Genomic DNA, 222,058 nt, shown 5'->3' with positions numbered 1-222,058 from the left:
GGAGACGAATTCCGCAGACGCGCCGTCGTCGGCGACTTGGACAAGACCAGCGCCTCGCGCTGACCGCAGACAGACGAAACAAGAAACGGACTGATAACATGGGACGGAACGACAAGGGCAGCGTCGGCTTCATCGGCATCGGCACGATGGGCCTGGAGATGGTGCGCAACCTCTTGAAGGCCGGGCACGCGGTGCGCGCCTTCGACCTCAATGAGGCTGCTGTCGCCGACATCGTCAAGGAAGGCGCGGTTCGCGCCAAAAGTCCGGCCGAGGCCGCGCAAGGCGCCGATGTCGTCATCACCATGCTGCCCGACACGCCCCATGTCGAGGCGACCATTTACGGCGAGCATGGGCTGTTGAAGTCGCCACCATCAGGCAAGCTCATCGTCGACATGAGTACGATCTCACCGGTCGCCGTCCGCCGCATCCATGCAGACCTGCAAAAGGCCGGCGTCAGCTTCATCGATGCGCCGGTCTCGGGCGGCCCGCTCGGCGCCAGGAACGCCGCGCTCTCGATCATGGCCGGCGGCGACGCCGAAGCATTTGCCAAAGCCGAGCCGTTCTTCCGCGCGATGGGCACGACCATCACGCATGTCGGGGCGGCCGGCGCCGGCCAGACCGTAAAACTCTGCAATCAGCTCATCTGCGGCATCAACATCCAGGCGATCTGCGAGGCGCTGGCGCTCGGTCGCGCTTCTGGCCTCGATCTCGATCTGCTGCGCCGCGTGCTGCTCGGTGGCTCCGCCGCATCCTGGATGCTCGACAAGCTCGGCCCCGCGATGATCGCGGGCGACGTCTCCGCCGGCTTTCGGATCGATCTGCAGCTCAAGGACCTCCGCCTGGTGCAGGAGCAGGCGCAGGCGCTGAGCGTGCCGCTGCCCGGCACCGCGCTCGTCACCAGCCAATATGTCGATGCGCGCGCCCACGGCGAAGGCAACAACGGCAACCAGGCGCTGTTCCGCGTCTACGACCGCATGACCAACCAGACCACCGGCTGACCCTGATACGATGAGCCTCCAACTCGACTTTCCCGCAGTGCTGGAGCGTTGGCCGAGTTTCCTCGCCGGCGCCGTCCTCACGCTGGAGCTGGCGGCCTTTTCGACGGTCTGCGGCGCCGTCCTTGGCACGCTCGCGGCGGTCGGGCGCGGCGCGCACAGTGCCCTGATCGCAGCCGCCTGCAAGATCTATGTCGAGGCCATCCGCAATACGCCGCTGCTGGTGCAGATCTTCCTGGTCTATTTCGGCCTCGCCAGCCTCGGGCTGAAATTCTCCGCCTTCACCGTGGCGGTGGCCGCGCTGACGATCAATGTCGGCGCCTACACCGCCGAGATCATGCGCGCCGGTTTCGAGGCGATCCCGCGCGGACAGATCGAGGCGGCCGAGGGGCTGGCGCTGTCGCGCCTCCAGATCTACTGGCATATCATCCTGCTGCCCGCGATCGAGAAGGTCTATCCGGCGCTGACCAGCCAGTTCGTGCTGTTGATGCTGGCCTCCTCGGTCTGCTCGCAGATCTCGGCGGAAGAACTCACCGCAGTCGCCAACTACATCCAGTCGGACACTTACCGCGCGTTCGAGACCTACATCATCGTCGCGGTCCTCTACATCATCCTGTCGCTGGTGATGCGCGCGGGCTTCTGGGGCCTCGGCCTCGTACTGTTTCCGCGCCGTTGCCGGCTCGGCACACCGTTGTGAGATGACCATGGGCGGACATCTCAACATCAACCATCTGATATTCCTCGGTCAGGGCGCGTTGTGGACCATTGGTCTATCGGTGATCGCGCTGATTGGCGGCGGCATCGTCGGCTTCGTGATCGCGCTGGCGCGAATCTCGCCGCTCAAATCGGTGCGGATCGCCAGTGCCGTTTATGTCCAGCTCATTCAGGGCACACCGCTGCTTGTCATCCTGTTCCTCGGCTATTTCGGCCTTGCCGCCATCGGCCTCAAGGTCTCGCCGCTCGCGGCCGCCGGCGCCTCGCTCACGCTCTATGTCGCCGCTTATCTCGGCGAGATCTGGCGCGGCTGCATCCAGTCCGTGCCGAAGCCGCAATGGGAGGCTGCCGAGGGCCTCGCGCTGAGCCGCACCCAGCGCATGATGAAGGTGATCCTGCCGCAGGCGATCCGCATCGCCACGCCGCCCACCGTCGGCTTCATGGTGCAGATCGTCAAGAACACCTCGCTCGCCTCCGTCGTCGGATTCGTCGAGCTGATGCGCTCGGGCCAGATCGTCAACAACTCCCTGTTCGAGCCGTTTGCCATCTACGCCATCATCGCCGTCACCTACTTCGCCATGTGCTATCCCCTCTCCCTGTTCAGCCAGAGGCTGGAACGGCGGATGGGGCGTGGCAGGTCCAACCTCGCGCCAGCCTGACATGCAACAAAAACCCACCTCCTCCGAACCGGTCGTGTCGCTTCGCGACGTGCAGAAGAGCTTTGGCCCGCTCCGGGTCCTCGATGGCGTCTCCTTTTCCGTCGAGCGCGGCGAGGTGCTGGCGCTGATTGGCCGTTCCGGCTCCGGCAAGAGCACGGCGCTTCGCTGCATCGACCGCTTCGAGAAGGTCGACGGCGGCGAGATCGTGGTGTGCGGTCACCGGGTCGACCGTCCGGACGTCGATCTGCGCGCGTTGCGTCAGGACGTCGGCATCGTCTTCCAGAGCTACAATCTGTTTCCCCATCTCACGATCGAGCAGAACATCACGCTCGCCCCTTGCGCCGTGAAGGGCCTTGCCACAGGCGAGGCCAAAGACCTGGCGCGAAAAGTGCTTGCGCAGGTCGGGCTCGAGGAGAAGCTGCACGCCTACCCCGAGCAGCTTTCGGGCGGCCAGCAGCAGCGCGCGGCGATCGCCCGCTCGCTCGCAATGCAGCCGAAAGTCATGCTGTTCGACGAAGTCACCTCCGCGCTCGATCCCGAGCTCACCGGCGAAGTGCTGAAGGTGATCGAACAGTTGGCGGCGGACGGCATGACCATGGTGATGGTCACCCACGAGATGGGTTTTGCCAAGGGCATCGCCGACCGGATCGTCTTCATGCATCGCGGCAAGGTTCATGAGACCGGACCCGCCTCGATCCTGACGTCGCCAACGACGCCGGAGCTGACGCAATTCGTCGGCACAGGAAACTTGAAATCATAACAGGGAGAGGAGAACCAAGGATGACAAAGAGGACATTTCTGGGCGCAGCCGTTTCGGCGTGTTGTCTCATGTTGATCGCAGCCGGCCCGGCGTCGGCGGCCGATTTGCTCGACGAGATCATGCAGGCGAAGAAGATCCGCATCTCGACGGACGTCGCCATTCCGCCCTCGGGCATGATGGATGCCAGCATGAAGCCGACCGGCTCCGACGTCGAAGTGGCGCAGCTGCTTGCCAAGGACTGGGGATTCGAGCTCGAATTCATCCAGACCACCGGCGCAACGCGCATCCCCAACGTCCTGACCGGCAAGGCCGACATCATCATTTCGACGCTCTCGGTGACGCCCGAGCGCGCCAAGGTGATCGACTTCACCAAGCGCTACGCGACGCTGCAATCCGACGTCGGCTGCCTCAAGTCGCTCAACGTCAAGGACTGGCCCGACCTGAAGGACAAGACGATCGGCGTCTCGCGCGGCACCACGCAGGACACCACCTTGTCGAACATGAAGGACAAGGAACTGAAGATCGCCCGCTATGACGACGACGCCACGGAAGTGACGGCGGCGGTCTCCGGCCAGGTCGATTGCGTCGGCACCTCCGCGACGATCATCAACCAGATCGGGGTGAAGAATCCGGCCCGCATCTTCGAGTCCAAGATTCCGCTTGCTACCTTCGACCTCGCTATTGGCCTGAAGAAGGGCGAGCAGCGCCTGATGGACAAGCTCAACGCGTGGATCACCGAGAACGTCAAGAACGGCAAGCTCAACGCGATCTACAAGAAATTCCACGGCGTCGATCTGCCGCCCGACATGCGTAGCTGAAACTACGGAAAATCGTGGCAGCCGCTTGCGGCTGTCACGACCCATGCAAAATCAAGAAGGACATCACATGCGTCTCGTCATCGGATCAGACCACGCCGGCTGGCCGCTCAAGCAGACCGTTATCGACCACATCCGCAGCCTCGGCCACGACGTTCTCGACGTCGGCTCCCATGACGACAAGCCGGTGGACTTTCCCGACATCGCGCGCGCAGTCGCCCAGAAGGTGACGTCGGGCGAAGCCACACGCGGCATTATGGTGTGCGGCACCGGCGTCGGTGCCTCGATCGCGGCCAACAAGATGAAGGGCATCCGCGCCGCGGTCTGCCACGACGTCCATTCCGCCCATCAGAGCGTCGAGCATGACGACGTCAACGTCATGTGCATCGGCGCGCAGATCGTCGGCGCCTGGCTCGCCGTGGATCTCGTCTCGTCGTACCTCTCCGCCGAATTCTCCACCGACGAGGATTTCCGCCGCCGCGTGGAAAAGCTGCGCGTCATGGACGAGCAAGGCTGACGGACGTCGCCGCCATGATCCTGATGTTCGGATCGCTCAATATCGATCTGGTCGCGGCGGTCCCGGTCATTCCCGGGCCGGGCCGAACGGTGCTCGCGCCGTCCTACCAGACGCATTTCGGCGGCAAGGGCGCCAATCAGGCCGTGGCCGCCGCGCGGATCGCAGGACCGGGACAGGTCCGGATGGCCGGCCGCATCGGACGGGACGGATTCGGCGATCGCGCGATCGAGAACCTCCGGGCAAACAATGTTGATGCCGATCTCGTCGTCAGATCGGATGAGCCGACCGGCTGCGCCTTCATCACGGTCGACCATGCCGGCGAGAATGCGATCACGGTGGCCAGCGGCGCCAACATGACCACGAGCGCCGGTGACCTCCCTGCGGGGCTATTCGGTCCCGACACGGTGCTGGTGCTCCAGATGGAGGTGCCCTTTGCGCAGGCGCTCGAGGCCGCACGCAGGACGAAAGCGGAATTCGGCACCGTCATTTGGAACCTGGCGCCAGTCCCGGAGCAGATGACGCGCGATATGGTTGCAGCGCTTCTCGCCGTGACCGACTATCTCCTCGTCAATGAGCACGAGGCGATGGACGCGGCCGCGGCCATAGGCTTCGCTCCATCCGATTACGAAGCGGCAGCCGCCGACCTCGCCAGGACCGGGGACCTCACCTGCATCGTCACCGCCGGTGCGCAAGGCGCGCTGGCCGTCACGGCCGATGACACCCGCCTGCGCGCCCCTGCCCCGCGCATCACGCCGGTGGACACGACCGGCGCCGGCGACACTTTTGTCGGCGCGTTCGCGGCCATGTTGAGCGAGAAGGCACCATTGCAAACTGCCCTCCAGGTCGGGTGCGACGCGGCAGCCCAAAAGTGCCTCACGCGCGGCGCGCAGGCCGGCATGCCGATGCGGGCCGCGATTCCCTCTCTCGCCTGACATCGTTCCGCGGCTACACTGCTCCGATTCCCGGAGCAGTTCCCTTGGCCTTCCTGTTCATCCTCACCGTCGGCCTCATCGCAGGCACCATTTCCGGCATCGTCGGCACGGGGTCGTCGATCATGCTGATGCCGGTGCTGGTCTATGCTTATGGGCCGAAGGAAGCGGTGCCGATCATGGCAGTCGCCGCGGTGATGGCGAACTTTTCGCGGATTTTGGCCTGGTGGCGCGATGTGGACTGGCGCGCCTGCGCGGCCTATTCGGTCACGGGCATTCCGGCCGCGGTGCTCGGCGCGCGGACGCTGCTGGCGCTGCCCCCGCACGCCGTCGATCTTGCCATAGGCCTCTTTCTGATCGCGATGGTGCCGGTGCGGCACTGGCTGGCGCGGCACGATCTCAAGGCCAATCTCTGGCATCTCGCCATCGGCGGGGCCCTCATCGGCTATCTCACCGGCATCGTCGTCTCCACCGGCCCGCTCAGCGTCCCGCTGTTTTTGTTCTACGGCTTGTCCAGGGGCGCCTTCCTTGCCACCGAGGCGGCTTCTTCGCTCGGCCTCTATTTCGCAAAGTCCGTGACCTTCGAACGTTTCGGCGCGCTCACCGGCGATGTGTTCGTCAAAGGCCTGGTGGCAGGATCTTCGTTGATGGCCGGCGCCTTCATCGCCAAGCGCTTCGTGCTGCATCTGAAGCCCGAAATGTTCCGCGTGGTGATGGACGCGATCATGATCGCGGCCGGCCTTTCCATGCTGTGGAATGCGGCGCAGCCGTAGCCGCGCTGCGCACAGGCGGCAAATTCGGGCGCGATCGACGGGTTATCCTCGCTCTCTTGGGCCGGTTGTTCCTCGAGCCATAGCAACACGGCCGCGAGCGGCTGCGGCCGGCGATAGAGAAAGCCCTGCCCGAGCGTCACGCCCATCTCGCGCATGGCCTTGGCCTGCTCGGCGCGCTCGATCGGCACGCGCCGCACCGATCAGGGCATTGGCCATCCGCGCGCCCACCGTCCGAAGATCCATCGTGATGTCGCCGAGCCAGGTCTTGAGCTTTTGGCGCTGCGGTGCGGCGACACAGAGCTAACAAAGCGTGTATCAGGCGCGCTGAATTGCGATATTCGGGATTCGGCCGGTCTGCTCTCTCGACCCGTCATTCCGTGCTATCAGCAAACCTGCAACCCTTGGACTCGCTGTCCCCATGGCCAAGAACACGCTTTCCTTCGTCTGTCAGAACTGCGGCGCGGCCTATAACCGCTGGCAGGGCAAGTGCGAGTCCTGCGGCGAGTGGAATACGCTCGCCGAGGAGGACGCGACCGGCAGCGTACCGGTGTCGATCCGCTCCAAGCGCAAGGGGCGGACGTTCGCGCTCGAAAGCCTGTCCGGAAAAACCCAGGACGCCCCGCGCCTGTCCTCAGGCATGACCGAGCTCGACCGCGTCACCGGCGGCGGTTTCGTCCGCGGCTCGGTGCTGCTGGTCGGCGGCGATCCCGGCATCGGCAAGTCGACGCTGCTGACACAAGCAACCAGCCTGATGGCACGCGCCGGGCATCGCATCGTCTACATCTCGGGCGAAGAGGCGGTCGCCCAGGTGCGGCTGCGCGCGGAGCGGCTCGGGCTATCGGACGCGCCGGTGCAGCTCGCCGCCGAGACATCGGTCGAGGACATCGTCTCGACGCTGTCGGAGGGCGCGGTGCCCCGGCTGATCGTGATCGATTCAATCCAGACCATGTGGACCGACACGGTGGAATCAGCGCCGGGCACAGTCACCCAGGTGCGCGCTTCGGCGCAGGCGCTGATCCGGTTCGCCAAGAAGACCGGCGCGGCTATCATTCTGGTCGGCCATGTCACCAAGGACGGCCAGATTGCCGGCCCCCGCGTGGTCGAGCACATGGTCGATGCCGTGCTGTCGTTCGAGGGCGAAGGCTCGCAGCAATTCCGTATCCTGCGTGCCGTGAAGAACCGTTTCGGGCCGACCGACGAGATCGGCGTGTTCGAGATGACCGGGCTCGGCCTGCGCGAGGTCACCAACCCCTCGGAGCTGTTCCTGTCCGAGCGCGATCTCGGCACGCCGGGCACCGCAGTCTTCGCGGGCATCGAGGGCACCAGGCCCGTCCTGGTCGAATTGCAGGCGCTGGTGGCCCCGACCTCGCTCGGCACCCCGCGCCGGGCCGTGGTCGGCTGGGATCCGAGCCGGCTGTCGATGGTGCTGGCGGTGCTGGAGGCCCATTGCGGGGTCAAGCTATCCGGCCACGACGTCTATCTGAACGTTGCGGGCGGGCTGCGCATCCACGAGCCGGCGGCCGATCTGGCCGCCGCGGCCGCGCTCGTGTCCTCTCTGGTTAATGCGCAATTACCCACCGATGCGGTCTATTTCGGCGAGATCTCGCTGTCCGGCGTGGTCCGCCCGGTGGCGCAGACCCCGACCCGGCTGAAGGAAGCGGCAAAACTCGGCTTTCAGCGCGCCGTGCTGCCCGAATCGGCCCGGGGCGAAGCCAGCGGCGATGCCGGACTATCGCTGAACGCGATCAACAGCCTGACGACATTGGTCGCCGAAATCGCCGCCCGCGGCTCCCGCCGGGGCGACTCGAGCGCGCCGGCAGAGAAAAATGCCACACCGGCAAGATTCCGCCGTGGAGAGGGTTAGGCGGAGGTGACGTTCCCCGTCCCCGCCGCTATACAGCCGTCACAAAAGCAGCATGGGATTGCGTGGTTGCGGCCTTGCCGGAAACGTCGTCTGGCCCTCACTTAGGGCGGCGGCAAACACCGATTCGCTGAGCACCTTTGAAGTACGAGCGGACCAGACCAGCCGATGCCAGTAACCATCCTCGACCTGATCCTGCTCGGTGTGATGCTGATCTCGGGCCTGCTCGCGATGGTTCGCGGCTTCATGCGCGAAATCCTGTCGATCGCGGCCTGGGGCACGGCGGCGATCGTCACCCTTTATTCATTCTCGAAGCTGCTGCCGACCGCCAAGACCTATTTCAACAACGATACCGTCGCGAGCGTGGTCGTGGTCGCCGGCGTGTTCGTTGGCACCCTGGTCGTGGTCTCCGTGATCACGGTCCGGATCTCCGACATGATCCTCGATTCGCGCATCGGCGCGCTGGACCGCACCCTCGGCTTCCTGTTCGGGCTGGCTCGCGGGCTTTTGATCGTCGTGGTCGCCTTCCTGTTCTTCACCTGGCTGGTGCCGGACAAGCAGCGCCCGGATTGGGTCACGGGGGCCAAGTCCCGCGTTGTGCTCCAGGGAACCGGCGATTGGCTGATGGCCCTCTTGCCTGACGACCCCGAGAACACCATCTTGAAGAGATTCAAGAAAAACAAACCAGATGATGAGCAGACTGATTCCGAGCAGCAGCCTTCGGGCAGTGGCGACGGATACAGCAAACCGGCTCGTGACGGCCTTAAAAAGCTGATCGAGAAACCCGCGGCGCGTTGATAAAGCCCTAAAGAGAGGCTCGGACGAGATGCGAAATCCTGACCAGGACGCCCTACTTGATCTCGGCCCGGCCGCGCTAGAGCTTCAGGACGATCTGGAAGGGGATACGCTGCGCGAGGAATGCGGCGTCTTCGGCATCTATGGCCACCCCGATGCCGCCGCCATCACGGCGCTCGGCCTCCATGCCCTTCAGCACCGCGGTCAGGAAGCCGCCGGCATCGTCTCCTATGACGGCAGCCGCTTTCATTCCGAACGCCGCCTCGGCCTCGTCGGCGACACTTTCTCCCGCCGCGAGGTGATCGACCGCCTGCCCGGCAACATGGCGGTCGGCCATGTCCGCTATTCCACCACCGGCGCGACCATCCTGCGCAACGTGCAGCCCCTGTTCGCCGAATTGAATGCCGGCGGCCTTGCGGTCGCCCACAACGGTAACCTCACCAACGGCCTGACATTGCGCCGCGAGCTGGTGAAGAGCGGCGCAATGATGCAGTCGACCACCGACACCGAAGTGATCCTGCATCTGGTCGCGCGCTCCAGGCGCAGCCGCTTCATCGAGCGCTATGTCGACGCGTTGCGCGAGATCGAGGGCGCCTATGCGCTGGTCTCGCTGACCAACAAGAAGCTGGTCGGCGCGCGCGATCCGCGCGGCATCCGTCCGCTGGTGCTCGGCGACCTCGACGGCTGCCCGATCCTGACCTCGGAGACCTGCGCACTCGACATCATCGGCGCGCGCTTCGTCCGCGACATCGAGCCCGGCGAGGTCATCGTGTTCGACGAGAACGGGAAGGACATTCACAAGCCGTTCCCGCCGATCGCGCCGCGTCCCTGCATCTTCGAATACATCTACTTCTCCCGTCCCGATTCCATCGTTCACGGCCGCTCGGTCTACGAGGTGCGCAAGGCCTTTGGCGCGCAGCTCGCGCGTGAGAGCCACGTCCCGGTCGACGTCGTCGTGCCGGTGCCGGATTCCGGCGTGCCCGCCGCTGTCGGCTACAGCCAGCATTCCGGCGTGCCGTTCGAGCTCGGTATCATCCGCAACCATTATGTCGGCCGCACCTTCATCCAGCCGACGCAGGCGATCCGCGAATCCGGCGTGCGCATGAAGCATTCGGCCAACCGCGCCGCGATCGAAGGCAAGCGCATCATCCTGATCGACGACTCGCTGGTGCGCGGCACCACCTCGAAGAAGATCGTGCGCATGATGCGCGACGCGGGCGCCAAGGAAGTGCATTTCCGCCTCGCCTCGCCGCCGATCCTCTATCCCGACTATTACGGCATTGACCTGCCGGACCGCGGCGGCCTGCTGGCCGCGACGCATTCGCTGGAGGAGATGCGCGAGATCATGGGCGCCGACTCGCTCGCCTTCCTGTCGATCGACGGCATGTACCGCGCGATGGGCGAGCCTGGCCGCGACCCCGCCAATCCAAAATTCTCGGATCATTGCTTCACCGGGGCGTATCCGACCCACCTCACCGATCAGACCCAGACCGAGCAGCAGCCGCGACAATTGTCGCTGCTGGCGGAGGCGAGCTAGGCTGGTCGTCCTGGCGAAAGCCAAGACCCATTACCACAGGCCTCTCTGCTTCGAAGAAGGTGTGACAATCATCTTCCCTAGCCATAAACGTCACGGCGTATGGGTCCTGGCTTTCGCCAGGACGACGCTGGATAGAACCTTTCAATGACAAATCCCCTCGCCAACCGCATCGCTCTCGTCACCGGCGCCTCGCGCGGCATCGGCTTCGCCACGGCCAAGGCGCTCGCGAAGGCCGGCGCGCATATCGTGGCGGTCGCGCGCACGCAGGGCGGGTTGGAAGAGCTTGACGATGAGATCCGCCAGGACGGCGGCAGCGCAACGCTGGTGCCGCTCAACCTCACCGATTCCGACGGCATCGCGCGGCTCGGCGCCGGCCTGCACGAACGCTACGGCAAGCTCGACATCCTCGTCGGCAATGCCGGCGTGCTCGGCCCGTCCTCGCCGGTCGGTCATATCGAGCTGAAGGCTTTCAACGACGTGATGGCCGTCAACGTCTCCGCGAACTTCCAGCTGATCCGCTGCATGGAGCCGCTGCTCAAGCAATCCGACGCGGGCCGCGCGGTGTTCATCACCTCGGGCGCGGCCAACAAGGCCACCGCCTATGTCAGCCCCTACGCCGCCTCCAAGGCCGCGCTGGAAACGCTGGCGCGCGCCTGGGCGCAGGAGACCGCAAATACGAAGCTGCGCATCAATCTGTTCAATCCCGGCCCGGTCCGCACCCGCATGCGTGCCACGCTGATGCCGGGCGAAGACCCGGCGACGCTGGAAACGTCCGAGCAGGTCGCCGAATTCATCGTGCCGATGTGCGCGCCGGACTGGACCGAGACCGGCAAGTTCTACGATTATAAGTCCCGCAGCCTGATGAGCTTCCGCTCGCCGGCCTGATTGACTTGACGGCCTCCCCGCGATTGACTGCCCGCACTCAAGCGGCAGCAAGCCGCAAGCCAATAAAGGGAGGTCGCCATGGCGCCACGGCATGATCGCGCAGGCGTTACGCGTGCGCTCGCAAATGTCTCTCACGCCTTTTCCATCCTGATCGCGGCCATCGCATTCGCGCTTCCGGGCACCGCGACCGCCGGCGATGTCCCGACCTTCGCGGTCGATTCCTCCTGGCCAAAGCCGCTGCCGAACAACTGGATCCTCGGCCAGGTCGGCGGCATCACCGTCGACTGGCAGGGCCACATCTGGGTCATCCATCGCCCGCGCTCGCTCACCGATGACGAGAAAGGCGCGAGCCTCAACCCGCCGCGTTCCAAATGCTGCGTTTCAGCACCGCCCGTGCTCGAATTCGACACCGACGGCAACCTGCTACGGTCATGGGGCGGTGCCGGTGAAGGCTATGAATGGGTCGGCCGCGAGCATGGCATCGAGGTCGACGAGCGCGGCTTCGTCTGGGTCGGCGGCAATGCCGACAATGACAACGCGATCCTGAAGTTCACGCTCGACGGCAAGTTCGTCGCCCAGATCGGCAAGATCGCGCCGAGCCTCGGCAGCAACGACACGACGCAGCTCGGCAAGCCCGCCGAGACCGCGATCGACAAGGAGGCGAACGAGATCTACGTCGCCGACGGCTATGGCAACCGACGCGTCATCGTGTTCGACGCAACCACCCTCGCCTACAAGCGGCACTGGGGCGCCTACGGCAACAAGCCCGATGACACCAAGCAGGCGGCGTATGATCCCAAGGCGCCAGTGTCCCAGCAGTTCGGCAACCCCGTCCATTGCGTGAAGCTCGCCAATGACGGGCTCGTCTACGTCTGCGACCGCATCAACAACCGCATCCAGGTCTTCAAGAAGGACGGCACCTTCGTAAAGGAGTTCTTCTTCGAAAAGAACACGCTCGGCAACGGCGCCGTGTGGGACATCGCGATCTGGCCCGATCCGAAGCAGACCTGGCTGCTCAGCGCCGACGGCGAAAACAACGAGATCAGGGTCATCAGGCGCGAGGACGGCAGCGTGGTCGGCAGCTTTGGGCACAACGGCCGCAATGCCGGACAATTCCACTGGGTGCATGCCATGGCAGTCGACGCCAAGGGTAACGTCTATACCGCCGAGGTCGACACCGGAAAGCGCATCCAGAAATTCAAGCTGACGTCGGACGCGCTGAAATAGCGTCTCGACGCATTTTGCCCAAAAGTTAACCGACGGATGACGCTACGACGCAGCGCCATCCGGCTTTAGGCGCATTGCCGCCGGCCGTGGGACACGGTAGAGCCATCAGCCGGAACAAGGCTCCCATTCAAGAGGGCTGTCCGCATGTTCGACAATGGAGGAAACCTTTTATGACGATGACGTTAACGCGCCGGTCTGCGGCGCTTCTGGCCTGTGCCGCCTTCGGTTTTGCAACGTCCGCATACGCGCAGGACAAGACAGTAAAGATCGGCGTGTTGAACGACATGTCGAGCCTCTATGCCGACATCGGCGGCCCGAACTCTGTGGTCGCGATCAAGATGGCGGTCGAGGATTCCGGGCTGCTCAAGAAGGGCTGGAAGATCGACGTGCTGAGCGGCGATCACCAGAACAAGCCCGACGTCGGCGTCAATATCGCCCGGCAGTGGATCGACAACGAGAAGGTCGATGCGATCGCCGATACACCGAACTCCGGCGTGGCGCTGGCGGTCAGCAACCTCGTCAAGGAAAAGAACGCAGTGCTGCTGAATTCCGGCGCCGCTTCAGCCGACCTGACCGGCAAGGCCTGCACGCCGAACACGATCTCCTATACTTACGACACCTACATGCTCGCCAACGGCACCGGCAAGGCGCTGACCAAGGCAGGCGGCGACACCTGGTTCTTTCTTACCGCCGATTATGCTTTTGGTCACGCGCTGGAACGCGACACCACGGCCGTGGTGACCGCGAATGGCGGCAAGGTGCTCGGCAGCGTCAAGCATCCGATCAACAGCTCGGACTTCTCGTCATTCCTGCTGCAGGCGCAATCGTCCAAAGCCAAAGTGGTGGGCCTCGCCAACGCCGGCGGCGACACCACGAACGCGATCAAGCAAGCGGCCGAATTCGGCATCGTCGCCGGCGGTCAGAAGCTCGCGGCACTGCTGCTGTTCATCAACGACGTGCATTCGCTGGGACTCAAGACTGCGCAGGGCCTCACCTTCACCGAGTCCTTTTACTGGGACATGAACGACCAGACCCGTGCCTGGTCGAAGCGCTTCGCCGCACTGTCCAGCAAGAACGCGATGCCGTCGATGACTCAGGCCGGCAACTACGCGATGGTGCTGCACTATCTCAAGGCAATGGACGCGCTCGGCGGCAATCCGCATGACGGCGCCAAGGTTGTCGCCAAGATGAAGGAGCTTCCGACCGACGACCCGCTGTTCGGCAAGGGCCCGCTGCGCGCCGACGGCCGCCGCCTCATCCCCGCCTATCTGTTCGAGGTGAAGAAGCCCGAGGAGTCGAAGGGGCCGTGGGACTATTATAAGCAGATCGCCACGATCTCGGCGGAAGACGCGGCCAAGCCGCTCAAGGACAGCGAGTGCCCGCTGGTGAAGAAGTAACCGCGTAGCGGTCACGCAAATTCTCAACGACGCCATGCCCGGGCAAAAGCGCGAAGCGCGTCTTCGCGCTGGATGTCCCGGGCATTTACGTTATTGGCTCCGGAAAAGCTGCCGTAGAGTGGGCAAAGCGGAGCGTGCCCACCGTTTCTTTCGAGATCGAGGAAGGATGGTGGGAACGGCACAAGAGCGCTTTTGCCCACCCTACGAGACCGTCTTCGTCGCTGCCAGCGCCCGCACCGCGATCGCCACGCACACCACCATCAGCACCGCCGCGAGCAGGAACGGCGCGCCGGGCAGTTGCCACGGCGCGCTGGCGCCGATGAAATATGAAAACGTCAGCGTAAACAGGAACGGGCCGACGAGCTGCGACACGCTTTGCACGCTCGCGGTCGCACCCTGCAACTGTCCCTGCTGATGGGGCGCGACGAGCCGCGTCATCAGCGACTGCATGGCGGCACCCGAGATTCCCCACAGCGACATCACGGGAATACCGAGCCAGAACAGCGGCCCGGTCGGCGCCGCGCCGAAGATCACGAAGCCGACCGCGCCACAGCACAGGCCCATCAACAACGCGTTCCGCTCGCCGAGCACGCGCACGATTGGGCCGATCGCGAGCCCCTGCACCACCATGGCGCAGATGCCGACCATCGCCAGCGTCAGTCCCACGGTTTTCGAATCCCAGCCGTAGCGATAGGTGGCATAGAGCACGAAGGTCGAGGGCAGCACGACATGCGCGACCTGCGCGATGAAGTTGACGACGGACAACGCAGCGAGCACCGCGTTGGAACGCAGCAGGCGCAGCGCGCCGACCGGATTGGCGCTGGTCCAGTGGAACGGCGAGCGCTTCTCCGGCGCCAGCGATTCCGGCAGCACGAACAGCCCATAGAGTGCATTGGCAAGGCTCAGGGCTGCCGAGGCCCAGAACGGCAGGCGCGGATCGATGTCGCCGAGCAGACCGCCCAGCGCCGGGCCCAGCACGAAACCGGCGCCGAAGGCAGCGCCAATCCTGCCGAAGACCGCCGCGCGCCGCTCCGGCGGCGTGATGTCGGCAATATAGGCAAAGGCGGTCGAGATACTGGCCGAGGTGATGCCGGAAATGACGCGACCGACGAACAGCCAGACCAGCGACGGCGCCAGCGCCATCAGCACATAGTCGGCCGCGAGCCCGAAATTCGACAGCAGCACCACCGGCCGCCGCCCGAATCGATCCGACAGCGCGCCGAGCACCGGCGAGAACACGAACTGCATCAGCGCCCAGGCAGTGCCGAACAGGCCGAAGATGCGGGCCGCGTGCGCCGTGTCGTTGTCGACGAAGCTCTCGATCAGCTTTGGCAGGATCGGCATGATCACGCCGAGCGCGAGCATGTCGAGCAGGATGGTGACGAAGATGAAGGCGACCGCACCGCGCCGGACCGGCGCAGCGCTCTGCGCCATCGCCTCGCCGGCATCGTCGCTCACGACAGCCGCTTGCGCTTGTGGGCGAAGGGATTGGCCTTCTCGCGCAAGGTGATGCGCACCGGCGTGCCCGGCAATTCGAAGGCCTCACGCATCGAATTGGTGAGGTAGCGCATATACGACTGAGGCACCGCGTCCGCGCGCGAGCAGAACAGCACGAAGCTCGGCGGGCGGGCCTTGGTCTGCGTGATGTAATTCAGCTTCAGCCTGCGGCCGGATACGGCGGGCGGCGGATTCGCCTGGACTGCCTCTTCGAACCAGCGGTTCAGCGATGATGTCGACACGCGTTTGTTCCAGAGCGCGTAGGCGTCCTGGATCGCTTGCATCAGGCGGTCAATGCCCTCGCCCATCAGACCGGAGACGGCGACGATCGGCACGCCCCTGACCTGCGGCAGCAAATGGTCGGCATCCCGGCGCAGGCCGGAGATCGCGCCGCCGCCCTTGCTCTCCATCAGGTCCCATTTGTTGACGGCGAGCACGACAGCGCGGCCCTCGCGCTCGATCAGGTCGGCGATGCGAAGATCCTGCTCCTCGAAGCGGTTCTGCGCATCCATCATCATCACGACGACTTCGGCAAAGCGCACCGCGCGCAGTGCGTCGGCGACGGAGAGCTTTTCGAGCTTCTCCTCGATCCGCGAGCGCCGGCGCAGACCCGCGGTGTCGAACACGCGAAAATCGCGGCCCTTCCAGTTGATCTCGACCGCGATGGAATCGCGCGTAGTGCCGGCCTCCGCGCTCGTCAGCAGGCGCTCCTCGCCGAGCAGATGATTGATCATCGTCGACTTGCCGGCGTTGGGCCGGCCGACGATGGCGACCCGGATCGGACGCGTGGCGGCCTCTTCCTCGGTCAGCGGCTCGTCGTCTTCGAGCTCATCGTCCTCCACCGGCTCCGGCATCAGCGGGCGCAGAGCGTCGTAGAGCTCGCCCATGCCCTCGCCGTGCTCGGCCGAAACCTGGATCGGATCGCCGAGGCCAAGCGCGAAGGACTCCATCGCGCCGACGTCGCCATGCTTGCCCTCGCTCTTGTTGGCGACGAGCAGCACCGGCTTGTTGGCCTTGCGGGCGAAATCGGCGAAGGCGCGATCGTTGGGCGTGAGGCCGATACGGGCATCGATCACGAAGAACAGCGCGTCGGCCTGTGCGATCGCGGCCTCCGTCTGCTCCTGCATGCGCGCGGTCAGCGAGCCCTTGGCGCCCTCGTCGAGTCCTGCGGTATCGATAATGGTGAACTCGAGGTCGCCGAGCCTGGCCTCCCCCTCGCGGCGGTCGCGGGTGACGCCCGGCAGGTCATCGACGAGCGCAAGCTTCTGCCCGACCAGGCGGTTGAACAGCGTCGACTTGCCGACATTGGGTCGGCCGATAATGGCAATTGTATAGGACATCGGTCATTCGTGCGCTGCCGGAGCTGCGCCTGTCAATGAAATGAAGCAATTAGCGCGAGAAGCTGCCGCTCGGCATCGGCGCCGGGAAGGCGCCCTGCGATTGCTGCTGGGTGGTCTGGGTCGGTTGCGCCTGCTGGACGGGTTGATCGGGCGGCGGCGCGGTGGTGCGCTTGCGCACGATCTTCTGCCTGGGCGGCGGAGCGGCCGCGGGCGCCGCCTCCGGCTGGGCCTCGCCATCGACTTCGCCGGCGGGCGCCTCAGCCGGCGCGACTGCTGCGGCGGCCGGCTGCCTGGTCTTTTTCGCCTTGGCTCCCTTCGCCGGCTTGGCCGGCTCGGGCTGAGGCTCCACAGGCAAGGCCGCAACGGCAGGCGCGTTCGGATCGGGCTGTTGCTGGGCGCCCTTGTACATGTCTTTCGGCACGCCCTGCTCGAGGCCCGGCACACCTTCCGGGAACACCGGCTTGCGGTCGCCCGGCAGCTTCTTCTTGGTATCGAGGAAGTCGAGCATGTCGCTCGGATCGAAGCTGGAGCAACCGCCCAGGACGCCCGTGAAGGCGATCAGGACGGCGGCTGCGATCAAGCGTGGCGTGCGGCGCATATCGGTATCTCGTGTCAGCTCTCGGGCCGTCAGCTTTTGGCGACGGGAGGCAGCAGGGCCTGAAGGGCCTCGGCGCGTGAGCGCAGGCCGGGCGGCGTTTCGCCGTCCTCGGCGATCGCATCGAGCCATTTGCGGGCCGCAGTCATGTCGTTGTTGCGCCAGGCCGACAGCGCCAGCATCTCGCGGGCACTGTGACGGAAGGTCGATTTGGGCGCGGCGGAGGCTTCCAGCCGCTGCTGCATGTCGGCATAGCCGGCGCTGTCGAGCAGGAGGCCGGCCGCGCGGAGCTTCGCCAGATCCTGCCACTCACCGCGCACGCTGCGGTCGGCGGCAATGTCGTCATACAGCTTGGCGGCCGCCTTGGGATCGCGGGCCGCCGTCTCGGCTGCCGCACGCAGCCGCGCCAGTGTGCGATAGCCCGACGGAGCCTTGGCGGCGAGTTCGGTGAAGGCCGCTTCGGCCTCCGCGTGCTTGTCCTGCTCGGACAGCTCAGCGGCCTTCTCGAAGGCGGCACCGGCCTCGGCGGCCTTCTGGGCCTCCAGATATTGGTAACCGCGCCAGCCACCTACGGCGGCAACGATCAGCACCATCAGAGCGATGAAGAAGATCGAATACTTATCCCACAGCTTCTTGAGCTGTTCGCGACGTACTTCCTCGTCGACTTCGTCAAATAATTCAGACACTTATGATAATCCCATGCCCGTCCGGGTGCGCGCGCCAAAGCGTTCGCGTCAGGAATCCCGGTCCCCACGTGGCGGCGAGGTAGCCTAACGATATGGCGGTGGCAAGGCAAAGCGAGCCCGATCAAGGCGTTAACCACCCGGGACAGCCCGAGAGAAACCACCTGCCCGGCCTCAGGTTCCCAAGAGTTCCCGCAACTGCCGCTTCAGCACCTTGCCGTTGGCATTGCGCGGCAACGGCTCGGCGGTGATCACCATGGTTTCGGGGACCTTGTAGTCGGACAGCCGTTCCGCGCACCAGGCGCGCAAGGCCTCGCTGTCCACCAGCGCACGCGTCACCACCACCGCGTGAACGCGTTCGCCCAGCACGGGGCATGTCTTGGCGACGATCGCGCTTTCGACCACGGCGGGATGGCTGGCCAGCACGGATTCGACCTCGGCCGAATAGATCTTCAGACCGCCGCGGTTGATCATGTCCTTCTGCCGGTCGAACACCCGGACAAATCCCTCGTTGTCGACCGAGCCGAGATCGCCGGAATGCCAGAACCCGCTGGTAAAACTTTCGGCCGTGGCCTTCGGATTGTTCCAATAGCCCTTGATGACCGAGGCACTCTGGATCCAGAGCTCGCCGATTTCGCCATGCGGCAGCTCATGCCCGTCCGCCCCCATTGCCAGGATACGCGCACCCGGACACGGCAGGCCGACGCTGTCGATATGGCTTGCCGTCAACTCGCCAGGCATGATCGTGGACGGCGATGTCGTCTCGGTCGCGCCGTAGCAGTTCGTCAGCTCGAGCCCGGGAATTATCGCCTTGAGCTTCTCGATGGTGGCAACCGGCATCGGTGCGCCGCCAAAACCACCGATGCGCCAGCTTGAGAGATCATAGCTGTCGAAATCGGGCTGGAGCAGGCAGAGATTGTACATCGCCGGCACCATCACCGTGTAGGTGACGCGCTCGCGCGCGGCGAGCTTGAGGTATTCGGCGGCTTTGAATTCCGGCATGATGATCAGCGCGCCGCCGCAGCAGATCATCGTCGTGATGTTGGCGACGACGCCGGTGACGTGGCCGAGCGGCACCGCCGCGATCGAGCGGTCCGCCTGCGTCAATTGCAGGCAGGACACAAAGATCATCGAGGAATGGACGATGTTGCAATGGGCCAGCATCGCGCCCTTCGGCTTGCCTGTCGTGCCCGAGGTGTAGAGGATCATCGCGGTGTCCTCCTCGCTGGTCTCGACCGGCGCCGGGGCCGGCGCGTTGTCGGCGAGCGCCGCGAAATGCGACAGAGCCGGATCGTTGTCGACCGCGATGCGGTGGATCACATCAGGCACATCCCGCGCATCCGGCAGCCGCTCCGCAAGTGCCGCCTCGTGGATCAGGATCTTGGCGCCGCAGTCGGCGAGCACATAGGCGATTTCCGGCTTCTGCTGCCGCGTGCCGAGCAGCACCGTGACCAGCCCCTCATGAGCGGCAGCGAACAGCAACAGCGGAAATTCGACGCGGTTGCCGAGCAGGATCGCGACACGATCGCCACGCTGCAGTCCGAGCTTGCGAAAGCCGGCCGCGATCCGCGCGGCCTGCTCCGCGGCCTGCCCCCAGCTCAGCCGGACATTGCCTGAGATCAGCGCTTCACCGTCGCCATTGCGGGCGCAGGCGTCCGCAATCATCGCCCACAGGCTCGACGGCCGATCGCAAAATGCCGGCACTACCCGATCGCCGAAGCGCGCCTCGAACCGCATCGGCGGGATCTGAGATTGCGACCAGTCCATCGGAATGCCCTTGGCTTGTTGCTCTTGTTACCTTCCGCGCATGGGCATGCCGGTCCTGTCTTGTGCTGATCGGCTAGCTGCCGATCACGGGAACACCGATCACGACCGGATGGAACGCAAAAGCCAGCGCCAGATAAGCGACGATTCCGACCGCGACCGCGATCAGATCATTGGTGACGCCGCCCACTGGAATCGGCGGGCCGCCACCATCGGTGCGACGCTTCAGCGTAATGCGATCGTACACCGCCCAGCCCAGGAAGGAGCCGAACAGGATGATGGAGCCGAGATCGCCATTGGCCAACAGATGCGCCGCCGCCCACAGCTTGATGCCGGCCAGCATCGGATGCTTCAGCGTCGCATAGATGCGGCCGCGCAGATATGACGCAACCACAAGGATGACCGCGGGCAACATCAGCGCGAGCGTGATGTGCTTCAGTGCCTTCGGCGGATACCAGACGTCGATCCAACCGGTCGCACGGTAGTGGGCGAAGCCCCAGATGATCAGCGCGAGCCCCGCGAGCGAGACAAGCGAGTAAAGGATCTTGTAGGTCCCCTCGCCCAGTCTCGCTATCGCCTGCGCGCGCGCCTCGCGTTTCGTCGTGAAAACATGGGCCGCGAAAAACAGCGCAAGCCCCAGGATCATGACCAGCAGACCCACGAGATTCTCCCCAACCAGTGCCCCAGCCCATGGCGTATCATCGATTGACGGCGGGTCGCAACTGATGCGCTACTTGCCGATCTCGCGATTGTCGACATACCGGATCGCGATCGGCCGTCCGGCGAGGGCACCGCCAAGACCGCCCGTGAATTTCAGCGGCAGGCAGGCGTTCAACGATGATTTGATCGCATTGAGGTAGGTGGTTCTAATCTCGGCGGGAACGCCCGAGGTCGCAAAGGTCAGGCGCGGCGGACCGATCAGTCCACCCGCCTTGTTGAAGCTGAAACGCACCGCCATCTGCATGCCCGCGCGCGTATTGTCCGATGGCGGCGACCAGCAGGTGCGCAGCTCGGCGAAGAGATCGCCGATCGTGTCGAGATCGTGATCGGGCTTTTGGTATTTGGCGCGATCGGCCTCCGCCGGTACGCTTTGGATCGTGAGTTGGAGGTTCTGTCCGTAGGGATAATCGATCTCGGGAATACAGGGACCAGGCTCGAGCGGGCTGCAATAGGACGGCGTGCAGGGCCTGCCGTCGAGCACGCTGCATGGCTCGTGCGAAAACGGTATGGGGTTGATTTGCCGGGGCCGCGCGTCCGCGGCGATCGTCGAGATCGCCGGCAGGAGGAAAACAAGGATGCCGCGCCACATCATGCGAGCTCACAGTGCCACATGGAGAAAGGTGGCATCGTCAGTGCACACGTCAAGTCCCGCGCATTCACGTGCTCGCGCGCGACCCGTTTGCGCGCACCCTAGCCCTTCTTCTTGACGTCCTTGACGTTGGTGAACTCAATGCCTTCGGCCCGTTCCCGGGTGTAGCCGAGGTAGAACTCGTTCCTCGCCAGATACACGGGATCGCCATCGACATCGTCGGCGATGCTGGATGTGTTGGCGGCGATGAAGGTGTCGAGCTTCTTGCGGTCATCCGAGGAGACCCAGCGCGCAAGCTGGAACTCGCTCACCTCGAACTCGACCGGCAGCGAATATTCCGCATCCAGCCGCGCCTTCAGCACGTCGAGCTGGAGCGCACCGACGACGCCAACTAACGCGGGTGCGCCGTCGCGCGGGCGGAACACCTGCACCACGCCCTCTTCCGACATCTGCTGAAGCGCTTCCTTCAGCTTCTTCGCCTTCATCGCATCCGTAAGACGCACGCGGCGGACGATTTCCGGCGCAAAGCTCGGCACGCCGACGAAGTTGAAATCCTCACCGTCGGTCAGCGTGTCGCCGATGCGCAGCGTGCCATGATTGGGAATGCCGACGACGTCGCCGGCATAAGCCTCGTCCGCAACCGAACGGTCCTGCGCGAAGAAGAATTGCGGGCTCGACAGCGGCATGCTCTTGCCGGTGCGCACGAGCTTCGCCTTCATGCCGCGGCTGAGCTTGCCGGAGCACAGACGCGCAAAGGCGATGCGGTCGCGGTGATTCGGATCCATGTTGGCCTGGATCTTGAACACGAAGGCGCTCATGCGCGGATCGGTGGCTTCGACCCTGCGTTGGTCGCTCTCCTGCGCGCGCGGCTCGGGCGCGAACTTGCCGAGGCCTTGCAGCAGGTCGCCGACACCGAAATTGCGCAGCGCACTGCCGAAATAGACCGGCGTCAGATGGCCCTCGCGAAACGCTTCGAGCTCGAACGGTTTTGACGCCGCGGTGACGAGCTCGAGCTCGTCCTTGACCGCTGACACATCGAGATTGGCATTGAGCTTGGCAAGCTCGGCGATCTCGATCTGCTGCGCCGCGCCGGTCTTGGCGCCGCCGCCTTCGAGCAGGCGCACGCCGCCATTGACGACGTCGTAGGTACCGAGGAACTCGCGACCGCGGCCGACCGGCCAGGTCATCGGCGTGGTGTCGAGGGCCAGCGTCTTCTCGATCTCGTCGAGGAGCTCGAAGACATCGCGGCTCTCGCGGTCCATCTTATTGATGAAGGTGATGATCGGGATGTCCCGAAGACGGCACACCTCGAACAGCTTTCGGGTGCGCGCCTCGATGCCCTTGGCCGCGTCGATCACCATGACGGCGGAATCGACAGCCGTGAGCGTGCGATAGGTGTCTTCCGAAAAGTCCTCGTGGCCCGGCGTGTCCAGCAGATTGAACACGAGGCCCTCGAACTCGAAGGTCATGACCGAGGTCACGACCGAGATGCCGCGCTCGCGCTCGATCTTCATCCAGTCCGAACGCGTGTTGCGCCGCTCGCCCTTGGCCTTGACCTGGCCGGCCAGATTGATGGCGCCGCCGAACAGCAGCAGCTTTTCGGTCAGCGTGGTCTTGCCGGCGTCCGGATGCGAAATGATCGCAAAGGTCCGCCGCCGCGACACTTCAGCGGCAAGCGGGGAACGGGCCGGCGATTCGGCTGTGGTGGCGATGTCGGACATTGCGGCAGCGTTTGGCAGGGAAAATGAGCCTTATCAAGCCTCATTTGGTGATTGCAGTGCCTTCCGGCCAGCCCCATATCGGGCTTGGATCAGGGCTTGGGAAGGACGGCCTTCCCGCCCATCAGCACGCCAGTCGCGGGGACGACCCTGCCTCGAAGGGAGGGTCGCCATGGCCTGGAGCATCCTGTTCGTCGCCGGCCTCCTGGAGATCGCCTGGGCGATCGGCCTCAAATACACCGAGGGATTTACGAAGCTCGTCCCGTCTGTCGTCACGCTCGGGGCCATGGCCGGCAGCATCATCCTGCTCGGGCTTGCCCTCAAATCGCTGCCGATTGGAACCGCTTATGCAGTCTGGACCGGCATCGGCGCGGTCGGCACCGCGACGCTCGGCATCATCCTGTTCGGCGAGCCGGCCACCGCGTTCCGCCTCGCCAGCATCGGATTGATCGTCGCCGGGATTGTCGGGCTGAAGCTCGTTACCTGATGAAGATCTGTACTGCCCACCAGGTCAGCGCGGCGACGATGGCGGAGGCCGGCATCGTGATGACCCAGGCATAGACGATCGAGCTGGCGACATTCCAGCGCACCGCCGAGAGGCGGCGGGCGGCGCCGACGCCGACGATCGCGCCGGTGATGGTGTGGGTGGTCGAGACGGGAACACCGAGAAAGGTCGCCATGAACAGGGTCGCGGCACCGCCGGTCTCGGCGCAAAAGCCCTGCATCGGGGTCAGTTTTGTAATCCGCAATCCCATCGTGCGGACAATGCGCCAACCACCCATCAGCGTGCCCATTGCCATGGCCGCCTGGCAGGAGAGCACCACCCAGAAGGGTACGAAGAATTCGCCGCCGAGTTGGCCCTGCGAATAGAGCAGCACGGCGATGATGCCCATGGTCTTCTGCGCGTCATTGCCACCATGGCCGAGCGAATAGAGCGAAGCAGAGGCGAACTGCAGGATGCGGAAGGCGCGATCGACGGCAAAGGGGGTGGAGCGCACCGAGGCCCAGGAGACGATCGCAACCAGTACCATCGCGAGCAGGAAGCCGACGAGCGGAGACAGCACGATCGCGATCACCGTCTTGGACAATCCGCTCCAGACCGCCGCCGAAAGGCCGGCTTTGGCCACGCCGGCACCAAATAGACCGCCGATCAATGCGTGGGACGAAGACGATGGGATGCCGAGCGCCCATGTCACGAGGTTCCAGACGATGGCGCCGACCAGCGCCGCGAAGATCACCTGAGCATCCACGATCGCGGGATCGATGATGCCGGTGCCGATGGTCTGGGCGACGTGCAGCCCGAACACCATGAAGGCGACGAAATTGAAGAACGCGGCCCAGAACACCGCGAATTGCGGCCGCAGCACGCGGGTCGAGACGATGGTCGCGATCGAATTGGCGGCGTCGTGCAGGCCGTTCAGGAAGTCGAACAGCAGCGCGACGGCGATCAGTCCGACCAGGACGGGAAGACCCAACGCAACATCCACGGCGCAGCCCCTGCCCTAAACTTGCTCGATGACGATGCTGTTGATCTCGTTCGCGACGTCGTCGAAGCGGTCGGCGACTTTCTCGAGATGGTCGTAGATCTCCGCGCCGACGATGAAATCCATCGCGTTGCCGTCGCGATGCTTGAGGAATAGTTCCTTCAGCCCGATATCCTGGAGGTCGTCGACGCGCCCCTCGAGCTTGGTCAATTCTTCCGTGATCGCAGTCAGCATGGCCACGTTCTGACCGATCGCCTGCATCAGCGGCAACGCGCGACCGACCAGATTGGCGCATTCCACCAAGAGCACGCCGATCTCGCGCATCGGCGGCTCGAAGATGCGAACCTCGAACAGCATCACGGCCTTGGCGGTCTGCTGCATCTGGTCGATGGCGTCGTCCATCGAGGTGATCAGGTTCTTGATGTCGCCGCGGTCGAACGGGGTGATGAAGGTGCGGCGCACCGCCGTCAGCACCTCGCGGGTGATGTTGTCGGCGTCGTTCTCGAACTGGTTGACGCGCTGGCAATAGACCGGCGTCTCCTCGCCCCCGTTGAGCATGCCCTGGAGCGCGATCGAGCCCTGAATCACGGTCTGGGCGTGGCGGTCGAACAGGTCGAAGAACCGTTCTTCCTTGGGCAGGAAAGCGCGAAACAAGCCTAGCAAGCAAATTCCCCTTATTTTCAAGGCTCTTTCATATGACAGAAATCGAACGAGGTGCACGGAAAAGCATGAACGAGTCGAGAACATGCACAGAAAGTGGTGCAAAATCGGTGCACTATGTTCCGCTGTTGTTCACGGCCCTCTTCTCCCGCCGCTTCAGCTCGCGCTCGACGGCCTCGCGGATGAACTCTGCCATCCGGTTCTTGCCGACCAACGCCTCGATCCGATCCGGCTGGTCATCGTTCAGCCGGACCTTAGTCTCCTTCACACCCAGAGAGGGTCGGCCCGCGCCAGAGCGGGCTTTCTCGCCCTCACCGCGCTCCTGGATAGCCCGATCGATCGCCGCGATTGCGACGCCCGCCCCCACTGCGAACCACTCCCCGCGCCGTTTGAACTCCCGCAAGAGCCAGTGGGCGCGCCTCTCGACGTCCGGGGCGATGTCGGCCGGAACGGTCTTGGAATACGTCAAAGCAATTTCGCCGCCGTTGGCGGTCTGGATGGCACGGTGCCGGGCATCCGTCTTCGAACTGATGCCGATCTTCTTAAGCTTTCGCCCGGTGCTGAGCAGATAGATGGTCATTTCTTTTTTCAATTACCGTCCCCTTTTATTGTGCAAATCTGTTGACACTATAACCGGGGACGCTTATAAAACGCAATAACAGGAACGGGAGATTGACATGACCCAGCCGCTCAAGACCGGAACCAGAATTGAGTTTTTCGTTTCCCACCCTCAGGGGCGCAACGAGATGGCGACGATCGCGCGCTGGACCAAGGTCAGCGGCCCCCGGATGGATGGCTGGCATATCGTCAAGTTCGCCGATGGCGGCAAACTGTGCGTTCACGAAACCGGCTTTCGCGTGATCGACAACCGGATCGCTGCATGATTGCCGCTCTCTACGTCGAGGCCGATGGCACCTATATCGGCCTTCCCCATGTGGATACGTGGGACATTGGCCGCGATGCTAGGCAGTACGCCGGCCCGCATCCGATCGTCGCCCACCCTCCCTGCCAGCGTTGGGGTCGGTTCGCTAGGGGTGGTACACACCCTAATTCTCCCCGCTTCGAAGTTGGGGCGGATGAAGGTTGTTTCAAAGCTGCGTTAGCCGCTGTGCGCCGCTGGGGCGGTGTCCTGGAGCATCCCTGTGATAGCCTCGCTTGGCCGCACTTCAATCTGAATGCGCCGCCGCGTGAGGGTGGATGGATCGCCGCTGACTTCGAGGGCGGCTGGACCTGTTGCGTCTACCAGGGCCACTACGGGCACTTCTCTGGCAAGCCGACATGGCTCTATGCCAACAAAGTCACGTTGCCTGAATTGCGCTGGGGCAAGTGCGAACAGCGCCTGCATCCTACCGCGCTGGCAAAGCACGGCTACGCGAAAGCCCGCCGCATCGGAATGATGGCGATGGTCGGCGGCAAGGACAAAACAAAAATCCGCAACAGCACGCCGGATGAATTCCGCGATCTGCTCATCTCAATGGTTAGGAACCGCCCATGACCGGCTTCACCGAGACCCGATCCAAGCTGAAGAAGCTGGCGATGGAAGAGCCCGGCAATACTGCGATCCGCCGCGCCGCCTTCAACATGCTGGAGATGACGGAGAACCTGGAGAAGATCACGGAGCAATGGCCGCATCAGCTCCCGCACCTCCTCGGTGCGCTTGGAGCCGAGATGCAGAGGTTGGCCGAACTGCGCAAGGAGACCAGCGCCAGCAAGGCAGAGGAGTGAGCGATGGATCATGACGAATGGAGGGCGCGAGCGCTTGAGGCCGAGTCCAAGCTCAGAAAGGCCGTCGATCTGATGGAGGATCTTCTGGGGTTAGAGCTTCACTCGGGCGAGAAGGCCATGACCTTCATCGAAGAATTCGACACATCCGCACAGTGCAGGGGCAAGTGATGCAGGCGAACCAACCGAAAGACCCACGGGACGTGATGCTCGATCTGGTCGAGGGCGGGCTGTTGCTCCTCCTGGACGCCGTGAAGGCTGGCGACCCTCAGAAGGAAATCATCTGGCGCATTGAAGAGGAACTGCGCCAAGTGCGCCGTCGTCCACAGTGAGGCAGGGAGAACTCCGATGAGAGAAGAAAAATACTGGCTGAAGGCCAATGCCATTCCGGGTGCGACATGGTCGGAGGTTTCGAAAGAGGATTGGATTAATGCCGAGCGCGCTGCCGGCTTTCGGCCCAAGCTGTGGAGTGGCGATCCTGGATATATGACGACCTGCGCGACAGGTGGCTTTAGCAACAGTGCCGACATCAGCGGAACGATCACCCACGATGGCAATTCGCCCAAGCACTGAGGCAGGGAGAGCTTTCATGAGGACAACCGAAGACGAAATTTTCGAGGACGTACTGTACTGGAAAGCCCGCGCCGATGCTGCCTGTCAAGCCTTGCAGCGCATTGAACGCGGCGCGACTTCGGTTTTGCTGGATGCCTCCCTGAAGGGGGAGCCAATACATTCGGACGTGCTGCTAGAGATCGTCAAGGATGTGAGACTCGCACTGAGACAGGGAGAGCCCCGATGAGTGATAGCCTAGGAATGGTCTTGTCAAAGGCCCTGTTTGCGCATGATCCGAATCTGCTGGCCTGCGATCTTAACGCTACCGCGAAGGCGGCGGCCGAGGTGTCCAATCTACTCGGCTGCCTGATGGCGACTATACTGGCAAAAGACCCGGACAACTTTGCGAACGCGATGCAGATCGTGATGTCAACCGTGGTCAAGTCGGCGGAGAGAACGGCATCGAAGGCTGCCAAGATCGTCCCCGACCTGACCAACCACTAACCCGCTCAGGCAAGGACAATGACGATGAAGCGACTTGAGAGCCCAATGGACGAAGCTCGGCACACCGTCACCTATGACATCGGCAACGGGCGACGTGTCACCTTCGACGCTCGCGCCGTTGAGAGGTACGGGCTTACGAGGCTGATGGAGGCCGAAGGCATTGAGATGCCGACCGAGCGCGTTCCCGTGATCCAGTACGGCCGGTGCATTGGCACGATGCCGCCCGACTTCGACCCCGCGAGCGCCCGTAGCGTCTCGTTCATGTACGATATCAGGCCGGGAGATTTCACCAGGACCGACGAGGGATGGGTTGTCGGACGGACGATGGGCGCAAGCGACGTTGATTGCGTCGCCGGCTTCATCCGAGATGATCAGTAGCGAGGGCGAGAGAGATGGCGACAGCTAAAGACTTCGCAGAGATCCTATTCGGCGCAGGCGCGAAGCTGCAATGTACCGTGTGTGGAACTGACGAAGGTGGCTGCGACTGCTGGACCAAGTGCCGGACTCCCGGCTGCACTTGGTCCTATCGCAAGGGCACCTCCTGCCCGAACTGCACACCAGAATTGTCGAATGGAGAGCGAGCATGAGGATGATCAGAAAGGGCGAGTACGATCTGGTCAACATCAGCCTGATCGGCTTTGATCCCAACACTGGCAAGTCCTACGAGGCTTGTCAGGACGAATGGGACGCTGAACGCGACCGCATTCTGGCAGAATGGGCGGCCGTGCCCTGGTGGAAACTCTGGAGCAACCTACGGCTCCGATGGGAGATAGCTGCGCTATATAGCAAGCGCGGCTACTAGAGCGATCCTGACCGAACATTGAGGATGACAAATGGCTGCTGAAGCATTCCCCCTGCAATGGCCCGAAGGCTGGCCGAGGACTCCTCCGCACAAACGCGGCGGCTCCCGGTTTGGCAAGAACATGGGCTTCAATCAGATCGGCAAACTGCAAAACGAGCTGCGGCTGATGGGCGCGCGGAACGTGGTCATTTCCTCGAACGTGCCACTGCGGCAGGATGGTCTCCCCTACGCCAGCGAGACCAAGCGGCGCTATGACGATCCCGGCGTGGCTGTCTACTTCACCCTCAAGGGGAAGGCTCTCAGCATGGCCCGTGACGTCTATACGACGCCATGGGAGAACATCCGCTCGCTGATCCTGGCGATCGACGCCATCCGATCGATAGAGCGCCACGGCGGCTCTGTGATGATGGAGCGGGCCTTTGCTGGCTTCGCTGCCATCGCTCCGCCGGACTGGAAGAAGCCTTGGCGCGAGGTGTTCGGCGTCAAGCCGGACTGGCATGGCGACATCAAGGATTTGTATCGGGAGAAGGCGAAGAACCGTCACCCCGATTCCGGCGGCAGTGATACGATGATGGCTGAGCTGAACGTCGCCTATGACGAAGCGAAGCGCGAATTACATAGCCACTGCTGAGCAGGAAGTCCCGATGAACATTCGGTTGTGGCTTGCACGGCAGATCGCACCAGCCGGCTACGTTGTGGTGCCGCAAGAGGCGACCAAGGCTATGATCAAGGCCGCGTGCGCTTCTATGTCGCCGGGCAAGCGGCCGACAGCGGATTGGGTGCCGGTGCAGAAGAAACATCAGATCCGCTACCGTGCCATGATCGAAGCGGCGCGGGCTAACTGATAAGCGAGGAGTCCCGATGACAACTTTGCTATCGAGCCCGTGGCCGGAAGAGGACAGGAAGTGTCCTCACTCGCGCATTGAGTTCTGCCCGCTGTATATAGCGGCCCATGAGGCCGGCGGGCTCGGTTGCGACGATGGTCGGCTGGCAGAGGGTGGCTGCGCTGTATCTCGCCTGATGGACTACGGCAAAGCCTTGGCGAGGCTATCCCACGAGAACAGGGATCTTGTGCAGGAATGCGCCGAACGGGAAAGCATCCACATGAAGGTCGAGCAGCGTCGCAGGAACATGAAGAACTTGGGGCTGCACTGACGCAGATGGGCAATCAACGGGGAAGTGAAATGAGCAAGCCGGAATTCAACTTTGATGTATTCGAGCGCGCCACGGAGATCATGGCGATTTGGCTTTCCCGCTTCCGCACCGATTCAGAGGATGCCCCGACTGAAAATGATATTTTGACGGCGGGGCATCTCGCCGGCGCATTGGCGGCCAACGATTTATTGGCGGGCGATGAGGTAGAGCGGTTAAAGCATGACCTTGATAGGTATATCCAAATAGCAGCGGATTTGGCTACAGAACTTGAGGCACTGAAAACTGATGGATGACAGGACAGCATGGCTTGATAGTTGGTGCAAGGTACGCAGCCTTAGTCAGAAAGAGCTTGCGCGGCGTTGGTCTAGGGAGTCTGAGACCGAGCCCCTGCCGCCAGAGCCGAAGCCTCTCTCGCCGATTGAGGAAATGAAGGCCTACGTCGCATCGAACACGCTCCGGCCCATGCGGCAGGACGAAGCCTATACGGACTATGAGCGGAAATATTGGCGAATGCTGCGTATCCCGGACGAGCAGTCAGATCCACACTTGCGCTGCCCCTGAGCGAGTGAGCTAGATCGCGAACGTGCTGCCATCCGTAAACTGCAACGTCACCACGCCGCCGACGTCGTAATAGGCGCTCTTGACCGTCTTCCCCGCCACGTTCACATGCACGTCGTTGATGGCTGCGGCAGTGCCGCTCAGATCGTTCATCGGGTAGTTCAAAAACGGTAAGTCCCACCCGTAGACCATCCAGCGCTGATACCCGAGGCAGGCTGCGATCAGCATCAAACGGCCAAGCCACTGGTAGCGCTGCTGGGTGGTCATGGAAGCGAAGATCGTCGTCTCTGCGGTCGGGTAGCTACCGTCCAGCCCCGTCTCGGAGCACATCAGCGGAAGATTGCCGATGCCATTAGAGGTCATCGAGTTGCGAACCTGCTTGAACGCAGACAGGATGTCGGCGGTGATGCCTGTGCCCCACACGCCGAGCGTCTGACAGGGTGGCGCGATCCCGTAATAGTGGATGCAGATCACGTCGCAGAGCGACTTGCCGGTGACGCCAGGATTGAGCGTGCCGACCGCTGGAAGAAACGAGTTGAGTGATGCAGTCGAGACAAAGCCCGCTGACAGGCGCTTGACCGTTGGATCGACCGCGAGAACGGCATCGCTTGCCGCCTTGCAGAGGTCAACGAACGTGTTGACGTTGTTCTGGTAGTACGGCCCCGGATTAACGAAACCCGGCTCATTCCAGTATTCTAGCTCGTCGATGCCACGGCCATAAGTGGCGTAGCCCGACCAGCCGCCGTCGGGCGTGTTGTAGCGGGTGAACACGGCCGTGATGAAATTTGACCAGCCGGTGAGCCCGTTCGGCGACGTGTTGTCTGGATAGGCAGCGCTCGGATGCGACGTGCTGCGAAGCGGATTGCCGGCCGAGAGATAGAACAGAGGCGTGTCATGCGGGCAGAACGAGACCGTATGACCGAGCGCCTTCTCGCGGGTAATTGCCTGGTCGAGGTAGGACCAATTGTAGACGCCGGCAGATGTCTCAATCCAGTCCCAGCGAGCGGTGATCTCGTGGAGACGAAAGGCGCCGTAGCCGATCGATGGAGTTGGCGACGGGCCTGATGGGGGATAGGGATGCAAAGATGTGGAGAGGAAATCCGCTATCGTCGAATCCCATACGAGTCCGTTGGCGTGCATGCCGACAAAATCGGCCGGGACGACGACGGGAGTGCCCCCACTGACAAGAATATTCCGCTCGTTGCGTGCGAGTCCGCCATAGCTAGGCATTCCAAATTCCCTTACGCAGCCGGAATTACTTCGACGGTTGCGCCCGCCAAAACCATGTAGTCGGTTGCTGTCCCGATCTGACCGTTAAACACAAGATTCTGAGTGTTGGCGGTGTTGATCGCGAGGAAAGTTGCCGCGGAACTGGCGGCTGCCACATCCGTAGGGAAGCTGGTCGAGGCGGCCATGACGACCTGTGCGTTCGTCACGCCCCTGTTGCGTAGCGTTCTTTCGACGCCAAGCCAGAGTTGGCTTGCAGGACTGTAGGTCGCCGCAGCGGACCCGCCGAACGTGACCTGTGTCTGCTTGGCGTTGGCATTGTTCGGAGTGAGCCACGCTGCCTTGTGGCGGATTGCACCGTTCGCCCCCATGGCGCCGCCCAGGATAGGGATGGTTACAAGAGGGGCGCTCGTCGTGATCTGCGTATACGCGCCTGGGCCTGTAGTAACGAAAGGAGTTGGCGATGCCGGGATGTAGGGTGCACCTGACGTCAGGACATTGTTGAAGATCGTCCCCGCCGTGGTGCTCGACATCTGCACGAAATAGACGCCGGCCGCAGATCCGGTGACGATCGCGTTGGCCGGAAAGTACATCCAGCAGTTTGCTTCTGTCGTCGGCAGCGCCGTGATGCCTGTGAGCGCTCCGTTGTTGCCGATCGATCCAGACGACGGCAATATGACGGGAAGACCCCATTGCGACGCGAGACTCGAAGCCTGCTGCGGAACGCCGGTAAGCGTCGGGTTGCTCACCACGGTTCCGCTGCTTGCGGCGACCGGGGCCTGCCCCTCAACGAGGGTTGCAGACGCATTCCCGCCGGTCAGGGCGACGACATTAACACGCAGACCGTAATAGGGAATCGAGATCACCTGGGACGCCGAACCTGGCGCCGTGAGGCTGACCGTTGCAATCGTCGTCCAGCCGCTCGCAAGCGTGGTGTCAGTCGTCGCCTGGATTTGAGCGAGCAGGTTCGAGACACCGGAGCCCGCCGTGACATTGACGGTCGAGTCCGCCGGCGGCTGAGAGAGCCCAGTTGAAGCAGCGGGCGCGGCCGTCGTGTTCGATGCCGACCATTGGAAATTCTGCGTGATGGGTGTGGTGGCCGCGAAAGCAGCCGGAATTGCTTTGATATCGATGCTCATATTGCCCTCAGTTCGAAACGAGTGCGACGACATTCACGCCATTCGACGTGACCTGTTGTCCGTTGTAGGTGACGAAATCCCAGTGGTAGCCGGGTGGCGCAGGCGGCATTCCTGCGCTCGCCCCCACTGTCCCAAGGTCACCGAGGTGGCCGAACCCCCGGCCCATAGCGCCTAGTTTTCCAAAAGCCATGCGTTCTCCAAGCAGCAAAAAGCCGCCCCTAAAGGCGGCTCGTCAGGTCAGGTGTTGGGGTGGGTTAGCTGTTGGCCGCGTCGGCCCAGCTCTTGTCTTTGCGTTCTTGTTCAATCGTGGCGGGTCTGTCGTCTTGTCCGATGCCCCTGATTTCGTAAGCGATCAGAAAGACGATGCAGCAGCCGGCGTGCCAGAGATGGCTATAACCAGTGTCGGAGTCACACTTCTCGCCCTCCCACCACGCCGTCAAATGGCGCATGAGAGCATCGAAGGGACGCGACCAAAGCATCCCCTTTTCCCAATTGCGCGGCGCATACTTCTCGGCGCCGAACTTCAGTACCTTGACGATGGCGCTGAAGGCATCGAACGGGGCGAGCGACCAAGGGTCTTTCCCTTTGTCGTCTTTGTGTCCTTGAATGAGTTCTGGACGGCTCACAGGATGATAATCTCCAGCCCCAGCGCGTCGGCGGCGGCCTTCTCCGCTTTCGCGCCTTTGCTATTCTCCCAGCCGGGCAGCAGAGCGACCGCTTCGCCCTCAGCACAAATCCAGCCGAGATCGACCCCCAACGCCTCACGCAGATTGAAGCCGTGCTCCTTCGCAGCGGTTTCCTCGCAACCGTTCGCGTTGCCCTTCGAGATGTCCGTTCCGTGCCGCTCGTTGTCTTTCTCGGCGGGGTTGAAGACGAGGTGTCCTTCCGCACGGAGCTTGTCGGCGGCAGCGTTGAATGCTGGAAAGTTAAATTCCGGTATCCCTCGCATCGGTCCAGCAACGTAGATTTTCATAAAAATCCCCTCTGTTGAATTGCAAATCACTCTAGCATGAATCGCGCTAAACGCCTATAAAAATAGGGTTATTCTTCGCGAAATCTCGTCCGCGCGCCGCCTGTTGCGCGATGATCTCGAAACGTCTGGATGTGAATGCGTCCCTTCTCATCCACCTTGAAATTCATCATGTGTACTAAGCCGCAATCGCAGCATTGCTCTTTGTAGCCCCGCTTCGGGACCGTGATCCATTCCCCGTGACTGACCTGGTAGTAGTCGGGCTTCTTACTCATACCTTCATCCCCGAGAACCAGCTTCCACAATCGCGGCATTGGTGCCGGTAGTATTTCGAGGACAGCTTGACCGTGATCCCTCGCCGCTGCGTGTTCGTGCTGGTGCACGTCGGGCAGCCCGGCTTATCCTGGTACGCCTTGTAGAGGTTCATGTTCGGATGGTTCGGCATCCATGGCTTCAGCCGCTCGTACACGCCGGCAAGCAATTCCGTATCCTGCTTGCAATACCTCCGCATCGTTCGCCAAGATGCCGGGTCGCCGTCCTCTACGCAGCCGCGCCAAAGGGAGGCGCCAGTGTTCGGGATCTTGCGGCCCTCGTTGAGATAGCGGCCGATGTTGTCGAGCTTGTTGCTGTCGAATTTGAAGGCGCGGCGTGCGATCTTCAGGGTGTCGATTGTCTTGAATGGGCTCGGCGGCTTGAACCCGTTGGTGATGAGGCGCGAGTTGATTTTCTTGATGTCGAAAGCATCGCCGTTATGCGCGCAAATAATATCGGCTTCATCCATGAGATTATGCAGCACACCGCATAGATCTTTATCGTCGTGTCGATGGCGCTTGTAACGAGGAAAGTCAGGAAGGCATACCGTCTTGACCGTCCGTTCATGGTCCCACTTGTAGCTAAACATCAGGATATAGGTGTCGCGCACTACGTAGACGGCGCCGGCATATGGTGGTCGCTGCGACCATGAGGTCATTAAAATCGGTGCGGTCTCGATATCAACGAACAGGAGCTTGGCGCTCAAGTCAGATTCCCTTTGATGGAGTTCCGATGACGCACTTCCACCCGGCCAGACGTTGGCCCGGATGCTCCTTCATCCATTCGGCGAGTTGCGGAGCGCCCATCAGACACGAGGTCATGCTGATGTCACCGAAGTCTGACGTGGTGACGGTTTGCTCGTGACATTCTGCCGGGGACGACAGGCTGCACAGGACGGCGATGATCTGGATCATTGAGGGCTGATCCTGACGTTGCAGAGGAGCAGGATCAGAACAACCATTGCTCCGAGAGCAACCAACAGCGCCGGGTTCTTCAGCTCCCGGAACAGCTCTTTGAGTTCGTCCATCATTTGCGCTGATTAGCCTGATAGATTTTGACGATGATCTGCACCGAGAGCCAGACCACGCCCATTATCGGCAGGGCCAGTGCGGCAACGTCGGAGACGGAATGAAGTGCCGGGAGCCACCACGGACTTGCAATGGCAGCAACGGCGCCGGTGTCTGTCACAAATTCTCCGTTTGTCATCAGTGCGTCCACCGGACCCGGAAGCCGTCATACCAACGCTTTTTCACCACCTGATTTGCGCTGCACGGGCATGGCTCAGCGTATTTAGCCTTTGCAACTTTCGGGGTTGATGGTTTGGGTTGCTGCATTGTTGCGCAGCCCCCGAGCAACAGAACGACCGCCGCCGCGGTTAGAATTTTCATCGAGGTCTCCAGATGCGGGCCACTTTTTCAATGGTGCGGCCCCCGAACCACATAACCATGACCGATCCGCCCCACGCGGCGATGTCGCCTTTGAGCGGAAGCGTCGTCCCGAAGTGCAGAACCATGTCCCACACCACGACTTTTGCGACGTAGATTGCGAACGACCAGCAGACGATGGCGCGCGGCGCGGCAGTCCACCACCGGCCCTCATCCGCTTGGTTCTGTTTGACGTTGAGTTCTCGTTCCTTGGCTTGGAGCTCAAGGTCTTTGCCGGCGAGATCAGCAGCAAGCGTGTCCTGGTTGCTGCCGGCTTCCAGCTTGGCCTTGTAGGCGTCGATGAGCCCCTTGATGACGGGGCCGCCAAGGAAAGAGGCCAGCCAGGTCCACATTTACTTCTTGGCCGCGTTCAACGCAGCTTCGGCCTTGTTCTTCAGCGCGCCCCAATAATCTTCCGCGCCTTTGTACCAGCGGGTGATCGGCTCACGGCCGAACCAGACAGCAGCACCACCAGCGAGAAACCAGATGACATCGATCATGGCGAACATCAGAAAATTCCCTTCCAGATTGAAATGAAGATGAGCTTGAACTTGTCCCACAGAGACGGCTTGGCGATGCCCTCCGTGAGACCTTCGAGGCAGAACTGTTTTTCGCCCTTGCGAGAGTCGCCGCCACGTCGAGCAACCAGCCCGCGCCGCACGACGCCATCCGATCGGACGTACCAACCAGCGAAGGCGTTACAGGCGCCCTTGAGGTCGCCCGCGTTGATCTTCTTGACCATCGGCGAGGAGCAGACAGCGCCGGCCCCGGCGTTGTAGGCGGCGTCCAAAAGCGCAGCCATCGACTTGACGGGGATCTCTCGCTTGACGCACTTCTGAAGCGGCGTGAGATATTTCGGCAGGCTCTTGGCAAGAAGTTCGTCGCATTGCGCTGGAGTGAACTTCTGCCCGACCTTGACCTTGCCGAACTCGTCGGTTTGGCCGATGCAGTAGGTCACGGGGTGCCCCGTTCCGATCATGTCCTTCTTGGCGGTAAGGTCCATTCCCTCCCAACCCGGCGTAAAGGTGATGGCAGCGGCGATGACAGCCGCGCTGCCACCCGCCACTTTGTGCGAGGTCTTCATCTTGTCGCCTTTGGGTTGAGATGCTAGAAGGCTGGAATGTCGTCCATGGAAACACCGCCAGACCCCGACGAACCGGAGCCGACCGAGCGGCAAATTCTCACGGCCAAGCGGCTGGCTCTGTTTTGGGTGTGCGCCATCATTGTGGTCGCCGTTTTATTGCCGCGGTAGGCGGTTCAGATGTTCACAAAGCTAATCAACATACTCAGGCACTTCTTCAGGCCGGCTCCCCTCACCAAGGATGAGGAGAAAGCCATTACTGGCCTCGAAGAACAGGGCGGAATCTGGTGAGCGAGAGACGTTTGCACGACGCACTGTTCATGGTGGCGTCGCTGTTCCCGCTGTTCATCATCCTGCGACTTGCGGCTCTCGCCCTTTACGCATCGCCCGAGACTGACGACTTCTGTTTCTCGTATCACTACGCCGACGACGGGCTACTTGGTACGGTCGCCGTCTTCTACAAAACCGCCATCGGCCGGGTTCTTCCGATGGTGCTCATGTGCCTGCCCGCGATGATTGCGCGTCCGCTTGACATGTTCATCACCTACCCCATGGTGATGCTGACATTCCTGTTCAGCTTCATCGCCGCAGGACTATGGGTCTGCGCACGGCTTTGGTCGTCTGCCTCGGCAGCGCTGGTCTTCTTCCTCGGAATCACTCTCACTGCCACGATTGCGGTCAACGCCATCAGCTTCCGCGAGATGTTCCTTTGGCTGCCCGGCGTTGCCTGCTACTTGGTTCCGGCCGCCATCTTCATGGTCGTCTTCACCTACCTGATTACGACAGCAATCGGTGACGCTCCGCTTTCAAGGAGATCGGTTGCAGTTCTCGGTGCTCTGTGCTTTCTCGCCGCCACCTGCAACGAGTTCACAACGGTCTGGTTTGTGGCTGCGATAGCGGCTTCCTTCGCCCTCCGCAGCTTCAGGCAGATCCGATCTCACATCGTTCTCGCCGGCTGCACGTTGGCCGGCTTCCTTATCGTTCTCGCGGCGCCCGGCAACCTCGTTCGCATGTCGCAATATCCAGCCGGCGGCAGGATCTGGACGGCAATCGATGGCGCCTCAAGCTGGTACGCTTACGACTGGAGCCTCCTGCTTCAGCAACCGACCGTAATCTCGTGGCTTGCGCTGCTTGGCTCCGCCTCGATCTTCGTCATCGAGCCCAAGCCGATCGACGCGCGCAAGGTTCTCCTGATCTCAGTGGGGGTGCCAACGCTCTTTCTGGCGTGTAGCTTCGTCACTTGGTTCGTGGCCTATTATGCGACAGGAGAGATGCTGGCCCAGCGCGCGCGAAATGAGACTGAAGTCTTCATCGTCATGAGCCTGACATTCGCAACCATGGCGGTCTCTCGCTTTGCAGCTCAGTTCCTGCCGGCGCGTCCTTCCAACGTGCGCGGCGTCGGCATACTCATTTGCGCCCTGCTCTGCCTACCTCTGGTCAACTCCAGAGCTATGACGCTTTACCGAACCGAACGCAGCAGCTTTGCCACTTTCTGGCTTGAAAGCGTCCAGCGACACGCAACTATCAGTCTCTCTCAGAGAGGCGACATCACCGTTCCAGCCCGAACCGCCCGCCCCTCGCTCCTCATGCAAGAGGATCTAACAGCCGACCCGTCACGTCTTCCAAACGATTGCGTGGCTGCCTACTATAGGAAGAAATCAGTCATCATGCGCTAGCTATCTCGCCCGCGGCGGTCTAGCCATCCATGTGTATTGATATAGATCGTCGTCGATGCAGCGCTGGCGCGGCGGCGCACTTGAGCAGAAGTGTTGGTTCGGACGACCTGAGAATAGGTAACGTTCTGGTTGTTGGCTCCGACAATCCCGGTGAAAAACGAAGTTGCCGGCAATGTATCCGTCTGATCCGGGCAGGTAATCGCCCAGGTCGTACCGGACGCGGCATTGACGCCAAGCCCGAAGATGATCGCCCTTACCTGAACGCCGGTCGGGACCGTAAGCGTCGGCGTGTCAGCCGTGGTTCCAACGGAACTCGTCACATCCTGCGTCGGGACTGCCCACAAGAACTCATCGCCATTCTGGTTAAACAACGTCCATTGCGCCGAGCCGTTCGTTTTCATCGAGCCGATCCGGCGATAGAGCGTATAGCTCGTCGGCATGGTCGGCGTCGTTGTCAGAGAAAACAAAACATCGACGACGTTGGTGTCCGTTCGCTTGATGACGAACACATGATACCAGGTGCTGTTCGCAACCGCTCCCGTATCGATTCCGCCGTTTCCGGTGCCAACCGCCCACGCACTCGTCGTCTTGGAGATCGCCGAGAGTTTCATGAAATCGGTATTGGTGCTATCGACCGCGACGCCATCGGCAACGCTGAAGGTCGCGCTTGAGCCGGCCGTCGAAAGCGTCAGACCGGCCAGATAGTCCCTGAAGACAGCGACATCCAACCGTAGATCGTTGGTGGAGTTGGTCAGGCCGTGACTTATCGTGAACACGCCAGTATTACCGGCGATCGATGACACGGACCCGGCCGAGCCGACCGAGGAAATGGTTGCCTTCTTCCAAGCACCACTGGCCGCCTGATCGGAAATCATGACGTAATCGCCAGCCGCTGGACTGCCCTTGGTCGTCAGGGCGGCGATATCGACATCTGTTGGCGTTGCCGATCCGCTGCTATTGTTTCCCTTGAACGTATAGGCCGCCATCGTCGCAAATTCGGAATTGGCTACCGCCGTGCCGACCGACCAAGCGTCAGATCCAGTACGACGGGCAATGCCGGTAGAACTCAGCGCCTCGACGGCAGCAAGATCATTAGCGAGTGCCAGCGTTGGATCACCAGCAACACCATCACCGTGAGAGATGCTGATGCCGGCCGCAGGGGCGATGATCTCTCGGCAGGCACCGGTCCCGCTTCCAGTGATGCTCCAGATGCCAGTCGTCGCGTTGGCAGCCAGCGCCGCCAGATCAGCGTCATAAGCCTGCACATCCGTGCCGGGCGTCAGGCCCAGTGTGGTCCGCATTGCAGCTTGATCGGCGTCATCCACAAGCGTGCGTGCGAAACTTGTGAACGTAGCAAGAGCCGCCGTTCCGTTGCCGGTGAAATAAGGCAACCGGTCTGCTGCGCTGGTCAGCGCGGCGATGGCCGATAATTCGGCGCCAAGCGCTGCGATTGCAAACGAAATCGACGATGTTCCGGGGGCGATCGGGTTGGTTGCTGTGCAGATATATTGCTTGTTGGAACTAGCTGTGCCGTCCGTGATGCTTACGACAGTGCCGCGGACAACTTCCGTGTTCCCATCGGCATCCGTCGTCCGCGTCCAGTTGCCAGACGACACATTGTAAATGCCGTTCTGCGTCGTGTCAGACTGATCCTTGACGAGAACACGATCACCCGCAACAAGCGAAACACCATCAAACGTCTGCAACCCATTGAGCGTGATGTTCGCCGTGGTCGCAGCGCGGCACGGCGTCTTGATTGCTAGGTTGGCATTCGGATCGGTGGTAGTCGCCGTCGAGATTTCGGCGTCAACCGTGATGCCGCGGCGGTCAATAATGCTCATGGATTAATCGCCCCGTATTGCTTCCACGTTCCAGGAGCGCCGCCATTGGTGCAGATCGTGGCCTCTTTCCCGCCCGCGACAGGATTGGAAAAAACGATGCGATCGCCAGCCGTCCACGTCCCGCCGGTTGGCGTCGTATCGCCGGTAAGGGTTGACCGAGCGGCCAGGCATTCTTTCGTGGCGACGCCGCCCGAATTCAGGCGGTAACTATGGATGATGATGTTCAGGCCGGAATATGGCGTCCCCGTATAGGTCGTGTTGACAGTGTTGCCAGTGCACAACCGCACACAGCCGTAAGCCGTTGCCGTACCCATCAAATAGCCAGCACCAGGAGCCTTGTGGCCGATGACATGGTTGAACGTCACCTCTACGTCGGCGCAGCCTGCATCAACCTGAACACCGTAGGATTGGAAACTTTCACCAACACCGCCAAGGCGGCATCGTGTTACCGTGTGCCGCAACCCGGCCTGGACATAGATGCCGGCGGATGTTGAACCGACGCAGTTCGAATAGCACCACACGCCCTCAACCGTAATTTCTTCTGGGACGGTTCCGGCGCCGATATAAATGCCTTCCTGATAGCAAAGATTGATCTCGCCACCCGTGATCAGCACCCGCTTTGAGGACTCAGCGCAGACAATGCCGCGCTGATGCCCGACCATGTAGCAGCTACGGAACGTGCCGCCTTCAAGATATCGGGCCGTCACGCCGTCCCCGGCAGCCGCTGTAATGCTGCCGAGAGACCTGATGTTCTCAAACACGATATCGGTCGTGTTCTCCGCGGCGAGATACGGAGAATATCCGCCCGCAACAGCGAGCGCGATGTTGTCCGCGTAAGCATCGCAATAGATCGCCTGACCATTGTTGGCGTTCAGGATCGAACCATTTTTGACAACGATACCGCGGTGCCTCTGTCGCCTCGCGTTGTTGTCGATGGCGAACTCATAACCGAGATCCCCCGCCGTGTGGAAGACGCCGTAAGCCTTGCTGCCTGCAATCTCGAACCCGTCAACGCGAATGGCGTGAACGCCGGAAAGTCGGATCGGGCAGGATGACGCATTGGTCATGTCGCCGATTTTCAGGCGGCGCACATCGATGTTGTTGGGGTGCACCGTGTAAGCCGTCCCCAGGTCGTAAAGTATGCGCGATGCAGCAACGTCCGCCGAATTGATCGACCCGACCGTGCCCCAATCGAAGTTGACACAGCCGATGATTGCCGAGCTATCGGGATATTCGATGTCCTCGATGACGCCATGCGAGAAGCCGCCAATGCCAGCAATGCAGCAACCACCCGAGCGGAGGTTATCCAACTTGACATTGCGAACGCTCCAGCGTGTTGCGTTGATATAATTGCCCAGCGAACCAACGCTCGTCACCTCGCCATAGGCAGCACCGAGGCTGACCGGCGCATGCCAGACACTCTGAGAGCCGGGAGAAGCCGAAACCGTCGTCTTGATCGTGCCGGGGCCGAGGATGTGGGCATAGCTTTGCAAACGAATACCGTAAACAGAGCCCGTGCATTCAAGATTGATCGTGGCGCCGTTCATGATCAGCGTGACGTTGGACTTGATGATCAGCCCGAGATCGGTCACGCCGGAATCGATAACTACACGATAGGTCTTGCCCGCGGCAGCATGAACGTAACCGCCGCCTGCCGCAGCAACCGCGTCAATCGTCGCCTGGATCGCGGCACGGTCATCCGTCGTGCCATCGCCGACAATGCCGTGGGCGAACGGCAGGGAGAGCAGAAACGAGGCTGCCGAGATCGCTGCCGACGCCGCGGACGCGGTAGCGGAGCTTGCCGAGGTCGCGGCATCGGAAGCGGACGCAGCCGCAGCCGCTACGCTCGCGGCAATCCCGGAAGCAGGCATTTGCGTGAAGGCAATTGAAGATGAACCGATGGTGATCGGGTCGGAGGTCGAGATGTAGTATTCGTTTCCAGCCAGCGTTGACCCGCCCGTGACGAACACGCGCGTTCCATGAACGATGTCGTAAGCGCCGTCGAAGTCCTTGGTGCGCAGCCAGTTGCCGGACGATGCAGCATAGATGCCGTTTTCCGTGCCCGTGGTCTGCTGCCACACCAGAACGCGATCATTTTCCGCAACCGTCACGCCATCGATCAACTGAAGACCGGACAACGTGATGTTGGCCGTGGTCGCGACAAGGCATGGAGCCTTGACCGCGGTCCCTTCGGCCACGGAGTAACGTCTATCGATAATGGTCAATGGAGGTTCGCTCGCTTTGCGTCGTTGGCCTTTTTCATGATCTCGGGGTTCTGCATCATGATCAGGGACCGGGCCATCTCGCGCGATTGCTGGATGGTGTTGGTCATCAATTCCTTGCGGGTCGATTCCGGCATCTGCTCGAAGCCAGGCATCGAGACAATCGCATTCAGCCGCACCTTGGCCGTGCGCCCGGCAATCCGCTGGTAGTCGTCATATTGCTGGTCGGTCAGCTCGACGCCGCGGATTTTGCGATCCATCTTGCCGGGATAGTAGCCGGCGGAAAGCAGTGCCTTGTTCACCGGATCGTTCTTCAGCCGACTTTCAACGATAGGGCTCAGAAGATCAGGACCGAGACCGCCTTCGCGAACCATCGGCTCGCCCCAAATGTCGCGCTTGGGCATCAGGGTTTGCGACAGGCCGGGAATGCGTGCCTTGAGACCGTCAACAACGGTTCGCGCATCGCGGATAATCGGGTCCATCGCTTGTGCCGTCTGAGCCGAGATCGAAGGAACGATCGTGCCCGACAGGCTCTTGATGTAGCTCTTGCCGTAGCGCTCCGGGTCGGTCACGGCCTGGATCAGGTCGGATGGGCCTTTGAGCGATGCGCGTTCAAGGATATTCTTGCTGACAGCGCCGAAGATCAGCGCCATCAGGTGCTGCTTTTCCGTGTCCTTGGCGCCGGAAGCCTGGTTGATTTCATAGGCGTCAGCCACGGTCCCGAGAATGATGCTGAAGGGATCGAGGCGATTATAACGATAGTACATATCGCCGATTTTGACGCTGTAGTCCTGCCAGCCGTTGGCGCGCATGATCGCCTTCTGCTTGGGATCAGCCGGGCCACCACCTGTGATCAAGCCCTGCGATGCCATCTCAAGCGCGGCAACGCCAACCATGGTCCCGAGCGTGATGCGGGCGATCTGGGTATCCCGAGCAACCGCGCCATTCTTGCCGGCCAAATTATCGCGGACCTCGCGAGAGAAAACACCGAGAGGCGAACGCTCGCCGGCATACTTCAGCAGGTTGATCGGCGTCCGCACGAACGGGACGACAAGCTTTGCCAGAATGTGGCTGTTCGAGAAGTTTTGAACCGAACGGCCGACGTTGCCGAGCGGGGTCTGAAAGGTCTGGTACTCCGCGACCCTCTTCGCGTTGGCAATCATCTCCTCGGTCGGGTTGGCCGACAGCTCAGCAATGCGAACATGCGTCTGCTCAGCCGGAAGGCCTTCCTGGGCCGCGATCGCATAGGCTTGACGGTTGATGTCGCCGCGATATGCGACCGACTTGAAGAACTCGTCCTCTGCCGTCAACATCCGGAGCGGGATACGCGCCTGCTCGCCGCCGATCTGGCGGTCTTTGCCGAACAGATTGACCGTGGCCGAAGGTAGAGCACGCGGATTGTACTGCTCTGCCTGCCGGGTCGTGGTTAACTGCCCCTCGCCCGTCTTGAAGGCTTTGTAGGCCGCAACAACGCCCTCACGGGAGCCCTGCACCATGCCGAACAGTTCAGCCGCGGCTTCACCGGGCAGAACGCGGTCCTTCGATCCCGTGACGAGGCTCCGAGCCTTACCGATACCGGACGCCGTTAAAGTTTCCAGCGGTCGCCAGAGGCCTGAGATCGTGTTGCCCATGACGTTGGCAAGGTGGGTCTTGGGACCGGACAGAAGCGCCGACATCCACGCCTCGATGACCATGTCCTTCAGGCTTGGCTTCGAGGTGTCGTTGACGAACTTGGAAACTTGGGCCGGCGTGTCCAACTGCATCCCGAGTTGAGCCTCGCGCTGCAACTGGAACAGGGTCTTGCCCGTGGCGTCCTTCAGGAAGGCGTCTAGCTGCTTGGCTTCCTGTTGGCCCTCAAGCTTGCGGAAGGCCCTGAGAGCGCGCCCAGCCTCTGCCGTGAGGCCGGAAACCTGCTCCTGGATCATTCGATGGCGCTGCTTGGCCTCGGCATAGGCCATGATCTCGGCTTCCGAGCCCGTGGCCGCCTTCACCATGGCATCGCGGACGGTCGTGGCCGACTGGATCAGGAGCTTACGAGCCGCCATGATTTGTTCGGCGTTGAAGGCCTCGCCCAGCTTGCGCCGGTTCAACTGGCCTTCGTCCATGCCGAGCGCGTCGGCAAGCTCCAGAACCTGCCCGTCAGTAACCACGCCGCGGCGAGCGTCGATGAAGTCGTTATTGGCTACCGCAGCATCCCGGATAACCTGGGACACGTCCTCCGGCGTCGAGAGGTTGTCCAGCCGGATGTTGCCGGCCTTATCAACCAACGGGCTTTCGGTCTTGAACGGCTCCTGAGAGCTTACCGGGACTTCTGTTCGAGACTGAGCTGATGGTCGAGCGCCTTCTGCCGGAGCGACACTTCCGCCCTCGCCGACCGCTCCAGATGCTTGATCGTTTCCAGCTTCTTGGGGTCGTGCGGCTTCATTGCCATCACGGACAGGTTGCGGACCTCCCGCTTCGCGTCGTTCAGCTTTTGACGCAACTCCTTCGAGTCGGGCATCGTGTTCCTCAGGGATCTGATCCGCGGCGAGCCTATCACGTTCGGCACGGATTGTCTCCGCCACGGGATGGGCAGTTTCCGGCGTCGCGCTCAGCGCGTCCGCCTCATGAATATCGGCGAACGACTTGGCGCCTTCCGGCTCGATCTTGACCTGTTCGGGCTTGAGCGCAACCAGGCGGTCGAACACGCCCCGGATTTCATCATTGATCGGGGACTTGAGACGGTCCACCGTCTGGTAAATCTTGGTCAGCCAGTTCTTGAAGGCCTCGAACACGCGGGCGAGGCCCTGTGTCGGCGCCTTGCCTTCCATCATGTATCGCTCGAACCCGCGGGCGAACTGCTCATGGTGGCGGACCTTGATATCAAACGGGGTATCGACGCCAAGCCACTTCAGCACGCTATCGGCATCGGCCCGGATGGAAGCCGGCGCCTTCTCGTGCTGCGAGTCCTTCATTAGCTCTTCCAGCCAGTGATGGCCGGTTTCGTGGATGAAGGTCGAGGAATTGGCGTCCTTGAACAGGGTTATGACGGCCTTGCCGTCTTCCGAGAACCGGATCTTGCCGCGCTTGATTTGGTTATATTCGTCTTCCATCACCGCCCGCTCATACGCGGACAGCACGTCAGGCGCCTCGCCCTTCTGGATCATCTCGACAACGCGACGCTCAGTCACTGGGTCGATGTCGGCGGCGCTCCCGCCGCTGGCCTCGATCTCATCCGCCAGCTTGTCGGCGATATGCTTGTATTCCTCGTCCTTGTTGATCTTGGCAGGCTCAGCCGATCGCGTGTTGCGGTACTGCTTATTCCCGCCCGCCTCTTCGGAGATCATGTCCTGAAGATCGTTGACGGATTTGGTCAACTCTCCGCGGTTTGCCGCGCCCGGCGCATGCTGGATATCGTTCGGGTCGAGGATGAAGGAGTTTTCCTTCGCCTTGGTCAGCGCCTCGTCCATGCTCATCCCGTCCTTGCGGAACAGGCGGCCGGCGCCGGGAATGGTCGGGTTCTCGCCCCCGAACATCTGCTTCAGGTCTTCGGTCGGCTTCAGCCCGCCTTCGCGAGCAAGGAAGTCGAGGAGGGATTGATTGGCGCGCTCAGGAGTCGCCCCCTCGCCCGGCATGACAATCTTGGGCCTGGGCGGCACAACAGGCGCAGGCGCCTCACCGTTCGGCCCACGGATTGCAGCCCCTTCGGCCTTATACAATTCCTCTGCCGTGCCCAACTCGCCGCCGAACCGAGCAGCGCGGGCTTCATAGTGCGAGGCAATCACCTGACCGGACGCAGAAGCCTCCTCAGCCGGCCTGCCAGCAAACGTGAGCTTGCGCGCAACGTCTTGGGCAATCGGATGTTCGGCAGTGATCGGCGCACCCACGGCCTCCGCCGCCCCGGCAATCGGCGTTTCAGCCACAGCAGCAGGAGCAACATCAGCAGGCACAGGCTCAGCAAGCGGTCGAGCAGGTTCACCCTCCACCGGCTTGCCGGATTCCAATACCTCAGGCTTCACCGCGGCGGCCTGTTCCTTGATCGTCGGAGCCGGTACTTCCGCGGTCCCCTTCCATCCAGCTTCCCCAGCGCCAATCACGCCCATGTCACGGGCGCGCTCGATCTCGGCCAGCATCGGATGCGGCGGCGCATGAGGAACGCCCGTGGGCTGCCTGAAGCCCGCAGGGAACGCTTCCAGCGCGCCCGCAGCCTCACGGCCAAGCTTGGGCTGGCCCACTTCCTCGCCAGTCTGCGCAATCGCCTCCTGCACGCCCCGGAAGGCAGCAGGGAGACCACGCATGATCGGATCGACAACCAGGGTCGCGGCGCCACGAAACAGGCTTTCGTTCATCGCCTTGATGATCGAACGCTGGCCCTTGTCGTAATCGTTGAAGATGCCGGCCTTCTTCATGGCGTCCGTGGACTCTTGGGACAGCCCGCCGGGCTCAGCGCCCCAGCCCTGCTTTGCGCCCTGCCCGAAATGGTCGAGAACGCGCGCAACCGGGTTAACCGACGTGTCGCCGAAGATCATATCCTGGATCGGCGAGGTGCCCAGCGTCTGCCGACGATAGCGCTCCCGCTCCACGTCCGCGGGGAATAACTCGTCCACGCCTTGCGGCTGAGCCGGGAATAGCTCGTCTACGTTCTGCAAGCCGGCCATTACTGGCTCACCGGAACGGCAAGAGTGGCCGGCCTCGGCGCAGCCCAGCCCTTATCAATCGCCAGTTGATCGGCAACCGTCTTGGAGACCTTGCCGCCGCGATAGGCCGCGACCAATTCATTCAGCGTTTGGACCTTCGTCGCATCAAACGTCGGCGCCTGAGCTGCCGCTGGCTGGTCGCGCACAACATCGTTGAACCACTCGCTCATGGGCCGCCTAAAGCCGCTGATGGATTTGCCGATGTAGTCAGGGCTATCCGGGTTCAAAAGCTGTACCGGCGTCTTGCCGGCCTTCTTTCCTTCCTCGTAGGCAGGCAACGCTTGAGCCAGCCACCGGAGGTATAGGTTTTCGCCCTTAGGGTCGGGGATATGTAGCCCTTCGTCCGCGCCGCTGATCTCGGACTTGGCGTTCTTCAGGAACTGCTTTTTCATCTCGCCTTCTGCAACGCCCTCAGGCGTCTTACGCGAGTTGATTTCGCTCACCAGCTTATCGACCCCGGCAACCGTCAAATCGCCATCCGGGCCAACGCGGCTGTAGAGCTCAGACGGGTCCGTGATCTTGCCGGGCATTCCTTCGGGCGCATGGACCTTCTGGTACGCGTCGAAGAAACCCTTGCCGTAGGTCTTGTCTGCCTTCGTGTCGCCAAGTGCCCGACCAGCCGCCGAAATCATCCGCTCCTTTGCGGCCGGCGTCAGATGCGGGTCGACTGCGATGCTCTGCACGCTCATCTTGGGCTGAGGACTGTACAGATCCTGCAAGACTTCGTTTTCGCGAACTTCGGACTGCGCCTTGACTTGTTCGGCTTGCAACTTGATCTGACGTTGCTGCTCGATCGAGCCGCCCTCGACCTCCTGACGCGCCGTATGCAGCATGTCATAGGCCTTATCCTCGGGGATGAAGTCCACGAGACCGCCCTTACCGCGCTGCGAACCCGCCATCTTCCGGCCGGACCAATCGACGACCGTGTCCGTTGTCTTGCCTTCAAGAACCGACTTGTTCGCGACGATCGAGGCCGGCGTCACCACATCCGAGATCGGCGTACCAGGAGGAGCCCTCAAGACCTTGGCCGCATCGTTCACGCCAAGGAAGTGCGCCAGGTAAAGATTCGTCGGCGTCGGAGAAATACCCTGATTGCGCAGCACCGCCGCGTTGTCGTCGAGCAGATAGCCCGCCATCTCGCGAGAGACTTTCGGGTCGGCTCGAAGGTCTAGAATTTCCTTCTCGCTCCGACCCTGCAATAGATCAGGGCGATGGTTCTGCACCATATCCAGCCACGTCCCGCGCGTGAACTGAAAGTTGCCCATAGCGGATGACGTAGAAGAACGCGCCGCCGGGTTGCCCGTGGCGTTCTCAACCTGACCAATGCGATCAAGGACGGCATCCTTGCCCTGCACGACCGGGCTCAACGTCTTGACCCGATCTTCCGGCGGCATCATCTGGATTGCGCTTACCGCGTAATCCTCGGTCCACTTCTTGCGGTACTTCTGCTCAGTCACCGCGTCGATATAGCCGGCATCTTTCAACCCGCCCAGCAACTGATGCCCGGCCGAAATGAACTTGCCGCGCTCCTCAGGGTCTTGCGTCTTGAGCGCAGCTTGCCTGATCTGGTCCAGTTGATCGTTCGTGGACGCGATCGTCTGCGTCTTCTGAAGGTCATAGACCTTGTCGCCGACCGCGAGGTTCTGCCCCGTCAGGTCAGGCGCTGTCTTCAGGCTCCACAGCTCCCGCTTGCGCGGGTTCGAGATCATGCCGACAGATTCATCGTATGCCGCCTGAAACTTCGGCGCATAGGTCTTTTCGAGGTCGGCCGGGTCAGTCGCTGTCGAAATCTCGTCGCGGAGGGTCTTGGTTTTGATCAGATAATTGGAGTTGGCACGGGCCTCGTCGAGGGCGTCCGTCTGGCTATTTTCCTGCGCCTGGACAAAAGCGATGTCCTTGCTGGCAGACTGCACGCCCTTGCCGATATCGGAGGCGCCAGCGCCAATCGCCGCAGCACCTCGCGCATAGCCAGTAACGTCATAGGTCGCGATCGGCCGGCCAGAACTGGCCGAAGGAGAACCGCCGAGCGCAGTATCATCGGGGAGTTTAGCCATCAGCCGTAAGCGATCTGATCTAGCGAACGAGAATCGCGCAGGCCAGGCGTCTTATAGGTTTTGTAAGCCGACCCCGCCGAGCCGATCAGCGTGCCCGCCGCAGAGAGATAGGAAGCGTTCTGCTTTGCCTTGCCTTCAGCAAGCGCGGCATCGCCACCCATCCGCGAGCCCATAGCCTGATCTTCCAGACCGCGCGCCCGGTTCTCGCCCGTGTACATGTCCATCAGCGATTGATATTCTCCACGTCCCGCGATGTCCTGAGACAGACCAACAACGGTCGGGTCAGCCGCACCACCACCGCCCGCCGCCGCGTTGGCGAGAAGCGACGATTGCAGCAAGGTTTCCTGACGGCCTTTCTCCAAAGCCGTCCGCTGCGAGGAAGCCCGCGATTCCTGCGCCGCTTGTTCTTCCTGCGCCGCCTTGAAATAGGCAGCGTCCTGCTGCGACTTCCCGGCCGACGCAGCAGCATTGCCGCCCATGATCGTGCCGGCGGCAGACAGCGCACCGCCCGCAACCGTCGCAACCGTCATCGTGACGGGATCGTGGACAGCTACTCTGCCGCGGAAATGGTCATAGGCCTTCCACATCTAGTTGGAAGCCTCCCAAACCCATGCTTTATCGCCGTCAACCATCACTTCTTTGAATCCCAATCGTGCAAGCCAGCGTTCCGCGGCTTCATTAGTTTCTTCAGCAAGTGCAACAATCCGACGATAACCAAGGCGTTTCGCCTCCTGCATCGCAACCAATCCGGCCCTGTGAAGGGAGACAGCGTATTTCTCAGCGCCCGGCTTCTTCAGCACAAAGGCGGCGATCGTATCGTTCGGCTGGTAGGCAAAACCACCAATGCCAAGCAACTCGCCATCATGTTCAACCGCCCATGCCCGGACTCTCCAGGGCAGCGGTTCGTTGATCATTTGATCGATATCGGCCCGCGTCGCGGGTCTAATCCTCGTTTGTCGAGACACCGACAACCGCCGCCAGCACCATGCAAGGACGCGGAGCCGTCGCCCGCAGGCACAGCCGCGAATCCGTATCCCATTCTCCAGGAACCGTAATCATCATGCCGTCGAAGTCAGCCCAGACAGCGTTGGCGTCAACCTCGGCGCCCTCCTCGACCATCGGCATATTGTCCATCGTCGTGAACGACTGGCCGTATTCGAGGCCTTGGGCGTGAGTGTTCGCGAGCACCAGCCCGATCTTGTCTACCTTCTTGGTCTGGTTCAGCGCAGACCCGAGCTGCGCACCGTAGGCGAGCTTCGCGGACTTAAACGTCGCGCTATAGCCGAGGCCAACAATGGCATCCGTCACCGCTGAGCCGACCCCGGAAATGGCGCCTGCCGTCACCGTGAACGTCCCCAGATCCCGGCCCGTCGTGGCCGTAGACCCGTCAGGCATCGTCACGGTAAACGGAGACGAAGTATTCCAGCCCCAGACAACGACCTCTTCACCCTCAAGATGATCGAGGCCGGAAATGGCCGTAACCGCAGCGCCAGTGTAATAGACGTGACTGTCAGCGCATCGCGCCTCAGGCAGCCCGGTACACTGATCGCGCCGCGCCAGCTTCTCCAGGAAGCGTTTTGTTGAGCCGTTGATGGTACGCTTGATCGAGTAGTAGACGCGGTTTTCCAGTGATCCCGGAAGGATCGCCACGGACTCAACCTCGCCGTCAGTTTCAATCCGCCACCAGGCCTCAACCTGATCTTCGGCGTCATGAAGCAGCGTCGCGACCTGTCCATCTCCACGAATGAAATGCAGTTGCGTATCAGGCTGCCGCTGCACATCGAGATCGACAAAGCCTTCCGAACCGATATCCGGGTTGAGCCTCGTCAGATCGTGCGCATTGTAGTCCTGACTATCGACCGAAAAGGCCAGTTCGAACACACGGCGATTGGACTGCTGCACGAACACGCCGCGGGTGTCGATCTTGACCGCGCTGACCGGAGCCGAGCCCTGCGTCGAGCAATCCTTCAGAGTGAAGTTCGTAGGCGTCAAGGGTTGGTCGAACGAGCCGGAGCGAACCGAAGTTTCCGCACCTTGCCGGCCGACGATAAGCCGCCCGAGCGGCAGCATCCAGTTGATGGTGTCGATCGGACCAAACCCGACCGAACGATTGATCGGCCCTGCGTCGCCGGCCGTATCAGCATCGAAGCTGGTATAGGAATCCGAGACCGAGCCCCAGATTTTGTCCCGCCCTGCCCACCATAGCCGCCCATCATGGAAGGCCACGCACGACGGCCACCCGGACAAATCAGACCAATCTCCCTCAGACCAGTCGGCAGTTGGATTAGCACTCGAAAACGCCGAGAGAACTTCCATCTCGACTGAGGTCGGCGAAGTGTAGCCCGTAACTCGGCCGATGCCGGCAGCGCCGCCGCCAGTATAGGTCAGGCTGAGAACAGCAGTTCCGCTGGTGTATTGCGCCGTCTTGAAGCCGAGCCGATACCATGCGATCGTGTTGTCGAGCCCGTCATCGTAAGGCGCAGACTGATTTATCGTGTATGTCAGCACATCGATAAATCCGCTCGTCTCGGAATCGATCGAGCGTTGCAGCGTCACAATGCCGGACCACGTCCCGGTCAGGGCATAGTTGAACGTCCGGTCGGCGCCAACGCCGGCCACACGAATGGTGGAGCCAAAGGTATTCGCCGCCGCGATCGAGTCGTTTGTGGACTGCCCCGTCGAGAACAACCGGAAGAGGCAGCCAACGTGGCTCGACTGGAAGTAAGCTCGGCTGGCCGTAACCGTCGTGTTGCCCGAGAGCGAACCAGGAGAGAGCGTTATGTCAGTTGAATTGCCGTTCTGGAACGGCCCGTCATTCGACTTGTACAGGACGACCGACCACGAATAAACGCCGCGGCGCTCGATCTGACGCTGTTGCTGGCCTTTGCAGCCAACATAAATGATATCGCCAGACTGCGTGAACCTGATGTAGGGCAGATCGTCCGCATCCCAACTCGTCGGGATTTCCATCGCACCAGCGGCCTCGATCGTGATCGAATCGACTGTCTTGATTTGTGCGGAAGTCGTCTCAAGCTGGATAAAGACAGAAGCCCCGATCGGAACGAACGACAGCGAATGTGTGCCGGTCTCAAGCGTCGTCTGGGCGATATAGTCAGCGCCGCCAGATGTAGAGCCGGCCTTGAACAGGACCGGGCCGGTATCGACCACAATGCGGAACGCCTGCCTGACGTTCTGGTCAGCGCCTGCGACAGCAACCGTTTGCTTGGCCTGCGCCGTGCCGCCACTGGTCGGCATCGACACATCGAGCTTGCCGCCCGATATCGTCGCGGATGACCCAGCGCCCGACGTGCTGAGCGTCCAGCTTACGCTACTGGAGAAATCCCCGTTGATAACAGCCGTGCTGACCGATGCCCGCGTGACCAGCGTTTCCACGTCGGACGCAACGGTCCAGACCCGCATGACCGAGTCCGTCAGTTCAATCAGCGCGAGGTCCGTATTCGAGAAGATGAACGGGACCAGCCGGCTTGTCAGATCGTCATTGATGCCGCCGACGTGCTGCAAACCAGGGCGCAACATCATGGGGCCGAGAACCCACGGCGCCCAATTGATCTGCTCCTCGGCAGACAGCCGCATCCGCTCCACATCGACGCGGCCTAAAGCGTAACGGGAAACCTCGCCACGGTTGAACGCGAGAAGTGGCGCATTCTGCTTGCCCATTTAGCGGGTATTGCCCGTGTTTCGGTCACGCCCGCCAAGACGGGAAGTTGCCCATGTCCCGCGCGGAGGAAAGCCGACCGGCTCGTCCATTGCGTCCTTGGAACGCGCGATGGCGAGCGCCCGCTTTTCGTCCTTCTTCAGGTCATCGTTGGGGAACGCGCCCGTAATCCGCTTGCATGTTTTGACCGCAAGCCGCAATGACACGTACTCGGAGAACGACTCCGACCACAGCGACAGATCCATGCCATAGGCCGTATCGTTCGAGACGTACTTGACATAGATCGGATCGACGTTCGCATACCAATAGTTCGGCTCGTCAACGACCGTCAGCAAAGGCGGATCGAACGTCTCTGTTGACCCATAAGAATACAGACGCACGAAATCGGACGGCTTGGTGAAGGCATAGGTATAGCCAAACGTCGGCGTGACGCTGGCCGAGCTGTCAGCCTGGATCGCCCGCATCGAGAAATTCCAGAAGCCGGCTTCGAGACAATAGGCAACAGCGTCATCATAGGCGTCATCAAGCGCACGGCGCGGCTCGCGGGCTTCAGCCAACGAAGCCAATTTGCGCTCACCTAATACAAGGAGAGCCGAATTATAAAGCGCGAGTTTCGCCGCCATCTATCAGGCCGCCATCTTCCGCAAGTGATCGTCAATCCACTCGATTGCCTTGTCCTTGGACTGGAAGCCGGCAGCGAGCACCTGACCGTCAGCCTTGCGGATCACGTCATGCATGCGCTTGCCGACGTTCCACTTGGTGGTCAGCGGCGAACCTTCGGAGACCTCAGCAATGGCCGGCTGGTCCTTGTGCTGCAACCGAACCTTCAGGAAGCCCTTGTTGACCTCTGTCACGATCAGTTCAGCGTAGAGGCCGGTATCGAGCTTGCGCACTTCGATGATGTCGCCGCGCCCCTTCGAGTTGGCCGGATCATGGCCCATAACCTGACTGGCGAGGTCAACCCAGAACTCAGGCTTCAGCGCGTCCTCAAGGGACTGCTCCTCGGAAAGCTCAGCCGACCAGCGATTGAACTTGAAGGACGTGAGGCCGAAACTGCGGGCTGACATGCGGCGTTTTGGATCGCTCATAGACCACCTTGGTAAGAGAAAGAGGCGGGCAGCCGAAGCCGCCCGCCCGGAGGAGTTAGGTAATCGCGGTCGGAGCCTGCACGGTCGCCGCGGCGCCGCTGGTGCTCAGAACCTGGTAGCGCTTGTAAAGCGGCGTACCGACGTTCACGCAATCGACGAGATCGCCCTTACGCATGCCCTTGGAGGCGCCATCCGAGAAGTAGCTGGCACCCACAATGGTAGCGTCGGCATCCGCCGCCGAATTGTAGTAGGTGAACACGCGCGGATAGGCGCCACCACCAACAGGGTTGGAGGCCAGCGCCAGGTTGTCAGGAACGTAAGCCATTGTTCAGTTCTCCTTAGCTCAGGCCGAACGCGGAGCCGTCGTGCTTCAACTGGACGATGCCAGTGTTCTGCAAGATCTTGGCGCCGTGGAAGATGGACGCACGAGACCAGGAGATGTCCTGCTTCTCGTCGTAGCCGATGTGGATCGAGTCCTCGCCGACGTTGACCGAGTAGCCGATCGCCGAGCGGTGCCACATGTAGCAAAGCTCAGTCGCGGTACCGACGCCGGTCACGCGGGCGGACTGCATCCAGTTGACGCCGGACCAACGCAGCATCCTGCGGGTCGGACCAACCAGCGGCTTCACGTCAACGTAGTCCGAGCTCGAAAACTCCGTGGTCTGGCGCAGATACGCCAGGAACCCCGAACTCACGATCGCGAACATGTTGTCCTCTTCCTCAACGGGGATATCGTTGTTTCCGAGGTAGCCCTTGGCCTTCTCCACCATCGCAACCGAGGCCGTCGCATAGGCGCCGGTATCGATGGTCGCATTGGCGAGTTCAGCCAGGACGGTCAGATCGATGTCGCGATTGATCACGTTCATCGAGGCCTGACGCATGATGGCCTTCTGGTCGCCCTGCGAGGCGAAGATGTTGAAGCCGGTCAGCTCATAGGGAGCGTGCTTCTCAACCAGCGTCGCAGTGACCTGCGTGTTGGTCGGGTTGCCATAGGGGATCTGGCCGTTGGTGCCGCGAGTGACCGCGGTATCGGTGCCAGAGCCGGCCACAAGGAACGTGGCCTGGTTGCCCTTCATGACGGTTTCTTTGGTGGTGGCAGCGCGAAGGACGGAGACCTTGCCTTCGAACTGATCGACGAATGCCTGCCGGTACTGGACCTGTGCAGCTTCAATGGACATGGGATGTCCCTTTCATAATCCTTTCGTTTCGGGAGTTGCCTCTGTCCAGGTTGTCCGGCAGCGTTCCGCGCTCGGGTTGGCCTTGCGGCGCCGAGGTCGGTTGTGTCGGGGCTATTCGTTGGCGTGTGTGCGTCTAAATCAGGGGCCTTGCGGGTTGTCCTGGAGCCGACGCGGGCTCGAATTGGTTAGGCGGCCTTACCGCGCTTCTGCATCTTCAGATCGGCGTCGATAAGCTCAAGCTCTTCGGCTTGCATGGCCTTGTTCTGCTCGTAAGCATTCGGGTCATTGCGGCGCAGCGTCCTGATCTCTTCAAGCCGCGCCTGCACGTTCTTGCCCGGATCGGTCGTACCTGCCGGGACCAGCGTCGCCGCCGGGTTGAGTTCGGTCGCGAGCACGGCAAGCTGCCGGATGAATGCCGGGTTGTCGCCCAGCTTGCGGCCATCAGGGCCACGGCCGGCGAGAACGGTTGAGGCGAGACCTTCCGGCCACGTCGAGATCAGGTTGTTGACCGCGGTCAGGTTGCGGCGGAAGTCCGGTCCTTGCCAATCCTTGCGCAGGGCGTCTTCGGACTCCAGCTTGAATGCAACGTCCGCGTCTTCCTGCTTCTGCCGCGCCTGATCCTGGATCTCGTAATACTTCGCGACTAGACCGTTGAAGGCCTTCGGGTCGAGGTTGCTTTCATGAGCGACCGCGGCAAGCTCAGCCACAACAGGCTTCTCAGCCTCGCCGATCACCATCCCGTTCGGCAGCGCCAGCTTGGCAACATACTCATCCGCCTTCTCGGGCAGTCCGTTTTCCTTGCGCCAAGTCGCCTTCTCTTCGGGCGTGGCATTCTCGGCCAGCGGCTTCTTGTACTCTCCCGAGGACATCTTCTGTTCGAGCGAACGGAACGACTTGGCGAAGGTAGCCTCGTCCGGGAAGCGCGCGAGACGCTTCAGGAAGGCGTCATCACCGCCGGCCATACGTGAGCGCCAGTCGGGCTCGGCTTTGCCGGCATCCTTATCGGCCGCACCAGCATCAGAGCCCTTGTCGTCGCCGCCCTTGTCGGCAGCGTCGAGAATGGTTCCGGCGCCCTTGTCGGCGCCAGTATCCGCGCCCTTATCGGCAAGCTTAGTGTCATCAGCGCCGGTATCGGCACCTTGGTCGTCGGCCATAAAGGCTCCCTACTGTTGTTTGATAACCAGTTTCGTCAGCTTGATGATCTGCATCCCGACGTGGCGCTTGCCCTCTGCAAACACCGTGTCGCGGTCGCTATCAGGCCGAAACGATAGATCGTATGTCCCGCAGAGCGTGTTGATGATCCAACCGATTGCACGCTGCTGCTGCCCCTCGTTGGCCTTGCCGGCTACGAGAGCCTTGATTGCGTAAACGTCGGCCTCATCGTATGCCGCGGGATGCCATGGCTGGATGGGGATAAGCTTCTTCAAGCCGCCGCCCCCTGAGCCTGAGCACCCTGCGCCGCCTGCACAGACTGCGCCGCGTCGCCCATGGTCTGGACAGCCCCGCCAACCTTCGACGCCACGTCAGCCGCGCCAGCCATTGCCTGCGCTGCCTGCTGCGCCCGCTGGATCTGCTGCTCCTGCGCCTTGCGGGAGTCCGAGATTTCCTTCGGCACAACCCATGTCGCCGGCACCACAGCGCCAAGCGCGTCACGGAAGGCCGTATCGATATCCACGTCAAACCGAACGCCAGGATCAAGCTGCGCAGCCTGAGCCAGCAATTGGCCGGCCTCCTGGAACGCATTCACCTTCACGCGCTCGTTGGCTTCCTGCAACGGGCTGGCAAACTGCCAGTTGATCTCATGGCCCTTCAGGACCTCCGGCATATCCTCGAACGAGCCGAAGATGCCGAGATCCATGGCAACGTTCCACGTCTCCTCGCACAGCCCGCCGTTGTATTCGACTTCCATCGGCTCAAACAGCGGCAGAGCCCGGCGGATGTATTCCTTGACCCGCTCCTGCGTCTCATAGGCGGTCATCTTGTCGCCGCCCTGCGCTTCCGGCAGGTTGATCACGTTGAGGAAGAACGCCTCAGTGATCATCTTCTCGATGCGCTCCTGAAGCGACTCGCCCCAGTTCAGTTCGCCGGGTCGATCCATCAGCCGCTCAAGCGCCGGCCCCATCTTCTCGTCATAGGCCGCATCCACCCATGTGATGCCGCCGGCAAACGTATTGACGCCGCCCTGGATGGCTTCTGCGGTCGCCTTCAGCGGCGGGTCAACCGCCTTCTGGCCGGCCTCCAGCATCGTCAGCGTCATTTGCTGAAGCAGCCGAGCATCGGGAAGAGAAACGACCGTCGAGGGCGAATAGGCGTATTGAGACCCGGCAACCGTCACCCAGCGCGGGATGACGTAGTTCGATCGCTTGACCGGCACCTCTTCCAGGATCGTATCGTGCTCAACGTCGATATAGATCGACGTGAACGGGAGGCGATTCCTGCGGCCCTTCTTCTCTACCGAGAGATCGTATTCATCCTCGGGAATGATGATGTGACGGCACTTGATTTCGCGGTAGGGCTCGTTCCTTGCAAGCTTCTTGACATCGCCTGCAACCTTATCCGGGAACAGCCGCATCAGCGAGCGCGCTTCGAGCTGCCAGTTCCGGTGAATGGTATCGATCGTAAGCTCTGAGTTCTCGCACCAGGCAACGTCCTTGAGATGCCAGTTGCGATAGAGAATGCCGTCGAGATACCTGTTCGGATCGACCGAGATCACGGTCTGGCCGAACGCAACGAAGTCGTTATCGCCCTGCTTGGTTGCCCGGATGAACCCCGAGTGCTGGTCGTACATCGCACGACGCATCACGTCGGACTTGGCGTCGAGCCATTGCTTGGCGGTCGCGTCCTTGTTGATTTCCTCATCGCCCGTTCTGGCGTGGAACCATGCCGTGCCGCGGGGGCGCAGCATCGAGGACAGCGAGTTGCCGAGATCGCGGTGAGCCAGCACAGGCCGGCCCGTCATCAGATTCGAGGCGAACTCATCCCCAAGCGAGCGCTGCGTAATGAAGTCGGCCCGGATCGGATAGAAGTTTTCCGCCATGGTCTGCCACAACGTCAGCAATGGCTGTCGCTTGGAGAACAGGCGGTCCCCTTGAAGGGCTAACTCCCGGACGCGAGATTTGGACACTTAGGTGTTACCAGCGCCCAGCGTGGTCGCCGAATAGGAGTCGGACACGCGGTCCTTCGGCGCCGTGAGAATGGTGGACTGCCGGCCAGCCCTGCCCATGATATCCAACTGCGCCTTGCGCCTTGCTTCGAGCACGGCCGGAGACGTGGTGTCCGGCATCGTGGCCGGCGGCTTGGGGGCTACCGGCGCTGCTGCGGGTGCCGCCTGCGGAGAACCGAAAATGCTGGTCATATTACCTTCGCTTCTTCATGTTTTCATATCCGCGGTTCGCGGTTGTTTGCAGTGACGACTTGTTCAGCTCGCGCTTAACCGCGGCGTCTCCGGCAGATAAGGCCATCACACACGCGTCACCCTTGCCGGGAGAGCGGCCAAGCCGCTTGCGCAAATCGTCCTTATTCTCGATCAACAGTCCGCGCGCCGAGACCTCATAGGTTGGCGCAGCGAGATCGGACCTCAACTCAGGATCAGGCGGCAGCGCAATCACAGAGCCGCCCTGTTGATCCGGGTTCAAAGCCTCCCGAAACCGCCACCAGGCCTCGGCCCGTTTGTTGGCGAACTTCAGTTGTCCGTCGATCGTATGTCCTGTCGCAGCGCCCGCCCCGTTAAACCCAACGTGGGGGATGCCATTGTCCTTCAGGCGCAGCGTAACCGCGCCGCCGTAACCGCCGCCGACATCGACCACGACCGGAGCGCTATCCCGCCGATGCGAGATGATGACGCCCGCAGCCTTGGACCCGTCCGCCGTCTCCGAGCCCTTCTCAGAGATCATTTCGGCGTACCAGCCGCCATGCCGCCTTGCCAGCTCAGCGCTATCAGCGCCGCCGCCAGCGGGGTCAAAGGCCATCGCAGTCATGTTGAAGGCTTTGTAGCCGTCAGCCTTCCAACGTCCCTGCGCCTCGATCAGCCATTGCGTCGGCAGCACCTGGAAGTCGGCGTCCTGCCGAGCCGCCATGAAGTTACCGTCGCGAACCGCGGAGCGTAGCGGCTCAGGCAGGCCGTCGAGGTTGGCCTGATAGTTCGTATTGATCAGAAACGGGTTGTCCTTCAACGCCGCCGGAATGAACGTCCGGGACATCGGAGAAAGCTTCTTGCCTTCGAGCTCTATCGGCTCAGGCCCGTCAAGCTCCAGATCGGAGCCGTCAGGCGCCGTAACGAACCACCTCAACTCGCCGTGCTTGGCCGGCTTGGGATGGGTGACGTCCAGCCATGGCCGGAACATCCCGATAATCCAGTCACCGTCCGCGTTAATGGGCGGGTTGGTGCCGAGCACCGCTCGAACCCTTTGGCCCTCTTCCGTCGATCGCAACCAGCCCAGGTGAAACCTGATCTGGCTTTGAAGGAACTGCGTCGCCTCGTCGAAGTATTTGAAGTCGAAGGCGTGGCCCTGCCAATCCTCCTCATCCCCGGCATGTTGATTGCCGGCGAACTGGATGTACTTGTCGTCAACCCTGAGCAGAGGAGGCGGCGAGCCGTTGAAGCCGTTCCTCGAGCCGTTGATAGCGATAGCGCGTTCAGTCAGCGCGCTCAGGTTGGCGTACTTGCGCCGCATGATCAGCGAACGCTTGTGAGCCGTGAAGGCCAGACCTAGACCGAGATCCGACTTGCCGCCACCGCCCTGCCCGCCGTAGAGCAGAACGTCAGCCTTGCAGAAGTAGGCGTCGGTTTGTGGCCCCGAGTTGGGAATCCACTTCATGTGCCCCGTGACCGCCATTGCGTCGGCGATCACGGCTTTCTTGTCAGCCTCCGGGAGCGAGCCTAGTTTGCCTAGCAGCTCGTCAAGGAGACTCAAACGTTAGACCGTTGCGGAGAACGGCGTCGCGACAGTGCCCGTGCCCGAGATCACGGCAGAGACCAGCCACTTGGTGGAGGCGATGTCCTCAACCTCGATGTACTCACCGAGCGAGACCGAGCCCGTGGTGGAGCGATTGAGCGTGATCGTGTCGCTGGTCGATGCCGCGAAGAACGAGGACGCCGCGCCGGCCGTGTCCGTGTCAGCGATCACAACGCCGCCGATCATGGTGTCCGACGAGTTCGCGACCTTGACGATGTGGCTGTTCGAGGTGGCAAGAACCGACACGTAGAAGCGATACTTGGCGCCGCTGCCAACAGCCGCAGGGAGCGTCACAGTCGAGCCGGCCAGGGTATCGAGCGCGATCAGCTTGCCGCTATCGTCTGCCGTCAGGGTGCGGGTGGATCCGGCCGCGAGCGGGGTAGAGCTACCGCCAGTGATGACCGAGCCTTTGACGACCAGGTTATCGTCCTTGTCCAGGCCGAGCCTGCGACCGAGAATTGATTTGAGAATGTCGCCCATGTGTTAGTCCTTTGCTGTTGCTTGTTGCTTACGCGGTGATGATCGAGATCGAGACGCCGGCCGCGAGCGGCACATCGAAATATTCGGTCTCATTCGCCATGAGCCAGATTCCGTTCGAGGCAGTCGCAACGTCGCCCAACGGGCTTGCGGCGCCTGACTTATAGAGCTTGAACCAACAGGTAGTGTCGGTCTTCAAACGAGTGCCGATCGTCGCGTTGTCGAGTGCAGACGATTCCGCATGCGTCGAGCTGATCGTGACGTTCTGGGGGGCTTTGCCGGGAAGCTTCGCCACCTGGTTCCGGTTGTTGCCGGAGGCGTAGTATTCCCAGATTTGACAGGTAGCCATTCAAGTCTCCAAACGACAAAACCGCCCGGAGGCGGCTCGAAATTCTATGGTGTTTTCTGACTAACCCTGCGTCGCCTTAGCCAGCGTGAAGGCTATCCGCCTCGCAGCTTCGGTCTCGCTTAGCTCGCGTGTCTCAATCGGGCCGCCCTCGCGTCCGGTCAGCTCAGTCTTGTCAGCCAGCCCAAGATCCCGCGCGATGATGTTCGCGTTCAGGAGGTCGGCAGCAGCACCCGTGAACTTCTGGTCGCGGATGATCTGCTCAACATGGTTGCAGACTGGCAGAAAATCTTCACGAGCCCGGTAATCGTCCCAGGTTCTCCGAGCCACATCCAAGAAGATGCAAAGCCCAGAGATCGTCATTGCGCGCATCTTGGCAACATCAACGTGAGTTGCGGCGCCCTGAAACGAGATGATCTTGTCTTCCCAGAGCGGATTTTGCTCGACCCACTCGAAATACTCTAAGCAGGCCTCCAGCAGAGCGTCAGCCGATTCGAAGATGGGCCTCCGTCCGTGAGAGGATCTAGCCTCCCAAAAACGGTTTCCCTTAGGGGCAGCCATTGCTCACGTCAATTCCGGTCCAAAGTTCAGCTTCTGATATCGGTTCTCAATAAACCCGCGCCAAGCATGCCCTGTGCCGATGTACGGCCAACCGGGATGGGCACGGCTCCGAAGTTGCTCGCCCAGTCCAACCCACTCCTCAGCGCTTCGTAATACGCTACTGACATCGGCTTGGGATTGAGTGGAAATAGGCCCCAGTGGCTGCACGACTGCACTAGCCGCCCGTCTCATCGCCATAAGGCGAGCCATTGGTAAACGCTGCGAATTCATGCAATGCGGCATCGGCTTCCTTCTCGATCCTGGAAGCCTCAGCCTCAAGTTGGTCGTCAACAGTCGCTGTCTTGGCCAACGCAGCATCAAGCTTAGCCATGGAAGCGGCCCGACGATCAGCAGCTTTCTGCTTGATGTCTGCCAACTTGGCCTGAATCGTTCCAGGCTCGTAACCAGTGATGCTCATGCGGGTGTTTTCCGTCCGTATCCAAGGATTTAGCAGAGCGAACCTGATTTCGTCGTTGCTTGCCATCGGCCCAACTTCGACCGACCTATTCTCGATCGTAATGATCTGGTTGCCGTTTTCAGCCCTGCTCACCTGAAGCGTTTCGACGCCGGGGATATCCCGAAAGGCCTCCCGGAGATCTCGGTACGACATCGGGCCAAGCCTTCGCACATCCTCTACGGCTATCGAGAGCCGCGCCGCGAACCAATGCAGGTCGTAATCACGCAGGATCTTGCTCGCGAGCGCTGTAGCTCGGCTGAACCGGCGGCATCTCGCAGGGGCTGGTGTCTTCCACCTGCTTTGCCAGCCTCACGTCGGCCGCTTCGCGCTCCTCACGCCTTTTGAAGTCACGGATGTTGACAACTTCACCGCTCACGGCAACCTCCGCATATCCAACCGCCGGCAAAAGCAACAACTAACATCCCAACAGTCCAGATCGTATCTGCGTAGGCGAAGGCTGAAGGGATGCCGAAGTTCATGGGACAATGACCAGTTCCGAGGAAGCTGGACCTGTTCGGTTATCTATGAACGTCTATGCGGCGCGTGTAACAAAGCCATAAAGCTCAGCGGCAATATCAACGACCGGCCGGTGATCTCCCGAGATATGCAAACTCACTGCCTGTCGAAGACATTCGAGCCGAAGGTCAATGTCGTTCATTTCTCAATCCCCTATATTCACAACAACCCGCTCCCTTGGAGAGCGAATAACGAAAACGCCAACATATTTGTCTCGCAGTGCGATGAACCCTGGCTCGCGCTGATGACGCTCGCAACTATCGCCCTGCACCCGCGATCCGCAGATGTTGCAGTTCAAAGGTGATTGGCCCCATGCGCAACTGTAGCCGCTCATCGCGTCACACCCTGCCCTCTGATGACCGTTAAACTGTCTACGCGGGCTCGGTGGTTCGGTGAAACCAAACCCTAAATCAAACTCACCGGCACCAGCTTGCCGTCAATGTCGGCGATCATCGCCTCGCCCTTGACGATCATGCGAACAAGCTTCTTGCGCTGCTTCTTGGTCATTGATGCACCATTTGGGGCTTCGTGGTTCGTTTATGAATTAGTGCGGCTCGCGCGTCAGTCATTGCAGTCAGGGGGACGCTATGACGCCAGCCGCCCTGCGTTGGCCTACGCAGCAACCTCAGCAACCGAAATGTTCAGCAAGCGCCGCCAGCCCAATTTTGGCAGCGCGCGCCGTGAACTGGAAGTCGCCGAGTTCTTCAGTCTCTTCGTAAACAGCAATCGCCCCGACCGCATGGAATACGCGCGGGCCAAGCTTCTTCAGAACCTGCTCACCGGCGCGAAATGCCTGGGCGATAGCCTGATCCCGCTCGTCGCTGTCCTCGTCGCTCATGACCTCTTGCGAGTCAGAGTCGAAATCGCGAACAGCCCCGTAATCGATGGCGGCTGGATTGGGATTCGGCGCACCAATCGAGCGCAGCCAACCGAAATAGATATTCCGCCATTGCCCCCCGGCGCTGAACTCCCGCTCGGTAATCCTGCCACTCAGACGCAGCCGGCCAAGCGGGCTTTCGTGCTTGGGGTCGAGAGGGTCAATCGTGCCACGGCGGTGGGGCTGATCAAACGCTACAAACACACGCGCGTCTGGGATATCGCGGGTAGCGCTGATCCTGATGTTCAAGAAATCTTCCCCCTCTATTGATCCTCTTATAGAATATCACACTCGCGGGGGTGTATTTGCCACTTGTGTGTCACTTTGGCTCATGTTTTTCCCCTCCCCCCATTGCCTGATTAGAAATCGGATTGTCCCCGACCTGGAAATCCCGCCCATCGCATCCGCGATAACGTCAAGCCTTCGTTGGTCGCTTTCGGATATGCGAAGCCAAAGTCTCGTTGCGCTCATATTTTTCCAGCCCCTCTAAAAGAAAAGTGACACACAATTGGCAAATCGGCGCCAGCCGCCGTGCTACTCTGAAACTAGATCAATACGCTTCGCTACCTCGAACGCACGCTTGAAATCCTCAACGTCTACCCAGTCTTTCGCCGCCATATGACCGACCCAGCCGCCCGGCCCGAGATCGTTTCCCAGATCCTCGGCGCGGATGAAGTAGTTGCCATTGCGGCGTTCGATCCCGTCATCTGTGACAATCCATTGCGAGCCCTCGTAGTGTTTCATGCGGCTTCCCCTCTTGGCAGATAGCGCCGATTCCAGTCGCTGCGGTCATGCGACGACTGGTACTGATAGCTTTCCTGGTTAAACCAAAGCCCGATTTTCCCCTCGAAATCCCCATTGCGCTGCTTGGCAACGTTGAGGATCACGCCCGGTTTTTCGTTAAGTGTCGCCCTCTCCTCCTCGGAAGCAGCGGCCTTAACCTGATCTTCCTGCTTGCGATTGCGCCACACGCCGATGATGTTGAAAGCGTTCGCGCCGATCTCCATTGCGCCCTTGATGTCGCCGGTCTCCGGGACACCCCGGTCCTTGTCGCCTTTGCGGGAATGCGCGACGAGGTGGACATGAACGCTGTTTGCCAGCGTCCAATCGACCAGCTCGAACAGCGCCTTTTCCTGCGCCGTATAGTCGTCCTGATCGACGCCGAGCCTCATCAGGCTGTCGATAACGAACTGGTCACAGCCGTATTTAGCGCGAGCGAAGCTGAAGATTTCCAGGAGCCCCTTCACCCCTGATTTGCCGACCTTTTCGTACAACAACAGACCTTGGTCGAGCCACGTCAGCGCGCCACGAATTGCTTTCTCGGTCGGCCGATCGACGCCAACAGTCTGCTTGCACATACGCTTGAGCGACTGCGCCGGGTGCATTTCGAGGCTGGACAGGCAGACGCGGCTACCCTGGCCGATCCAATCGACCATGCAGTCCGAAAGGATCTGGCTCTTGCCGTCCCCGCTAATGCCGGTCCATAGCGTCAGTTCAGCCGGCCGGAATAGCAGTTTGTCCCCGAGCTTCTTGTACGGGGTCCGATACCCGACCTGCCCATCGTGAGACGGCCAGAACAGTTCCATCACCTTGTCGGTGAAATCAGACGCCCGGCGCAATCCCTCCGGGTCTAGATGCGCGGCGTTCGCCAGCAGCTCCAGCATATCCTTGACTGGCAAGCCGTTGACCAGGCATTCGTTGGCGTCCTTGAAGGGCATCTTGACCCGCATGCAGCGATGCCGGCCCAATCGGCTGGCGATCTCCACAGCCGCAGCCTCACCCTCCTTGTCCATGTCGGTGGCGATGTAGATCTTCTCGAAGCGGTCCATCCGCTCGAATTCGCTTTCAATCCAGCGCTGCTTCGCGCCGCCGCCGCCGCCATAGGGGACAGACAGCGCGGCTATGCCGTAAGCCGACCATGACAGCGCGTCTATCTCGCCCTCGGTAATCACGACCTCGCGGGCCATCTCAGGCATTGCCTGCCAACCGAACAGGACCGGCTCGCAGTTCGCGGCGGTGGGCTTCGGCTTCTCGCCGTCCGCAGCCTTGCGCGACTTCGCCATAGCCAGCGTTCCGTCTGGCAACAAGAACGGGAAAATGATGTCATCGCCAGCTTCCCCGATCTTGAACTTGGCAATCACCTCGGCCGGGATGTTGCGCACCTCGATCAGGTAATCGCGGACCTTGCTGGTTGGCGCCGAGCAATTCGGCTTAGGCGGCCTGGCGTATTCCTTCTTGGGCTCGCGGTACGGTTCGGGACGAACGATTCCAAGCCACTCACGGGCCTCGCTGAGAGCTTGCGAAAGAGATACCCGCCTTGCCTGCTGCCAGAGGTCCAACAGGTCTCCAGCCTCGCCGCTGTTGAACTCAGCCCATACTCCGGCCTTGTGGCCCGACAGGTGAACTCCGAGGCTCTGGCCCGGTTCGCCATCGACCGAACCGACACGCCACTCGGCTCCATCCTTCTTGCCGCGCGGCAGGAGATATTCCGCCACGGATTGAGCCCGTGACGACAACAGCCGGCTAACTTCCGTGATGTCGCTCATAGGACGTTCCTGTAAACGTCCTCGGGGAAGATCTGGTGGAGCGGCACCTTTGCGGTTTCTGTCCCGCGCAACACACCCTGCACCCACTCCATCGGGTAGGCTTTCTCGCGCGCCTGCTCGATCAGGTCACGGACCTCTCGCAAGTCTTGCCGGCAATGCTTGCGCAGTGAGGTGATCACCCCACCGCAATTCTTGCCAAGCACATCCCGGCCCAGGCGATAGATGTCGGATTCGGTGACGGCCAAACTTGCCGGCGAAGCAATTCGAGGCGCGGAAGCGCCAGTAGCTTTAGCTACTGTATCTATCTCTTCCTCTATCTCTCTCTCTTTCTCTGGGATAGCATCCTGCTTGCGCTCTGCTAGCGGTTCGCTAGCATCAAAGAATCCCTTTTCAATTAAAGGGCTTAGCGCGTCGGCCAGCTCTCCGCGTGTCATGCGGAGGCGGAAGGCCAATTCGTCAAGTGAGGCACTGATTTTTCCGTCCTCGTATTCGCTTGCAAGCAGCCAGAGGCACGGTGCTAGCGCTCTGCTAGCAATCGGCAAGCAGAAGAATTCGAAGTTATCTAGGATGCTGCGATGGAGCTTGATCCATGCCGGCGCCCGGTCCTTGTAGTGTTGAAAGTCTTTCCAGTTCTTGGGGGTCAGGATCATGCGGCGTCCCCAAGGTATGCGCGAACGGCCTCGCGGACGATTGTCTGGGGCAGGTTGCCACCCTTCATCGCCTCGGCATACAGCGCCACGGCGAGCGGTCCATCGAACTCTACGGTCAGGACGACGGGGGCGAGATGGGGTACTCGGGCAACAACGTCACCAAGTTTTTGCCAGTTATCTGACACTAGGCGGCCTCCGCGTTATCCTTCTGTGTGGGGAACGCGGTGATTGACGCAACATTTACTCGGACGCCCTGAACATCGGACGCCCACTTCAGCTTGATCTCACGAACGATCGTATTGTCGTCAGCCTGGATGATGCCGTGGCTGACGAGTAAATCTGTCAGGGCCTTCTCTCGATTGCCCAGATCGAACTTGCGCTTACCAGCGGGCTCCTGGACCTCGTAGGAGAGGATCACGGGCCCGACATACTTTGCCGGCCGCTGGCGCATGATCTCGGCGCCGGCTTCGTGAATCCAGCTATCGTACCGCTGGGTTCGGAACCTGCCGCCGTTACGACTGTTGGCAAACAGACCATTGACCGAAGGTGGAAGCGGTAGAACGAACGTGCTCATGCCGCCGTCCTCCAACGCTTCTGAGGTTCGACGTAGCAGAGCGCTTTGTGGCCGGCGCAGTAGCTGCCTTCCGCAGGATGACCGCAGAACGTGAACGGACCGTCGCCATACGGGTAGCGACATTCATTCTTGCCGAGATCCGCCAGCGAGACGTTGCGGGGCTCAACGTCCGCACAAGCCACGTCCAGGTCCGGGATCATGATTGTCTTGAAGACCGGGCGGCCGGCGCCGCTAATCAGGCGCAAGACAGGCTTCATCTTCCGTTCGCGCTTCGGTGGAGAGGCCCTGCGCTGGCGATCTGCCGACTTGTGCTCTAGCGTCAAGCCTGCACGATGGACGAGGCCGATGATGGAGCTGCGAGTGAAGGGATGGCCCCGCTGTTGGAGCGCAATCGCAATGCTGGCGGCGCTGTGTGTGCGCCATAACTCCTTCACCTCTGAACGGAGTTCATCCGTCCAAGGCGAATTGATCTGATTAGTCATGTCCCCCTACCCCTCTGTTGTGCCCGCGTTCGAAGATGCTGGCGGGCTAGTCAGCGCCTATGGATCTTTGCCCAAACTCGGGCCAGCCACAGCCGACGTTGAAGACGCCTGCGCCCCCTGCGCACTCGCCACCACTCGGCCAACAGGTGAATTAACCGCATCGATTTCCCTCTTGAGCGTTGCAGCTTTAGAACGCTCCTTATCGATCTCTCGTTCGACGCGCGTACAAAGAACCCTGTTGCAGTGTTCGATCAGGTTCCACCCGACCGTCCAGCCCGGCTCTTTGGCGCCGGTTCCGTTGACGAATTTGCGCAGCCAATCAGCCGACGTTCCAACGGTCTGAGCGACCATTTCGTAAGCCACCATTCGCGACCCGCTCTGGCGCTCTGCGCGCTCGACCAGGAACTGTGCCGCATTCCGCGGCGTCGTTGCTGCGATACTCATTGGCGATTTCCGACCATTCTTTGGGGACACTGGAACAATCCTTCATGGTTTATTGCGCTGGTCATGAAGGTACTCAACGATAACGAAGAACTCAGTTTCATTACGCTCGGGATTGCAGTCCGGAACGTAGTTAGATTCCTAGAAGGCAGCGATAAGCATCAAGGCGATCGCAAGCGGGACGCTACCCGTCAGCGCACAGATGAAGAGAAGGCTGAAGACGAGCGCCGCTACATCAAGCAGCGCCTGCGCGACATAGCCGCGTTTGAGGAGAGCTACTCCATCGGAAGAAAAGACCGGAGATAGCCCCGGCAAGTCGGAGGGCGAACATGCCCTCGGGAGGTTCTGAGAATTGGAATTGCGCGTCTGTATTGCGTCGCGCATGTGAGAGCCCGCAGACTGGTTTAAGGATTCCCCCGTCCGGACAGTCTGCGGGCTGCTTTTTTCGAAATGCCAGTGAATGGTCATGCCGCATAACTCCGGTTGAAAATTCGACCTGAGCGATTGTTTTTTGACCTGATATTGGCCGTAGGGGTGAGGTGCGATCTGACCTTCACAAACCCCTGTTCCGCGATAACGGTGTTCATCGCAGCCAACACCATCGGCGCAGCGCGAAACCATTCGCCATGTGAGTGGTGCTCAGCCAAACAAGCGTGGAGAAATTGCTCGTCTTCCCATCTTCCCGGCGCGGACCCGATAATTTCGAGAGGGAAAGGCGACCAAGAACCGCACTCCTTGAGGCGCCTCTCAGGCACTTTTTCTGTGATCCCGATCTTGATCGGACCATCCATCCCAACTGGCTTGATGAAATAGACGGTGAAAACATCTCTTGTATTCATCATGCCGCAGCGCCTTGCCGCTTGCGCATGAAGGCGCGAACCCGGTCGATCGTCGCCAAGCTCGGAGTCCTCCCCCTGTGGGCCAGGTCCGGGATAAATCGCGAGTCATTGACGGCGAGAGTTCCGAACGCAGTGACGCTCATATCCGTCCGAGCGCGGAAAGCCTCGATCTCATTAAGCAGTGACTGGACAGTAGGATGAATGACCATGAACAGGAAGATACAGGAAACTTCCTGTCAACGCAACCGGAAAATTCCCATTTCCGTCCCAGACAGGTAAAGTCCTACAAAGGAGGCATGGATGTGGTTCGAAAATTGATTCTGGAGCGGCTACAGGAGCTTGGTCTTGATATGGCCGGCGTCTCAAAGCAGCTCGGCAGAAATGAAACTTATTTGCAGCAATTCCTTAAGCGCGGTTCTCCGAAAGAACTGCACGAGCGCGAGCGCATATTGCTGGCCGAGATACTAAAGGTGCAAGAGGACAATTTGCGCGGCCCATCGCTGCCGTTGCCAAAACGCACCTACGTGAAACATCATGGGAGTTCCCGCGAAAGTTTAGTTGACCGCGCCTCATTATCGCCCCAAAAAGAGTCGGGGGCGCAAAGGATCATTCCCAGCGCCGATCTGTTCTCCAGCATGGATTTGCCAGTGTTCGGGATAGCGCAGGGCGGCGACGGAGCGTTGATAATTACTGATCGTCCGGTTGATTGGGTGGCTCGCCCATCCGTACTCCTACGGGTCGAGGACGGCTATGGGATGATCGTGATCGGTGACAGCATGGACCCCGTTTTGAAGTCAGGCTCTACCGCCCTTATCAATCCACATCTCCCTCCCCGAGTCGCTGACCTTTGTTTGTTTCGCAGCCACGTTGAAGGCGCCGATCACGCCGCAATCAAAGAATATCGAGGCGAGACCGATACAACCTGGAAGGTCCGCCAATACAATCCCGCCAAGGATTTCAGCCTTAAGAAATCCGAATGGCAGGACCGGCCTCACCGGATCGTTGGAAGCTACTTCACCTGACAATCGCCCCGTTCTAGCGGGGCTTTTTCTTTGATCTGAGCGTCCTGCAAAAATATTTTTGTGGGTCGCACATTTCCTGTTGCGTTACAGGAAATTTCCTGTAGGATGTTTCCCATCAGCACGGGGAAACGCCATGAACCAGCATCTGCCGCCCAGCAATCTTCGCGAGGTCGCCGCCGTCGCGCCGCTCAAGTCTGCCGAGCAGTTCCTGATGCTCGCCGGCAAGCGTGAGCCTTGGGTGTTCGGCGATCTCATGGACCGCGCCACGGTCATTGAAGAGGTCGGGGCCAACTACACCAGCCTCGCCAAGATCATCGCCTTCTCGCTCGAAGCCGGCACCTGTCGCGATGCAACCGACGAGATCGCCTCGATTGTAATCGAGCGTTGGGCGCAAGACGACGTGGAGCTTTCCCGCAAGCAGCGCGACTGGGTTGCGATGTGTAAGGGCGAGGCGTTCGCCAACAGCTTTCGTGTCGAGGCTGCGTGATGACTAGAGATGAAGCCAAGGCCACTCTGTTGGAGCACACAGCAAGCTCGTGCACTGAGAAGTTCATGAATGACTTTCTCGATTGCGCAGCGGCCCTCGGGATCCTCGAACTCGAAGAGCCTAAATCAAGAACAAGTAAGTTGTTTGACGCTCTGCACTGGCCCGAGGGCGGCGTTGCCTATCAGACGTTCTTCAACGCCATGGAAGAAGCCGGCCTAACTCTCGCGGAGAAGTAGCATGATCCCCGAGAACCGCATCGATCTTTTCTGCGCCATCCTCATCGCCGGGCTTGGCGTGTTCTCAATCGCAACATGGGTGCTGTGATGGGTGTTTTCTCAGAACTCGATATGGACCGCCAAAGGCTCGAAGCCGTCCGCATTGCCATGGAGGACTGCGAGCCCGGCACTCCCCAGCAGCTCGTCGGAGAGCGCATCCACCGCCTCGTGGAGGAAATGATCGACGTCTCAATGCTGGCGCTCGATCCCGAGCAGAAGCCGCTCGTCCAGCGTGAGGCGCGCGGGATCGCACAGATCCTTTTGCGGGCGCAGTTGATGCTTTCTGTTTTTAACGGCGAGGACATCGAGCAGATCCGCCGGCTGATCGGCGCGCTCGAATACACCAAGAAACCAGTCGGCCTGAAGGTGGTTCGCAACAATGGCTAACTTTGAGAGCGCCCAAGAACTTTTCGACGAACTCTGCCGGCCCTTCGCCTCCGAGGAGATCGACTGGCGCATTGGCAGCACCACCAAGGACAAGACCAAGGGCATGGCCCTTGCCTACATGGACGCCCGTGCCGTGATGGACCGCCTCGATGGCGTCTGCGGCCCGGATGGCTGGCAGTGCAATTACACTCCCGGCGTCAACGGATCGATCGTCTGCAACATCGGCGTCAAGATGGCGGACGGTTCTTGGATCTGGAAGGCGGACGGGGCCGGCGCGACCGACGTTGAGGGCGAGAAGGGCATGCTTTCAGATGCTCTCAAGCGCGCCGCTGTGCGTTGGGGCGTCGGCCGCTACCTTTACGAGATGAAGTCGCCGTGGGTCGCCCTTGAGGCTGCCGGCAACTCCTATCGTATCCCGGAAGCCGAGCGAAAGAAGCTGGATCAGATCCACGACGATTTCTGCACGTCATGCGGCTGGGGGCTTCGCGCGGGCCGGGTTGCATATTCCTTCGCGAACCAGGTCGTGAAGCATTTCGTCACCAGTGCGGACGAAGCGGCAGAGCTGCGCACGCGGAATGCCGGCACCATCGCTCAGATGCCGGTGGCAATGAGAAAGCATCTTTCAGACACGCTGGACCGCATCGGTGCCAGCAAAGCAGAGGCGGCAGAATAATGGCGATGAGATATGACGCGGTGATTTCGCGGAAGGATAAGGACGGCAAGGTCCGCTACACGAAGATCGGCGCCGCCTTCCCGGCGAAGGATGGCAAGGACGGGTTCAATATCGTCCTCGATGCTCTTCCGATGCCGAACGCAGAGGGGCAGGCCTGGATTTCGCTCTATGTACCGAAGCCCAAGGAAGATGCCGACCAGCACGACCAGCGTCCGATTAGTGAAAGGGCGCAGGAGAAAATCAAGCGCCCCGACACGATCTCCACTGGACGCGGCGGCGACATGGACGACCAGATTCCGTTCTAGGCCTATCGCTTCGGGGGAAGCATGACCAACCGCTCTTTCATAACCGACGAAGAGATTGACAAGGCGCTGGACTATCTCCGCGACAACGCGAGGGATGCAGCCCAGGCCAAGGCCAATCGTGTCTACGTCGAGGAGTACCGGAAGGTACTGAAGGCCAAGCTGATGAAGGAGCACGGCGCCATGTCGGCCGTCCTTCAGGAGCGGGAAGCTTACTCCGACGATCGCTATGTGCAGCACCTGGAGGCCATCCGCGAAGCGGTGATGGAGGACGAGGGCCACAGGTTCTTGCGGGCTGCCGCCGACGCGAAGATTGAAGCATGGCGGACGCAGAGCAGCAATACGAGGGCTCGCGTATGAGACAGCGCCACCCTCGCATTCACAACGAAGTACATCTCGATTTTATCCGCGGATTGCCCTGCATCTCTTGTGGAAACGATATCGAGACCCAGGCAGCCCATCTGCGCTCAGACGATCGCATGTACGGCAAGACGGGCGCCGGCATGCAGCAAAAGCCAGACGATATGTGGACGCTGCCGCTTTGTGGCCGCTGTCACGACCGGCAACACACGGGGAACGAGATGAACTTCTGGACGAACCTCGGGGTGAATCCGTTCGTGCTGGCGCTGAGCCTGTTTGCGGCATCTGGAGATTACGAGCTGGCGCATGAAGTCATCAGCCGGCAAGTGCATCGCTAGTGACGCTACGACATTGAGGACGAGAAATGACGTTTAACCAGTGGGCAGCAGCTACCGGAATATCGGCCCTGCCGGCCTCCGCGAAGTCGGCCTGCGAGGCTATCTGGGACGCGCTTGTGAGGCGCGGTGCCAGCACGGGAGAGGCTTCAATCTTGCTGACTGATCTCGCGCACAGCCTGCCGAAGAGAGAGCTATCGGGCGGCTTCTTCGATGAAGATGAAGGGGATTACGACTGATGGACATCGCGTCTCACGACAATTCGCCAGAAGCGTTCGCGGCGTGGCTGTCAGCCCAGATCGGCGAGACGCGCTGGATCGTCGCCCGCCGCAGCAAGGCCAGGATCAAGCAAGGCTACGACTACTTCCTCACCAAGCGCCGATATTTGGCGCTGCAAGCTCACTTCGACAAGGAGACGGCAGAAATGACCGATACCGTGTCTGCGCACCTGACTGAGCCGAACATGATCTTGGCAAGGCAGCGATCCGAAACCAAGCCGGGGCAGGCCTATTGGGGTGGAACAGGCCCGGAAGGAAAGACCTGCCGGACCTGCGCCAGATGGGAGGATGACGGCTATATGGCCGGCAGCGGCCTGCTCAAGGACGCGCTGTGTGGCAAGTACCGCGCCATGACACACGGCCAGCAAGGCGACCGTGTCCCGCACTTCGCGAAGGCCTGCAAGTATTTCGAGCAAGGCGACGAGCGGCCCATCCATCAGCCGCGCAAGACGATCGCATAACCGCTGTCATCGCCTCACCTGTGAACAGGAGAACCGCATGAATACCGCCACCGAGAGCATCTATAGCGGCGTCAGCGTCATCGTCCCACTTGCCGACGTGCAGCACATCGAGACGCACAATCCGCTTGGCCTGATCGTGGTCACCAAGCACACGCGCTGGGACAAGGATGGCGACTTCTGGGCCAATAGCATCTGGATCGATGGGGCGGAGGCAACCGCTTTCAAGGCGGCATGGTGCCGTTACCGGAGCGAGTTGGAGGCGGACACGCTGATGAACCTGGAGCCGAGCGCCATCATGGCTAAGTTCGATTCCGCCATCGACGCGATCAAGCGCGCATAACCGCTGTCTCAACATCAGGGCAACTGACAATGGCACGCGAACCCAAGCCGACATTCGACCCGACATACATCCGCAACCTGTCTGAGCAGGTCTACCGGATTCGTCTGGAGCAAGACTGCGAGGGCAACGTTGCCCGCATGCTGGCGAAGGATTCCGAGAAAGACCCCGAGGACGGCGGCAAGAAGTTGCGCGGCCGATCTGGCCAGTACGACCCGCTGACGCGCGCCTATCTCGAAGTGCTCGGCTTCGAGCCACCCGCCATCAGCGCTGATCTCATCCCAACGGGGCGCACATGACGAGCGACGACCTGTCATTCACCATCATCGTTTGCGCGATTGTCCTCGGCTTCGCTGCCGTGCGGATCACCCGAATAATCACCGGGAATTGGAAGAACATGACATGACCGATCATCTGACCCGCGCACAGATCGAATCCCGCATTGCCGAGCTGAAGGTGGAGAACGAGAAGGCGCCCGGCGGCGCCGGTACAAACGCGCGGGCAGAACTGATCCGCGAACTGGAGGCGCAGTTGCCGTGTTCCGCTGACACCGCTGCATACGAGGACACCGACGACGCAGAGGTCGTCAAGATCCTGGCGGCAGTGCGGCACTGCGCCAACTCGTGGGATGGTAGCGCTCGGCTTGTTGGCAATGTGCGAGCGCGGGATATCTCGCGGGCATGCACTGCCGCCATCAGTAGTCTTGCCCAAGCTGTTGGGGTGTCCGACGACGAGGTAGGCCTTGAGGAACTCATCACAGACCTTCGCCGCGAGAAGTTACGTCTCCGCGAGGCACTGGAGGCGGTGCAAAGCGAGATCGTGCTTACAGGGCATCTAGCGGATATCGTTGATGCCGCCCTCTCCCAACCATCGCCGGCCGCTACGGTCGAGACGAAATCAGCCCCGGAACTAGGTCCGTCTCAGAATAACGCTGAGCGGCTGCCGCAGGGTGACCAGGCAGGGTCCGGGGCTGGTACCCATTTATCTGCCGACACCGGGCGCCAGCGGGCAATTGAACTGCTGATCAAGCTGCAAACGCTTGGCAACGCCGAAGTTTATCGGCTCGCCTCCGAAGCGCAGCAAATGCTGGAGCTTCCCATCAGCGTTTCACCGCAGCCACCGAGCAAGATGCTCACTATGCTTGCGATCCTCGACGCCGCTGGCGGCCAGACCGAGGCGAGCGACAGCAAGTGGTGCTGGCTTAATTACTTCTGCGAAGATGCAGAGCCAACCGACACGTTCAACCGGGCGGTCGATGCCAAATTGATCCGCGTCACGCACGATAGCCGGTTCGATTCCTCGACGGCGTACCTTACCGATGCAGGCCGCGCCGCGTCCCCGCTGTCGCGCCCTGAGCAGTCATGACGATTTTCGCTTCCGGCGCTTCAACTCCCGTTCCACTGCCTCACGAATGAACTGTGCCATGCCCTTCTCGCCGACTAACTCCCGAATCTCATCGCGGACTTCCTCTGGAAGTCGGACTTGCGTTGCTTTGTTTCCCAATGGTGGCCGGCCCAAACTTTCCTCCTGAATAAACGATACCGTCTATTGACACTATAAACGATACCGTCTATGAAAGCAATGCCAACAACGGAGGTAACCATGGCCAAGACACTCAGAAAGCACACCCCTCAAGGCATCCACTGCGAAGTCTCGTTCGACTGTCCCGAGGCCGAACGGAAGACGATCCGCGCAATCGCCCGTCGCGCCCGCGATCTTTACCTTGAGCACCGCGTCGATCGCTCCGTGATGGATATCGACATGGATCTCGCGGCGACGCACTGCAACGGCAACCCGCTGCGCCTCGACGATCTGCTCAAAGCAGACGACTTCAATCTCCTGCATGACGTGTCCGGCATCGCGAAGCACCTCAACCGCGAGACCGGCAAGCTGGAGGGGTTCTTTTCCCCGCGCTTTTCTCAACCGGAGGCGTGATGCCGCGAGCCATTACAGGGAAGGATGTTGCCAGCGCCGTTATGGGCGGCGCTGGCACGAAGAAAATCCGGGTAACCAAGATGCCGCCGACGCGTGCTGCAATGTGTGACGGCTGCCCTTTCGGACCGAACGTAGATGGCTTGATGCGCTTTCAATGCGCTGTGTTGAAGGACGAACTCAAAGCTCGGCCAAACGCGGTGTGGATGTGCCACGAAACCGCTGATGGCGGCGCCAACCCCACAGACAAGAGCATTATCTGCAAGGGGTTCGCAGATTGGCGCTCATCCCAGCTTTCTTCGCATCAACTGGGGACTGAAAATGGCTGAGCACGAGCCGAACCAAGGCAATTCGGATGACTGGTACACGCCGCCGGCTATCTTCGATGCGCTTGGCCTCACGTTCGATCTTGATCCCTGCTCGCCGGGGCCGGAGCATTGGGTGCCGGCGCGCAAGATCTACACCAAGGCCGACGATGGCCTGACGAAGCCGTGGGACGGGCTGGTGTTCATGAATCCGCCCTTCGGCAATCGAGAGGGACATCTGCCGTGGCTGACGCGGTTCTTTGATCACGCCAACGGGATAGGCATTGTTCGCGCCTACACGTCGTCTCGCTGGTGGCACAAATACATGCCCCGCGCCGAGGCGCTGCTATTTCCGCACGGCAAGACGAAATTCATCAGGCCAGATGGATCGATAGGAAAATCACCGGGGCATGGCGTCGTGCTGATCGGTATGGGCGAGGTCGCCTGCAACGCTTTGATCAAGTCGAAGCTTGGCATGTTCTGGCGCATCACCGCAGATGTGTCCGCAGTGGGGGCGAGCAATGAGTGACCACCGAACGATCGAATGGGCTGTCGATATCATCGGCATGTGTGAGCCCATCCGCTGCCATCAGGGCGGCATGTGGTTCGGCAGCAACCACAACTTCGCCGACGCCACCTTCGTTGACTATGGCGCGGCTGATGCCTTCGCCGTGGCTGCCAAGGCCCTTCCCGGCTTGGTCGATGCGCTTCAGCGGATAGCCTCGCTTCAGGTTACTGGCGGCGCAGCGGCAAACCTTGCTGAGCGCGTCCTCAGTCGTGTGGGAACTGTCCAAGTGAGCGGAGGCGGCGATGACTGAAGATCAGAAAAAGGTATTCAAGCGGATCGTTGAGAACGGGCGCATTCGTGTCGATACTATGGACGCCCTCCTAATCCTTATTAGTGAGATTGAACGAGATGCTTCCGCACCTTTGGAGCGCCTTCAGGCGCTGCTGGACGCTCAGGAATACGAGAACGACCTTGTGAGCGTCGGCCAGATCCGCCGCGCTCTCTCGTTCTCAGGCGAGCAAGAGCCGCCGCGCTGCAACCACTGGCCCGGCCAAAAACGTTGCGGAGTCTGCGGCATGGACAACACTTCGCGGCTTCCTTCAGATCAGTTGTTAGGTGAAAAATGAACGTTTGCTCGACATACCCATGCCGGCGCACCGCCGCTGGCTGCCCGCTTTGCGATCCGCCTCAATACATCCAGTATCAATTGCCGCCAGCGCCCGTCTTCCATCCTCCCGGATGCATCTGTCCGCCGACTTCGGAGAAGACTTGCGAAAATCCTGGGTGCCCACGCCAACATCCGCGCAACCGGAAGAGCATCGGCGCCGGCAGTCTGGCGATTTCCTCAAAGGAGCATTCATGACCGTTTGCATGACATATCCGTGCCGTCGCAATGCGGGCGGGTGCCCGGTCTGCGATCCACCTGCAATTCATCCGATGTACACGCCGCTAGGTCCGGTAGACCGAACGATGCCCACGCCGCCACTTGGCTGCATCTGCCCGCCGACCTCGGAGAAAACCTGCGAGAGCGTGATTTGCCCGCGCAAGAACCATCTGAAGCCGGCTAGTTCACTCGCCTCATACTCGGTCTCGTCGAAGGAGGCAAAGTGAAGCTCATCACACTGGTCCAGGCGGCGGCCGAGATCGGGGTGTCAAAGCGCTGGCTGCAATATTGGCTGGCCGAGAACCCGGTGGATAGCGCTGGCCTGCCGTTCTATGTTCCAATCGGCCGGAACAAACGCTTTGATGTTGCTGACGTCGGCCGGATCAAGGCCGCAATTCGCGAGGGGGAACGATGCCGCTTAAGCTCTATCGGCGTAAAGGGATCTACTATTGCCGCGGAACAGTTGGCCCGACTGGTAAGCGACGTCGTTATAACGTCTCGCTTCACACCACGGACAAAGACACCGCGGCGCGCCAGGTTGCCGAAATCGAGTCCGGACACTGGAAAGGTCATTTCGATGGACCCGAGGCAATCCTGACCTTTGCGCGAGCTGCGCAGATCTACCGCGCCGCCGGCAAGTCCACGACGTTCCTCGAACCGATCGAGAAGTATTTCGGCGGGACGCTGGTCAAGGATATTTCCGAGGGGACGGTTCAATTGATGGCAAAGGACCTCTACCCGAACGTGGGCAACGCCAGCCTCAACCGGCTGGTGATCGTGCCCACCATCGCCGTCATCAATCACGCGGCCCGGTCGAAGCTGTGCTCCCGGCTGACGGTCGAGCGCTACGAGGAAGACGCCAAGGTGAAGGAACCGGCGACGCTCGAATGGGTGACGAAGTTCCGGGCGGCCGCCAAGCCGCACCTCGGTGCCATGGTCCTGTTCATGTGGTTTACCGGGGCTCGGCCCGGCGAGGCCGTCGCGGTGCAATGGGGCGACGTGGATCTTGACAAGCGGACAGTCCTGATCCGGGAGACCAAGCTGAGCAAGGAGCGCGTGGCGCACCTGCCGGCTGCCCTGGTCGTGGCCCTCGCCAACCTGAAGCACGTCGATGGCCGGGGGGTGTTTGTCTATGGCCGCCTCAGCTCGCTCAAGGACTCCTGGAAGACCGCCTGCAAGAAGGCGGGCATCAAACGCCTGACGCCGCACTGCTGCCGCCATGGCTTCGCTACGGGGCTCCTGAGGCGCGGCGTGGACGTGGTGACGGTGGCATGGCTGGGCGGTTGGAAGGATGCGGCGCAGGTTCTGAAGACCTACGGCCACGCGATCAAGAACCCGAAGCTGACCGATTTGCTCACTGGACCTGAGCTGCCGATTTACGCTGAAACTGATGCACAAAGTGCGCACAGCCAAGAGGGTAGGCCAGAAACCAAAGTCACTGCAACGGCTTAGAGGAATTGCTGATTTCCTTGGGCAGGAAAGCGCGAAACAATCGCATCATGGGGGAGAGACTACCGGTTGGATAATGGCCTAGCCCAAGCGGGCCGTCGTGAAACTGTCATAGACCATTTTCGATCCACGCGCGTGCCACCTCACGCCCGTGGAGCCGGATCATCCACCGCTTTCGCGCGCCAACGAATTTTCTGCTACATCAATGACTTACAGCGAACGCCGGAGGTAATGCGCGATTTCGCCGATGACGCCACGGCGGAAGGTGAGCACACAGATCACGAAGATCGAGCCCTGGATCACCGTCACCCACTGGCCGAAGCTCGCCAGATATTGCTGCATGGCGATGATCGCGAAGGCACCGACCACGGGCCCGAAGATGGTCCCGAGCCCGCCGACCAGCGTCATCAGCACCACCTCGCCGGACATCGACCAGTGCACGTCGGTGAGCGAAGCGTTCTGCGCCACGAACACCTTCAGCGATCCCGCAAAGCCGGCGAGCGTGCCCGACAGGACGAAAGCCAGGAACTTGTACTGATCTGTCCGGTAACCGAGCGAGATCGCGCGCGGCTCGTTCTCACGGATCGCCTTCAGGACTTCGCCGAACGGCGAATTGATGATGCGGTAGATCAGCAGGAAGCCGGCGAGGAAGCCGACCAGCACCACGTAGTAGAGCACGGTCGGCTTGGTCAGATCGAACACGCCGAACATGCGGCCCTGCGGGATGCCCTGGATGCCGTCCTCACCATGGGTGAACGGCGCCTGGAGGTAGATGAAGTACAGCAGCTGCGACAGCGCCAGCGTGATCATCGAGAAATAGATGCCCTGGCGGCGGATCGAGATGAAGCCGGTGATGAGCGAGAGCCCGAACGCCGCGGCAATGCCGACGAGGATGCCGAGTTCCGGCGGCAACGCCCACACTTTCAGCGCGTGCGCGCTGCAATAGCCGGCGGTGCCCATGAACATCGCGTGGCCGAACGAGAGCAAGCCGCCATAGCCGATCAGGAGATTGAATGCACAGGCCAGCAGCGCGAAGCACAGCGCCTGCATCACGAAGAACGGATAGATGCCGCTGAATGGCACCGCAGCCAGCAGCAGCGCCATCACCACGAACACGATCATCTCGTCGCGGATCGCGCGCGGGGGGGCCGGCAGTGTGTCGTCCGTCAAGGCTGTCATATCAGGCCGCCCTTCCCGTCAATCCCGTTGGCTTCACCAAGAGCACCAGCACCATCAGCACGAACACGACGGTGTTGGAGGCCTCGGGGTAGAAATACTTGGTCATGCCCTCGATCACACCGAGCGCGAAGCCGGTGATGATGGAGCCCATGATCGATCCCATGCCGCCGATCACGACCACCGCGAACACGACGATGATGAGGTCGGCTCCCATCAGCGGCCGCACCTGGTTGATCGGCGCCGACAGCACGCCGGCGAGCGCGGCAAGGCCGACACCGAGGCCGTAGGTCAGCGTGATCATGCGCGGCACGTTGACGCCGAAGGCGCGCACCAGCGTCGGGTTTTCGGTGGCTGCACGCAAATAAGCGCCGAGCCGTGTCTTCTCGATCAGGAACCAGGTCGCGATGCAGACCACCAGCGAGAAGATGACGACCCAGCCGCGATAGACGGGCAGGAACATGAATCCGAGATTCATGCCGCCCTTGAGCTGGTCCGGAATGGCGTAAGGCAGGCCGGAGGAGCCGAAGTAGTTCTGGAACACGCCCTGCACAATCAGCGCAATGCCGAAGGTCAGAAGCAGACCGTAGAGATGATCCAGCCCGGTCAGCCATTGCAGCATGGTCCGCTCCAGGATCATGCCGAAGATGCCGACGATGATCGGCGCAAGCAGCAACGCCCACCAGTAGTTGATGCCGCCGAGGTTCAGCAGGAAATAGGCAGCGAACGCGCCCATCATGTAGACCGCACCATGGGCGAAATTGATGATGTTGAGCATGCCGAAGATCACGGCAAGCCCGAGACTGAGCAGCGCGTAGAACGAGCCGTTGATCAGTCCCACCAGTAGCTGAGCGTAAAGAGCCTGCATCGATCCCGCACCCGGTCCCTTCGGCGTTCCCTGAAAGTCGCCCGCAGGCCTGATGGCCTGCGGGCGGTTATCTTACTTCTTCAAGAGCGCGCACTTGCTCTCGGACAGCGGCGTGAAGGCCTGGTCGCCCGGCACCGTGCCGACCAGCTTGTAGAAGTCCCACGGTCCCTTGGACTCGGAGGGCTTCTTCACCTCGAACAGATAGGCATTGTGGATGGTGCGGCCGTTGGGCTGGATCTCGCCCTTGCCGAACAGATCGTCTTCCGTCGGCATCGACTTCATCTTCTCGACGACCTTGGCGCCGTCATGCGGGTTGCCGCCGAGCGCTTCCAGTGCCTTGAAATAGTGACGCACGCCCGCATAGACGCCAGCCTGCACCATGGTGGGCGGCGCGTTGCTCTTCATCTTCTCGGCGAAGCGCTTGGAGAACGCCCGGGTCTTGTCGTTCATGTCCCAGTAGAAGGTCTCGGTGAAGTTGAGGCCCTGCGCGGTCTCGAGCCCGATCGCCTTGACGTCGGTGAGGAACAGCAACAGCGCCGCGAGCTTCTGGCCGCCCTTGACGATGCCGAACTCGGCCGCCTGCTTGATCGTGTTGGTGGTGTCGCCGCCGGCATTGGCAAGGCCGATGATCTTGGCCTTGGAGGCCTGCGCCTGGAGCAGGAAGGACGAGAAGTCCGGCGTGTTCAGCGGATGCTTGACGCTGCCGACCACCTTGCCGCCATTGGCGGTGATGACCGCAGTGGTGTCGCGCTCCAGCGCCGCGCCGAAGGCGTAGTCCGCGGTCAGGAAGAACCAGGTGTCGCCACCGGCCTTCACCAGCGCCTGGCCGGTGGTATGCGCCAGCATGTAAGTGTCGTAGGTCCAGTGCACGGTATTGGGCGAGCACTGCGCGTTGGTGAGGTCGGAGGTCGCCGCACCCGAGTTGATGTAGACGCCGTTCTTCTCCTTGACGACGTTGTTGACGGCCAGCGCCACGCCGGAATTCGGCACGTCGACGATGATGTCGACCTTGTCGACGTCGAACCATTGCCGCGCGATCGCGGTGCCGATGTCGGGCTTGTTCTGGTGATCGCCCGAGATGAGGTCGATCTTCCAGCCCTTCGCAGCCAGGCCGGAATCTTCAATGGCCATCTGTGCGGCGAGCGTCGAGCCCGGTCCGCCGAGGTCGGCGTAGAGCCCGGACTGATCGGACAGCGCGCCGATCTTGACGGTCTTGTCCTGCGCGGACGCGACGCCCGTTACGGCGAAGGTGAGCGCGGTGGTCAGCAGCAATGACGCAATCGACTTGGTCTTCATGCAACTTTCCTTTTGAATTTTCTCGTTCGCAGTTCTTTTGTTGAGCATGATCTTTCGGAAAACCGCTACACGCTTTTCCGGATCATGCTTTAAACGCCGAGATAGGTGTGGAGCTTGTCCATGTTGGCGGCAAGCTCAGCATTGGAAAATCCGTCAATGATCTTGCCGTGCTCGACCACGTAATAGCGGTCGGCGACGGTGGATGCGAAGCGGAAGTTCTGCTCGACCAGGAGGATCGTAAAACCCTCCTTCTTGAGCCGCGCAATGGTGTGGCCGATCTGCTGGATGATGACGGGCGCGAGACCCTCGGTCGGCTCGTCCAGCATCAGGAAGTTCGCGCCGGTGCGCAGGATGCGCGCGATCGCGAGCATCTGCTGCTCGCCGCCGGAGAGTTTGGTTCCCTGGCTGTTGAGCCGTTCCTTCAGGTTCGGAAACAGATCGAAGATCTGCTCGAGCGGCAATCCCCCTGGGCGAACCACCGGCGGCAGCATCAGGTTCTCCCGCACGTCGAGGCTGGAGAATATCCCCCGCTCTTCCGGACAGAACGCGATGCCCATGCGCGCGATCTTGTCCGAGGTCGTGCGGATGATGTCCTGGTTGTTGAACTTCACCGAGCCGGTACGCTTGCCGATGATGCCCATGATCGACTTCAGCGTGGTGGTCTTGCCGGCGCCGTTACGCCCAAGCAGCGTGACGACCTCGCCCGCATTCACGTCGAAATTGATCCCGTGCAGGATGTGGGACTCGCCGTACCAGGCTTCCAGGTTGCGGACCTGAAGGATGTTGCCGCCGCTCGCGGTCTTTGCGGGAGCTTGCGCGGTTGCAGTCTCAACCATGACCGGCTCCCAGATAGGCTTCCTTGACGCGTTCGTCCTTGGTGAGTTCGCTATAATGGCCTTGCGCGAGCACCTGCCCGCGCGTCAGCACGGTGATGATGTCGGAGAGGTTGGCCACGACGCTCAGATTATGCTCGACCATCAGGATGGTATATTTCGCGGAGATGCGCTTGATCAGCGCGGCGATTTTGTCGATGTCCTCGTGGCCCATGCCGGCCATCGGCTCGTCCAGCAGCATCATCTCGGGGTCGAGTGCGAGCGTGGTTGCGATCTCCAGTGCGCGCTTGCGCCCGTAGGGCATCTCGACCGCGGGCGTATTGGCGAACTCGCTGAGGCCGACATCGTTCAACAACTCCCGCGCGCGATCGTTAAATTGGTTGAGCACGGACTTGGAGCGCCAGAAATCGAAGGAGCTGCCGTGCTGGCGCTGAAGCGCGACGCGGACATTTTCCAGCGCGGTGAGATGCGGAAATACCGCCGATATCTGGAACGAGCGAACCAGCCCCAGGCGGGCCACGTCGGCGGGCGCCATCGTGGTGATGTCCTGCCCCTTGTATAGGATTTTTCCGGCAGACGGCTTGAGGAACTTGGTCAAAAGATTGAAGCACGTCGTCTTGCCGGCGCCGTTGGGGCCGATCAACGCGTGAATGCTCCCACGGCGAACCTTGAGCGCAACGTCGCGGACGGCGAAGAAGCCCGCGAACTCCTTGGTCAAGCCTTCCGTTTCGAGAATGAACTCATCGGCCAAACAGTTTTCCCCCTGCCCGCGCAACACGCGTGGCTATCCTTGTTGCTTCGGTTTCCGGAGGCCTTTTTCCGGAGGCCTTGGAGCCTCTCCGGAACGCCGCCTCCGGGCGCGGAATATGCCGGAGGTGACGGGGGTTAGGCAAGGCGGAAAGCTGAGCAGGTCAGGCCTCCGGCCGGGAGACTTATGCTCCCTTAGTCGGACGTGTTTTGATGTCGCCTGCCCAGCCTCCCGGTCGCAAGGCGCCGGTCATCAAGCCGTCGTTAACGGTCTTTCGGTCCATGCGCCAGCCTTCATAGAAAATTTTCCCGCAACCAGGATCATGCGCGGGTTTTATACGTCGGGAATATTATCGTGGATTTTGCAAGCGCCGCTCCTTCTGTGGTGAAGTCGATCAGGCAGCGTGATCTCCTGAACACGTGGCTGCGGCTTTATGCGCGCGAGCAGATGGCCCCGGCGATCTGGGAGTACCAGCCCGAGCGGCTCGAAGAAGAGCTCTCCGATCTCATCTATTATACGGTCGACATTTCGGCGCCGAAGCCGCGCCTGACCATCCAGAGCGAAGGTACGCGCATCTCGCGCGCCTATGGACACACGGGCAAGGGCGTTCTGCTCGACGACTATATCGGGCCGCGACTCGTGCCCTTTGTGATGCCGGTCTATTATGAATGCGTGGCGCGCGGCCTGCCCGTCTACAGCGTTGCCGACGTCGACGACATTTACGGGCGGATCGTCGCCTATGAGCGCTTGCTGCTGCCGTTCCAGGTCGACGGCAATATCTGTCACATCATCGCATCGCTCAAGACCTTCTGCGAGGATGGCGGCTTCGAGATCAAGAACCTGATGCGCGGAAATGACGCGCTGCCGCGCCCGAGATCGCGCGCGGTGATCGACCGCGACCTGTTCCATCGCGCTCCCGGCCGCATCGCGCCCGCCGAACTGGTCGAGTTCGCGGACCAGTCGGGCTCCGGTGTCACCACCGAGAACATCGAGCTGAACTAGCGGTCAGCGCGATCTGGCGCCGAAATCCTTGGCGTAAATGTCAGGCTTGAAGCCGACCAGCACCTTGCCGCCAATTTCCAGCACCGGCCGCTTGATCATCGATGGTTGCGCTAGCATCAACGCCAGCGCCTTCTTCTCGCTCAGGCCTTCCTTGTCGGCATCGGGAAGCTTCCTGAAGGTCGTCCCGGCGCGATTGAGCAGCATCTCCCAGCCGACCTTGTCGCTCCACTGCTTGAGCTTGTCCTTCTCCACCCCCTCCGTCTTGTAGTCGTGAAACGTGTAAGTCACGCCATGGGTGTCGAGCCAGGCGCGCGCCTTCTTCATGGTGTCGCAGTTCTTGATGCCGTAGATGATGTTGGGCAAGACGTTCCTCGCGCATGCGTCGTATCGTGATCCCCAAGCGTTGTACGCAACTCCGGTTCGCGCGACAATATTGCGAACGACGCCAACTCTCCGAACGGACACTCCATGCACGTCACCCACGATCCAGCCGCGACCGCGTCGCCGACCATCGACTTCAACAGCTTCCTCGCGGTCGATATTCGCGTCGGCACCATCGTCGATGCAAAACCGTTCCCGGAAGCGCGCAAGCCGGCCTGGCGTCTGTGGATCGACTTCGGTCCCGCGATTGGCGTGCGCAAGAGCTCGGCGCAGATCACCGAAAACCATCCGCTTGAGACGCTGGTCGGCCAACAGGTCGCGGCCGTCGTCAATTTCCCGCCGCGCCAGATCGGCCCGGTCGTCTCGGAGGTACTGACCCTCGGTTTCCCCGATGCCGAGGGCAAGGTCGTGCTGGTGCAGCCGAGCAAGCCCGTACCGAACGGCGGACGGCTGTTCTAGCCTCCAGGCCGCTTCGGAATATTCAGCCCGCTCTGGACGGAAGGACGCGCGAGGCCGCGTTCGAGCCAGGCGCCCACCGACTTGAACTGACTGAATTCGACGAGATCGCCGGCGCCGTAGAACCCGACGAGGTTGCGCACCCAGCCGAGCATGGAGATGTCGGCGATGGTGTAGTCGTCATCCATGAACCATTGCCGGCCTGTAAGATGCGTCTCCATCACGCCGAGCAGGCGCTTGGCCTCGCCCACGTAGCGCTCGAGCGGCCGCTTGTCCTCGAAATCCTTGCCGGCGAATTTGTGGAAAAAGCCGACCTGGCCGAACATCGGCCCGATGCCGCCCATCTGGAAATGCAGCCACGCGAGCGTCTGGTAACGGCGCGCCGCATCCTGCGGCAGCAGCTTGCCGGTCTTCTCCGCGAGGTACTGCAGGATCGCCCCGGACTCGAACAGCGGCAGCGGCCTGCCGCCGGGACCGTTCGGATCGAGGATCGCCGGGATCTTGCCGTTCGGATTAAGCGAGAGGAATTCCGCCGTCTTCTGGTCGTCTTTGCCGAAATCGACGAGGTGGACTTCGTAAGGAAGCCCGATCTCTTCCAGCATGATCGAGACCTTGACGCCGTTCGGCGTCGGCAGCGAATAAAGCTGGAGCAACTCCGGGTGCTTGGCCGGCCAGCGCTTGGTGATGGGAAAGGCGGACAGATCGGACATCGGGACCCTGGCTTCGTTCATGAGACGCCGCCTAATCTAGGCGAGCGGACGAACGACGCAAGGTCGAGTGCTCAGATGGATTTCCCGCACCGGGATCAGGTCACAATGGCCGTAGCAAATGGCTGGTGGCGTAAGTCATATCGCGAGTCATATCGCGCTGTACGCGCTGCTCGATGAAGCGCTGCCCGGTAACGAGCAGCGCTCCGGTGAAAACAAGCGCTAGCATCGCGGTCGCGAACTGACTGATATTATTCATCGCACGAGCTTCTCTCACACCGGTTCGCACAGGGAACGCGGCGGACCATCGACGGTTCCTGCAGGCTTCAAATAAATTGCCGCTTTTTCCCGGTTCATGAGCCGGCTGCCCACCTCAATAGTTGATCTCCACCCGCAGCCCGTGCGGGTCCTCCTCCCCGCCGACACGTTGCGTGCTGTCGCGTGCCGCGACGGTGCAAGCACAGGCGTCGATAAGATCGTCGCGGCCGATGCCGGTGCCGTGACGTTGGGTCAACCATTTCGGCAGGCGCGTGAAGCCGCGTTGCGCGAGGAGCGCGATGCGCTGCTCGCGGCCTTCCGCGGATGTCTTCTTCGCAAGCCGGACGCACCCTGCGAGATTCCAGAAGATCAATTCCGGATGCGCTTCGCCGATCGTCGCCTGACGCGCGGGCGTCATGATCTCGTCGACGTCCCTGATCTTGTCCCTGATATTCCAGAGCTGTGCCGATACGCCCCTGCCCTTGCCTTCGTGCTCCCAATAGTGGCGATTGGCCGCCGCCATGTCGGCGAATGTCCAGAGGTCTCGGCGCGCGCCGAGAAACACCGCGGGACCGACCAGCTCGCGTGCGCGCAAATCGCAGATGCGATAGCCGCTCGGCTTCAATCCGATCGGCATATCGATCATCGCACGCGCGTGCGGCATCGCGAGCAAGCGGGTCAGGCCGGGTGAATAATCGAAGCCATGATCGCCGCTCGCGTCGATCCAGGCCGCGACCCAGCCGAAGCGAAATCCGTCGAGGCCGAGATAGTTGTTCACGCGTACGATCCAGCCGCCGACCCGCGCTCGTTCATCCCGTGCCCTCGATCCGATGTCGCTCGAACAGGCGCTGCGCCAACAGTGCATGGCCGAGCGTGCCGCCGGCGCGAACAGCCGCCGCAATCAACGCGGCCTCCGCGACTTCCTCGCGCGTTGCACCGGCCTTCGCCGCCTGCGCCGTGTGCACGTCGAGGCAATACGCGCATTGCGTGGTGAGTGCGACCGCGAGGGAGATCAGCTCGCGGTATTTTGGCGGGATCAATCCGTCCTTGCGCTCGACCGCGTGGTTGAACGCAAGGAACGCGCTGGCCTCGACCGGCGCGAGCGCCACGAAGTCCGGGATCGATTTCAGATCGTCAGGGCTTTGATAACAGGTCATGGCTCACCTCGTCAGATATTCGCGCATCAGGGCGCGGGCGCGATGCAGGCGTGCCTTCACGGTTTGCCTTGTCGTATCGAGTGCGACGGCGATTTCGTCGATGGTCATTTCCTTGACGTCGCGCATCAGCGCGACATCGCGGTAGTGCGGCGGCAGCGCCTCGAAGGCTGCCGCGACGTCGAGCCGCAAATCGGCTTCTGGGCGCGACAGCAGCAGCGCCTCCGCCTCTCCGTCGTCAATCGCCGGCGCGAGCCCCGCCTTGCGGGCGAGCCGCAGGCATTCGCGGCGGACCACGCTGAACAGCCAGGCCGAAAACGCGAGCCACGAGCGGATCGTGCCGACATGGCGAAACAGGATCCACAGCGCCTCCTGCGTCGCATCCTCGGCATCCGCCGAGCTGCGGCAGGTGGCGCGGGCATAGCGACGGATGTTCGGCTGCGCCGTCTTGAGCAGAGACGCGATCGCCTGGGGATCGCCGAGGCGCGCGGCCTCGAACAGGTTTGGCGAGATCACGGCGGCTCTCACGACACCCCTCCCCTTCCGATGCCGGCCATCGCGCAGATCGGACAATAGCCGACCAGGCCGGTCAGCGCGAAGCCGGCGCCGCCGAACGCAACCAGCCACGCCGCAGCACCGCTGAGATACACGAATGCGGCGACCGTCACCGCGACGCCTAAGGCAATCCGCACCGCCTGATGCAGGCCGCCGATGTTCTTCCTGTAAAATGCCATCACATCCTCCGAGATGAGCCGAAGCAAAATGCCCCGACCATCAAGAGAGGGCGCGACGACCCGAAAAGATTCGCGGCACCGTGCAATTTTTTTCGCGCTCAGCTTCCGACTGCCTGATAGGCCAGACGCTTGAATTCGAAGAAGAACGGATTCCAGAAACCCATGTAGCGCTGCGTCATCAGCACGCCGGCGGTATTGGCCTGCGGGCAGATCCACCAATGGGTGCCGGCAAGGCCGCCCCACTGGAATTCGCCGGTGGAATTCGGGGGATCGAACGGCGTCGGCGCGAAAGTGACGGCGCCACCGAGGCCAAAGCCCTTGCCGGGGATCGGGCCGAGATTGGCGAAGCGGATGGTCTGGCCGGCGGGCAACTGGTTCGTCATCATCTGCCGCAGCGTCTCCGGCTTCAGCAGCGCATCCGGGCCGGGTAGCAGCGCCCGTACCAAAGCGAGCATGTCGGGCAAGGTCGAGACCAGCCCGCCGCCGCCCGACAGCCGCGGGAACTGCCGTCGATAGGCCTGCGGATAAGGCAGATTGTCGGCCCGGGTGAGGCCGGGCTTCATCGGGTCCAGCACGTCGGCACCATTGTACAGCGCGACCAGCCTGCCCTGCTGCGCGTCCGACACGTGGAAGCCGGTGTCGGTCATGCCGAGCGGCTCGAAGATGCACGCCTTGAAGACGGCGTCGAGCGGCTTGCCGGAGACGACCTCCACGACACGCCCGAGCACGTCGGTCGCAACCGAATATTCCCAGGACGAGCCGGGATGATAGGACAGCGGCAGATCGGCGAGCTGGTCGATCATGCCGGTCAGCGGCGTGAGCGGATTGAGGATGATCGCCTCGTTATAGCCTTTGAACAGCACCGAGCCGGGATCGAAGATGCCGTAGCTGAGGCCGGCCGTATGGGTGAGAAGCTGGCGGACCGTGATCGGGCTCTTGGCTGGCTCGACGTCGGCAAGGCTCGAAGCGCCCGGCTTCAGCACCTTGCGATTGCCGAGTTGCGGCAAGAATTTCTCGACGACATCATCAAGCCCGATGCGGCCTTCCTCGACCAGCAGCATGACCGCGCAGGTGACGAAGATCTTGGTATTGGAAAACGCCCGAAAAATGTGATCGGGCCGCAGCGCGGTACTCGCCTCGCGATCGGCGAAACCGACGCATTGCTGATCGACGACCTCGCGCCCGCGCAGCACCGTCCAGGATGCGCCAGGAATGATCTCCTGATCGACGTAACGCTGCATTGCCGTCCGTGTGGCGGAAAAATCAGGTGTTCTGGCGTCCATGTGCTTCCCCCAATGATGGTTGGGATCGATATAGCGTGAATTCGCCGGATATGAAGCCCGTCCGAACGGCGCAGCTCAGTCCTGCTTCATGAACGCAGTGACGTGCAGGCGGCGCCGAATCCGCATCCCCTGCCGCTGGTACAGCGCGATGGCTGACGAGTTGCTCGAAAACACGTGCAGGAACGGAATTTCGCCGCGTGCCTCGATCTGGCGCGCGACCGCCGCGAGCAGTGCCTGCGCGTAGCCTCGCCCCCGATGATCAGGGTGGACGCAGACGGCCGTCATCTCGACGAAATTGCCCGGCTTCATGCGCTCGCCGGCCATCGCGACCAATTCGCCGCCGGTGCGGATGCCGAGGAACGTGCCGAGCTCGTGCGTGCGTCGCGCGAAGGGACCGGGCTTGGTCAACTCGGTCAGCGCCATCATGGCGGGAACGTCGGCCGCACCCAATCTGACGATCTCGGCGTCGCGAAGCGGGCTGTCGGCGGGCGAGCCGATCATCTGCTCGCAGGGTCCGGCGAGCACGACCTTGAAGCCGGCGGCAACGTCGACCGTATCAGGCGTAAACAGCGCAGCGACCTGCGAGCCGGACAGAAGATCGCCGAGCGCGGCAAAGCTCGCCTCGGACATGTCGACCATGTCGGCAAACGGCGTCATGTTCACGGGGTAGCGCAGCGCGCGCGGGCCCCCTTCGGTCAGATGTTTGTGGCTGGTCGTGAGCGCGCTCCAGATCGGGCGATCCAGCAGCGTCACGTCACCGTCGGACACCGTCTCAATCCTTCTCGAAGCTGACGATGACGGCGGCATTGGCGATGAGGATGGGGTCGTTGCCCTGTTCCGGGGCCGAGGGAATCTCCAGCCCACCCTTGACCGCGTTGACGGTCACCGTGCCGTAAGGCAGCTCCTTGGCAACGGCTTCCTTGTCCACGCTTTCCGGATTAGGCACCGCGATCGTGACGTCGACGAACATGTCGTTCGCGGTCTTGTTGATCATCCGGAAGAAACCGAGGCTCGAATGCCTGATGGCATCAGACACCGCACGCTTCGCCGCCTTGGTGGCGTCCTTGCCGTGGACGTCCACGCCCATGCCCATCTCGGTGATACAGCGAACGCGAGTCATGCTCATTCCTGTCGGTGCTGGAATTCAGAGGGGCTGAGCTTCCGCGATCCGCGCCTCCGGCACAAGCGCCTTTTCGCGCAGGAAATATGCGTTGCGGTCCTCCTCCTGCGCATTCACGACCGCGCGAATTCGCAGCAGATCCTTGCGCGCCACCAGACCCACCACACGATGGTTGGCGCGGTCGACCACCGGCAAGCGGCCGATATCCGAGGCGACCATGAGATCGGCGACCCGCCCCAGGACGTCGTCGGGATGTGCCACCACTGCCGACGTATCCGACACGACATCGTCGAGCGTTGCGGCCTGGTGATCGCCCTCGGTGCGCCAGCGCAGCACGTCGGCACGGGTGACCATGCCGGCGAGCCGCCCGTCGGCGGCGACCACCGGATAGGATTTGTGACGGCGCTGGTCGGAGGTGAAGAAAGCGACCGCCGCGTCGACAGGCATGCCGACCGGCAGCGTGTCGACATTCGTCACCATGACATCGGCGGCGCGCAGCAGCTCGAATGGATCGATCGCGTATTCGCGCGTGATGTGCTGACCGCGGCGCGCAATCTTCTCGGTCAGGATCGAGCGCTTCAGCAGCAGCACGGTAACCGCATGCGCCGCGCCGGTTGCCGCCAGCAACGGCAGCAGCATGTCGATGTTACCGGTCAGCTCGATCGCGAACATCACGCCTGTCAGCGGCGAGCGCATCGTGCCGCCCATCATCGCGGCCATCCCGACCAGCGCCCAGAACGACGTTCCGCCGGGCAGCACCAGTCCCTCGATCCAGCCGGCCGTGCCGCCGAGGATGAGCAGCGGCGCCAGTACGCCGCCTGACGTACCCGAGCTCAGCGCGATTACCCAGATCGCGGACTTCACCAGCAGCAGCCGGATCGCCTCGTCGCGCGCCATGTGACCCGACAACAGATCGGCGATCACATCGTAACCGACGCCGAGCGCGCGCGGATCAATGAGTCCGCCGAGGCCAACGGCGAGGCCGCCGAGCATCGGCCACCACATCCAGTGCACAGGTAGATGGTCGAACAGGTCTTCGATCGCGTAGAGCAGCCGCGTCATCAGGCCGGATTGCAGGCCGGCCACGATCCCGACGCCGACCGCAGCTGCCAGTCCCCACCAGGGCAGATCCGGCCGCTCCGCGAACGGAAACAATGGCCCCGTCCCGAACAGCAACGGGCGCCACGCCGCCGAGATCACCGCCCCCGTCACGACAGGCAGGAAGCTGCGCGGCTTCCATTCAAACAGTAGCAGCTCGACTGCGAGCAGGACCGCCGCGATCGGCGTGCCGAAGATCGCCGTCATGCCGGCAGCGGCACCGGCGACCAGCAGCGTCTTGCGCTCGGCTGCGGTGAGATGGAAGCACTGCGCGAAGATCGAGCCGATCGCACCGCCGGTCATGATGATCGGCCCCTCGGCGCCGAACGGACCGCCGCTTCCTATCGACACCGCCGAGGACAGCGGTTTCAGGATCGCGACCTTCGGCTGCATCCGGCTGCCGCCGATCAGGATCGCCTCGATCGCTTCGGGGATGCCGTGGCCGCGGATCTTCTCCGAGCCGAACCGAGCCATCAGCCCGATCACGAGGCCACCGAGCGCCGGCGCCAGCACCATCCAGATCCCCGGATGGGCGTTCGCGAGCGAGACATTCTCGGTGCTGATATGACCGAACCAGACCAGGTTGGTCACCAGCGCAATCAGCTTAAGCAGCACCCACGCGGCTCCGGCGCCGAGGCTGCCGACCAGCACCGCCATGCCGATCAGGACCAGCACGCGGCGGTCGGCGGTGAAATCTCCGGGCTTGCCGCGAGGACGCGGGAGGCCGCCGGTAATGTCCACGGTCTGGCGCATGAATTGCTCTTGAAGGATTTGATTTGGGAGGGATTCTTGTGCCCGCCAATATATCGTAACACGATATATATCAAGGAATGGCTGCCATGATCCTCCGAGACCATCCGATGGCCTGGGCGCTACTTCTCCCGCGCCCGGAGTTCGTCGACCAGGACCCGCACATTCTCCGAATAATCGATCGGGATCACGACCAGATGCACGCCGCCTTCCTTGAAGGCGGCATCCAGCGTCGGAGCAAAACTGTCGATGCTCTCGATTCTATGTCCCTTCGCCCCATAGGCCTGCGCGTACAGGACGAAATCGGGATTGCCAAAGGTCATGCCGAAATCGGCAAAATGGTCGACGGCCTGTTTCCAGCGGATCATGCCATAGGCGTTGTCCTCGAGCACCAGCACGACCAGGTTGAGCTTGAGGCGGACGACGGTCTCCATCTCCTGGCTGTTCATCATGAAGCCGCCGTCGCCGGCGACCGCGAGCACGCGGCGGTCGGGATAGAGCATCGCGGCCATCATCGCCGACGGCAGGCCGGCGCCCATCGTCGCCAGCGCGTTGTCGAGCAGCAGCGTGTTGGCGACGCGGGTGCGATAGTTGCGCGCGAACCAGATCTTGTACATGCCGTTGTCGAGCGCGACGATACCGTTCTCCGGAATGACCTGCCGGATGTCGTGCACGATGCGTTGCGGCGTCGGCGGCCAGCGCGCTTCAGTGGCGCGATCGGCGATCCGGCCGAGAATCGTTTCGCGCAGCGGCAGCAGCGCGGCGGCTTGCGGCAGCTTGCCTTCGAGCCGGTCGGCGAGCAGTTCCAGGCTCGGGCCGACGTCGCCGACGACTTCCGCATCCGGAAAATACACCTGCTCGACGCTGGCCGGCGTGTAGCTGACGTGAATCACCTTCGGGCCCGAGGGCCCCATGATGAAGGGCGGCTTCTCGATCGGGTCGTGGCCGATCGCGACGATCAGATCGGCGGCGTCGATCGCGTCATGAACGTAGTCGCGTTCGGACAGCGCGGCAGTGCCCATGTAGAGATTGGTACCGCCCGGCACCGTGCCCTTCCCCATTTGCGTGGTGAAGAACGGAATGCCGGTCCGCCGCACGAAGGTCGCGATGCCGTGCGTCGCGCGCGGCCGGCTGGTCGCAGCGCCCATCATCACCAGCGGGTGCTTCGCAGCCAAAATCATCTCGGCAGCGCGATCGAGCGCGGCGCGATGGGCGACCGGGATCTCGATCGGATGAACCGGGATCATCGGGACATCAGGCACTTCATCGCCCGCGATGTCCTCGGGCAGTTCGAGGTGCACCGGCCCCGGCCGCTCCTCCATCGCCACGCGAAACGCATCGCGCACCACAGTCGGGATGCTGGAGGCGCTGATGATCTGCCGCGACAGCTTCGTCAACGGCTTCATGGAGGCAACCACGTCGACGATCTGGAAACGCGCCTGCCGGCTGCTCATGATCGGCTTCTGGCCGGTGATCAAGATCATCGGCATCGCACCAAGATGCGCATACGCCGCGCCCGTCGACAGATTGAGCGCGCCCGGGCCGAGCGTGGAAAGACAAACTCCGGGCTTGCCGGTCAGCCGCCCATACGTCGCCGCCATGAAGGCGGCGGCCTGCTCGTGGCGGGTCAGGATCAGCTCGATCCTGGAGGTACGGAGCGATTCCACCAGATCGAGATTCTCCTCGCCGGGCACACCGAAGATGCGGTCGACGCCTTCGTTCTCCAGCGCGGCGACAAACAGGTCCGAGCCTTTTGCTTTGCGTTCCTGCCCACTCATGTCGCCTCCCGGTCACAATGTCGGCTCCCGTGTTCCACGGCAGCGGAGGCATGGTAACGGTCCGCAGCGCAGGCACAACTCACAAAGAGGCGCGCAGCTGCATCATCCCTGTCATCGCGAGCACAGCGAAGCAATCCAGACTGTCGCCGCGGAGAGATCCTGGATGGCTTCGCTGCGCTCGCAATGACGGAGTGTGGCGACAACGCTCCTCCCTCTCGTGTCCCGGACGCGGTGCGGCACGCAGTGACGCTTCGCAGAGCCAAGGAAGCTACGCCCATCGCTGTTGCACAGGCCCCGCCTCCAGCGCACCGCGAAGAGGCGCTGCGCTGCGTCTGGGGCACGACCATCGTTGAAGGACTGGCATGGGCTCGCATCCTCGCGGCATGTTCGCCCGAGCTTTGCTTTGCTTCATCGCCTTGCCCTCTTATGAAAGAGGGCGCAGGGAAGACCGGGTGCCGGCTGGCACCCACGGTCCACTGTGCGAAAGTTGCGCTACGAAAAGCTGCACAGCGGCATACAGGTGAAGCCAAACAACCGGCCTTCCCTGCGCAGCGGTTTTACGGCTTATGCCGTGCTCTCCCCGGGGAGCGATGCACTATTGCCCCCGTCGCCTCACAGATGCGCGGACCCGGTCGGGCCGCCACATCACCGCAAGACTTGACGCACAGACCCCGGGCGTCAGGACGACACGGTTTTGCCGTACGCGAGAGCGCACCGGTCGTGTGCGCGACGCCTTCGCTCACGGTTGCCCGCCCTGCGAAGCCGTTCGCGCCAGTGTGCCCAGCGTCCGCCGCCGCCCGGCCCGCGTTCGTGACGATCGCGATACGCCCCTCTTCCTTGGGCCGGAGTGAGGCGACACATACGTCGTTTCCGAATTTCGGTAAACTGGAATATTTTTGATGGCCGGCATCGACCAACGGATGGCGTGTTTTGCCGACGGGCAACACAAAGTCTTGTAGCCCGGCGCCCTCACCTCGCCATCAGGCTAATCTCCGTGACGAGGCGGCGTTGCAAGCCGCGTGCGCCGTGCTATCGCTTGGGCGATGACTCCCAAAACCTTCGAAACCCGCTGCCTGCACCTGCCCGCTGTCACCAAGGTGGTACAGTGGGAGGGCACCTCCGTGTTCAAGGTCGGCGGCAAGATGTTCGCACTCGGCGGCGGCTTTGCCGCGCGCTCCGGCGGCTACATGTTCAAGGTCTCGAACATGGCCTATGCCATGCTGATCGAGCACGGCCTCGCGCGGCCGGCGCCGTATCTGGCGCGCGCCAAATGGGTGCAGCTCGTCGGCAACAGCGCACTGTCAGACGCCGAGCTCACAACCTATCTGGCGCAGGCGCACACGCTGATCGCGGCGAAACTTACGCGGAAGTCCCGCAAGGCGCTGGGCCTGGACTGAAGCGCGGCCGCTGCTGAGGCTGCTGAAGCGAGGGCCTGCAGTGATTGACTTCGATAATATGCCTGACTAAAGTCAGACATCATGCTCGACCCTGTTTCCCGCGTCCGCCGCTTCAACCGTGCCGTCACGTCGGCTGTCGGCGCGCTCGATACGTCATTCCTGGGACGCGGGCGGCCACTGGGGGCGGCGCGCGTGCTCAACGCGATCGGGCACGGGCGGTCGGACGTGGCCGAGATTCGCGACTATCTCGGCCTCGATTCCGGCCTGATGAGCCGCCTGCTCCGCAGCCTCGAGGACGAAGGGCTGGTCGAGACCATTGCGCATGAAGATGATGCGCGCCGCCGCGTGGCAACGTTGACACGTGCGGGCCGGCGCGAGTTCGCGGCCTATGAGGCGCTGTCGAATACGCAGGCCGAGAGCTTCCTCGCCCAACACTCGCAACGCGAGGCGCTGCTGGCGGCGATGGATTTGATTGCCTCCGCATTGACGCGCGAGCGCGTCACGCTGGACGAGATGGATCCACGGAGCGAACAGGCCCGTTATTGCCTCGGCGAATATTATGGCGAGCTCGGCCGCCGCTTCAAGCAGGGCTTTGACGTCTCGCTGTCGCGCGATCCTGACGCCAAGGATATGCGCCGCCCGCGCGGCACGTTCATCGTCGCGATCTCGGACACGCTGCCGATCGGCTGCGTCGGGCTCAAGGGCACGGATCACGGCTATGCCGAGATCAAGCGGCTGTGGGTCGCACCGGCAGCGCGCGGATTGCGGCTCGGCCGGCGCCTCATGGAAATGACCGAGGATGCTGCGCACGGGCTCGGCATCAAGCTGCTGCGGCTCGACACCAACAGCGCCCTGGCGGAGGCCGGCCAGCTCTACCGAGGAAGCGGCTGGACCGAGATCCCCCGCTTCAATGACGATCCCTACCCGGACCTGTTCTTCGAAAAACGTCTGTGAGCGCCGGCGCCGATCGGCCTGTTGCCGCGTTATGGCCGGAGCCGCAGGAGCAACGCCATGACCAGGTCCGACCTCGCCGACATCTACCGCGACTACATCGCCTGCCTGAACCGGCGGGATTGGCCCGCCCTCGGACAGTTCGTCCACAATAACGTCTGCCACAATGCGCGACCGTTCGGACTATCCGGCTATCGTGCCATGCTGGAGCAGGATTTTCGTGCAATTCCGGATCTGCATTTCGACATCGAGCTGCTGGTCTGCGATCCGCCGCAAATCGCCGCCCGGCTGAAGTTCGATTGCACGCCGGCTGGAACGTTTCTGGGGCTGGATGTGAACGGCAGGCGCCTGTCCTTTTGCGAAAACGTGTTCTATCAATTTCGTGACGGAAAAATACGGCAAGTGTGGTCCATCATCGACAAGCGCGCGATCGAGGCGCAGCTCTAGCGCTGCGCCTCGATGAACCTGCTTACGCCGCCGCCGGCGCCACCTCCGCTTGAGGCTTCGCGAACGGCCTGAAATTCATCGCCATCAGGAAGGCGCCGAGGCCCATCGCCCAGGAGGCGATGTAGAGCCAGGCGTAGCTCGAGAACGCATCGTAGATCAGGCCGCCCGCGAGCGGGCCCGTGGCCATGCCGAGGCTGCCGGCCATCGCGGTGCCGCCGATCACCGTACCCATCATCTTGAGCGGAAAGTTCTCGCGGATCAGCACCGCGTAGAGCGGCATGGTGCCGGCATAGATGAAGCCGAAGACGGCCCCGACCGCGTAGAACGTCGCAAGCTGATGCGCGAAGACATAGGCGAGTGCACCGAACGCCTGCAACAGCAGACCCGAGACCAGCACGCGCTTGGCACCGAAACGGTCGCCCATCAGGCCGAAGGCGATGCGCCCGCCCATGCCGGCAAAGCCCTCGATGCTGTAGATCGTCACCGCCGCAATCAGCGGAATGCCGCAGCTCACGGCATAGGAGACGGTGTGGATGATCGGGCCGGAATGCGTGGCGCAGCAGAAGAAGTTGGTCGCGAGCAGGATTAAAAATTGCGGCGAGCGCAGCGCCTCCGTCAGCGACATTTCCCCTTGCGGCGCACCCTCGCCCGCAGGCGCGGCCACGGCGTGCGCGAGCGCCGGCGGGGGACGCACCAGGAACGAGACCGGGATCATGATGGCGCCAACCACCAGCGCCACGATCTGCATCGAGGTGCGCCAGTCATGGCCGGAGACGAGCCAGGCCGCGAGCGGCGCCATCGTCATCGGCGCCATGCCCATGCCGGCCGACACCAGCGACACCGCGAGGCTGCGATGGGTGTCGAACCAGCCGGTCACGGTCGCCATCATCGGCGCGAAGATCGCTGCACAGGAGGCCCCGACCAGAAGGCCAAAGACGAACTGAAACGCCAGCAGCGAGGTGGCGTGGCTCGCCGCGAACAGGCTGACGGACAGCACCGCCGAGCCCGTTAGCACCACCGGCCGCGGCCCGAACCTGTCGCTCAGCGTGCCCCAGGCCATGCTGGTACAGGCCATCGCCAGAAAGCCGATCGTCATCGCGCTGGAAATGCCGGTCACCGACCAGCCGGTGTCCTTTGCAATCGGCTGCAAAAACACCGGCAGCGAAAACATGCCGCCGATCGCGACGCAGCCGAGCAAGCCGCCCGCGGCGACGACCACCCAGCGATATGAGGAAGAGTTCATTTTGGTCTCCCGTCAGGTCTGTCTGGGTGGAAGACGAATGGGAACTGCTCGCGCCGACAGCCGGCACCACGGCATCGAGCAATTTTTTCGGGACCGGCCGCGCTCACGCTCCGCTTAGTTCGCCAGTCTCTGCTTCCCGATCCAATCATTGATCAGCTTGGCGACGTCGTCGGAGTTGCGGTCCATCATCATCATGTGGGTGTTGCCCTTGATCCCCATCCTGGGCAGTTCGAACGTATCGACCTTTCCGCCCGCAGCCGCGACCGCTTGCCCCCATTTAGTCGGATTGACCACGAGCTTGGACCACACCGGGACCTTGTCGAGGAAATCACCCCACACGATCAGATGCGGTACGCCCTTGAGTTTCGCAGCATCGGCCTTGGCCGGATCGGGTGCCCCGGACGGCTCGACGGTGATCAGCGCCTTCACCTTGTCCGGCGCATTGAGGGCGGCGGTGAAGCCGAAATTGCCGCCCTGGCTGTGCACCAGGATGATGCACGGGCACACCTTCTGCACCAATGCATCGTAGGCTTTTTGCGTGGCCGCGTCATTGGTGGCCCAGCGCGGAATGCCCTGCTTGGCGAACTGGTCGAACGCCTCGATCGGGAATTGCTCGCCCTCGAATGCCTCGCGCTTGCCGCCGACCTCGTAGCTCGGCCCGATCCGGAACAACTCCCATGCTTCCTTCTTGGGCCGGAAGAACGGCTCGCTCTTGAATATCTCCGGATAGCGCGCCCAGGAGGCGCGGCCGCGCTCCACCGCATCCGAGACGTAGACGTCATAGCCCGCATTCAGGAAGAACTGCTGCCAGCCCGGCTTGCCGTCGGGCTTGGTCTCCCATGTCACCCCCGAAAGGCCGCCGCCGTGCCAGAGCAGCAGCGGCAATTTCGACTTCGGCGCTGCCTGTTTGACGAACTGAACGTACATCTGCTCGACCTCGAACTCGCCGTTCGGATCGACCTTGATCGGCGGCGCGCCTGGAGAGAACACGATCTCCTTGGAAGCAAGACCGCTCAGCGTTTCGGTGTGGCCGCCGACGTGAAAGCTGCCGACTTCCTTGACCAGATAGTCGGCCGCGGCCGGCGTTGCCGCTGCGATGGTCGCCGCCAGCGCGATTGCGATTGTGCGCATGAAGTTTTCCTCCGACTCTTGTTGTTGGCGGCATTGTCGCCAACAAGAATGTCGAAAACAACCCCATGCACAGTAGACGGCCCCTGCGGGATCAATGGCTTACGATGTGCCTCAACTGCAAGACCGCGATTTGACTCGTCGGGCAAAACACCGGCATCATGTCATGATCCCGCCAACGCCGTCGCAATCATCCCTGCTGTGTCCTCTTGACGCTGCGGCGCCACTCGCTGACGGTCAGCCATACCGCCGAGACTAGAAAATAGAGCGCGCCGACCGCAGCATAGCCCGCGACATTCGCGATCGATGGAGACATCGGCGTCGTGGCCTGAAAGATGAAGAAGCCGCCTGCGAGCGCCGACTGGGCCCCGCTGAGCACCATGGCCCATTGCGCGCCAAAACTCCTCCAGCGGCGGATGGCCGTCCCGAGTTGGAGCAGTCCTGACAGGATCGCCCAGGCCCCGAACACTCCGAGCACCCGGTTCATGCTCATCTGCAAGGCAACAAGCACCGCGACGGTGGTCGCCAGGCTGACCACGACGTTCAGAGCCTGCGTGCGGTTTTGAGCGAGCCCGCCGCTGCGCAACGCGTCGACCAAGTTGGCCGCGGCGTCCCATGCCGGGTAGAGCACGAGCAAGGCTCCCGCGATCACCGGAGATGACGGCCCGACGGCAAACGAAGCTCCGACCCAGGCGACCGAGAACGCCGCCCGGATGAAGTAGTAGAACTTCAGCCATCGCTCGCGATCGGCACGAACGATATCCAATTGATGATACGCCATTCCACTCTCCTTTACCTACTAGTTGGTAGTCTTTCGCTAGCAAGGCGCCTCGCCCGGCTTGGCTGCCGGGTGTAGTGGTCGTCTCGCCGATGTCTCTCAATGTCTGGTGGACAGCCGATCCAGCAGCGGGGTGGTGATCACACCGAACATTTTTGGATCGCCATAGGCGCGCGCCGACAGCATCGCGCCGTGAATGGTCGCCATGAAGCCTTCAGCCTCGACCTTGGCTGTGCCGGAGAGTTTGAACCGCCCCTTCCGCTTGCCGCGCTCCATCACCGATGTCAGCCACGAAGCCAGCGAACGGAAGTGCGCACGGACTTCGAGCGCGACTTCCTCCGGCAAGATCGGAAGCTCGCTGGCAAGCAGCGCGCACACGCAGAACGGCGCCGTCGCATCATTGATGCACGCTTCCCAATACGCGGCATAGTTTTTGAGCTGATCGCGCGGATCAGGGACATTGCGCTCGAGCGCCGACAGTCCCGCCTCGGCTTCGGCGCGGTAGCGCGACACGAGGGTGCGGACCAGATCGACCTTGCTGGCGAAATGGTGGTGGATGCTCGGCTTGCGGATGCCGATAACATCGGCCACGTCGGCGTAGCTGAAGCCGTTATAGCCGCCCGCGATGATCAAGGTGCGCGCGCAGGCGAGGATGTCGTCGGCAGTCGAGGAAACATTGGTCATGGCCGATTAGCTACCTTCCAGTTGGTAGGGCGTCAAGAACGGGATGCTTCAACCATCCGTGAGTGGTAGGAGCCTGCATGACCATTCGCCCGATCGTCCGCTATCCCGACCGCCGCCTCGCGATGCCGGCTCGCCCCGTCACTGCATTCGACGCCGCCTTGCGCGAGCTTGCAGCGGATCTGCTCGAGACGATGCGCGCTGCGCCCGGCATCGGCATCACGGCGCCGCATATCGGCGTGCCCTTGCGCGTCGTCGTGCTCGAGCTCGACGCTCCGGACGGCCCGCGCACCTACGTCAACCCGGAGATCGAATGGGCCTCGGCCGAGATGATCCTGCATCGCGAAGGCAGCGTCTCGATGCCCGGGGTCAACGACGACGTCCAGCGCCACGCCCGCGTGCGGATCAGCTATCAGGATATCGACGGCAACATGCAGACCGAGGAGTCCGAAACCTTGCGCGCTGTTTGCCATCAGCACGAGATCGACCAGCTCGACGGTATGTTCTGGATTCAGCGGCTGTCGCGGCTGAAAAGGGAGCGGCTGGTGAAACGGTATGAGAAGATGTCGCGGGGCTGAAGGTGACTGTTCGCTCCTCTCGCCATTTTTGTTCGTAATTTATCAAGCCCTCTTCCCGCTCCGTTTGGTCATGGGAGCGTTACGACGCTCGCGTTTGCCGCGCGCGATCTCGGTCGCCAGCGCGTCCAGCTTCGGCTCCCAAAAATTTCTGAATTGATCGATCCATGCATCCACCGCCCGCAGGCCCGCGACATCGACCGAATAGAGTCGTCTCTGCGCCTCCGCCCGAACCGTTGCAAAGCCGCTCTCGCGCAGCACCTTGAGGTGCTGCGACACAGCCGCCTGCGTGATCCCGAACTCGGCCCCGATCACTTCGACGACCTCGCCGGACGCCATTTCCCGAGGCGCGAGCAGCTCGAGGATGCGACGGCGCACGGGATCAGCGAGGACCTCGAAGATTTGCATCAGCTTCCTGTGCCCGGATGGGCGATGTCAGGCGGCATCTCACCGCGATAAAAAGCGATGGTGCGGTCAGAGCGCTGCTTCGCCGAAGCCGCATCGACCCCGCTTGCGACGTGCGCCGCGCGCCAATACTCGCCGCTACCCGTCATGAATTCCTTGCCCGCAGGAGAGCCCATCCATGCCTCGGCCGTCTCATGGTCGACCGATGCCCCGGTCACAAGATATCTCTCAAGTCCCGCAATGGCGAGATCCCAACCGATCCCCACTGCCCCTGGACCGAACTGGTTCCAATGGTCCTCAATGATCGCGGTATGCTCAAGCGTCAAGCGCGCCTGACTTCGTTCTGCTGTCAGCTTGACATCGATCCAGCTCATCGCGCCGCCGAATTCCCAAGTCGCAGCAAAATGGGTCGGCGGCGTGCATGCCGTGATGGTACCGCCTGCATTCCCCTTGAGCTGGTACTTTCCACCGAGCCGGAGATCTCCCTCGACCGGCAAGAACCACCGCGGAATGCGCTGCTGGCTGGTCACTGCGTCCCAGAGATCGTCGACGCTCGTCTCGTAAAGCCGCGTCAATGTCACTGCACTGGCGGCTTTCCCGTCCTTCTCGAAATTCTTTACCGACCGCGTCACAAGCCCCAATACCCTGGCGACGTCGATTTCCATGGCGCTCCTCCTTGTCGTTTCATGCAAGAATGAATACCGGTCGAAGCTAATATAAGTCAATTCTTATATTCAGGAGAGATACTGCTCAGATATTTCGCCGGCGGCTTCCCGAGCGCCTTCTTGAACATCGTGATGAAGGCCGCGACCGACTCGTAGCCGAGGTCGGCCGAAACCTGCTGCACGCTGGCGCCGGAGGTGAGTTCTCGCAAGGCGACGATCAGGTGCAATTGCTGACGCCAGCGCCCGAAGCTCAGCCCCGTTTCCTTGACGACGAGACGCGCGAGGCTGCTCTCGCTCAGCGCAACGCGATGGGCCCATTCGGCCAGGGTCCTGCGGTCGGAAGGGTCTTTTGCCAGCGCTGCAGCAATCTTCTTCAAACGCGGCTCGGGCGAGAGCGGCAGATGGAGCTGCTGAACCGGCATGTGAGGGAGTTCGCGCAGAAGGACGCTCGCCAGGAGGGCCACCCTCGCCTCGTCATCCGCGATCTGATCGGACAGCTCGACGATCACTTCACGCAGCAGCGGGGAGATCGAGAGCGTGCAGCACCGATCCGGCAAGTCCACGACGTCGGGCTCGATATAAACGAAGAACAGCCGGGCATTTTCTGTCGCGAGGTTGCTGTGCTGCATGCCCCCGGGCACCCAAACTGCGCAATGCGGCGGCACCATCCACAGGCCATTGGGAACGCGAGAGGTGACGCCGCCTCCCAACGCAAAAACAAGTTGCCCTTTGCGGTGCCTGTGATCGGGCACCTCCGCCTTGGTCCCGATCACGTCAACGCGCACGGCGATGACAGGTGCGGAGCGATCGTCCACATCGAGATTCGTCCACGGAAAGCGAAGGGACTGCCGCATGCTTGCCTGTTTTTAGCAATTGATTGGCGGAATATCTAAATCGAGCAGATAAGAAAGTCGATAGGCTGTCGCCTGAACCTGCCTGGCTGCGGCCAGGTGCGCACACGCGAGCAAGAGATACGACCATGCATGCCTTCACGACCGCTACGGCAGCCGAACGTGTGGTCCGCACACAAGCCGGCTCCGTGCGTGGCGGCCCGCGCGATGCCAGCGGCGTGCTGGCGTTCAAAGGCATTCCCTACGCAGCACCGCCGGTCGGACCTTTGCGTTGGTGCGCACCGCAGCCGCCCGCACCATGGGACGGCATGCGCGATACGCTGGTGTTCGGCGCGGGGTGTCTATCGGCGCTCAAAAACGACCAGCGGCCGGGACCGCGCGACGAGGATTGCCTCTATCTCAATGTCTGGACCGCGGCGAAGCACGCGGACGAGAAGCGGCCCGTGATGGTGTGGATTCACGGCGGCGGCTTTCAGTTCGGCTCCTCGGCCAATCCCGCGACCGACGGCGGCGCGTTGGCCGCCAAGGGTGTCGTCGTGGTCAGCTTCAATTATCGCCTCGGCATCTTCGGCTTCTTCGCCCATCCCGATCTCGACACGGAGGCACCCTCAGGCAATTACGGCCTGCAGGACCAGTTGATGGCGCTGCGCTGGGTCAAGGCCAACATCGCCGGCTTTGGCGGTGACCCCGATAACGTCACCCTGTTCGGCGAATCCGCCGGCGCCATGGCCGTCGGCATTTTGATGGCCTCGCCGCTCGCGCATGGACTGTTTCACAAGGCCATTGGACAGAGCGGCGCGTTCTGGGATGGCAAGCACGGCCCACTCCAGGGCTTTGAAGAAGCTCGCGCGCGTGGTCTCGCTTTCGCCCGGCAACAGGGCAACGGGTCCATCGCGGCCTTGCGCAGCATGCCGGCCGACCGGTTGAATGCAGCCGCGCCGTGGAGTTTCAGGACCAGCCCCGTCGTGACCGCGTTCTCGCCGAGTATCGATCATCACGTCGTGCCTGATGTGCCCGCGCGGCGATTCCTGCGCGGCGAACAGATGCACATCCCCTTGCTGGCGGGCTGGAATGCCGCCGAGGAAGTCCCTTTCGCCCCGCAGTCCCTCCCCGATCAATCGGCGAAAGCCTTTGTCGCCGCGGCTGCGGAGATGTTCGGCAAGGAACGCATCGCCGATTTCCTGAAGGTCTATCCCGCCGCGACCGACGTGGAGGCCAAAGCGTCCGCGGCGGCGCTTAACGGCGACACTGTGGTCGGCGAGCAATGCTGGCAGTGGCTGCGGCTGCATCGCCGCGGGGGACGTGCGCCCGTTTACGGTTATCACTTCAGCTACACCTCGCGTTACACGCCGGTCGCCTCGCATGTCACGGACATTCCGTTCGTGTTCGGCACCCTGACGCCGCAACAGGTGATCGGCAGCACGACGCCACCGGCCGAAGAAGACCGCGCCCTGGCGCGGACGATGATGAGCTATTGGGTGAATTTCGCCGCACACGGAGATCCCAACGGATCCGGCCTGCCGCCCTGGCCCGCCTATGACGAGAACGATGTCGTGCAGATCCTGGGCACAAAGATCGAAGCCCACCGCAATCCGCAAGCCGCTCGCTTCAGCTTCCTCGACAGTTTCAGGCAGGACGGCATATTGCCGATGGGCTGGCGGGATATGCCGTAGGCGACCTCACCCGCCGGCCATCAACTCCTTCGCCAGCGCCATGTAGGCCGGCAGCGTCACGGGATCGTTGGCGGCGTTGCCCGCGGCCGGATGCGAGGCGTAGCGCGCGATCACCATCTCGGCTTTGGGATCGACGTAGATGCCCTGGCCGTGAACGCCGCGCGCCATGTAGGCGCCGTGGGCGTTGTGCGTGACCCACCATTGATTGCGATAGGACGCACCAGGCAGCGTGGTGTAGCCGGCCGGCTTGAATTTTTCGGGATCGCCGCCGCGCGCGATGTCCTCGACCACCGATGAAGGCACGATCTGCCGGCCGTTGAAGCGGCCGTGATTGCGCATGGTCTCGCCGAAGCGGGCGAGATCGCGCAAGCAGGTCGACAGGCCGCCGCCGCCGCTTTCGGTGCCGATACGATCGACGTGGTAATGCGCGTCCTCCTCCGCGCCCATCAGCGTCCATATCCGCTCGGAGAGAAGATCGGACAACGTCATGCCGCTGGCGCGCCTGATGATCCAGGCCAGCACGTCGGAATTGACGGTCTTGTAGGCAAAGGCCTTGCCGTGCTCGCCCTGCTTCTTCTGCGCGACGAGGAAATCGAAAATATTGGTCGCTCCGTCATAGTCCGGCGGAATCGGCGCCATGCCGTTCGCCCGCCGCAGCCCCCACACCGCGGAATTCCTGTCGGTGTAAACTTCGGTGTATGCGAGCCCCGTGGTCATATCCATGGCCTCCCGCACGCGCGCGTCGCCGAAGGCGCTGGCCTTCAGCTCCGGCACATACTCCGTAACAGGCGCCTGCGGATCGATTTTGCCCTCGGCGACCAGAATGCCGGCGAGCGTGCCGGTGAACGATTTCGTCACCGACATCGCGATATGCGGCTTGTGCGGCTTCAACGCGCCAAAGTAGCGCTCGTAGATCAGCTTGCCCCGATGCATCACGGCGATGCCGTCGGCATAGGTCTCCTCCAGCATTTTTGCGAACGTCATGGGACGTCCATCCATCGTGATCGAGGCGACGGCGCCGATGTCATGGTCTTCGCGCGGAAGCACCGACGCGGGCCCCGCCCCGCGCCAGACGTTCACGGTCGGCACCAGCTGGCGGATGTTGCTCCATGCCCAGCGGAGCTCGGGGAAGCTGCGGAACGAGCCGTTCTGGAAGCTGACGGTGCGGTCCGGTGCCGGCGGGAAGCCTTTCATCCAGCCGAGGGTTTCGGGGTCGGTTTCGGTGGCGGTTGCGGGTGACTGGCTGGGGTCGGCGGCGGTGGACATGAAGGCAGGCTCCAGAGGGGACGCCCTGGTCGTAGCACGGGAGCGCGCAACAGAGACCCGGCGTTTGTGCAAGGAGACCTGCACGATGAGGCGCAGCTATTTCAGCGGCAGAAAAAGCTCCGCGACCGTCTCATGCTCGGGCACCTCCGGGAAGAAGCTCAGCCGCTGGCAATAGATCGGGAAGTCGCGCGCTTCCTCGCCGCTGGCCGGGAGCCACTCGCGATAAAGAAAGAGCGCGGCCGGCTCCAGATTGTCGGCGTAGCCGACGACGCGCAGCACGGCGCAGCGTCCGCCGGGAATCTCGCCGGCCTTGATCTCTTCGCCGTTCGCTTCGATGAGCTGGCCGGTCCCGACACAAAGGTCCATGCGATATTCGGCGGGCGGCACAGGACGCCGCTCGGAATGCCAGACATTGAAGGTCGGACTTGTCCTCGGGTGAAGGCCGGCGGCTCTGCGCCACGCGATGAACCGCTGGATGGTGGCGGGAAGTGTTTCAGGGCTCCCCCGATGCTCCATGATTGCCACCGGAGTCGGGGTCACATCGCGTATCGTCACGTCGGCGGCGGTAAAAATTATCTGCATGAGCTTGTTCCTGGCGTTGTCGAGAGGCCCGAAGGCCGCAAGCCACGGCTCCCAGTCGGGAGACTTCCGGAACGACGACGGCGATTGCCCGAACCGTTGCCGAAAGGCGCGGGCGAAGGCGTCAGGTGCATCGTAACCTGCATCCATCGCGATCTCAGTGACATCAAGGGCGTCCATGTAGGCCAGCTGATGCGAAGCGCGCTTCATACGGGCCAGCTGGACATAGCGATGCACTGACAACCCGAAGGTGGCGGTGAACTGCCGGTGGAAATGAAATTTTGAGAAGGCCGCAACACCGCTCACCGTGTCCAGGTCCAGATCATCGTCGAGATGCCGGTCAATATGATCCAGCACCCGCCGCATCCGGGTCTGATAGTTTTGCAGCGCCGCCTTCATCGTCCCTCCTCCGTGGCGGCTCAATCTAGACGCTGACGGCCATGGTTCGCCCGACCGATCTTGCGGTTTGGCACGGATTCCGTCAGGAGGGCGGCAACTCGACAATGTGATCGAGCACAGGCACGCCGAGCGGCCGGAAGTGCCTGACACGACCGCACCTATTGCTTGAAACAATGCTCGCGATGCCAATTAAGAAAATGGGGGTGAGGCCGATCGGATATCCGATGCGGCGCAAGGGCGCGACCGGTCTTGTTGATGATCGACCGCACTCCGTCGGGATCATTTGTTTGGCGCGAGATCAATATCTCCAAATCGTCTGCCAAACTGATCAGACCGCGATCGAACATCCAATGCGCGGTACTTGAAAGAGCGATGCCATTGCTGATGATGTCCGGACCGCTCGCCTCAACCGGTCGTATGTGAGCCGCGGCGACTTCTGCGCGCCCCATCCCGTTGATGAGCTTTAGCCCAGTAATCGCGCAACGCTCATCATAGGCCCGCAACACGATCCGACGAAAAACTCGATCGCGTAAGACTCTCGACACTGTGAGGCTAACGCGGTCTCCCTGCTGGTCGCACTTAAACGGCGCCTGCCTCTCCTCAACCTGAAGCAGTCGAACGTCCTCATCCACCCGGGGCAACAAGGGCGCGCCCTCCGCCAAACCGAGTTCGCATATTCTATTGAAATCGTCCGGAGAGATTGGGCGGACTGCCGACTGCGCACGTCCTGAAATTCGGCCCTGCTCATTCAGGACGCCGCGCTCTGCGGGACCAGTCGGCCCGTTGAAAGGGACTGGATTGGCAAAATCGAGATAACTTCCGGGCTCGATCAGAGCGAGATACATCCCCGAGGCACCAGGGTCGGGAATCACCTGCTGAACCCGAGCAATCGCAAAGTAGCCGCGCGTCTCCGAGACCTTGCTTGGTTCGTAATAGATGATCCAATCGCCGATGCAGGCTTCAACACGGCGGAGATAATGACTGGGAAACTGATATTATTCAGCCGGGCTGTCATCGTAGATCGAGTCCGATCGATGGATGAATACCCCAAATCCCATGATTTATGCGACGACGCCTCTCGAGGAAGTAACTGCCTAATCCAGTGATGCCGAACCTGGAGAGGAAACTCCCTACTCCCACTCGATTATTTTGAGCGATTATAATGCTTTGATTTAACAGACAAAAGTCTTTCCCTGTACGACGAAGAACCGACTGCCCGATCCGTCAGAAATTTGCACTCTTGAATTCAAAGGAGAATTTCGGCGATTTGGAATTTGCTCGGTTTCAGCGACTATCGCCGACGATCGGTCGATTTTTTTGAAAGCCCGACGAATGTAAGCAGAAACGCCTCGCTGAAAAAAGACCGTCACCGTCCATGCGACCGGGGATTTTTGGTCCAATCGCGCCGATATGGCGCGTCGAATCGGCGAGCGCCGTGAAGGGTCAGTCCAAACCCACATCCGTAGTGTTTCCCTTGTAGGAAACCCATATGGCGGCACTGGCGTTCACACAATGGCCGACCTGTGCAGCGCCTACGCGCGCCCATCGTGTGGGCCAGTCTCTGATGGAACCGTAAGTCCCGCTTCTGCAAGAGGAGCTCATATGCAAGAGTTCGAGCGTATCAAAGTCTTGTTCGTTGCCGGGTTTGGGCCAATCGTCCGCGATAGAGTCGCGGGCGGAAAATTATACGGCGAGACCCTCAATATCTCATTCAAGAAGGAGCAGGGTGGTTACCTGCATACTGAGGCTCTGAAAGGAGTTCGGACTTTCGCCTTGTGGCCGCTCGATCAGGCGGCACAGTCCTGCTTTGGCAAAGATTCCTGGCCAGACAATACACCTGTTCCCCAAGCATGGCTCGAATTTGATGTCGAAGACGTTGAAGGCGCAACTGCGGAACTGGAATCGCGAGGCTATCGACTGCTCATCAAGAACAAGAAGGAGCCATGGGGTCAGACTGTCACACGGTTCCTTTCGCCGGAAGGAATTCTGGTTGGAATAACAATCACTCCATCGATGCGGGACTCATGAGTGCCTCGGTGAATGTTTGGTGTCCCGTTCATCTCGACACTATCGAAGACGATCTGTTAAACTGAATTCCTAATCCTATCCGCTACTATCCAAACGCCGCCTTTTCTACGCCCCCTACTCCCACTCAATCGTCCCAGGCGGCTTGCTGGTCACGTCGTACACCACCCTATTCACGCCTTTCACCTCGTTGATGATGCGCGTGGCGGTCTCGCCGAGGAACTTCATATCGAACTGGTAGAAGTCCGCGGTCATGCCGTCGGTTGAGGTGACGGCGCGCAGGCCCACGACGAAGTCGTAGGTACGGCCGTCGCCCATGACGCCTACCGTCTTCACGGGCAGCAGCACGGCGAAAGCCTGCCAGATGTCGTCGTAGAGGCCTGCTTTCCGGATCTGGTCGATGTAGACGGCGTCGGCCTGGCGCAGGATGTCGAGTTTTTCGCGCGTGATATCGCCGGGGCAGCGGATGGCGAGGCCGGGGCCCGGGAACGGGTGGCGGCCGACGAAGATTTCGGGCAGGCCGAGCTCGCGCCCGAGCTTGCGCACCTCGTCCTTGAACAGCTCGCGCAAGGGCTCGACGAGCTTCATGTTCATGCGCGCAGGGAGACCGCCGACATTGTGGTGCGACTTGATCGTCACCGAGGGGCCGCCGGTGAAGGAGACGCTCTCGATCACGTCGGGATAGAGCGTGCCTTGCGCCAGGAAGTCGGCGCCGCCGACCTTCTTGGCCTCCTGCTCGAACACCTCGATGAAGAGGCGGCCGATGGTCTTGCGCTTGGTCTCGGGGTCGGTGACGCCTTCGAGCTCGCCCAAAAATTGCTTCGACGCATCCACGTGCACGAGCGGGATGTTGTAATGGTGGCGGAACAGGTCAACCACCGTCTCGGCTTCGTCGAGGCGGAGCATGCCGTGATCGACGAACACGCAGGTGAGCTGGTCGCCGATGGCTTCGTGGATCAGCACGGCAGCCACGGCTGAATCGACACCGCCGGAGAGGCCGCAGATCACCTTGCCCTTGCTCACCTGCGCACGGATCTTCGCTATCTCCTCCTCGCGGAAGGCGCGCATGGTCCAGTCGCCGGAGAGGCCCGCGATCTTGCGGACGAAATTGCGGATCAGTTTTGCGCCGTCGGGCGTGTGCACCACTTCGGGGTGGAACATCAGGCCGTAATATTTGCGCGTCTCGTCCTGGATGATCGCGAAGGGCGCGTTCGGCGAGGTACCGGCGACGGAGAAGCCCGGCGGCATCTTTGTGATGCGGTCGCCATGGCTCATCCAGACCTGGTTCTTGCCGCCTGCTGACCAGACGTCCTCGAACAGCTTGCTCGCGGCTTTGACCTCGACATCGGCGCGGCCAAATTCGCGGTGATGGCCGCCCTCGACGGTGCCGCCGAGCTGGGCTGCCATGGTCATCTGGCCGTAGCAGATGCCGAGGACGGGCACGCCGGAATCGAAGATTGCTTGGGGCGCGCGGGGCGAGCCCGCCTCATGCACCGACTCAGGGCCGCCGGAGAGAATCACCGCCTTCGGCTTCATCTCCTTGAAGGCTTGTTCGGCCTTGTTGAACGGGACGATCTCGCAATAGACGCCGTCCTCGCGCACGCGGCGCGCAATCAGCTGCGTCACCTGGCTGCCAAAGTCGACGATGAGAATCTTGTCGTGCGCCGAGGCCACTGAGAGCGTCGACGCGGAGCGGTCGTTCTGTGCTGCTGTCATGGCAAGCAGATACGCGACGGACGCTTTTCCCGCAACCGCGCGGGCCGCGCGCCCACATTCTTCTTTGGGCGTGGACAAATGGATATAGGTCAGTATTATTGACCTAATACGCCCCGTCAATCACCAGGGGCCGATCAGGGAGGACGCCATGCCACCGCATCATCAGCCGTCGAATCTCGCCGCGCTCGGCCACACCTGGGCGAGGCCTGGAATACTGGCGATCTCGAACGCGTGCTCACCCTCTATGACGAGGACGCCGTGATGACCTCGGACCGCATCCCCGCGATGGGATTCGAGCCGGATGGCACCGTGCGCGGCAAGGACGCTTTGCGCGCCTATTGGGGCAAGGCGCTCGGCCTGTTGCCGAACCTGCATTTCTCGCTGATCGAATTGTTCGTCAGCCCTGACAGCGTGGTGGTGGTCTACGAGAACGAGCGGGGCAAGCGGATCTGCGAGTATTTGCGGGTGAACGCGGCGGGGCTGATCGTGCAGGGCTCGGCTAATCATTTGGCGCACTAGGCCCATCCTCGTCATTGCAATGACGGAGACTGTGGCGAACGCATACGCTAGCAACACCGCCGCCGGACCACGACCAGGACCCCCACCATGAAACTCCCGACGTCCCCCTTCACCGTCACCGACTGGAGCAAGGTCACCCCGACCATCCATCCCGGCAAGACCGGGCAGGCCCAGTGGCGCACGCTCAACATCGGCGACCTCCGGGTGCGGATGGTCGAGTATTCACCGGATTATCTCGCCGACCATTGGTGCGATCGCGGCCACGTGCTCTACGTGCTGCAAGGCGAGCTCGACAGCGAGCTGCGCGACGGCCGCACGTTCAAGCTCACGGCGGGGATGAGCTACCAGGTCTCGGATTTCGGCGATGCCGCGCATCGGTCCTCCACAGCGACCGGGGCAACGCTTTTCATCGTCGATTGAGGCCTCCCGGGTGGTTAATTTGCACCGCAAAATAGCAAATTGGCGCGACATCCCGAACCACGGGTGGTGCCTTGAAGTGGCCCCAAAATCTCGCTATATTGTGATCATCGATACTTGGCCGAACGACTGGGCCGCTTCGCTTCGTTGCTGACGGGCGCGCACGCTTCAGATGAATTCTCCAACATCGACTGATGAGGACTATGGACGCAATGTCGCGTTCCGGTCTGCGTGTTAACTTCTCAAGCAAAGGAAATTCCCCATGGCTATGGGCACCGTGAAGTGGTTCAACAATCAAAAGGGTTTTGGTTTCATCCAGCCGGATGACGGCGACAAGGACGTGTTCGTGCACATCAGCGCCGTCGAGCGCGCCGGCCTCTCGACCCTCAACGAGGGCCAGAAGGTCTCGTTCGACATCGTCGCCGATCGTCGCAGCGGCAAGTCCTCCGCTGACAATCTCCGCGTCGGCTAATCGCCAGCACAACAGCGCTCTGACCACGGACGTACCGGTTAGAAGCGTTGAGACAACAGACCCCGCGAACCGGTAACGGTTCGCGGGGTTTTTTGTTTGGGTGGTTCTAGCCGGTCTTCTTCAGCACCGAAACGAAGAACCCGTCCGTGCCCGTCCGCCGCGGCGTCATCAGCCATCCCTCCGGCGACTGCAGCGCGGCCTGCGCAAACTCCTCCGACTTGTCCCAGAGCACACTCGCGGTCTGCTCGGGTGGCACCACCGCGAATTCGGGATGGCGGCCGGTGAACGCCCTCACCTGCTCGCCGTTCTCCTCGGGCAGCACCGAGCAGGTGATGTAGGCGATGCGGCCGCCGGCCTTGACCAGCGGAACCGCGCGATCGAGCACCGCGGTCTGGTCCCTCAGGCGAATCTCCAGTGCCCCCGGGCGCATGCGCCATTTGGCGTCGGGGTTGCGGCGCCAGGTTCCGGTTCCCGTGCACGGCGCGTCGATCACGACAAGGTCGGCGGTGGCGCTGATGTCGGCCAGCGGATCGGCCTCGCCCTTGGGCGTGCGCACATCGGCATTGTGGACGCCGGCGCGCGACAGGCGTTCGTGAATGGGTACGAGCTGCCGCTTGTCGCTGTCGGTTGCGATCAACCGGCCTTTGCCCTGCATCATCGCGGCGAGCGCCAGCGTCTTGCCGCCGGCGCCGGCGCAGAGATCGATCACCTGCTCGCCGGGTTTTGCCGCGGTCAAAGCGGCCGCAAGCTGCGATCCCTCATCCTGCACTTCAATTGCGCCCTTGATGAAATCCTCTTCCGCCTGGACGCCCGGGTTGCGTGCATCGGCCGAAAGCGCGATGCGCAGGCCGGTTGCGGACCAATGCGTCGGTTTCGCATGAAGATGAGCAAGCGCCCCCAGCACCTTGTCGCGATTGGATTTTAGCGTGTTGACGCGCAGGTCGAGCGGCGCCCGGCTCGCCATCGCGGCGGCCTCCGCCACGCGGTCCTCGCCGAATGCCTTCGCAAAGTACGGCTCCAGCCATTCCGGATAGTCGCCGGCGATCGCGGCCGGGGCGTCCTTCAGCGAGCGCACGGCGAGCGCGGCCTGCTCGGCGTCGGTCAGCGGCGCGGGGGCAAAGCGGCTACCGTCGAACAGCGCGGCCATGGTGGCCGCGTCCATGTTGCGCTCGAGCCGGAGCATGCCGATCAGCCGCGCCCGCGCGGTGTCGGCATCCATCAGGAACGCACTCGATGCATAGCGGCGCAGCACGTCCCAGACGAGGCCGCCGATCGCGGCGCGGTCGCCGGAGCCGGCGAAGCGGTGCGCGGTGCCCCACTCCTTCAGTGCCTTGGCCGCGGGAACGCGGTCCTTCTCGATGGTGTCGATCAGTTCGATGGCTGCGGACAGCCGGGCAGCGGGAGTCATTTCAAATCTTTCAGTGAATCCTGCAGATCAGGATTGGCGATTAGCGCCTAGATCAGCAACAGCATTTTCAGCGCGAAGTAGATCCACATCGCCAGCAGCACGAGCACGCCGGCGAGCCAGATCGTGGAGCGCGGGCCGAGCTGGTTCGAGGAGACGAATACGCCGGCATGGACGAACCGCGTCACCACGAACACCCAGGACATCAGCACGATGAAGAGATCGGCATGGCGCAAGGGAAGCGCCAGCGCGATCAGGACATAGAGCAGCACCGGCAGCTCGAACTGGTTGCGGTAGCAATTGGCGAATTGTGTGGCGCCCTGCGGCCAGTTGGGCTCGCCCAGGGCAATGTCGCGGCTCTTGCTCTCGCCGGAGACGAGCGCGCGCCGGCGCCCCAGCGCCATGGCGATCAGGAGCGCGAAGGTGAGACCGACCTGCACGAAGACCGGCAGCAAAACCATTTGAATGGACATCGGAATTTTCCCGGGATCTTCCCATCCGGCGGAAGGCACAGCTAGCGTCCATTAGCCGTCACCGCTGTTCCTGACAATCAACGAGTTGAACCGGCGTTCCCGATGAGGCGGCCAACTGTCGATAGTTAAAGCGATTTTGGCCCCTTTGGGCGCAAAGCCTGCACGCCGCCCTGCCCGTCGCCTGCCGTTACATCCCCGGCAATCACGACATCGGCGACAATCCGACCGTGATCGGCCCCTCGCCGAAGCCGCCGGTCACGTGCACCAGCGGCGCGACTTCACCTGGCGCCACACCCACCACGTCTGGGCGCCTCAGCCGGCTTCAGGAATCAACGACGCGCGCCAGGACCGGATCGCGATCAAGAAGGTCGGGCTCGTGGAGTACCGCTTCCAGCCCGACAGCTTTGAGGTCCGCCATGTCAGGGCGGCCGGCCAGGTCGACGTCGACATCGAGGAGCTGTTCGCCCAGATGGGCGGCGAGCACTAGCTCGCCGGCCGGTGTTCAAGCGACGCTTTTGAGATCCTGCTGGATCGCGGCAAGCAAGGATTGCAGAGCCTCGCTGTTCACCGGCTTGGTCCCGGTATCGGCACGCTGAACATTGGCAGGCCGCGCGGCTTTGACCGGACGCTTGGGGAATGGCGGCAAAGGCGTGGGCATTGCGGGTTGCGTGAACGCGCGCTCATCGTCGCCGTGAACGAATTTGCCATGGATGACGTCGTCTCGACGGCCCATGACGAACATGGTCGCCCAATAGCCAGCGGCCAAAAGGATTACGCAGAAAACAACAATCTCTAACATCATCGCACCTGAAATATGCGCAATGATTCAATGCCTTCGCCGGCCCGTCAATGAACCGACGGTCACACTTGCGGCTTTTGCGGGCAGGTGTGGCCGATCGGTCACTCTTTATTAACCATCTCCGCCCCCGAGGGGGCCGGAGCGGTGGATCAAGCCTTGTCCGGCCCGACCCGCACCAGCTGCTTGCCGAAATTGGCGCCCTTCAGGAGCCCCATGAAGGCTCCGGGCGCGCTTTCCAGGCCCTCGGTGACGAACTCCTTGTACTTGACCTTGCCGTCCCGGACCCAGCCGGACATATCGCGCAGGAAGTCACCATGGCGGGAGGCGAAGTCGGAGACAATGAAGCCGCGGAACGTCAGCCGCTTGGTCAGGGTCGCGCGCATCATGCTGGCCGCCCATTTCGGCGGCTTGGCCTCGGTGTCGTTGTAATGCGCAATCAGGCCGCAGACCGGCACGCGCGCGAACGGGTTGAGCAGCGGGAACACCGCCTCGAACACGACGCCGCCGACATTCTCGAAATAGACATCGATGCCCTTCGGACAGGCGTCTTTCAGCTTCGCCGCCAGATCAGGATCGCGGTGATCGAGGCAGGCATCGAAGCCGAGCTCCTTCACCACGTAGTCGCATTTGTCCTTGCCGCCGGCGATTCCAACCGCGCGTGCCCCCTTGACCTTCGCGATCTGTCCCACGGCCGAGCCGACCGCGCCGGAGGCGCCGGCGACGACGACGGTCTCGCCTTCCTGCGGCTTGCCGATATCGAGAAGGCCCGTGTAGGCGGTCATGCCGGGCATGCCGAGCACGCCAATGGCCGTCGAGATTGGCGCGAGCTTCGGGTCGATCTTGTTCAGCCCCTTGCCGTCGGAGATCGCATGCGTCTGCCAGCCCGCGCGCGACAGCACGATGTCGCCCTTGGCGAAGTTCGGATTGTTGGAGGCTGCGACCTCGCAGACCGTACCGGCTTCCATCACGCCGCCGACCGGCACCGGCGTCGCATAAGACGGACCGTCGCTCATGCGCCCACGCATATAGGGATCGAGCGACAGCCAGATCGTGCGCAGCAGGACTTCGCCCGCGCCTGGCGTCGGGACTGCGAATTCCTCAAGGCGGAAATCGGACGACTTCGGCTCGCCGACGGGACGCGCGGCGAGAACGATGCGTTTTGCTTGGGTCATGATGGCTTCCTCCAGAGTTTTCTTCGTCGCGAGCGAAGCGGAGGGAGGCAGCTGCGTCAATACAAAAGCATTGGGGTAACCGGCGCTGATGCGAGCGCGCCTCTCGTGTCCCGGACGCGCTGCAGCGCCCTTGCGCTGCTGCGCAGAGCCGGGACCCAGAACGCCCCATGCGATCAGGTGGAAAGATGGGCCCCGGCTCTGCAGCGCACCGCTAAAGAAGCGCTGCGCTGCGTCCGGGGCACGAAAGCGAGAGGACTAACCGCCGCCCGGATAGTTCGGCGCTTCGCGCGTGATGGTCACGTCGTGGACGTGGCTTTCGCGCAGGCCCGCACCGGTGATGCGGACGAAGTTCGCCTTCTCATGCAGCTCCTTCATGTCCTTTGCACCGACATAACCCATCGCGGCGCGCAAGCCCCCGGCGAGCTGGTGCATGACGTTGCCGACCGGGCCCTTGTAGGGCACTTGGCCCTCGATGCCTTCCGGCACGAGCTTCAGCGTGTCCTTGATGTCCTGCTGGAAGTAGCGGTCGGCCGAGCCGCGCGCCATCGCGCCGACCGAGCCCATGCCGCGATAGGCCTTGTAGGAGCGGCCCTGCCACAGGAACACCTCGCCGGGCGTCTCGTCGGTGCCGGCGAGCAGCGAGCCGACCATCGCGATGTCGGCGCCGGCGGCGAGCGCTTTGGCAAGGTCGCCGGAGAACTTGATGCCGCCGTCGGCGATGACGGGGATGTCGGCCTTCTTGGCAGCTTCGACCGCATCCATGATCGCGGTGAGCTGCGGCACGCCGACGCCGGCGACGATGCGCGTGGTGCAGATCGAGCCCGGGCCGATGCCGACCTTGATGCAGTCCGCCCCCGCATCGATCAGCGCCTGTGCGCCCTCAGAGGTCGCGACGTTGCCGGCAACAACCTGCACCGAATTGGACAGACGCTTGATGCGGTTGACCGCGTGCAGCACGTGACGGGAATGGCCGTGCGCGGTGTCGACCACGACGAGATCGACGCCGGCATCGATCAGCCGCTCGGTGCGCTCGAAGCCGCTATCACCGACCGTGGTGGCGGCGGCGACGCGCAGGCGCCCCTGCGCGTCCTTGCAGGCCAGCGGATGCGCGACCGCCTTCTCTATGTCCTTCACGGTGACCAGTCCGACGCAGCGATATTGATCGTCGACGACGAGCAGCTTCTCGATGCGGTGTTGGTGCAGCAACCGCCGCGCCTCGTCCTGGCTGACATTCTCGCGCACCGTTACGAGACCTTCATGCGTCATCAGCTCGGAGATTTTTTGCTGGCGGTCGGTGGCAAAGCGGACGTCGCGGTTGGTGAGAATGCCGACCAGCTTGCCCGGCGTGGACTTGCCCGCACCGGTGACGACGGGAATGCCCGAGATGCCGTGATCGCTCATCAGCTTGAGCGCGTCGTCCAGCGTGGCGTCGGGACTGATGGTGAGCGGGTTCACCACCATGCCCGACTCGTAGCGCTTGACCTGCCGCACCTGGGCGGCCTGCCCTTCGGGATCGAAATTGCGGTGGATGACGCCGAGGCCGCCGGCTTGCGCCATGGCGATCGCCATGCGGGCTTCGGTGACCGTGTCCATGGCGGAGGCCATGATCGGGATGTTGAGCGGGATGGCGCGGGTGACGCGGGAGCGGATGTCGACCTCGCCCGGCATGACGTCCGACAGGCCCGGCTTCAACAGCACGTCGTCGAACGTTAAGGCTTCGCGAATGCCCTGAAGTTGCACCGTGGCCATTTGCCAACTCCTTCCTGCGGCCCTGCCGCAAATAGCTATGGATGAGCGCCGCCCTCGGCGTACCTTGCGGCATCGCCGGAGAATCGGAGCCCATCGGTGGGGTTGACGCGGGTCGATAGCACGGGAGGGTGACGAATCAAAGCAAATCGGACCGCCGGCCAGCCATGCACAGGCCTTTTTAGGCAAGTTCAGCGCGGATAGCTCCGCGGCCCGTGCCGCCGGATGGCGTCCACGACGGCCCCGTGCCGGTAAATCATCGCGATCTCCGGCGCAGGGGCGCGCCCATCTGGGGTCACGCAGGATTTAGGTGCTATGCGTTGATCCGCAATGGTGGCGGGTCGGCGGCGATGATAAGCCGCAACTCCGCCCTTCCTTCCGATTTCCATTACCAATTCGTCATGGTCGACAAGCAACGCGTCATTCCACTGATCGTGGCCACTGCTCTCTTCATGGAGAACATGGATTCGACGGTCATCGCCACATCGCTGCCGGCGATCGCGGCCGACATCGGCACCAGCCCGTTGACGCTCAAGCTCGCGATCACCTCCTATCTGCTGTCGCTTGCGGTGTTCATCCCGGCGAGCGGCTGGACCGCCGACCGGTTCGGCGCGCGCATGGTGTTTGCGATCGCGGTCGGCGTGTTCATGGTCGGCTCGGTCGGCTGCGCGCTCTCGACATCCGTCAACGATTTCGTGTTCGCGCGCATCCTGCAAGGCATGGGCGGAGCGATGATGACCCCGGTCGGACGCCTCGTGCTGCTGCGCTCCGTCGACAAGAGCGCGCTGGTCAATGCAATGGCCTGGGTGCCGGTCCCTGCCCTGATCGGCCCAGTGATCGGGCCGCCGCTCGGCGGCTTCATCACCACCTATGCGTCGTGGCACTGGATCTTCCTGATCAACATCCCGATCGGGCTGCTCGGCATTTTCATGGCCTTGCGCTTCATCGATCCCATCAAGAGCGAGGAACGCGAGCCGTTCGACCTCTACGGCATGGTGCTGGCGGGCCTCGGCCTTGCCGGCATTGCGTTCGGGCTCTCGGTTGCCGGTCTCAATCTGTTGCCGTGGAGCACGATTGCCGCCCTGGTCGTCGGCGGATCGATCTCGATGACGCTCTACGTCATTCACGCGCGGCGGACGGGATCGCCGGTCCTCGACTTCGCGCTGCTGAGGCTTCCGACGCTGCGCGCGGCCATTCTCGGCGGGTTCATATTCCGGCTCGGCATCGGCGCGCTGCCGTTCCTGTTGCCGCTGCTGATGCAGATCGGCTTCGGCCTGTCGCCGTTCAAGTCCGGTCTCGTCACGTTTGGCTCTTCGCTCGGCGCCATGGGCATGAAGGCGCTGGCCGCAAGCGTCATCCGCGCGTTCGGCTTCCGCAAGCTGATGACGGTGAACGCACTCGTCAGCGCGGTTTTCCTCGCCGCCTGTGCGCTGTTCACGGTGACGACGCCGCTGCTCATCATCATGATCATCCTGGTGATCGGCGGCTTCTTCCGCTCGCTGGAATTCACCGCGATCAACACGGTGGCCTATGCCGAAGTCGAGACTGCGCAGATGAGCCGCGCCACCACGCTCGTCAGCGTCAACCAGCAGCTCGCGGTCTCGGCCGGCGTCGCCGTGGGTGCCGCCTCGGTGGAGACCACGATGTGGCTTAGCCATGTCAGCGAGCTCAACGCCACCGTGTTTGCGCCGGCCTTCGTCGTGATCGCCCTGACCTCGGCTGCGTCGAGCTGGTTCTTCTGGCAGATGCCCGACGATGCCGGCCACGAAGTCTCCGGCCGCAAGGCGGTCGAGATCGCGAGCCGCAAGGGTGCGGGCAAGGGCGCGGCGAGTGCCGCCATCAAGGCAGCGACGGAGGATACCCAGGACGCGCGGGATCAGCGGCTGGGATAGTCTCTGTTCTCGTCGTTGCGAGCAATGACGGAGTTTGTTGCTATTCCGTCGCCCCGCCCCGAAATCCCGTCGCGAGCACGTAGCGCTCCGAGGAATCCGCACGGCTTGCGGCAGGCTTGACGTGACGCACCGTCGCAAAATCGCGCTTGAGCTGGGCGAGCAGCTCGGCGTCGGCGCCGCTCTGGAACGCCTTTGCCAAAAAAGTTCCGCCGGGCTTTAGCACGTCGCAGGCAAAGGCGGCGGCGGTCTCGATCAGGCCGACGATGCGGAGCTGGTCGGTCTTGCGGTGGCCGGTGGTGTTGGCGGCCATGTCGGACATCACGACATCGGCGCCGCCGTCGAGCATGGCCTTGAGCTTGTCCGGCGCGTCATTGTCCATGAAATCGAGCTGAGCGAACTCGACGCCGGCAATCTCGGGGATGTCCAACAGGTCGATCGCGATCACCTTGCCCTTGCCGTCGACCGAGCCGACGCGCTTGGCGGCGATCTGGCTCCAGCCGCCCGGCGCAGCGCCGAGATCGACCACCGCCATGCCGTGCTTGAGCAGCCGATATTTGTCGTCGATCTCCAGCAGCTTGAACGCGGCGCGCGAGCGATAGCCCAGCGCCTTCGCCTTGATGACATAGGGGTCGTTGAGCTGCCGCTCCAGCCAGAGCTTCGACGACAATTTGCGCTTGCCGTGGGTCTTGACCTGGACGTGCAAGCGGCCGGTGGTGTCCTTGGCCATCTCACCAGCTCCTGAGTGCGCCGTCTTCGCGCATCATCTCGACCAGCATGCCCTCGCGCAGGCCCCGGTCGGCGACGCGCAGGCGCGGCAGCGGAAAGGCGCGGCGGATCGCATCGAGGATGGCGCAGCCGGCCAGCACGAGATCGGCGCGCTCGACGCTGATGCAGCTGTTGCCGGCGCGTTCCTCGTAGCTCATGCCGAGCAGCATGTTGATGGTCGCGGTGACGTCGGTATCATTCATCCAGACGCTGTCGATCCGGCGCCGATCGTAGCGCGCGAGCTTGAGATGGATGCCGGCAAGCGTCGTCACCGTGCCCGACGTGCCGAGCAGATGCATGTCGGCAAGATCGCCGCCATGCTGTTCGGCGAACGGCGTGATGTGACGGGCGACCTCGCGCTCCATCGCAGCGTAGATCTCCGGCGTCACGTCGCGCCCGCCGAATTGCTCGGCCAGTGTGACCACACCGAACGGAATCGACATCCAAGCTTTTATGCGTGGCTCCGGATTCTCCCAGTCGCGCTCGATCCGCACCAGCTCGGTCGAGCCGCCGCCGATGTCGAACAGGATCGCGCCGCGCCCCCTGGGATCGACCAGCGGCGAGCAGCCGAGCACGGCGAGCGCCGCCTCGGTCTCGCGGTCGATCACCTCGAGCTCGATGCCGGTCTCGGCCGCGACGCGGCTGCGAAAATCCTCCGCATTCGAAGCCGCACGGCAGGCCTCGGTGGCGATCAGCCGCAATCGCTTGGCTTTGCGCAGATTGATCTTGTCGCGACAGATGCCGAGCGCCACGACGGCGCGCTCGATCGCAGCCTCGCTGATGCAGCCGGTTGCCGAGACACCCTCGCCGAGCCGGATGATGCGCGAGAACGAATCGACCACGCGAAAGCCGTCATGGGTCGGACAGGCTATCAGGAGCCTGCAATTGTTGGTGCCGAGGTCCAGCGCCGCATAGACGCCGGTTCCCGGCGCTTGCGCGCCGACGGCCGGTTCCGTGGCAAACGCCACCGCCGCCATCGACCCCAGCTCACCGTGCGGCGCGAGGCCGTCGCGGAGCCGCGTGTGGTCATTCATACAAATTGTCTTTCCGCGGCCGGGTGGGCCGAGCTGGAATTGCTTTTTCGCCTGAAACCTTAGCAGTGCGTCAGTCCTGCGCAACAACGCATCACATGGGACCATGCCCATTCGTGCGTTGTCGTGAACGGGCCGGTGGGTTATCTCAACAGGATCCGGTCCCCCGCTGGCGCGAAAATGCGCAAATGCCGGCTTTTCAGGTCATTTCCATGCAAGAACACACGAAATCATCCACGCTCGAAAACGCTATTGCACTGCAAAAATACGGTGTCGGGCAGCCGGTCCGCCGCAAGGAGGACGACACGCTGGTGCGCGGCAAGGGCCGCTATACCGACGATTTCAACCTGCCCGGCCAGGCCCATGCCGTCGTCGTCCGCTCCACCCATGCCCATGGTATCATCCGCGGCATCAACACCGACGCCGCCAAGGCACTGCCGGGCGTGCTGGGGGTCTGGACCGGCACGGACCTCGATGCGGCCGGCTATGGCCCCTTCACCTGCGGCCTGCCGCTGAAGAACCGCGACGGCTCCCCCCTGCGCCAGACCAACCGCCAGCCGCTGGCGACCGACAAGGTCCGCTTCGTCGGCGATCCCGTCGCCTTCGTGGTCGCGGAGACGCTGGCCCAGGCGCGCGACGCGGCCGAGGCGGTCGAGCTCGACATCGAGCCGCTGGCCGCGGTGACCGAGCCCGAGGACGCCGCAAAACCCGGCGCGCCGCAACTCTACGACCACATCCCGAACAATGTCGCGCTCGACTACCATTATGGCGACATCGAGAAGGTCAACGCCGCCTTCGCCGGCGCCGCTCACGTGACCAAGGTCGACATCGAGAACACCCGCGTCGCCGTGGTCTCGATGGAGCCCCGCGTTGGCCTTGCCTCCTACGACAAGAAGACCGAGCGCTACACCATCCAGATGCCGACGCAGGGCGTCGCCGGCAACCGCGCCAACCTCGCCAAGAACCTGAAAGTGCCGAACGAGAAGGTGCGCATCCTCACCGCCAATGTCGGCGGCTCCTTCGGCATGAAGAACGTCAACTACCCTGAATACATGTGCATCCTGTACGCGGCCAAGGAGCTCGGCCGCCCGGTGAAGTGGCTGGACGAACGCTCCACCAGCTTCCTGTCCGACAGCCACGGCCGCGCCCAGAAGATTCATGCCGAGCTGGCGCTTGACGCCGAGGGGCATTTCCTCGCGGCAAAGCTCGAAGGCTACGGCAATCTCGGTGCCTACATCACCGGCGTTGCGCCCAGTCCGCTCTCGCTCAACACCAGCAAGAACTTTTCCAGCGTCTATCGCACACCGCTGATGGCCGTCGACATCAAGACGGTGCTGACCAACACCACGCTGATGGGCGCCTATCGCGGCGCCGGCCGGCCCGAGGCCAACTACTACATGGAGCGGCTGATCGACCGCGCCGCCGACGAGATGGGCATCAACCGGCTGACCTTGCGCAAGCGCAACTTCATCAAGCAGAACCAGATGCCGTTCGCCGCGTCCTCCGGCGTCACTTATGACAGCGGCGACTTCCAGGCTGTCTTCAACAAGGCGCTCGAAATCTCCGACCACGAGAATTTTGCCAAGCGCAAGAAGGAGAGCAAGAAGGCCGGCAAGCTGCGCGGTATCGCCGTCGGCTCCTATCTCGAAGTGACCGCGCCGCCGAGCCCCGAGCTCGGCAAGATCGTGTTCGATGCCGATGGCAGCGTGCAGCTCATCACCGGCACGCTCGATTACGGCCAGGGCCACGCATCCGCGTTCGCGCAGGTGCTGTGTGCGCAGCTTGGCGTGCCCTTCGACAGTGTCAAGCTGGTGCAGGGCGACAGCGACATCGTCCACACCGGCAACGGCACCGGCGGTTCGCGCTCGATCACCGCGAGCGGCATGGCGATCGTGGGGGCCGCCAAGCTCGTGATCGAAAAGGGCAAGCGTGCCGCTGCGCACATGCTGGAAGCGTCCGAAGCCGACATCGAATTCGCCGACGGCAGTTTCACGATCGCCGGCACCGACCGCAGCATCGACATCATGGAGCTCGCCAAGCGCCTGCATGACGGCAAGACGCCGGAGGGCGTGCCCGACAGCCTCGACGTCGACCACACCAGCGAACCGGTGCCGTCGGCCTTCCCGAACGGCTGCCATGTCGCCGAGGTCGAGATCGACCCTGAAACCGGCGTCGTGCAGATCGTGCGCTACAGCGCCGTCAACGATTTCGGCACGGTGATCAACCCACTGCTGGTCGCGGGCCAGCTCCATGGCGGCGTCGTCCAGGGCATTGGGCAGGCGCTGATGGAGCACATCCGCTACGACGAGAGCGGCCAGCCGATCACGGGCTCGCTGATGGACTACGCCCTGCCGCGCGCCGAGGACGTTCCGTTCATGACGGTCGGCGACCACCCCGTGCCGGCGACGACCAATCCGCTCGGCAGCAAGGGCTGCGGCGAAGCCGGCTGCGCCGGCAGCCTGTCGACGGTGGTGAACGCGGTGATCGACGCCCTCTCCGACTACGGCATCAAGCACATCGACATGCCGCTGACCCCGGAGCGGGTGTGGCGCGCGATCCAGGATGCGAAGGCGGCGTAAGGCTGCGTAATCTCCGCGTCCACAACTGTCATCGCCCGCAAAAGCGGGCGATCCAGTATTCCAGAGGCGGCGCGGCTAGAATCGAGAAGCCGCGGCGTACTGGATGCCCCGCCTTCGCGGGGCATGACAGCGCGTGTTGTTACGCTGCCGCCTGCTCGCGCGGCTGGAAGATCGCGGTGTGCTGGCAATGCGCCAGCGGCGTGGTGCCGTTGGCGACCACCAGCGCGTCGAGCTCGACGAAGCGGTGGCCTTTCTTCTCGTAGTTCGCGGTGACTTTTGCCCGCGCGGTGATCTCGTCGCCGGCGCGTGCGGCTGACAGCAGCTGCATGCGGCTGCCGACATGGATCCACGGGCCCAGAATGGTGTTGTCCACCAGCACGCGGTTCATGACGCGCTGGATCAGGCCGGGATGGCCGAGCCCCTCGCGCGCGAAGATCGGATCGGGCTCCCTGATGTCGGCGAGGTAGTCGGCTGCATCCTGCCCGGCCCAGCGCCGGGGCGTCGTGCCCAGCCAATTTCCGGTTTCGAAGGTCGCTGCGCTGACTGGCTTACGCTCGGCCACCACAGGCACCGCGATATACTCGCTCAACGACACCGCAGTCGCGGCGGCCGCCGGCAGCGTTGCCGTCCCGGTGGCGCAGAGCTCGGTGCGGCTGAACACCTCGATCGTGAGCAAGCCATTGTGCTCGGTCGCATCGACATCGGCGGTCTCGCCGTCATAGACCGGCTTGATGAAGCGCGCCTCGACCAGCCCGCGCGACAGGAAATCGCGGCCCCAGCGCGCCACCGGCACGTGCATCATGTAGGCGAAGACATCGACGCCCGGAACCAGCCCGCCGGAAAAGCCGAAGCGGCGCGCCACATTGTCGTCATGCATCTTGTTTTCGGATTGTTTTGCAGTGTTGTAGGCCACGACGCGATGGGTTTCGAGCCGGTTCGGCATGGGGTCACCTTCCCTCAATTCTTGCTCTGAATTCTTGTTGTTGCGGACCGATCGTAGGCCTTGAGGAACCGGGGTCAATCCCCTCGCCTTTGCGGCCCGGATGGGGTACCACGCGCGGGCTGCGGAACCGCTTCGCAAGCCCCATCTACGGATAATGACGAACCCTCAAAACACCACCCGCATCTACGTCGACGCCGACGCCTGCCCCGTCAAGGACGAAATCTATCGCGTAGCCGGCAGGCACGGCTTGCCCGTGAGCGTGGTCGCGGGCAATTTCATCCGCGTGCCGCAGGACCCGCTGATCGAGCGGGTGGCCGCGGGCGCCGGTATGGATGCCGCCGACGACTGGATCGCCGAGCGCGCGGGGCCCGGCGATATCGTTATTACCACGGATATTCCGCTCGCGAGCCGCTGCGTGAAGGCCGGCGCCGATGTGATTGCATCCAACGGCAAGCCATTCACGGAAGAATCGATCGGGATGACGCTCGCGGTCCGCAACCTGATGACGGATTTGCGCTCGGCAGGCGAAGTCACGGGCGGCCCGAAATCGTTTGCACCACGCGACCGCTCGACGTTTCTGTCGACGCTCGACCAGACCATCCGCCGCATTCAGCGCCGCCGCGCCGACCAGGCCGCAACAAGACAGGACTGAGACACCGCATGGCGCCACCGCTGATTCAACTGCGCGATATCAAGCTGACCTTTGGCGGCACGCCGCTCCTGGCGAACGTCGAACTGTCGGTTTCGACCGGCGAGCGCGTCTGCCTGATCGGCCGCAACGGTTCGGGCAAATCGACACTGCTCAAGATCGCTGCCGGCCTGGTCGAACCGGATGGCGGCAGCCGTTTCGTGCAGCCCGGCGCCACCATCCGCTACCTGCCGCAGGAGCCCGATTTTGCCGGTTTCTCCACCACGCTGGCCTATGTCGAGGCCGGCCTCCATGCCGGCGACGATCACTATCAGGCGCGCTATCTGGTCGAACAGCTCGGCCTCAGCGGCGAAGAAGACCCGGCGCATGTCTCGGGCGGCGAAGCGCGCCGCGCCGCGCTGGCGCGCGTGCTGGCGCCCTCGCCCGATATCCTGCTGCTGGACGAGCCGACCAACCATCTGGATCTCACGACCATCGAATGGCTGGAGGGCGAACTGGAGAGCCGCCGCTGCGCGCTGGTGATCATCAGCCACGATCGGCGCTTCCTGAGCAATCTCTCGCGCAGCACCGCCTGGCTCGACCGCGGCCAGATCCGGCAGATCGACCGCGGCTTCAGCGCCTTTGAGGCCTGGCGCGACGAGGTGCTCGCGGAGGAAGAGCGCGACCAGCACAAGCTCGACCGCAAGATCGTCAACGAGGAGCACTGGTTGCGCTACGGCGTCTCGGGCCGCCGCAAGCGCAACGTCAAGCGGCTTGGAAACCTGCACGCGCTGCGCGATCAGCGCCGCACCCATCGCGGAGCGACGGGCAACGCCAACCTCGCGGCTGCCGAAGCCGACAAATCCGGCAAGCTCGTCATCGAGGCTAAGAATATCAGCCGGTCCTATGGCGAGCGAAAGATCGTCGACGGCTTCTCGATCCGCGTCCAGCGCGGCGATCGCATCGGCATCGTCGGCCCGAACGGCGCCGGCAAGACGACGCTGATCGAGATGCTGACCGGCGGCAGCGCACCGGACAGCGGCAGCTTACGGCTCGGCGCCAACATCGAGATGGCGACGCTCGACCAGCACCGCGAAAGTCTCGATCCCAAATCGACGCTGGCCGAGGCGCTGACCGGCGGCCGCGGCGACCACGTCATGGTCGGCGGCAAGCCAAAGCATGTCGTCAGCTACATGAAGGACTTCCTGTTCGCCCAGGAACAGATGCGCACGCCGCTGGAGGTGCTGTCCGGCGGCGAGCGCGGCCGGCTGATGCTGGCACGCGCGCTGGCGAAGCCCTCCAATCTCCTGGTGCTGGACGAGCCGACCAACGACCTCGATCTCGAGACCCTCGACGTCCTCGAGGAAATGCTCGGCGACTACGAGGGCACCGTAATTCTGATCAGCCATGATCGCGATTTTCTCGACCGCGTGGTGACGTCCGTGATCGTGCCTGAGGGCGATGGGCGCTGGCTCGAATATGCCGGCGGTTACACCGACATGCTGGCCCAGCGTGGCGTCGACTTGAAGCGCGCGACAGCGAAAGCCGCCGAAGAGAAGAGAGAGACGCGGTCAGCAGCACCTTCCGGCGTCACGAAACGACGGTTGACGTTCAACGAGCAACACGCGCTGGAGACGCTGCCCAAGACCATCGCCAAACTGCAGGCCGAAATCGCCAAGCAGCAGCGGTTCCTTGACGACCCCGATCTGTTCCGCAAAGATCGCAAGCGCTTCGATCAGGCCTCCGACGCTCTGACGAAAGCGCAAGGGGAACTGGCCGAGGCCGAGGACAAATGGCTGGAGCTCGAAGTGCGGCGCGAAGAGATCGAGAAAGCTTGACCCATGACAACGACACTCGCTGCAAAAATTGCCCGCGAATACGGCACGCCCTGCGCCGTCATCGACATGGACAAGGTCGAACGCAACATCGCGCGCATCCAGAAGGCCTGCGATGACGCGGGTGTAGCCAACCGTCCCCACATCAAGACGCACAAGAATCCGACTATCGCGAAGATGCAGATCGCGGCCGGCGCGAAAGGCATCACCTGCCAGAAGCTCGGTGAAGCCGAGATCATGGCCAATGCCGGCATCGATAATATCCTGATCAGCTACAACCTGCTCGGCGACGAGAAGATGGCGCGGTTAGGGGCGTTGCAGGCCAAGGCCAACATGACGGCCGCCGCCGACAATTCGACCGTCGTCGCCGGTCTGCCCAAGGCCGCCGCTGCGTCGGGCCGACCGCTGTCGGTCGTGGTCGAATGCGATACTGGGCGCAAGCGCGCCGGTGTTGAAACGCCGGCCGAGGCGATTGCGCTCGCGCGCGAGATCGCCGCGTCCAAGGGGCTCGAGTTCGCCGGCTTCATGCTGTATCCGACCGAGACCGGCTGGGCGGACGCGCAAAAGTTCTACGACGAGGCCCTGGCCGGCGTGCGCGCGCACGGGCTGGATGCAAAAATCGTCTCGACCGGTGGCACGCCAAACCTGAAGAATCTCGGCAAGCTCAAGGGCGGCACCGAGCACCGCTTCGGCACCTACATCTACAACGACCGCATGCAGGTCGCCGCCGGCTCCGCCACCTGGGACGATTGCGCGCTGCACATCTATTCGGCGGTGGTCAGCCGCGCCGCGCCCGAGCGCGGCATCCTCGATGCCGGCTCAAAGACGCTGACCACGGACACCGGCGGCCTCGACGGCCACGGCCTGATCCTGGAGCACCCCGAAGCCAAGATCGCGCGCTTCGCCGAGGAGCACGGCTTCCTGGACCTCTCCCGCAGCAACACCAGGCCCAATGTCGGCGACATCGTGCGGATCGTGCCCAATCATGTCTGCGTCGTCGTCAACATGATGGACGAGGTGGTGATGGTGCGCGGCGAAGAAATCATCGGCACGCTTCCGGTCGCGGCACGGGGGAAGCTGCGGTAGGGGCTTCGACGATTCCACAGCCGTCATTGCGAGGAGCTCTTGCGACGAAGCAATCCAGACTACCTCCGTGGAGGATTCTGGATTGCTTCGCTACGCTCGCAATGACGGTGTTTAGCGGTCGAGCCACTTAAGCATACCCCGCCCCGCCGCAGCCCCCGTGGCGAACGAGGCCTGAAGCAAATAGCCACCCGTCGGCGCCTCCCAGTCCAGCATCTCACCGGCTGCGAACACGCCCGGCAGCTTGCGGATCATGAAGTCCGCGTCGAGCTCGTCGAACGATATCCCACCGGCGCTGGAGATCGCGCGCGCGATCGGCGCGACGCCCGTGAGCTTGATCGGCACGGCGTTGATCAGCTCCGCCAATTGTTCAGCCGACATTGCCGACAACGATTGACCCGCACCGATGGCGGCTTCCTGCAACAGCCCGACAGCGACCGGACACAGCTGCGCAGCCTTGCGCAAGAAGTTGGAGAATGATTGCTTGCCGCGCGAGGCGGACAGACGCTTGACGAGTTCGCCATGATGCACGTCCGGCCGCAACGCGACGTGCAGGACCGCTTCGGCGTTCGCCGCAATCGCCTCGCGCAGTTCGGCCGACAATGCATAAATCGCCCCGCCCTCGATCCCGCCGCTTGTGATGACGGCCTCGCCGCGCGCGCGGTGCGGGCCGAAGGACAGCGCAGCACCCTTGAGCGGCTGGCCTTCGAAGCGCGTGCGGAAGATTTCGGACCAAGCGACGATGAAGCCGGAGTTCGCAGGCCGCAGCGGCGAGATTGAAATGCCTTTGTCGGCCAGGATCGTCGTCCAGCCGCCATCGGAGCCCAGTCGCGGCCAGCTTGCGCCGCCGAGTGCCAGCACCGTGGCGTCTGCGGCGATGGCGGCGGCGCCGCCGGGTTTTTCAAGGACTAGCCGTCCCTCCCCGTCCCAGCCCATCCAGCGATGGCGAAAGGCAAAGCGCACGCCGGCGGCATCGAGCCGTCGCAGCCAGGCCCGCAGCAAGGGCGAGGCCTTGAACGCTTTCGGAAACACACGCCCGCTGGAGCCGACAAACGTCGGCTCGCCCAGCGCCTCGCTCCAGGCACGCAAGGCGTCCGGCGTAAGCGCTGCGATCGCCGCGTGCAGCTTCGGCGCCGCCTCGCGATAGCGCGCCATGAACTGCGGCAACGGCTCGCTGTGGGTGAGATTGAGCCCGCCGCGGCCGGCCATCAAGAATTTGCGGCCCGCGGACGGCATCGCGTCGTAGACGGTGACGCGAGCACCGCCTTGCGCCAGCACTTCGGCCGCCATCAGCCCGGCAGGGCCGGCGCCGATGACGGCGACGCCTGTCAGAGTTTCACCCCGGCGCGCGCCGCGGCCTGCGCCACGTATTTCTGCGTCTGCTCGAACGCGCCCTGTAACGCCTTCGCCTTCGACATGTCGCTGATCTCGGCGAAATGCGCCGCGACCGCGTCCGGGGTCCACTCGGCCTCCGGCAGGTTGACGCCTTCGCTCTCGACGATCTTGATCACCGCGAACGAACCGGCGCCGGCGCCCATGATGGTGCGGGTCGGCGCATCCTCACTGAGCATGTACTCGACCGCGGGCGTGATCGCGTTCGGCTTCATCAATTGCAGCGCCTGCGGCGGCAGCAGCTCTTCCGTCATGCGGGTTGCCGCCGTCGGCGAGATGATGTTGACGCGGATGTCGGTCTTACGGCCCTCTTCCGCCAGCACGTTCATCAGGCCGACCATGCCGGACTTGGCGGCACCGTAATTGGCCTGGCCGAAATTGCCGTAGAGGCCGGAGGACGACGTGGTCAGCACGATGCGGCCGTAGCTGCGGTCGCGCATGCCGGCCCAGGCCGCCTTGCAGCAATAGAAGGTGCCGACGAGGTGCACGTCGAGCACCTTCTGGAAATCGGCCGCTTCCATCTTGCCGAACGACTTGTCGCGCAAAATGCCGGCATTGGCGCACAAGAGGTCCACGCTGCCCCACTCCCTGGTGGCGCGCTCGACCATGGCGGTGACCTGCTCGAAATTCGAAACGTCGGCGCCGTCGGCCATCGCGGTGCCGCCGGCCTTGCGGATTTCCTCGACCACGGCTTCCGCGGGCGAGAGCGAACCGCCGCTGCCATCGCGCGCGCCGCCGAAATCGTTGACTACGACTTTCGCACCGCGGCTCGCCAGCCCCAGCGCATGCGCCCGTCCGAGACCATTGCCCGCGCCGGTAACGATGGCGACGCGTCCGTCGAACCTGATTGCCATTGTGCAGTTCCTGCTTCTTCTTCCTTCGCCCCTTGTGGGAGAAGGTGGCGCGAAGCGCCGGATAAGGGGTCTCTATCGACGGCGGAGCTCGCGGAGAGATACCCTCACCCGGCTTCGCGTTCCGCAAAGCCACCCTCTCCCACAGGGGAGAGGGTGAGAAAGCTCCGCGAGAGATTTGAACAGCTTTTGAGCAGCGATGGCTGGCCGGGTCAAGCCCGGCCATGCCGACCTACGCTAGGCGAAATAGATCAAGCCAAGCCACTCCGCGACCAGCGCGGGCTTGTCTTCGCCTTCGATCTCCACCGTGACGTTGGTGCGCGACTGCAATTCGTTCGGCTTGCGCAGCTTGGCTTCCGCCAGCACGAAGCGGCCGCGGACCCGCTTGCCCGAGCGCACCGGCGAGATGAAGCGCAGCTTGTCGAAACCGTAATTGACGCCCATCGTGGTGCCCGCGATGACGGGCATCACCTCGTAGGACATGATCGACAGCAGCGACATCGTGAGGAAGCCGTGCGCGATGGTGGTGCCGAACGCCGTCTCCTTCTTCGCACGCTCCGGATCGACATGGATGAACTGGTGATCCTCGATCACGTCGGCATAGGTGTCGATGCGGGGCTGGTCGACCAGATGCCACGACGACACGCCGATCTCCTTGCCGACCATGGCCTGATAGGCGTCCAAGGAAATCGGCGGCTTCTTCCAGACTTCGTTCACTTAGGTCTCACTCCGTGTTTTCGGCAGCTCCGGAAAATCCTCTTCCCGGAATTCCCGGCCGCGCAGGGGATCGTTGCGGTCGTCGTCGCGCTCGATACGTCGTAGCTGCACGCGGCGGATCTTGCCTGAGATCGTCTTCGGCAGCTCCGTGACGATTTCGAGGCGGCGGATGCGCTTGAACGGCGCAAGGCGCGTATGCAGATGTTGGAAGATGGAGAGCGCCGTCGCTGGCGATCGCTCCGCGCCCGCGGTCAGCAGCACGAAGGCCTTGGGAACCGCGAGCCGGATCGGATCCGGGCTCGGCACCACGGCGGCTTCCGCCACCAGCTCATGCTCGAGCAACACGCTCTCCAGCTCGAACGGGCTGATGCGATAATCGGAGGATTTGAACACGTCGTCGGAGCGGCCGACGAAGGTGAGATAGCCATCCTCGTCTTCGAACACAACGTCACCGCTGCGATAGAGTTCGCCTTCGGCGCCGGACAGCCCGCCGTCGTCGCCCTGATATCCCTGCATCAGGCCGGCAGGGCGCTCACGGCCCAGCAGCAGCGCCACCTCGCCTTCCCTGGCAGGATAGCCGTCGGCGTCGCTGACCTGCACGCGGTAGCCCGGCAAGGGCCGGCCCATCGATCCGACCTTGATCTTTTGCCCCGGCGAGTTGCCGGCGAGCGCGGTCGTTTCAGTCTGGCCATAGCCGTCGCGGATGGTAAGGCCCCAAGCGGCCTGCACCTGGTCGATCACTTCAGGATTGAGCGGCTCGCCTGCGCCGCAGACCTCGCGCAACGCCACCTTGAAAGCTGCGAGGTTCTCCTGGATGAACAGCCGCCACACCGTCGGCGGCGCACACAGCGTGGTGACGCCGCAGCGGCCGATGGTGGCAAGCAATCCCTTGGCGTCGAAGCGCGGCTGGTTGACCACGAACACGGTCGCGCCCGCATTCCACGGCGCGAACAAACAGCTCCAGGCGTGCTTGGCCCAGCCGGGCGAGGAGATGTTGAGATGGACATCGCCAGGCTTCAACCCGATCCAGTACATGGTCGAGAGGTGGCCGACGGGATAACTGCGCTGGCTGTGCCGCACCAGTTTTGGCTTTGCCGTGGTGCCCGAGGTGAAATAGAGCAGCATCGCGTCATCGGCGTTGGTCGGGCCGTCAGGCGTGAATTGCTCCGAAGCTTTTACCGCTCCGTCATAGGCAAGCCAGCCGTCGGAGGCCGCACCGACCACAATGCGGACGATGTTCTCCGCACCAAGGCTGGTGAATTTTGCGACCTGATCCTCGGCGGCGACCACCGCCTTCGCCTTGCCGCGATCGAGCCGGTCGCGGAGTTCGTCGGCCGTGAGCAGCGTGGTGGCGGGAATCACGACGACGCCGAGCTTTATCGCAGCCAGCATGGTCTCCCACAGCGGAACCACATTGCCGAGCAGCAGCAGGAGATGATCGCCGCGCTTCAGGCCCTGCGCGCGGAGGAAGTTCGCCACCTGGTTGGAGCGGAGCGAGAGTGCCGCGAAGGACAATTTGGTCTGCCGGTCCTGTGCGGCATCGACGATCCAGAGCGCAGGACGATCCTTGCTGTCAATATTCGCCGCCAGCTCGGCGTCGAACCAGTCGAGCGCCCAGTTGAAAGGAACCGGATCGGGCCAGCGGAAGTCCTTGACCGCTGTCTCATAGTCCGTGCGGTTATGAAGCAGAAACGCGCGCGCTTCCTGAAATGTCGTCATCAAGCTTTCCCGGCCAGACTCCTAACGTGCTTGATAATTCCGGAAAAATCCACCCCGCCCTGGCCGGCTGCGTCGAAGGACTGATAGATCTCCTGCGCATGCTTGCCGAGCGGCGTCGCCGCACCCGCGGCCTTGGCGGCGTCCTGCGCCAGCGTCAGATCCTTTACCATCAGCGCCGAGGCAAAACCCGGCTTGTAGTCGTTGTTGGCCGGCGAGGTCGGCACCGGTCCCGGCACCGGGCAATAGGTCGTGAGCGACCAGCACTGGCCCGACGAGGTCGAGGCGACGTCGAACAGCGCCTGATGCGAGAGGCCGAGCTTCTCAGCCAACGCAAAGGCTTCGCTCACCGCGATCATGGAAATGCCGAGGATCATGTTGTTGCAGATCTTTGCCGCCTGGCCCGCGCCGGCGCCGCCGCAATGCACGATCTTCTTGCCCATCTTCTCCAGCACCGGCTTGGCCGCCGCAAACGCGCGCTCCTCGCCGCCGCACATGAAGGTCAGCGTCGCACCCTTGGCACCACCGGTGCCGCCGGAGACCGGCGCATCGATCGCGAGCACGCCGTCCTTGGCGGCCAGCGCATGCGCCTGCCGTGCGCTCTCGACGTCGATGGTGGAACTGTCGATGATCAGGGCGCCCTTGGCCATCGCAGGAACGACCTCTCCCCACACGCCGAGAACGTGCTTGCCGGCGGGCAGCATCGTGACGACCACATCAGCGCCCTTCACGGCGCCCGCCGCGCTGTCGGCGATGCCGGCGCCATCGGCCTTGGCCTGGTTGCGCGAGGCCTCGGCCAGGTCGAAGGCCACCACCTTGTGGCCGGCTTTGACCAGATTGGCCGCCATCGGGCCGCCCATGTTGCCGAGACCGATGAATGCAATCGTGGCCATCTCGATGTCCTCCGCTTATGCGTTTCGTTGATTAGTTAAACTTCAATTCGTCGGCGCCAATCTCGGCGAGATAGGGCGCAAGCAGGTCCGGCGTGACATCCTCGATGCGCGGCGGCGACCAGGTCGGATTGCGGTCCTTGTCGATCACGGCGGCGCGTACGCCCTCGCGAAAATCATCGCTGCGGAAAACTTCCAGCGCGGCGCGATATTCGCGCACCAGGCACTCTTCCAGGCTCGACGCCGTGCGTGCAAGCCGCAAAAGCTTCAATGTTACCACCAAGCCGCGCGGTGACTTTTCATTGAGCGTCTTCAATGTCGCATGGGCGAACTCCGAGCCGTCGCGCTTGAGCGCAGCGACGATGTCCTCCATGCCGTGGAAGCCGAACAATGCGTCGATCGTCGCCTGCCTGGCCGCCACGGGCCCCGCGGCCTCGCCTGTGGCAAAACCGTTGATCAACTTGCTCACATCAGCCGCGGTCACGCCCTGGCGAACCTTGGTCAGCGCCTCACGCAGCCCCGGCCATTTGGCAACCGGCACCACGGCATCGGCGAATTTCGCATGGATGGCGTCGGGGCCGTTCATGGTCTGGCCGGTGAGACCAAAATAGGTGCCGATCTCGCCCGGCGAGCGTGACAACAGATAGGTGCCGCCGACATCGGGGAAGAAACCGAGCCCGACCTCGGGCATCGCGAGCCTGGTGCGCTCGCTGACGATTCGATGGCTCGCATGGGCCGAGAGCCCGACGCCGCCGCCCATCACGATGCCGTCCATGAAGGCGACATAGGGTTTTGGGAATTTCTTGATCCGGGCGTTGAGGATGTACTCCTCCCGCCACAGAATCTTGCCGAGATCGCCGTCGACCTTCGAGCTCTCCCAGAGCGCGCGGATGTCGCCGCCGGCACACAGGCCGCGCTCGCCGGCACCTTCCAGCACGATCACCGCAACAGCAGGATCGGCCCCAAAACGGTCGAGCGCCTTGTCGATGCCGCGAAACATCTCCAGCGTCACGGCGTTGATCGCCTTCGGACGGTTGAGCCTGATAATGCCGGCCGAGCCTTCGACCCGTGCGACCAGACCGTGCTCTTCCACACCACTCATCGCCCGCCCTCGATCAGTTTGCGCGCCACGATGAGCCGCATGATTTCATTGGTGCCTTCGAGGATCTGGTGCACCCGCAAATCGCGCACGATCTTCTCGATCCCGTATTCGCTGAGGTAACCGTAGCCGCCATGGAGCTGGAGCGCCTGGTTGGCGACCTCGAAGCCGGCGTCGGTCCCAAAACGCTTGGCCATGGCACACAGCATGGTGGCGTCCGGGTCCTTGCGGTCCAGCGCCGCCGCTGCGCGCCACAAGAATGTGCGCGCGGCCTCGAGCTCGATTGCCATGTCGGCGAGGCGGAATTGCAGCGCCTGGAATTCGTCTAGGCGCTTGCCGAAGGCTTTGCGCGCTTTCATGTAGGAACGCGCCTTGTCGAACGCGGTCTGCGCACCACCGAGCGAGCATGCCGTGATGTTGAGGCGTCCGCCGTCGAGACCGGCCATCGCAATCTTGAAGCCGACGCCCTCTTCGCTTAAGCGATTGGCGACCGGCACGCGGACGTTCTCGAAAATCACGGCGCGGGTCGGCTGCGCGTTCCAGCCCATCTTGCGCTCGTTGCCGCCGAACGAGACGCCCAGCGTCTTGCCGTCGATGACTAGGGTCGAGATACCGCCGGGACCATCGCCACCGGTGCGCACCATCGTGACCAGGAGATCAGTACCACCGGCGCCGGAAATGAACTGCTTCTGGCCGTTCAGCACATAGTGATCGCCGTCGCGCACGGCGCGGGTGCGCAGCGCCGCCGCGTCCGAGCCGGCGCCGGGCTCGGTCAGGCAGTAGCTCGCAATCAGCTCCATGGTGCAGAGCTTTGGCAACCATGTGTGGCGCTGGGTGTCGCTGCCGTAGGCATCGATCATCCAGGACGCCATGTTGTGGATGGAGATGAAAGCCGAGGTGGTCGGACAGCCCGTCGCCAGCGCCTCAAAAATCAGCGCCGCGTCGAACCGGGTCATGGCGGAGCCGCCGACATCCTCGCGGATGTAGATGCCGCCCATCCCGAGCGTGGCGGCCTCGCGCATGATTTCGACGGGAAAATGTTTCTCCTCGTCCCAGCGTAGCGCGTGCGGCGCGATCCTCGAAGCCGCAAACGCCAACGCCATGTCGCGAACCGCGATCTGATCCTCGTTCAGAGCGAACTGCATGATGGGCTGCTCACTGTTCTCGTCATTGCGAGGAGCGAAGCGACGAAGCAATCCAGTGTGACCGAGGAGAAAGTCTGGATTGCTTCGCTACGCTCGCAATGACGGGCTGGGCTACAGCCTTACTTCATCAGCGGAATCGAGAACTCCGCGCCTTCCTTGACGCCGGACGGCCAGCGCGAGGTCACCGTCTTGGTCTTGGTGTAGAAGCGGACCGAGTCCGGGCCGTGCTGGTTGAGATCGCCGAAGCCGGACTTCTTCCAGCCGCCGAAGGTGTAGTAGGCGATCGGCACCGGGATCGGCACGTTGATGCCGACCATGCCGACATTGACCTTGGCCGCGAAGTCGCGTGCGGCATCGCCGTCGCGGGTGAAGATCGCAACACCGTTGCCGTAGTCATGTTCGGACGGCAGCGCCAGCGCTTCCTTGTAGTCGTGCGCGCGCACGACCGAGAGCACGGGACCAAAGATCTCTTCCTTGTAGATCCGCATGTCCTTGGTGACGTTGTCGAACAGCGAACCGCCGAGATAGAAGCCGTTCTCGTAGCCCTGCATCTTGAAGCCGCGGCCGTCGACGGCGAGCGTCGCGCCTTCCTTGATGCCGATATCGATATAGCCCTTGACCTTCTCGACCGCCTCGCGCGTCACCAGCGGACCGTAATCGGCCGACGGATCGATCGAGGTGCCGATCTTGAGCGACTCGACGCGCGGGATCAGCTTTTCCATCAGGCGGTCGGCGGCGGACTTGCCGACGGGCACGGCCACCGAGACAGCCATGCAGCGTTCGCCGGCCGAACCGTAGCCGGCGCCGATCAGTGCGTCGACGGCCTGGTCCATGTCGGCGTCGGGCATGATGATGGCGTGGTTCTTGGCGCCGCCAAAACACTGGCAGCGCTTGCCGGTCTGCGCGGCACGCTCGTAGATGTATTGCGCGATCGGCGTGGAGCCGACGAAGCCGACGGCCTTGATGTCGGGATCGTCCAGGATGGCGTCGACCGCCTCCTTGTCGCCGTTGACGACATTGAGGATGCCGGCCGGCAGGCCCGCCTCGATCATCAGCGCGGCCAGCATCATCGGCACGCCGGGATCGCGCTCCGACGGCTTCAGGATGAAGGCGTTGCCGCAGGCGATCGCGGGGGCGAACTTCCACATCGGGATCATTGCCGGGAAATTGAACGGCGTGATGCCGGCGACGACGCCGAGCGCCTGGCGCATGGAGTAGATGTCGATGCCGGGTCCGGCGCCTTCGGTGTATTCGCCCTTCATCAGATGCGGGATGCCGCAGGCGAATTCCGCGACTTCGAGGCCGCGCTGGATGTCGCCCTTGGCGTCGGGCACGGTCTTGCCGTGCTCACGCGCCAGCATCTCGGCAAGCTTGTCGTAGTCGCGCTGCACCAGCTCGACGAATTTCATCATCACGCGGGCACGGCGCTGCGGGTTGGTCGCGGCCCATTCCGGCTGCGCGGCGCGGGCGTTCTCGACGGCAGCGCGGACCTCGGCCTTGGACGCCAGCGCTACCTTGCCCTGGACGTCACCGGTCATCGGCTCGAAAACGTCGGCGGTGCGGCCCGATGTGCCCTTGACCTCCCTGCCGCCGATGAAATGTCCGATTGAACGCATGGCATGATCTCCCTGGAAGTCGAGCACGATCGCTTTGACAAATCCTATCAACCTGCATTTTATAGGATTCAAGTCTGAGATAATGCACCATAGATGTGCGAAAATGCTGGATCAAGGCGCTATCGACTGGGACGACTTCCGCTTCGTGCTGGCCATCGTGCGGGGCGGCTCGGTTTCGGCTGCGGCAAAACAGCTCGGCGTCGACCATGCCACCGTCATCCGCCGCGTCGACCGGCTGGAGAAGCACCTCTCGGCAAAGCTGTTTGACCGGCGCAAGACCGGTTACCTCCTGACAGAGGCCGGGCAGCGCGTCGCCGACAGCGCGGAAGCCATGGAATCGACCATCGTCGCCAACCAGGAGCAGGTCGGCGGCTCCGTGGCCCGGCTGACCGGCACGGTGCGGATCGGCGCGCCCGACGGTTTTGGGACTGCGTTCCTGGCGCCGCGGCTCGCGCCCTTCGCCGACCGCTATCCCGACCTCGATCTGCAACTGGTCGCGACCGCGCGGCTGTTCAGCCTCTCCAAGCGCGAGGCCGATATTGCCATCAGCCTGACCATGCCGAAGGAAGGCCGCATCGTCGGCCGCAAACTGCTCGACTACCGCCTCGGGCTCTATGCCGCGCCCGCCTATCTCGACCGCTTCCCGAAAATCACCTCGCGCGAGGTCCTGCCGCAGCACCGCTTCGTTGGCTATATCGAGGAGCTGCTGTTCACGCCCGAGCTCGATTATCTGCCGCAGGTGTCGCCGAAGATCTCCGCACGCTTGCGCAGCGCCAATCTGATCGCGCAGCTCAATGCCACGCTCGCAGGATTCGGTATCGCTGTCCTGCCGCACTTCATGGCGGCCGACTATCCGCAGCTGATTGCGGTACTGACGGAAGAGGTCTCGATCACCCGCACCTTCTGGATGCTGATGCACGCCGACAGCAAGGACCTCGCGCGGATCAGGGCTGTGGCGGATTACATCAGCGAGATCGTCGAGCGCGAGCGGGCTCTGTTTGCGGGGCGGACCTCGTAGGGTGGGTTAATTCTGCTTCGCCTTCTTCGCCGCCGCAGTCTTCGGCTCACGGCGCGCGCCATCCAGCGCGCTCTCCCTGCCCGTCTTCAGCACCTCGTCCGACAGCTCGCTCGAGCCGGCGATGCGCGCCAGCAGCATGGTGCCGGCCATGGTGGTCAGCGTCGCGATTGCCTGCTTGCGCGCGGCCTTGCGCGGGAGGTTCGGGATGAAGTCGGTCATCATCTCGATCATCTCGTCGAGCTTGCCGGCAAAGGCCTTTCGCGTTTTCGGGCTCTCGCGGGCGATCTCGGCGCCGAGCGCGGGGATCGAGCAACCATGGCCGGGATTGTCGCGATGGAGCGCTGAGAGATAGGCTTCCGCGATCAGCGCCAGCCGCTTCTCCGGCGCGACCTCGTCGGTGATCTTGCGCCAATGGTCCATCCCGCGATCCATGGCGTAGCCAAACGCCTCGATCACCAGCGCCTCGCGGGAATCGAAATGCGCGTAGAAGCCGCCATGGGTCAGGCCCGCTTCCTTCATGAGGTCGGCGACGCCAATGCCGTGGGCGCCCTTTTCGCGCAGCCGCACGGAAGCCTTCTTCACGATACGGTCGTGTGTTTCCTGCTTGTGTTCCCGGGAATAGCGCATGCTGGTCTCATTGAATGTCGAAGATCATCTCATAACACAGAAATGGACCAGGCGGCGCATTAATTCATGTTAAGATATTGCCGATCATCGAAAAGGTTGCAGTTGCATGCACCGCAAGCGCCCCCTTGCCGTCGCGCACAAAACCATCGGCGTAGCTGCTCTGGCGTCCCAGCTTGATCACTTTGCCTTCGGCCGAAATCAGCCCGGAACGAACCGAGAGCGGACGCAGGAAGGTCACTTTCAGATCGAGAGTGACCGAGCTCTGCCCGGCCTCCAACCGGGTCGAGATCGCACAGCCCATGGCAGTATCGATCAGCGCCGCGGCGGTCGCCCCGTGCAGGAGCCCGATGGTATCTTCGATATCCTCGCGCGGCTCCAGTTCCATCACGATCCGGCCCGGTTCGACCACGGCCATGGTGAAGCCGATCAGTTTTGCAAACGGCAGCGGCGGCAGGCGGCCGTCGCGGATGCCCATCATCGCATCCATGCCCGATAGCCCCATCGCCGCCTTTGCGACCGGCGCGGGCACTTGCCAGTCCACGACACGCTCGCGCCGTTGCGCGGGTGAAAACAGGTCGGGTTGATCGTTGTCGGGCATGGATACTCCTTTGCATGATGTACATCATGCTATCTCGCGGACTTCGCGCCGGCAACTCCGCCTCCCCACCGCTTGACAACCAATGCGTTTCGGCTCGGAAGTGATCCCGAACGGCGTACCTTTGCGCAACGTCCACGAAATCAGAGATCCCATCATGGAAATGCTCAACCACCACTGCGGCGTGACGCGCGACGCGCGCGGCGTCGTTCATGTCGCGATCTGCAACGCCGGCTCGCTCAACATCCTCGGCTCCCCCGTGACCGACGCGGTCCGCGAAGGTTTGCAGAAGCTCGCGACTGATCGCAGCATCCGCGTCATGGTGCTGCGCGGCCAGAGCGAGAAGAGCATGATCGGCGGCGCCGACATCAAGGAGATGGTGAAGCTCGACCAGACATCCGCCGAAGCCTTCATCAGCCGCCTGCGCGATCTCTGCGAGGCCGTGCGCGCCTTCCCCGCCCCCGTGATCGCACGCATGCCGGGCTGGTGCCTCGGCGGCGGGCTCGAAGTGGCCGCGGCCTGCGACTTCCGCATTGCCGCGCATGATGCGCATTTCGGCATGCCGGAGGTACGCGTCGGTATCCCCTCGGTGATCCATGCCGCGCTGCTGCCGCGCCTGATCGGCTGGGCCCGCGCGCGCTGGCTGGTGATGACCGCCGAAAACATCGACGCGCCGACGGCGCTGGCCTGGGGTCTGGTCGACAAAGTCGCGCCGGAGGGCGGACTGGACGCGGCCGTCGAGCACCTCGTGCAGGCGCTGCTCGAATGCGGCCCCGAGGCGCTGCGATCGCAGAAGGCACTGCTTCGGCAATGGGAGGAACTGCCGCTGACGGAGTCGGTGAATTTGAGCGTGAAAGTGTTCGGCCAATCGTTCCTGACCGACGAGCCGACGCGGCTGATGCAGGCGTTCGTCGACCGGAAGCGGTAAGCCTGCCCCACAGCCTCCTCCCTTCGAACGAGCAAATCTCATCCGAGCCACGACAATTTCTCATGCCGGATGCGGTTGCATTTTTTGCGCCGCATCATATGATGGTCATAATCTTACCCACCATCGCAGGGAGTCCCGCCATGGCCGAAACCGCCGATCCTGTCGTCATTGTCTCCGCCATCCGTAGCCCGCTCGGCCGTTTCATGGGCGAGCTGTCGCCGCTGCCCGCCCACAAGCTCGGGTCGCATGTGATCGCCGCGGCGTTGGAGCGTGCGAAGCTCGCGCCGGAAAAGGTCGACGAGGTCTTCATGGGCTGCGTGCTGCCGGCCGGCCAGGGCCAGGCCCCGGCGCGCCAGGCTGCGCGTGCAGCCGGCCTGCCCGACGCCACCGGCGCGACAACCGTCAACAAGGTCTGCGGCTCCGGCATGAAGGCGACCATGTTGGCGCACGACATCATTCGCGCCGGTTCGGCCGAGATCGTCGTCTCCGGCGGCATGGAGAGCATGAGCAACGCGCCGTATCTGCTGGCGAAGGCACGCGGCGGCTATCGCGCCGGCCATGACCGCATCATCGACCACATGATGATGGACGGCCTCGAAGACGCCTACGAGACCGGCCGCTCGATGGGCGATTTCGGCGAGGCGACTGCGGAAGCCTATCAGTTTACCCGCAAGGACCAGGACGCCTATGCGATGGAGACGCTGAGTCGCGCGCGCAAGGCGGTGGAGGGTGGTGCGTTCAAGGCCGAGATCGCGCCGATCACGCTGAGCGAGAAGGCAGGCCCCCGCATCGTCGCCAATGACGAGCATCCGCTGAAGGTCGATCCCGCAAAGATTCCCGGGCTGAAGCCGGCGTTCCGCGCCAACGGCACCATCACGCCGGCGGCCTCCTCCGCCAACGCCGACGGCGCCGCCGCGCTGGTGCTGACGACGCGGTCGCTCGCCGATCGCGATGGCCTGCCCGCATTGGCAGAGATCAAGGGCCACGCCACCCATAGCCAGGAGCCGCAATGGTTCACCACGGCGCCGATCCCGGCGATCCGCAAGCTCCTGGACAAGGTCGGCTGGAGTGCCGGCGATGTCGATCTGTTCGAGATCAACGAAGCCTTCGCCGTGGTGGCGATGGCGGCGCAGCGCGATCTCGGCATTCCCCGCGAGAAGCTCAACATCAACGGCGGCGCCTGCGCGCTCGGCCACCCCATCGGCGCCACCGGCGCACGGCTGATCGTGACGCTGCTGCATGCGCTCGAAGCAAAAAACCTCAAGCGCGGTGTGGCGGCGCTCTGCATCGGCGGCGGCGAAGCCACTGCGATCGCGGTGGAGCGCCTGACGCACTGACGTAAAAGTCCGGAAATGAGGGAACTCTGTCATTTCCGACAGACGCGTCGCGTGCCATTCTGCAAACTCGCGCAGGTGTTTCAAATCCTGCCACCAAGATTGAGGCCCAATGATCTCGAACTGGCTCGCGGCAACACTCGGCCGCCGCAATATTCACTACGGCTGGGTGATGGTCGGCGTGACCTTCCTCACCGCGCTGATCAGCGCCGGCACGGTCGGTGCGCCCGGTGTGTTCATCATTCCGCTTCAGAAGGAGTTCGGCTGGAGCACGGCGGAGATCTCGTCCGCGCTGTCGATCCGCTTCATCCTGTTCGGGCTGATGGCGCCGTTCGCTGCCGCGCTCCTGAACCGCTACGGCCTGCGCAACGTCACGCTGCTGGCTCAGCTCATCGTCGTCTCCGGGCTGATCCTGTCGCTCGGCATGACAGAGGTCTGGCAGCTCGTCGTACTGTGGGGCGTCGTGATCGGCCTCGGCACCGGCATGACCGCGCTGGTGCTGGGCGCCACCATTGCGACCCGCTGGTTCGCGGCGCGGCGCGGCCTCGTCGTCGGCATTTTGACCGCGAGCGTCGCCACCGGCCAGCTCGTCTTCCTGCCGCTGCTTGCAAGCCTGACCGAACGATACGGCTGGCGGCTTGCACTCGGCTTTGTCTGCATCGCGCTCTGCGTTTCCGCTCTGGGAGTTCTCCTTGTGATGCGGGACCGCCCGAGCGACGTCGGCCTGCGCCCCTTCGGCGACGAAGGCACCGAGCCCCTGCCCGCCCCACCGGTCAGCCATGGCTCGATCACGGCTGTGGCACTCGGCACGCTGCGCGACGCCTCGAAGTCGCGCGCATTCTGGGTCCTGTTTGCGACGTTCTTCGTCTGCGGCGCATCCACCAACGGCCTCGTGCAGGTGCACCTGATCCCGATGTGCCTCGATTTCGGCATTCCGCAGGTGCAGGCCGCCGGTCTGCTGGCTGCGATGGGCATCTTCGACTTTTTCGGCACCATCATGTCGGGCTGGCTGTCGGACCGCTACGACAACCGCTACCTCTTGTTCTGGTACTACGGCCTGCGCGGGCTCTCGCTGATCTTCCTCCCCTTCAGCGATTTCTCGTTCTATGGGCTCTCGATCTTCGCGATGTTCTACGGGCTCGACTGGATCGCAACCGTGCCGCCCACGGTGCGCCTCACCGCGCAGAAATTCGGACCCGAGCGCGCCAATCTGGTGTTCGGCTGGATCTTTGCCGGCCACCAGCTCGGTGCGGGCACCGCCGCCTTCGGCGCCGGCTTTTCGCGGACGGTGTATCAGAGCTATCTTCCCGCCTTCTTCATCGCCGGCGCACTCTGCGTGTTCGCCTCCTTGATCGTGCTGACGCTCTCGCGACAAGCGAAGCCAAAGCCGCAAGCCGCGATGGCCTAGTACCTGATCGTGGTGGTGACGCCGAAGACCGCAGCGCCGACGTCGAGATTGCGCGCGCCGTCGCAGTGATATGGGCCCCGGCTCTGCAGCGCACCGTCAAAGCGACGCTGCGCTGCGTCCGGGGCACGAGACTGCGCATAAATTTCTTCCATTCAGAACGCATGGCTTCTCAGAACGCATGGCTTCGCATTCTCGCGGCTCATTTCGCCCGAGCTTTGCTCTCGTCTTCGCACCCTCTCGCAAGAAAGGGCACAGGGAAGGCCGGGCGCCGGCTGGCACCCGCAGTCCCGTGTGCGAACCAGACGCGCACGGGGTGGACCACAGGTGACGCCGAGCAACCGGCCTTCCCTGCGCGAATGGTATTACGGCTTATGACGCGCTCTCCCCGGGGAGCGATGCACTATTGCCCCCGTCGCCTCGCGGATGGCTGATGTGCTGGCCCGGTTGGGCAGCAGCATCACCACAAGACTTGACGCACAGACCCCGGGCGTCAGGACCACACGATTTTGCCGTCCGCGCACCTCCCCGCCCCTGTCCCCGATGCCTGGCGTGCGCTCGCCATCGAGACCGAACGGGGACGCTGTCAGCGCCGTGTCGTACCGCGTGTGCAGTTGCTCACGGGAAAACCCGCCCTGCAGCTTGCCCAGCGCGCCGACGCAGTCGCGGCCACCGCCTCCCGGCCCGCGTCTCGTGACGATCGCGAAACGCCCTTGTAGCGGGCCGGGATGAGCGCAAACTACGCCTTATCCGAACTTCTGTAAATACGAATATTATTCCAGCGCAGGCTTGACAGGGTGTTTTGCCCGACGGCTCCACGGCTCGTTACGTGCCCCTGCCCTTGGCCGGCTGGTCTCTCAAGTGACCGAACCGCCGCGCGGGTTGACGATCGTATACCCACGCAATGAACGCGCATGCATTCGAGTCGCGTGTCCGCCCGAGTTGGCGTCGTAGGCCAACCAGGTGTCCCCTCCCAGGTGTTGTTCGAGGACGAACACATGTCCGCGTCGGGCTGCGACCATTCCCGGTGCGGGTGATGTCCGCGGAAAGCGCAGCCAGTTCGCCGCAAGATTCAACTCCGGCACGATACGGCCGAACACGCGCAGAGCCGCGCCGCAGCCGCAGAAGGAGGAAGGGCAACCTGCCGGACGACTGCCGACAATGCGAGCCTCAGCGATGCTCGCCGTCGCGGCGCCGTCTGCGTCGGTCACTGTCAGTTGCGTCGCGCGATAGGCTTGTAATGAGGACCTGGACGTTAGCGAGGACCTGGGAATCCGCTCACGGCGCGTTTGCGAATACGAAAGGTCGCAGGGCATCGTGACATTGCATTCGGGTGCTTGATGAATTCGATAGGGCCGTGCTTCGGAAGCGACTGAGCTAAAGGCAACAAATAGACACGCAGAAAGAACCGGCTTGAACATTGCAGGGCTCCAAATTGGAAGGACCCTGCCCCGACAACGAGAAACCAACAACAGTTTGGCTGAAATGGGCTCAAAGAGCGGCTGAAAGTGGCTGCCCTTGCAGGCCGCTCCCTGCAATCATCATAATCCACACGTAGCGACGGGCATGATTAGCTCGCAGAACGCGAATGCTTATCGTTGCAACTGAGACGCGGCTGCGTGTGCATTCGCTACTGACGCCGGACTGCAAGCCGATCATGAGGCCCAATCACGACGCCCCAGAGCGCTTGCTTTCCGCGTCAATTCGAAAGTCCGACTTGGCTGCGCCGAGCGCTGCGGCGAGTTCGTCGATGTGGTAGGGTTTCGGCAAAATCTGGACGCCGGCCGTTTCGGCGTCGCGAACCGCGGCTTCGGCGTATCCGCTCGTCAGCAGAACCGGGATGTCGCTTCGCCGTCTCTTGATCTCGCGCGCGAGTTCGACACCGTTCATGCCGCCCGGCATCATGATATCCGAAAACACCAGATCGACGGAGCGGCCGTCCGCCAGGGCACCGAGCGCCGCCGCAGCACTCGCCGCGCGCGTGACCTCGTAGCCGAGTTGCGCCAGCATCTCGCTCACCAGCGCGGCGACCTCGTCATCGTCTTCGACGAGGAGGATCCGGCCATGGTTGGCCTTCTTCGGCCGCGCCCTGTTCAGATCGATGAAATGGCGTTCACCAGAAGGGATGTTCCTGGATCGCGGCAGATAGAGCTCGATGCTGGTGCCCTCGCCGACCGTCGATTTGATTCGAACCGTCCCTCGTGACTGCGTCGCAAATCCGTGGACCTGGGCAAGCCCCAGGCCCGAGCCTTTCCCGACATCCTTGGTCGTGAAGAACGGCTCGAAGACCCGCGCCAGGATCTCCGGGCTCATTCCAACACCTCTATCGACCACGGACAGACGAACGTAATCGCCCGCGATCTCGTCCTCGGTCAGGCCGGCCAGGTTCTCGCCACGGACAACGATCGTGCCACCGCTCGGCATCGCATCGCGGGCGTTGACCGCCAGGTTGAGAATGACCAGTTCGAGCTCTCCCGGATCGACTTCCACCGGCCAAAGACCATCCGGAAAATCGAACTCGACGTGAACGTCGCCTCTCAGGCTCCGATCGAGCAATTCGCGCATGCCGCCGATCTGCGATGCGATGTCGACAGCCACGGGCCGGAGCTTCTGCCGCCGCGAAAAAGTCAGAAGCTGCCTGGTCAAGCCGGCACCGCGCTGCGCCGCCTGGACCATTCCTTCCATGAGACGACGCCGACGATCAGGATCTGTCTGCCGGTCGAGCAAATCGAGGCCGCCGGAGATCACCATCAGCAAATTGTTGAAATCGTGAGCTACGCCGCCGGTCAATTGTCCGATGGCCTCGATCTTCTGGGCCTGACGAAGGGTCTCCTCGACGCGGGCGCGCTCTTCCATTTCGGCCCGCAGATGCTTGTTGGCCCCCTCGAGCGCACGGGTGCGCTCGACCACGAGCTTCTCGAGCTCCTGGGCCGTCCGCTCGCGCGCCTGCAGCAAGGTTCGAATTTCATATTGCCGCCGGCGGGCCCGCATTGCGGATTGAACCGCGCTCGTCAGCGTGATCGGCTGAACCGGGCGTTCAAGCAGCGAAACGTTGCGGAGTGTCTCGACGATGCTGCGGCGCCAGGCAACCACCGCCGGCTGCTCCCGATGGCTGGTGAGAATGACAAAGGGCAGGTCAGACCAGGGCGGCTGCCTCTCAATCCAATGTGCCAGCGGCTGGGTATCCTTCCCGAACAACCCCTCCTCGGCCAGAAGGACCGCGCCCACGCCCGCCGACATCTCGCTGACCAGTTCAGGGAGACCTCGACAATTGATCGCTACGAGATTCGAATTACGTAAAAGCTCGACCGATGCCGGTCCATCGCGGCCGATCGGGGCAAACACGAGAACGCAATGATCGCGGGCAGCGCTCATTCCGCCGGCCCTTCTGGTATCTCCGTGCCCGTATAACGTGGATTTCCGGAGAAGATGCCGCTGAACTCGCTCAGCGGAGGACCCAGCGTGATGCCGGCACGGCCAAGGCGAAACTCGCGGATGGTATTTTCATGATTGCCGCTGCGTTTCTTCACGACCGAGAGGGCACGCCGCACCGTTCCGCCGACCTCGAAATAGCGCAGCATGAGCACGGCATCGCTCAAATAGCTGATATCGAGAGCCGTTTCCATCGGGCCGACCAGCCCATGTTGGGCGAGGATCAGGACGGTCAGCACGCCTTTTTGCGCGAGATAGCTCAGGAGCTCATGCATCTGGAGGATGAGAAATCGCTCATCCGGCATCGCGTTGAGGTAGCCGTTCAGACTGTCGATGACGACAATCCTGGCGTTATCCTTTTCGACACTCTTGCGCACATTGGCGGCGAATTCCCCGGGGGACAGCTCGGCGGGATCGATCTGTTGAAATCGGATGAGTCCCGATTGCAGGTAGCTTTCGAGGGGCATCCCAAGCGTTCGAGCCCGGGCTTCCACGGTGCCGCGACCTTCATCGAAGGCAAAGAACACCGCATGCTCACCGCGTTCTGCCGACGCGATCGCATAGGTCAGCGCGAGAGACGACTTGCCGACACCGGCGGCACCCAGAAGAAGCGCACTGGTGCCGCGCTCGAGCCCTCCTCCCAGAAGGAGATCGAGCTGCGCGTTGCCGCTGGGCGTGAACTCGCCGACAAACGAGGCGTGATGTTCCGCCGCCACCAGACGGGGGAATATCCGCACACCTCCCGCTTCGATCGTGAAATCGTGGAAGCCGCCGCGAAACCGGATGCCGCGCATCTTGATCACGCGAAGCCGCCGGCGCTCTGCTCCATAATCGATGGCGAGCTGTTCGAGCATCACGACGCCGTGCGCGATCGAATGGAGTTGCAAATCGTCCTGGGAGGACGAGAGGTCGTCGAGGAGAATAACCGTGCAATTGCGGTTGGTGAAAAAGTGCTTCAGGGCCAGAACCTGGCGCCGGTACCGCAGCGGGTTCTGCGCAAGGAGGCGCAGCTCGGACAGGCTGTCCAGCACCACCCGCGCGGGATTGATCCGTTCGACTGCCTTGAATATCAGGCCGGTCGTTTCGCTCAGCTCCATTTCGGCGGGATGGAAGACGGTGAGCTCCCGGTCCGGATCGAGCGTCGTCTCCGGCGGGACAAGTTCGAAGATGTCGACGCCTTGCAGCGACCAGCCGTGGCGCTGCGCAACCAGCGTCAGCTCACGTTTGGTTTCCGACAAGGAGATGTAGAGCACGCGTTCACCGCAGCGGGCGCCCTCAAGGAGGAATTGAAGCGCCATGGTGGTCTTGCCCGAGCCGGGCCGACCCTCGTAGAGATACATGCGATTGGGATCGAGCCCGCCATAGAGGATGTCATCGAGGCCCTGACTGCCGGTCGAGATCCTCGGCAAATCTTCGGACTCGCTGGTTTGGGCCCCACTCGAAGAATCGGTCATAGAACCCCCTGAAGGTCTATCGCCAAAAAAAGACGCGCCCTGGCCCGGTTCGGGGCCGCGCAGTCTAGCGCCCCGGTTCCAAGCCGAAAGGCGAGATTTGGCAAAGAACGCCGGAGGCCGGTTCCCGGTTCCGCATCAGGACGCATGTCCCCAGACCGTCTCCTGCGGAACAGTTCCGAGTATTCTCCTGCCTAATTTCAGGTTCTACCGCCTGATTCGCGGCGGACGGCGCAAAAAGCGAACCAGCTCACTGCATCATCGCAGCCGCGATCTTCTCCGCCGACATCAGGACCGGAAAGTTGGTGTTGGCGCAGGGCACCACCGGGAAGATCGAGGCGTCGACGACGCGCAGTCCCTGCACGCCCTTGACGCGGCCCTCTGTATCGACCACCGCCATCGGATCTTCCGCCCGGCCCATGCGGCACGAGCAGGAGGCGTGCCACACGCCGATGGTCGCCTTGCGCACGAAGGCTTCCAGCGCCTCGTCGTCGTTGATCACGTCGTCGAAGGTAAAACCCTCGACCACGAAATTGTCGATCATGTAGTGGCGCAGCGCCGCCGGCCCGTCCATCAGGGCCGCGGCGATTTTTGTCAGTATCCGGTTCCTGGTGTTGACCACGCCGATCTTGCGCACGCGGTCGGTATAGGAGGCCGGGAACGGCTTGTCCGTCACGGCCCTGACGACGTCGCTCATCTGCACGGCCGCCATCTTGCGGAAACCGCTCATCAGGCGATCGAGATCGCGGCGGTCCGATAACAAGTTGAACTCGACGATCGGCTCGGCTGCCGGGTCGCGCGAGGCGAGCTTGATCTGTCCGGTCTCGGAATAGGTCTTGTTGACGAACGTCAGCAGCGATCCGATCTGCTCGCCGACGGCGTGCCAGGCCGATTTGCTGAGCAGGACGACGAACATGTCGCCTTTCGGTACGCCTTCGAGCCCGGACGAGTAACGCAGGCCAAGCTGCATGTGGCGCCTGGTGTGCTCGTTCATGCGCGCGCCGCGGCGGACAAAGGACGACAGCGAGATCGAGGGATGATCCATCAGGCGCTGGCCGACACCTTGCAGCCCCATCAGGACTGGAATGCCCATATCCTTGAGGTGACCGACCGGGCCGATGCCGGCGCGCAACAGATGCGCCGGCGAATGGATGGCGCCGCTGGAGAGAACGATTTCACGGCCGCGGAATTCCTGCTCCCGTCCGTCGACAGTCGCCTTCACACCGACGCACCGCGTGCCTTCGAACAGCAGCTCTCTGACTTGCGTGTTGGTGGAGATCGTCAAGTTGGCGCGCTTGCGCGTATCACGATCGAGATAGCCCATCGCGGCCGAGACGCGTTGCTCGGCCTGGTTGGAGTGCGTCACCGGGAAAAACCCGTCGACGAACTCGCCGTTCTGGTCGGCCAAGTATTGGTGGCCGGCCTGCTGGAAGGCGTCGGCGAACGCCTGCGAATGTCGCGTCCAGTGCTCCCGCGGGATCCGGCGAACCGGGATCCGACCGTCCTTGCCGTGGTACGGGCCGTCGAAATCGAGATCGCGCTCGACCTTCTTGAAGAAGGGCAGCACGTCATTCCAGCTCCAACCCGCGGCGCCGCGCGCCTCCCATTCGTCGTAATCGGTCGGCGCGCCGCGGTTGGCCATCTGGCCGTTGATCGAGGAGCCGCCGCCGAGCACGCGCGCCTGCTCGTATTTGCGTAAGGGCGGACGTCCCTCGTTCGGATTGTTGTGGCTCACGATCTGGGTCGTGACCTTGAGCTCGGTCCAGTGGAAGCGCGGATCGAAATAGGCCGTGCCTGGATAGCTGTCCCTGATCTCGGCCGGCTCGTCGCCGGGCGGCGTGTCCTGTCCGGCTTCGCAGAGCAGGATCTTGTTGGCGCTCCTTGCGGAGAGCCGGTGGGCCAGCACGGACCCCGCCGAGCCGCCGCCCACGATAATGAAGTCGTACACGATTGGCGCTTCCTCTTGTTCTTGTCCGGGGAGCGTAGCGCGTCCTTGTTTTGAGGTCACGCCATCGCTGCCGCGGCAAAGCGCGAGCAGCCCCCGACGGCTCTACTTACGGCCTGATCGTCATGCTCTCCGGCGGCCCGGCCTTGCGCAGCGGCTCCGCCAGTCGCGCGAACTCGCACAGCAGCGACCTCGTCTTCCGGGGATCGATGATCTCCTCAACCCAGAACTTTTCGGCGGAGCGGAACGGCGAGCGCAGCTTGTTGAGCCGCTCCTGGATCTCCTTCAGCTTCGCCGCGGAATCTTCGGCTGCGTCGATGTCGGCGCGGTAGGCGGCTTCGATGCCGCCTTCGAGCGGGAGCGAGCCCCAATAGGCCGAGGGCCAGGCGTAGCGGATCGAGAAGCGGTCGGCCGGCTGATGCACCACGCCGGCGACGCCGAAGGCGTTGCGCAGGATCACCGTGCACCACGGCACCGTGGTCTGGTTGACCGCGGCCATAGCGCGGACGCCTTGACGGATCGTGCCGGCCTTCTCGGCATCGAGGCCGATCATAAAGCCGGGGCAGTCCATGAGATAGACGATCGGCAAATGGAAGGTCTCGGCGAAGTCGACCCAGCGCACCACCTTCTGGCAGGCATCCGCGGTCCAGGAGCCGCCATAGTGAAAGCTGTCGCTGGCGAGCAGCATCACCGCCCTGCCCTCGAGCCGCGCGAGACCGACGATAACAGGCTTGCCGAAATTCCTGGCGACCTCGAAGAACGAGCCCTTGTCCACGACCGATTCGATGATCGGCCGCATCTTGTAGACCTGCTTGCGGTTACGCGGCACCGCGTTCATCAGCGCCTCATCGGTGCGCTCCGGATGGTCGGTGCACGGCAAGGTCGGCGGCAGCTCGTAGACCGACGACGGCAGATAGGACAGGAATCGCCGTGCGCAGGCAAAGGCCTCCTCCTCGGTGTCGACGGCATGATCGACCGCGCCGGCGCGGGTCTGGATGTCGGCGCCGCCGAGTTCTTCCTTCGAGAGGTCCTGCCCCAACGCCTTCACCACCGGCGGGCCCGCGACGAACATCGCGGATTTTTTGGTCATGATCGAATAGTGGCTGGCGGCAAGACGCGCGGCACCGAGCCCCGCGACCGAGCCGAGGCCGAGCGCGACCACAGGCACGCGCGACAAATTCTCCGTCGTGAAGCGATACCAGCGTGTGCCGCCGATGCCGCCCGGCAGATTAGCTGCGCCCTTGGTCTCGATGGTCTTGACCGAGCCGCCGCCGCCGGAGCCTTCGATGATGCGCACGATGGGCAGACGGAAGTCGTGCGCCATCTCCTCCGCCATCAACGGTTTTGCGGAGATGGACGCATCCGCCGAGCCGCCGCGCACGGTAAAGTCGTCGCCGACCACGACGACGGTGCGGCCATCAACGCGCGCGCGGCCAAACACGCAGTTCGCCGGCGTCAATTTCTGCAACTCGCCGCTGGAATCGTATTCGCCGATGCCGGAGACGGCACCGATCTCGTGAAAGCTGCCCTTGTCGGTCAGTCTGTCGATACGCTCCCGAACAGTCAGTCGGCCCTGGTCATGCTGACGCTTGACCTTGTCAACGCCGCCCATCTCCCGCGCGAAGGCTTCGCGCCGGGCGAGCTCGTCGAGTTCCGGCTTCCAGTTCATTCACGCCCTCCGAATTGATCGGCTTGTTATTGTTGTGCACGGCCATTGCGACCGGTTTGCGCGAGATGCGATTGTTGAAGACGTCGCCTTCCGCGCCGTCCATCAGGCTGCCGAGCGAGCGGCCGAGCGCGACCATCAACGGCGCGACCTCGGCATGCAGACGCTGCTCGTTATACATCGACGACAGAAGACCGATCGTGATCACCACAAAAGTCTGGTACTGCGGCGACCAGATCGGCACCGCGAGCCCGTTGATGTGCGGGCTCCACAGGCCGCAGGCCACGACATAGCCGTGATCGCGTAGCGACTGTCGATTGGCTTCGATGCGGGGCCGCAGGATTCTCGCAGCCTCGGGGGCTTCCCGTTCCATATCCGTGATGAAGGCATCGCCGACCTCCGGCGCCAGCGCCGCGGTGTAGGCCGCGCCCGCAGCGGTCGACGCCATCGAGATGCGGCTGCCGGTGCCCTCGTGCAGGCCGAGCGCCGAAGCCGAGCGCGCGAACTGGAGATAGACCAGATGAAAGCGATCGGGCACGACGAAGCCGACCGTGCCAGGCAGTTGCTCGGCGACTTCCTGGAGCCGCTGGCGGATCATGCTGCGCAGCTGCGCGCCCTTCATCATCGAGGCGCTCATCGCCACCGCGCTCGGCCCGATGCGATATTTTTGATCGCGTGGCAGATAGACCAGCTGTCCCATCCGCGTCAGCGTGTGCGTGAGCCGCGACACCGTCGAGCGCGGCAGGCCGCAGCGATTTGAAATCTCGAGATTGCCGAGCCTGATCTCGTGGCCCTCGAAGCATCGCAGCACGTCGAACGCGCGCGACACCACCTGGATGACATCACCCTCACCGGCATCGCCGGCGAACGCACCCTGTCTACTCAACCGCTCTGAACGTCGTCCCATGATCCCTACCGCTTGTTCCGCTCTGCGGAATTAAATTCCACTTGCGGATGACGCTACCTCAGGCATTTTGCGACGACAACAAAAAGGCGATGGCATGCCAAATATAAAAATCGTCACTGAGGTCGCGGGACGCATCTGCGCAATGCCCGTGCAAGTTGGAGGAACCGTTGCGGATGGCGACGAAATTGTGGTGATCGAAGCGATGAAGATGGAGATACCTGTGCCGTCGCCCGCGAGCGGCACGATCACATCGCTTCTGGTGAAGCTCAACGACGTCGTTGCCGAGGGACAGGCGATCGCGATCGTCGCAAACTGACCGCATTATCCGCAGTTTCCGCGACAATCTGTCAGCCTCATTGCTGCGCTCGCGGTACGGCGTTGCCATCGCTTCATCGCGATGACATGATCTGTTTCAAACAAACCCTGTTTCAAACAAAGAAAGAAAATCGTCGCGGCAAACGCGAGGATCATTGGAGGGAAACATGCTTCGTGGGCTGATCGTGCTCGCGCCTGCCTTGGTGGCGGGCATTTCTTTTGCGTCTACACGCTATGCAGCCGCCGAAGACATCAAGCTGCCGGCAACATTGACGTTCACGGCCTATGACACCGGCACCGCCGGCTTCAACATCGCGGTCGGCGTCGGCAAGATGATGAAGGACAAATACTCAACCGACGTGCGCGTGCTCCCCGCAGGCAACGACGTCGCGCGTCTCGCGCCGCTGCGCGCCAAACGCGCGGTCTCGTCCGCGATGGGATCGGGCTCCTACTTCGCGCAGGAAGGCGTGTTCGAGTTTGGAACCAGGGAATGGGGCCCGCAGCCGCTTCAGATCATGCTCTCGTCCGTCGACTGCAACTGCGGTACGCTTGGCGTCGCCGCCGATGCCGGCGTGAAGGATTTGAAGGACCTCAAAGGCAAGCGCGTCGGCTTCGTCGTCGGCTCGCCGGCGCTGAACCAGAATTCGCTCGCGGTGCTCGCCTTCGCCGGATTGACTCAGAAGGACGTTAGGATCGTCGAGTTCGCAAGCTACGGCGCGATGTGGAAGGGCCTGATCAACAACGACACGGATGCCGCGTTCGGCACCACCATCACCGGCCCCGCCAAGGAAGCCGAGACCTCGCCGCGCGGCCTGATCTGGCCGCCGCTGCCCGCCAACGACAAGGAAGGTTGGGCGCGGATGCAGAAGGTCGGCTCGTTCTTCTTCCCGCAGACCGCGACCTGCGGCGCCGGCATCTCGCCGGACAAGCCGATCGAGCTCGGCAACTACCCCTACCCGATCTTCGTCGCCTACGCCTCGCAAGCCCCCGACCAGGTCTATGCGATGACGAAGGCGATGATCGTGAACTACGATTCCTTCAAGGACTCCGCACCCGGCGCCGGCGGGCTCGCGGCCGATCGCCAGACCAAGAACTGGGTGGTGCCGGTACACCCCGGCGCGGTGAAGGCGCTGAAGGAAGCCGGGCAATGGAGTGACGCGCAGGACACGCACAACAACAGACTGATCAAGCGCCAGGAGGTGCTTGGCGCAGCGTGGGCCGACTACGGCAAATCCAACCCGCCTGCGGATGACAAGGCGTTCCTCGACGGCTGGATGAAGGCGCGCGCCGCTGCTCTCGCGAAAGCCGACATGCCGAACGGGTTCGACGAATAATCGTCAAGGGTTAATTGCCCACGCGCGGGGTCGATCATGTCGTCAGCTTCAGTCTCCACCGCCCCGCAGGACGAGGCCAAGCGGGTCGTGTTCGACGATCCGCATGGCGCCGCCGGCAACATGCAGGAAGCGGAGGTCACGCGCGTTCGCAGCTTGCGCGGCGCCTGGCGCTGGACGCTGGTGGCCGCGACCGCCGCGACCATCCTGCTCTGCATCAACCAGCAATTCTCGCTGCGCTTCTTCGTCGGCTACACCCAGCTCAACACGGAGTACTTCTATCTCCTGATCGCGCTGATGCTGCCCTTCACGTTCCTGATCTTCCCGGGAACCACGCGCGCGCCGCTCGACCGCATTCCCTGGTATGACCTTCTCTGTTTCGTCGTGACCTTTGCCGCCGCACTGCTGTTGATGTCGAACGTGCGCAAGGCCGCGGAGGCCGGCTGGGAATTCGGCGGCGCGCCGAACAGCGTCATCGCCGCCGGCCTCGTGATGTGGGTGATGCTGATGGAGGCGCTGCGCCGTACCGGCGGCTGGAGCCTGCTCCTGAGCGTGCTCCCCTTCACGGTGTATCCGCTGTTCGCAGAGTCCGGCTGGCTCGGGCCGTTCCGCGGCACGCAATCGACGCTGGAGCAGGCGACCGCCTATCACGTGCTGTCGGGCGAGAGCCTGCTCGGCATTCCCATCCAGGCGTTTGCCGACACCGTGATCGGCTTCCTGGTGTTCGGCACCGCGCTGATGATGACCGGCGCCGGAAAGTTCTTCATCAACCTCGCCTTCGCGCTGTGCGGCACGTTCCGCGGCGGCGCGGCGAAAGTCTGCATCTTTGCCAGCGGCCTGCTCGGCATGATGTCGGGCTCGATCATCTCCAACGTGCTCACCGCCGGCACCATGACCATCCCGGTGATGAAGAAGAGTGGTTTTCGCGCCTCCTACGCCGGCGCGATCGAAGCCTGTGCCTCGACCGGCGCGGTGCTGGCGCCGCCGGTCATGGGCGCGACCGCCTTCGTGATCGCGCAGTTCCTCAATGTTGGCTATGCCGACGTCGCGATCGCCGCGATCATCCCGGCCGTACTCTATTATGTCGGGCTGTTCATGCAGGTCGATTCCTATGCCGCACGACACGGGCTGAAAGGCATCCCGCGCGCAGAGCTGCCGCGGGTCATGGATACGATCCGGGACGGCTGGTACTACGTTTTCGTGATCGCGCTCCTGATCGTGATGCTGCTCTACTTCAAGCGCGAAAGCCACGCGCCGTTCTACGCGACCGCGCTGCTGCTGGTCCTCAACCAGCTGTTCTCGAAGGACACACGTTGGACCGTCGCGACCATCGGCAAATTCCTCGAGGTCAATGGCCGCACCTTCGTCGAGCTCGTCGGCATCCTTGCCGGCTGCGGCCTGCTGATCGGCGCCTTCTCGATGACCGGCGTGGTGTCGAGCCTCGCCAACGACCTGCTGCGCATCGCCGGCGACAATCCGTTCTTGCTGCTCGGCATGTGCGCCCTCACCAGCCTGATCCTCGGCCTCGGCCTGACCACGACGGCTTGCTACATCTTCCTCGCCATCCTGGTCGCGCCCGCGCTGGAGAAGCTCGGGCTGAACAAGATGGCCGTGCACATGTTCATCTTCTACTGGGGCATGCTGTCGTCGATCACCCCGCCGGTCGCGATTGCTTCATTCGCAGCCGCAGGTATCGCCGGCTCGCCTGCGATGAAGACGGGCTGGGAATCGATGTGGGTCGGGAGCATCATCTATTTCATCCCGTTCTTCTTCGTGCTCAATCCGGCGCTGGTGCTGCAGGGGGAAAGCCCCTATCTCGCCGGCCTCGGGCTGATGGCGCTTGCGGCGTTCGGCACGCTGTTCATCTGCGGCGGCATCCAGGGCTACCAGCCCTTCGTCGGCGATCTCCGCGGCGCCGGTGCGCTGGAATGGCCTATCCGCGTGCTGCTGGTGATCGGCGGGTTCGTGGTGGCCACCCCCGGCGGCGGCATCATGCCGCTGTCGCAGATGCAGGTGACGCTGCTCGGCCTCGCCATCCTCGTGCCCACGGCTTTGCTCGCCCTTGTTCTGGTCCGGCGGCAGACCATGGTGCCGGACGGGTTGCGCGTGCCCTGATTGCGTTGCACAAAGAGAGGCGATGAAACCGCTTTCGCCGCTCGCCACCGCCTGGACCCGCTCAAAGCCGCCTTTGCTGCGGTTTCTGGACAATTGCCTCAACGAATTCTCGGCGGAGATCTCGGGCGCGGTCGCCGACTACATTCCCGAGCTGAGCAAGGCCGATCCAGCCCATTTCGGCATCAGCCTCGCGACCCTGGACGGCCATGTCTACGAGGTCGGCGACTCCAGGGTGCCCTTCACCATCCAATCAATGTCAAAGCCGTTCGTGTTCGCGCTGGCGCTGGACCTGCTCGGCGCGAACAGGGTCGAGAGCGCGATCGGCGTCGAGCCCTCTGGCGATCCGTTCAACTCGATCCGGCTCAATTCCGAAAACCATCCGTTCAACCCGATGGTCAATGCCGGCGCGATCGCCTGCACCGGGCTGATCTACGACAGCAAGGGCGCAGACGCCTTCGAGCAGATTCGCCTCGCGCTTAGTCGTTTTGCCGGGCGCGACCTCGCCCTGGACGAGGCCGTCTACGCTTCCGAAAGCCAGACCGGCGACCGCAACCGCGCCATCGGCTATCTCCTCAAGACCAATGCGGTGATCTCGGACAATGTCGCTGCCGTGCTCGACGTCTACTTCCGGCAATGCGCGGTGCTGGTCACCGCGCGCGACATCGCGGTGATGGCGGCAACGCTCGCCAACCGCGGCGTCAATCCGGTCACGGGCGAGCAGGTGCTGACGCCTTACGCGATCTCGCGCACGCTGTCGGTGATGACGTCGTCGGGCATGTACGACTACGCCGGCGAATGGATCTACCGGATCGGCATTCCCGCCAAGAGCGGTGTCGGCGGCGGGATTCTGGCCGCCCTTCCCGCCCGCCTCGGGCTCGGCAGCTATTCGCCAAAGCTCGACAAGCACGGCAACAGCGTGCGCGGCATCAAGGTCTGCGAGGCGCTGTCCTCGCATTACGACCTTCACATGCTCAACCGCAGCGACGATGCGCGCAACGCCGTCATCGCCGACTACGACATCGGCAAGAGCCCGTCGCGGCGCGTGCGCCGTCCGCAGGAGCGCGATATTCTGGCGGTGCACGAGCAGGAGGTGCGGATCATCGAGCTGGTCGGCACGCTGTCGCTATCGGCGGTCGACTATGTCTCGCGCCGGCTTGCGGGCCGGCCGCGGCCGCAATTCGTGATCTTCGATCTGCACCGCGTCACCTCCACCACGCGCGCGGGTGCGCGGCTGGTCGCCGAAGCGTTCGAGGAGCTCGCGGCGCTGAATGTGACCGTCGTGCTGTCAGGCGTCAGGCGCGCCTCCAAGGAATGGGACAGCCTGCGGGAATGGACCGCCGAGCTGAAGAACGTCCGCGATTTCTACCTGCTCGACACCGCGATCGAATGGGCCGAAGACCAGATCGTCTATCGCCATGGCGGCTCGATCGATTTCCACGAGACCACCGAGCTTGCCGAGCAGCCGCTGCTAGCAGGCATGAGCGAGGAAGAGCTGACCGACCTCGCCTCGATTTGCACGATCCGGACCTATGCATCCGGCGCGAAGATCATCACGACAGGCGCTGCAGCTGATTCCCTGTTCTTCCTGCGCAGCGGCGCGGTGCATGTCACCCTGCCCGACGGCGTGCGGCTGGCAACGCTGACGGCCGGCATGGCGTTCGGTGAGATGGCGCTGATTGAGACCACCCGCTCCGCGGACGTGTTCGCGGACATGGCAGCGACGGCGCACGAGGTGCAGCTGAAGGACTTCGAGCGCTTCCGCAAGCAGCATCCTCACGCCAGCGAACGCATCATGCGCAATCTGGCGCAGCTTCTGGCCGAGCGTCTGATTGTCGCCAACGCCAAGGTGGATATCCTGACCGCGACCTGAGCGCGATGGTTGCGGCTCAGCGGCTCGCCGCCTCGCTCAGCCGCCGATTGATCTTGGCCGCACTCGCCTTGAGCAATTCGGATGGCTTCTGGCCGGTCGCCGCACACAGGCAGGCCCAGTAATAGATGACGTCGCCGAGCTCATCGACGAGACCTGCCTGATCGAGCCAGTCGTCGCGCAGCAATTTCTTGATGTGCTCGGCGACCTCGCCGGATTCGCCGGCGAGGCCGAGACCGAGATAGGACAGCCGCTCGTTGGACGGATGCTCATCGACTTTCGCAATGCTCGCGGCCCAGGCCGCGTATTCATCGATCGTCATCGCCAGACCTCGCCGCGGTTTTTGGATCAGCCCACCACTTCCGTCACAGGCTGAAGATCGATCTCGAACGTCTCAAGGAATTTCGAGGTCATGATGTAGAAGCCGACCGAGAGCTGCAGTTCAACCAGCGCGGCCGGCGTCAACTTCGATGAGATCGCCTTGAAGGTCGCGTCCGTCGGCTTGTTCAGCTTGACGATCTCGTCGGTGAAGGCGAGCGCGGCGCGCTGTGTCTCGTCGAAGCAGTTAGCTGACTGCCAGGTCTCGAGCGCCTGGTTCTGCTCGTCGGTGACGCCGACATTCTTGCCGATGCGCTTGTGCGCGACGATCTCATACGGCGCCTCGCACAGAATTCCAGTGCGGGTAATCGCGAGCTCGCGCACGATGGGGTCAAGTTCGCCCTTGTGGCGGATGGCGCCGCCCAGGCGGCAGTACTGCTCGAAATAGCTCGGCGAATGCGACATCATCCGGAAGATGTTGGCATTGCGGTTCTTGTCGAGGATTTCGCGGGTGCGGTCGGATGCCTTGGACGGGTCGCTATAGTTGATGCGGGCCATGATTTTCCTGATCTTTTTGTCGAAGGCTTTCTCGGAGCCTTTGATGCTCTTTGTCGTTGCCGGCGAAAGTTCCCTGAAACTCTATTCGCGGAGAGACGCAGGAGCAACAACATCGAGTCAAAATGCCGCCGCATTGCTGATCGACCTTGGTACAGTCGATATTCGCTGCGTGGGGACTAGATCGCAGCGGATACTCGAAGTGGGGTGTTCCGAGTAAAATAATTGGCCGTCCTTGCGCTCGCCGCGCATCGATGAGTCACGCCCAAGTCTAGGGAGAAAAGGCATGAAGGAAGCCACCAAGGGGGCGGCCTCGGAGGCGCTCGCGCATATGCTGGCCGTGATGGCTATGCTCGTTATCGCCAGCATCTTGTTCTACGGGCGCTAGGTAGAGTTTTTTGCGTTTTCGTCATTCCGGGGTGGCTCTCGCACAGGCCAGGCCCAGAACTCCCGTTCCAGGCTCGGTCCCTTGGACCGCCCCCGAATGACGAATCCCACTATTTTCCCTTCGTGAAGAACGGCATCAGCTTTCCGGCAAACGGCTTAAAGCTCGCGACGACCTCGTCGCCGATGGCGAGATCATTCTCACCATGCGCCATCATGCGAAACCCTTCGGCGCAATCGACCAGCAGAATATTGTAGGGCACGTGCGCGCGCGTCTCAGGCGTGGCGGCACGGCAGACCAGCGATGTCGCGTACACCCTGCCCTTGCCGCTGGCGCGCGCCTCGCGCGGATCGGACATGCCGCAGGCCGCGCAGAAAGCGCGACGGAAATACTGCACATGGGCGCAGGCGGTGCAGGTCTGATAGGTGACCGCCTCTTCGCCCCTGGTCCAGTCCGCTAGACGCTCGCTCATCGCACCCGCTCCAAAAACATGCTGACGTGGGACGACAGCACGCCGCCGTCGCCGTGCAGCAGCGCGATCGAGGCGTCGCGCACTTGCCGATTCCCCGCCCGCCCCGTCATCTGCAGATGCGTTTCGACCAGATGCGCCATGGCGCCGCCAACGCCGCAATGGCCGTAGCTGAGCAAGCCACCGTGGGTGTTCAGCGGCATCGCGCCGTCGCGGCCGAAATGGCCTGATCGTACGCGGGCGGCTGCCTCGCCGCGCGCGGCAAGACCGAGGTCTTCCAGCAGCATCGCGAGCGTGATGGTAAAGCTGTCGTAGATGGCGGCGTAGCGCACGTCGGAGATCGCAAGGCCCGTGGCCTCCTTGGCGCGGGCGACGGAGATCTCGGCGCCGAGCTCACTGAGGGCGGGCGCAGCGGTGACATGCTGATGGGTATGCGCCTGGGCACAGCCGCGAATGCGTACGCCGGCCTCTCCCGTCCGCTCGCGGCTGATGACGAAGGCGGCGCCGCCGTCGGAGACCGGGCAGCAGTCGAGCAGTTTCAGCGGCATCGCCACGGGCTTCGAGGCCATGACGTCAGCGACCGTGATGGGATCGTGGAATTGCGCCCCGGGATGGGTGCCGGCGTGTGCGCGCATCAGCACCGCGAATTCGGCGAGGTCTTCTTCCGTCACGCCGTATTCGTGCATATAGCGGGTAGCGACGAGGCCGTAATAGGCGGGAATGGTCGGCCCCAGCGGCACCTCGTAGTCGGGATGGCCGACCTGCGCCAGCGCCTGGATCGAGGCATCGCGGCTCTGCCCGGTGAGTCGGTTCTCGCCGCCGACGACGAGCACGTTGCGGGCGACGCCTGCTTCGACGAGATGATGGGCGAGCATGGTCATCGCGAGGCCGGTCGCACCGCCGACCTGGACGGCGTGGGCGTAAGCCGGACGGATGCCAAAATGCTCGGCGAAGACAGTCGCCAGCATGATGTGCGGCGAGACGGTGGAGTAGCCGCAGAGGATGCCGTCGATCTCGGCGCGCTTGAGCTCCGCATCGTCGAGTGCGGCCTGCGCGGCTTTGCTCATCAGGTCGAGCGAGGATGAGCCTTCGTGCTTGCCGAAAGATGTGAGGCCGACGCCCGTGATGAAGCTCATGGCAGCACCTGTGCATCGTCATTCCGAGGCGGCGAACGGGTGACGCCGTCGCGGACCAGCGCGTCGATCTCGTCCGCGGAATAGCCGATCTCGCACAAAATCTCCGCGCCGTGCTCGTTGAGCCGCGGCGCCAGCCGCACCGGCTCGGCCTCGGTGTCCGACCAATTGGCCGTCACCTTCATGCTGCGGATCGGCCCTTCGGTCGGATGGTTTACGACCGGGAAGAAGTTCGTGGCGTCCAGATGCTCATCGTGCAGCATCGATGCGAGGTCGTGCATCGGCATCACAGGCACATCGGCGCTGGTGAGCAGGTCGATCCATTCCGCAGTGCTGCGCGTCTCGAAGATGCGCGCGAGTTCGGCATAGACGGCGTCGATGTTGGCGGCACGACCGGCAAAGCTCGCAAATTTCGGATCGGCGCGCAGATCGTCGCGGCCCGTCGCCTTGAAGAAGTTCTCCCACTGCTTGTCGTTGTAGACAATGACGCTGAGATAGCCGTCCGATGTCTTGTAGGGCCGGCGGTCGCGCGAGAGGTGGCGGGCGTAGCCGCCCTTGTCGAGCGGTGGCTCAAAGGTGAGCCCGCCCATGTGGTCGCCCATGACGAAGCCGGCCATGGTCTCGAACATCGGGATGTCGACGCGCTGGCCGCGTCCGGTGCGGTCGCGGTGCACGAGGCTGGCGCAGATCGCGCCGACGGCGGTGAGGCCGACAATGCGATCGACCAGCGCGTTCGGCACATAGCGCGGCACACCGTCACCGGTCTGCGCCATCAGCGCCGGCAGCGCGGTCGCGCCCTGGATCAGATCGTCATAGGCGGGCTTTGCGGCATACGGCCCGTCCTGGCCGAAGCCGAACACGCCGGCATAGACCAGACGCGGATTGATCTTGGACACAACGTCATAGCCGAGCTGGAGCCGTGCCATCGCCTGCGGACGGACGTTGTAGACGAGCACATCGGCGTCCTTCAGCAGCCGCAGCACGGCCTCGCGGCCGGCGGGCTTCTTCAAATCGAGACAGATCGAGCGCTTGCTGCGGTTGGTGTTGAGGAACACCGGGCCCATGCCGGCGTGACGCATCGGGCCGATCAGGCGGGTGACGTCGCCGTCGAGCGATTCCACCTTGATGATGTCAGCACCGTAGTCGCCGAGCATCTGGGTCGCATAGGGCCCCATCAGCACGGTTGTCATGTCGACGACCTTGATGCCCTTCAGCGGCCCCATTGGTTCGCTCCCGATTGCGCGGGGCTCTAGAAGCGGCCCCGCGATTTCGGTCCAGCTAAAGGCAGCAGCGCCGCGCGCGCAAGGGCGGCCGGCGTATGGCCGCATGCGCTGCGCGTCCGCTATTTCTTCTGGCGGGATTCACGGATCTTGATGAGACGGTCGAGTTCGTCGTTCTGCTGGTTGATGCGGTCGGCGATCCGCGACTCGTTCTGCTCGCCCGAGGCCGCCGCGGCCTGCTCGATGAGCTGCCTTATATTGTCCTCGAGGATCGCGATGCGGTCGTTGAGTGCATCCATCGACAGCGAGGCTTCGTAGTCATTGCTCATGATGCATTTCCCGCGAATCAATCAGAGCCATGGTGGGCAAAGCGAAGCGTGCCCACCATCTAGCGCAAACAAGTTGGCGGGCACGGCACTTGCGCGCCCTTCCCCACCCTACAAGGTCGGAGCTTACTTCAGCGGCTCCAGCACGGAGACGTAGTTGGCGACGGCCGCGCCCCCCATGTTGAAGATGCCGCCGAGTTTTGGGTTGTTGAGCTGCATGCCCTCGGGCGCCTGGCCTGCGAGCTGCATCGCGGTCATCACGTGCATAGAGACACCGGTGGCCCCGATCGGATGGCCCTTGGCCTTCAGCCCGCCGGACGGATTGACCGGCAGCTTGCCGTCCTTGAGCGTCCAGCCTTCCTTGATGGCGCGGGCGCCCTGCCCCCTCGGCGTCAGGCCCATCGCTTCGTACTCGATTAGCTCGGCGACGGTGAAGCAGTCATGGGTCTCGACGAAGGAGAGATCGGACAGCGTGACCCCGGCCTGCTCCAGCGCGCGCTGCCATGCGACCGTGCAGCCTTCGAACTGGAGGATGTCGCGCTTGGACATCGGCAAGAAATCCTGGGCGTGCGCGGTGGCGCGGAAGCCGATCGACTTGCTCATGGTCTTGGCGGTCTCGGCGTCGGCCAGCACCAGTGCGGCTGCGCCGTCGGAGACGAGCGAGCAATCAGTGCGCTTCAAGGGGCCGGCGACGTAAGGGTTCTTCTCGCTCTCGGCGCGGCAGAAATCGAAGCCAAAATCCTTGCGCATCTGGGCGTAGGGATTGGCGACGCCGTTCTTGTGGTTCTTGGCCGCGATCAGCGCCAGCGCATCGGACTGGTCGCCGTATTTCTGGAAATACGAGCTGGCGATCTTGCCGAACACGCCGGCGAAGCCGCCCACGGTGTCGCCGTCCTCAGGCAGGTAGGATGCCTTCAACAGGTTCTTGCCGATCTCCGGCCCCGGCGTGCGCGTCATCTGCTCGACGCCGACGACCAGCACGATCTTGGCCGCACCCGCAGCAATCGCACGCACGCCCTGATGCACGGCGGCGGATCCGGTGGCGCAGGCGTTCTCAACGCGGGTGGTCGGCTTGAATCGCAGCTTCGGGTCGGCCTGGAGCACCAGCGAGGCGGTAAAATCCTGCGGCGAGAAGCCGGCGTTGAAATGGCCGAGCACGATCTCATCGACCTCGGACGCGGAGATACCGGCATCCGCCATCGCCTCATTGGCGACGCGCGTGACGAGGCTTTCGACGGTTTCGGTGTCGAACTTGCCGAACGGCGTATGCGCCCATCCGACGATGCTGGCGGTCATGGTCTTTTCTCCCTACGGTCTCTTACTGACCTAAGTCTTAGCCCAGCGATGGCAAGACTTCACGAGGCTTTCAGGGCCTTGATCGTGCGCTGGCAGATGGCAGTTATGCCGGCCCAGTTTCCGGCCTTGATCTCCGCCGCCGGGCACAGCCAGGAACCGCCGACCGCAACCACGTTGGGCTCGGCAAGCCAGGTCGCCGCATTGGCCTCGCCGACGCCGCCGGTGGGGCAGAACCGAACGTTCGGGAACGGGCCGCCGAGCGCGCGCAGGCCCTTGATACCGCCGGCCTGCTCGGCCGGGAAGAATTTTGCCACGTCGAGGCCATGGGCCAGCGCCATCATCAGCTCGGACGCCGTGGCGATGCCCGGCGCGAACGGCAAGGAGCTGTCGGCGGCAACCTTAAGGAGATCCGGGGTCAGGCCCGGGCTGATGCCGAACGCGACGCCGAGCCTTTCGACACGGGCGAAGTCTGCCGGATTGAGGATCGTGCCGATGCCGACGATCGCCTCGGGTACTTCGGCCATCATCGCCCTCGCGGCCTCGATCGCAACAGGGGTGCGCATGGTCACCTCCAGCGTGCGGACGCCGCCGGCGACCAGCGCACGCGCCAGCGGCACAGCATCCTGGATACGCTCGATGGTGAGGACGGGAATGACGGTCGCGGCCTTGAAAAGCGCGACGAGATGGTTCTGTTGGGCGGTCGTGGTCATGGGTCTCGATCTTACTTGGTCGCTTGACGAGAGGTCGCCGGCCGGTGCCGCTTCTTCGGCGGCATGGCATAACCCGGAATGATGGCGCCGGAATAGCAGATCACGAGGCTGGCAAGGCGATGCCCGGCCTGGGCGGCCTCGACCGGGTCGGAACCGGCAAGCCGCGCCGCGATATAGGCTGCCGCGAAGCTGTCGCCGGCCGCCGTGGTGTCGACCACCGGCTTGGTCATGGGCTCGGCACGGACCTCGTGGGTCGCCCCGTGAAAGCGCAGCAGGCTGACCGGCTCGGCGAGCCGGAACACCAGCTCGGGGCTCGGGATGCGCGCCATCAGCTGGTCCTGGCTCTCGCCGGGATAGAGGGCGAGCAGATCCTCGGTCGAGGTCAGCACGATGTCGGCGGCCCCGAAGGCCGCTGCAAACACCTCACGCGCGACATCGCGGTCCGGCCACCCTCGCGCGCGAAAGTTGGTGTCGAACACGAAGCGGGTGCCGAGCAGGCGCGCGCGCTTGATCGCCGCGAACAGGCGCTCGCGTCCGGCCGCATCGTAGATCGAGAGCGTGATCGCAGAGAGATAGATGATGTCGTAGCTCATCAGCGAGTTGAGCAGCTCGTTCGTCTCCGGCAAGTCCATCAGCTGGCGCGCCGCCGCACTGTCGCGCCAGTGGAAGAACTGGCGCTCGCCCTTCGCATCCAGCTGGATCATGTAGAGGCCGGGCAGCTTGCCCGCCAACCGCGCGACACGCCTTGTGCCGACGCCCTCCGAGGTCCAGGCCGCGATCATCTCATCGCTCAGGGCATCGTCGCCAAGCGCGGTGAGATAATCGACCTTGATCTCGAGCCGCGCCAGATACACGGCCGTATTGAGGGTGTCTCCGCCGAAGCCGCGCGAGTACAGGCCACCGCCCTGCCCGGCAGACTGTCCCGAAGACTGTCCGCCCTGGGCCTGCCGAAGCTCGACCATGCATTCGCCGATGCAAGCAACGCTCGCCATCACTTTACCTGCTCAGTCAGAGATCAGGCGACGAAATTACCGCCGAGCTCGTCTTCGATGTGAATGCGGATGATGTCGTCGAAGGTCTTTTCCTCGGTGGTGAAGCCGAGCTCGAGCGACCGCTTGGCATTGAAGTTGCGCGGCCAGCCGCCGACGATGCCGACGATGAAGGGATCGGGCTCCCGCTTGATGCGGGCGGCGACCTTGTCGCCCGCGACACGCTTCAGCGCAGCGATCTGCTCGCCGACCGTCGCCGACAGGCCCGGCATGGTCAAATTGCGGCGCGGACCGACGGTGGCGAGATCCATGGTGCCGGCATGCAGCAGGAAGCCGACGGCGGACCGCGGCGTGGCGTGCCAGTGACGGACGTCCTCGGAGACCGGCAGCACGACCTCCTTGCCGGCGAGCGGCTCGCGCAGAATGCTGGAGAAGAAGCCCGATGCCGCCTTGTTGGGCAGGCCGGGCCGGATGCAGATGGTCGGCAGGCGAATGCCGATGCCATCGAGGAAGCCGCGGCGCGAATAGTCGGCCAGCAGCAGTTCGCCGATCGCCTTCTGGGTGCCGTAGCTCAACAGCGGCGTGTGGAAGAACTCGTCGCCGATCGCCTCGGGGAACGGCGCGCCGAACACCGCGATCGAGGAGGTGAACACCACGCGCGGCTTGTAGCCGCCGCCAGCAAGCCTGACCGCGTCGAGCAGCATCCGCGTGCCGTCGAGATTGATGCGGTAGCCCTTGTCGAAATCGAGTTCGGCTTCGCCCGACACGATCGCGGCGAGATGGAAGATCACGTCCGGGCGGCCGGCGATCAGCTTTTCGGCGGCGCCGGGGACGGCGAAGTCGCTCGATACCGTCTCGACGGCAAAACCGGCCTTTTCCGGCGTCTTCGGCTCGACCACGTCATGCATGGTGAGCTTGGTGATGTCGCTCTTGCCGAGCCGGCCGTCGCGCAGCAGCCGTTCACACAATTTGCGGCCGACCATGCCGGCGGCGCCCAGAACCAGAATGTGCAAGAGCCTACTCCTTTTTATTGGCGCGCTGCCCTCAGCGCGCCCTCATTGCGGCCCCGCGATCATTCCTTCACGGCGCCGGTCATCGCCGACACATAATACTCCACGAAGAAGGAATAAAGGATAACTACGGGGACCGAGCCGGTCAGTGCCGCCGCCATCAGTGCGCCCCAATGGTAGACGTCGCCGTTGACGAGCTCGGTGATCGCGCCGACGGGGATCGTCTTGTTCTCGGACGAGGAGATGAAGGTCAGCGCGTAGATGAACTCGTTCCAGGACAACGTGAAAGCGAAGATGCCCGCCGAGATCACCCCCGGCAGCGACAGCGGCAGCGTGATCTTGGTCAGAATCTGGATCCGCGTCGCCCCGTCGATCAGCGCACACTCCTCCAGCTCATAGGGGATGGTGCGGAAATAGCCCATCAGGAGCCAGGTGCAGAACGGGATCAGGAAGGTCGGATAGGTCAGGATCAGCGCCAGATTGCCGTCGAACAGGCCGAGCTGAAACACGATCGCCGCCAGCGGAATGAACAGAATCGAGGGCGGCACGAGATAGCCGAGGAAGATTGCAAGGCCGATATAGCGCGAGCCTTTGTAGCGCAGACGTTCGATCGCATACGCGGCGCACACGCTGGCAAACAGCGAGATGAAGGTCGAGGACACCGAGACGATCACCGTGTTCCACATCCAGAGCGGATAGTCGGTGTCGAAGAACAGCTTCTTGATGTGCTCCAGCGTCGGATGCACGATCCAGAACGGATTGTACCTCTCGTAGTCGTACATCTCCGCGTCCGGCTTGAACGTCGCGATCGCCATCCAGTAGAACGGGAACAGCAGCAAGAAGATGATCAGACCGAGCGGAAGGTAGACGCGGAGAAATTTCCGCGGGAAGCTCTCGAGGTAGTCCATTCCGACGCTTTGGTCGTCCGCTGTGCTCATGGTCAGTCCCTCCCGCCCTGCTGCCAGCGGGAACGCTGAAGCCCGAAAAAGCTGAGCAGGATCGCCGCGACCAGGAACGGAATCATCGCGTTCGAGATCGCCGCGCCCTCGCCGAGATTGCCGCCGGTGATGGCGCGCTGGAACGATAGCGTCGCCATCAGATGGGTGGCGTTGATCGGCCCGCCCCGCGTGATGGTGTAGATCAACTGGAAGTCGGTGAAGGTCATCAGCACCGAGAACGTCATCACCACCGCGATGATCGGCGACAGCATCGGCAGCGTGATGTGGCGGAAGCGCTGCAGATTGGTGGCGCCGTCGAGATTGGCGGCCTCGTAGAGCGAGGGCGAGATGGTTTGTAATCCCGCCAGCAGCGTGATCGCCACGAAGGGCACGCCGCGCCAGATGTTGGCGGCGACGACCGACCAGCGCGCATTCCAGGGATCGCCGAGGAAATCGATGTAGTGCGTGATCAGGCCGGCCTTGAGCAGCACCCAGGAAATGATCGAGAACTGGCTGTCATAGATCCACCAGAACGCGATCGCGGAGAGCACCGTCGGCACCACGAAGGGCAATAGCACGATGGCGCGGACGATCGACTTGAACGGCAGCCGCTCGTTGAGCAGCAGCGCCAGGTAAAGTCCGATCGCGAATTTCACGGCGCTGGCGGCGACAGTGTAGAAGATGGTGTTGAACACCGACAGCCAGAACACCGAGTCCTTGGAGAGCGAGACGAAGTTCTGGAACCCGATGTAGCGCCCGGCTCCGCCGATCTTGGTATCGGTCATGCCGAGCCAGAAGCCCAGCGCCAGCGGGTAAGCCAGAAACAGGATGAGAATCGCGATCGCCGGCACCATGAACATCGCGCCGAGGAAATTTCGGCTCTCGAATGCTCTGGTCCACAAGCTGCTGCGCTTGACATGCGCGGCAACGGGCTCGGCCATAACTGCCATGTCGGACTCCCCTCAACGAAAAGTCGCGGCGTCCGGCGAACCGGACGCCGCGTAGATTGGAACTGATCAGACCTGGTAGTAACGCTTGGCGCGCTCGGCCGCGCGTGCGGCTGCCTGCTTTGGCGTCACGGAGCCCGACGCCGCCTCGGCGAACATGTCGACGACGACGAAGTCGCCCATCACGGCGGCGGAGGCATAGCCGAGATCGCCGGCATAGCCGTTGTCGCGGCAACGCTTCAGGCAGTCCCGATACGGCGTGATCTTCGGATCCGACGTCCACACCGGGTTGTCGTTGTAGGCCGGAAGCGGCGGCGAGACGTAGCCGTTGGAGGAGACCTCCCAGGCGTCGTAGTTCGCCTTGTCCATCATGAATTTGATGTATTCCTTGACCGCCTTGGGATACTTCGAGTGCTTGTAACCGTAATAGACAAGCACGTTCTGCTGCTCGGTCGACACGCCGACCGGCCCGATCGGCATCGGCGCGTGGTTCATGTCCTTGGCGATCTCCTGCTGCTTCGGATCGGTCGAGTTCTTTCCGACGGTCCAGATCGAGATGCCGTTCAGCGTCAGGCTGAGTTCGCCGTTGAGGAACGCCTTGTTGTTGTTCGAGTCGTTCCACGACAGCACGCCGGGGATGAAGGTCTCGTAGAGCTGCTTGACGTATTCGAGCGCGGCGATCGTCTCCGGCGAGTCGATCACGACCTCGTTCTTGTCGTTGACGACCTTGCCGCCGAATGCCCACAGCGCCCACTGGCACCAGCCGTTGGCGTCGCCCGTGGCGTGGCCGAGCGCGAAGCCGGCCGGCGTGTTGTTCTTCTTCAGGGCCTGGCACAGCTTGAGGAAGCCGGCGGTGTCCTTGGGGAATTCATCGAAGCCGGCCGCCTTCACGTGGCTGATGCGGTAGTTCAGGCAGCCGCCGGTCGCGCCCTGCGGAATGGCGATCCAGCTGTTGCCCTTCTTGCCGTAGCGTTCGGCAACCGGATACCAGCCGCCATACTGCGCGCCGAGATAGTCGGCGACATCGGTCACATCGATCAGCTTTTCCGGGAACTTATGGGGATCATCGAGCGTGCCGATGATCAGGTCGGGACCGGCGCCGACATTGGCCGCGACCGCGGCCTTCGGCCTGATGTCCTCCCAGCTCTCGGCCTCGAGCTTGACCTTGACGCCGGTCTTCTCGGAGAACGCCTTGGTCTGCTCGGCGAACTTGTCGAACTCGGCCTGGATGAATTGCTTCCAGCGCAGCACGCGGATGGAGGCGTTCGGCTCCGGCGTGTTGGTCCAGGTCGCCGCACGCACCGGGACGATGCCCGGGCCAGCCAGCAACGCCGCGCCACCGAGGCCGACTTTAAGCACACTTCGCCTGTCGAAATCGCTCATCGTTCTCTCCCTAAATTTTATATTTTGTATTGGGTAGTCTTGTGTTGGGTCTTCTTGGGCAGTCGTTCGGCGTCGCTACACGCGTTTGCCCGTCGCCTCGTCGAACAGATGAACCACTGCAGGATCGGGCTTCAGCTTGACCTTGTCACCCGGATTGAATTGGTGACGTTCGCGGAAGACCGCGACGACCTGCTCACCACCGAGCTTCGCAAACACCTGCGTTTCGGAGCCGGTCGGCTCGACCACGACGATCTCGGCGTCGGCGCCGTCGTCGGCGATGGTGAAATGCTCGGGCCGCACGCCGTAAACGACGGGACGGCCGTCGGACGCCGCCGGCGCGTTCTTGAGCGGCAGCTTGACGCCGTTCGGACCCTCGAAGGTCGCAACGCCGTTGACGCGCACATGACCCTTCAGGAAGTTCATGGAGGGCGAGCCGATGAAGCCGGCGACGAACTGGTTGTCGGGCTTGTCGTAGAGTTCGAGCGGCGTGCCCATCTGCTCGACGATGCCGTCATGCATGACGACGATCTTGTCGGCCATGGTCATGGCCTCGATCTGGTCGTGGGTGACATAGACGGTCGTTGTCTTCAGCCGCTGGTGCAGTTCCTTGATCTCGGTGCGCATCGCGACGCGCAGCTTGGCGTCGAGGTTCGACAAAGGTTCGTCGAACAGGAACACCTGCGGATCGCGCACGATGGCGCGGCCCATGGCGACGCGCTGGCGCTGGCCGCCGGAGAGCTGGCGCGGGTAACGCTCGAGCAGCGGCGACAGCGCGAGAATTTCGGCGGCGCGCTTGACGCGCTTGTTGATCTCGTCGGTGCTCTCGCCCCGCAGCTTCATCGAGAAGCCCATGTTCTCGCCGACCGTCATGTGCGGATAGAGCGCGTAGTTCTGGAACACCATCGCAATGTCCCGCTCCTTGGGCTGGACATTGTTGACGACGCGGTCGCCGATCGAGATCGTGCCGGAGGTGATGTTCTCGAGGCCCGCGAGCATGCGCAGAAGCGTCGACTTGCCGCAGCCGGAGGGACCAACCAGGACGACGAACTGGCCGTCCTCGATCGGAATCGAAACGCCGTGCAGGACTTCAAAATTGCCGAACGATTTCCGCACGTCGCGGATTTGCACAGACGACATCTAGCTCCCTCCTCGAAAGTCCACGACGCATCTTGCGCCGCGACCGTCTTGTTTTTTCAGACTTCACCGAACGAAGCCCAACCTTAGCGGGGGACATTGTCGGCAGTTTGTGCGGTTTTGGCAATTTGTCTTTGGTTAGTCTGTGCTGGTAGCGCTGTCAACGTTCCTTTGTTTGCGACAGTGAGTGTGTTAAGAGCAGCAAATGGGTCGAAAACGCACCAAGTCAGGCAAAATCCGGCTGGCGGAAGTCGCCGAACTGGCCGGCGTCAGCCCGATCACAGCGTCCCGCTTCTTCCGCAATCCCGAGGCGCTGTCGGTCGCCAAGCGGACACGGGTCGAGAGCGCGGCCAAGGAGCTCGGCTATGTGCCCAACCTGGCGGCACGCGCGTTGGCCTCGCAGCGCACCGAAGTGATCGGCGTCTTGATTCCGTCACTGACCAACAACGTGTTCTCCGACGTGCTGCGCGGCATCTATGACGCCTCCGAAAGCAGCCGTTACTCGATTCAGTTGTCCAATACACGCTACAGTATTCTCCAGGAGGAGAAGCTGCTGCGTCTGTTTCTCGCGCAGAAGCCGGCCGGACTGATCGTCACCGGCATCGACCAGACCGCGGAATCGCGCGCGATGCTCGATGCCGCCGACTGCCCGATTGTGCAGATCATGGAGATCGGACCCAATCCGGTCGACATGATGATCGGCTTTTCGCACTATGACGCAGCCCGCGCGGCGATCGCGCACCTGTTCGCGCAAGGTCACCGCAAGATCGGCTTCGTCGGCGCGCGGATGGATCCACGGGTGCAGCGGCGGCTCGACGGATACGTCTCGGCCATGAAGGACGCTGGACTGTTCGAGCAACGCCTCGTCGTCACGACGGCAACACCGACCTCGGTGACGCTCGGCGCCGCCCTTTTCACCGACCTCCTGGCGCAGGAGCCCGGCATGGACGCGGTGTTCTGCGCGAATGACGACCTCGCGCTCGGCGTGCTGTTCGAATGCAGGCGCCGGGAGATTGCGATACCCGAACAGATCGCGATCGTCGGCTTCAACGATCTCGAATTCATGGCGTCCACCGTGCCGACCCTCTCCAGCGTGCGCACCAACCGCTACGAGATGGGCAACACGGCCGCGGCCATGCTGATCGAGGCGATCGACGGGCGGCGCCCGCAGCATCCGGTGCTCGATCTCGGCTTCAAGGTGATAGAGCGGCAAAGCTCCTCGGCGCGGCGTTCGGACAACAGGCCGGCGGTTTCAGGCGCGGGCGCTGCGAACAAATTGGTAGCGTTACCAAGTGGCCATGACTAGTATCGGATTTGTGAGGAAACGACCCGCCAGCGGGCAGGCAAATCATCACTCGCGCCGTTGGGCATCGCACAAGCCGACACCATAAAACGGACACCAGTGCGTTTGCATTGCAGGAGAAACCAATGACAAAAAAACCAACCAATGGGCATGCCCCCGCCGAGAACGGCGCTCGGCGCCACCTTCGCTCGCAGGAATGGTTCAACAATCCGCATAACCCGGGCATGACCGCGCTCTATCTGGAGCGCTATTTGAACTACGGTCTGACCCGCGCCGAGCTTCAGTCCGGCAAGCCGATCATCGGCATTGCACAAACCGGCAACGACCTCTCACCCTGCAACCGCCACCATATCGAGCTTGCTCATCGCGTCCGCGAAGGCATCCGCGAGGCCGGCGGCATTGCGATGGAATTCCCGACCCATCCGATCCAGGAGACCGGCAAGCGCCCGACCGCGGCGCTCGACCGCAACCTCGCTTATCTCGGCCTGGTCGAGATCCTCTACGGCTATCCGCTCGACGGCGTGGTGCTGACCACCGGCTGCGACAAGACCACGCCGGCCTGCATGATGGCGGCCGCGACCGTCAACCTGCCCGCGATCGTGCTGTCGGGCGGCCCGATGCTGAACGGCTGGCACAATGGCGAGCGCACCGGCTCCGGCACCATCGTCTGGAAATCGCGCGAGCGGCTCGCCGCAGGCGAGATCGACTATGAGGAATTCATGGAGATCGTGGCGTCATCGGCGCCCTCGGTCGGCCATTGCAACACCATGGGCACCGCCTCGACCATGAACGGGCTTGCGGAAGCGCTCGGCTTCTCGCTACCGGGCTGTGCGGCGATCCCCGCGCCTTATCGCGAGCGCGGCCAGATTGCCTATGAGACGGGCAAGCGCGCCGTCGAGATGGTCTGGGAGGACCTAAAGCCCTCGGACATCCTGACCCGCGAGGCGTTCGAGAACTGCATCGTGATCAACTCGGCAATCGGCGGCTCGACTAACGCGCCGATCCACATCAACGCGCTGGCGCGCCACATCGGCGTGGAGCTCTCGATCGACGACTGGCAGAAGGTCGGCCACGACGTGCCGCTGCTGGTCAACATGCAGCCGGCCGGCTTCTATCTCGGCGAGGAATTCCATCGCGCCGGCGGCATACCGGCGGTGGTGCGCGAATTGATGAAGCACAAGCGCATCCACGAGAACGCGGTCACCGTGAACGGCCGCGGCATCGGCGAGAACTGCGCCAATGCGGCAAAGCCCGACAACGACGTGATCTGGAATTACGACAAGCCGCTGGTCAAGGACGCCGGGTTCCTGGTGCTGCGCGGCAATCTGTTCGATTCAGCGATCATGAAGACCAGCGTGATCTCCAAGGAGTTTCGCGACCGCTATCTCAGCAACCCCAAGGACCTCAACGCCTTCGAGGGCCGCGCCATCGTGTTCGAGGGTCCCGAGGACTATCACGAGCGGATCGACGATGCCTCGCTGGACATCGACGAGCATTGCGTGCTGTTCGTCCGCGGCACCGGGCCGATCGGCTATCCCGGCGGCGCCGAGGTCGTGAACATGCAGCCGCCGGCGGCGTTGATCAAACGCGGCATCCTCGCCCTGCCCTGCATCGGTGACGGCCGCCAGTCCGGCACATCGGGCTCGCCCTCGATCCTCAACGCCTCGCCGGAAGCTGCCGCCAATGGCGGGCTGGCGATCCTCAGGAACGGCGACAAGGTGCGCATCGACCTCAACAAGGGCAGCGCCAACATTCTCATCTCCGACGACGAGGTGAAGAAGCGCCATGCCGAACTGGCGGCCAATGGCGGCTTCAAGCATCCGCCGAACCAGACGCCGTGGCAGGAGCTTTATCGCAACACCGTCGGCCAGCAGTCGACCGGCGCCTGCATGGAGTTGGCGACACGCTACCAGAACGTCGCCGGCACGTTTGGTGTCGCGCGGGATAATCACTAACCACTCGTCATTGCGAGGAGCGAAGCGACGAAGCGATCCAGACTGCCTCCGAGGCAAGATTCTGGATTGCTTCGCTTCGCTCGCAATGACGGCTCGAAATTCCAATGCAAGGTGAGGAGAATTACAAATGGCAGACCGCCTCAAAGGAAAGCGTGCCGTCATCACGGCTGCAGCGGCAGGCATCGGACGCGCATGCGCCATCGCATTCGCGCGTGAAGGCGCGACCGTGATCGCCACCGACATCAACGAGAGCGGCATCACGGGCCTGGCCAAGGAAGGCATTGCCGAGACGGCGAAGCTCGACGTTCGCAACACCGCCGACGTCAATGCCTTCGCCAAGCGCGTCGGCAAGGTCGACATCCTGCTGAATGCGGCGGGCTTCGTGCATCACGGCACCATCCTGGAGTGCTCGGAAGAGGACTTTGATTTCTCGTTCGACCTCAACGTCAAGTCGATGCACCGGACCATCAGGGCATTCCTGCCGGACATGCTCGCGGGCGGCGGTGGCAGCATCGTCAACATCTCCTCCTGCGCGGCGCTGCGGCCGCCGGCCAATCGCTACGTCTACAGCTCCTCGAAGGCCGCGGTGTCCCTGCTGACGCGCGCGGTCGCGCTCGACTTCATCACCAAGGGTATCCGCTGCAACAGCATCTGCCCCGGCACCGTCGAGACGCCCTCGATGCTCGACCGCGCTGCCGCGCAAGGCCCGCAGGGCAAGGAGATGTTCGTCTCCCGCCAGAAGATGGGCCGGCTCGGCACCGCCGACGAGATCGCGTCGATGGCGATCTATCTCGGCAGTGACGAGAGCGCCTTCACCACCGGCGTCGACCTCGTCGTCGACGGCGGCTACATGCTCTGATTAGTCCTCATCCCGAGGAGCCGCGACAGCGGCGTCTCGAGGGATGGACCACGGGCTCAATGGTTCGAGACGCGCGCCAAGTGCGCGCTCCTCACCATGAGGGATAGATGAAGGGATTTCGCGATGAACAAGATCGATCTCAACGGCCGCGTCGCCATCGTCACCGGCGGCGCGCAGGGCTTTGGCCGCGCCATAACCCAGCGTTTTGTCGATTCCGGCGCCGAGGTCGCGATCTGGGATTTTGACGCCGCGCTGGCCGAGAAGACGGCGAAGGAGATCGGCGACAGCGTCCGCATCTTCAAAGTCGACGTCACCGATACCGCAGCCGTCGAGCAGGCCCGCGATGCGACGCTTGCCGCCTTCGGCAAGATCGACATCCTCGTCAACAATGCGGGCATCGCCGGCGTCAACAAACCGGTCTGGGAAACCGATCTCGAGGAATGGCGCAAGGTGCTGCGCATCAACCTCGACGGTCCCTTTATCGTCTGCAAGGCGATCGTCCCCACGATGCTCAAGCAGAAATACGGGCGCATCGTCAACATCGCCTCGATCGCCGGCAAGGAAGGCAATCCGAACGCCTCGCACTATTCGGCCTCCAAGGCCGGCCTGATCGCGCTGACGAAGTCGCTCGGCAAGGAATTGGCGGCGCATGACATCCTCGTCAACGCGGTGACACCCGCGGCTGCGAAGACCGCGATCTTCGACCAGATGACGCAGCAGCATATCGACTTCATGCTGTCGAAAATCCCCAAAGCGCGCTTCGTGCTGGTGGAAGAGCTCGCCGCGATGGCGGCCTGGCTCGCATCGGAGGACTGCGCGTTCTCGACCGGCGCCGTGTTCGACATCTCCGGCGGGCGGGCAACATACTGAGGGCATCATGATCAGAGAAGGCGGCTGCCTCTGCGGCGCGGTGCGGTTCAAGGCGGAAGGCGAGCCGCTCAACGTTCGCATCTGCCATTGCCGCATGTGCCAGAAGGCAATGGGCTCGCCCTACTTCGTCCGCGCGCAGTTCGACCAGCGCGCCCTGACCATCGAGGGTGACACCGCCCGCTATGCGTCGTCCGAGAACATCGATCGCGTGTTCTGCAAACGCTGCGGCACGCGCCTGTTCTCATGGCGGCGCAACGGCACGCTGGCGGGCGTCGCACTCACCACGTTCGATGATCGCAACGCCTTCGCGCCGACCGAGCACATCTGGGTCTCGGAGAAGCTCGCCTGGCTGAAGCTCGACGACGGGCTGACGCAGTATCCGGGCACGATCCCGGCGTGAATTTTGGGGGCAGCATAGCGGCTTCGGGGCCACGCGGATCATTTGCAGCGTGGCATTTCGGAACCGGCCACCCTATGTTGAGGTGAAGCGTTGCTGCACCACCGGTTTGGCTGGGTCGGCTGCATGACCACAGGCAAACCGGGACGGACGAGCCGTGAACATTTCTTTCTATGACATATCGGTGTGGGTGCTGCCGCTGGTGCTCGCCATCACCTTCCACGAGGCCGCGCACGCCTTCGTCGCATACCGTCTCGGTGACACCACGGCCTGGCAGCTCGGCCGCGTCAGCTTCAACCCGCTCAAGCATATCGACCCATTCGGCACCGTAATCCTGCCGGCGATGCTGCTGTTTGCGCATTCGCCGTTCCTGTTCGGCTATGCCAAGCCGGTACCGGTGAATTATCGCAACCTCAACCATCCCCGGCTCGACATGGTCTGGGTGGCGTTGGCCGGGCCCGTCACCAACATCCTGCTGGCGCTCGTCGCAGCTCTTGCCCTGCACGCCCTGCCCTGGGTGCCGGCCAGCTCGGCGCAGTGGATCTTCGACAACCTCAAGAATGCGCTGTTGATCAACGCGGTGCTGGCGGTGTTCAATATGATGCCGATTCCGCCGCTCGATGGCGGGCGTGTCGCGGTCGGGCTGTTGCCCCGGCCTCTCGCCCTGCCGCTGGCCCGGCTTGAGCCGTTCGGGATGCTGATCCTGATCGGTCTCTTGATCCTGCTGCCGCTGGCGGGCTCCCAGTTCGGTCTAAATCTTGATGTTATTTCAGCAATACTGCGAACGTTGACCGGTTATGTGATTCAGACTGTTCTCATTCTGACCGGCAATGCGTAGTTGAACAGCCACACACCCGAACACAAGCCGAAGGGCTCGAGGCCGACTTGGTCAAAGCTGCCGATATGCTGATCGCGCGACGCGCCGACACCCGCGCCCGCGCCGATTTTGCCACCTGGAAGATGATGGCCAAGCTCAACGGGTCGTCCGCGCTGCCTCCGGAAGCGCAGGAGTTCCTCGTCAGCTACAAGAACATGCTGGCGCAGATGAACGAGGGCGAGGCCACAGAGGCCATCATCGGCGTGATCTACAAGGCCTATTATTCCGAGATGGGCGGCGCAGGAACCCCGCCCGACGTCCGTCCCCGGGCGCCTGAAACGGCGTCGGACAATGTTACCGCCTTCCGCCGCCCAGAACCGAAGCCGAAAAAGGTCAGTTTCTTCGGGACAGCGACCGCAGGCGCAACCCAGAAACGTCCGCTTCCGGTGGCGCTGATCTTCGCCTGCCTGGTCGTTGTCTATGTCGCGATCAGGCTCTACTGGCGCTGAGCCGCCTTCTTCTTTTTCTTGGCGTCCGGCGGCGTGAAGATGATGTCGACGGTGCGCTCGAACCGGTCTTCGGTCAGCCCGGCCGGCGGCTGCGGGACGGGATCGGACTTGCGGACGATCGAGATCGCGGCCGTATCGTAAGCTGCATCCCCGGACGACTCCACGACGTCGACCGAAAGCACGTTGCCCCGTCGGTTGATCGCGAAGGAAACCTTGACCTTCTGATTGTTGGGCTGCTTCCCCTCCGGATTGACCTTGTGGGCCGTGAGGTGCGCGCTGATCTTGCGATTCCAGTCGGCCGTGAGCTTCAGCATGTCCTTGCCGATGCCAAGCACAGGCGCCAGCGCCTTCTCGGCCTCGCGGGCGTCCTCATCGAGTGTCTGCCGCGCCGTCGCAACGGACTGCGGCGAGGCCTCCGCAGCGGGGGTTTCAATCGCCGCGATCTTCGGGTCCTCGTCCTGCGGCTTCTTCGAGATGTTTTCGGTGACGACCCGATCGGGATCGTCGACCTGTTGCGACTGATCCTTCGGAAGCTCGGTTTCCTTGGTCTCGGCTTTTTGCTCGGGAAGCGCCTGCTGCTCCTGCATCGCTTCACTGTCCGGTCCGGGCGGAAGATCGGTGTCAGGCGCCTTCGGCGAGGCCATCTCGACGGCGAACTCCGCGCCGGCTGCCCCCAGGCCATCGTCGCCGTCATCGGTTTGTAAATGGGCCAGCGCGAGCGCGGCACCACCCAGATGCAGCGCGAGCGCTGCCACCGCTGCCAAAATCCAAAGCTTCCGGGGTGGTCTGGGTTCGTCCGACATAGCGGGCCTCTAAGGCTGAGCGGCGCCTGCCGCAGGCGCCCCCGGAGCGCCTTCCAGCGCAACCAGCTTCACCCGCGAATAGCCGCCTGCGCGCAACAGCTCCATGACGCCCATCAACTCGCCATACGGCACCGAGCGATCAGCGCGCAGGAAGACATACTTGTCCTTGCTCATGTCCGACAGGCCGTCGAGGGTGCCGATCAACTCGGCGCGGTGAACCGGATTCTCTCCGATCGCAAGCGTCAAATCGGGCTTGATGCTGAGATAGGTCGGCTTGTCCGGCTTCTTCTGCGGCGTCGCGCTCGACGTCGGCAAATCGATCGGCAGGTCGACCGTGGAGAGCGGCGCTGCGACCATGAAGATGATCAGCAGCACCAGGATGACGTCGATGAACGGCGTGACGTTGATCTCATGCGTCTCGCCGAAATCATCGTCGTCGTCATTGTCTGCGAGCGAAACGCCCATGGTTCACTCCGCCGCGCGCGAATGCACGCTGCCGTGGCTGCGGTCGAGATCGCGCGAGAGCAGCCGCCCCGCCGCGCCCGAGGCACGGCTGACGAGTTCGAGATAGCTCTTCGTCACGCGCGAGAAGTAGTTGTAGATGATGACGGCGGGAATGGCGGCGACAAGGCCGATCGCGGTCGCGAGCAGCGCCTCGGCGATGCCGGGCGCGACCACGGCGAGATTCGTGGTCTGCGACTTCGAGATGCCGATGAAGCTGTTCATGATGCCCCACACCGTGCCGAACAGGCCGACGAAGGGCGACGTGGAGCCGATGGTCGCGAGCACACCCATGCCGACGCGGATGCGCCGCGCCTCCGCGCGCACGATCTCGGAGAAGCTCGAGGCGGCCCTCTCCTTGATGCCGGTATCGCTGGACAGGCCGGCCGACATCCGCGCCTCGCGTAGCGCCGCCGCCAGGAACGACGGCAGGATGCCCTCCTTGGAGCCGAGTGCCATCTGCGCTTCCGCGAGCGAGCGCGCCTCCGCAATCTTCTTCAGGGCCGAACGAAGCTTGGTCGAGGCAACCGACAGCTCGATCGACTTGGCGATCAGCACCGTCCAGGTCATCAGCGATGCGAAGGCGAGCCCGATCATCACCGCCTTCACGATGATGTCCGCCGACTGGAACATCACCCAGGGCGACAGTTCCTTCATGGCCGGCGCGATGCCGACCGCCGCATCGGGCTTTGCCGCCGCCGGCGCGGCGGCTGAGGGAGCCGCGGCGGGCGCGGCCGGCTGAGCTGTCGATTGGACCGGCGTCGCCGGCGGGCTTTGTGTCTGGGCAGAAACAGGCGATGCGAGCCAGGCGGCCGCCAACATCAAGGCTGCGGCAACGCTTGCTTGGAAGGACATGATCTTCATACTTCGGCCCAGTAGCGAATGAGGTTGTGATAGATACCCGTCAATTTGACCGTTTCGGGATCGTCACGCCCGAGCCGTTCCACCAGCGCCTGAATCGCGGTGTCGAGGTCAAAGATCATGCTCCGGGCTTGATCGTCCCGTATCATGCTCTGAAGCCAGAAGAAAGACGCAACCCGCGTTCCCCTCGTCACCGGGGTGACGAGATGGAGGCTGGTCGAGGGATAGAGCACGCAGTCCCCGGCTGGCAACTTGACTTCGTGCGAACCGTAGCTGTCCTCGATCACAAGTTCGCCACCGTCGTACTCCTCCGGCTCGGCCAGGAACAAGGTGACCGACAGGTCTGTACGGATGCGAAGGCCGGTCAGGCGGTCGCCGCGGATGGCATTGTCGACATGCAGCCCAAAATGGTGGCCGCTGCTGGCCGCATAGCGGTTGAATAACGGCGGGAAAATCTGGAGCGGAATTGCCGCCGCGATGAAGCGCGGGTTCGACGTCAGCGCCGAGATGATGCGGTTGCCGAGTTTTCGCGCGATCTCGCTGTCCGGCGGCAATTGCTCGTTGCGCTTGACCATCGCCGACTGCGAGCCGGCGGTGGAGCGCCCGTCTTCCCATTCGCTGGCGTCCATGATGCGGCGGAAATCCGCCACATCATCCTTGCTCAAAACGCCTTCAATGCATGTCAGCATGGCACCTCGTCATGACTTCATCAGTAGCGCGCCGAGATCACCAGATAGGCGGCGCGTCCCGGTGCTTCCAGCACGAACGGTGCCGCGCTCTGGTACAGCGCGTCGTAGTAGCGCTTGTCGAAGATGTTGTTCACGAACAGCTTGACCTGCCAGTTCTTGTTGATCTTGGCCTCCGCGAACATGTCGAAGCGCCAGTAGCTTGGGATCGACGTGCCCTGGTTGGCCGCGAGCAAGGTGCCGCCGTAGATCTTCGAGCGGTAAACCGCCTGCCCGCCAAGCTCCCAGACATCGGTGAGCTGGTATTTCGAGAGCAGGCTGAACGACTCGTGCGCAACATTGGCGAGCGGACGGCCGACGTTGGTGGGATACAGGGTCTTGTTCGCGGACGGCGCCAGCGACTGCGTCACCTCCGACTGCATCAGTACGAGACCGCCGAATACGCTCCACTTGTCGGTGATCTTGCCACCGACACCGAGATCAATGCCGCGGATGCGGTAGGCTGCGCCGGCCGTGATACACGACACCGAGCCGGTAGTCGCCGGTACAGTTACTGGATAGGGACAAGTCGCCGTTGCCGTTGCCGCGGTAATGTTCTGCGATTCGCGCGCGTTGTCCTTCGTGGTCTGAAACAGCGCCGCCGTCAGCAAAAGGTGACGGTCGAACAACTCCCATTTCGTGCCGAGCTCGATCGCCTTGTTCTTCTCCGGCCCGAAAATCTGGTTCGAACTGCCGTTGAGGACGGGTGTGAGACCACCATAAGCGGTGCTCGTCCCATCGAACTCGGCACCGACGGGATTCGCTGAGGTCGCATACGCCACGTAGACGCTGCCATTCGGAAGCGGCTTGAGCGTGAGACCGAGGTTGAAGTTCGGAATCAGGAACTCGGCAGACTGCTGGCCAAACTGGCTCACGCCACCGACCGTTCCGTATCCCGACGTGTTGATCTTGTAATTATCGTAGCGGAAACCGCCGTTGAGGATCAGGAGGTCGCGATAATTCGCGCTATCCATGACGTAGCCGCTGACGGTGTCGATGCCGATTTTGGTCGGCAGCCCTGCCAGCGCGAGCGCTTTACCGGGCAAAAACGTATCTTGGGGAAAGAAGACGCTGACGCCCGTCGGCGAACCGGATGGGCTTACGGGCACTCCGTTCCCCTCCGAGGTGAGCCCGAGATATTTGTCGATCGACGATCTCTCGCGATCGACTTCAATTCCCGCCAGCGCGGTATGCTTGAACCCGGCCCCGTCCTGAAATTTGTAGGTCGCCTCCGTCTGGTTGGCGATCACGTCGGTGATCTGGAGACGGCTCTGCGGATTCATCGTGAGCGTGGAAGCCGACAGCGGGGTGCCGTTGATCGGGCTCTCCGGCAGCGTTCCGACGTAGTTCTGCGTCGAGCGCGACGCACGGAACCTGTTGCTGACCATCAGGTCCGGGGTGATCTGCACTTCCGCGTTGAGCGAACCGATGTCCTGGCCGGTCCGGTAGAAGTCGCGATTGATCTGGCCATACCAGTTGTTGCGGTTGGCGCCGAAGTCCGGGAACGGACCGCCGGCGGTCGACGCGGTGCTCGGCCGATAATAGGGCACACCGAAGTCCGGAACTCCCGTCAATTCGGTATGAATGTAACCAGCCGTGACCTTGACAGCATCGACAGGCTTCCAGGTCGTCGCGACGAAAGCGCCATTGCGATTGTCCTTGACGAAATCGCGCCCGGCGACATCGGCATCCTGGAACAGGCCGCCGGCACGAACGGCCAGTGTCGGGTTGATCACCTGGTTGACGTCGAGGGTGACACGCTTGGTCTGGTCGGTGCCAAACGTGGTGTCCATGTTGTAGAAGCTCTTCTCCGTCGTCGCCTGCTTGGTGACGATGTTGATCGCACCACCGGCGACACCGCGACCGGCAAAGGTCGAGCCGGGACCGCGCAGGATCTCAACCTGCTCGGTGAAGAAGTTCTCACGAACGCTCACGCCGGGATCGCGGACACCGTCGATGAAGATGTCGTTGCGGGCGTCGAAGCCGCGGATAAAGAAGCGGTCACCGAAGGCGTTGCCGCCCTCGCCTGTTCCAAGCGTCACGCCAGCCGTACTCAGGATCGCCCGTTTCAGCGACGTGGCGTTCATGTCCTCGAGCACATCCTTTGTAAGCACAGTGATCGATTTTGGCGTGTTGAGGATCGGCTCGGGGAATTTGCCTGACGCCTGCACCCGGGTCGCCATGTAAGGCGCGGCGGGATTTGCGTACGGATCACGGTCGGCCGCAAGACCGCCTGGATTGACTACTGGCGCCGTGGCTGCCTGCTGCCGCTGCGCCGCGCGCCGAAGCGCATTGCGCGCGCGGACCTGGTCGGCCGCCGGTTTCGAAGCCACGGGGCGCGGACGCTGGACCGGCGCATCGACCGTCACCGGCGGCAGGTTCGACTGCTGCGCCTGAGCCCCGCTCGAAACTGACGCGACGGCGATCAGACTGGCCACTGCAGAAACGGTCTTGCCCGTCGCAGCATCCAAATTGTTGCCGAATGATTTCCGAACAGCGACCGGACGCAACGATCGCGGTGTTTTCGTCATGCTCATCACACGCCCCGCAGTGTTTTTGCTTCCATTGGCCGCGTTGCGACAACGCGACGCACCGGTGCTATCGGGCGTATTGATGGGGGTCAACGCGATCACGGCAACACAGCGGAGGAATCCGCCCATTTCAAAGCAATTCTAAACTTGCCTGCGCGCGTCACTTTGTAAGCGTTCTAATCTCGAGTTTGTAAGCGTTCTAAACTGATGCCGATTTTGTCCCTCGGACACCGGTGGCACGCACTCTCACCATCGGATGCGGAAGGTGGAGGGATGCCCGCCATGGCGGACATCCCAGCCTTGGATAGACGAAATCAGAACTTCGTCGTCGTCACGAGATAGAATGCCCGGCCCGGCGCGACCGCCACGAACGGCACGGCGCTGCGGTAGAGCGTATCGTAGTAGAGCTTGTTGGTGAGATTCTGCGCGTAGAACTTCATGGTCCAGTTCTTGTCGATCTTCTTCTCGACGAACGCGTCGAAGCGCCAGTAGCTCGCGAGCTCGTTGCCGGTATTGGCCGCGAACGTGCCGCCATAGACTTTCGAGCGGTACACCGCCTGCCCGCCCAGCTCCCAGCCGCCATCGAACTTGTACTTGGTCAGCATGCTGAACGACTGGTGCGCGACGTTGGCGAGCTGCAGGCCGAGGTTGGAGGCGATGTTGCTCTGCGTGACCTTCGACTGCATCAGCACGATGCCGCCGAAGATGCTCCAGCGATCGGTGATCTTGCCCTCGGCCTCGATGTCGATGCCCTGGATGCGGTAGGCAGCGTTCGACGTGAGCAGGCCCGCGGCGTTTGTCTCGCGCGCATTGTCCTTCGTGGTCTGGAACAGCGCAGCGCTGACCAGCAGGTGACGATCCGCCAGCTCCCATTTGGTGCCGAGTTCGGCCGCCTTGTTGCGCTCGGGCCCGAGCAGGATGGCCGTGTTGGCCGGAACGCCACCGTAGTCGGTGCCGGTCGCGTCAAGCTCCGAGCCGAACGGATTGGCCGAGGTCGCATAGGCCGCATAGACGCTGCCGATCGACGTCGGCTTGTAGACCAGGCCGACGTTGTAGTTGACGAGGTCGGCGTTCATTTTCAGGTAATTCGGCGAGTTGGTCGACGAGCTCATGTTGTAGCCGTCGTAACGGATGCCGCCATTGACGATGATCGTGTCCTGCCAGTTGGCGGTATCCATGACGTACACGCTGCTGGTGTTGACACCATAGCGCGTCGGATTTCCGGTCAACGACGGCGATCCGAACGGGATGTTGGTGTACTGGGGGGAATAGAGATTGACCCCTGTAACGGCGCCGGTGCTGGTGAAGGCGCTGCCGGCCAGTTCCGACGCGAGGCCGGCGTAACGGTCGATCGAGATGTTCTCGTTCGCATATTCCACGCCGAATACGGCAGTGTGCTTCACCCCGCCGGTGTCGAGCTTGAACGTGGCCTCGTTCTGGTTGGCCCACACGTCCACGTTCTGCAGCCGGCTCTGCGCGCTGGCCGTCGTGGTCCAGAGCAAGGGATTGGGGCTGGTCGTATTCGGGTTCTGCGGCAGCGTGCCGATGTAGTTCAGCAGCGAGTGCTCGCCGCGCACTTTGCTGCTCAGCGTGATGGCCTCGTTGACCTTGTACTCGATCGTGCCGGTGCCGAAATCCTGCCGCGCGGTCTGGAAGTCGCGGTTGAGGAAGCCGTACCAGTTTCCACGCGGAATGCCGGCGGACGTCACCGGCACGTTACCCTTCTTGTAATAAGGCACGCCGAAATCCGGCAGGCCGCTGAGATCGGTATGGACGTAGTTCGTGGTGATCTTGATGTCGCTGGTCGGGGTGTACTTGGTCGAGATGAAACTGCCCCAGCGATTGTCGGTGACGTAGTCGCGGCCGGCGACGTTGGCATCCTGGAACATGCCGCCGGTGCGCACCGAGAAGGTCGGATCGATCACCTGGTTGACATCGATCGTGACGCGCTTGGTCCTGTCGGTGCCGAACTCGGTATCCATGCGCTTGAAGTTGGTGTCGCCGGCCTGCTTGGTGACGATGTTGATGGCGCCGCCGGCGGTGCCGCGGCCGGCATAGGACGAGGCTGGCCCGCGCAGAATCTCGATCTGCTCGGTGAAGAAGTTCTCGCGGATCGAGACCGCGGGATCGCGGATGCCGTCGATGAAGACGTCGTTTCGCGCGTCGAAGCCGCGGATGAAGAAGCGGTCGCCGAAGGCGTTGCCGCCCTCACCCGATCCCAGCGTCACGCCGGCGGTCGAACGGCCGATCTCCTTCAGCGTCGTGGCATTCTTGTCCTCGAGCACTTCCTTGCTGAGCACCGTGATGGTCTTCGGCGTGTTCAGCATCGGCTCGGGAAACTTGCCGGAGGCCTGGACGTGGTCGACCTTGTAGGGCGCCGCCGGATCGGAATAGGGATTGCGATCGACTTCGCCGGCCGGGACCGTGGGCGCGGTCTGCTGCGCCGCCTGCTGCCGCTGCGCGGCGCGCCGAAGCGCATTGCGCGCGCGGACCTGATCCGGCGTCGGCTTCGAAACCGCGGGACGCGGACGCGCGACGGGAGCGTCGACCGTCACCGGCGGCAGGTTCGACTGCTGCGCCTCTGCGCCGCTCGACACCGACGCCACCGCGATCAATCCTGCAACGGCAGAAACCGCCTTGCCAGAATGCCCATCGAACTTGTTCTCAACCGAATGCCCCCCTGCGATCGAACGCAACGATCGCGGCACAACTGCCAGCTCCATCCCAACGCACCCCATCTTGAATTCATCGATCCGCAACATGCGCGATGAACGATGGGCCGGTGCTATCGATCGAGAAAATGCAGGTCAATGCAGTGTGATCCGTTCGATCACTTGAAATCGTCCAGTTCAAATCGATTCTAAAATCGAGCTTTGTAATCGATCTAAATCCGCGCGACATAGTGATGCAGTTGATCTGCACGCGCCTTGCTTCACACGGTAGCGTGTTGCAGCTCAATCGCTGCTCGGCGGCTTCATCAGCGAGAACAATTCGTCGATGGTCTTCTGCGCCACGGCGCGCACGCGATCGCTATCGTCCATGCCGGCGATGTTGACGCCGTTGACGACGGCTTTGATCTCGTCGCGGAAGTCCGTGAGGAAGCGCAGGGGATCACGCTGCTCGTTGGCAACGCGTGCGATCAGTCCCGTGATCAGAATCTGACACGCGATCAGCTTGCCGTTCAGCTCGTCCATCCTGCGCTCCCTCTGGTGGCGGGGCCGATATGAACGATGCCGATTTTCCTGACAACCGAAACGGCCTCTGCACGGTTTAGAACCGTTCTTGTAAAGCGTCCGCCCCGGCGGCTCTGCGCGGCGCCATTCAGCGTGGCGCACACCGCTTTCGAGCATTGCACAAGGTTTGCACGCTGATCGTTCACGCCGGGAAAATGCAGTGCTGCACACCGTAGCGCCACGGAGCTGCCTAGACAGTGCAAAGCTTTCCAATTGTTTAGGATTCTCAACCGATAGTGCTGTTTACTCTGGAACTTGGCGTGTATTATACAGGCGCCTTGGAACCCAATGATTGTAGCTTAGGGCACGAGAGCCGACACGAGACGATATGAAAAAGTCCCGGCCGATCCTCTGGATTCTGATCATCGCGGCCGTGGCCTCCGCGGGTTACTATGGTTGGCACAAATTCGGCTCGCCCGACGCCGCAAAAACCCAGACCGCGCAGAAGGGTCCGCAGCGCCCGCCCGCCGTCCTCGTGAGTGTTTCGCCGGTCCAGAAGGTCGACTTCCCGGTCTACCTGACCGGTCTGGGCACGGTTGCGGGCTTCAACACCGTACAAGTCCGGACGCGGGTGGATGGCCAGATCGACAAGATCGCCTTCACCGAAGGCAAGATCGTCAAGCAGGACGAGCTTCTCGTCTCGATTGATCCCCGCCCCTATCAAGCCACGCTCGACCAGGCCAAGGCCAAGAGGGCCCAGGACGAGGCGAACCTGGCCAACGCCAATCTCGAGCTCCAGCGCGCCATGAAGCTCGGCGAATTCGCCACCGCACAGCGGGTCGACACCCAGCGCTCCACGGTTGCCCAGCTCACTGCGCAGATCGCCGCCGACGATGCCGCGATCTCCAACGCCCAGACCCAGCTCGACTACACCCAGGTCAAGGCACCGATCACCGGCGTCGCGGGCCTGCGCCAGGTCGACGTGGGCAACATTGTCAACGCCTCGACGCAGACCGGCATCGTCACGATATCGCAGGTCGAGCCGATCTCGGTGATCTTCACGGCGCCGGAGGATCAGCTTCCCTATATCAGCGAGGGCCAGAAGGCCGCCGCGCTCAAGGTGATCGCTTTCACCACCGACGGCAAGAAGACGCTGGCCGAGGGCAAGCTCGCGGTCATCAATAATCAGGTCGACACGAGCAGCGGGACGATCCGGCTCAAGGCGGTGTTCGACAATAAGGACCACGCGCTGTGGCCCGGGCAGTCGGTGTCGACGCGCCTTCTGGTGCGCACCTTGAAAGATGCGACCGTCGTTCCCGATGACGCGGTCCAGCACTCCACCAACGGCCTCTATGCCTATACCGTCAATCAGGACAACAAGGCCGAGATGCACAAGATCAAGGTCAGCTACGGCATCGACGGGCGTTCGGTCATCGACGAAGGGCTGACGCCCGGGCAACAAGTGATCACCGGCGGCCAATTCAAGGTCCAGCCGGGAAGCCTCGTCTCCACGGCCGTGGCGAGTACGGATCCGGCCCAGAACAAGGTTCGACAGGAATGAACGCGGGAGGGATTTCGGCACCTTTCATCCGTTATCCCATCGGCACCTCGCTGCTGATGGCCGGCATTCTCTTCGTCGGTCTCGTCGCCTATCCCCTGCTGCCGGTCGCGCCGCTGCCGCAGGTGGACTTCCCGACCATCCAGATCACCGCCAATCTGCCGGGCGGCAGCCCGGAGACCATGGCCTCGTCGGTGGCCCAGCCGCTCGAACGGCAATTCGCCCAGATCCCGGGCATCGCCCAGATGACCTCGACGAGCTATCTGGGCACGGCGTCGATCACGATCCAGTTCGACCTCAACCGCAGCATCGACGGCGCCGCCAATGACGTGCAGGGCGCCATCAATGCCGCGAGCGGCCAGCTGCCAAAGAATCTGCCCTCGCCGCCGACCTACCGCAAGGTCAACCCGGCCGACGCGCCGATCCTGCTGCTGTCGGCGACCTCCGATACATTGCCGCTGACCAGCGTCAGCGACGCGGTCGATGCCCAGCTCGCCCAGCAGATCAGCCAGCTCTCGGGCGTCGCGCAGGTGTTCATCGGCGGCCAGCAGAAACCGTCCATCCGCATCCAGATCGATCCGGCGAAACTCGTCGCCAAGGGCCTGTCGATGGAGGACGTGCGCAGCCAGATCGCGATCACCACGGTCGACAGCCCCAAAGGCAATATCGACGGCCCGAAGCGCGCCTACACGATCTACGCCAATGACCAGCTGACCCAGGCCAAGGACTGGAACGACGTCATCATCGCCTATCGCAATGGCGGTCCCTTGCGAATCCGCGACATCGGCCAGGCGGTCAGTGGCGCTGAAGACGCCAAGCAGGCGGCCTGGGCCAATGGCAAGCGCGGCGTGTTCCTGGTGATATTCAAGCAGCCGGGCGCCAACGTGATCGAGACCGTCGACCGGATCAAGGCCACCCTGCCTCGCCTCGTGGCCGCGATACCGCCCGCGATCAAGATCGAGCTCATCAGCGACCGCACCACGACCATCCGCGCCGCCGTCGAGGACGTCCAGTTCACGCTGCTGCTGACCATTGCGCTGGTGGTCATGGTCATCTTCATTTTCCTGCGCAGTTTCTGGGCGACCGTCATTCCCACCATCACGGTTCCGCTGGCGCTGCTGGGCGCGTGCGCCTTGATGTGGGTGGTCGGCTATTCGCTCGACAATCTGTCGCTGATGGCGCTCACCATCGCGGTCGGCTTCGTCGTCGACGACGCCATCGTGATGCTCGAGAACATCACCCGCTACATCGAGGAAGGCGAATCGCCGATGGCGGCCGCCTTCAAGGGCTCCAAGGAAATCGGCTTCACCATCGTGTCGATCAGTATCTCGCTGGTCGCGGTGCTGATTCCGCTGCTGCTGATGGGCGGCATCATCGGGCGCCTGTTCCGCGAATTCGCCGTCGTGCTGGCGATGACGATCTTCGTCTCGATGTTCGTGTCGCTGACCCTGACGCCGATGATGGCGTCGCGCTTCCTGCGCGCCCATGGCGAGGTGACCCACGGCAAGTTCTATCAGTGGAGCGAGCGCGGCTTCGATGCGATGCTGCGCGGCTACGAATGGGTGCTCGACCATGCCCTGGCCTGGCGCCGCACGACGCTCGCGATCTTCTTCGCAACCCTTGCTTTGTCGGTCTATTTGTTCGTCCTGATCCCGAAAGGGTTCTTCCCGCAGCAGGACGTCGGCCTGATCACCGCGACCTCGGAAGCCTCCCAGGACATCTCGTTCGCGGAGATGCAGCGCCGCCAGGTCGAGCTCGGCAAGATCGTGATGGACGATCCCGACGTCGCAACGATCGCGATGAATATCGGCGGCAGCGGCCGCGCCGGCAACAACGGCAACATGTTCATCACGCTGAAGCCGCTCGGCGTCCGCACTACCTCGGCGCAGCAGATCATCGCGCGGCTGCGTCCCCAGCTCGAGAAGGTGTCGGGCGCCCGTCTCTACATGCAGGCGGCCCAGGACGTCCGGCTCGGCGGCCGGCCGACGCGCACGCAGTTCGAGTTCACGTTGCAGGACGCCGATTTGGCCGAGCTCAACGACTGGGCGCCGAAGATCCTCGCCAAGATGCAGACGTTGCCGCAACTGCGCGACGTCGCGACCGACCAGCAGACCCGGGGCACCACGGTTCAGCTCAAGATCAACCGCGATACCGCAGCGCGCTACGGCATCCAGCCTCAGCTGATCGACGACACGCTGTACGACGCCTTCGGCCAGCGCCAGGTCACGCAGTATTTCACCCAGCTCAACACCTACAAGGTGATCCTGGAAATCCTCCCGGAGATGCAGGGCAGCCTCGAAAGCCTGAACAAGCTCTATCTGAAATCGCCGCTGACCGGGGACCAGGTGCCGCTGTCGACGTTTGCGACCTGGAGCACCGATCCGGTCCGCCCGCTCTCGATCAGTCATCAGGGCCAGTTCCCGGCGATCACGATCAGCTTCAACCTCGCCCAAGGCGTCGCGCTCGGCCAGGCCACGGAGGCCGTGCAGAAGGCGATGGCCGATCTCGGTGCGCCGCCAACGCTCAATTCGAGCTTCCAAGGCACGGCACAGGCGTTCCAGCAGTCGCTGGGCACCGTGCCGCTCCTGATCCTCGCGGCGCTGGTCGTGGTCTATCTGATCCTCGGCATCCTCTACGAGAGCTACATCCATCCGATCACGATTCTCTCGACCCTGCCCTCGGCCGGCGTCGGGGCGCTCGCGATCCTAATGGCGGCCGGTTTCGAGTTCAGCCTCATTGCTTTGATCGGCATTATTCTGCTGATCGGCATCGTGAAGAAGAACGGCATCATGATGGTGGACTTCGCCATCGCCGCGGAGCGCGACGAGCACAAGACGCCGGCGGAATCGATCCGGCAGGCAGCGCTGTTGCGCTTCCGTCCGATCATGATGACGACGATGGCTGCCCTGCTCGGCGGCGTGCCGCTGATGCTCAGTCACGGCACCGGCGCGGAGATCCGCCAGCCGCTCGGCTACGCCATGGTCGGCGGCCTGATCGTCAGCCAGGCGCTGACGCTGTTCACCACCCCGGTCGTCTATCTCTATCTCGACGAGCTCAACAACTGGTTCTCGGGTTGGGGACGTAAGGGTGACGGCGAAGGCGACGAGACGATCGCGCACGGCACCGTTAAGGAAGCTGCCGAGTAGCAGCTTGCACCGCGCGCCTGGCGACGCTACAGCGAGCGAGACCCCGGTTCACGCCAACGCGGTTTTGCCATGTCCATGCAATCCAGACTTGCCGCCCTTGCCGCCGCGCTCCTGTTGTCGACGGGTGCCGCGTATGCCCAGCAGGGCGCCAAGAAGAACGCAGCTCCCCCTGCCCCGGCGGCACAGCCCGCACCGGCTCCGACGCAACCGCAGGCTGAGGGCTCTCCGGCGCAGCAGGCCGGCTGGGTCGTGCGCTGTACCAGCGTCAGCCGCGATGCGCCGCTCGAATGCGCGATGGAGCAGAACGCGGTGCTGACCAAGACCGGCCAGACCATCGTCCTGATCAACATCCGCATTGCGCCCGACACCCGCACACCGGTGGCGCTGCTGCAATTGCCGCTCGGCCTCAACCTTCCCATCGGCGCCAAGCTCCAGGTCGACGAGGGCAAGACGGTCGATCTCCCAATCCAGACCTGCGAGAACCGCGGCTGCTACGCCTCGACCCCGATCGCGCCGGACCTGCTTGCGACCTTGCGGTCGGGCAAACAGCTCAAGGTCTCCTTCCAGAACATGGCGAAGGAAACGATCGCGATCCCGATGCCGCTCGGCGATTTCGCGGCCGCTTACGACAAGATCAAGTAGCGCGCTTCTTTTTCGCCAATTGCCGCAGGAGTTTTCTCCTTGCGGTCCATCCTTCGAGACGCCCGCTTTCGCGGGCTCCTCAGGATGAGGTTTCAGCGCGCGGCAAATCTCAAACCCTTATGGTGAGGAGCCCGCCAGGGCGGGCGTCTCGAACCATGATGGCCGAGCGCCCTCGCAGCCCGCAAGCCTGCCGTTACTGCCGAGCCATCTGCGCGTTGCCGACGGCGTCGCCGTCGAGCTTCTGGTCGTTGTGCATGGTCACGCTGACGCGCGAGAGCCGTCCTTCGAATTCGAACGGCGCCTCGTAATGCGACACCGGGCTGCCGCGGTCGCGGCCGATGTCGAGGCCAGACCACGAAATCAGCGTGTGGAATCCGAGCTGGGTCTGCAGCGATCCCGCCTTCTCACCGTCGATCAGGAGCGTGTAGTCGGTGACGCCGGTACGCGAGCCCTTGGCCGGCGGCTCCTTGCGCACAAGACTCTCAACGTGAACGCCGAGACGCCGCGCGCCCGACGGTACCTTGCGCTCCGAGCGGACGATCTGGTGACTGCCGCCGATGTTGAGGTCGTGCACGAGATGGCCGTCCTTGACGTAGAGGCTATAGCCGGACGTCGCATCCCCATGCGAGATCAGCACGCCGTCGGCACCCGCCTCGTCGATCTCGACATGCGCCTCGATCGTGTAGCTGCGGCTGCGCACATCAGGCGCGACATCGGTCGGCACATGACCCATGCCGGCATGGAAGACGAAATGATAGCGCGCACCATGGAAGCGCGCGGCATTCTCCGCAAAGCGCGGCCCGAAGCGGTCGTCGAGCGGCAGCACCTTGTGCTTCTCGGCTTCCTCCCACCATGCCGCGATCATCGCTGCCAGGCGCTCCGGTTCTTTCGCCGCAAGATCATCGGTCTCGGAGAAATCCTCATCGAGATGGAACAGCTCCCATTTGTCGCTATCGAACGGCGTGCCCGATGGATGGAAGGCGACCGCCTTCCAGCCGCCCTGCCAAAGGCCGCGATGGCCGAACATCTCGAAATATTGCGGCGAGCTCTTTGAAGGAGCGGACGCGTCCGCGATCGAACGCGCAAAGCTCTCGCCTTCCAGCGGCATCTGCCGGCAGCCCGCGATCTCGGCGGGCGCCTCGATGCCGATCAGCTCCAGCAGCGTCGGCGTGAGGTCGGTTGCGTGCACGAACTGGTGCCGCAGCTCTCCCTTGGCCGCGATCTGCTTCGGCCAGTTGATGACGAAGGGATCACGGATACCGCCGCCATGGGTGTTCTGCTTGTAGCGCCGCAGTGGCGTGTTGGACGCCATCGCCCAACCATGCGGAAAATTACTGTGGGTGTCGGGCCCGCCGATGTCATCGATACGGCTCAGCTTCTCCGCGATCGGCTCCGGCTTGAAGTTGAACGGACCCATCGCGTTGACGAAGCCGAGCGGTCCGCCCTCCTGGCTGGCGCCGTTGTCGGACATCACGATGATGACCGTGTTGTCGCGGATGTTGGCCATCTCCAGGAATGAGACAAGGCGCGCAAGATGACGATCGGAATGATCGAGCATGCCGGCAAAAGCCGCCTGCAGGCGCGTGAAGACGCGACGCTCGTCGGCCGAATGATCTTCCCAGGCTTTCACGCCGTCATTGCGCGCCGGCATCCGCGTTCCCTCCGGCACCAGCCCCATCGCCTTCTGACGCGACAGCCGCTGCTCGCGCTCGATGTCCCAGCCGTGTGAGAACGTCGCGTCGTAGCTCCTGATGATCTCGGCCGGTGCCTGGTGCGGCGCGTGGCAGGCCCCCAGCGCCACCCAGGTGAGCCACGGGATGTCGGGACGATCGGCGACGTGATCACCGATGAAGCGGATCGACTGGTCGATCAGGTCCTCGGTCAGATGATAGCCATCGGCATACGTCCCCGGAGGATCGATTTGCGTGTGGTCGGAGACGAGCTCCGGCGCGTACTGGTCGGTCTCGGCATCGAGGAAGCCGTAGAAGCGATCAAAACCGCGACCGAGCGGCCAGCCGTCGAACGGGCCGGTGGCGCCGCTTTCGGTCAGCGGCGTCACGTGCCATTTGCCGACCATGTAGTTGCGATAGCCGTGGGTGCGCAGCATCTCGGCGAGCGTCCCCGCCTCGCGCGCGATCTTGCCGCGGTAGCCGGGATAGCCGGAATCGAAATTGGCAAGGCATCCGACGCCGACGGAGTGATGGTTGCGCCCGGTGAGCAGTGCCGCGCGCGTGGTCGAGCACATCGCGGTGGTGTGGAAGCCGGAGTAACGCAGCCCTTCGGCGGCGAGCCTGTCGATGGTCGGCGTCTTGATCGCGGAACCGTAACAGCCGAAATCGGAGAAGCCGACGTCGTCGAACAGCACGACCAAAATGTTCGGCGCGCCCTCGGGCGGCCTCGGCGCCTCCGGCCACCAAGGCTTTGAGTCCGCAACTGTCTTGCCGACGGTGCCGCGGAACGGCGTGTTGCTGCCTGCGCTCATCTGATCCTCCCTGTCGGCTGGCCTGGATGGCCGCCGACGGCCACGGGTTGACCCGCGGCTCGTCGTCGTCTAGATTATAATCCGAATTATGATTATGATTTAACCCGGATGCAAGTGCGGAAGCAGCCACGTTCGGAACAGCCCGGGTTTCGTGATTTCGACCTGCCCGGCGTCGTCCCGTCGCGCCAGAAGCGCAGCCGCGAGACAACGCTGGCGCTGCTGCGCGCCGGCGCGGAGATGCTGCGGAGGCGCAGCCTCGCCGAGCTTTCGATCGCAGCGCTCTGCACCGAAGTCGGTGCCACCGTCGGCGCCTTCTACAGCCGCTTCGAAAGCAAGGAAGCCTATTTCAACGCGCTGATGGCACTGGCCGCGCGCGACGGCGAGCAGCGGCTGGCCGAGATCAGGCGGCCGTCGCCCGATGCGGGCCTCGACAAGCTCTGCCAAATCATCGTCAGCGGCATCATCATCTGGATGCGCAACCACGAGGGCGTGCTGCGCGCAGCGCTCCAGCATGACGACACCCGCCCGGACAAATGGACAGCATTTAAGGCTCTTGCGAAAGCGACCACCGAACGCGCCACCCCTCTCCTGCTGCCGGCGATGGGCAAAGGGCGTAAGGCCGCCAAAGTCCGCACCATTGCGTTCGGCTTCCAAATCGTGCTGGGCACGCTGGTGAATGCGATCCTCAACGATCCCGGGCCGCTGTCGCTCGGGACGAAGGAGATGGAGACGCGGCTCGCCGGCTGCCTGTTGCTGCTGCTTCAGGCGGAAATCAGTCAGTCCACCCCAAGATAAGCCTTCTGCACCTGCGGGTCCTGCGCGAGCGCTGCGGCCGTGCCTGACAGCACGCTCTTGCCGACCTGGAGCACGGTGGCGAAATCGGAGACTTCCAGCGCGAGCTCGATCGATTGCTCGGCGAGCAGGATGGTCAGACCCTCGCGATGCAGGCGGCCGAACGTCTCGTACATGGATTCGACGATCGCCGGCGCAAGACCGAGCGAGGGTTCATCCAGCATCAGCAGTTTCGGCTCGCTCATCAGCGCGCGGCCGACCGCGAGCATCTGCCGTTCCCCGCCGGACATGGTGCCGGCGCGCTGGTTGCGGCGCTCCTTCAACCGCGGAAAGAACTCGTAGACGCGCTCCAGCAGCGTGGCCCGGAGCGACTTGTCGTGCAGCGGCGTTGCGCCGAGCAGCAAATTGTTCTCCACGCTCTGCTGCACGAACAGCCGCCAGCCCTCCGGCGACAACGCCAGCCCCTTGCGCACGATCGCAAACGCCCTCTCGCCGGCGATGTCCTCGCCGCGAAAGTGGATCAATCCGGAATGCACGGGAATGAGGCCGGCGATGGCGTTCAACGTCGTGGTCTTGCCGCCGCCATTGGAGCCGAGCAGCGCGACGACGCTGCCTTCGGGAACCTCCAGCGAGACGTCGGAGACGCCGATGAGGTCGCCGTAGCGCACCTCCAGATGCTCGATCCTGAGCAATGCCCCGCTCATAGGTCCGGCCCGCCCATCAATTCGACCGGCGTGTGGCCGGCGGCCGCCTTGGCCGCGCGCTTGCCGAGATAGGCCTCGATCACCGCCGGGCTGGACGTGACTTCGCGGGGTGCCCCACGGGCGATCTCCTTGCCCTGGTGGAACACCATCACGCGGCTCGCGAGCGACATGATCACTTCCATGATGTGCTCGACGATCACAAGCGTAATGCCGGAACGGTGGATGTCGCGGACGAGGTCGATGGCGAGCCTCACTTCATGCGCGTTGAGACCGGCCATGGCTTCGTCGAGCAGCAGCACCTTTGGCTCGGTCGCGAGCGCGCGCGCGATCTCCAGCCGCTTGCGGCCGGGCGTGCCGAGCGAGCGCGCCGGTGCATCCGCAAGCCTGATCATGCCGACCCGCTCGAGCACGGCGCGCGCCTTGGTCTCGGCCTCCTTGCGATGCGCCGTGCGCAGGAAGGCGCCGATCATGACGTTCTCGAGCACCGTCATGCCTTCAAATGTCTGCGGCACCTGGAAGGTGCGGGCGAGCCCAAGCCCGGCGCGCAGCTCCGGCGTGAGGTCGGTGATGTCGCGGCCCTCGAACAGGACGCGGCCGGACGTGGTCTTGAGATCGCCGGTGAGGCAGTTGAAGAACGTGGACTTGCCCGCGCCGTTGGGGCCGATCAGGCCGAGGATGTCGCCCTGCTCCAGCGTGACGGAAGCATCGTCCACTGCCTTGAAGCTGCCGAACGCCTTGGTGATCCCGCACGCCTCAAGGAGCATGGCCTGCTCCCGTATCCTTGCTGGGCTTGCTGCGCCGCGTGAACAGGCTGAGCAGACCGCCCGGCTGGAAGCGCGCGATCACCACGATGATCGCGCCATAGAGCACGAAGGTGAGCCCGGCGCCCTTGCCGCCGAGCCAGCTGTTGGAGATCTCCTCCAGCGGCACCAGGATCGCGGCGCCCACCAGCGGTCCGAACAGCAGCCCTGCCCCGCCCAGCGCCGCCATGATCAGGATTTTCACCGAGATCAGGATGCCGAACCCGGACTCGGGATCGACGAAGCCGAACATCATGGCGTAGAGCGCGCCGGCGACGCTCGTCAGCGCCGCACTCAGCATGTAGGCATAGAGCTTGGTACGGCTCGCAGGTGCACCGAGCGAGCGCGCGGCCCGTTCGGAATCCTTGATGGCGCGCAGGTAAAACCCCATCCGGCTGTTGGTCATCCACCACGTGATCAGAAGCGTGATCGCGAGGATGAGCAGGAAGAGATAATAGTACGGCAGCGACGACAGGAACGAGAGATCGAAGATGTTGCGCGGGACAGTTGGACCAGAGAGCCCGACGGCCGCGCCTAACCAATCGGTGTTGGTGACGATCAGCCGCATCGTCTCGGCGACCGCGATCGTCGCCATGCTGAAATAATGGCCGGACAGGCGCAGCGTCGGCACACCGATGATCGCAGCCAACCCCACCGCCAGCACGATCCCGCCGGGAATGCCGAACAGGGGCGACAGGCCAAATTTTACATAGGACCCCATCGCGGCATAGGCGCCGCAGCCGAAGAACACGACGTGTCCGACCGAAACCTGGCCGGCATAACCGCCGACGATGTTCCAGGCCGACGCCGCAATCGCATAAAGCAGCACCAGTGCGCCCAAGCGCTGCTGGAACGGCGAGGACAGCAGCAGCGGATAGGCGATCGCAATCGCTGCGACGACCGAGAGCCAGATCAAGCGCCGCATCACAGCTTTCTCATCACATCTTCCCCATCAGGCCCTGTGGCCGGAACCAGAGGAAGAGCAGGAACAGGACATAGACGACGATGTCCTTGTAGATCGCGCCGATCAGATAGCCGGACAGTGACTCGATCACCCCGATCAGGAGCCCTGCGACGAGCGCGCCGGGCACGCTCCCAAAACCGCCGAGCGACACCGTGACGAAGGCGACGATGCCGAGCGTCTCGCCGACGGTCGGCACGATGTAGAAGAAGTTCGCAATCAGCGCGCCGGCAAGCCCGGTGGCGCCGGCCGCAATCGCCCAGGCGATCGCCTGCATGGTGTCGGGCCGGATGCCCATCAGCTGAGCCGCTGTTTGATCCTCCGCCACCGCCAGCATTTTCGAGCCGAGCGAGGTCCGCGTCAGCAGCAGATGCAGCCCGAGCGTCACGAGCAGCGCGACCACGCCGGCAAGCAGCCGCGAGGCCTCGATGCGCAAGCCGGCAAACGCATAAGTGCCGCCCACGATATTCGGGGGCATCGACAGGAAGTTGGCGCCGAACCACCAGAACACGGAATAGCGCAACAGCAGCGCCAGGCCGAAAGTGCCGAGGATCTGCGCCAGCATCGGCCCCTTCATGATGTCGCGGATCAGGGCGAAATAGACCACGACACCGACCGTCGCGAGCACCAGCGTCGCCAGCGGCGCGCCGAGGATCGGCCCTCCCCCCAACAGCGTGTAGACGACGTAGGCGACGTACATGCCGAGCATGACGAAATCGCCATGCGCGAAATTGACGATGTTCATCATGCCCCACACCAGCGTGAGGCCGGAGGAAAACAGGGCGTAGACGGCGCCAAGCAGAAGCCCGCCGACGATCACCTGCACGAGTACAAAGGACATGAGCCGCGTTGCTCTGATCAAATCATCATGGGAATGGCGGAGCGCTCAGCCCCGCCTTTAAATCTCACCAGCCCTTGTAAGGCAGCACAGGCGCCTTCTCGGCATTGGCCTTGGGCCACACCGCGGTGTAGTTCTCGCCGTCCTGGAGCTGGATGATGAGGCCGGAGGCGAGCACGTTCTGGCCCTTGTCGTCGAACTTCACGCCCTTGTAGCCCATCATCAATTGCTCGGGCTTCAGATCCGTCGCCTTCAGCGCGGCCTGGATCTTGGCGGGATCGGTCGAGCCGGCGCGGTCGATCGCGTCGGCCAGCACGAAGAAGCCCTGCATCTGGCGGCCGACGGTGTCGTCCATCTCCTCGCCGCTCTTTTTCTTGTACATGTCGGCGATGATGGCGGACGGCGAGCCGGACGGACCCACCGCCCAGGACGAGCGATTGAAGACGCCCTGCGAAATCTTGCCGACCGCCTTGATGAAGGACGGATCGGAATAGCCTGCGTCGTCGGCGAGCAGCACGGGCGGCTTGTAGTCGAGCGACTGCATGGTCTTGGCGAACAGGATCGCGTCCGACGTGTAGCTGATCATGATGATGACGTCGGGCTTCTTCTCCTTGAGCTGGAGCACCTGACCCTGCAAATCGGTGGCGTTGACGGGATAGGCGACGTCAATTGCGATGGCCTGCCCCTTGTCCTTGAAGGCGGCGCTGATGGTGTTGGCGACAGAGGTGCCGTATTCGGTGTTGTCGTGAACCAGTGCGATTGCATCGGTCTTGGCACCCTGCGCCTTGATGTCGGCGAGGAAATCGACATAGGCCTTGGCGAAGTCGGTGGCGATCGGCGTGGTGCGGAAGAACCATTTGAAGCCGCGCTCGGTGAGATTGGCGGCGACCGACTCGGAGTTCAGGAAGGGAATGCCGTATTTCTCGGCGATCGCGCTCGAGGTCAGCGTGACGCCGGACTGATAGGAGCCGAACAAAGCGGCCACCTTGTCCTCCGTGATCAGACGCAGCGCCTGGTTCTGGCCTGTCGCCGGGTTGCCCTGGTTGTCCGCGAACACGATCTCGATCTTGGCGCCGCCAAGGCCGGAAAGGCCTGCGTTCTTCGCCAGCGGCAGATTGCCGAGCTCGGGATGGGCGTTGTTGATGATGTCCATGGCGACCTCGAGCGCCGCCTTGGCATGCGCGCCGATCGAGGCGGTGCCGCCGGACATCGGCAGGATCGCGCCGATCTTGACGACCTTGTCCTGCGCTCGCGCGCCTGAAGCGAGCACAAGGGACATCGCAGCCGCGCAAAGCAGCCCGGTGACGTGCTTCAATCTCATGAAATCAGACCTCCCAAGGGGTTTCCCCAACCAGTTTCTTTTAGAAAGCTCGGCTAAGCGCCCGCCTCCGTTTGATTATGCCTGGTGATGAGAGGATGGCATGCCGGCCCGATACCGGCAAGGTGAAACGAATTGCCACGATGCATAAGCAAGCACCGCTTATAGGGTGGGTTAGCGCCAGCGTACCCACCCTACGAGGCTGCGCAGCGCGCGCTCACCCGACCACGTCGCTCGCCCTCAGCAGCGTCGTGAAGCCGCCATAGATCATGCGCTTGCCGTCAAACGGCATGCCGTCCAGCTTCAGCCGGGGGTCCGCCATCACCTTCTTGTTGACGGCATCGCGAGTTTCCCGGTCGCGATAGACGATCCAGGAGAACACCACGATCTCGTCCTCCTTGGCCATCACCGCGCGTGGAAACGAAGTGAGCTCGCCATAGGGCACGTCGTCGCCGATGCATTCGACATAATCCAGCGCGCCGTGCTCCATCCAGATCGCGCAGGCCGTTTTCGCCAGCGCCTTGTAGGGCTCGATCTTGTCCTTCGGCACAGCCAGCACGAAACCATCGACATAGGGCATCACGAATCTCCTTGGGTTGCATGTCCAAGGACGATTCAGCGCGCGCCGATCCGACCGGGAAACGTGATTTTCCGATGAGGCAAACCGTCGCGCGCCGCTGCGGCGCGCCGCCGGAGCCTGAGATCCGGCCGCTCACGCCCCCGATTGGACCGCAAAACACACCTGCACCTCAGCGCTTGCCAGCCCACAGCCGAGCGGGTAGAAACCCTCCACGCCTGAGCCGTGATTTGCGCGATAAGCGCCGTCGGCCGCGGCCGGACAAGTCAACAAGTCATTGAATTTGTTCGACTATTCCGTTGGGGAATGGTGTAACGGTAGCACAACAGACTCTGACTCTGTTTGTCTAGGTTCGAATCCTAGTTCCCCAGCCACTCCAGGTAAGCCGCTCACAAACAGACCGTCAGAGGTGGCGCTCTTCCTCGAGCGCCTTCATCCTATGCTTCTCGACAGGATGCGACGAGCGAGCTTCGCGCATACACGAAGCTTTGGCGGGACCGGCGCGACAGGCGCCAAGCCGCGATCCGGCCCAAGCCACTTCGAACGTTGGCAGACGGTCGACCTGGCTCCTAATCCAGCTTGATGTTTGCGGCTTCGATCACCTTCTTCCAGCGTGCGGTTTCCGCGGCGATGTAGGCCGCGAACGGTTCGGAATCCACCGCGACCGCGGCTGCGCCGAGCTCGGCCATCTTCTGCACTGTCTGCGGCTGCTGCATGAAGGCGCGGATCTCGGCGGAGAGCTTTTCGACGATCGGCTTCGGCGTCGCCGCGGGGACGAAGAAGCCGTGCCAGGCCACGGCCTCGAAGCCGGGCAGGAATTCGGCAACGGCGGGCATTTCCGGATCGAAGGCGGCGCGCTTGGGCGTTGCGGTCGCAAGCATCGCGAGTTGGCCGGTCTTCACCTGCGGCAGCAGCAGCGGCACGTTGTCGAAGGCGAGATCGATCTGGCCACTCAACAGATCCGTCAGCATCTGGCTCGAGCCCTTGTAGGGCACGTGCACCATCTTGGTGCCGGTCATCTGCTGAAACAGTTCGCCGGCGAGATGCTGCGAGGTGCCGACGCCGGCCGAGCCGAACGAGACCTTGTCCGGGTTCGCCTTCAGAAAGGCGATCAGCTCCGGCACGGTGCGCGCCTTGATCTTGTCGGGGTTGACGACGAGAACGTTGGGCACGACGCTGATCTGGGCGACCGGCGCCAGATCCTTGTCCGGTTGGTAGCTGAGCTTCGGCCCGTAGAGCGTGGGATTGATTGCGAGCGCGGACGTGCTGGCAAGCCCAAGCGTGATACCGTCAGACGCAGACTTCGCCAGCCGCGTCACGCCGAGGATCGAACCGGCGCCGCCGACATTCTCGACCACGAACGGCTTGCCGAACTTCATCTGAAGATGGTTGGACACCATGCGGGCAAAGATATCCGCGGTGCCGCCGGCAGCGAAGGGAACGATCACCGTCACCTGCTTGGACGGATAGCCGTCCTGGGACTTCGCCGGCGACGTCGCCAGCAGCACGGTTGAGGCAAGAACAAGCCACATCGATCTCATCGAAGTTTCCTCTGCATTTCCTATTGTTGATTGGCTGCCGCGCGCGTGCGCGGAGACGACTAGAACGCGACCTCGTAGATGCCCAGGATCGCATCCCGCCCGAGGTCGCGCGGATTGTTGTCGAGCAGGCGGCGAATGGCGTGCGCCTCGTCGGCCATCACGCCGAGATCGTCCCGGGGCACGCCGAGCGCAGACAACCGCATCTCGATGCCGAGATTCCTGCAGAACCCATAAGTCGCCTCGAAGGCAAGCTTCGCATCACTCTGCGCCGGCAGTCCGAGTGCCGCGAGCACCGCCGCCGTCTTCGCCTCGGCCGCCGGCATGTTGAACGCCAGCGTATGCGGGAAGATCACCGCGCAGGCGAGCCCGTGCGCCACATGATGGCGCGTCCCGAGCGGATAAGCCACCGCATGGCCGGCGGTCGTATTCACCGGCCCGAGGCAATAGCCGCCGTACAGCGAGGCCAGCGCCAGACCCGCGCGCGCCTCGCGATCGCCGCCGTCGGCAACCGCGCGCTTGAGATATTGGCCGACCAGCCGGGCGCCTTCGAGCGCGTAGAGATCGATCGCCGGATGCGCCTTGCGGCTGGTATAGGCCTCGACGCAATGCGCCAGCGCATCGACACCGGTGGCCGCAGTGATCTCCTCCGGCACGGTCATCGTCAGGTCTGGATCGACGATGGCGATATCGGCGAGCATAAAGCGACTCTGCACTGCCTGCTTGTTTCGGCTGACGGGATCGGTGACGAGTGCGCGGGTGCCGGCCTCGCTGCCGGTGCCCGACGTGGTCGGAATCTGCATCAGCGCCACGCTGCGGCCGGCCACCTTCTCGGGACCGACGATATCGGCAAAAGCCACCTCGGAGGTACAGAGCACTGCCACCAGCTTGGCGAGATCCATCGCACTGCCGCCGCCGAAGCCGATGACGAGATCGGGCTTGACCTCGCGCGCCATCGCCACGGCCTTGTCGAGATTGGGCAGGTCCGGCTCGGGCTTGACCTCGCCGAACACCTTCACTGCACCCGGCAGCGCCAGCGTGTCGACGCGGCGCGCGTTGAACGGATCGGAGATCACGAGCGGTCGTTTGGCGCCGATGCGCTCGGCGAAGCGCGCCGCTGCGGTGATTGTGCCGCAACCGAATTCGAGGACGGCGGGGCGAAGAATTTCGATGGGCGTGAAGGCGTTGGTCATCGTGGGCTCGATCTCGTCACTTGGATGCGGAGGCGCCAGCGGCCAGCCGTTCGGCATAGTCGATGGCCTCGATCAAGCTGTGCTCGTTGGCGATGCCCTTGCCGGCGATGTCGAAGGCGGTGCCGTGATCGACTGAGGTACGGATGATCGGCAGGCCCAGCGTGATGTTGACGCCGGAGAGCTCCTGCCAGCGGCCAGTCGCGGGATCGATCTGGAAGCCGAGCAGTTTGACCGGGATATGCCCCTGGTCGTGATACATCGCCACCGCGGCATCGTACTGACCGGCGCGCAGCTTGACGAAGATGGTGTCGCCGGGCACGGGACCGACGACGTCGAGGCCGTCAGCGACCGCTTTCGCAATCGTCGGCGCGGACACGTCGATGTCCTGCCGGCCGAACAGGCCGCCCTCGCCGGCGTGCGGATTGAGCGCGGCGATGGCGATCTTCGGCTTGGCGATGCCGAGCCGCAGCAGCGCATCGTTGGTGAGGTCGATGACCATGCGCAGGCGCTCCGGCGTCAGACGCTTCGGCACGTCCTCCAGTGCCACATGGGTCGAGACATGGCTGACGCGCATGTTGCCGTGGGCGAGCAGCATCACCGAGCCGCGCACACCGGTGAGATGCGCCAGCATCTCGGTATGTCCAGGGAAATGATAGCCGGCCTTGTTGAGGGCTTCCTTGTTGAGCGGAGCCGTGACGATGGCCGCGGTCCGTCCCGCCTGCGTCAGGCGCACGCTTTGCTCGATCGCCTTGTAGGCGAAGCGTCCGCCGTCCGCGCTCAATACGCCGGGCTTGATCGGGTCGCCCTCGACGTCGGCCTGGAGGAAGCAGAGGTTCGGCCAGTCACGATCCTCAGCGCTCACTTCCGGGATCGCAATGCCGGCACTGAGCGTAGCTTTCGCGCCATCGAGCGCCGCGCCACTGCCGATGATCAACAGACGCAGATCGCCCGTCGCGATCCGGTCCTTCAGCCCGACGCAGGCCTTGACGATGATCTCCGGCCCGATCCCGGCCGGATCGCCCATGGTGATGGCAAGATGGCGAGAGGTCATGTCGGACTCTCCTTGTTGAGCAAATGATTGATGTGGAGCAGATCGCGCCAGAGCTCACTGGTGCCAAATGCGCCTGATTTCGAGATGACATCGACGCCGGCCCAGCGGCCGCCCTGCAAGATCGAGCGCGGCAATCCCGGCACGATACGTCCTGTCACCTGCAGCGCATGCGCGCCAAGGGCAACGCATGCGGCCTTCAAAGTCTCCCCGCCGGCAACGATCAGCGTGCCCGGCGGTTCAAGCGCTGCGATCAGCGCCGTCATCTCGCGAGCGATCCGCCGTGCCGCCTCGGCGCGGGTCAGACCGTCGGCGAGGGAGAACTTGACCAGCGCCACGCCGTCATCGGCCAGCTTGCGTTGGACGTGCGTCGTGCCCCCACCTTCCGCAAGCGCGACGGCGGCATCACCGCAGGCAGAAAGCTGGGAGGCGGTGGCAGCCTGATCGGAGCCGAACAGCCCCAGCACCGGCAGCTTCAACCGGCCCGGCGCATCGGCGCGATGGCTGCGGGCGAGCGCGCCGGCCAGCCCGCCGCTTCCACACCAGAGCACGGGCCCCGGCATGCGCCGTCCCATTTCGACGACATGATCGAGCTCGATATCGCTCTCGGCATCAAAAACCTGAACACCGCCTTGCGAGAGCGTATCGGCCCGGCCCTGCCGCACTTCGATGCCCTCGAGTTGCAATTGGGTCAGGAGATTCTCTCCGACCCGATGCCAGTCGCCTTGCACCGTGCGCGCAAATTGCTGGCCACCCGCGGTGCGGCGCCCCTGATAGTGGAAGGCAGGCGCGACCACGCACGACGCCCAATGGCCGCTACGCAGGCAGGCGCCGAGCTCGGCAGCCCATGCGCCGCGCAGCAGGCTATCCACCTTCTTGTAGGCGATGGTCGCCTCGCGGAGCAGCGGCGCCAGCCGTCCGACGATCTCGATGCTCTCGGCCTTCGACCGCTCGCGGCTGCCGCTGTCGATTGCGAGGCTTCCGGAATCCTGTGGAGCGGACGCTTCCGGCCAGGTGACGTTGAACGGTCCGCACAGGCCGACGAACTCCGCGGCGGTATCGAGCGCGCCGGTGAGATCGTCGGCAAGCAGGCGGACGCTTGTCATCGTCGCGTGCCTCCGACATTGAAGATCTTGCCGGGGTTCATCAGGCCCTTGGGATCGAGCAGTTGCTTGATGCCGCGCATCAACTCGATATCGAGGGGATCGGCGACGCGGGCAAGCCGGCCACGATTGGTGATCCCGATGCCGTGTTCGGCACTGATCGCCCCGCCCTGCACTGCGGTCTCGTCGTCGACGATCTCGTTGATCTCAGCCACCAGCGCGGCTGTTGCGTCCGAATCCTGGCAACGCGCGCGGTCGATCAGGGCGATCACGTGGATATTGCCGTCGCCGATATGGCCGTGCATCACGACGCGCGCATGCGGCACCGCGGCGTTGATCCGGGCCTCGACATTGGTGACGAAGGCAGCCTGACGCTCCAGCGGCACCACACTGTCGTGCGACACGACATAGCCGCTGCGCTTGTTGCCTTCGGAGACGCTGTGCCTGACCGCCCAGATCGCCTTCGCCTGCGCGAGGTTGGACGCCAGGATGACGTCTTCGGCGAGCCCTGCCTCCATCGCGGCTGCGAGCACCGTGGCGAGCGGCTCATCGAGATCGACGCCCGCGAGCGTGTCGGTCAGCTCGACGATCAGGTACCACGGCGTCGTCAGCTCGAACGGGATCGTGACATGCGGCACGGTCTCCGCGATCACCTCGATCTGCGAGCGCGACATGATCTCGAGGCTGCCGAGCCGGTCGCCGACCGCACCGCGTAAGCGTTGCATGATCTCAAGCGCCTGCTCGACGCCCTGCAATTTGAGCAGCGCCAGTGCCGAGCTGCGCGGCGGCGAAAACAGTTTCAGCACGGCTGCGGTGACGATGCCGAGCGTCCCCTCTGCGCCTATGAAGAGCTGCTTGAGCGCGTAACCGGTGTTGTCTTTGCGGAGCGCACGCAGGCCGTTCAAAATTCTCCCGTCGGGCAGCACGACCTCCAGCCCGAGCACGAGATCGCGCGTCGGCCCGTAGCGGAGCACAGCCGTGCCGCCGGCATTGGTCGAGATGTTGCCGCCGATCTGGCAGGAGCCTTCGGCACCGAGGCTCAAAGGGAAGTAGCGATCCACGGCACGGGCCGCATTCTGCACCTCGGCGAGGATGCAGCCGGCCTCCACGGTGATGGTGTTGGCGAGCGGACTGACGTCGCGGACGGCCCGCATGCGGTCGAGCCGGATCACGACGTTGGCCGTACGCTCGTCCGGCGTCGCGGCGCCGCACATGCCGGTGTTGCCGCCTTGCGGTACGATCGCGAGCTGCCTTGCCGCGCAGAACTTGACGACGGAGGCGACCTCTGCGGTCGAGCCGGGCTTCACGACGGCGGCGGCGCGACCGTGATAGCGTCCGCGCCAGTCCACCACATAGGGCTCCTGGTCGGGTCCGGACGCGATGACGTGCTTGTCGCCGACGATAGCGGCGAGCCCGGTCAACGCATCACGGTAAGGGTCGGACATCGGATCGCCTCGGCGCGTCGCGCTAGACGACGGCGGCGAATGCCGCCGCATCCGCGAGCAGCTCTTTCACCTGCCCCGGCGGCAAGGATTCCAGCGGCGGCCGCAGGCGCTGCCATGCGGCATGGCCGGTGCGTTCGGCCGTCAGCGCCTTCAACGAGGCCATCTGCGGGAAGCGCGAGACCAGTTCGCGCGCCTTGACGATGCGTGCCTGCGCCGCCTTCAGCGCCGCGTCGTCGTCGCTGTCGCCAAAGTGCTTGTAGACATAGGCAAGGTCGCGCGCGATGAGATTGGAGGTCGCGGTGATGCAGCCCGCGCCACCCTTGCGCAACAGCGGCAACAGCAACGGATCAGCTCCGACCAGGACCGAAAGGCTGGGGAAGCGTTCGACCATCGCGGTCATGTTGGCGAAGTCGCCGGAGGAATCCTTGATGCCGGTGAAGGTGGACGGATAAGCCGCGCGCAGCCGCTCGATCAAGGCATGCGAGATCGGCTGCGCCGACATCTGCGGGATATGGTAGAGCACGATTTTGAGCCTGGCATCGCCGATGCGCTGCACGACTTCGCTGTAGGAGGCGAAGATGCCGTCATCGGTGACGCCCTTGTAATAGAACGGCGGTAGCATCACCACGGTATCGACGCCGACCGAGAGCGCGTGGCGCGTCAGCGCGATGGTCTCGCTGAGCGCGGCAACACCGGTGCCGGGCAGAAGTCGCTGCGGCGCGATGCCGGCGGCGACTACCGCCTCCAGCAGTGCGGTCCGCTCGGCAGCCGAGAAGGAGTTCGCCTCGCCTGTCGTGCCGAGCAACGCGATGCCGTCGCAGCCTTCGTCGAGCAGGTAGCGGCAATGCGCGACGAAGCGCGCATGATCGGGGGCGAGCTCGGCGTCGAGCGGCGTCAGCGCGGCGGAGAACACGCCATGGGGGTGCAGTGATGATGTCGACAAACTTCCTCCGGGCGTCAAATCTCTGTTGTTCGGAATGCGAACTTTTGTTACTGGCTTGACCTGTCGTAAAATCAGCTTGCCGCCACGTCAAGGGCGACATGTCATGGCAAGGCATTAGAGCATGGCCAAGGTCGAAAAGAAGGCCGCAAAGCGCGCATCGCAAGCTAGCGCAAAGAATCCAAAGAATCACGTCGCCTCCGTCGGCAAGGCCTTCGCGGTGCTCAAGAGCTTCACCAGCGAGGCCTTCGAGCTGACCCTGAGTGAGATTGCCGCACGCGCCGATCTCGATCGCGGAACGGCGTTCCGGCTGATCCAGACCCTGGTCGAGGTCGGCTATGTCCAGGCGGTTCCGCAAAGCCGCCGGTTCCGGCTCGGGGTTGCCTGCCTCGACCTTGGCTACACCGTGCTGTCGCACGGTTCGTTGCGCCCGATCGTCGAGCCGCTGCTGCGCGATCTCGTACCTGATGTCGGCGATGCAGCCTCGCTCGGGATCCTCGACGGCGGCGACGTGATCTATCTCGCGCGCATCGGCGCGGGCCTCGACCGGCACAAGATGGATCGCCGTCCGGGCACGCGCATTCCCGCCTACAGTGCCGCGCTCGGTCATGCGATGCTCGCGCATCTGGCACGGGACGAGCAGATCGCACGACTGGAATTGCGGCCCCGCGTCAAGCTGTCGGAGCGCACGCTGACCGATCTCGATGCCCTGCTCGCCCGGCTCGATCAGGTGAAGAAGAAAGGCCATGCCGTCTCCGACGGCGAGAACGCCTATGGCCTGCGCACGCTGGCGACGCCGATCTTCGACGCCCAGGGTCTCGTGATCGGGGGATTGAGCGTCACCGTCGATGCGATGCGCATGGACATGCCGACCTTCCGCGACCAGGCGCTGCCGAGGCTGATACAGGCGACGAAAGAGGTGCAGGACCTCGCGATCAAGTCGGGATTGACGAGATGAGTGACGTCAAGCCGGTGAGATGACGATGTGGTCGAAGTCGGCGGCGATCCGCGTGTTTGGAAAGATCCTAGTCGCCTCGGCCAATAGCTCTTCGTCCCGATAGCGCCCCGACATGTGGTTCAGCACGAGTTGTTCGACGTTGTTCGCGGCCGCGAACGCTGCCGCCTCGCGCGCGGTGAGATGGCCATAGTCCCGCGCGGTCGAGGCGTCGCGATCGAGGAACGTCGCTTCGATCACCAGCACATCGGCGTCAGCGACGTATCGTGACAGCCCATCCGTAGTTTCGGTGTCGCCGATCACGACGAGTTTCTTGCCGCCGCTCGGCGGCCCCAGGACGTCATCGGGATCGATGGTTCGGTCAGCGATCGCGACAGGCCGTCCTGCGGCCAACTCTCCGCGCAACGGCCCATCCGGCACACCAAGGGCTGCGAGGCGATCGGGCTGAAGGTGGCGACGGGTGGGACTCTGGAAGGAGAAGCCAAAGCTGTCGGTGTCGCGGTGGCGGACCGGAAAGCAGTTGACGGTGAAGTCGCCGGCATCGACGACCTGTCCTGCGGTCAGCGGCGCGAATTCCACCGGGATCGGCGCCCTGCCCGCGCCCCACAGGCCCGAGAGCATGCGGACGACGATGTCGAGCGTACCCTGCCCTGCATGGACGGTCATCACGTCGGAGTTCTGGCGTAACCCCAGCGTCGAGAACAGACCGGGGATACCGAGCACGTGATCGAGATGGGCGTGCGTCAGCAGGATCCGGTCAAGCCGCCGAAAGCCGGCGCCGCTGCGCAGCAACTGGCGCTGCGTGCCCTCGCCGCAATCGACCAGAATACGCTTGCCCGCTGCCTCGACCAGGAGGGCCGGATGGTTGCGCTCCGCCGATGGAACGCTGGCCGAGGTCCCAAGGAATGTCAGGGCGAACATGCTCGTCAGTGTCCAGGCTTCACCGTCCCCAATGCCACGCGAGCAGCAGCGCGTACAGGCCCATCGATCCCACATGAAGCGCCGGTCCCCGCAGGACGCTCGGTAAAAAAAGCGAAAACAACCCCATGCACGGTACAAATCAGCACAAATCATTGAAGAATTTCGCACCCCATTGCGCGACCCCCGCGAGCGAAGGCGGTTTGACTCGTCGGGCAAAACAGGCGCAGAATTGTACAATCCCGGATTGTGAATTCGCAAGTCGCGCCGCCGCCATTGCCGGTTCGAAAGGCACGTCCGACCGCGACCATGTCCCGCCGACGGGCGAGCAGATCTGGTTCCCGTTGCGCGGCCTCCTCATTCCATTCCCCAAATTGCATGTTCGATACCAGGATCGATTTGCGGCCGAACGACATCGACACGGTAATGCGAGACAATGGAGAATCGTGATGCAACCAGGACTGGCCGCAGATGCCACTGACTGGGACTACGGTTCGATCAGCACACTGCTAAGCGCCCTGTACGCACGCAAGGTTTCTGCGTCGGAGTTGCTCGCGCACACGATCGCGCGCATCGAGGCGCTGGACGGGCGGATCAATGCCGTCATCGTTCGTGATTTCGATCGCGCAAGAGACGCTGCGCGTGCCGCCGATGCCAACGGAAGACGCCGTGCGTCGGCCATTGAACGATTGGCCGCATGGGGGCCGACGTCGGCAGCAGGCTGAGCGGCCCGCCGCCGGTGTCAGCGGACGAGTGGCGCGTGCTGAGGGGATCTGCAGGACGAGGAAGTGTAACCCGCATCTTGCCCCGCTGTAGGCGGGGCAAGATGGTTGCTCCCGGAGCAACTCGCTCAGATGAGGAAGTCGGTCGGGTGCAGGCTGGCGGCGTGAACACCGTCCAGCGTGATGGTGTCGCTCGCCGACAGATGAATCACGGCATCGCCGGCGGTATTATCGCTGATCAGGCTCGACAGCGCCGTCCAGTCCGCAAACCCATAATCACCCACATTGATCAGGTCGTGCTCGGTCGCGGTGCTGCCGACCGCCTTGTTGCCTTGATCGAAGTCAGTGATGAGGTCATTACCGGATCCGGTGTTGAAGACGAAGGTGTCGCTGTTTCCTCCGCCCGAAAGCTCGTCATTGCCGGTGCCGCCGTTGAGGATATCCCTGCCGCCGGTGATCGAGCCCGGCGTCGCGGGGTTATAGACCTTCGCATCGCCATACAGGAAATCGTTGGTCGCTCCGCCGGTGAGGATATCGTTGCCGCCATCAGCATTGCCGGACATGGTCGGAGCATCGCCGTAGAGCGCTGGGTTCGTAAGCTGGAGGGTGTCAGGGCCACCGGTCTTGAGGGTGAGAATGTCATCTCCCCCTTGGGCATTGTCGGTCAGTGAGGTCGCCGAATCTCCGTACGCAAATCCGCCGGTCCAGACAATGTTGGCGCCGAAGGTGAAGGTGATGTTGTCGTTACCGCCAATGGCATCGCCGCTGATGGAGCCGATAGCATCGCCGCTGGCTATCGCTGAGCCCTCCATGGTGTTCAGACTGATGTCGAGCGTGTCATTGCCGCCCTGCGCCGTGCCGCTCATGGAACCGCCGGCATCGCCGGCGTACACATTGTCGTAGTCTCGCCAACCCACCGCGCCGATGATGGTGTCACTGCCGCCGTGCGAACTGCCCGACATGTCGCCAGCGACATCGCCGAAAGCATGCACGTTGGTGTACATCGAGCCGTTCTCGACATCGATGGTGTCGTTGCCGCCCCTGGCGTCGTCGGTCATCGCCTGGGCGTCGCCGACCACGAGGGCGGCGTTCCAGCCATAGTTGAAATTGACCGTGAGCGTGTCGTTGCCGCCGTGGGACTGGCCATGTAGAGTCGTGTTGTCGTCGCCGAAGATCGTGACCTCTGCTTCGGGCTGGGTGATCGTTGCGGTCACGCTGTCGTTGCCGCCCCAGGTGTCGGTAGCGGTCGGAAAGTTGGGATCTCCGTTAACGGTTTCGATTTGTCCAAACTGGTCGAGCAGGACGTCGATGGTGTCGTTCGGCAGATGTTGCATGGCGTAACTCCCAGTTCATTGTCGGAAGCGGGTTGACGCCGGCAAACTTCTTGCGCGACGCGCTGTGACCACGCTTCACCGTGACGAATCTACTTTCGATAGACGGCGGAAATTTGCAGGAATCCGGGATAGAGTTTGATTGCGATGAAGATTGGTGGAGCTCGTCGGCGTGCCGTCGCAATCCCGATGTCGCCCGGCGCTTTTTGCGGAGCAACACCGCCGCTTTTGATTCAACTTCGTCAGATGATGAAGTCGGTCGGATGCAGGCTCGCGGCATGGACGCCGTCGAGCGTGACCGAATCGTTGGCGGAGAGATGGATCACGGCATCGCCGGCGGCGTTGTCGCGGATCAGGTTCGACAGTGCGGTCCAGTCTGCAAAGCCGTAGTTCTGTACGTCGATCAAGTCATTTTCCACCGCCGTGCTGCCGATGGCCTTGTTGCCCTGATCGAAGTCGACGATCGTGTCGTTGCCGGAGCCGGTGTTGAAGGTGAAGAAGTCGCTGTTTCCCCCTCCCCACATCCGGTCGTCGCCGGCTCCGCCGTTCAGCGTATCGATGCCGCCGGTGATCGAGCCTGGTGTCGCCGGTTCATAGATTCGCGCGTCGCCATACATGAAATCGCGGCCCGCGCCGCCATTGAGGATGTCGTTGCCGCCATGGGAATTGCCCACCATGGTGGACGCATCGCCATACATCTGCGAAACGGCATTCGTGTACTGTCCGTCGAGCTTGGCGGTGAGCACATCGTCGCCGCCCTGGGCGAAATCCATCAGGGATTCCGCCGAATCCCCGAACAAGGTTCCGCCTGAGATGGCGCTGTCGCCGTTCAAGGTTATGGTCAAGTTGTCGTTGCCGCCATGCGCGAGCCCCCTCAGGGAACCGATGGCGTCACCGCTTACAGTCGCCTCTCCGTCCATCGTGAGCACGCTGACATCGAGTATGTCGTTGCCGCCGCGCGAGGTGTCTATCATGGAACCGCCGGTGTCGCCGGCAAACAGGTTGGCGCCGCCGCGCCACGCGACCGAGCCGGTAATGTCGTCATTGCCGCCTTGCGCGTTGCCCGACATGTCGCCAGCGGCATCGCCGAAGGCCGAGATCGTCGTATAGACGGTGCGGCCGGCATCCGCGACGATGGTGTCATTGCCGCCCTTGGCGTCGTCGATCATCGCCTGGGTATCTCCCACCACGAGGGCGGTATTCCAGCCGCCACCGATGTCCGCGATGAGCGTGTCGTTTCCGCCTTGCGAGTGACCAAGCAACATCGTGTGGTCATCGCCGAAGATCGTGAGTTTTGCATTGAGCGCGGCGACCGTCGCCGTCACGGTGTCGTTGCCGCCCCAGACGTCCTTGGCTGCGGGAAAGCCGGGGTCTCCGTACACGGTCTTGATTTGACCAAACTGGTCGAGCAGGACGTCGAAGGTATCGTTCGGCAGATGCTGCATGGCGTAACTCCCATTTCATCGTCGGAAGCGGGCCCTGACGCCTGCAGAACTTCTTGCAAGACGCGTTGTTGACCACGCTTCACCGGGAGCAATCTACCTTTGGTAGATGGCAGAGATTTGCAGGAATTCGGGAGAGAGTTTGATCGCATGCGTGGAACCGCGGCGGCAATCTCGTCGAATTGCTCGAACGCGAATTCGGCGGCTTCGTCCCGCCACCACCGCTGCGTGCTACGCAATCCGCGAGATGAGTGAGGCCGCGACGCGGGCAGACATCACTTTCCGTCGGCCGACTGCGCTTCGACCGCCTGCACGGCGACACTCGCTACCTGCTGCAACGCCTCGCGGTCGGAGCCCGAAGACGCCATCACGCCCATGCCGACGGACACCGCCGAGACATAGCGCGCGAGCGCGGCAGGATCTGAGGTCGGCTTAAGGTCGCCTTCGGCCTTGGCGCGAACAAAACGGTCGCGGAGCTGGTCCTCGTTCTGGGCGCGACGGGTGGCGAGCTCGAAGGGGACGCTTTCTGATCCAGTGCCGCAGGCGATGCCGCCTTGCACAAGCAGGCAGCCCGGCGGATTGGCGGGATCGGTCTGCCTGTCGGCGATGCCTGTCAGCATCCGCTCGGCGACCTCGCGGGCGGTCGGCGCTGCCACCACCTCGTCCATCCAGACGCCGCGCAGTTTGGTGTAGCGGTCGAGCGCGGCTTTCAGCAGGCCCTCTTTGTTGCCGAAACAAGCGTAAAGGCTCGGAGGATTGATGCCCATGGCCTCGGTGAGCTGGGCAATCGTGGCGCCCTCATAGCCATGGCGCCAAAACACTTCCATCGCCTGGTCCAACGCCGTCTCGGCGTCGAATTCGCGGGGGCGTCCCATGCCCATGTGCCTGTTCTCCTCGGAATTCGCGGTCTGCCGGAGGCCAACGCCAAATCCTATCTAGTTGTTCTAGCTTTATTTTCCTGCCGTCTTCCAATTCTTGCGGTAGGCCGCTACAATTTTCTTAGTGAATGGTACATAAGTATCTTGCACTGCGGCATCCAGCTCCACATCTGTAGCGAACACTACATATCTGGAGCGCGCAAATGCATCCCTCCCAAAATTCTGCCCAAAATACCGTCCGCACCGGCCGTTTTCGCCGCCTCCTTGGCGGCGTCGCCATCGTGGGCGCCCTCGCCGTAGCCGGCTCGATCGCGACCGGCCACTACTTCCGTTCAGCCCAGGCGACGGCAACGGCCGCCGCGGCCGAGCAAGCCGTCTCCGTCACCGTCGCGATGATCGAGCCGCGGCAGACCGTGCTGTGGGACGACTTTTCCGGCCGTCTGGAGGCCATCAACCGCGTCGAGCTTCGCCCGCGCGTGGCAGGCGCGATCATGTCGACCAACTTCACCGAAGGCACGCTGGTGAAGGCCGGTGACATCCTGTTCAAGATCGACCCGGCGCCTTACGCGGCGGAGGTCGACAAGGCCAACGCGCAGCTCGAGGCCGCGAAAGCCCGGGTCGTGTTCACCCAGAGTGAGCTCGAGCGCGGCGCGCAGCTCGTCGGTAACGCCGTGGTCACGCGGCGCGACTACGACCAGCGTGAGAACGCCAACCGCGAAGCCATCGCCAACGTGAAGGCGGCCGAAGCAACGCTTCAGACCGCAAAGCTCAATCTCGACTACACCGAGGTGCGCGCGCCCGTGGACGGCCGCGTCGGCAAGATCGAGATCACCGTCGGCAATCTCGTCGCCGCCGGCACCGCCTCCCCGGTCCTGACCTCGCTGGTCTCGGTCAATCCGATCTACGCGTCGTTCGATGCGGATGAAGAGGTCGTGCTGCGTGCGCTGAACTCGATCGCGGATGCTTCCGGCCAGCGCGGCAAGCTCGACCAGATCCCGGTTGCGATGGCGACCTCCGGTGACTTGTCGGCGAAGGGCCACATCCAGCTCATCGACAACCAGGTCAACGGCCAGAGCGGCACTATCCGTGTCCGCGCGGTGTTTCAGAACGAGGACGGGCGTCTCATCCCCGGTCAGTTCGCCCGCGTGCGCATGGGCCAGCCGAAACAGCAGACGCTGGTGATGATCGACGAGCGCGCGATCGGCACCGACCAGGACAAGAAGTTCGTGATGGCGGTCGGCGACGACAGCCGCGCGGTCTACCGGCCGATCACGCTCGGCGGCTCGGTCGACGGGTTGCGTATCGTGACGGCGGGGCTGAAGACCGGCGACCGCATCATCGTCAACGGCCTGCAGCGCGTGCGGCCGGGTGCCCTGCTCAAGACGGAGATTGCGGCGATGGGTGCGCGCGGGCCGCAGCAGGCATCCAACCACAGCAACCAGGACGTCGTGCAGCGTTAGTGTTCTCCGTCATTCCGAAGCGCGCGGGCAGCGCGAACCGGAATGACGAAATCGTTGAACTACCAGAACATCAATTCTCAATTCCGGGTTCGCGGGCTTTGCCCGTGCCTGGGAATGACGGGAGAGTCGTCTCTCGCGCAGGGGCAAGGCCATGAATCTCTCAAAGTTCTTCATCGATCGTCCGATTTTCGCCGGCGTGCTGTCGGTCCTGATCTTCCTCGCCGGCCTGATCTCGCTGTTCGCGATGCCGATCTCGGAATATCCCGACGTCGTGCCGCCCTCGGTGCTGGTGCGTGCGACCTATCCCGGCGCCAATCCGAAGGTGATTGCGGAGACCGTGGCGACGCCGATCGAGGAGCAGATCAACGGTGTCGAGAACATGCTCTACATGTCGAGCCAGGCGACCACCGACGGCGCGATGACGCTGACGGTGACGTTTCGGCTCGGCACCGATCCTGACAAGGCGACGCAGCTGGTGCAGAACCGCGTGCAGCAGGCCGAGCCGCGCCTGCCCGCCGTGGTGCGCCAGCTCGGCATCACCACCAAGAAGTCATCGCCCGACCTCACCATGGTCGTGCATCTGCTGTCTCCGAACAACCGCTACGACATGACGTATTTGCGCAACTACGCCGTGCTCAACGTCAAGGACCGGCTGGCGCGGATCGACGGCGTCGGCGACGTCCAGCTCTACGGCGCCGGCGATTATTCGATGCGGATCTGGGTCGATCCGCAGAAGGCCGCCGAGCACGGCCTGACCGCAAGCGATATCGTCAGATCGATCCAGGCGCAGAACGTCGAGGCCGCCGCCGGCGTGGTCGGCTCTTCCCCCAACGTCAAGGGCATCGACCTGCAACTCTCCGTCAACGCCGAAGGGCGGCTTGCGAACGAGGAGCAGTTCGGCGACATCGTGGTCAAGACCGGCACCCATGGCGAGGTGGTGCGGCTGCGCGACGTCGCACGCATCGAGCTCGGCGCCTCCCAATACGGCCTTCGTTCGCTGCTCGACAACAAGCAGGCGGTGGCGATCCCGATCTTCCAGGCGCCCGGCTCCAATGCGCTCGAGATTTCCGACCACGTTCGCGCCACCATGGCCGAGATCAAGAAGAACATGCCGGAAGGCGTGTCCTACCAGATCGTCTACGACCCCACTCAGTTCGTGCGCTCCTCGATCGAGGCTGTGATCCACACGCTGCTGGAGGCGATCGCGCTGGTGGTGCTGGTGGTGATCCTGTTCCTCCAGACCTGGCGCGCCTCGATCATTCCGCTGCTGGCGGTGCCCGTCTCGATCGTCGGCACCTTCGCCGTGATGCACGTGTTCGGATTCTCCATCAACGCGCTCAGCCTGTTCGGCCTGGTGCTCGCGATCGGAATCGTCGTCGACGACGCCATCGTCGTGGTCGAAAACGTCGAGCGCAACATCGAGGGCGGATTGTCGCCGCGCGATGCGACCTATCAGGCGATGCGTGAGGTGTCCGGCCCGATCATCGCGATCGCGATGGTGCTGATCGCCGTGTTCGTGCCGCTCGCCTTCATCTCCGGCCTCACCGGGCAGTTCTACAAGCAGTTCGCGCTGACGATCGCGATCTCGACCGTGATCTCCGCGGTCAACTCGCTGACACTGTCGCCGGCGCTGTCGGCCTTGCTGCTTAGGGGTCACGACGAGCCTAAGGACCGGCTGACGATCATCATGGAAAAGGGCCTCGGCTGGTTCTTCCGCGGCTTCAACAAAGCGTTCACACGCTCGTCGGAGAATTACAGCGGCACCGTCACCAAAGTGATCTCAGGCAAGGCCGCCGTGATGGGCCTCTATGTGGTCCTGGTCGGCGTGACTGCCTTGCTATTCCAGCAGGTCCCGAGCGGCTTCGTGCCGGGTCAGGACAAGCAATATCTGGTCGGCTTCTCGCGTCTCCCTGATGGTGCAACGCTCGACCGCACCGAAGACGTGATCCGCAAGATGAGCGACATCGCCCTGACCCAGCCCGGTGTCGAGAGCTCGGTGGCATTCCCGGGCCTGTCGATCTCGGGCTTCACCAACTCCTCCAACGCCGGCATCGTGTTCTCGACGCTGAAGCCGTTCGAGGAGCGCAAAGGTGCATCGCTGAGCGGAAATGCAATCGCCGCCGACCTCAACAAGAAGTACGCCGGGATCCAGGAAGCCTTCATCGCCATGTTCCCGCCGCCGCCGGTCAACGGGCTCGGCACCATTGGCGGCTTCAAGCTGCAGATCGAGGATCGCGCCGGTCTCGGCTACGAGGCTCTGAACGAGGCGACCAACTCGTTCGTGGCCGCGATGCAGAAGGCGCCGGAGATCGCCGGTGTGTTCTCGAGCTTCCAGGTCAACGTGCCCCAGCTCTTCGCCGACATCGACCGCACCAAGGCGCTCCAGCTCGGCGTGCCCGTGACGGAGGTGTTCAACACGCTCCAGATCTACCTCGGTTCCTACTACGTCAACGACTTCAACAAGTTCGGCCGCACCTATTCGGTCTATGTCCAGGCCGATGCGCCGTTCCGCGCGCGGGCCGACGACATCAGGCAGCTGAAGGTGCGCTCGTCCTCCGGCGACATGGTGCCGCTGTCGGCGCTCATGACTATCCGCCAGAGCGCAGGCCCTGAACGCGCGATCCGCTACAACGGCTTCCTATCCTCCGACATCAACGCGGCGGCTGCGCCCGGATTCTCTTCCGGTCAGGCGCAGGAAGTCGCGACGCGGATTGCGGCGGAGACATTGCCGCCCGGCTTTGCCTTCGAATGGACCGACCTGACCTATCAGGAGTTCATCGCCGGCAATTCCGGCCTCTGGGTGTTCCCGCTGGCGATCCTGCTGGTGTTCCTGGTGCTGGCCGCGCTCTATGAGAGCCTGACCTTGCCGCTCTCGATCATCATGATCGTGCCGATGGGCCTGCTGGCCGCGATGTTCGGCGTCTGGATCTCCAAGGGCGACAACAACGTCTTCACCCAGATCGGCTTGATCGTGCTGGTGGGACTCTCGGCCAAGAACGCGATCCTGATCGTCGAATTCGCGCGCGAGCTCGAATTCGCAGGCCGCACGCCGATCCGGGCTGCAATCGAGGCGAGTCGCTTACGACTGCGCCCGATCCTGATGACGTCGATGGCGTTCATCATGGGCGTCCTGCCACTGGTGCTCTCGACCGGCGCGGGCTCGGAGATGCGGCGTGCCATGGGCGTCGCCGTGTTCTCCGGGATGATCGGCGTTACCGTGTTCGGCCTGTTCCTGACACCGGTGTTCTACGTGCTGCTGCGGACCGTTACCGGCATGAAGCCGCTGACGCATCACGGCAGCGACACCAGCGCGTCGCCGGTGCAAACCGTCGGGCACTAGACCAGGGAAATCCCCGAGAGCAACAACAGCACGAGCACGGTCTTGCGAAAGACCGTCTCGTTGACCCTGTGGAAGGCGATCACGCCGAGCGCGGAACCTGCGAACAGCGCCGGCAGGCTGACCGCGAGGTCGACGAAGACTTTTGACGAGAGGTCCTGGTGTCCGACCAGCAGGACGATCGCGAAGAGCTGCATTACGGCGATAAACGGTTGCACCAGCCCGCGCTGCTCGCTCTTGGGCATGCCGCGCATGTCGCACCAGATCGTCGGGATCGCGCCGGGCATCGCGGTCAGCCCGCCGACCAGCCCTCCTCCAAACCCGATCAAAGCGACCCAATGCCGCCCGACCGCCGCGCCGGCCGTCACCAGTGTCGGCCGCAGCAGCATGTAAGCGGCATAGAGCGCGACGATGAGGCCGAAGCCGCGCCGGAGCAGATGCGTGTCCGCGGACTGCAACAGCGAGACCGCGATGGGAACGCCGATCAATCCGCCGACGATCAGCATCAGACTGCCCTCCCAGCGGATGTTGCGCCGAAGTGCCCACAGATTGGTGGCCTGCACGCCAATACTGCACGCCATCATCAGCGGCACGGCTTCGAGCGGCTGAAACACCCGAAGCAAAATGGCACCCGCCACCGCCGAGAAGGCAAAACCGGAGAGCCCGGAGACGAAGGCGCCCGGCACCGCGAAAGGTGGCGTTCGCGTCGCGTTCTGAGCCGGCATTAGCCCCGGCGGCTTGAGCGCGACGCCCGTCGGCCGGGCTCCATCCGCCCGGCCGGCGCGTCCTCCGATCGGAGGATGCCGCATGTTTGGGCTGTGGTACGCTTGGTGATATTGATCGCTCAGGCCATTTATAGCCATGCACGGACCGCGGAAATTAGCCGAACTGGTCGAGGCCATCTACGATGCCGGGCTCGATCCCTCGCTGTGGAATAACGTCGTCACCGGCATCCGCGACTTCGTCGGCGGGCAGGCCTGCGGGTTGTTTTCCAAGGATTCGATCAGCAAGTTCGGCGTCACGCACTACGCGATAAAGCTGACGGAAGCGGGATTCGGTCCCGAAATGCTGATGAATCTCGATCGAGAGCCCGGCTGAATCCCTGGAGAGGATGGTCGCGGCACACCCGCCAACGTAATGGGAGACCTGTTCCAGCGCCCCGCTGCGCAGCGCGGGCTCGACTGCCGCGTCGTAGATCTCGCCGAGCAGAGACGAGAACCGATTTGCCTGGAGGATCGTCATCGGCCGGACGACGCAATCTGCGTGTTGCCTGCGCGCGCGAGAGAGAGCGAGAACCGGGAACTGGCGGAGGAGACGGGCCGGCCAATCGCCGCCTTCGACGATGGGAAAACATTGCAACAAAATGCTGGAATATCGAACATCGTCCTTGCGTAACGTCAACCGCAGGATGCGGCTTGGACGTTTTCGCCAAAGACTAGGATAAATGCGAACAGCGGGCGAACTGTGTGCGATGAGTCACGCGCCGGCGCGCACCGCAAGATTTTGTCGCGGCCGATCCTGCCGGCTCCGGCAATTACTTCCGATTCTCCTCGCAGAATTTCAGCGCCGCCAGCGCTTCGCCGGCCCGCGGGATCTGCATCTCGATGCTGTCGTCGTCATCGTCCTCAAAATCGACCGAGAGGCGCTTTGCCTTCGAGAGCCGGTCCATCATCGACTGATCGTATTCGAAGATGCCGCGCACGGTGGTCTTGTCCATGACCTCCCACTTCGCCTTCTTCATGATATCGGCGTCATCGGTGCCGACGTCGGCCCGGAGTATCTCGCCGACCTTGTCCCACTCCCAGCCGTCGTAAATCATCACCATCACGATGGCCTTCTCGGAATAGGTGATCACGATGACGTAGTCGCGATTCTCGTCTTCCTTGTCCTTGTAGCCGCGGCTCGCATTGCAATGCGCGTCCTGCGTACGCTTTTCGATGTTCCAGTCGCCGACCTTGGATTGTTGCGCCTGCACCGGCCTTGCGGTCAAAGCGACCGCGCTCAAGGCGCCGGCCAGCACCCCGGCGGCGAGAAGGAATCGTTTCATGTCAGCCTCCAGCCTGTTCCCGGGCCAAGATGACCACCTCTGCCGATGGCTCGCAAGGGGTTCAGGCGCCTGTGTAGAGTGCGGCCCGTGCCCTACTCCCGACGCGGCACGATCGCGATCGGGGTAAAGGTGTAAACTTCCTCGCCGTTCTGGTTGAACATCGTCCATTTCACCAGCGCGATGCCCTGCGGCTTGGATTTCGACGGCGTCAGGCTCATGACCTCGCCGACCAGATGCAGGCGGTCATCGGGGCGCACCGGGATGGTCCAGCGCAGCCCGTCGACGCCCGCTCCGATCAGCGGATGCAGGCCGAAGGGGCGGGTCTGGATCGCGAGGTTCATGGCAATCGCGGCGGTGTGCCATCCCGAGGCGGCGAGGCCCTTGAACAGGGTCTCCTTGGCGGCCTCGTGGTCCAGGTGCATCGGTTGCGGATCGAACTCAGCCGCGAAACGCTTGATGTCGGCCTCGGTGACGTGAAATTCAGGGGATTTGAACTGCATTCCGATGGTGAGATCGTCGAACCACTCGACCCGCGCCATGATTTCGCCTCGCAATGTGATGCGCCGCTTCCGCGGCTAACAGGATTGAGGAAGAGCGGGATGTAGCGGCTCCGAAACGCACAAACCAGCCAAGGGGGGCCCACGAAACCCGTTTCCCGATACGACGAAACACGCCTGAAACAGATAGCCGGTTATTTAA

General features: G+C 63.0%; 237 protein-coding genes, 1 tRNA gene and 5 pseudogenes (1 of these 243 only partly in view). 96 read left to right on the top strand and 147 right to left on the bottom strand.

Features of this window, described 5'->3' with window-relative positions; all coding sequences use genetic code 11:
• From IVB27_RS33085 to IVB27_RS33015, 15 genes are all read left to right on the top strand, one after another.
• Positions 1-63, top strand: the final stretch of a protein-coding gene (locus tag IVB27_RS33085) for a FadR/GntR family transcriptional regulator (protein WP_247346266.1). Its footprint begins 678 nt before the window's first position; only the last 63 of its 741 coding nucleotides appear in the window; the start codon falls outside the window, past its left edge; the stop codon is at positions 61-63.
• Positions 9-998, top strand: coding sequence for an NAD(P)-dependent oxidoreductase (locus IVB27_RS33080; protein WP_247447003.1), 990 nt, complete (start codon positions 9-11; stop codon positions 996-998). Before IVB27_RS33085 ends, IVB27_RS33080 begins: the two co-directional genes overlap by 55 nt.
• Before the next feature lie 10 nt (positions 999-1,008).
• Entirely contained in the window at positions 1,009-1,692 is a 684-nt protein-coding gene (locus IVB27_RS33075) for an amino acid ABC transporter permease (RefSeq protein ID WP_247446972.1), read from the top strand.
• A 7-nt stretch (positions 1,693-1,699) separates the two neighbouring features.
• Positions 1,700-2,368, top strand: a complete 669-nt coding sequence (locus IVB27_RS33070) for an amino acid ABC transporter permease (protein ID WP_247446971.1) — start codon at positions 1,700-1,702, stop codon at positions 2,366-2,368.
• A 1-nt stretch (position 2,369) separates the two neighbouring features.
• Positions 2,370-3,128 carry an amino acid ABC transporter ATP-binding protein gene (locus tag IVB27_RS33065; protein ID WP_247446970.1) on the top strand — a complete coding sequence of 253 codons (759 nt, stop codon included), beginning with the start codon at positions 2,370-2,372 and terminating at the stop codon, positions 3,126-3,128.
• A 20-nt stretch (positions 3,129-3,148) separates the two neighbouring features.
• Positions 3,149-3,946: a transporter substrate-binding domain-containing protein gene (locus IVB27_RS33060; protein WP_247346253.1), complete on the top strand. Its 798-nt coding sequence runs from the start codon at positions 3,149-3,151 to the stop codon at positions 3,944-3,946.
• Between the two features lie 67 nt (positions 3,947-4,013).
• The gene (gene rpiB, locus IVB27_RS33055; protein WP_247346250.1) at positions 4,014-4,460 is read left to right on the top strand and encodes a ribose 5-phosphate isomerase B; all 447 of its coding nucleotides are present in this window, start codon (positions 4,014-4,016) and stop codon (positions 4,458-4,460) included.
• A gap of 14 nt (positions 4,461-4,474) precedes the next feature.
• Entirely contained in the window at positions 4,475-5,392 is a 918-nt protein-coding gene (locus IVB27_RS33050; protein WP_247346246.1) for a ribokinase, read from the top strand.
• Positions 5,393-5,436: 44 nt separating this feature from the next.
• On the top strand, positions 5,437-6,162 hold the full coding sequence (locus IVB27_RS33045; RefSeq protein WP_247446969.1) for a sulfite exporter TauE/SafE family protein: 726 nt from the start codon (positions 5,437-5,439) through the stop codon (positions 6,160-6,162).
• 418 nt (positions 6,163-6,580) lie between these two features.
• Entirely contained in the window at positions 6,581-8,026 is a 1,446-nt protein-coding gene (gene radA / locus IVB27_RS33040; RefSeq protein WP_247446968.1) for a DNA repair protein RadA, read from the top strand.
• Between the two features lie 165 nt (positions 8,027-8,191).
• Complete coding sequence (locus IVB27_RS33035; RefSeq protein ID WP_247446967.1) at positions 8,192-8,821, top strand: CvpA family protein; 630 nt, start codon at positions 8,192-8,194, stop codon at positions 8,819-8,821.
• Between the two features lie 28 nt (positions 8,822-8,849).
• Positions 8,850-10,355, top strand: coding sequence for an amidophosphoribosyltransferase (gene purF / locus IVB27_RS33030; RefSeq protein WP_247346233.1), 1,506 nt, complete (start codon positions 8,850-8,852; stop codon positions 10,353-10,355).
• Between the two features lie 144 nt (positions 10,356-10,499).
• Entirely contained in the window at positions 10,500-11,240 is a 741-nt protein-coding gene (locus IVB27_RS33025) for an SDR family NAD(P)-dependent oxidoreductase (RefSeq protein WP_247346230.1), read from the top strand.
• A gap of 78 nt (positions 11,241-11,318) precedes the next feature.
• On the top strand, positions 11,319-12,467 hold the full coding sequence (locus IVB27_RS33020; RefSeq protein ID WP_247446966.1) for an NHL repeat-containing protein: 1,149 nt from the start codon (positions 11,319-11,321) through the stop codon (positions 12,465-12,467).
• A gap of 170 nt (positions 12,468-12,637) precedes the next feature.
• Complete coding sequence (locus tag IVB27_RS33015) at positions 12,638-13,864, top strand: ABC transporter substrate-binding protein (protein ID WP_247446965.1); 1,227 nt, start codon at positions 12,638-12,640, stop codon at positions 13,862-13,864.
• Positions 13,865-14,065: 201 nt separating this feature from the next.
• On the opposite strand, the gene IVB27_RS33010 is transcribed toward IVB27_RS33015, so the two are convergent.
• The 8 genes from IVB27_RS33010 to IVB27_RS32975 all read right to left on the bottom strand — a co-directional run bounded on the left by IVB27_RS33010 (position 14,066) and on the right by IVB27_RS32975 (position 22,773).
• Positions 14,066-15,322, bottom strand: coding sequence for a TCR/Tet family MFS transporter (locus tag IVB27_RS33010; protein ID WP_247446964.1), 1,257 nt, complete (start codon positions 15,320-15,322; stop codon positions 14,066-14,068).
• A complete protein-coding gene (gene der, locus IVB27_RS33005) occupies positions 15,319-16,701 on the bottom strand; it encodes a ribosome biogenesis GTPase Der (protein WP_247446963.1) in 1,383 nt (460 codons plus the stop codon). Before der ends, IVB27_RS33010 begins: the two co-directional genes overlap by 4 nt.
• A gap of 49 nt (positions 16,702-16,750) precedes the next feature.
• Entirely contained in the window at positions 16,751-17,299 is a 549-nt protein-coding gene (locus IVB27_RS33000; protein ID WP_247446962.1) for a hypothetical protein, read from the bottom strand.
• Positions 17,300-17,328: 29 nt separating this feature from the next.
• The gene (locus tag IVB27_RS32995) at positions 17,329-17,982 is read right to left on the bottom strand and encodes a tetratricopeptide repeat protein (RefSeq protein ID WP_247446961.1); all 654 of its coding nucleotides are present in this window, start codon (positions 17,980-17,982) and stop codon (positions 17,329-17,331) included.
• Positions 17,983-18,153: 171 nt separating this feature from the next.
• On the bottom strand, positions 18,154-19,746 hold the full coding sequence (locus IVB27_RS32990; protein WP_247446960.1) for a class I adenylate-forming enzyme family protein: 1,593 nt from the start codon (positions 19,744-19,746) through the stop codon (positions 18,154-18,156).
• 73 nt (positions 19,747-19,819) lie between these two features.
• Positions 19,820-20,404, bottom strand: a complete 585-nt coding sequence (locus tag IVB27_RS32985) for an NnrU family protein (protein ID WP_247446959.1) — start codon at positions 20,402-20,404, stop codon at positions 19,820-19,822.
• 69 nt (positions 20,405-20,473) lie between these two features.
• Positions 20,474-21,052, bottom strand: coding sequence for a UCP034077 family protein (locus IVB27_RS32980; RefSeq protein ID WP_247446958.1), 579 nt, complete (start codon positions 21,050-21,052; stop codon positions 20,474-20,476).
• Positions 21,053-21,153: 101 nt separating this feature from the next.
• Positions 21,154-22,773, bottom strand: a complete 1,620-nt coding sequence (locus IVB27_RS32975) for a peptide chain release factor 3 (protein ID WP_247446957.1) — start codon at positions 22,771-22,773, stop codon at positions 21,154-21,156.
• 169 nt (positions 22,774-22,942) lie between these two features.
• On the opposite strand from IVB27_RS32975, the gene sugE reads away from it, so the two are divergent.
• A complete protein-coding gene (gene sugE, locus IVB27_RS32970) occupies positions 22,943-23,257 on the top strand; it encodes a quaternary ammonium compound efflux SMR transporter SugE (RefSeq protein ID WP_247446956.1) in 315 nt (104 codons plus the stop codon).
• On the opposite strand, the gene IVB27_RS32965 is transcribed toward sugE, so the two are convergent.
• The 3 genes from IVB27_RS32965 to IVB27_RS32955 all read right to left on the bottom strand — a co-directional run bounded on the left by IVB27_RS32965 (position 23,250) and on the right by IVB27_RS32955 (position 25,494).
• Positions 23,250-24,257 carry an inorganic phosphate transporter gene (locus IVB27_RS32965; protein ID WP_247346195.1) on the bottom strand — a complete coding sequence of 336 codons (1,008 nt, stop codon included), beginning with the start codon at positions 24,255-24,257 and terminating at the stop codon, positions 23,250-23,252. The two genes, sugE and IVB27_RS32965, sit on opposite strands and share 8 nt — an antisense overlap.
• Positions 24,258-24,272: 15 nt before the next feature.
• Positions 24,273-24,917 (bottom strand): DUF47 domain-containing protein, encoded by a 645-nt coding sequence (locus IVB27_RS32960; RefSeq protein WP_247446955.1) that lies wholly within the window; start codon positions 24,915-24,917, stop codon positions 24,273-24,275.
• A 112-nt stretch (positions 24,918-25,029) separates the two neighbouring features.
• Positions 25,030-25,494, bottom strand: coding sequence for a GIY-YIG nuclease family protein (locus IVB27_RS32955; RefSeq protein WP_247446954.1), 465 nt, complete (start codon positions 25,492-25,494; stop codon positions 25,030-25,032).
• A 97-nt stretch (positions 25,495-25,591) separates the two neighbouring features.
• On the opposite strand from IVB27_RS32955, the gene IVB27_RS32950 reads away from it, so the two are divergent.
• The 14 genes from IVB27_RS32950 (at position 25,592) to IVB27_RS32885 (ending at position 29,942) form a co-directional block, all read left to right on the top strand.
• Positions 25,592-25,798, top strand: a complete 207-nt coding sequence (locus tag IVB27_RS32950) for a hypothetical protein (protein WP_247446953.1) — start codon at positions 25,592-25,594, stop codon at positions 25,796-25,798.
• The gene (locus tag IVB27_RS32945) at positions 25,795-26,409 is read left to right on the top strand and encodes a hypothetical protein (protein WP_247446952.1); all 615 of its coding nucleotides are present in this window, start codon (positions 25,795-25,797) and stop codon (positions 26,407-26,409) included. Before IVB27_RS32950 ends, IVB27_RS32945 begins: the two co-directional genes overlap by 4 nt.
• A complete protein-coding gene (locus IVB27_RS32940; RefSeq protein ID WP_247446951.1) occupies positions 26,406-26,639 on the top strand; it encodes a hypothetical protein in 234 nt (77 codons plus the stop codon). Before IVB27_RS32945 ends, IVB27_RS32940 begins: the two co-directional genes overlap by 4 nt.
• Positions 26,640-26,642: 3 nt before the next feature.
• Positions 26,643-26,807 carry a hypothetical protein gene (locus IVB27_RS32935; RefSeq protein ID WP_247446950.1) on the top strand — a complete coding sequence of 55 codons (165 nt, stop codon included), beginning with the start codon at positions 26,643-26,645 and terminating at the stop codon, positions 26,805-26,807.
• Positions 26,807-26,968 carry a hypothetical protein gene (locus tag IVB27_RS32930; RefSeq protein ID WP_247446949.1) on the top strand — a complete coding sequence of 54 codons (162 nt, stop codon included), beginning with the start codon at positions 26,807-26,809 and terminating at the stop codon, positions 26,966-26,968. Before IVB27_RS32935 ends, IVB27_RS32930 begins: the two co-directional genes overlap by 1 nt.
• Before the next feature lie 16 nt (positions 26,969-26,984).
• On the top strand, positions 26,985-27,209 hold the full coding sequence (locus tag IVB27_RS32925; protein WP_247446948.1) for a hypothetical protein: 225 nt from the start codon (positions 26,985-26,987) through the stop codon (positions 27,207-27,209).
• Between the two features lie 16 nt (positions 27,210-27,225).
• Complete coding sequence (locus tag IVB27_RS32920) at positions 27,226-27,435, top strand: hypothetical protein (protein ID WP_247446947.1); 210 nt, start codon at positions 27,226-27,228, stop codon at positions 27,433-27,435.
• Positions 27,432-27,692 (top strand): hypothetical protein, encoded by a 261-nt coding sequence (locus IVB27_RS32915; protein ID WP_247446946.1) that lies wholly within the window; start codon positions 27,432-27,434, stop codon positions 27,690-27,692. The genes IVB27_RS32920 and IVB27_RS32915 overlap by 4 nt, the downstream gene beginning before the upstream one ends.
• A 24-nt stretch (positions 27,693-27,716) precedes the next feature.
• Positions 27,717-28,070, top strand: a complete 354-nt coding sequence (locus tag IVB27_RS32910; protein ID WP_247446945.1) for a hypothetical protein — start codon at positions 27,717-27,719, stop codon at positions 28,068-28,070.
• A gap of 205 nt (positions 28,071-28,275) precedes the next feature.
• Positions 28,276-28,494, top strand: a complete 219-nt coding sequence (locus IVB27_RS32905) for a hypothetical protein (RefSeq protein WP_247446944.1) — start codon at positions 28,276-28,278, stop codon at positions 28,492-28,494.
• A 31-nt stretch (positions 28,495-28,525) separates the two neighbouring features.
• Positions 28,526-29,125, top strand: a complete 600-nt coding sequence (locus IVB27_RS32900) for a J domain-containing protein (RefSeq protein ID WP_247446943.1) — start codon at positions 28,526-28,528, stop codon at positions 29,123-29,125.
• Positions 29,126-29,138: 13 nt separating this feature from the next.
• Complete coding sequence (locus IVB27_RS32895; RefSeq protein ID WP_247446942.1) at positions 29,139-29,339, top strand: hypothetical protein; 201 nt, start codon at positions 29,139-29,141, stop codon at positions 29,337-29,339.
• A gap of 16 nt (positions 29,340-29,355) precedes the next feature.
• Complete coding sequence (locus IVB27_RS32890; protein ID WP_247446941.1) at positions 29,356-29,649, top strand: hypothetical protein; 294 nt, start codon at positions 29,356-29,358, stop codon at positions 29,647-29,649.
• A gap of 29 nt (positions 29,650-29,678) precedes the next feature.
• Positions 29,679-29,942: a hypothetical protein gene (locus IVB27_RS32885; protein WP_247446940.1), complete on the top strand. Its 264-nt coding sequence runs from the start codon at positions 29,679-29,681 to the stop codon at positions 29,940-29,942.
• A 277-nt stretch (positions 29,943-30,219) separates the two neighbouring features.
• On the opposite strand, the gene IVB27_RS32880 is transcribed toward IVB27_RS32885, so the two are convergent.
• The 11 genes from IVB27_RS32880 to IVB27_RS32830 all read right to left on the bottom strand — a co-directional run bounded on the left by IVB27_RS32880 (position 30,220) and on the right by IVB27_RS32830 (position 36,363).
• Positions 30,220-31,437 carry a hypothetical protein gene (locus IVB27_RS32880; protein WP_247446939.1) on the bottom strand — a complete coding sequence of 406 codons (1,218 nt, stop codon included), beginning with the start codon at positions 31,435-31,437 and terminating at the stop codon, positions 30,220-30,222.
• 11 nt (positions 31,438-31,448) lie between these two features.
• Positions 31,449-32,573: a MotB domain-containing protein gene (locus IVB27_RS32875; RefSeq protein WP_247446938.1), complete on the bottom strand. Its 1,125-nt coding sequence runs from the start codon at positions 32,571-32,573 to the stop codon at positions 31,449-31,451.
• Positions 32,574-32,827: 254 nt separating this feature from the next.
• The gene (locus IVB27_RS32870; RefSeq protein ID WP_247446937.1) at positions 32,828-33,199 is read right to left on the bottom strand and encodes a dATP/dGTP diphosphohydrolase domain-containing protein; all 372 of its coding nucleotides are present in this window, start codon (positions 33,197-33,199) and stop codon (positions 32,828-32,830) included.
• The gene (locus IVB27_RS32865) at positions 33,196-33,546 is read right to left on the bottom strand and encodes a DUF4406 domain-containing protein (protein ID WP_247446936.1); all 351 of its coding nucleotides are present in this window, start codon (positions 33,544-33,546) and stop codon (positions 33,196-33,198) included. The genes IVB27_RS32870 and IVB27_RS32865 overlap by 4 nt, the downstream gene beginning before the upstream one ends.
• A 68-nt stretch (positions 33,547-33,614) precedes the next feature.
• Positions 33,615-33,818 carry a hypothetical protein gene (locus IVB27_RS32860; protein WP_247446935.1) on the bottom strand — a complete coding sequence of 68 codons (204 nt, stop codon included), beginning with the start codon at positions 33,816-33,818 and terminating at the stop codon, positions 33,615-33,617.
• Positions 33,815-34,561, bottom strand: coding sequence for a ribonuclease H-like domain-containing protein (locus IVB27_RS32855; protein WP_247446934.1), 747 nt, complete (start codon positions 34,559-34,561; stop codon positions 33,815-33,817). The genes IVB27_RS32860 and IVB27_RS32855 overlap by 4 nt, the downstream gene beginning before the upstream one ends.
• Before the next feature lies 1 nt (position 34,562).
• Complete coding sequence (locus IVB27_RS32850) at positions 34,563-34,769, bottom strand: hypothetical protein (RefSeq protein ID WP_247446933.1); 207 nt, start codon at positions 34,767-34,769, stop codon at positions 34,563-34,565.
• Between the two features lie 112 nt (positions 34,770-34,881).
• Positions 34,882-35,061: a hypothetical protein gene (locus IVB27_RS32845; RefSeq protein ID WP_247446932.1), complete on the bottom strand. Its 180-nt coding sequence runs from the start codon at positions 35,059-35,061 to the stop codon at positions 34,882-34,884.
• Positions 35,062-35,239: 178 nt separating this feature from the next.
• On the bottom strand, positions 35,240-35,632 hold the full coding sequence (locus IVB27_RS32840) for a hypothetical protein (protein ID WP_247446930.1): 393 nt from the start codon (positions 35,630-35,632) through the stop codon (positions 35,240-35,242).
• Entirely contained in the window at positions 35,633-35,788 is a 156-nt protein-coding gene (locus IVB27_RS32835; protein ID WP_247446929.1) for a hypothetical protein, read from the bottom strand. It abuts the gene before it with no gap.
• On the bottom strand, positions 35,788-36,363 hold the full coding sequence (locus IVB27_RS32830; protein ID WP_247446928.1) for a lysozyme: 576 nt from the start codon (positions 36,361-36,363) through the stop codon (positions 35,788-35,790). The genes IVB27_RS32835 and IVB27_RS32830 overlap by 1 nt, the downstream gene beginning before the upstream one ends.
• Positions 36,364-36,399: 36 nt before the next feature.
• Between IVB27_RS32830 and IVB27_RS43040 the strand changes: the two genes are divergently transcribed.
• Complete coding sequence (locus IVB27_RS43040; RefSeq protein ID WP_256468479.1) at positions 36,400-36,531, top strand: hypothetical protein; 132 nt, start codon at positions 36,400-36,402, stop codon at positions 36,529-36,531.
• 131 nt (positions 36,532-36,662) lie between these two features.
• Positions 36,663-38,036, top strand: a complete 1,374-nt coding sequence (locus tag IVB27_RS32825; protein WP_247446927.1) for a DUF6056 family protein — start codon at positions 36,663-36,665, stop codon at positions 38,034-38,036.
• On the opposite strand, the gene IVB27_RS32820 is transcribed toward IVB27_RS32825, so the two are convergent.
• The 29 genes from IVB27_RS32820 to IVB27_RS32680 all read right to left on the bottom strand — a co-directional run bounded on the left by IVB27_RS32820 (position 38,033) and on the right by IVB27_RS32680 (position 67,695).
• A complete protein-coding gene (locus IVB27_RS32820) occupies positions 38,033-39,877 on the bottom strand; it encodes a phage tail protein (protein WP_247446926.1) in 1,845 nt (614 codons plus the stop codon). The genes IVB27_RS32825 and IVB27_RS32820 overlap by 4 nt on opposite strands.
• The gene (locus tag IVB27_RS32815) at positions 39,874-42,102 is read right to left on the bottom strand and encodes a right-handed parallel beta-helix repeat-containing protein (protein ID WP_247446924.1); all 2,229 of its coding nucleotides are present in this window, start codon (positions 42,100-42,102) and stop codon (positions 39,874-39,876) included. Before IVB27_RS32815 ends, IVB27_RS32820 begins: the two co-directional genes overlap by 4 nt.
• A complete protein-coding gene (locus IVB27_RS32810) occupies positions 42,099-46,736 on the bottom strand; it encodes a hypothetical protein (RefSeq protein WP_247446923.1) in 4,638 nt (1,545 codons plus the stop codon). The genes IVB27_RS32815 and IVB27_RS32810 overlap by 4 nt, the downstream gene beginning before the upstream one ends.
• Positions 46,736-48,829, bottom strand: coding sequence for a lysozyme family protein (locus tag IVB27_RS32805; protein ID WP_247446921.1), 2,094 nt, complete (start codon positions 48,827-48,829; stop codon positions 46,736-46,738). The genes IVB27_RS32810 and IVB27_RS32805 overlap by 1 nt, the downstream gene beginning before the upstream one ends.
• Positions 48,829-49,416: a hypothetical protein gene (locus IVB27_RS32800; protein ID WP_247446920.1), complete on the bottom strand. Its 588-nt coding sequence runs from the start codon at positions 49,414-49,416 to the stop codon at positions 48,829-48,831. Before IVB27_RS32800 ends, IVB27_RS32805 begins: the two co-directional genes overlap by 1 nt.
• Positions 49,417-49,794: a GNAT family N-acetyltransferase gene (locus IVB27_RS32795; RefSeq protein ID WP_345946952.1), complete on the bottom strand. Its 378-nt coding sequence runs from the start codon at positions 49,792-49,794 to the stop codon at positions 49,417-49,419.
• Complete coding sequence (locus IVB27_RS32790; protein ID WP_247446918.1) at positions 49,772-52,507, bottom strand: phage tail protein; 2,736 nt, start codon at positions 52,505-52,507, stop codon at positions 49,772-49,774. Before IVB27_RS32790 ends, IVB27_RS32795 begins: the two co-directional genes overlap by 23 nt.
• Positions 52,508-53,128: a phage connector family protein gene (locus IVB27_RS32785; protein ID WP_247446917.1), complete on the bottom strand. Its 621-nt coding sequence runs from the start codon at positions 53,126-53,128 to the stop codon at positions 52,508-52,510.
• A 3-nt stretch (positions 53,129-53,131) separates the two neighbouring features.
• Positions 53,132-53,593 (bottom strand): hypothetical protein, encoded by a 462-nt coding sequence (locus IVB27_RS32780; RefSeq protein WP_247446916.1) that lies wholly within the window; start codon positions 53,591-53,593, stop codon positions 53,132-53,134.
• Between the two features lie 55 nt (positions 53,594-53,648).
• Complete coding sequence (locus IVB27_RS32775) at positions 53,649-53,918, bottom strand: hypothetical protein (protein WP_247446915.1); 270 nt, start codon at positions 53,916-53,918, stop codon at positions 53,649-53,651.
• A 13-nt stretch (positions 53,919-53,931) separates the two neighbouring features.
• The gene (locus IVB27_RS32770) at positions 53,932-54,771 is read right to left on the bottom strand and encodes a phage capsid protein (protein ID WP_247446914.1); all 840 of its coding nucleotides are present in this window, start codon (positions 54,769-54,771) and stop codon (positions 53,932-53,934) included.
• A gap of 185 nt (positions 54,772-54,956) precedes the next feature.
• Positions 54,957-55,925, bottom strand: coding sequence for a hypothetical protein (locus IVB27_RS32765; RefSeq protein ID WP_247446913.1), 969 nt, complete (start codon positions 55,923-55,925; stop codon positions 54,957-54,959).
• A gap of 9 nt (positions 55,926-55,934) precedes the next feature.
• Positions 55,935-56,198, bottom strand: coding sequence for a hypothetical protein (locus IVB27_RS32760; protein WP_247446912.1), 264 nt, complete (start codon positions 56,196-56,198; stop codon positions 55,935-55,937).
• A complete protein-coding gene (locus IVB27_RS32755) occupies positions 56,195-57,895 on the bottom strand; it encodes a portal protein (RefSeq protein ID WP_345946951.1) in 1,701 nt (566 codons plus the stop codon). Before IVB27_RS32755 ends, IVB27_RS32760 begins: the two co-directional genes overlap by 4 nt.
• The gene (locus IVB27_RS32750) at positions 57,896-58,126 is read right to left on the bottom strand and encodes a hypothetical protein (protein ID WP_247446910.1); all 231 of its coding nucleotides are present in this window, start codon (positions 58,124-58,126) and stop codon (positions 57,896-57,898) included. It lies immediately after the preceding gene.
• A gap of 1 nt (position 58,127) precedes the next feature.
• Positions 58,128-59,621, bottom strand: a complete 1,494-nt coding sequence (locus IVB27_RS32745) for a terminase (protein ID WP_247446909.1) — start codon at positions 59,619-59,621, stop codon at positions 58,128-58,130.
• A gap of 66 nt (positions 59,622-59,687) precedes the next feature.
• Complete coding sequence (locus IVB27_RS32740; RefSeq protein ID WP_247446908.1) at positions 59,688-60,206, bottom strand: hypothetical protein; 519 nt, start codon at positions 60,204-60,206, stop codon at positions 59,688-59,690.
• Positions 60,207-60,234: 28 nt separating this feature from the next.
• On the bottom strand, positions 60,235-60,552 hold the full coding sequence (locus IVB27_RS32735; protein WP_247446907.1) for a hypothetical protein: 318 nt from the start codon (positions 60,550-60,552) through the stop codon (positions 60,235-60,237).
• A gap of 60 nt (positions 60,553-60,612) precedes the next feature.
• Complete coding sequence (locus IVB27_RS32730) at positions 60,613-61,110, bottom strand: DNA-packaging protein (RefSeq protein WP_247446906.1); 498 nt, start codon at positions 61,108-61,110, stop codon at positions 60,613-60,615.
• A gap of 214 nt (positions 61,111-61,324) precedes the next feature.
• On the bottom strand, positions 61,325-61,759 hold the full coding sequence (locus tag IVB27_RS32725; protein ID WP_247446905.1) for a hypothetical protein: 435 nt from the start codon (positions 61,757-61,759) through the stop codon (positions 61,325-61,327).
• A gap of 67 nt (positions 61,760-61,826) precedes the next feature.
• Positions 61,827-61,982 carry a hypothetical protein gene (locus IVB27_RS32720; RefSeq protein ID WP_247446904.1) on the bottom strand — a complete coding sequence of 52 codons (156 nt, stop codon included), beginning with the start codon at positions 61,980-61,982 and terminating at the stop codon, positions 61,827-61,829.
• 765 nt (positions 61,983-62,747) lie between these two features.
• Positions 62,748-63,248, bottom strand: coding sequence for a hypothetical protein (locus IVB27_RS32715; RefSeq protein WP_247446903.1), 501 nt, complete (start codon positions 63,246-63,248; stop codon positions 62,748-62,750).
• 285 nt (positions 63,249-63,533) lie between these two features.
• Positions 63,534-63,743: a hypothetical protein gene (locus tag IVB27_RS32710; RefSeq protein WP_247446902.1), complete on the bottom strand. Its 210-nt coding sequence runs from the start codon at positions 63,741-63,743 to the stop codon at positions 63,534-63,536.
• A complete protein-coding gene (locus IVB27_RS32705; protein WP_247446901.1) occupies positions 63,740-65,545 on the bottom strand; it encodes a toprim domain-containing protein in 1,806 nt (601 codons plus the stop codon). The genes IVB27_RS32710 and IVB27_RS32705 overlap by 4 nt, the downstream gene beginning before the upstream one ends.
• Complete coding sequence (locus tag IVB27_RS32700; protein ID WP_247446899.1) at positions 65,542-66,195, bottom strand: hypothetical protein; 654 nt, start codon at positions 66,193-66,195, stop codon at positions 65,542-65,544. The genes IVB27_RS32705 and IVB27_RS32700 overlap by 4 nt, the downstream gene beginning before the upstream one ends.
• Positions 66,192-66,380 carry a hypothetical protein gene (locus IVB27_RS32695; RefSeq protein ID WP_247446897.1) on the bottom strand — a complete coding sequence of 63 codons (189 nt, stop codon included), beginning with the start codon at positions 66,378-66,380 and terminating at the stop codon, positions 66,192-66,194. Before IVB27_RS32695 ends, IVB27_RS32700 begins: the two co-directional genes overlap by 4 nt.
• Positions 66,380-66,769 carry a RusA family crossover junction endodeoxyribonuclease gene (locus IVB27_RS32690; RefSeq protein ID WP_247446896.1) on the bottom strand — a complete coding sequence of 130 codons (390 nt, stop codon included), beginning with the start codon at positions 66,767-66,769 and terminating at the stop codon, positions 66,380-66,382. The genes IVB27_RS32695 and IVB27_RS32690 overlap by 1 nt, the downstream gene beginning before the upstream one ends.
• Entirely contained in the window at positions 66,766-67,251 is a 486-nt protein-coding gene (locus IVB27_RS32685) for a GcrA family cell cycle regulator (RefSeq protein WP_247446895.1), read from the bottom strand. The genes IVB27_RS32690 and IVB27_RS32685 overlap by 4 nt, the downstream gene beginning before the upstream one ends.
• Before the next feature lie 57 nt (positions 67,252-67,308).
• Positions 67,309-67,695, bottom strand: coding sequence for a hypothetical protein (locus IVB27_RS32680; protein WP_247446894.1), 387 nt, complete (start codon positions 67,693-67,695; stop codon positions 67,309-67,311).
• Between the two features lie 63 nt (positions 67,696-67,758).
• On the opposite strand from IVB27_RS32680, the gene IVB27_RS32675 reads away from it, so the two are divergent.
• Positions 67,759-67,998 (top strand): hypothetical protein, encoded by a 240-nt coding sequence (locus IVB27_RS32675; RefSeq protein ID WP_247446893.1) that lies wholly within the window; start codon positions 67,759-67,761, stop codon positions 67,996-67,998.
• Between the two features lie 158 nt (positions 67,999-68,156).
• Here the strand turns inward: IVB27_RS32675 and IVB27_RS32670 are convergent, their stop codons facing one another.
• Positions 68,157-68,534: a GIY-YIG nuclease family protein gene (locus tag IVB27_RS32670; RefSeq protein WP_247446892.1), complete on the bottom strand. Its 378-nt coding sequence runs from the start codon at positions 68,532-68,534 to the stop codon at positions 68,157-68,159.
• Between the two features lie 194 nt (positions 68,535-68,728).
• Here IVB27_RS32670 and IVB27_RS32665 point away from each other — a divergent pair, with 194 nt between their 5' ends.
• The 13 genes from IVB27_RS32665 (at position 68,729) to IVB27_RS32605 (ending at position 74,813) form a co-directional block, all read left to right on the top strand.
• The gene (locus IVB27_RS32665) at positions 68,729-69,553 is read left to right on the top strand and encodes a S24 family peptidase (RefSeq protein WP_247446891.1); all 825 of its coding nucleotides are present in this window, start codon (positions 68,729-68,731) and stop codon (positions 69,551-69,553) included.
• Between the two features lie 133 nt (positions 69,554-69,686).
• The gene (locus IVB27_RS32660; protein WP_247446890.1) at positions 69,687-70,040 is read left to right on the top strand and encodes a hypothetical protein; all 354 of its coding nucleotides are present in this window, start codon (positions 69,687-69,689) and stop codon (positions 70,038-70,040) included.
• Between the two features lie 65 nt (positions 70,041-70,105).
• A complete protein-coding gene (locus IVB27_RS32655; RefSeq protein ID WP_247446889.1) occupies positions 70,106-70,276 on the top strand; it encodes a hypothetical protein in 171 nt (56 codons plus the stop codon).
• 75 nt (positions 70,277-70,351) lie between these two features.
• Positions 70,352-70,702 carry a hypothetical protein gene (locus tag IVB27_RS32650; RefSeq protein ID WP_247446888.1) on the top strand — a complete coding sequence of 117 codons (351 nt, stop codon included), beginning with the start codon at positions 70,352-70,354 and terminating at the stop codon, positions 70,700-70,702.
• Positions 70,695-71,375 carry a Rad52/Rad22 family DNA repair protein gene (locus tag IVB27_RS32645; protein WP_247446887.1) on the top strand — a complete coding sequence of 227 codons (681 nt, stop codon included), beginning with the start codon at positions 70,695-70,697 and terminating at the stop codon, positions 71,373-71,375. Before IVB27_RS32650 ends, IVB27_RS32645 begins: the two co-directional genes overlap by 8 nt.
• A 5-nt stretch (positions 71,376-71,380) precedes the next feature.
• Positions 71,381-71,680 carry a hypothetical protein gene (locus IVB27_RS32640; protein WP_247446886.1) on the top strand — a complete coding sequence of 100 codons (300 nt, stop codon included), beginning with the start codon at positions 71,381-71,383 and terminating at the stop codon, positions 71,678-71,680.
• A gap of 21 nt (positions 71,681-71,701) precedes the next feature.
• The gene (locus IVB27_RS32635) at positions 71,702-72,037 is read left to right on the top strand and encodes a hypothetical protein (protein WP_247446885.1); all 336 of its coding nucleotides are present in this window, start codon (positions 71,702-71,704) and stop codon (positions 72,035-72,037) included.
• Positions 71,998-72,375 carry a DUF968 domain-containing protein gene (locus tag IVB27_RS32630; protein WP_247446884.1) on the top strand — a complete coding sequence of 126 codons (378 nt, stop codon included), beginning with the start codon at positions 71,998-72,000 and terminating at the stop codon, positions 72,373-72,375. The genes IVB27_RS32635 and IVB27_RS32630 overlap by 40 nt, the downstream gene beginning before the upstream one ends.
• Positions 72,376-72,401: 26 nt before the next feature.
• Positions 72,402-72,611, top strand: a complete 210-nt coding sequence (locus tag IVB27_RS32625) for a hypothetical protein (protein WP_247446883.1) — start codon at positions 72,402-72,404, stop codon at positions 72,609-72,611.
• A complete protein-coding gene (locus tag IVB27_RS32620) occupies positions 72,611-73,111 on the top strand; it encodes a hypothetical protein (protein WP_247446882.1) in 501 nt (166 codons plus the stop codon). Before IVB27_RS32625 ends, IVB27_RS32620 begins: the two co-directional genes overlap by 1 nt.
• A gap of 37 nt (positions 73,112-73,148) precedes the next feature.
• On the top strand, positions 73,149-73,451 hold the full coding sequence (locus IVB27_RS32615) for a hypothetical protein (protein WP_247446881.1): 303 nt from the start codon (positions 73,149-73,151) through the stop codon (positions 73,449-73,451).
• A 29-nt stretch (positions 73,452-73,480) separates the two neighbouring features.
• Complete coding sequence (locus IVB27_RS32610) at positions 73,481-73,747, top strand: hypothetical protein (protein WP_247446880.1); 267 nt, start codon at positions 73,481-73,483, stop codon at positions 73,745-73,747.
• 103 nt (positions 73,748-73,850) lie between these two features.
• On the top strand, positions 73,851-74,813 hold the full coding sequence (locus tag IVB27_RS32605; RefSeq protein WP_247446879.1) for a hypothetical protein: 963 nt from the start codon (positions 73,851-73,853) through the stop codon (positions 74,811-74,813).
• Here the strand turns inward: IVB27_RS32605 and IVB27_RS43145 are convergent.
• Positions 74,808-74,951 carry a YlcI/YnfO family protein gene (locus IVB27_RS43145; protein ID WP_276001688.1) on the bottom strand — a complete coding sequence of 48 codons (144 nt, stop codon included), beginning with the start codon at positions 74,949-74,951 and terminating at the stop codon, positions 74,808-74,810. The genes IVB27_RS32605 and IVB27_RS43145 overlap by 6 nt on opposite strands.
• 99 nt (positions 74,952-75,050) lie before the next feature.
• Here IVB27_RS43145 and IVB27_RS32600 point away from each other — a divergent pair, with 99 nt between their 5' ends.
• From IVB27_RS32600 to IVB27_RS32575, 6 genes are all read left to right on the top strand, one after another.
• On the top strand, positions 75,051-75,383 hold the full coding sequence (locus IVB27_RS32600; protein WP_247446878.1) for a DUF6874 family protein: 333 nt from the start codon (positions 75,051-75,053) through the stop codon (positions 75,381-75,383).
• Positions 75,383-75,709, top strand: coding sequence for a hypothetical protein (locus IVB27_RS32595; protein ID WP_247446877.1), 327 nt, complete (start codon positions 75,383-75,385; stop codon positions 75,707-75,709). The genes IVB27_RS32600 and IVB27_RS32595 overlap by 1 nt, the downstream gene beginning before the upstream one ends.
• Positions 75,702-76,214 carry a DNA N-6-adenine-methyltransferase gene (locus tag IVB27_RS32590; RefSeq protein ID WP_247446876.1) on the top strand — a complete coding sequence of 171 codons (513 nt, stop codon included), beginning with the start codon at positions 75,702-75,704 and terminating at the stop codon, positions 76,212-76,214. Before IVB27_RS32595 ends, IVB27_RS32590 begins: the two co-directional genes overlap by 8 nt.
• Complete coding sequence (locus IVB27_RS32585) at positions 76,207-76,503, top strand: hypothetical protein (protein WP_247446875.1); 297 nt, start codon at positions 76,207-76,209, stop codon at positions 76,501-76,503. The genes IVB27_RS32590 and IVB27_RS32585 overlap by 8 nt, the downstream gene beginning before the upstream one ends.
• Positions 76,496-76,819: a hypothetical protein gene (locus IVB27_RS32580; RefSeq protein ID WP_247446874.1), complete on the top strand. Its 324-nt coding sequence runs from the start codon at positions 76,496-76,498 to the stop codon at positions 76,817-76,819. The genes IVB27_RS32585 and IVB27_RS32580 overlap by 8 nt, the downstream gene beginning before the upstream one ends.
• Before the next feature lie 668 nt (positions 76,820-77,487).
• On the top strand, positions 77,488-78,528 hold the full coding sequence (locus IVB27_RS32575; RefSeq protein ID WP_247446873.1) for a tyrosine-type recombinase/integrase: 1,041 nt from the start codon (positions 77,488-77,490) through the stop codon (positions 78,526-78,528).
• A 207-nt stretch (positions 78,529-78,735) separates the two neighbouring features.
• Here IVB27_RS32575 and IVB27_RS32570 read toward each other — a convergent pair whose 3' ends face one another.
• From IVB27_RS32570 to IVB27_RS32550, 5 genes are all read right to left on the bottom strand, one after another.
• Positions 78,736-79,704, bottom strand: a complete 969-nt coding sequence (locus tag IVB27_RS32570; protein WP_247446872.1) for a branched-chain amino acid ABC transporter permease — start codon at positions 79,702-79,704, stop codon at positions 78,736-78,738.
• Position 79,705: 1 nt separating this feature from the next.
• Positions 79,706-80,569 carry a branched-chain amino acid ABC transporter permease gene (locus tag IVB27_RS32565; protein WP_247346185.1) on the bottom strand — a complete coding sequence of 288 codons (864 nt, stop codon included), beginning with the start codon at positions 80,567-80,569 and terminating at the stop codon, positions 79,706-79,708.
• Between the two features lie 72 nt (positions 80,570-80,641).
• A complete protein-coding gene (locus tag IVB27_RS32560) occupies positions 80,642-81,865 on the bottom strand; it encodes an ABC transporter substrate-binding protein (protein WP_247446871.1) in 1,224 nt (407 codons plus the stop codon).
• A gap of 89 nt (positions 81,866-81,954) precedes the next feature.
• A complete protein-coding gene (locus IVB27_RS32555; protein WP_247346178.1) occupies positions 81,955-82,701 on the bottom strand; it encodes an ABC transporter ATP-binding protein in 747 nt (248 codons plus the stop codon).
• Positions 82,694-83,449, bottom strand: coding sequence for an ABC transporter ATP-binding protein (locus tag IVB27_RS32550; RefSeq protein WP_247346176.1), 756 nt, complete (start codon positions 83,447-83,449; stop codon positions 82,694-82,696). Before IVB27_RS32550 ends, IVB27_RS32555 begins: the two co-directional genes overlap by 8 nt.
• A gap of 351 nt (positions 83,450-83,800) precedes the next feature.
• Between IVB27_RS32550 and IVB27_RS32545 the strand changes: the two genes are divergently transcribed.
• Positions 83,801-84,448: a hypothetical protein gene (locus IVB27_RS32545; protein ID WP_247446870.1), complete on the top strand. Its 648-nt coding sequence runs from the start codon at positions 83,801-83,803 to the stop codon at positions 84,446-84,448.
• Positions 84,449-84,451: 3 nt separating this feature from the next.
• On the opposite strand, the gene IVB27_RS32540 is transcribed toward IVB27_RS32545, so the two are convergent.
• The gene (locus IVB27_RS32540; RefSeq protein WP_247446869.1) at positions 84,452-84,811 is read right to left on the bottom strand and encodes an ArsC family reductase; all 360 of its coding nucleotides are present in this window, start codon (positions 84,809-84,811) and stop codon (positions 84,452-84,454) included.
• Between the two features lie 105 nt (positions 84,812-84,916).
• Between IVB27_RS32540 and IVB27_RS32535 the strand changes: the two genes are divergently transcribed.
• On the top strand, positions 84,917-85,288 hold the full coding sequence (locus IVB27_RS32535) for a tRNA-binding protein (protein ID WP_247346167.1): 372 nt from the start codon (positions 84,917-84,919) through the stop codon (positions 85,286-85,288).
• On the opposite strand, the gene IVB27_RS32530 is transcribed toward IVB27_RS32535, so the two are convergent.
• From IVB27_RS32530 to IVB27_RS32480, 11 genes are all read right to left on the bottom strand, one after another.
• On the bottom strand, positions 85,285-85,995 hold the full coding sequence (locus tag IVB27_RS32530; RefSeq protein ID WP_247447002.1) for a glutathione S-transferase family protein: 711 nt from the start codon (positions 85,993-85,995) through the stop codon (positions 85,285-85,287). The genes IVB27_RS32535 and IVB27_RS32530 overlap by 4 nt on opposite strands.
• 100 nt (positions 85,996-86,095) lie before the next feature.
• Complete coding sequence (locus tag IVB27_RS32525; protein ID WP_247446868.1) at positions 86,096-86,251, bottom strand: hypothetical protein; 156 nt, start codon at positions 86,249-86,251, stop codon at positions 86,096-86,098.
• Positions 86,252-86,365: 114 nt separating this feature from the next.
• Positions 86,366-87,028 (bottom strand): DUF429 domain-containing protein, encoded by a 663-nt coding sequence (locus IVB27_RS32520; RefSeq protein WP_247446867.1) that lies wholly within the window; start codon positions 87,026-87,028, stop codon positions 86,366-86,368.
• A 31-nt stretch (positions 87,029-87,059) separates the two neighbouring features.
• Positions 87,060-87,407: a carboxymuconolactone decarboxylase family protein gene (locus tag IVB27_RS32515; protein ID WP_247446866.1), complete on the bottom strand. Its 348-nt coding sequence runs from the start codon at positions 87,405-87,407 to the stop codon at positions 87,060-87,062.
• Positions 87,408-87,410: 3 nt separating this feature from the next.
• The gene (locus tag IVB27_RS32510; protein WP_247446865.1) at positions 87,411-87,932 is read right to left on the bottom strand and encodes an RNA polymerase sigma factor; all 522 of its coding nucleotides are present in this window, start codon (positions 87,930-87,932) and stop codon (positions 87,411-87,413) included.
• Positions 87,929-88,138 carry a YgaP family membrane protein gene (locus tag IVB27_RS32505; RefSeq protein WP_247446864.1) on the bottom strand — a complete coding sequence of 70 codons (210 nt, stop codon included), beginning with the start codon at positions 88,136-88,138 and terminating at the stop codon, positions 87,929-87,931. The genes IVB27_RS32510 and IVB27_RS32505 overlap by 4 nt, the downstream gene beginning before the upstream one ends.
• 98 nt (positions 88,139-88,236) lie before the next feature.
• The gene (locus IVB27_RS32500; RefSeq protein WP_247446863.1) at positions 88,237-89,421 is read right to left on the bottom strand and encodes a serine hydrolase domain-containing protein; all 1,185 of its coding nucleotides are present in this window, start codon (positions 89,419-89,421) and stop codon (positions 88,237-88,239) included.
• A gap of 75 nt (positions 89,422-89,496) precedes the next feature.
• Complete coding sequence (locus IVB27_RS32495; RefSeq protein WP_247446862.1) at positions 89,497-90,189, bottom strand: GNAT family N-acetyltransferase; 693 nt, start codon at positions 90,187-90,189, stop codon at positions 89,497-89,499.
• 4 nt (positions 90,190-90,193) lie between these two features.
• Positions 90,194-90,541, bottom strand: a complete 348-nt coding sequence (locus IVB27_RS32490) for a Lin0512 family protein (protein WP_247346143.1) — start codon at positions 90,539-90,541, stop codon at positions 90,194-90,196.
• A gap of 24 nt (positions 90,542-90,565) precedes the next feature.
• Positions 90,566-92,392 carry a chloride channel protein gene (locus IVB27_RS32485; protein ID WP_247446861.1) on the bottom strand — a complete coding sequence of 609 codons (1,827 nt, stop codon included), beginning with the start codon at positions 92,390-92,392 and terminating at the stop codon, positions 90,566-90,568.
• A gap of 119 nt (positions 92,393-92,511) precedes the next feature.
• Complete coding sequence (locus tag IVB27_RS32480) at positions 92,512-94,167, bottom strand: acetolactate synthase large subunit (protein WP_247446860.1); 1,656 nt, start codon at positions 94,165-94,167, stop codon at positions 92,512-92,514.
• Positions 94,168-95,210: 1,043 nt separating this feature from the next.
• On the opposite strand from IVB27_RS32480, the gene IVB27_RS32475 reads away from it, so the two are divergent.
• The 3 genes from IVB27_RS32475 (at position 95,211) to IVB27_RS32465 (ending at position 96,962) form a co-directional block, all read left to right on the top strand.
• Positions 95,211-95,564 (top strand): MmcQ/YjbR family DNA-binding protein, encoded by a 354-nt coding sequence (locus IVB27_RS32475; RefSeq protein WP_247446859.1) that lies wholly within the window; start codon positions 95,211-95,213, stop codon positions 95,562-95,564.
• A gap of 81 nt (positions 95,565-95,645) precedes the next feature.
• The gene (locus IVB27_RS32470; protein ID WP_247446858.1) at positions 95,646-96,518 is read left to right on the top strand and encodes a bifunctional helix-turn-helix transcriptional regulator/GNAT family N-acetyltransferase; all 873 of its coding nucleotides are present in this window, start codon (positions 95,646-95,648) and stop codon (positions 96,516-96,518) included.
• 57 nt (positions 96,519-96,575) lie between these two features.
• The gene (locus IVB27_RS32465; protein ID WP_247446857.1) at positions 96,576-96,962 is read left to right on the top strand and encodes an ester cyclase; all 387 of its coding nucleotides are present in this window, start codon (positions 96,576-96,578) and stop codon (positions 96,960-96,962) included.
• Positions 96,963-96,984: 22 nt separating this feature from the next.
• Here the strand turns inward: IVB27_RS32465 and IVB27_RS32460 are convergent, their stop codons facing one another.
• From IVB27_RS32460 to IVB27_RS32445, 4 genes are all read right to left on the bottom strand, one after another.
• Positions 96,985-98,205, bottom strand: a complete 1,221-nt coding sequence (locus IVB27_RS32460; RefSeq protein ID WP_247446856.1) for an MFS transporter — start codon at positions 98,203-98,205, stop codon at positions 96,985-96,987.
• Between the two features lie 114 nt (positions 98,206-98,319).
• Positions 98,320-99,336, bottom strand: coding sequence for an alpha/beta hydrolase (locus IVB27_RS32455; protein ID WP_247446854.1), 1,017 nt, complete (start codon positions 99,334-99,336; stop codon positions 98,320-98,322).
• Between the two features lie 187 nt (positions 99,337-99,523).
• Positions 99,524-100,114 (bottom strand): DUF308 domain-containing protein, encoded by a 591-nt coding sequence (locus tag IVB27_RS32450; protein ID WP_247446853.1) that lies wholly within the window; start codon positions 100,112-100,114, stop codon positions 99,524-99,526.
• A gap of 96 nt (positions 100,115-100,210) precedes the next feature.
• Entirely contained in the window at positions 100,211-100,795 is a 585-nt protein-coding gene (locus IVB27_RS32445; RefSeq protein WP_247446852.1) for a TetR/AcrR family transcriptional regulator, read from the bottom strand.
• Between the two features lie 77 nt (positions 100,796-100,872).
• On the opposite strand from IVB27_RS32445, the gene IVB27_RS32440 reads away from it, so the two are divergent.
• A complete protein-coding gene (locus IVB27_RS32440; protein WP_247446851.1) occupies positions 100,873-101,370 on the top strand; it encodes a peptide deformylase in 498 nt (165 codons plus the stop codon).
• A 42-nt stretch (positions 101,371-101,412) separates the two neighbouring features.
• On the opposite strand, the gene IVB27_RS32435 is transcribed toward IVB27_RS32440, so the two are convergent.
• From IVB27_RS32435 to IVB27_RS32425, 3 genes are read right to left on the bottom strand one after another with little or no spacing between them, the layout of a single operon-like run.
• A complete protein-coding gene (locus IVB27_RS32435; protein ID WP_247346113.1) occupies positions 101,413-101,775 on the bottom strand; it encodes an ArsR/SmtB family transcription factor in 363 nt (120 codons plus the stop codon).
• Positions 101,775-102,437 carry an SRPBCC family protein gene (locus tag IVB27_RS32430; RefSeq protein ID WP_247446850.1) on the bottom strand — a complete coding sequence of 221 codons (663 nt, stop codon included), beginning with the start codon at positions 102,435-102,437 and terminating at the stop codon, positions 101,775-101,777. The genes IVB27_RS32435 and IVB27_RS32430 overlap by 1 nt, the downstream gene beginning before the upstream one ends.
• Positions 102,438-102,493: 56 nt before the next feature.
• On the bottom strand, positions 102,494-103,291 hold the full coding sequence (locus tag IVB27_RS32425) for an AraC family transcriptional regulator (protein WP_247446849.1): 798 nt from the start codon (positions 103,289-103,291) through the stop codon (positions 102,494-102,496).
• A gap of 125 nt (positions 103,292-103,416) precedes the next feature.
• Here IVB27_RS32425 and IVB27_RS32420 point away from each other — a divergent pair, with 125 nt between their 5' ends.
• The gene (locus tag IVB27_RS32420; RefSeq protein ID WP_247446848.1) at positions 103,417-104,961 is read left to right on the top strand and encodes a carboxylesterase/lipase family protein; all 1,545 of its coding nucleotides are present in this window, start codon (positions 103,417-103,419) and stop codon (positions 104,959-104,961) included.
• A 6-nt stretch (positions 104,962-104,967) separates the two neighbouring features.
• Here the strand turns inward: IVB27_RS32420 and IVB27_RS32415 are convergent, their stop codons facing one another.
• The 3 genes and pseudogenes from IVB27_RS32415 to IVB27_RS32405 all read right to left on the bottom strand — a co-directional run bounded on the left by IVB27_RS32415 (position 104,968) and on the right by IVB27_RS32405 (position 108,263).
• A complete protein-coding gene (locus IVB27_RS32415; RefSeq protein ID WP_247446847.1) occupies positions 104,968-106,227 on the bottom strand; it encodes a serine hydrolase domain-containing protein in 1,260 nt (419 codons plus the stop codon).
• A gap of 96 nt (positions 106,228-106,323) precedes the next feature.
• Positions 106,324-107,205 carry an AraC family transcriptional regulator gene (locus IVB27_RS32410; RefSeq protein ID WP_247446846.1) on the bottom strand — a complete coding sequence of 294 codons (882 nt, stop codon included), beginning with the start codon at positions 107,203-107,205 and terminating at the stop codon, positions 106,324-106,326.
• 158 nt (positions 107,206-107,363) lie between these two features.
• Positions 107,364-108,263, bottom strand: a pseudogene (locus IVB27_RS32405) (HNH endonuclease).
• Between the two features lie 544 nt (positions 108,264-108,807).
• Between IVB27_RS32405 and IVB27_RS32400 the strand changes: the two are divergent.
• On the top strand, positions 108,808-109,233 hold the full coding sequence (locus tag IVB27_RS32400) for a VOC family protein (RefSeq protein WP_247446845.1): 426 nt from the start codon (positions 108,808-108,810) through the stop codon (positions 109,231-109,233).
• Between the two features lie 114 nt (positions 109,234-109,347).
• On the opposite strand, the gene guaA is transcribed toward IVB27_RS32400, so the two are convergent.
• Positions 109,348-110,946, bottom strand: a complete 1,599-nt coding sequence (guaA, locus tag IVB27_RS32395; RefSeq protein ID WP_247446844.1) for a glutamine-hydrolyzing GMP synthase — start codon at positions 110,944-110,946, stop codon at positions 109,348-109,350.
• A gap of 148 nt (positions 110,947-111,094) precedes the next feature.
• Here guaA and IVB27_RS32390 point away from each other — a divergent pair.
• From IVB27_RS32390 to IVB27_RS32380, 3 genes and pseudogenes are all read left to right on the top strand, one after another.
• Positions 111,095-111,465 (top strand): annotated as a pseudogene (locus IVB27_RS32390) (nuclear transport factor 2 family protein).
• Between the two features lie 87 nt (positions 111,466-111,552).
• Positions 111,553-111,885: a DHCW motif cupin fold protein gene (locus IVB27_RS32385; RefSeq protein ID WP_247446843.1), complete on the top strand. Its 333-nt coding sequence runs from the start codon at positions 111,553-111,555 to the stop codon at positions 111,883-111,885.
• A gap of 259 nt (positions 111,886-112,144) precedes the next feature.
• On the top strand, positions 112,145-112,354 hold the full coding sequence (locus IVB27_RS32380) for a cold-shock protein (protein ID WP_007592195.1): 210 nt from the start codon (positions 112,145-112,147) through the stop codon (positions 112,352-112,354).
• 106 nt (positions 112,355-112,460) lie between these two features.
• Here the strand turns inward: IVB27_RS32380 and IVB27_RS32375 are convergent, their stop codons facing one another.
• Positions 112,461-113,762, bottom strand: coding sequence for an RsmB/NOP family class I SAM-dependent RNA methyltransferase (locus IVB27_RS32375; protein WP_247446842.1), 1,302 nt, complete (start codon positions 113,760-113,762; stop codon positions 112,461-112,463).
• Positions 113,763-113,809: 47 nt separating this feature from the next.
• Positions 113,810-114,232 carry an MAPEG family protein gene (locus IVB27_RS32370; protein WP_247446841.1) on the bottom strand — a complete coding sequence of 141 codons (423 nt, stop codon included), beginning with the start codon at positions 114,230-114,232 and terminating at the stop codon, positions 113,810-113,812.
• A 259-nt stretch (positions 114,233-114,491) separates the two neighbouring features.
• On the opposite strand from IVB27_RS32370, the gene IVB27_RS32365 reads away from it, so the two are divergent.
• Positions 114,492-114,719, top strand: coding sequence for a hypothetical protein (locus IVB27_RS32365; RefSeq protein WP_247346030.1), 228 nt, complete (start codon positions 114,492-114,494; stop codon positions 114,717-114,719).
• Positions 114,720-114,734: 15 nt separating this feature from the next.
• Here IVB27_RS32365 and IVB27_RS32360 read toward each other — a convergent pair whose 3' ends face one another.
• The 3 genes from IVB27_RS32360 to guaB all read right to left on the bottom strand — a co-directional run bounded on the left by IVB27_RS32360 (position 114,735) and on the right by guaB (position 117,952).
• Positions 114,735-115,031: a hypothetical protein gene (locus IVB27_RS32360; protein WP_247446840.1), complete on the bottom strand. Its 297-nt coding sequence runs from the start codon at positions 115,029-115,031 to the stop codon at positions 114,735-114,737.
• A 149-nt stretch (positions 115,032-115,180) separates the two neighbouring features.
• Positions 115,181-116,203, bottom strand: a complete 1,023-nt coding sequence (gene curA / locus IVB27_RS32355) for an NADPH-dependent curcumin/dihydrocurcumin reductase (protein ID WP_247446839.1) — start codon at positions 116,201-116,203, stop codon at positions 115,181-115,183.
• 255 nt (positions 116,204-116,458) lie between these two features.
• Positions 116,459-117,952, bottom strand: a complete 1,494-nt coding sequence (gene guaB, locus IVB27_RS32350) for an IMP dehydrogenase (protein WP_247446838.1) — start codon at positions 117,950-117,952, stop codon at positions 116,459-116,461.
• A gap of 398 nt (positions 117,953-118,350) precedes the next feature.
• On the opposite strand from guaB, the gene IVB27_RS32345 reads away from it, so the two are divergent.
• The gene (locus tag IVB27_RS32345; RefSeq protein WP_247446837.1) at positions 118,351-119,841 is read left to right on the top strand and encodes an MFS transporter; all 1,491 of its coding nucleotides are present in this window, start codon (positions 118,351-118,353) and stop codon (positions 119,839-119,841) included.
• Positions 119,842-119,881: 40 nt separating this feature from the next.
• Here IVB27_RS32345 and IVB27_RS32340 read toward each other — a convergent pair whose 3' ends face one another.
• Together IVB27_RS32340 and IVB27_RS32335 are read right to left on the bottom strand one after the other, a co-directional pair.
• Positions 119,882-120,568: an RlmE family RNA methyltransferase gene (locus IVB27_RS32340; RefSeq protein ID WP_247346005.1), complete on the bottom strand. Its 687-nt coding sequence runs from the start codon at positions 120,566-120,568 to the stop codon at positions 119,882-119,884.
• Position 120,569: 1 nt separating this feature from the next.
• Entirely contained in the window at positions 120,570-121,640 is a 1,071-nt protein-coding gene (locus IVB27_RS32335; protein WP_247446836.1) for a Ppx/GppA phosphatase family protein, read from the bottom strand.
• Positions 121,641-121,849: 209 nt separating this feature from the next.
• Here IVB27_RS32335 and IVB27_RS32330 point away from each other — a divergent pair, with 209 nt between their 5' ends.
• Positions 121,850-124,216, top strand: a complete 2,367-nt coding sequence (locus tag IVB27_RS32330; protein WP_247446835.1) for a xanthine dehydrogenase family protein molybdopterin-binding subunit — start codon at positions 121,850-121,852, stop codon at positions 124,214-124,216.
• 139 nt (positions 124,217-124,355) lie between these two features.
• Here the strand turns inward: IVB27_RS32330 and IVB27_RS32325 are convergent, their stop codons facing one another.
• Positions 124,356-125,159 (bottom strand): hypothetical protein, encoded by an 804-nt coding sequence (locus tag IVB27_RS32325; RefSeq protein WP_247446834.1) that lies wholly within the window; start codon positions 125,157-125,159, stop codon positions 124,356-124,358.
• 154 nt (positions 125,160-125,313) lie between these two features.
• On the opposite strand from IVB27_RS32325, the gene IVB27_RS32320 reads away from it, so the two are divergent.
• Genes IVB27_RS32320 through IVB27_RS32310 form a run of 3 tightly spaced genes read left to right on the top strand, consistent with a single transcriptional unit; the run spans position 125,314 to position 128,708 of the window.
• The gene (locus IVB27_RS32320; RefSeq protein WP_247345994.1) at positions 125,314-125,811 is read left to right on the top strand and encodes a YaiI/YqxD family protein; all 498 of its coding nucleotides are present in this window, start codon (positions 125,314-125,316) and stop codon (positions 125,809-125,811) included.
• Between the two features lie 8 nt (positions 125,812-125,819).
• The gene (locus IVB27_RS32315; RefSeq protein ID WP_247446833.1) at positions 125,820-127,625 is read left to right on the top strand and encodes an ABC-F family ATP-binding cassette domain-containing protein; all 1,806 of its coding nucleotides are present in this window, start codon (positions 125,820-125,822) and stop codon (positions 127,623-127,625) included.
• A gap of 3 nt (positions 127,626-127,628) precedes the next feature.
• The gene (locus tag IVB27_RS32310; protein ID WP_247446832.1) at positions 127,629-128,708 is read left to right on the top strand and encodes a D-TA family PLP-dependent enzyme; all 1,080 of its coding nucleotides are present in this window, start codon (positions 127,629-127,631) and stop codon (positions 128,706-128,708) included.
• A 111-nt stretch (positions 128,709-128,819) separates the two neighbouring features.
• On the opposite strand, the gene IVB27_RS32305 is transcribed toward IVB27_RS32310, so the two are convergent.
• The 8 genes from IVB27_RS32305 to IVB27_RS32270 form a co-directional block, all read right to left on the bottom strand.
• Complete coding sequence (locus IVB27_RS32305) at positions 128,820-130,037, bottom strand: BaiN/RdsA family NAD(P)/FAD-dependent oxidoreductase (protein ID WP_256468482.1); 1,218 nt, start codon at positions 130,035-130,037, stop codon at positions 128,820-128,822.
• Positions 130,034-130,951 (bottom strand): SDR family NAD(P)-dependent oxidoreductase, encoded by a 918-nt coding sequence (locus IVB27_RS32300; protein ID WP_247446830.1) that lies wholly within the window; start codon positions 130,949-130,951, stop codon positions 130,034-130,036. Before IVB27_RS32300 ends, IVB27_RS32305 begins: the two co-directional genes overlap by 4 nt.
• 234 nt (positions 130,952-131,185) lie before the next feature.
• A complete protein-coding gene (locus IVB27_RS32295; protein ID WP_007609115.1) occupies positions 131,186-131,665 on the bottom strand; it encodes a MaoC family dehydratase in 480 nt (159 codons plus the stop codon).
• Positions 131,666-133,384 (bottom strand): AMP-binding protein, encoded by a 1,719-nt coding sequence (locus IVB27_RS32290; RefSeq protein ID WP_247446829.1) that lies wholly within the window; start codon positions 133,382-133,384, stop codon positions 131,666-131,668. It lies immediately after the preceding gene.
• A complete protein-coding gene (mmsB, locus tag IVB27_RS32285) occupies positions 133,384-134,274 on the bottom strand; it encodes a 3-hydroxyisobutyrate dehydrogenase (RefSeq protein ID WP_247446828.1) in 891 nt (296 codons plus the stop codon). The genes IVB27_RS32290 and mmsB overlap by 1 nt, the downstream gene beginning before the upstream one ends.
• A 31-nt stretch (positions 134,275-134,305) precedes the next feature.
• Positions 134,306-135,373 (bottom strand): enoyl-CoA hydratase/isomerase family protein, encoded by a 1,068-nt coding sequence (locus tag IVB27_RS32280; RefSeq protein WP_247446827.1) that lies wholly within the window; start codon positions 135,371-135,373, stop codon positions 134,306-134,308.
• A complete protein-coding gene (locus tag IVB27_RS32275) occupies positions 135,370-136,515 on the bottom strand; it encodes an isobutyryl-CoA dehydrogenase (protein WP_247446826.1) in 1,146 nt (381 codons plus the stop codon). The genes IVB27_RS32280 and IVB27_RS32275 overlap by 4 nt, the downstream gene beginning before the upstream one ends.
• 119 nt (positions 136,516-136,634) lie before the next feature.
• The gene (locus tag IVB27_RS32270; protein ID WP_247345963.1) at positions 136,635-138,131 is read right to left on the bottom strand and encodes a CoA-acylating methylmalonate-semialdehyde dehydrogenase; all 1,497 of its coding nucleotides are present in this window, start codon (positions 138,129-138,131) and stop codon (positions 136,635-136,637) included.
• 103 nt (positions 138,132-138,234) lie between these two features.
• Between IVB27_RS32270 and IVB27_RS32265 the strand changes: the two genes are divergently transcribed.
• Positions 138,235-139,149, top strand: a complete 915-nt coding sequence (locus IVB27_RS32265) for a LysR family transcriptional regulator (RefSeq protein ID WP_247446825.1) — start codon at positions 138,235-138,237, stop codon at positions 139,147-139,149.
• Between the two features lie 6 nt (positions 139,150-139,155).
• Here IVB27_RS32265 and IVB27_RS32260 read toward each other — a convergent pair whose 3' ends face one another.
• Together IVB27_RS32260 and IVB27_RS32255 are read right to left on the bottom strand one after the other, a co-directional pair.
• Positions 139,156-139,776 (bottom strand): TetR/AcrR family transcriptional regulator, encoded by a 621-nt coding sequence (locus IVB27_RS32260; RefSeq protein ID WP_247345957.1) that lies wholly within the window; start codon positions 139,774-139,776, stop codon positions 139,156-139,158.
• A 64-nt stretch (positions 139,777-139,840) separates the two neighbouring features.
• Positions 139,841-140,374 (bottom strand): PaaI family thioesterase, encoded by a 534-nt coding sequence (locus IVB27_RS32255; RefSeq protein WP_247446824.1) that lies wholly within the window; start codon positions 140,372-140,374, stop codon positions 139,841-139,843.
• A gap of 154 nt (positions 140,375-140,528) precedes the next feature.
• Between IVB27_RS32255 and IVB27_RS32250 the strand changes: the two genes are divergently transcribed.
• The 3 genes from IVB27_RS32250 (at position 140,529) to IVB27_RS32240 (ending at position 144,041) form a co-directional block, all read left to right on the top strand.
• Positions 140,529-141,299, top strand: a complete 771-nt coding sequence (locus IVB27_RS32250; RefSeq protein WP_247446823.1) for an enoyl-CoA hydratase — start codon at positions 140,529-140,531, stop codon at positions 141,297-141,299.
• Between the two features lie 140 nt (positions 141,300-141,439).
• Positions 141,440-142,636 carry an acetyl-CoA C-acyltransferase gene (locus tag IVB27_RS32245; protein ID WP_247446822.1) on the top strand — a complete coding sequence of 399 codons (1,197 nt, stop codon included), beginning with the start codon at positions 141,440-141,442 and terminating at the stop codon, positions 142,634-142,636.
• A gap of 109 nt (positions 142,637-142,745) precedes the next feature.
• Entirely contained in the window at positions 142,746-144,041 is a 1,296-nt protein-coding gene (locus IVB27_RS32240) for an MFS transporter (RefSeq protein ID WP_247446821.1), read from the top strand.
• An 854-nt stretch (positions 144,042-144,895) separates the two neighbouring features.
• Here the strand turns inward: IVB27_RS32240 and IVB27_RS32235 are convergent.
• The 6 genes from IVB27_RS32235 to IVB27_RS32210 all read right to left on the bottom strand — a co-directional run bounded on the left by IVB27_RS32235 (position 144,896) and on the right by IVB27_RS32210 (position 153,439).
• Positions 144,896-145,459, bottom strand: coding sequence for a hypothetical protein (locus tag IVB27_RS32235; RefSeq protein ID WP_247446820.1), 564 nt, complete (start codon positions 145,457-145,459; stop codon positions 144,896-144,898).
• A 247-nt stretch (positions 145,460-145,706) separates the two neighbouring features.
• Positions 145,707-147,413, bottom strand: a complete 1,707-nt coding sequence (locus IVB27_RS32230) for a response regulator (RefSeq protein WP_247446819.1) — start codon at positions 147,411-147,413, stop codon at positions 145,707-145,709.
• Complete coding sequence (locus IVB27_RS32225; RefSeq protein WP_247345932.1) at positions 147,410-148,924, bottom strand: ATPase domain-containing protein; 1,515 nt, start codon at positions 148,922-148,924, stop codon at positions 147,410-147,412. Before IVB27_RS32225 ends, IVB27_RS32230 begins: the two co-directional genes overlap by 4 nt.
• Positions 148,925-149,171: 247 nt before the next feature.
• A complete protein-coding gene (locus IVB27_RS32220) occupies positions 149,172-150,869 on the bottom strand; it encodes a GMC family oxidoreductase (RefSeq protein ID WP_247446818.1) in 1,698 nt (565 codons plus the stop codon).
• 106 nt (positions 150,870-150,975) lie between these two features.
• Complete coding sequence (locus IVB27_RS32215; RefSeq protein WP_247446817.1) at positions 150,976-152,535, bottom strand: acyl-CoA carboxylase subunit beta; 1,560 nt, start codon at positions 152,533-152,535, stop codon at positions 150,976-150,978.
• Positions 152,465-153,439 carry an IclR family transcriptional regulator gene (locus IVB27_RS32210; protein WP_247446816.1) on the bottom strand — a complete coding sequence of 325 codons (975 nt, stop codon included), beginning with the start codon at positions 153,437-153,439 and terminating at the stop codon, positions 152,465-152,467. The genes IVB27_RS32215 and IVB27_RS32210 overlap by 71 nt, the downstream gene beginning before the upstream one ends.
• Positions 153,440-153,533: 94 nt before the next feature.
• Between IVB27_RS32210 and IVB27_RS32205 the strand changes: the two genes are divergently transcribed.
• The 4 genes from IVB27_RS32205 (at position 153,534) to glsA (ending at position 159,070) form a co-directional block, all read left to right on the top strand.
• Positions 153,534-153,755 (top strand): acyl-CoA carboxylase biotin carboxyl carrier protein subunit, encoded by a 222-nt coding sequence (locus IVB27_RS32205; protein WP_247345921.1) that lies wholly within the window; start codon positions 153,534-153,536, stop codon positions 153,753-153,755.
• 166 nt (positions 153,756-153,921) lie between these two features.
• Complete coding sequence (locus IVB27_RS32200; protein ID WP_247446815.1) at positions 153,922-155,088, top strand: TAXI family TRAP transporter solute-binding subunit; 1,167 nt, start codon at positions 153,922-153,924, stop codon at positions 155,086-155,088.
• Positions 155,089-155,124: 36 nt separating this feature from the next.
• Positions 155,125-157,200, top strand: a complete 2,076-nt coding sequence (locus IVB27_RS32195; RefSeq protein ID WP_247446814.1) for a TRAP transporter permease — start codon at positions 155,125-155,127, stop codon at positions 157,198-157,200.
• A gap of 22 nt (positions 157,201-157,222) precedes the next feature.
• Positions 157,223-159,070, top strand: coding sequence for a glutaminase A (glsA, locus tag IVB27_RS32190; RefSeq protein WP_247446813.1), 1,848 nt, complete (start codon positions 157,223-157,225; stop codon positions 159,068-159,070).
• A gap of 16 nt (positions 159,071-159,086) precedes the next feature.
• Here the strand turns inward: glsA and IVB27_RS32185 are convergent, their stop codons facing one another.
• Positions 159,087-159,389, bottom strand: a complete 303-nt coding sequence (locus IVB27_RS32185) for a nucleoside triphosphate pyrophosphohydrolase family protein (RefSeq protein WP_211396345.1) — start codon at positions 159,387-159,389, stop codon at positions 159,087-159,089.
• A gap of 26 nt (positions 159,390-159,415) precedes the next feature.
• Entirely contained in the window at positions 159,416-159,943 is a 528-nt protein-coding gene (locus IVB27_RS32180) for a carboxymuconolactone decarboxylase family protein (RefSeq protein WP_247446812.1), read from the bottom strand.
• Here IVB27_RS32180 and IVB27_RS32175 point away from each other — a divergent pair.
• Positions 159,942-160,160, top strand: coding sequence for a hypothetical protein (locus IVB27_RS32175; protein WP_247446811.1), 219 nt, complete (start codon positions 159,942-159,944; stop codon positions 160,158-160,160). The two genes, IVB27_RS32180 and IVB27_RS32175, sit on opposite strands and share 2 nt — an antisense overlap.
• Before the next feature lie 277 nt (positions 160,161-160,437).
• Here IVB27_RS32175 and IVB27_RS32170 read toward each other — a convergent pair whose 3' ends face one another.
• The 12 genes from IVB27_RS32170 to IVB27_RS32115 all read right to left on the bottom strand — a co-directional run bounded on the left by IVB27_RS32170 (position 160,438) and on the right by IVB27_RS32115 (position 171,883).
• Positions 160,438-160,797 (bottom strand): Zn-ribbon domain-containing OB-fold protein, encoded by a 360-nt coding sequence (locus IVB27_RS32170; protein ID WP_247446810.1) that lies wholly within the window; start codon positions 160,795-160,797, stop codon positions 160,438-160,440.
• Positions 160,794-161,930 carry a thiolase family protein gene (locus IVB27_RS32165; RefSeq protein WP_247446809.1) on the bottom strand — a complete coding sequence of 379 codons (1,137 nt, stop codon included), beginning with the start codon at positions 161,928-161,930 and terminating at the stop codon, positions 160,794-160,796. Before IVB27_RS32165 ends, IVB27_RS32170 begins: the two co-directional genes overlap by 4 nt.
• Positions 161,927-163,150 carry a CaiB/BaiF CoA transferase family protein gene (locus tag IVB27_RS32160; RefSeq protein ID WP_247446808.1) on the bottom strand — a complete coding sequence of 408 codons (1,224 nt, stop codon included), beginning with the start codon at positions 163,148-163,150 and terminating at the stop codon, positions 161,927-161,929. The genes IVB27_RS32165 and IVB27_RS32160 overlap by 4 nt, the downstream gene beginning before the upstream one ends.
• A 119-nt stretch (positions 163,151-163,269) precedes the next feature.
• On the bottom strand, positions 163,270-163,476 hold the full coding sequence (locus IVB27_RS32155; RefSeq protein ID WP_247446807.1) for a hypothetical protein: 207 nt from the start codon (positions 163,474-163,476) through the stop codon (positions 163,270-163,272).
• A 123-nt stretch (positions 163,477-163,599) separates the two neighbouring features.
• The gene (locus IVB27_RS32150) at positions 163,600-164,769 is read right to left on the bottom strand and encodes an acetyl-CoA acetyltransferase (RefSeq protein ID WP_247446806.1); all 1,170 of its coding nucleotides are present in this window, start codon (positions 164,767-164,769) and stop codon (positions 163,600-163,602) included.
• Between the two features lie 59 nt (positions 164,770-164,828).
• On the bottom strand, positions 164,829-165,479 hold the full coding sequence (locus tag IVB27_RS32145) for a bifunctional 4-hydroxy-2-oxoglutarate aldolase/2-dehydro-3-deoxy-phosphogluconate aldolase (protein WP_247446805.1): 651 nt from the start codon (positions 165,477-165,479) through the stop codon (positions 164,829-164,831).
• Positions 165,480-165,490: 11 nt separating this feature from the next.
• Positions 165,491-166,471, bottom strand: a complete 981-nt coding sequence (locus IVB27_RS32140; protein ID WP_247446804.1) for a sugar kinase — start codon at positions 166,469-166,471, stop codon at positions 165,491-165,493.
• A 23-nt stretch (positions 166,472-166,494) separates the two neighbouring features.
• Entirely contained in the window at positions 166,495-167,481 is a 987-nt protein-coding gene (denD, locus tag IVB27_RS32135) for a D-erythronate dehydrogenase (RefSeq protein WP_247446803.1), read from the bottom strand.
• 59 nt (positions 167,482-167,540) lie between these two features.
• Positions 167,541-168,416 (bottom strand): carbohydrate ABC transporter permease, encoded by an 876-nt coding sequence (locus IVB27_RS32130; protein ID WP_247345880.1) that lies wholly within the window; start codon positions 168,414-168,416, stop codon positions 167,541-167,543.
• 2 nt (positions 168,417-168,418) lie between these two features.
• Positions 168,419-169,366: a carbohydrate ABC transporter permease gene (locus IVB27_RS32125; RefSeq protein WP_247446802.1), complete on the bottom strand. Its 948-nt coding sequence runs from the start codon at positions 169,364-169,366 to the stop codon at positions 168,419-168,421.
• A 66-nt stretch (positions 169,367-169,432) separates the two neighbouring features.
• Positions 169,433-170,746, bottom strand: coding sequence for an ABC transporter substrate-binding protein (locus IVB27_RS32120; RefSeq protein ID WP_247446801.1), 1,314 nt, complete (start codon positions 170,744-170,746; stop codon positions 169,433-169,435).
• 75 nt (positions 170,747-170,821) lie between these two features.
• Complete coding sequence (locus IVB27_RS32115; RefSeq protein WP_247446800.1) at positions 170,822-171,883, bottom strand: ABC transporter ATP-binding protein; 1,062 nt, start codon at positions 171,881-171,883, stop codon at positions 170,822-170,824.
• A gap of 202 nt (positions 171,884-172,085) precedes the next feature.
• Between IVB27_RS32115 and gntR the strand changes: the two genes are divergently transcribed.
• The 7 genes from gntR (at position 172,086) to IVB27_RS32080 (ending at position 178,590) form a co-directional block, all read left to right on the top strand.
• On the top strand, positions 172,086-173,186 hold the full coding sequence (gene gntR, locus IVB27_RS32110; protein WP_247345870.1) for an HTH-type transcriptional regulator GntR: 1,101 nt from the start codon (positions 172,086-172,088) through the stop codon (positions 173,184-173,186).
• 122 nt (positions 173,187-173,308) lie between these two features.
• Positions 173,309-175,138 carry an IlvD/Edd family dehydratase gene (locus tag IVB27_RS32105; protein ID WP_247345867.1) on the top strand — a complete coding sequence of 610 codons (1,830 nt, stop codon included), beginning with the start codon at positions 173,309-173,311 and terminating at the stop codon, positions 175,136-175,138.
• 127 nt (positions 175,139-175,265) lie between these two features.
• On the top strand, positions 175,266-175,997 hold the full coding sequence (locus IVB27_RS32100; protein ID WP_247446799.1) for an SDR family oxidoreductase: 732 nt from the start codon (positions 175,266-175,268) through the stop codon (positions 175,995-175,997).
• A 123-nt stretch (positions 175,998-176,120) separates the two neighbouring features.
• Positions 176,121-176,867: an SDR family NAD(P)-dependent oxidoreductase gene (locus tag IVB27_RS32095; protein ID WP_247345861.1), complete on the top strand. Its 747-nt coding sequence runs from the start codon at positions 176,121-176,123 to the stop codon at positions 176,865-176,867.
• Positions 176,868-176,874: 7 nt separating this feature from the next.
• Positions 176,875-177,267: a GFA family protein gene (locus IVB27_RS32090; RefSeq protein WP_247345858.1), complete on the top strand. Its 393-nt coding sequence runs from the start codon at positions 176,875-176,877 to the stop codon at positions 177,265-177,267.
• A gap of 154 nt (positions 177,268-177,421) precedes the next feature.
• Positions 177,422-178,102 carry a site-2 protease family protein gene (locus IVB27_RS32085; RefSeq protein ID WP_247446798.1) on the top strand — a complete coding sequence of 227 codons (681 nt, stop codon included), beginning with the start codon at positions 177,422-177,424 and terminating at the stop codon, positions 178,100-178,102.
• Positions 178,103-178,167: 65 nt separating this feature from the next.
• Positions 178,168-178,590, top strand: coding sequence for a hypothetical protein (locus tag IVB27_RS32080; RefSeq protein WP_247447001.1), 423 nt, complete (start codon positions 178,168-178,170; stop codon positions 178,588-178,590).
• Here IVB27_RS32080 and IVB27_RS32075 read toward each other — a convergent pair.
• The 7 genes from IVB27_RS32075 to IVB27_RS32045 form a co-directional block, all read right to left on the bottom strand.
• Positions 178,578-179,393, bottom strand: coding sequence for a TonB family protein (locus IVB27_RS32075; RefSeq protein WP_247446797.1), 816 nt, complete (start codon positions 179,391-179,393; stop codon positions 178,578-178,580). The genes IVB27_RS32080 and IVB27_RS32075 overlap by 13 nt on opposite strands.
• A 9-nt stretch (positions 179,394-179,402) precedes the next feature.
• Complete coding sequence (gene exbD / locus IVB27_RS32070) at positions 179,403-179,858, bottom strand: TonB system transport protein ExbD (protein WP_247446796.1); 456 nt, start codon at positions 179,856-179,858, stop codon at positions 179,403-179,405.
• Between the two features lie 3 nt (positions 179,859-179,861).
• On the bottom strand, positions 179,862-180,758 hold the full coding sequence (gene exbB / locus IVB27_RS32065; RefSeq protein ID WP_247446794.1) for a tonB-system energizer ExbB: 897 nt from the start codon (positions 180,756-180,758) through the stop codon (positions 179,862-179,864).
• Positions 180,755-181,444: a Fe2+-dependent dioxygenase gene (locus IVB27_RS32060; protein ID WP_247446793.1), complete on the bottom strand. Its 690-nt coding sequence runs from the start codon at positions 181,442-181,444 to the stop codon at positions 180,755-180,757. The genes exbB and IVB27_RS32060 overlap by 4 nt, the downstream gene beginning before the upstream one ends.
• 20 nt (positions 181,445-181,464) lie before the next feature.
• Positions 181,465-184,017, bottom strand: coding sequence for a TonB-dependent receptor (locus tag IVB27_RS32055; protein WP_247446792.1), 2,553 nt, complete (start codon positions 184,015-184,017; stop codon positions 181,465-181,467).
• Between the two features lie 308 nt (positions 184,018-184,325).
• Positions 184,326-186,734, bottom strand: a complete 2,409-nt coding sequence (locus IVB27_RS32050) for a TonB-dependent receptor (protein ID WP_247446790.1) — start codon at positions 186,732-186,734, stop codon at positions 184,326-184,328.
• 231 nt (positions 186,735-186,965) lie between these two features.
• The gene (locus IVB27_RS32045) at positions 186,966-187,205 is read right to left on the bottom strand and encodes a hypothetical protein (RefSeq protein WP_247345835.1); all 240 of its coding nucleotides are present in this window, start codon (positions 187,203-187,205) and stop codon (positions 186,966-186,968) included.
• 367 nt (positions 187,206-187,572) lie between these two features.
• On the opposite strand from IVB27_RS32045, the gene IVB27_RS32040 reads away from it, so the two are divergent.
• From IVB27_RS32040 to IVB27_RS32030, 3 genes are all read left to right on the top strand, one after another.
• On the top strand, positions 187,573-188,745 hold the full coding sequence (locus tag IVB27_RS32040) for an efflux RND transporter periplasmic adaptor subunit (RefSeq protein WP_247446789.1): 1,173 nt from the start codon (positions 187,573-187,575) through the stop codon (positions 188,743-188,745).
• Positions 188,742-191,888: an efflux RND transporter permease subunit gene (locus tag IVB27_RS32035; RefSeq protein ID WP_247446788.1), complete on the top strand. Its 3,147-nt coding sequence runs from the start codon at positions 188,742-188,744 to the stop codon at positions 191,886-191,888. The genes IVB27_RS32040 and IVB27_RS32035 overlap by 4 nt, the downstream gene beginning before the upstream one ends.
• Positions 191,889-191,957: 69 nt before the next feature.
• A complete protein-coding gene (locus IVB27_RS32030; protein ID WP_247345826.1) occupies positions 191,958-192,530 on the top strand; it encodes an invasion associated locus B family protein in 573 nt (190 codons plus the stop codon).
• Between the two features lie 193 nt (positions 192,531-192,723).
• Here IVB27_RS32030 and IVB27_RS32025 read toward each other — a convergent pair whose 3' ends face one another.
• Positions 192,724-195,012 (bottom strand): arylsulfatase, encoded by a 2,289-nt coding sequence (locus IVB27_RS32025; protein WP_247446787.1) that lies wholly within the window; start codon positions 195,010-195,012, stop codon positions 192,724-192,726.
• A 108-nt stretch (positions 195,013-195,120) separates the two neighbouring features.
• On the opposite strand from IVB27_RS32025, the gene IVB27_RS32020 reads away from it, so the two are divergent.
• A complete protein-coding gene (locus tag IVB27_RS32020) occupies positions 195,121-195,807 on the top strand; it encodes a TetR/AcrR family transcriptional regulator (protein WP_247446786.1) in 687 nt (228 codons plus the stop codon).
• Here IVB27_RS32020 and IVB27_RS32015 read toward each other — a convergent pair.
• From IVB27_RS32015 to IVB27_RS31990, 6 genes are all read right to left on the bottom strand, one after another.
• Positions 195,789-196,508 carry an ABC transporter ATP-binding protein gene (locus IVB27_RS32015; protein ID WP_247446785.1) on the bottom strand — a complete coding sequence of 240 codons (720 nt, stop codon included), beginning with the start codon at positions 196,506-196,508 and terminating at the stop codon, positions 195,789-195,791. The two genes, IVB27_RS32020 and IVB27_RS32015, sit on opposite strands and share 19 nt — an antisense overlap.
• Positions 196,505-197,272 (bottom strand): ABC transporter ATP-binding protein, encoded by a 768-nt coding sequence (locus IVB27_RS32010; RefSeq protein ID WP_247446784.1) that lies wholly within the window; start codon positions 197,270-197,272, stop codon positions 196,505-196,507. Before IVB27_RS32010 ends, IVB27_RS32015 begins: the two co-directional genes overlap by 4 nt.
• Positions 197,262-198,233, bottom strand: coding sequence for a branched-chain amino acid ABC transporter permease (locus tag IVB27_RS32005; RefSeq protein ID WP_247345810.1), 972 nt, complete (start codon positions 198,231-198,233; stop codon positions 197,262-197,264). Before IVB27_RS32005 ends, IVB27_RS32010 begins: the two co-directional genes overlap by 11 nt.
• Positions 198,234-198,246: 13 nt before the next feature.
• Positions 198,247-199,110, bottom strand: coding sequence for a branched-chain amino acid ABC transporter permease (locus IVB27_RS32000; protein ID WP_247345807.1), 864 nt, complete (start codon positions 199,108-199,110; stop codon positions 198,247-198,249).
• Between the two features lie 64 nt (positions 199,111-199,174).
• Complete coding sequence (locus IVB27_RS31995; RefSeq protein WP_247446783.1) at positions 199,175-200,428, bottom strand: ABC transporter substrate-binding protein; 1,254 nt, start codon at positions 200,426-200,428, stop codon at positions 199,175-199,177.
• 214 nt (positions 200,429-200,642) lie between these two features.
• Positions 200,643-201,005 carry a DUF1428 domain-containing protein gene (locus IVB27_RS31990; RefSeq protein WP_247446782.1) on the bottom strand — a complete coding sequence of 121 codons (363 nt, stop codon included), beginning with the start codon at positions 201,003-201,005 and terminating at the stop codon, positions 200,643-200,645.
• A gap of 297 nt (positions 201,006-201,302) precedes the next feature.
• Between IVB27_RS31990 and IVB27_RS31985 the strand changes: the two genes are divergently transcribed.
• Positions 201,303-201,376: transfer RNA gene (locus tag IVB27_RS31985), tRNA-Gln, on the top strand.
• 195 nt (positions 201,377-201,571) lie between these two features.
• On the opposite strand, the gene IVB27_RS31980 is transcribed toward IVB27_RS31985, so the two are convergent.
• From IVB27_RS31980 to IVB27_RS31955, 6 genes are read right to left on the bottom strand one after another with little or no spacing between them, the layout of a single operon-like run.
• Complete coding sequence (locus tag IVB27_RS31980; protein WP_247345746.1) at positions 201,572-202,543, bottom strand: Bug family tripartite tricarboxylate transporter substrate binding protein; 972 nt, start codon at positions 202,541-202,543, stop codon at positions 201,572-201,574.
• A 59-nt stretch (positions 202,544-202,602) separates the two neighbouring features.
• Positions 202,603-203,733 (bottom strand): iron-containing alcohol dehydrogenase, encoded by a 1,131-nt coding sequence (locus IVB27_RS31975; RefSeq protein WP_247446781.1) that lies wholly within the window; start codon positions 203,731-203,733, stop codon positions 202,603-202,605.
• Between the two features lie 16 nt (positions 203,734-203,749).
• Entirely contained in the window at positions 203,750-204,784 is a 1,035-nt protein-coding gene (gene pdxA, locus IVB27_RS31970; protein WP_247345738.1) for a 4-hydroxythreonine-4-phosphate dehydrogenase PdxA, read from the bottom strand.
• The gene (locus tag IVB27_RS31965) at positions 204,781-205,887 is read right to left on the bottom strand and encodes a four-carbon acid sugar kinase family protein (RefSeq protein ID WP_247446780.1); all 1,107 of its coding nucleotides are present in this window, start codon (positions 205,885-205,887) and stop codon (positions 204,781-204,783) included. The genes pdxA and IVB27_RS31965 overlap by 4 nt, the downstream gene beginning before the upstream one ends.
• Positions 205,884-207,329: an FAD-binding oxidoreductase gene (locus IVB27_RS31960; protein WP_247446779.1), complete on the bottom strand. Its 1,446-nt coding sequence runs from the start codon at positions 207,327-207,329 to the stop codon at positions 205,884-205,886. Before IVB27_RS31960 ends, IVB27_RS31965 begins: the two co-directional genes overlap by 4 nt.
• Positions 207,330-207,351: 22 nt before the next feature.
• Positions 207,352-208,272 carry a dihydrodipicolinate synthase family protein gene (locus IVB27_RS31955; protein ID WP_247446778.1) on the bottom strand — a complete coding sequence of 307 codons (921 nt, stop codon included), beginning with the start codon at positions 208,270-208,272 and terminating at the stop codon, positions 207,352-207,354.
• A gap of 121 nt (positions 208,273-208,393) precedes the next feature.
• On the opposite strand from IVB27_RS31955, the gene IVB27_RS31950 reads away from it, so the two are divergent.
• Positions 208,394-209,227 (top strand): IclR family transcriptional regulator, encoded by an 834-nt coding sequence (locus tag IVB27_RS31950; RefSeq protein ID WP_247446777.1) that lies wholly within the window; start codon positions 208,394-208,396, stop codon positions 209,225-209,227.
• Positions 209,228-209,233: 6 nt separating this feature from the next.
• Here the strand turns inward: IVB27_RS31950 and rnz are convergent, their stop codons facing one another.
• On the bottom strand, positions 209,234-210,145 hold the full coding sequence (rnz, locus tag IVB27_RS31945) for a ribonuclease Z (protein WP_247446776.1): 912 nt from the start codon (positions 210,143-210,145) through the stop codon (positions 209,234-209,236).
• A 446-nt stretch (positions 210,146-210,591) separates the two neighbouring features.
• Here rnz and IVB27_RS31940 point away from each other — a divergent pair.
• Positions 210,592-210,798 (top strand): annotated as a pseudogene (locus tag IVB27_RS31940) (amidase); the annotation flags it as partial.
• A gap of 194 nt (positions 210,799-210,992) precedes the next feature.
• Here IVB27_RS31940 and IVB27_RS31935 read toward each other — a convergent pair.
• The 3 genes from IVB27_RS31935 to IVB27_RS31925 form a co-directional block, all read right to left on the bottom strand.
• Positions 210,993-212,198 carry a calcium-binding protein gene (locus tag IVB27_RS31935; protein WP_247446775.1) on the bottom strand — a complete coding sequence of 402 codons (1,206 nt, stop codon included), beginning with the start codon at positions 212,196-212,198 and terminating at the stop codon, positions 210,993-210,995.
• Between the two features lie 239 nt (positions 212,199-212,437).
• Positions 212,438-213,640 (bottom strand): calcium-binding protein, encoded by a 1,203-nt coding sequence (locus IVB27_RS31930; protein WP_247446774.1) that lies wholly within the window; start codon positions 213,638-213,640, stop codon positions 212,438-212,440.
• 272 nt (positions 213,641-213,912) lie between these two features.
• A complete protein-coding gene (locus tag IVB27_RS31925) occupies positions 213,913-214,518 on the bottom strand; it encodes a TetR/AcrR family transcriptional regulator (RefSeq protein WP_247345715.1) in 606 nt (201 codons plus the stop codon).
• A 200-nt stretch (positions 214,519-214,718) separates the two neighbouring features.
• Here IVB27_RS31925 and IVB27_RS31920 point away from each other — a divergent pair, with 200 nt between their 5' ends.
• A complete protein-coding gene (locus tag IVB27_RS31920; protein WP_247446773.1) occupies positions 214,719-215,975 on the top strand; it encodes an efflux RND transporter periplasmic adaptor subunit in 1,257 nt (418 codons plus the stop codon).
• Between the two features lie 151 nt (positions 215,976-216,126).
• The gene (locus tag IVB27_RS31915) at positions 216,127-219,315 is read left to right on the top strand and encodes an efflux RND transporter permease subunit (protein ID WP_247446772.1); all 3,189 of its coding nucleotides are present in this window, start codon (positions 216,127-216,129) and stop codon (positions 219,313-219,315) included.
• Here IVB27_RS31915 and IVB27_RS31910 read toward each other — a convergent pair.
• On the bottom strand, positions 219,312-220,037 hold the full coding sequence (locus tag IVB27_RS31910) for a sulfite exporter TauE/SafE family protein (protein WP_247447000.1): 726 nt from the start codon (positions 220,035-220,037) through the stop codon (positions 219,312-219,314). The genes IVB27_RS31915 and IVB27_RS31910 overlap by 4 nt on opposite strands.
• Before the next feature lie 136 nt (positions 220,038-220,173).
• On the opposite strand from IVB27_RS31910, the pseudogene IVB27_RS31905 reads away from it, so the two are divergent.
• Positions 220,174-220,341, top strand: a pseudogene (locus IVB27_RS31905) (LuxR family transcriptional regulator); the annotation flags it as partial.
• Here the strand turns inward: IVB27_RS31905 and IVB27_RS31900 are convergent.
• Positions 220,342-220,554: pseudogene (locus IVB27_RS31900) on the bottom strand (LuxR family transcriptional regulator); the annotation flags it as partial.
• Here IVB27_RS31900 and IVB27_RS31895 point away from each other — a divergent pair.
• The gene (locus IVB27_RS31895) at positions 220,450-220,707 is read left to right on the top strand and encodes a hypothetical protein (RefSeq protein ID WP_247446771.1); all 258 of its coding nucleotides are present in this window, start codon (positions 220,450-220,452) and stop codon (positions 220,705-220,707) included. The pseudogene IVB27_RS31900 and the gene IVB27_RS31895 overlap by 105 nt on opposite strands.
• A 139-nt stretch (positions 220,708-220,846) precedes the next feature.
• On the opposite strand, the gene IVB27_RS31890 is transcribed toward IVB27_RS31895, so the two are convergent.
• Together IVB27_RS31890 and IVB27_RS31885 are read right to left on the bottom strand one after the other, a co-directional pair.
• Positions 220,847-221,359 carry a hypothetical protein gene (locus IVB27_RS31890; protein ID WP_247345677.1) on the bottom strand — a complete coding sequence of 171 codons (513 nt, stop codon included), beginning with the start codon at positions 221,357-221,359 and terminating at the stop codon, positions 220,847-220,849.
• 92 nt (positions 221,360-221,451) lie between these two features.
• A complete protein-coding gene (locus tag IVB27_RS31885; RefSeq protein WP_247345672.1) occupies positions 221,452-221,898 on the bottom strand; it encodes a MaoC family dehydratase in 447 nt (148 codons plus the stop codon).
• Positions 221,899-222,058 lie beyond the last annotated feature (160 nt).

Source organism: Bradyrhizobium sp. 197 (assembly GCF_023073375.1).
In the GTDB taxonomy this organism is placed as follows: Bacteria; Pseudomonadota; Alphaproteobacteria; order Rhizobiales; family Xanthobacteraceae; genus Bradyrhizobium.
The sequence above is the reverse complement of the archived record's forward strand: the minus strand, read 5'-3'. Positions and strand labels throughout refer to the sequence as shown.

Excerpts from the sequence above, each read along its gene's own strand:
- IVB27_RS32810 (WP_247446923.1), bottom strand. The coding sequence starts at position 46,736 with ATGGCCGGCTTGCAGAACGTAGACGAGCTATTCCCGGCTCAGCCGCAA.
- IVB27_RS32685 (WP_247446895.1), bottom strand. The coding sequence starts at position 67,251 with ATGACTAATCAGATCAATTCGCCTTGGACGGATGAACTCCGTTCAGAG.
- IVB27_RS32415 (WP_247446847.1), bottom strand. The coding sequence starts at position 106,227 with ATGTCCACCGCCGCCGACCCCAGCCAGTCACCCGCAACCGCCACCGAA.
- IVB27_RS32765 (WP_247446913.1), bottom strand. The coding sequence starts at position 55,925 with ATGGCCGACGACCAAGGTGCCGATACCGGCGCTGATGACACTAAGCTT.
- IVB27_RS32320 (WP_247345994.1), top strand. The coding sequence starts at position 125,314 with ATGACGAACCCTCAAAACACCACCCGCATCTACGTCGACGCCGACGCC.
- IVB27_RS31950 (WP_247446777.1), top strand. The coding sequence starts at position 208,394 with ATGGCCAAGGTCGAAAAGAAGGCCGCAAAGCGCGCATCGCAAGCTAGC.
- IVB27_RS33070 (WP_247446971.1), top strand. The coding sequence starts at position 1,700 with ATGGGCGGACATCTCAACATCAACCATCTGATATTCCTCGGTCAGGGC.
- IVB27_RS32410 (WP_247446846.1), bottom strand. The coding sequence starts at position 107,205 with ATGAAGGCGGCGCTGCAAAACTATCAGACCCGGATGCGGCGGGTGCTG.
- IVB27_RS32790 (WP_247446918.1), bottom strand. The coding sequence starts at position 52,507 with ATGGGCAAGCAGAATGCGCCACTTCTCGCGTTCAACCGTGGCGAGGTT.
- IVB27_RS32865 (WP_247446936.1), bottom strand. The coding sequence starts at position 33,546 with ATGAAAATCTACGTTGCTGGACCGATGCGAGGGATACCGGAATTTAAC.
- IVB27_RS33025 (WP_247346230.1), top strand. The coding sequence starts at position 10,500 with ATGACAAATCCCCTCGCCAACCGCATCGCTCTCGTCACCGGCGCCTCG.
- IVB27_RS32590 (WP_247446876.1), top strand. The coding sequence starts at position 75,702 with ATGGCTGAGCACGAGCCGAACCAAGGCAATTCGGATGACTGGTACACG.
- IVB27_RS32270 (WP_247345963.1), bottom strand. The coding sequence starts at position 138,131 with ATGCGTTCAATCGGACATTTCATCGGCGGCAGGGAGGTCAAGGGCACA.
- IVB27_RS32020 (WP_247446786.1), top strand. The coding sequence starts at position 195,121 with ATGCAAGTGCGGAAGCAGCCACGTTCGGAACAGCCCGGGTTTCGTGAT.
- IVB27_RS32160 (WP_247446808.1), bottom strand. The coding sequence starts at position 163,150 with ATGGGGCCGCTGAAGGGCATCAAGGTCGTCGACATGACAACCGTGCTG.
- IVB27_RS32880 (WP_247446939.1), bottom strand. The coding sequence starts at position 31,437 with ATGCCTAGCTATGGCGGACTCGCACGCAACGAGCGGAATATTCTTGTC.
- IVB27_RS32615 (WP_247446881.1), top strand. The coding sequence starts at position 73,149 with ATGAATACCGCCACCGAGAGCATCTATAGCGGCGTCAGCGTCATCGTC.
- IVB27_RS33075 (WP_247446972.1), top strand. The coding sequence starts at position 1,009 with ATGAGCCTCCAACTCGACTTTCCCGCAGTGCTGGAGCGTTGGCCGAGT.
- IVB27_RS32230 (WP_247446819.1), bottom strand. The coding sequence starts at position 147,413 with ATGAGCGCTGCCCGCGATCATTGCGTTCTCGTGTTTGCCCCGATCGGC.
- IVB27_RS33060 (WP_247346253.1), top strand. The coding sequence starts at position 3,149 with ATGACAAAGAGGACATTTCTGGGCGCAGCCGTTTCGGCGTGTTGTCTC.
- IVB27_RS32660 (WP_247446890.1), top strand. The coding sequence starts at position 69,687 with ATGAACCAGCATCTGCCGCCCAGCAATCTTCGCGAGGTCGCCGCCGTC.
- IVB27_RS32100 (WP_247446799.1), top strand. The coding sequence starts at position 175,266 with ATGGCAGACCGCCTCAAAGGAAAGCGTGCCGTCATCACGGCTGCAGCG.
- IVB27_RS32605 (WP_247446879.1), top strand. The coding sequence starts at position 73,851 with ATGACCGATCATCTGACCCGCGCACAGATCGAATCCCGCATTGCCGAG.
- IVB27_RS32015 (WP_247446785.1), bottom strand. The coding sequence starts at position 196,508 with ATGAGCGGGGCATTGCTCAGGATCGAGCATCTGGAGGTGCGCTACGGC.
- IVB27_RS31910 (WP_247447000.1), bottom strand. The coding sequence starts at position 220,037 with ATGCCGGCTCAGAACGCGACGCGAACGCCACCTTTCGCGGTGCCGGGC.
- IVB27_RS32665 (WP_247446891.1), top strand. The coding sequence starts at position 68,729 with ATGAATGACCATGAACAGGAAGATACAGGAAACTTCCTGTCAACGCAA.
- IVB27_RS32370 (WP_247446841.1), bottom strand. The coding sequence starts at position 114,232 with ATGTCCATTCAAATGGTTTTGCTGCCGGTCTTCGTGCAGGTCGGTCTC.
- IVB27_RS32770 (WP_247446914.1), bottom strand. The coding sequence starts at position 54,771 with ATGTCCATTGAAGCTGCACAGGTCCAGTACCGGCAGGCATTCGTCGAT.
- IVB27_RS32115 (WP_247446800.1), bottom strand. The coding sequence starts at position 171,883 with ATGTCGTCTGTGCAAATCCGCGACGTGCGGAAATCGTTCGGCAATTTT.
- IVB27_RS32940 (WP_247446951.1), top strand. The coding sequence starts at position 26,406 with ATGACCGGCTTCACCGAGACCCGATCCAAGCTGAAGAAGCTGGCGATG.
- IVB27_RS33020 (WP_247446966.1), top strand. The coding sequence starts at position 11,319 with ATGGCGCCACGGCATGATCGCGCAGGCGTTACGCGTGCGCTCGCAAAT.
- guaA (WP_247446844.1), bottom strand. The coding sequence starts at position 110,946 with ATGACAGCAGCACAGAACGACCGCTCCGCGTCGACGCTCTCAGTGGCC.
- IVB27_RS32580 (WP_247446874.1), top strand. The coding sequence starts at position 76,496 with ATGACTGAAGATCAGAAAAAGGTATTCAAGCGGATCGTTGAGAACGGG.
- IVB27_RS32635 (WP_247446885.1), top strand. The coding sequence starts at position 71,702 with ATGACCAACCGCTCTTTCATAACCGACGAAGAGATTGACAAGGCGCTG.
- IVB27_RS32505 (WP_247446864.1), bottom strand. The coding sequence starts at position 88,138 with ATGGCATTTTACAGGAAGAACATCGGCGGCCTGCATCAGGCGGTGCGG.
- IVB27_RS32340 (WP_247346005.1), bottom strand. The coding sequence starts at position 120,568 with ATGGCCAAGGACACCACCGGCCGCTTGCACGTCCAGGTCAAGACCCAC.
- pdxA (WP_247345738.1), bottom strand. The coding sequence starts at position 204,784 with ATGACCTCTCGCCATCTTGCCATCACCATGGGCGATCCGGCCGGGATC.
- IVB27_RS32775 (WP_247446915.1), bottom strand. The coding sequence starts at position 53,918 with ATGGCTTACGTTCCTGACAACCTGGCGCTGGCCTCCAACCCTGTTGGT.
- IVB27_RS32095 (WP_247345861.1), top strand. The coding sequence starts at position 176,121 with ATGAACAAGATCGATCTCAACGGCCGCGTCGCCATCGTCACCGGCGGC.
- IVB27_RS32935 (WP_247446950.1), top strand. The coding sequence starts at position 26,643 with ATGGATCATGACGAATGGAGGGCGCGAGCGCTTGAGGCCGAGTCCAAG.
- IVB27_RS32380 (WP_007592195.1), top strand. The coding sequence starts at position 112,145 with ATGGCTATGGGCACCGTGAAGTGGTTCAACAATCAAAAGGGTTTTGGT.
- IVB27_RS32565 (WP_247346185.1), bottom strand. The coding sequence starts at position 80,569 with ATGCAGGCTCTTTACGCTCAGCTACTGGTGGGACTGATCAACGGCTCG.
- IVB27_RS32420 (WP_247446848.1), top strand. The coding sequence starts at position 103,417 with ATGCATGCCTTCACGACCGCTACGGCAGCCGAACGTGTGGTCCGCACA.
- IVB27_RS32060 (WP_247446793.1), bottom strand. The coding sequence starts at position 181,444 with ATGCTGACATGCATTGAAGGCGTTTTGAGCAAGGATGATGTGGCGGAT.
- IVB27_RS32035 (WP_247446788.1), top strand. The coding sequence starts at position 188,742 with ATGAACGCGGGAGGGATTTCGGCACCTTTCATCCGTTATCCCATCGGC.
- IVB27_RS32345 (WP_247446837.1), top strand. The coding sequence starts at position 118,351 with ATGGTCGACAAGCAACGCGTCATTCCACTGATCGTGGCCACTGCTCTC.
- exbD (WP_247446796.1), bottom strand. The coding sequence starts at position 179,858 with ATGGGCGTTTCGCTCGCAGACAATGACGACGACGATGATTTCGGCGAG.
- IVB27_RS32670 (WP_247446892.1), bottom strand. The coding sequence starts at position 68,534 with ATGATGAATACAAGAGATGTTTTCACCGTCTATTTCATCAAGCCAGTT.
- guaB (WP_247446838.1), bottom strand. The coding sequence starts at position 117,952 with ATGGCCACGGTGCAACTTCAGGGCATTCGCGAAGCCTTAACGTTCGAC.
- IVB27_RS31990 (WP_247446782.1), bottom strand. The coding sequence starts at position 201,005 with ATGCCCTATGTCGATGGTTTCGTGCTGGCTGTGCCGAAGGACAAGATC.
- IVB27_RS32275 (WP_247446826.1), bottom strand. The coding sequence starts at position 136,515 with ATGCAGTTCGCTCTGAACGAGGATCAGATCGCGGTTCGCGACATGGCG.
- IVB27_RS32105 (WP_247345867.1), top strand. The coding sequence starts at position 173,309 with ATGACAAAAAAACCAACCAATGGGCATGCCCCCGCCGAGAACGGCGCT.
- IVB27_RS32625 (WP_247446883.1), top strand. The coding sequence starts at position 72,402 with ATGACGTTTAACCAGTGGGCAGCAGCTACCGGAATATCGGCCCTGCCG.
- IVB27_RS32560 (WP_247446871.1), bottom strand. The coding sequence starts at position 81,865 with ATGAAGACCAAGTCGATTGCGTCATTGCTGCTGACCACCGCGCTCACC.
- IVB27_RS32245 (WP_247446822.1), top strand. The coding sequence starts at position 141,440 with ATGGCCGAAACCGCCGATCCTGTCGTCATTGTCTCCGCCATCCGTAGC.
- IVB27_RS31930 (WP_247446774.1), bottom strand. The coding sequence starts at position 213,640 with ATGCAGCATCTGCCGAACGATACCTTCGACGTCCTGCTCGACCAGTTT.
- IVB27_RS32530 (WP_247447002.1), bottom strand. The coding sequence starts at position 85,995 with ATGTCCGATCTGTCCGCCTTTCCCATCACCAAGCGCTGGCCGGCCAAG.
- IVB27_RS31925 (WP_247345715.1), bottom strand. The coding sequence starts at position 214,518 with ATGGGCATGGGACGCCCCCGCGAATTCGACGCCGAGACGGCGTTGGAC.
- IVB27_RS32690 (WP_247446896.1), bottom strand. The coding sequence starts at position 66,769 with ATGAGCACGTTCGTTCTACCGCTTCCACCTTCGGTCAATGGTCTGTTT.
- IVB27_RS32485 (WP_247446861.1), bottom strand. The coding sequence starts at position 92,392 with ATGCGCCAGACCGTGGACATTACCGGCGGCCTCCCGCGTCCTCGCGGC.
- IVB27_RS32490 (WP_247346143.1), bottom strand. The coding sequence starts at position 90,541 with ATGACTCGCGTTCGCTGTATCACCGAGATGGGCATGGGCGTGGACGTC.
- IVB27_RS32750 (WP_247446910.1), bottom strand. The coding sequence starts at position 58,126 with ATGACCAGCATTTTCGGTTCTCCGCAGGCGGCACCCGCAGCAGCGCCG.
- IVB27_RS32535 (WP_247346167.1), top strand. The coding sequence starts at position 84,917 with ATGCACGTCACCCACGATCCAGCCGCGACCGCGTCGCCGACCATCGAC.
- gntR (WP_247345870.1), top strand. The coding sequence starts at position 172,086 with ATGGGTCGAAAACGCACCAAGTCAGGCAAAATCCGGCTGGCGGAAGTC.
- IVB27_RS32315 (WP_247446833.1), top strand. The coding sequence starts at position 125,820 with ATGGCGCCACCGCTGATTCAACTGCGCGATATCAAGCTGACCTTTGGC.
- IVB27_RS32025 (WP_247446787.1), bottom strand. The coding sequence starts at position 195,012 with ATGAGCGCAGGCAGCAACACGCCGTTCCGCGGCACCGTCGGCAAGACA.
- IVB27_RS31995 (WP_247446783.1), bottom strand. The coding sequence starts at position 200,428 with ATGAGATTGAAGCACGTCACCGGGCTGCTTTGCGCGGCTGCGATGTCC.
- IVB27_RS32360 (WP_247446840.1), bottom strand. The coding sequence starts at position 115,031 with ATGTTAGAGATTGTTGTTTTCTGCGTAATCCTTTTGGCCGCTGGCTAT.
- IVB27_RS32785 (WP_247446917.1), bottom strand. The coding sequence starts at position 53,128 with ATGGCGGCGAAACTCGCGCTTTATAATTCGGCTCTCCTTGTATTAGGT.
- IVB27_RS32910 (WP_247446945.1), top strand. The coding sequence starts at position 27,717 with ATGAAGCGACTTGAGAGCCCAATGGACGAAGCTCGGCACACCGTCACC.
- IVB27_RS32860 (WP_247446935.1), bottom strand. The coding sequence starts at position 33,818 with ATGAGTAAGAAGCCCGACTACTACCAGGTCAGTCACGGGGAATGGATC.
- IVB27_RS32010 (WP_247446784.1), bottom strand. The coding sequence starts at position 197,272 with ATGCTCCTTGAGGCGTGCGGGATCACCAAGGCGTTCGGCAGCTTCAAG.
- IVB27_RS32075 (WP_247446797.1), bottom strand. The coding sequence starts at position 179,393 with ATGTCGGACGAACCCAGACCACCCCGGAAGCTTTGGATTTTGGCAGCG.
- IVB27_RS32595 (WP_247446877.1), top strand. The coding sequence starts at position 75,383 with ATGCCGCGAGCCATTACAGGGAAGGATGTTGCCAGCGCCGTTATGGGC.
- IVB27_RS31975 (WP_247446781.1), bottom strand. The coding sequence starts at position 203,733 with ATGACCAACGCCTTCACGCCCATCGAAATTCTTCGCCCCGCCGTCCTC.
- IVB27_RS31895 (WP_247446771.1), top strand. The coding sequence starts at position 220,450 with ATGGGAGACCTGTTCCAGCGCCCCGCTGCGCAGCGCGGGCTCGACTGC.
- IVB27_RS32255 (WP_247446824.1), bottom strand. The coding sequence starts at position 140,374 with ATGCCCGACAACGATCAACCCGACCTGTTTTCACCCGCGCAACGGCGC.
- IVB27_RS32165 (WP_247446809.1), bottom strand. The coding sequence starts at position 161,930 with ATGAGCTTCATCACGGGCGTCGGCCTCACATCTTTCGGCAAGCACGAA.
- IVB27_RS33050 (WP_247346246.1), top strand. The coding sequence starts at position 4,475 with ATGATCCTGATGTTCGGATCGCTCAATATCGATCTGGTCGCGGCGGTC.
- IVB27_RS32740 (WP_247446908.1), bottom strand. The coding sequence starts at position 60,206 with ATGGGCGACATTCTCAAATCAATTCTCGGTCGCAGGCTCGGCCTGGAC.
- IVB27_RS33015 (WP_247446965.1), top strand. The coding sequence starts at position 12,638 with ATGACGATGACGTTAACGCGCCGGTCTGCGGCGCTTCTGGCCTGTGCC.
- IVB27_RS32215 (WP_247446817.1), bottom strand. The coding sequence starts at position 152,535 with ATGAACTGGAAGCCGGAACTCGACGAGCTCGCCCGGCGCGAAGCCTTC.
- IVB27_RS32555 (WP_247346178.1), bottom strand. The coding sequence starts at position 82,701 with ATGGTTGAGACTGCAACCGCGCAAGCTCCCGCAAAGACCGCGAGCGGC.
- IVB27_RS33035 (WP_247446967.1), top strand. The coding sequence starts at position 8,192 with ATGCCAGTAACCATCCTCGACCTGATCCTGCTCGGTGTGATGCTGATC.
- IVB27_RS32680 (WP_247446894.1), bottom strand. The coding sequence starts at position 67,695 with ATGAGTATCGCAGCAACGACGCCGCGGAATGCGGCACAGTTCCTGGTC.
- IVB27_RS32820 (WP_247446926.1), bottom strand. The coding sequence starts at position 39,877 with ATGAGCATTATTGACCGCCGCGGCATCACGGTTGACGCCGAAATCTCG.
- IVB27_RS32440 (WP_247446851.1), top strand. The coding sequence starts at position 100,873 with ATGACCATTCGCCCGATCGTCCGCTATCCCGACCGCCGCCTCGCGATG.
- IVB27_RS32470 (WP_247446858.1), top strand. The coding sequence starts at position 95,646 with ATGCTCGACCCTGTTTCCCGCGTCCGCCGCTTCAACCGTGCCGTCACG.
- rnz (WP_247446776.1), bottom strand. The coding sequence starts at position 210,145 with ATGTTCGCCCTGACATTCCTTGGGACCTCGGCCAGCGTTCCATCGGCG.
- IVB27_RS32090 (WP_247345858.1), top strand. The coding sequence starts at position 176,875 with ATGATCAGAGAAGGCGGCTGCCTCTGCGGCGCGGTGCGGTTCAAGGCG.
- IVB27_RS31960 (WP_247446779.1), bottom strand. The coding sequence starts at position 207,329 with ATGTCCGACCCTTACCGTGATGCGTTGACCGGGCTCGCCGCTATCGTC.
- IVB27_RS32845 (WP_247446932.1), bottom strand. The coding sequence starts at position 35,061 with ATGACAAACGGAGAATTTGTGACAGACACCGGCGCCGTTGCTGCCATT.
- IVB27_RS31890 (WP_247345677.1), bottom strand. The coding sequence starts at position 221,359 with ATGAAACGATTCCTTCTCGCCGCCGGGGTGCTGGCCGGCGCCTTGAGC.
- IVB27_RS32705 (WP_247446901.1), bottom strand. The coding sequence starts at position 65,545 with ATGAGCGACATCACGGAAGTTAGCCGGCTGTTGTCGTCACGGGCTCAA.
- IVB27_RS31980 (WP_247345746.1), bottom strand. The coding sequence starts at position 202,543 with ATGAGATCGATGTGGCTTGTTCTTGCCTCAACCGTGCTGCTGGCGACG.
- IVB27_RS32430 (WP_247446850.1), bottom strand. The coding sequence starts at position 102,437 with ATGGAAATCGACGTCGCCAGGGTATTGGGGCTTGTGACGCGGTCGGTA.
- IVB27_RS32435 (WP_247346113.1), bottom strand. The coding sequence starts at position 101,775 with ATGCAAATCTTCGAGGTCCTCGCTGATCCCGTGCGCCGTCGCATCCTC.
- IVB27_RS32735 (WP_247446907.1), bottom strand. The coding sequence starts at position 60,552 with ATGGCTACCTGTCAAATCTGGGAATACTACGCCTCCGGCAACAACCGG.
- IVB27_RS32120 (WP_247446801.1), bottom strand. The coding sequence starts at position 170,746 with ATGAGCGATTTCGACAGGCGAAGTGTGCTTAAAGTCGGCCTCGGTGGC.
- IVB27_RS32170 (WP_247446810.1), bottom strand. The coding sequence starts at position 160,797 with ATGAGCGAGCGTCTAGCGGACTGGACCAGGGGCGAAGAGGCGGTCACC.
- exbB (WP_247446794.1), bottom strand. The coding sequence starts at position 180,758 with ATGAAGATCATGTCCTTCCAAGCAAGCGTTGCCGCAGCCTTGATGTTG.
- IVB27_RS32980 (WP_247446958.1), bottom strand. The coding sequence starts at position 21,052 with ATGTGGCGCGGCATCCTTGTTTTCCTCCTGCCGGCGATCTCGACGATC.
- IVB27_RS32240 (WP_247446821.1), top strand. The coding sequence starts at position 142,746 with ATGATCTCGAACTGGCTCGCGGCAACACTCGGCCGCCGCAATATTCAC.
- IVB27_RS32955 (WP_247446954.1), bottom strand. The coding sequence starts at position 25,494 with ATGACCATCTATCTGCTCAGCACCGGGCGAAAGCTTAAGAAGATCGGC.
- IVB27_RS32640 (WP_247446886.1), top strand. The coding sequence starts at position 71,381 with ATGAGATATGACGCGGTGATTTCGCGGAAGGATAAGGACGGCAAGGTC.
- IVB27_RS32265 (WP_247446825.1), top strand. The coding sequence starts at position 138,235 with ATGCTGGATCAAGGCGCTATCGACTGGGACGACTTCCGCTTCGTGCTG.
- IVB27_RS32375 (WP_247446842.1), bottom strand. The coding sequence starts at position 113,762 with ATGACTCCCGCTGCCCGGCTGTCCGCAGCCATCGAACTGATCGACACC.
- purF (WP_247346233.1), top strand. The coding sequence starts at position 8,850 with ATGCGAAATCCTGACCAGGACGCCCTACTTGATCTCGGCCCGGCCGCG.
- IVB27_RS32700 (WP_247446899.1), bottom strand. The coding sequence starts at position 66,195 with ATGATCCTGACCCCCAAGAACTGGAAAGACTTTCAACACTACAAGGAC.
- IVB27_RS32945 (WP_247446952.1), top strand. The coding sequence starts at position 25,795 with ATGATTGCCGCTCTCTACGTCGAGGCCGATGGCACCTATATCGGCCTT.
- IVB27_RS31965 (WP_247446780.1), bottom strand. The coding sequence starts at position 205,887 with ATGACAAGCGTCCGCCTGCTTGCCGACGATCTCACCGGCGCGCTCGAT.
- IVB27_RS32895 (WP_247446942.1), top strand. The coding sequence starts at position 29,139 with ATGAACATTCGGTTGTGGCTTGCACGGCAGATCGCACCAGCCGGCTAC.
- IVB27_RS32235 (WP_247446820.1), bottom strand. The coding sequence starts at position 145,459 with ATGTTCAAGCCGGTTCTTTCTGCGTGTCTATTTGTTGCCTTTAGCTCA.
- IVB27_RS32730 (WP_247446906.1), bottom strand. The coding sequence starts at position 61,110 with ATGGCTGCCCCTAAGGGAAACCGTTTTTGGGAGGCTAGATCCTCTCAC.
- IVB27_RS32195 (WP_247446814.1), top strand. The coding sequence starts at position 155,125 with ATGTCGTCAGCTTCAGTCTCCACCGCCCCGCAGGACGAGGCCAAGCGG.
- glsA (WP_247446813.1), top strand. The coding sequence starts at position 157,223 with ATGAAACCGCTTTCGCCGCTCGCCACCGCCTGGACCCGCTCAAAGCCG.
- IVB27_RS32185 (WP_211396345.1), bottom strand. The coding sequence starts at position 159,389 with ATGACGATCGATGAATACGCGGCCTGGGCCGCGAGCATTGCGAAAGTC.
- mmsB (WP_247446828.1), bottom strand. The coding sequence starts at position 134,274 with ATGGCCACGATTGCATTCATCGGTCTCGGCAACATGGGCGGCCCGATG.
- IVB27_RS32145 (WP_247446805.1), bottom strand. The coding sequence starts at position 165,479 with ATGACCACGACCGCCCAACAGAACCATCTCGTCGCGCTTTTCAAGGCC.
- der (WP_247446963.1), bottom strand. The coding sequence starts at position 16,701 with ATGTCCTATACAATTGCCATTATCGGCCGACCCAATGTCGGCAAGTCG.
- IVB27_RS32650 (WP_247446888.1), top strand. The coding sequence starts at position 70,352 with ATGGGTGCTGTGATGGGTGTTTTCTCAGAACTCGATATGGACCGCCAA.
- IVB27_RS32585 (WP_247446875.1), top strand. The coding sequence starts at position 76,207 with ATGAGTGACCACCGAACGATCGAATGGGCTGTCGATATCATCGGCATG.
- IVB27_RS32300 (WP_247446830.1), bottom strand. The coding sequence starts at position 130,951 with ATGGCAATCAGGTTCGACGGACGCGTCGCCATCGTTACCGGCGCGGGC.
- IVB27_RS32330 (WP_247446835.1), top strand. The coding sequence starts at position 121,850 with ATGCAAGAACACACGAAATCATCCACGCTCGAAAACGCTATTGCACTG.
- IVB27_RS32385 (WP_247446843.1), top strand. The coding sequence starts at position 111,553 with ATGAAACTCCCGACGTCCCCCTTCACCGTCACCGACTGGAGCAAGGTC.
- IVB27_RS32875 (WP_247446938.1), bottom strand. The coding sequence starts at position 32,573 with ATGAGCATCGATATCAAAGCAATTCCGGCTGCTTTCGCGGCCACCACA.
- IVB27_RS32500 (WP_247446863.1), bottom strand. The coding sequence starts at position 89,421 with ATGGACGCCAGAACACCTGATTTTTCCGCCACACGGACGGCAATGCAG.
- IVB27_RS32990 (WP_247446960.1), bottom strand. The coding sequence starts at position 19,746 with ATGGACTGGTCGCAATCTCAGATCCCGCCGATGCGGTTCGAGGCGCGC.
- IVB27_RS32175 (WP_247446811.1), top strand. The coding sequence starts at position 159,942 with ATGATTTTCCTGATCTTTTTGTCGAAGGCTTTCTCGGAGCCTTTGATG.
- IVB27_RS33065 (WP_247446970.1), top strand. The coding sequence starts at position 2,370 with ATGCAACAAAAACCCACCTCCTCCGAACCGGTCGTGTCGCTTCGCGAC.
- IVB27_RS32030 (WP_247345826.1), top strand. The coding sequence starts at position 191,958 with ATGTCCATGCAATCCAGACTTGCCGCCCTTGCCGCCGCGCTCCTGTTG.
- IVB27_RS32900 (WP_247446943.1), top strand. The coding sequence starts at position 28,526 with ATGGCTGCTGAAGCATTCCCCCTGCAATGGCCCGAAGGCTGGCCGAGG.
- IVB27_RS32325 (WP_247446834.1), bottom strand. The coding sequence starts at position 125,159 with ATGCCGAACCGGCTCGAAACCCATCGCGTCGTGGCCTACAACACTGCA.
- IVB27_RS32480 (WP_247446860.1), bottom strand. The coding sequence starts at position 94,167 with ATGAGTGGGCAGGAACGCAAAGCAAAAGGCTCGGACCTGTTTGTCGCC.
- IVB27_RS32830 (WP_247446928.1), bottom strand. The coding sequence starts at position 36,363 with ATGAAGACCTCGCACAAAGTGGCGGGTGGCAGCGCGGCTGTCATCGCC.
- IVB27_RS32150 (WP_247446806.1), bottom strand. The coding sequence starts at position 164,769 with ATGACCGCCAGCATCGTCGGATGGGCGCATACGCCGTTCGGCAAGTTC.
- IVB27_RS32975 (WP_247446957.1), bottom strand. The coding sequence starts at position 22,773 with ATGTCCGACATCGCCACCACAGCCGAATCGCCGGCCCGTTCCCCGCTT.
- IVB27_RS32130 (WP_247345880.1), bottom strand. The coding sequence starts at position 168,416 with ATGAGCACAGCGGACGACCAAAGCGTCGGAATGGACTACCTCGAGAGC.
- rpiB (WP_247346250.1), top strand. The coding sequence starts at position 4,014 with ATGCGTCTCGTCATCGGATCAGACCACGCCGGCTGGCCGCTCAAGCAG.
- IVB27_RS32840 (WP_247446930.1), bottom strand. The coding sequence starts at position 35,632 with ATGTGGACCTGGCTGGCCTCTTTCCTTGGCGGCCCCGTCATCAAGGGG.
- IVB27_RS32890 (WP_247446941.1), top strand. The coding sequence starts at position 29,356 with ATGACAACTTTGCTATCGAGCCCGTGGCCGGAAGAGGACAGGAAGTGT.
- IVB27_RS32460 (WP_247446856.1), bottom strand. The coding sequence starts at position 98,205 with ATGAACTCTTCCTCATATCGCTGGGTGGTCGTCGCCGCGGGCGGCTTG.
- IVB27_RS32780 (WP_247446916.1), bottom strand. The coding sequence starts at position 53,593 with ATGAGCGATCCAAAACGCCGCATGTCAGCCCGCAGTTTCGGCCTCACG.
- IVB27_RS31935 (WP_247446775.1), bottom strand. The coding sequence starts at position 212,198 with ATGCAACATCTGCCGAACGACACCATCGACGTCCTGCTCGACCAGTTT.
- IVB27_RS31915 (WP_247446772.1), top strand. The coding sequence starts at position 216,127 with ATGAATCTCTCAAAGTTCTTCATCGATCGTCCGATTTTCGCCGGCGTG.
- IVB27_RS32400 (WP_247446845.1), top strand. The coding sequence starts at position 108,808 with ATGCAAGAGTTCGAGCGTATCAAAGTCTTGTTCGTTGCCGGGTTTGGG.
- IVB27_RS32200 (WP_247446815.1), top strand. The coding sequence starts at position 153,922 with ATGCTTCGTGGGCTGATCGTGCTCGCGCCTGCCTTGGTGGCGGGCATT.
- IVB27_RS32280 (WP_247446827.1), bottom strand. The coding sequence starts at position 135,373 with ATGAGTGGTGTGGAAGAGCACGGTCTGGTCGCACGGGTCGAAGGCTCG.
- IVB27_RS32050 (WP_247446790.1), bottom strand. The coding sequence starts at position 186,734 with ATGGAGCTGGCAGTTGTGCCGCGATCGTTGCGTTCGATCGCAGGGGGG.
- IVB27_RS32225 (WP_247345932.1), bottom strand. The coding sequence starts at position 148,924 with ATGACCGATTCTTCGAGTGGGGCCCAAACCAGCGAGTCCGAAGATTTG.
- IVB27_RS32645 (WP_247446887.1), top strand. The coding sequence starts at position 70,695 with ATGGCTAACTTTGAGAGCGCCCAAGAACTTTTCGACGAACTCTGCCGG.
- IVB27_RS32950 (WP_247446953.1), top strand. The coding sequence starts at position 25,592 with ATGACCCAGCCGCTCAAGACCGGAACCAGAATTGAGTTTTTCGTTTCC.
- IVB27_RS32140 (WP_247446804.1), bottom strand. The coding sequence starts at position 166,471 with ATGGCGAGCGTTGCTTGCATCGGCGAATGCATGGTCGAGCTTCGGCAG.
- IVB27_RS32525 (WP_247446868.1), bottom strand. The coding sequence starts at position 86,251 with ATGAATAATATCAGTCAGTTCGCGACCGCGATGCTAGCGCTTGTTTTC.
- IVB27_RS32930 (WP_247446949.1), top strand. The coding sequence starts at position 26,807 with ATGCAGGCGAACCAACCGAAAGACCCACGGGACGTGATGCTCGATCTG.
- IVB27_RS32310 (WP_247446832.1), top strand. The coding sequence starts at position 127,629 with ATGACAACGACACTCGCTGCAAAAATTGCCCGCGAATACGGCACGCCC.
- IVB27_RS32915 (WP_247446946.1), top strand. The coding sequence starts at position 27,432 with ATGAGTGATAGCCTAGGAATGGTCTTGTCAAAGGCCCTGTTTGCGCAT.
- IVB27_RS32125 (WP_247446802.1), bottom strand. The coding sequence starts at position 169,366 with ATGGCAGTTATGGCCGAGCCCGTTGCCGCGCATGTCAAGCGCAGCAGC.
- IVB27_RS32180 (WP_247446812.1), bottom strand. The coding sequence starts at position 159,943 with ATGGCCCGCATCAACTATAGCGACCCGTCCAAGGCATCCGACCGCACC.
- IVB27_RS32675 (WP_247446893.1), top strand. The coding sequence starts at position 67,759 with ATGAAGGTACTCAACGATAACGAAGAACTCAGTTTCATTACGCTCGGG.
- IVB27_RS32570 (WP_247446872.1), bottom strand. The coding sequence starts at position 79,704 with ATGACAGCCTTGACGGACGACACACTGCCGGCCCCCCCGCGCGCGATC.
- IVB27_RS32800 (WP_247446920.1), bottom strand. The coding sequence starts at position 49,416 with ATGTGGAAGGCCTATGACCATTTCCGCGGCAGAGTAGCTGTCCACGAT.
- IVB27_RS32155 (WP_247446807.1), bottom strand. The coding sequence starts at position 163,476 with ATGAGCAATGACTACGAAGCCTCGCTGTCGATGGATGCACTCAACGAC.
- IVB27_RS32725 (WP_247446905.1), bottom strand. The coding sequence starts at position 61,759 with ATGTCGTACCGAGATCTCCGGGAGGCCTTTCGGGATATCCCCGGCGTC.
- IVB27_RS32290 (WP_247446829.1), bottom strand. The coding sequence starts at position 133,384 with ATGACGACATTTCAGGAAGCGCGCGCGTTTCTGCTTCATAACCGCACG.
- IVB27_RS32905 (WP_247446944.1), top strand. The coding sequence starts at position 28,276 with ATGAGGATGATCAGAAAGGGCGAGTACGATCTGGTCAACATCAGCCTG.
- IVB27_RS32515 (WP_247446866.1), bottom strand. The coding sequence starts at position 87,407 with ATGACCTGTTATCAAAGCCCTGACGATCTGAAATCGATCCCGGACTTC.
- IVB27_RS32630 (WP_247446884.1), top strand. The coding sequence starts at position 71,998 with ATGGCGGACGCAGAGCAGCAATACGAGGGCTCGCGTATGAGACAGCGC.
- IVB27_RS31885 (WP_247345672.1), bottom strand. The coding sequence starts at position 221,898 with ATGGCGCGGGTCGAGTGGTTCGACGATCTCACCATCGGAATGCAGTTC.
- IVB27_RS32920 (WP_247446947.1), top strand. The coding sequence starts at position 27,226 with ATGAGGACAACCGAAGACGAAATTTTCGAGGACGTACTGTACTGGAAA.
- IVB27_RS32655 (WP_247446889.1), top strand. The coding sequence starts at position 70,106 with ATGAATGACTTTCTCGATTGCGCAGCGGCCCTCGGGATCCTCGAACTC.
- IVB27_RS32045 (WP_247345835.1), bottom strand. The coding sequence starts at position 187,205 with ATGGACGAGCTGAACGGCAAGCTGATCGCGTGTCAGATTCTGATCACG.
- IVB27_RS32450 (WP_247446853.1), bottom strand. The coding sequence starts at position 100,114 with ATGGCGTATCATCAATTGGATATCGTTCGTGCCGATCGCGAGCGATGG.
- IVB27_RS32040 (WP_247446789.1), top strand. The coding sequence starts at position 187,573 with ATGAAAAAGTCCCGGCCGATCCTCTGGATTCTGATCATCGCGGCCGTG.
- IVB27_RS32835 (WP_247446929.1), bottom strand. The coding sequence starts at position 35,788 with ATGTTCGCCATGATCGATGTCATCTGGTTTCTCGCTGGTGGTGCTGCT.
- IVB27_RS33000 (WP_247446962.1), bottom strand. The coding sequence starts at position 17,299 with ATGCGCCGCACGCCACGCTTGATCGCAGCCGCCGTCCTGATCGCCTTC.
- IVB27_RS32210 (WP_247446816.1), bottom strand. The coding sequence starts at position 153,439 with ATGGGACGACGTTCAGAGCGGTTGAGTAGACAGGGTGCGTTCGCCGGC.
- IVB27_RS32000 (WP_247345807.1), bottom strand. The coding sequence starts at position 199,110 with ATGTCCTTTGTACTCGTGCAGGTGATCGTCGGCGGGCTTCTGCTTGGC.
- radA (WP_247446968.1), top strand. The coding sequence starts at position 6,581 with ATGGCCAAGAACACGCTTTCCTTCGTCTGTCAGAACTGCGGCGCGGCC.
- IVB27_RS43040 (WP_256468479.1), top strand. The coding sequence starts at position 36,400 with ATGTCGTCCATGGAAACACCGCCAGACCCCGACGAACCGGAGCCGACC.
- IVB27_RS32850 (WP_247446933.1), bottom strand. The coding sequence starts at position 34,769 with ATGATCCAGATCATCGCCGTCCTGTGCAGCCTGTCGTCCCCGGCAGAA.
- IVB27_RS32335 (WP_247446836.1), bottom strand. The coding sequence starts at position 121,640 with ATGAATGACCACACGCGGCTCCGCGACGGCCTCGCGCCGCACGGTGAG.
- IVB27_RS32805 (WP_247446921.1), bottom strand. The coding sequence starts at position 48,829 with ATGGCTAAACTCCCCGATGATACTGCGCTCGGCGGTTCTCCTTCGGCC.
- IVB27_RS32080 (WP_247447001.1), top strand. The coding sequence starts at position 178,168 with ATGCTGATCGCGCGACGCGCCGACACCCGCGCCCGCGCCGATTTTGCC.
- IVB27_RS32205 (WP_247345921.1), top strand. The coding sequence starts at position 153,534 with ATGCCAAATATAAAAATCGTCACTGAGGTCGCGGGACGCATCTGCGCA.
- IVB27_RS32600 (WP_247446878.1), top strand. The coding sequence starts at position 75,051 with ATGGCCAAGACACTCAGAAAGCACACCCCTCAAGGCATCCACTGCGAA.
- IVB27_RS32055 (WP_247446792.1), bottom strand. The coding sequence starts at position 184,017 with ATGAGCATGACGAAAACACCGCGATCGTTGCGTCCGGTCGCTGTTCGG.
- curA (WP_247446839.1), bottom strand. The coding sequence starts at position 116,203 with ATGACCCAAGCAAAACGCATCGTTCTCGCCGCGCGTCCCGTCGGCGAG.
- IVB27_RS32620 (WP_247446882.1), top strand. The coding sequence starts at position 72,611 with ATGGACATCGCGTCTCACGACAATTCGCCAGAAGCGTTCGCGGCGTGG.
- IVB27_RS32250 (WP_247446823.1), top strand. The coding sequence starts at position 140,529 with ATGGAAATGCTCAACCACCACTGCGGCGTGACGCGCGACGCGCGCGGC.
- IVB27_RS32925 (WP_247446948.1), top strand. The coding sequence starts at position 26,985 with ATGAGAGAAGAAAAATACTGGCTGAAGGCCAATGCCATTCCGGGTGCG.
- IVB27_RS32610 (WP_247446880.1), top strand. The coding sequence starts at position 73,481 with ATGGCACGCGAACCCAAGCCGACATTCGACCCGACATACATCCGCAAC.
- IVB27_RS32425 (WP_247446849.1), bottom strand. The coding sequence starts at position 103,291 with ATGCGGCAGTCCCTTCGCTTTCCGTGGACGAATCTCGATGTGGACGAT.
- IVB27_RS32710 (WP_247446902.1), bottom strand. The coding sequence starts at position 63,743 with ATGAAACACTACGAGGGCTCGCAATGGATTGTCACAGATGACGGGATC.
- IVB27_RS31920 (WP_247446773.1), top strand. The coding sequence starts at position 214,719 with ATGCATCCCTCCCAAAATTCTGCCCAAAATACCGTCCGCACCGGCCGT.
- IVB27_RS32445 (WP_247446852.1), bottom strand. The coding sequence starts at position 100,795 with ATGACCAATGTTTCCTCGACTGCCGACGACATCCTCGCCTGCGCGCGC.
- IVB27_RS32465 (WP_247446857.1), top strand. The coding sequence starts at position 96,576 with ATGACCAGGTCCGACCTCGCCGACATCTACCGCGACTACATCGCCTGC.
- IVB27_RS32885 (WP_247446940.1), top strand. The coding sequence starts at position 29,679 with ATGAGCAAGCCGGAATTCAACTTTGATGTATTCGAGCGCGCCACGGAG.
- IVB27_RS32005 (WP_247345810.1), bottom strand. The coding sequence starts at position 198,233 with ATGCGGCGCTTGATCTGGCTCTCGGTCGTCGCAGCGATTGCGATCGCC.
- sugE (WP_247446956.1), top strand. The coding sequence starts at position 22,943 with ATGGCCTGGAGCATCCTGTTCGTCGCCGGCCTCCTGGAGATCGCCTGG.
- IVB27_RS32260 (WP_247345957.1), bottom strand. The coding sequence starts at position 139,776 with ATGCGCTATTCCCGGGAACACAAGCAGGAAACACACGACCGTATCGTG.
- IVB27_RS32455 (WP_247446854.1), bottom strand. The coding sequence starts at position 99,336 with ATGCGCACAATCGCAATCGCGCTGGCGGCGACCATCGCAGCGGCAACG.
- IVB27_RS32475 (WP_247446859.1), top strand. The coding sequence starts at position 95,211 with ATGACTCCCAAAACCTTCGAAACCCGCTGCCTGCACCTGCCCGCTGTC.
- IVB27_RS32575 (WP_247446873.1), top strand. The coding sequence starts at position 77,488 with ATGCCGCTTAAGCTCTATCGGCGTAAAGGGATCTACTATTGCCGCGGA.